General features: G+C 29.2%; 207 protein-coding genes, 1 other RNA gene, 1 pseudogene and 1 riboswitch (1 of these 210 only partly in view). Of the genes and pseudogenes, 111 read left to right on the top strand and 98 right to left on the bottom strand.

The genetic code is table 11. The annotated features are described in order from the left end of the window. Positions 1–6: 6 nt before the first annotated feature. Complete coding sequence (locus ACY2RX_RS03090; protein ID WP_490102487.1) at positions 7–2448, top strand: M1 family aminopeptidase; 2442 nt, start codon at positions 7–9, stop codon at positions 2446–2448. A gap of 275 nt (positions 2449–2723) precedes the next feature. Here the strand turns inward: ACY2RX_RS03090 and ACY2RX_RS03085 are convergent, their stop codons facing one another. Genes ACY2RX_RS03085 through ACY2RX_RS03070 form a run of 4 tightly spaced genes read right to left on the bottom strand, consistent with a single transcriptional unit; the run spans position 2724 to position 7611 of the window. Beyond that, complete coding sequence (locus ACY2RX_RS03085; RefSeq protein ID WP_490102486.1) at positions 2724–3653, bottom strand: peptidylprolyl isomerase; 930 nt, start codon at positions 3651–3653, stop codon at positions 2724–2726. A 57-nt stretch (positions 3654–3710) separates the two neighbouring features. After that, positions 3711–5279, bottom strand: coding sequence for a hypothetical protein (locus ACY2RX_RS03080; protein WP_490102485.1), 1569 nt, complete (start codon positions 5277–5279; stop codon positions 3711–3713). Between the two features lie 5 nt (positions 5280–5284). Further along, positions 5285–6877: a peptide chain release factor 3 gene (locus ACY2RX_RS03075; RefSeq protein WP_490102484.1), complete on the bottom strand. Its 1593-nt coding sequence runs from the start codon at positions 6875–6877 to the stop codon at positions 5285–5287. A gap of 44 nt (positions 6878–6921) precedes the next feature. Further along, entirely contained in the window at positions 6922–7611 is a 690-nt protein-coding gene (locus ACY2RX_RS03070; protein WP_490102483.1) for a peptidylprolyl isomerase, read from the bottom strand. Positions 7612–7727: 116 nt separating this feature from the next. On the opposite strand from ACY2RX_RS03070, the gene idi reads away from it, so the two are divergent. From idi to ACY2RX_RS03035, 7 genes are all read left to right on the top strand, one after another. Next, the gene (gene idi / locus ACY2RX_RS03065) at positions 7728–8246 is read left to right on the top strand and encodes an isopentenyl-diphosphate Delta-isomerase (protein WP_490102482.1); all 519 of its coding nucleotides are present in this window, start codon (positions 7728–7730) and stop codon (positions 8244–8246) included. Further along, positions 8239–8652, top strand: coding sequence for a 6-pyruvoyl trahydropterin synthase family protein (locus ACY2RX_RS03060; RefSeq protein WP_490102481.1), 414 nt, complete (start codon positions 8239–8241; stop codon positions 8650–8652). The genes idi and ACY2RX_RS03060 overlap by 8 nt, the downstream gene beginning before the upstream one ends. Before the next feature lie 8 nt (positions 8653–8660). Continuing rightward, positions 8661–9638 carry a type I phosphomannose isomerase catalytic subunit gene (locus ACY2RX_RS03055; RefSeq protein ID WP_490102480.1) on the top strand — a complete coding sequence of 326 codons (978 nt, stop codon included), beginning with the start codon at positions 8661–8663 and terminating at the stop codon, positions 9636–9638. A gap of 4 nt (positions 9639–9642) precedes the next feature. Then, complete coding sequence (gene kdsB, locus ACY2RX_RS03050) at positions 9643–10377, top strand: 3-deoxy-manno-octulosonate cytidylyltransferase (RefSeq protein ID WP_490102479.1); 735 nt, start codon at positions 9643–9645, stop codon at positions 10375–10377. Beyond that, positions 10370–11062 (top strand): HAD family hydrolase, encoded by a 693-nt coding sequence (locus tag ACY2RX_RS03045; protein ID WP_490102478.1) that lies wholly within the window; start codon positions 10370–10372, stop codon positions 11060–11062. The genes kdsB and ACY2RX_RS03045 overlap by 8 nt, the downstream gene beginning before the upstream one ends. A gap of 41 nt (positions 11063–11103) precedes the next feature. After that, positions 11104–11364 carry a hypothetical protein gene (locus ACY2RX_RS03040; RefSeq protein ID WP_490102477.1) on the top strand — a complete coding sequence of 87 codons (261 nt, stop codon included), beginning with the start codon at positions 11104–11106 and terminating at the stop codon, positions 11362–11364. 130 nt (positions 11365–11494) lie between these two features. After that, positions 11495–11695, top strand: coding sequence for a hypothetical protein (locus tag ACY2RX_RS03035; protein ID WP_490102476.1), 201 nt, complete (start codon positions 11495–11497; stop codon positions 11693–11695). 33 nt (positions 11696–11728) lie between these two features. On the opposite strand, the gene ACY2RX_RS03030 is transcribed toward ACY2RX_RS03035, so the two are convergent. From ACY2RX_RS03030 to ACY2RX_RS03015, 4 genes are read right to left on the bottom strand one after another with little or no spacing between them, the layout of a single operon-like run. Then, a complete protein-coding gene (locus ACY2RX_RS03030; RefSeq protein ID WP_490102475.1) occupies positions 11729–12190 on the bottom strand; it encodes a sensor of ECF-type sigma factor in 462 nt (153 codons plus the stop codon). A gap of 1 nt (position 12191) precedes the next feature. Then, positions 12192–12734 (bottom strand): hypothetical protein, encoded by a 543-nt coding sequence (locus ACY2RX_RS03025; RefSeq protein WP_490102474.1) that lies wholly within the window; start codon positions 12732–12734, stop codon positions 12192–12194. A 33-nt stretch (positions 12735–12767) separates the two neighbouring features. Beyond that, positions 12768–13316: an RNA polymerase sigma factor gene (locus ACY2RX_RS03020; RefSeq protein WP_490102473.1), complete on the bottom strand. Its 549-nt coding sequence runs from the start codon at positions 13314–13316 to the stop codon at positions 12768–12770. 50 nt (positions 13317–13366) lie between these two features. Further along, positions 13367–14815 carry a TonB-dependent receptor gene (locus tag ACY2RX_RS03015; RefSeq protein WP_490102472.1) on the bottom strand — a complete coding sequence of 483 codons (1449 nt, stop codon included), beginning with the start codon at positions 14813–14815 and terminating at the stop codon, positions 13367–13369. A gap of 77 nt (positions 14816–14892) precedes the next feature. Here ACY2RX_RS03015 and ACY2RX_RS03010 point away from each other — a divergent pair, with 77 nt between their 5' ends. The 5 genes from ACY2RX_RS03010 to ACY2RX_RS02990 all read left to right on the top strand — a co-directional run bounded on the left by ACY2RX_RS03010 (position 14893) and on the right by ACY2RX_RS02990 (position 18970). Continuing rightward, positions 14893–15675 carry an MBL fold metallo-hydrolase gene (locus ACY2RX_RS03010; RefSeq protein ID WP_490102471.1) on the top strand — a complete coding sequence of 261 codons (783 nt, stop codon included), beginning with the start codon at positions 14893–14895 and terminating at the stop codon, positions 15673–15675. A 99-nt stretch (positions 15676–15774) separates the two neighbouring features. Further along, positions 15775–16128: a hypothetical protein gene (locus tag ACY2RX_RS03005; protein WP_490102470.1), complete on the top strand. Its 354-nt coding sequence runs from the start codon at positions 15775–15777 to the stop codon at positions 16126–16128. Beyond that, positions 16129–16938, top strand: coding sequence for a cell envelope biogenesis protein OmpA (locus ACY2RX_RS03000; protein ID WP_490102469.1), 810 nt, complete (start codon positions 16129–16131; stop codon positions 16936–16938). It begins immediately after the preceding gene. Positions 16939–16954: 16 nt separating this feature from the next. Continuing rightward, a complete protein-coding gene (locus ACY2RX_RS02995; protein ID WP_490102468.1) occupies positions 16955–17440 on the top strand; it encodes a Rab family GTPase in 486 nt (161 codons plus the stop codon). Positions 17441–17446: 6 nt separating this feature from the next. After that, positions 17447–18970, top strand: coding sequence for an ATP-binding response regulator (locus tag ACY2RX_RS02990; protein WP_490102467.1), 1524 nt, complete (start codon positions 17447–17449; stop codon positions 18968–18970). Here the strand turns inward: ACY2RX_RS02990 and ACY2RX_RS02985 are convergent. After that, complete coding sequence (locus ACY2RX_RS02985) at positions 18965–19483, bottom strand: GNAT family N-acetyltransferase (protein ID WP_490102466.1); 519 nt, start codon at positions 19481–19483, stop codon at positions 18965–18967. The genes ACY2RX_RS02990 and ACY2RX_RS02985 overlap by 6 nt on opposite strands. A 93-nt stretch (positions 19484–19576) precedes the next feature. Next, positions 19577–20821, bottom strand: a complete 1245-nt coding sequence (lysA, locus tag ACY2RX_RS02980; protein WP_490102465.1) for a diaminopimelate decarboxylase — start codon at positions 20819–20821, stop codon at positions 19577–19579. Positions 20822–21090: 269 nt separating this feature from the next. Here lysA and ACY2RX_RS02975 point away from each other — a divergent pair, with 269 nt between their 5' ends. From ACY2RX_RS02975 to ACY2RX_RS02965, 3 genes are read left to right on the top strand one after another with little or no spacing between them, the layout of a single operon-like run. Then, positions 21091–22950, top strand: a complete 1860-nt coding sequence (locus tag ACY2RX_RS02975) for a DNA topoisomerase IV subunit B (RefSeq protein ID WP_490102464.1) — start codon at positions 21091–21093, stop codon at positions 22948–22950. Next, positions 22951–23682 carry a hypothetical protein gene (locus ACY2RX_RS02970; RefSeq protein WP_490102463.1) on the top strand — a complete coding sequence of 244 codons (732 nt, stop codon included), beginning with the start codon at positions 22951–22953 and terminating at the stop codon, positions 23680–23682. 44 nt (positions 23683–23726) lie between these two features. Further along, the gene (locus ACY2RX_RS02965; protein WP_490102462.1) at positions 23727–26441 is read left to right on the top strand and encodes a DNA gyrase/topoisomerase IV subunit A; all 2715 of its coding nucleotides are present in this window, start codon (positions 23727–23729) and stop codon (positions 26439–26441) included. A gap of 216 nt (positions 26442–26657) precedes the next feature. Here ACY2RX_RS02965 and ACY2RX_RS02960 read toward each other — a convergent pair whose 3' ends face one another. After that, positions 26658–27791: an ABC transporter substrate-binding protein gene (locus tag ACY2RX_RS02960; RefSeq protein WP_490102461.1), complete on the bottom strand. Its 1134-nt coding sequence runs from the start codon at positions 27789–27791 to the stop codon at positions 26658–26660. Further along, positions 27791–28828: a GMP reductase gene (guaC, locus tag ACY2RX_RS02955; RefSeq protein WP_490102460.1), complete on the bottom strand. Its 1038-nt coding sequence runs from the start codon at positions 28826–28828 to the stop codon at positions 27791–27793. The genes ACY2RX_RS02960 and guaC overlap by 1 nt, the downstream gene beginning before the upstream one ends. 91 nt (positions 28829–28919) lie before the next feature. Beyond that, a riboswitch (cobalamin riboswitch) is annotated at positions 28920–29117 on the top strand. 45 nt (positions 29118–29162) lie between these two features. Between guaC and ACY2RX_RS02950 the strand changes: the two genes are divergently transcribed. Together ACY2RX_RS02950 and ACY2RX_RS02945 are read left to right on the top strand one after the other, a co-directional pair. Continuing rightward, positions 29163–30998: a TonB-dependent receptor plug domain-containing protein gene (locus ACY2RX_RS02950; protein WP_490102459.1), complete on the top strand. Its 1836-nt coding sequence runs from the start codon at positions 29163–29165 to the stop codon at positions 30996–30998. 3 nt (positions 30999–31001) lie between these two features. Continuing rightward, the gene (locus ACY2RX_RS02945; RefSeq protein ID WP_490102458.1) at positions 31002–32054 is read left to right on the top strand and encodes a YncE family protein; all 1053 of its coding nucleotides are present in this window, start codon (positions 31002–31004) and stop codon (positions 32052–32054) included. Positions 32055–32133: 79 nt separating this feature from the next. Here the strand turns inward: ACY2RX_RS02945 and ACY2RX_RS02940 are convergent, their stop codons facing one another. Genes ACY2RX_RS02940 through ACY2RX_RS02930 form a run of 3 tightly spaced genes read right to left on the bottom strand, consistent with a single transcriptional unit; the run spans position 32134 to position 33986 of the window. Beyond that, positions 32134–32646, bottom strand: a complete 513-nt coding sequence (locus ACY2RX_RS02940; RefSeq protein ID WP_490102457.1) for a DUF7935 family protein — start codon at positions 32644–32646, stop codon at positions 32134–32136. A gap of 3 nt (positions 32647–32649) precedes the next feature. Next, complete coding sequence (locus ACY2RX_RS02935; protein ID WP_490102456.1) at positions 32650–33369, bottom strand: DUF3307 domain-containing protein; 720 nt, start codon at positions 33367–33369, stop codon at positions 32650–32652. Between the two features lie 2 nt (positions 33370–33371). Beyond that, positions 33372–33986, bottom strand: coding sequence for a sigma factor-like helix-turn-helix DNA-binding protein (locus ACY2RX_RS02930; RefSeq protein ID WP_490102455.1), 615 nt, complete (start codon positions 33984–33986; stop codon positions 33372–33374). 288 nt (positions 33987–34274) lie between these two features. Here ACY2RX_RS02930 and ACY2RX_RS02925 point away from each other — a divergent pair, with 288 nt between their 5' ends. The 10 genes from ACY2RX_RS02925 to ACY2RX_RS02880 all read left to right on the top strand — a co-directional run bounded on the left by ACY2RX_RS02925 (position 34275) and on the right by ACY2RX_RS02880 (position 46164). After that, a complete protein-coding gene (locus tag ACY2RX_RS02925) occupies positions 34275–36596 on the top strand; it encodes an ATP-dependent helicase (RefSeq protein WP_490102454.1) in 2322 nt (773 codons plus the stop codon). Positions 36597–36704: 108 nt separating this feature from the next. Beyond that, positions 36705–37361, top strand: a complete 657-nt coding sequence (locus tag ACY2RX_RS02920) for a DUF4290 domain-containing protein (protein WP_490102453.1) — start codon at positions 36705–36707, stop codon at positions 37359–37361. A gap of 3 nt (positions 37362–37364) precedes the next feature. Beyond that, on the top strand, positions 37365–38675 hold the full coding sequence (gene murA / locus ACY2RX_RS02915) for a UDP-N-acetylglucosamine 1-carboxyvinyltransferase (RefSeq protein ID WP_490102452.1): 1311 nt from the start codon (positions 37365–37367) through the stop codon (positions 38673–38675). 21 nt (positions 38676–38696) lie between these two features. Then, on the top strand, positions 38697–39596 hold the full coding sequence (locus tag ACY2RX_RS02910; protein WP_490102451.1) for an alkaline phosphatase family protein: 900 nt from the start codon (positions 38697–38699) through the stop codon (positions 39594–39596). Between the two features lie 86 nt (positions 39597–39682). Beyond that, complete coding sequence (locus ACY2RX_RS02905; RefSeq protein ID WP_490102450.1) at positions 39683–40231, top strand: nucleotide exchange factor GrpE; 549 nt, start codon at positions 39683–39685, stop codon at positions 40229–40231. A gap of 66 nt (positions 40232–40297) precedes the next feature. Further along, entirely contained in the window at positions 40298–41431 is a 1134-nt protein-coding gene (dnaJ, locus tag ACY2RX_RS02900) for a molecular chaperone DnaJ (protein ID WP_490102449.1), read from the top strand. A 189-nt stretch (positions 41432–41620) separates the two neighbouring features. After that, positions 41621–41927, top strand: an RNA gene (gene rnpB, locus ACY2RX_RS02895) — RNase P RNA component class A. 178 nt (positions 41928–42105) lie between these two features. Continuing rightward, positions 42106–44373 (top strand): aconitate hydratase, encoded by a 2268-nt coding sequence (locus ACY2RX_RS02890; RefSeq protein WP_490102448.1) that lies wholly within the window; start codon positions 42106–42108, stop codon positions 44371–44373. Between the two features lie 111 nt (positions 44374–44484). Further along, complete coding sequence (locus tag ACY2RX_RS02885; protein ID WP_490102447.1) at positions 44485–45156, top strand: Crp/Fnr family transcriptional regulator; 672 nt, start codon at positions 44485–44487, stop codon at positions 45154–45156. A 75-nt stretch (positions 45157–45231) separates the two neighbouring features. Continuing rightward, positions 45232–46164: an anti-sigma factor gene (locus ACY2RX_RS02880; RefSeq protein ID WP_490102446.1), complete on the top strand. Its 933-nt coding sequence runs from the start codon at positions 45232–45234 to the stop codon at positions 46162–46164. Between the two features lie 154 nt (positions 46165–46318). Here ACY2RX_RS02880 and ACY2RX_RS02875 read toward each other — a convergent pair whose 3' ends face one another. The 6 genes from ACY2RX_RS02875 to ACY2RX_RS02850 all read right to left on the bottom strand — a co-directional run bounded on the left by ACY2RX_RS02875 (position 46319) and on the right by ACY2RX_RS02850 (position 52352). Further along, the gene (locus tag ACY2RX_RS02875) at positions 46319–46666 is read right to left on the bottom strand and encodes a hypothetical protein (protein WP_490102445.1); all 348 of its coding nucleotides are present in this window, start codon (positions 46664–46666) and stop codon (positions 46319–46321) included. A 234-nt stretch (positions 46667–46900) separates the two neighbouring features. Next, positions 46901–48088 carry an aspartate aminotransferase family protein gene (locus ACY2RX_RS02870; RefSeq protein WP_490102444.1) on the bottom strand — a complete coding sequence of 396 codons (1188 nt, stop codon included), beginning with the start codon at positions 48086–48088 and terminating at the stop codon, positions 46901–46903. Positions 48089–48183: 95 nt separating this feature from the next. After that, positions 48184–49791 (bottom strand): OstA-like protein, encoded by a 1608-nt coding sequence (locus ACY2RX_RS02865; protein ID WP_490102443.1) that lies wholly within the window; start codon positions 49789–49791, stop codon positions 48184–48186. Positions 49792–49863: 72 nt separating this feature from the next. Continuing rightward, positions 49864–50598 (bottom strand): DUF542 domain-containing protein, encoded by a 735-nt coding sequence (locus ACY2RX_RS02860; protein ID WP_490102442.1) that lies wholly within the window; start codon positions 50596–50598, stop codon positions 49864–49866. A 101-nt stretch (positions 50599–50699) separates the two neighbouring features. Beyond that, positions 50700–51911 (bottom strand): hypothetical protein, encoded by a 1212-nt coding sequence (locus ACY2RX_RS02855; RefSeq protein WP_490102441.1) that lies wholly within the window; start codon positions 51909–51911, stop codon positions 50700–50702. Positions 51912–51914: 3 nt separating this feature from the next. Continuing rightward, positions 51915–52352, bottom strand: coding sequence for an RrF2 family transcriptional regulator (locus ACY2RX_RS02850; protein WP_490102440.1), 438 nt, complete (start codon positions 52350–52352; stop codon positions 51915–51917). A 113-nt stretch (positions 52353–52465) separates the two neighbouring features. Here ACY2RX_RS02850 and ACY2RX_RS02845 point away from each other — a divergent pair, with 113 nt between their 5' ends. The 16 genes from ACY2RX_RS02845 (at position 52466) to ACY2RX_RS02770 (ending at position 68060) form a co-directional block, all read left to right on the top strand. After that, a complete protein-coding gene (locus ACY2RX_RS02845; RefSeq protein WP_490102439.1) occupies positions 52466–53041 on the top strand; it encodes a fasciclin domain-containing protein in 576 nt (191 codons plus the stop codon). 21 nt (positions 53042–53062) lie between these two features. After that, positions 53063–53569, top strand: coding sequence for a c-type cytochrome (locus ACY2RX_RS02840; protein ID WP_490102438.1), 507 nt, complete (start codon positions 53063–53065; stop codon positions 53567–53569). A gap of 16 nt (positions 53570–53585) precedes the next feature. After that, positions 53586–55559, top strand: coding sequence for a Sec-dependent nitrous-oxide reductase (gene nosZ, locus ACY2RX_RS02835; RefSeq protein WP_490102437.1), 1974 nt, complete (start codon positions 53586–53588; stop codon positions 55557–55559). Positions 55560–55685: 126 nt separating this feature from the next. Continuing rightward, on the top strand, positions 55686–56273 hold the full coding sequence (locus tag ACY2RX_RS02830) for a hypothetical protein (RefSeq protein ID WP_490102436.1): 588 nt from the start codon (positions 55686–55688) through the stop codon (positions 56271–56273). Then, positions 56270–56698, top strand: coding sequence for a nitrous oxide reductase accessory protein NosL (locus tag ACY2RX_RS02825; RefSeq protein WP_490102435.1), 429 nt, complete (start codon positions 56270–56272; stop codon positions 56696–56698). Before ACY2RX_RS02830 ends, ACY2RX_RS02825 begins: the two co-directional genes overlap by 4 nt. A gap of 51 nt (positions 56699–56749) precedes the next feature. Continuing rightward, positions 56750–57184, top strand: coding sequence for a CopD family protein (locus ACY2RX_RS02820; RefSeq protein ID WP_490102434.1), 435 nt, complete (start codon positions 56750–56752; stop codon positions 57182–57184). Continuing rightward, on the top strand, positions 57185–58429 hold the full coding sequence (locus tag ACY2RX_RS02815; protein WP_490102433.1) for a nitrous oxide reductase family maturation protein NosD: 1245 nt from the start codon (positions 57185–57187) through the stop codon (positions 58427–58429). Then, complete coding sequence (locus ACY2RX_RS02810; RefSeq protein WP_490102432.1) at positions 58426–59133, top strand: ABC transporter ATP-binding protein; 708 nt, start codon at positions 58426–58428, stop codon at positions 59131–59133. Before ACY2RX_RS02815 ends, ACY2RX_RS02810 begins: the two co-directional genes overlap by 4 nt. Then, on the top strand, positions 59126–59908 hold the full coding sequence (locus ACY2RX_RS02805; RefSeq protein WP_490102431.1) for an ABC transporter permease: 783 nt from the start codon (positions 59126–59128) through the stop codon (positions 59906–59908). Before ACY2RX_RS02810 ends, ACY2RX_RS02805 begins: the two co-directional genes overlap by 8 nt. A 103-nt stretch (positions 59909–60011) precedes the next feature. After that, positions 60012–60488, top strand: a complete 477-nt coding sequence (locus ACY2RX_RS02800; RefSeq protein ID WP_490102430.1) for a c-type cytochrome — start codon at positions 60012–60014, stop codon at positions 60486–60488. Positions 60489–60499: 11 nt separating this feature from the next. Then, entirely contained in the window at positions 60500–61840 is a 1341-nt protein-coding gene (locus tag ACY2RX_RS02795; RefSeq protein WP_490102429.1) for a cbb3-type cytochrome c oxidase subunit I, read from the top strand. Positions 61841–61882: 42 nt separating this feature from the next. After that, on the top strand, positions 61883–62605 hold the full coding sequence (ric, locus tag ACY2RX_RS02790; RefSeq protein WP_490102428.1) for an iron-sulfur cluster repair di-iron protein: 723 nt from the start codon (positions 61883–61885) through the stop codon (positions 62603–62605). Positions 62606–62681: 76 nt separating this feature from the next. Next, positions 62682–63458 carry a CbbQ/NirQ/NorQ/GpvN family protein gene (locus tag ACY2RX_RS02785; protein WP_490102427.1) on the top strand — a complete coding sequence of 259 codons (777 nt, stop codon included), beginning with the start codon at positions 62682–62684 and terminating at the stop codon, positions 63456–63458. 74 nt (positions 63459–63532) lie between these two features. Continuing rightward, positions 63533–65302, top strand: a complete 1770-nt coding sequence (locus ACY2RX_RS02780; RefSeq protein ID WP_490102426.1) for a nitric oxide reductase activation protein NorD — start codon at positions 63533–63535, stop codon at positions 65300–65302. A gap of 74 nt (positions 65303–65376) precedes the next feature. Next, complete coding sequence (locus ACY2RX_RS02775; protein WP_490102425.1) at positions 65377–65958, top strand: cytochrome c oxidase subunit 3; 582 nt, start codon at positions 65377–65379, stop codon at positions 65956–65958. Between the two features lie 305 nt (positions 65959–66263). Beyond that, a complete protein-coding gene (locus ACY2RX_RS02770; protein WP_490102424.1) occupies positions 66264–68060 on the top strand; it encodes a hypothetical protein in 1797 nt (598 codons plus the stop codon). Between the two features lie 460 nt (positions 68061–68520). On the opposite strand, the gene ACY2RX_RS02765 is transcribed toward ACY2RX_RS02770, so the two are convergent. The 9 genes from ACY2RX_RS02765 to ACY2RX_RS02725 form a co-directional block, all read right to left on the bottom strand. Then, entirely contained in the window at positions 68521–69792 is a 1272-nt protein-coding gene (locus ACY2RX_RS02765) for an adenylosuccinate synthase (RefSeq protein ID WP_490102423.1), read from the bottom strand. Positions 69793–69832: 40 nt separating this feature from the next. Then, a complete protein-coding gene (locus tag ACY2RX_RS02760; RefSeq protein ID WP_490102422.1) occupies positions 69833–70282 on the bottom strand; it encodes a Fur family transcriptional regulator in 450 nt (149 codons plus the stop codon). 74 nt (positions 70283–70356) lie between these two features. Continuing rightward, positions 70357–72579: a RelA/SpoT family protein gene (locus ACY2RX_RS02755; RefSeq protein ID WP_490102421.1), complete on the bottom strand. Its 2223-nt coding sequence runs from the start codon at positions 72577–72579 to the stop codon at positions 70357–70359. A 56-nt stretch (positions 72580–72635) separates the two neighbouring features. Continuing rightward, positions 72636–73868, bottom strand: coding sequence for a M48 family metallopeptidase (locus ACY2RX_RS02750; RefSeq protein WP_490102420.1), 1233 nt, complete (start codon positions 73866–73868; stop codon positions 72636–72638). After that, positions 73869–74618, bottom strand: a complete 750-nt coding sequence (gene ppgK / locus ACY2RX_RS02745) for a polyphosphate--glucose phosphotransferase (protein ID WP_490102419.1) — start codon at positions 74616–74618, stop codon at positions 73869–73871. It lies immediately after the preceding gene. Continuing rightward, complete coding sequence (locus ACY2RX_RS02740) at positions 74615–75412, bottom strand: TrmH family RNA methyltransferase (protein WP_490102418.1); 798 nt, start codon at positions 75410–75412, stop codon at positions 74615–74617. The genes ppgK and ACY2RX_RS02740 overlap by 4 nt, the downstream gene beginning before the upstream one ends. 190 nt (positions 75413–75602) lie before the next feature. Continuing rightward, the gene (locus ACY2RX_RS02735) at positions 75603–76898 is read right to left on the bottom strand and encodes an amidohydrolase family protein (RefSeq protein ID WP_490102417.1); all 1296 of its coding nucleotides are present in this window, start codon (positions 76896–76898) and stop codon (positions 75603–75605) included. A 5-nt stretch (positions 76899–76903) separates the two neighbouring features. Further along, complete coding sequence (locus ACY2RX_RS02730; protein WP_490102416.1) at positions 76904–79867, bottom strand: amidohydrolase family protein; 2964 nt, start codon at positions 79865–79867, stop codon at positions 76904–76906. 92 nt (positions 79868–79959) lie between these two features. Continuing rightward, entirely contained in the window at positions 79960–80976 is a 1017-nt protein-coding gene (locus ACY2RX_RS02725; protein WP_490102415.1) for a DUF3810 domain-containing protein, read from the bottom strand. Positions 80977–81252: 276 nt separating this feature from the next. Here ACY2RX_RS02725 and dnaB point away from each other — a divergent pair, with 276 nt between their 5' ends. From dnaB to bshA, 4 genes are all read left to right on the top strand, one after another. Next, the gene (gene dnaB / locus ACY2RX_RS02720) at positions 81253–82770 is read left to right on the top strand and encodes a replicative DNA helicase (RefSeq protein WP_490102414.1); all 1518 of its coding nucleotides are present in this window, start codon (positions 81253–81255) and stop codon (positions 82768–82770) included. A gap of 230 nt (positions 82771–83000) precedes the next feature. After that, positions 83001–84185: an asparagine synthetase B gene (locus tag ACY2RX_RS02715; protein WP_490102525.1), complete on the top strand. Its 1185-nt coding sequence runs from the start codon at positions 83001–83003 to the stop codon at positions 84183–84185. 193 nt (positions 84186–84378) lie between these two features. Next, on the top strand, positions 84379–85224 hold the full coding sequence (locus ACY2RX_RS02710) for a transketolase (RefSeq protein WP_490102413.1): 846 nt from the start codon (positions 84379–84381) through the stop codon (positions 85222–85224). A 238-nt stretch (positions 85225–85462) separates the two neighbouring features. After that, entirely contained in the window at positions 85463–86599 is a 1137-nt protein-coding gene (gene bshA, locus ACY2RX_RS02705) for an N-acetyl-alpha-D-glucosaminyl L-malate synthase BshA (RefSeq protein ID WP_490102412.1), read from the top strand. Positions 86600–86763: 164 nt separating this feature from the next. Here the strand turns inward: bshA and ACY2RX_RS02700 are convergent, their stop codons facing one another. Both ACY2RX_RS02700 and pdxR read right to left on the bottom strand, forming a co-directional pair. Further along, positions 86764–87399, bottom strand: a complete 636-nt coding sequence (locus tag ACY2RX_RS02700) for a DUF937 domain-containing protein (protein ID WP_490102411.1) — start codon at positions 87397–87399, stop codon at positions 86764–86766. Between the two features lie 84 nt (positions 87400–87483). Beyond that, entirely contained in the window at positions 87484–88944 is a 1461-nt protein-coding gene (pdxR, locus tag ACY2RX_RS02695; protein WP_490102410.1) for a MocR-like pyridoxine biosynthesis transcription factor PdxR, read from the bottom strand. 414 nt (positions 88945–89358) lie between these two features. Here pdxR and ACY2RX_RS02690 point away from each other — a divergent pair, with 414 nt between their 5' ends. The 15 genes from ACY2RX_RS02690 (at position 89359) to ACY2RX_RS02620 (ending at position 108926) form a co-directional block, all read left to right on the top strand. Then, positions 89359–90597 (top strand): M14 family metallopeptidase, encoded by a 1239-nt coding sequence (locus tag ACY2RX_RS02690; RefSeq protein ID WP_490102409.1) that lies wholly within the window; start codon positions 89359–89361, stop codon positions 90595–90597. Positions 90598–90666: 69 nt separating this feature from the next. After that, positions 90667–93705 carry a SusC/RagA family TonB-linked outer membrane protein gene (locus ACY2RX_RS02685; protein WP_490102408.1) on the top strand — a complete coding sequence of 1013 codons (3039 nt, stop codon included), beginning with the start codon at positions 90667–90669 and terminating at the stop codon, positions 93703–93705. A gap of 11 nt (positions 93706–93716) precedes the next feature. Further along, complete coding sequence (locus tag ACY2RX_RS02680; RefSeq protein ID WP_490102407.1) at positions 93717–95345, top strand: SusD/RagB family nutrient-binding outer membrane lipoprotein; 1629 nt, start codon at positions 93717–93719, stop codon at positions 95343–95345. Between the two features lie 11 nt (positions 95346–95356). Beyond that, positions 95357–96526, top strand: coding sequence for a hypothetical protein (locus ACY2RX_RS02675; RefSeq protein WP_490102406.1), 1170 nt, complete (start codon positions 95357–95359; stop codon positions 96524–96526). Positions 96527–96597: 71 nt separating this feature from the next. Then, the gene (locus tag ACY2RX_RS02670; protein WP_490102405.1) at positions 96598–97593 is read left to right on the top strand and encodes an NAD(P)H-dependent amine dehydrogenase family protein; all 996 of its coding nucleotides are present in this window, start codon (positions 96598–96600) and stop codon (positions 97591–97593) included. Positions 97594–97630: 37 nt separating this feature from the next. Then, positions 97631–99181: an N-acyl-D-amino-acid deacylase family protein gene (locus ACY2RX_RS02665; protein ID WP_490102404.1), complete on the top strand. Its 1551-nt coding sequence runs from the start codon at positions 97631–97633 to the stop codon at positions 99179–99181. A 9-nt stretch (positions 99182–99190) separates the two neighbouring features. After that, positions 99191–100726 carry a glutamate racemase gene (locus ACY2RX_RS02660; protein WP_490102403.1) on the top strand — a complete coding sequence of 512 codons (1536 nt, stop codon included), beginning with the start codon at positions 99191–99193 and terminating at the stop codon, positions 100724–100726. Between the two features lie 4 nt (positions 100727–100730). Then, on the top strand, positions 100731–101981 hold the full coding sequence (locus ACY2RX_RS02655; protein ID WP_490102402.1) for a T9SS type A sorting domain-containing protein: 1251 nt from the start codon (positions 100731–100733) through the stop codon (positions 101979–101981). An 88-nt stretch (positions 101982–102069) separates the two neighbouring features. Beyond that, positions 102070–103398: a dicarboxylate/amino acid:cation symporter gene (locus ACY2RX_RS02650; protein ID WP_490102401.1), complete on the top strand. Its 1329-nt coding sequence runs from the start codon at positions 102070–102072 to the stop codon at positions 103396–103398. 106 nt (positions 103399–103504) lie between these two features. Further along, positions 103505–104539: a glutathione synthase gene (gene gshB / locus ACY2RX_RS02645; protein ID WP_490102400.1), complete on the top strand. Its 1035-nt coding sequence runs from the start codon at positions 103505–103507 to the stop codon at positions 104537–104539. A 22-nt stretch (positions 104540–104561) separates the two neighbouring features. After that, complete coding sequence (locus ACY2RX_RS02640; protein ID WP_490102399.1) at positions 104562–105410, top strand: sulfurtransferase; 849 nt, start codon at positions 104562–104564, stop codon at positions 105408–105410. A 1-nt stretch (position 105411) separates the two neighbouring features. After that, a complete protein-coding gene (locus tag ACY2RX_RS02635) occupies positions 105412–105735 on the top strand; it encodes a hypothetical protein (protein WP_490102398.1) in 324 nt (107 codons plus the stop codon). Positions 105736–105743: 8 nt separating this feature from the next. Further along, positions 105744–106901, top strand: a complete 1158-nt coding sequence (locus ACY2RX_RS02630) for a S41 family peptidase (protein WP_490102397.1) — start codon at positions 105744–105746, stop codon at positions 106899–106901. Position 106902: 1 nt separating this feature from the next. Continuing rightward, a complete protein-coding gene (locus ACY2RX_RS02625; protein WP_490102396.1) occupies positions 106903–107733 on the top strand; it encodes an N-formylglutamate amidohydrolase in 831 nt (276 codons plus the stop codon). A 32-nt stretch (positions 107734–107765) separates the two neighbouring features. Next, positions 107766–108926: a peptidase MATCAP family protein gene (locus ACY2RX_RS02620; protein ID WP_490102395.1), complete on the top strand. Its 1161-nt coding sequence runs from the start codon at positions 107766–107768 to the stop codon at positions 108924–108926. 42 nt (positions 108927–108968) lie between these two features. Here the strand turns inward: ACY2RX_RS02620 and ACY2RX_RS02615 are convergent, their stop codons facing one another. Both ACY2RX_RS02615 and ACY2RX_RS02610 read right to left on the bottom strand, forming a co-directional pair. Further along, a complete protein-coding gene (locus tag ACY2RX_RS02615) occupies positions 108969–109625 on the bottom strand; it encodes an HAD family hydrolase (protein ID WP_490102394.1) in 657 nt (218 codons plus the stop codon). Position 109626: 1 nt separating this feature from the next. Continuing rightward, positions 109627–110043, bottom strand: coding sequence for a thiol-disulfide oxidoreductase DCC family protein (locus ACY2RX_RS02610; protein ID WP_490102393.1), 417 nt, complete (start codon positions 110041–110043; stop codon positions 109627–109629). A 177-nt stretch (positions 110044–110220) separates the two neighbouring features. Here ACY2RX_RS02610 and ACY2RX_RS02605 point away from each other — a divergent pair, with 177 nt between their 5' ends. Genes ACY2RX_RS02605 through ACY2RX_RS02590 form a run of 4 tightly spaced genes read left to right on the top strand, consistent with a single transcriptional unit; the run spans position 110221 to position 114546 of the window. Beyond that, positions 110221–110913 carry an ABC transporter ATP-binding protein gene (locus tag ACY2RX_RS02605; RefSeq protein ID WP_490102392.1) on the top strand — a complete coding sequence of 231 codons (693 nt, stop codon included), beginning with the start codon at positions 110221–110223 and terminating at the stop codon, positions 110911–110913. A gap of 47 nt (positions 110914–110960) precedes the next feature. Next, on the top strand, positions 110961–112148 hold the full coding sequence (locus ACY2RX_RS02600; RefSeq protein WP_490102391.1) for an ABC transporter permease: 1188 nt from the start codon (positions 110961–110963) through the stop codon (positions 112146–112148). Between the two features lie 2 nt (positions 112149–112150). Further along, positions 112151–113407, top strand: a complete 1257-nt coding sequence (locus ACY2RX_RS02595) for an ABC transporter permease (RefSeq protein ID WP_490102390.1) — start codon at positions 112151–112153, stop codon at positions 113405–113407. 17 nt (positions 113408–113424) lie between these two features. Beyond that, entirely contained in the window at positions 113425–114546 is a 1122-nt protein-coding gene (locus ACY2RX_RS02590; protein WP_490102389.1) for an efflux RND transporter periplasmic adaptor subunit, read from the top strand. A gap of 34 nt (positions 114547–114580) precedes the next feature. Here ACY2RX_RS02590 and ACY2RX_RS02585 read toward each other — a convergent pair whose 3' ends face one another. Continuing rightward, positions 114581–115393, bottom strand: a complete 813-nt coding sequence (locus ACY2RX_RS02585; RefSeq protein WP_490102388.1) for a DUF1853 family protein — start codon at positions 115391–115393, stop codon at positions 114581–114583. Between the two features lie 112 nt (positions 115394–115505). On the opposite strand from ACY2RX_RS02585, the gene ACY2RX_RS02580 reads away from it, so the two are divergent. The 4 genes from ACY2RX_RS02580 to ACY2RX_RS02565 all read left to right on the top strand — a co-directional run bounded on the left by ACY2RX_RS02580 (position 115506) and on the right by ACY2RX_RS02565 (position 118665). Further along, positions 115506–116180, top strand: a complete 675-nt coding sequence (locus tag ACY2RX_RS02580; RefSeq protein ID WP_490102387.1) for a DUF2461 domain-containing protein — start codon at positions 115506–115508, stop codon at positions 116178–116180. Continuing rightward, the gene (locus tag ACY2RX_RS02575) at positions 116180–116581 is read left to right on the top strand and encodes an acyl-CoA thioesterase (RefSeq protein ID WP_490102386.1); all 402 of its coding nucleotides are present in this window, start codon (positions 116180–116182) and stop codon (positions 116579–116581) included. The genes ACY2RX_RS02580 and ACY2RX_RS02575 overlap by 1 nt, the downstream gene beginning before the upstream one ends. Positions 116582–116915: 334 nt before the next feature. Then, the gene (locus ACY2RX_RS02570) at positions 116916–118037 is read left to right on the top strand and encodes a DEAD/DEAH box helicase (RefSeq protein WP_490102385.1); all 1122 of its coding nucleotides are present in this window, start codon (positions 116916–116918) and stop codon (positions 118035–118037) included. Position 118038: 1 nt separating this feature from the next. Beyond that, the gene (locus ACY2RX_RS02565) at positions 118039–118665 is read left to right on the top strand and encodes a trimeric intracellular cation channel family protein (RefSeq protein WP_490102384.1); all 627 of its coding nucleotides are present in this window, start codon (positions 118039–118041) and stop codon (positions 118663–118665) included. A gap of 90 nt (positions 118666–118755) precedes the next feature. Here ACY2RX_RS02565 and ACY2RX_RS02560 read toward each other — a convergent pair whose 3' ends face one another. Then, entirely contained in the window at positions 118756–120963 is a 2208-nt protein-coding gene (locus tag ACY2RX_RS02560; RefSeq protein WP_490102383.1) for an endonuclease MutS2, read from the bottom strand. Between the two features lie 81 nt (positions 120964–121044). Here ACY2RX_RS02560 and ACY2RX_RS02555 point away from each other — a divergent pair, with 81 nt between their 5' ends. After that, complete coding sequence (locus ACY2RX_RS02555) at positions 121045–121710, top strand: uracil-DNA glycosylase (RefSeq protein ID WP_490102382.1); 666 nt, start codon at positions 121045–121047, stop codon at positions 121708–121710. A gap of 90 nt (positions 121711–121800) precedes the next feature. On the opposite strand, the gene ACY2RX_RS02550 is transcribed toward ACY2RX_RS02555, so the two are convergent. The 11 genes from ACY2RX_RS02550 to ACY2RX_RS02500 all read right to left on the bottom strand — a co-directional run bounded on the left by ACY2RX_RS02550 (position 121801) and on the right by ACY2RX_RS02500 (position 130154). Then, on the bottom strand, positions 121801–121941 hold the full coding sequence (locus ACY2RX_RS02550; protein ID WP_490102381.1) for a hypothetical protein: 141 nt from the start codon (positions 121939–121941) through the stop codon (positions 121801–121803). Positions 121942–121959: 18 nt separating this feature from the next. Further along, positions 121960–122820: a substrate-binding domain-containing protein gene (locus tag ACY2RX_RS02545; protein ID WP_490102380.1), complete on the bottom strand. Its 861-nt coding sequence runs from the start codon at positions 122818–122820 to the stop codon at positions 121960–121962. Further along, entirely contained in the window at positions 122821–123690 is an 870-nt protein-coding gene (locus ACY2RX_RS02540) for a nucleoside phosphorylase (protein WP_490102379.1), read from the bottom strand. A gap of 1 nt (position 123691) precedes the next feature. Continuing rightward, positions 123692–124636, bottom strand: coding sequence for a DUF1835 domain-containing protein (locus ACY2RX_RS02535; protein ID WP_490102378.1), 945 nt, complete (start codon positions 124634–124636; stop codon positions 123692–123694). A gap of 49 nt (positions 124637–124685) precedes the next feature. After that, positions 124686–125009 (bottom strand): translation initiation factor, encoded by a 324-nt coding sequence (locus tag ACY2RX_RS02530; protein WP_490102377.1) that lies wholly within the window; start codon positions 125007–125009, stop codon positions 124686–124688. Positions 125010–125084: 75 nt separating this feature from the next. Beyond that, the gene (locus ACY2RX_RS02525; RefSeq protein ID WP_490102376.1) at positions 125085–126032 is read right to left on the bottom strand and encodes an isopenicillin N synthase family dioxygenase; all 948 of its coding nucleotides are present in this window, start codon (positions 126030–126032) and stop codon (positions 125085–125087) included. A 58-nt stretch (positions 126033–126090) separates the two neighbouring features. Continuing rightward, the gene (locus ACY2RX_RS02520; protein WP_490102375.1) at positions 126091–126825 is read right to left on the bottom strand and encodes a DUF6048 family protein; all 735 of its coding nucleotides are present in this window, start codon (positions 126823–126825) and stop codon (positions 126091–126093) included. After that, positions 126797–127285, bottom strand: coding sequence for a DUF6452 family protein (locus tag ACY2RX_RS02515; protein ID WP_490102374.1), 489 nt, complete (start codon positions 127283–127285; stop codon positions 126797–126799). Before ACY2RX_RS02515 ends, ACY2RX_RS02520 begins: the two co-directional genes overlap by 29 nt. A 65-nt stretch (positions 127286–127350) precedes the next feature. After that, positions 127351–128802 (bottom strand): 23S rRNA (uracil(1939)-C(5))-methyltransferase RlmD, encoded by a 1452-nt coding sequence (gene rlmD / locus ACY2RX_RS02510; protein WP_490102373.1) that lies wholly within the window; start codon positions 128800–128802, stop codon positions 127351–127353. 162 nt (positions 128803–128964) lie between these two features. Next, a complete protein-coding gene (locus ACY2RX_RS02505) occupies positions 128965–129657 on the bottom strand; it encodes a YiaD family glycine zipper/OmpA-like lipoprotein (RefSeq protein ID WP_490102372.1) in 693 nt (230 codons plus the stop codon). A gap of 17 nt (positions 129658–129674) precedes the next feature. Continuing rightward, positions 129675–130154: a lipocalin family protein gene (locus ACY2RX_RS02500; protein ID WP_490102371.1), complete on the bottom strand. Its 480-nt coding sequence runs from the start codon at positions 130152–130154 to the stop codon at positions 129675–129677. A 278-nt stretch (positions 130155–130432) separates the two neighbouring features. Between ACY2RX_RS02500 and rocD the strand changes: the two genes are divergently transcribed. Beyond that, positions 130433–131677, top strand: coding sequence for an ornithine--oxo-acid transaminase (rocD, locus tag ACY2RX_RS02495; RefSeq protein WP_490102370.1), 1245 nt, complete (start codon positions 130433–130435; stop codon positions 131675–131677). A 107-nt stretch (positions 131678–131784) separates the two neighbouring features. Then, on the top strand, positions 131785–132225 hold the full coding sequence (locus ACY2RX_RS02490) for a DUF5362 family protein (RefSeq protein WP_490102369.1): 441 nt from the start codon (positions 131785–131787) through the stop codon (positions 132223–132225). Positions 132226–132232: 7 nt separating this feature from the next. Here the strand turns inward: ACY2RX_RS02490 and ACY2RX_RS02485 are convergent, their stop codons facing one another. After that, the gene (locus ACY2RX_RS02485) at positions 132233–134836 is read right to left on the bottom strand and encodes an AsmA family protein (RefSeq protein ID WP_490102368.1); all 2604 of its coding nucleotides are present in this window, start codon (positions 134834–134836) and stop codon (positions 132233–132235) included. 112 nt (positions 134837–134948) lie between these two features. After that, positions 134949–135272, bottom strand: a complete 324-nt coding sequence (locus tag ACY2RX_RS02480; protein ID WP_490102367.1) for a YbaB/EbfC family nucleoid-associated protein — start codon at positions 135270–135272, stop codon at positions 134949–134951. A 139-nt stretch (positions 135273–135411) separates the two neighbouring features. On the opposite strand from ACY2RX_RS02480, the gene ACY2RX_RS02475 reads away from it, so the two are divergent. From ACY2RX_RS02475 to ACY2RX_RS02460, 4 genes are all read left to right on the top strand, one after another. Further along, positions 135412–137511 carry a S9 family peptidase gene (locus ACY2RX_RS02475; protein ID WP_490102366.1) on the top strand — a complete coding sequence of 700 codons (2100 nt, stop codon included), beginning with the start codon at positions 135412–135414 and terminating at the stop codon, positions 137509–137511. A 108-nt stretch (positions 137512–137619) separates the two neighbouring features. Beyond that, positions 137620–138615, top strand: coding sequence for a cysteate synthase (gene capA / locus ACY2RX_RS02470; protein ID WP_490102365.1), 996 nt, complete (start codon positions 137620–137622; stop codon positions 138613–138615). Between the two features lie 83 nt (positions 138616–138698). Continuing rightward, positions 138699–139946, top strand: a complete 1248-nt coding sequence (gene capB / locus ACY2RX_RS02465) for a cysteate-C-fatty acyltransferase (protein ID WP_490102364.1) — start codon at positions 138699–138701, stop codon at positions 139944–139946. A 277-nt stretch (positions 139947–140223) separates the two neighbouring features. After that, on the top strand, positions 140224–140817 hold the full coding sequence (locus ACY2RX_RS02460; RefSeq protein ID WP_490102363.1) for a YdeI/OmpD-associated family protein: 594 nt from the start codon (positions 140224–140226) through the stop codon (positions 140815–140817). Between the two features lie 107 nt (positions 140818–140924). Here the strand turns inward: ACY2RX_RS02460 and ACY2RX_RS02455 are convergent, their stop codons facing one another. The 6 genes from ACY2RX_RS02455 to porX form a co-directional block, all read right to left on the bottom strand. Beyond that, on the bottom strand, positions 140925–141161 hold the full coding sequence (locus tag ACY2RX_RS02455; RefSeq protein WP_490102524.1) for a DUF4258 domain-containing protein: 237 nt from the start codon (positions 141159–141161) through the stop codon (positions 140925–140927). A 152-nt stretch (positions 141162–141313) separates the two neighbouring features. Further along, entirely contained in the window at positions 141314–141682 is a 369-nt protein-coding gene (locus tag ACY2RX_RS02450; RefSeq protein ID WP_490102362.1) for a DUF4258 domain-containing protein, read from the bottom strand. Positions 141683–141777: 95 nt separating this feature from the next. Next, positions 141778–142974 (bottom strand): alanine dehydrogenase, encoded by a 1197-nt coding sequence (locus tag ACY2RX_RS02445; RefSeq protein ID WP_490102361.1) that lies wholly within the window; start codon positions 142972–142974, stop codon positions 141778–141780. Between the two features lie 10 nt (positions 142975–142984). Further along, the gene (gene tsaE, locus ACY2RX_RS02440; protein ID WP_490102360.1) at positions 142985–143392 is read right to left on the bottom strand and encodes a tRNA (adenosine(37)-N6)-threonylcarbamoyltransferase complex ATPase subunit type 1 TsaE; all 408 of its coding nucleotides are present in this window, start codon (positions 143390–143392) and stop codon (positions 142985–142987) included. Between the two features lie 21 nt (positions 143393–143413). Then, a complete protein-coding gene (locus ACY2RX_RS02435; RefSeq protein WP_490102359.1) occupies positions 143414–144019 on the bottom strand; it encodes a DUF1287 domain-containing protein in 606 nt (201 codons plus the stop codon). A gap of 93 nt (positions 144020–144112) precedes the next feature. Then, positions 144113–145660, bottom strand: a complete 1548-nt coding sequence (porX, locus tag ACY2RX_RS02430; RefSeq protein WP_490102358.1) for a T9SS response regulator signal transducer PorX — start codon at positions 145658–145660, stop codon at positions 144113–144115. A 216-nt stretch (positions 145661–145876) separates the two neighbouring features. Between porX and ACY2RX_RS02425 the strand changes: the two genes are divergently transcribed. From ACY2RX_RS02425 to ACY2RX_RS02355, 15 genes are all read left to right on the top strand, one after another. After that, a complete protein-coding gene (locus ACY2RX_RS02425; RefSeq protein WP_490102357.1) occupies positions 145877–147100 on the top strand; it encodes an HD domain-containing protein in 1224 nt (407 codons plus the stop codon). A gap of 45 nt (positions 147101–147145) precedes the next feature. Continuing rightward, the gene (gene lpxD, locus ACY2RX_RS02420; protein ID WP_490102356.1) at positions 147146–148189 is read left to right on the top strand and encodes a UDP-3-O-(3-hydroxymyristoyl)glucosamine N-acyltransferase; all 1044 of its coding nucleotides are present in this window, start codon (positions 147146–147148) and stop codon (positions 148187–148189) included. Continuing rightward, entirely contained in the window at positions 148182–149573 is a 1392-nt protein-coding gene (locus tag ACY2RX_RS02415; RefSeq protein WP_490102355.1) for a bifunctional UDP-3-O-[3-hydroxymyristoyl] N-acetylglucosamine deacetylase/3-hydroxyacyl-ACP dehydratase, read from the top strand. Before lpxD ends, ACY2RX_RS02415 begins: the two co-directional genes overlap by 8 nt. A 2-nt stretch (positions 149574–149575) precedes the next feature. Next, positions 149576–150361 (top strand): acyl-ACP--UDP-N-acetylglucosamine O-acyltransferase, encoded by a 786-nt coding sequence (lpxA, locus tag ACY2RX_RS02410; protein ID WP_490102354.1) that lies wholly within the window; start codon positions 149576–149578, stop codon positions 150359–150361. A gap of 9 nt (positions 150362–150370) precedes the next feature. Further along, positions 150371–150937, top strand: a complete 567-nt coding sequence (gene efp / locus ACY2RX_RS02405; protein ID WP_490102353.1) for an elongation factor P — start codon at positions 150371–150373, stop codon at positions 150935–150937. 6 nt (positions 150938–150943) lie between these two features. Further along, complete coding sequence (locus tag ACY2RX_RS02400) at positions 150944–151711, top strand: class I SAM-dependent methyltransferase (protein WP_490102352.1); 768 nt, start codon at positions 150944–150946, stop codon at positions 151709–151711. Positions 151712–151715: 4 nt separating this feature from the next. Then, positions 151716–152642, top strand: a complete 927-nt coding sequence (locus tag ACY2RX_RS02395) for a UDP-3-O-(3-hydroxymyristoyl)glucosamine N-acyltransferase (RefSeq protein WP_490102351.1) — start codon at positions 151716–151718, stop codon at positions 152640–152642. Positions 152643–152703: 61 nt separating this feature from the next. Further along, positions 152704–153585 (top strand): succinate--CoA ligase subunit alpha, encoded by an 882-nt coding sequence (gene sucD / locus ACY2RX_RS02390; RefSeq protein WP_490102350.1) that lies wholly within the window; start codon positions 152704–152706, stop codon positions 153583–153585. 94 nt (positions 153586–153679) lie between these two features. Further along, positions 153680–156643, top strand: a complete 2964-nt coding sequence (locus ACY2RX_RS02385) for a M16 family metallopeptidase (protein ID WP_490102349.1) — start codon at positions 153680–153682, stop codon at positions 156641–156643. 121 nt (positions 156644–156764) lie between these two features. Beyond that, positions 156765–157511, top strand: a complete 747-nt coding sequence (gene fabG, locus ACY2RX_RS02380) for a 3-oxoacyl-[acyl-carrier-protein] reductase (RefSeq protein ID WP_490102348.1) — start codon at positions 156765–156767, stop codon at positions 157509–157511. A 139-nt stretch (positions 157512–157650) separates the two neighbouring features. Continuing rightward, entirely contained in the window at positions 157651–159678 is a 2028-nt protein-coding gene (locus ACY2RX_RS02375; protein ID WP_490102347.1) for a VWA domain-containing protein, read from the top strand. Between the two features lie 29 nt (positions 159679–159707). Beyond that, positions 159708–160046 (top strand): hypothetical protein, encoded by a 339-nt coding sequence (locus tag ACY2RX_RS02370; RefSeq protein WP_490102346.1) that lies wholly within the window; start codon positions 159708–159710, stop codon positions 160044–160046. Between the two features lie 77 nt (positions 160047–160123). Then, the gene (locus tag ACY2RX_RS02365; protein ID WP_490102345.1) at positions 160124–162280 is read left to right on the top strand and encodes a TonB-dependent receptor; all 2157 of its coding nucleotides are present in this window, start codon (positions 160124–160126) and stop codon (positions 162278–162280) included. Between the two features lie 58 nt (positions 162281–162338). After that, positions 162339–163226: a cation diffusion facilitator family transporter gene (locus ACY2RX_RS02360; protein ID WP_490102344.1), complete on the top strand. Its 888-nt coding sequence runs from the start codon at positions 162339–162341 to the stop codon at positions 163224–163226. A gap of 42 nt (positions 163227–163268) precedes the next feature. Further along, positions 163269–164099, top strand: coding sequence for a prohibitin family protein (locus ACY2RX_RS02355; RefSeq protein ID WP_490102343.1), 831 nt, complete (start codon positions 163269–163271; stop codon positions 164097–164099). A 75-nt stretch (positions 164100–164174) separates the two neighbouring features. On the opposite strand, the pseudogene ACY2RX_RS02350 reads toward ACY2RX_RS02355, so the two are convergent. Both ACY2RX_RS02350 and ACY2RX_RS02345 read right to left on the bottom strand, forming a co-directional pair. Next, positions 164175–164672 (bottom strand): annotated as a pseudogene (locus ACY2RX_RS02350) (IS256 family transposase); the annotation flags it as partial. Positions 164673–164965: 293 nt separating this feature from the next. Next, positions 164966–165826, bottom strand: coding sequence for a hypothetical protein (locus tag ACY2RX_RS02345; protein WP_490102342.1), 861 nt, complete (start codon positions 165824–165826; stop codon positions 164966–164968). A 246-nt stretch (positions 165827–166072) separates the two neighbouring features. On the opposite strand from ACY2RX_RS02345, the gene ACY2RX_RS02340 reads away from it, so the two are divergent. Further along, complete coding sequence (locus tag ACY2RX_RS02340) at positions 166073–166558, top strand: DinB family protein (protein ID WP_490102341.1); 486 nt, start codon at positions 166073–166075, stop codon at positions 166556–166558. Here the strand turns inward: ACY2RX_RS02340 and ACY2RX_RS02335 are convergent. The 15 genes from ACY2RX_RS02335 to ACY2RX_RS02265 all read right to left on the bottom strand — a co-directional run bounded on the left by ACY2RX_RS02335 (position 166542) and on the right by ACY2RX_RS02265 (position 182704). Beyond that, complete coding sequence (locus ACY2RX_RS02335; protein ID WP_490102340.1) at positions 166542–167543, bottom strand: DUF6695 family protein; 1002 nt, start codon at positions 167541–167543, stop codon at positions 166542–166544. The two genes, ACY2RX_RS02340 and ACY2RX_RS02335, sit on opposite strands and share 17 nt — an antisense overlap. A gap of 5 nt (positions 167544–167548) precedes the next feature. After that, entirely contained in the window at positions 167549–167791 is a 243-nt protein-coding gene (locus ACY2RX_RS02330) for a DUF6095 family protein (protein ID WP_490102339.1), read from the bottom strand. Then, positions 167788–168600: an N-acetylmuramic acid 6-phosphate etherase gene (gene murQ / locus ACY2RX_RS02325; RefSeq protein ID WP_490102338.1), complete on the bottom strand. Its 813-nt coding sequence runs from the start codon at positions 168598–168600 to the stop codon at positions 167788–167790. Before murQ ends, ACY2RX_RS02330 begins: the two co-directional genes overlap by 4 nt. Before the next feature lie 54 nt (positions 168601–168654). Beyond that, the gene (locus ACY2RX_RS02320; protein ID WP_490102337.1) at positions 168655–169485 is read right to left on the bottom strand and encodes a DUF4249 family protein; all 831 of its coding nucleotides are present in this window, start codon (positions 169483–169485) and stop codon (positions 168655–168657) included. Between the two features lie 4 nt (positions 169486–169489). Next, positions 169490–171871, bottom strand: coding sequence for a TonB-dependent receptor (locus ACY2RX_RS02315; RefSeq protein ID WP_490102336.1), 2382 nt, complete (start codon positions 171869–171871; stop codon positions 169490–169492). Positions 171872–171985: 114 nt separating this feature from the next. Further along, positions 171986–174205, bottom strand: a complete 2220-nt coding sequence (locus ACY2RX_RS02310; protein ID WP_490102335.1) for an NADP-dependent isocitrate dehydrogenase — start codon at positions 174203–174205, stop codon at positions 171986–171988. 849 nt (positions 174206–175054) lie between these two features. Further along, positions 175055–175405 (bottom strand): 50S ribosomal protein L19, encoded by a 351-nt coding sequence (gene rplS / locus ACY2RX_RS02305; RefSeq protein ID WP_490102334.1) that lies wholly within the window; start codon positions 175403–175405, stop codon positions 175055–175057. Positions 175406–175629: 224 nt separating this feature from the next. After that, complete coding sequence (gene trmD, locus ACY2RX_RS02300; RefSeq protein ID WP_490102333.1) at positions 175630–176304, bottom strand: tRNA (guanosine(37)-N1)-methyltransferase TrmD; 675 nt, start codon at positions 176302–176304, stop codon at positions 175630–175632. 41 nt (positions 176305–176345) lie between these two features. Next, complete coding sequence (locus ACY2RX_RS02295; protein ID WP_490102332.1) at positions 176346–177050, bottom strand: SIMPL domain-containing protein; 705 nt, start codon at positions 177048–177050, stop codon at positions 176346–176348. A gap of 75 nt (positions 177051–177125) precedes the next feature. After that, positions 177126–178682 (bottom strand): NAD(P)/FAD-dependent oxidoreductase, encoded by a 1557-nt coding sequence (locus ACY2RX_RS02290; RefSeq protein WP_490102331.1) that lies wholly within the window; start codon positions 178680–178682, stop codon positions 177126–177128. 137 nt (positions 178683–178819) lie between these two features. Next, positions 178820–179344 (bottom strand): nuclear transport factor 2 family protein, encoded by a 525-nt coding sequence (locus ACY2RX_RS02285; protein WP_490102330.1) that lies wholly within the window; start codon positions 179342–179344, stop codon positions 178820–178822. A gap of 81 nt (positions 179345–179425) precedes the next feature. Further along, positions 179426–180151 carry a head GIN domain-containing protein gene (locus ACY2RX_RS02280; protein ID WP_490102329.1) on the bottom strand — a complete coding sequence of 242 codons (726 nt, stop codon included), beginning with the start codon at positions 180149–180151 and terminating at the stop codon, positions 179426–179428. 95 nt (positions 180152–180246) lie between these two features. Next, positions 180247–181923 carry a PspC domain-containing protein gene (locus ACY2RX_RS02275; protein ID WP_490102328.1) on the bottom strand — a complete coding sequence of 559 codons (1677 nt, stop codon included), beginning with the start codon at positions 181921–181923 and terminating at the stop codon, positions 180247–180249. Continuing rightward, positions 181916–182260: a PadR family transcriptional regulator gene (locus ACY2RX_RS02270; protein WP_490102327.1), complete on the bottom strand. Its 345-nt coding sequence runs from the start codon at positions 182258–182260 to the stop codon at positions 181916–181918. Before ACY2RX_RS02270 ends, ACY2RX_RS02275 begins: the two co-directional genes overlap by 8 nt. 18 nt (positions 182261–182278) lie before the next feature. Beyond that, positions 182279–182704 (bottom strand): DUF4870 domain-containing protein, encoded by a 426-nt coding sequence (locus ACY2RX_RS02265; RefSeq protein WP_490102326.1) that lies wholly within the window; start codon positions 182702–182704, stop codon positions 182279–182281. Between the two features lie 154 nt (positions 182705–182858). Between ACY2RX_RS02265 and ACY2RX_RS02260 the strand changes: the two genes are divergently transcribed. The 3 genes from ACY2RX_RS02260 (at position 182859) to ACY2RX_RS02250 (ending at position 185092) form a co-directional block, all read left to right on the top strand. Further along, positions 182859–183314, top strand: a complete 456-nt coding sequence (locus ACY2RX_RS02260) for a DUF4442 domain-containing protein (RefSeq protein WP_490102325.1) — start codon at positions 182859–182861, stop codon at positions 183312–183314. Positions 183315–183423: 109 nt separating this feature from the next. After that, positions 183424–184224 carry a TIGR00266 family protein gene (locus ACY2RX_RS02255; RefSeq protein WP_490102523.1) on the top strand — a complete coding sequence of 267 codons (801 nt, stop codon included), beginning with the start codon at positions 183424–183426 and terminating at the stop codon, positions 184222–184224. Between the two features lie 163 nt (positions 184225–184387). Beyond that, positions 184388–185092, top strand: coding sequence for a hypothetical protein (locus ACY2RX_RS02250; RefSeq protein ID WP_490102324.1), 705 nt, complete (start codon positions 184388–184390; stop codon positions 185090–185092). On the opposite strand, the gene ACY2RX_RS02245 is transcribed toward ACY2RX_RS02250, so the two are convergent. From ACY2RX_RS02245 to ACY2RX_RS02225, 5 genes are all read right to left on the bottom strand, one after another. Beyond that, entirely contained in the window at positions 185069–185743 is a 675-nt protein-coding gene (locus ACY2RX_RS02245) for a hypothetical protein (RefSeq protein ID WP_490102323.1), read from the bottom strand. The genes ACY2RX_RS02250 and ACY2RX_RS02245 overlap by 24 nt on opposite strands. Beyond that, positions 185727–185954 carry a helix-turn-helix domain-containing protein gene (locus ACY2RX_RS02240; RefSeq protein WP_490102322.1) on the bottom strand — a complete coding sequence of 76 codons (228 nt, stop codon included), beginning with the start codon at positions 185952–185954 and terminating at the stop codon, positions 185727–185729. The genes ACY2RX_RS02245 and ACY2RX_RS02240 overlap by 17 nt, the downstream gene beginning before the upstream one ends. Positions 185955–186011: 57 nt before the next feature. Continuing rightward, positions 186012–186722 (bottom strand): DUF4369 domain-containing protein, encoded by a 711-nt coding sequence (locus tag ACY2RX_RS02235; protein WP_490102321.1) that lies wholly within the window; start codon positions 186720–186722, stop codon positions 186012–186014. A 68-nt stretch (positions 186723–186790) separates the two neighbouring features. After that, positions 186791–188188 carry a DUF819 family protein gene (locus ACY2RX_RS02230; RefSeq protein ID WP_490102320.1) on the bottom strand — a complete coding sequence of 466 codons (1398 nt, stop codon included), beginning with the start codon at positions 188186–188188 and terminating at the stop codon, positions 186791–186793. Between the two features lie 84 nt (positions 188189–188272). Further along, entirely contained in the window at positions 188273–191482 is a 3210-nt protein-coding gene (locus tag ACY2RX_RS02225; RefSeq protein WP_490102319.1) for a WD40/YVTN/BNR-like repeat-containing protein, read from the bottom strand. A 324-nt stretch (positions 191483–191806) separates the two neighbouring features. Here ACY2RX_RS02225 and ACY2RX_RS02220 point away from each other — a divergent pair, with 324 nt between their 5' ends. Beyond that, complete coding sequence (locus ACY2RX_RS02220; RefSeq protein ID WP_490102318.1) at positions 191807–193960, top strand: choice-of-anchor V domain-containing protein; 2154 nt, start codon at positions 191807–191809, stop codon at positions 193958–193960. An 11-nt stretch (positions 193961–193971) separates the two neighbouring features. Next, positions 193972–194127: a hypothetical protein gene (locus tag ACY2RX_RS02215; protein WP_490102317.1), complete on the top strand. Its 156-nt coding sequence runs from the start codon at positions 193972–193974 to the stop codon at positions 194125–194127. Between the two features lie 267 nt (positions 194128–194394). Here the strand turns inward: ACY2RX_RS02215 and ACY2RX_RS02210 are convergent, their stop codons facing one another. The 5 genes from ACY2RX_RS02210 to ACY2RX_RS02190 form a co-directional block, all read right to left on the bottom strand. Continuing rightward, positions 194395–194559: a type II toxin-antitoxin system antitoxin gene (locus ACY2RX_RS02210; RefSeq protein ID WP_490102316.1), complete on the bottom strand. Its 165-nt coding sequence runs from the start codon at positions 194557–194559 to the stop codon at positions 194395–194397. A gap of 1 nt (position 194560) precedes the next feature. Beyond that, positions 194561–195469, bottom strand: coding sequence for an alpha/beta hydrolase family protein (locus ACY2RX_RS02205; RefSeq protein WP_490102315.1), 909 nt, complete (start codon positions 195467–195469; stop codon positions 194561–194563). After that, a complete protein-coding gene (locus tag ACY2RX_RS02200; protein ID WP_490102314.1) occupies positions 195466–195972 on the bottom strand; it encodes a hypothetical protein in 507 nt (168 codons plus the stop codon). The genes ACY2RX_RS02205 and ACY2RX_RS02200 overlap by 4 nt, the downstream gene beginning before the upstream one ends. A 3-nt stretch (positions 195973–195975) precedes the next feature. Then, on the bottom strand, positions 195976–196134 hold the full coding sequence (locus tag ACY2RX_RS02195; RefSeq protein ID WP_490102313.1) for a DUF4177 domain-containing protein: 159 nt from the start codon (positions 196132–196134) through the stop codon (positions 195976–195978). A 91-nt stretch (positions 196135–196225) separates the two neighbouring features. Further along, positions 196226–197086, bottom strand: a complete 861-nt coding sequence (locus ACY2RX_RS02190; RefSeq protein WP_490102312.1) for an SPFH domain-containing protein — start codon at positions 197084–197086, stop codon at positions 196226–196228. A gap of 119 nt (positions 197087–197205) precedes the next feature. On the opposite strand from ACY2RX_RS02190, the gene ACY2RX_RS02185 reads away from it, so the two are divergent. The 3 genes from ACY2RX_RS02185 to ACY2RX_RS02175 all read left to right on the top strand — a co-directional run bounded on the left by ACY2RX_RS02185 (position 197206) and on the right by ACY2RX_RS02175 (position 199227). Next, positions 197206–197988, top strand: coding sequence for a S1/P1 nuclease (locus ACY2RX_RS02185; RefSeq protein WP_490102311.1), 783 nt, complete (start codon positions 197206–197208; stop codon positions 197986–197988). 113 nt (positions 197989–198101) lie between these two features. Continuing rightward, positions 198102–198614 carry a TlpA disulfide reductase family protein gene (locus ACY2RX_RS02180; RefSeq protein WP_490102310.1) on the top strand — a complete coding sequence of 171 codons (513 nt, stop codon included), beginning with the start codon at positions 198102–198104 and terminating at the stop codon, positions 198612–198614. Between the two features lie 4 nt (positions 198615–198618). Further along, positions 198619–199227: a thioredoxin family protein gene (locus ACY2RX_RS02175; protein ID WP_490102309.1), complete on the top strand. Its 609-nt coding sequence runs from the start codon at positions 198619–198621 to the stop codon at positions 199225–199227. A 113-nt stretch (positions 199228–199340) separates the two neighbouring features. On the opposite strand, the gene ACY2RX_RS02170 is transcribed toward ACY2RX_RS02175, so the two are convergent. The 5 genes from ACY2RX_RS02170 to argS form a co-directional block, all read right to left on the bottom strand. Next, positions 199341–200402: a hypothetical protein gene (locus ACY2RX_RS02170; protein WP_490102308.1), complete on the bottom strand. Its 1062-nt coding sequence runs from the start codon at positions 200400–200402 to the stop codon at positions 199341–199343. 334 nt (positions 200403–200736) lie between these two features. Then, complete coding sequence (locus ACY2RX_RS02165; protein WP_490102307.1) at positions 200737–204006, bottom strand: glycoside hydrolase family 2 TIM barrel-domain containing protein; 3270 nt, start codon at positions 204004–204006, stop codon at positions 200737–200739. Positions 204007–204102: 96 nt separating this feature from the next. Next, positions 204103–204756: a DUF998 domain-containing protein gene (locus ACY2RX_RS02160; protein WP_490102306.1), complete on the bottom strand. Its 654-nt coding sequence runs from the start codon at positions 204754–204756 to the stop codon at positions 204103–204105. Positions 204757–204909: 153 nt separating this feature from the next. Then, positions 204910–206298 (bottom strand): dihydrolipoyl dehydrogenase, encoded by a 1389-nt coding sequence (lpdA, locus tag ACY2RX_RS02155; RefSeq protein ID WP_490102305.1) that lies wholly within the window; start codon positions 206296–206298, stop codon positions 204910–204912. 280 nt (positions 206299–206578) lie between these two features. Then, entirely contained in the window at positions 206579–208363 is a 1785-nt protein-coding gene (gene argS / locus ACY2RX_RS02150) for an arginine--tRNA ligase (RefSeq protein WP_490102304.1), read from the bottom strand. A 76-nt stretch (positions 208364–208439) separates the two neighbouring features. On the opposite strand from argS, the gene ACY2RX_RS02145 reads away from it, so the two are divergent. From ACY2RX_RS02145 to ACY2RX_RS02130, 4 genes are all read left to right on the top strand, one after another. Next, the gene (locus ACY2RX_RS02145) at positions 208440–208964 is read left to right on the top strand and encodes a YkgJ family cysteine cluster protein (RefSeq protein ID WP_490102303.1); all 525 of its coding nucleotides are present in this window, start codon (positions 208440–208442) and stop codon (positions 208962–208964) included. Positions 208965–209171: 207 nt separating this feature from the next. Beyond that, a complete protein-coding gene (locus tag ACY2RX_RS02140) occupies positions 209172–209708 on the top strand; it encodes an RNA polymerase sigma factor (protein ID WP_490102302.1) in 537 nt (178 codons plus the stop codon). Further along, positions 209705–210316 carry a HEAT repeat domain-containing protein gene (locus tag ACY2RX_RS02135; protein ID WP_490102301.1) on the top strand — a complete coding sequence of 204 codons (612 nt, stop codon included), beginning with the start codon at positions 209705–209707 and terminating at the stop codon, positions 210314–210316. The genes ACY2RX_RS02140 and ACY2RX_RS02135 overlap by 4 nt, the downstream gene beginning before the upstream one ends. Before the next feature lie 5 nt (positions 210317–210321). After that, complete coding sequence (locus tag ACY2RX_RS02130) at positions 210322–211311, top strand: DUF4097 family beta strand repeat-containing protein (RefSeq protein WP_490102300.1); 990 nt, start codon at positions 210322–210324, stop codon at positions 211309–211311. A gap of 157 nt (positions 211312–211468) precedes the next feature. Here ACY2RX_RS02130 and secA read toward each other — a convergent pair whose 3' ends face one another. The 4 genes from secA to ACY2RX_RS02110 form a co-directional block, all read right to left on the bottom strand. Continuing rightward, the gene (gene secA / locus ACY2RX_RS02125; RefSeq protein WP_490102299.1) at positions 211469–214810 is read right to left on the bottom strand and encodes a preprotein translocase subunit SecA; all 3342 of its coding nucleotides are present in this window, start codon (positions 214808–214810) and stop codon (positions 211469–211471) included. Positions 214811–214954: 144 nt separating this feature from the next. After that, positions 214955–215176, bottom strand: coding sequence for a DUF2795 domain-containing protein (locus tag ACY2RX_RS02120; RefSeq protein WP_036785931.1), 222 nt, complete (start codon positions 215174–215176; stop codon positions 214955–214957). A 91-nt stretch (positions 215177–215267) separates the two neighbouring features. After that, entirely contained in the window at positions 215268–215840 is a 573-nt protein-coding gene (locus ACY2RX_RS02115) for a cob(I)yrinic acid a,c-diamide adenosyltransferase (protein ID WP_490102298.1), read from the bottom strand. Positions 215841–216010: 170 nt separating this feature from the next. Further along, the gene (locus ACY2RX_RS02110) at positions 216011–216787 is read right to left on the bottom strand and encodes an O-methyltransferase (protein WP_490102297.1); all 777 of its coding nucleotides are present in this window, start codon (positions 216785–216787) and stop codon (positions 216011–216013) included. Between the two features lie 85 nt (positions 216788–216872). Between ACY2RX_RS02110 and ACY2RX_RS02105 the strand changes: the two genes are divergently transcribed. Both ACY2RX_RS02105 and ACY2RX_RS02100 read left to right on the top strand, forming a co-directional pair. Beyond that, on the top strand, positions 216873–217667 hold the full coding sequence (locus ACY2RX_RS02105; protein WP_490102296.1) for a polysaccharide biosynthesis/export family protein: 795 nt from the start codon (positions 216873–216875) through the stop codon (positions 217665–217667). Positions 217668–217671: 4 nt separating this feature from the next. Then, positions 217672–220158 (top strand): polysaccharide biosynthesis tyrosine autokinase, encoded by a 2487-nt coding sequence (locus tag ACY2RX_RS02100; RefSeq protein WP_490102295.1) that lies wholly within the window; start codon positions 217672–217674, stop codon positions 220156–220158. Positions 220159–220171: 13 nt separating this feature from the next. On the opposite strand, the gene hutI is transcribed toward ACY2RX_RS02100, so the two are convergent. From hutI to fumC, 3 genes are all read right to left on the bottom strand, one after another. Continuing rightward, the gene (hutI, locus tag ACY2RX_RS02095) at positions 220172–221413 is read right to left on the bottom strand and encodes an imidazolonepropionase (RefSeq protein ID WP_490102294.1); all 1242 of its coding nucleotides are present in this window, start codon (positions 221411–221413) and stop codon (positions 220172–220174) included. Positions 221414–221615: 202 nt separating this feature from the next. After that, positions 221616–222089, bottom strand: a complete 474-nt coding sequence (locus ACY2RX_RS02090) for a nucleoside deaminase (RefSeq protein ID WP_490102293.1) — start codon at positions 222087–222089, stop codon at positions 221616–221618. A gap of 74 nt (positions 222090–222163) precedes the next feature. Further along, positions 222164–223564, bottom strand: coding sequence for a class II fumarate hydratase (gene fumC / locus ACY2RX_RS02085; RefSeq protein ID WP_490102292.1), 1401 nt, complete (start codon positions 223562–223564; stop codon positions 222164–222166). A gap of 151 nt (positions 223565–223715) precedes the next feature. On the opposite strand from fumC, the gene ACY2RX_RS02080 reads away from it, so the two are divergent. Then, complete coding sequence (locus ACY2RX_RS02080; RefSeq protein WP_490102291.1) at positions 223716–223889, top strand: hypothetical protein; 174 nt, start codon at positions 223716–223718, stop codon at positions 223887–223889. A 183-nt stretch (positions 223890–224072) separates the two neighbouring features. Here the strand turns inward: ACY2RX_RS02080 and ACY2RX_RS02075 are convergent, their stop codons facing one another. The 4 genes from ACY2RX_RS02075 to prfB all read right to left on the bottom strand — a co-directional run bounded on the left by ACY2RX_RS02075 (position 224073) and on the right by prfB (position 229729). Beyond that, positions 224073–226535, bottom strand: coding sequence for a TonB-dependent receptor (locus ACY2RX_RS02075; RefSeq protein WP_490102290.1), 2463 nt, complete (start codon positions 226533–226535; stop codon positions 224073–224075). Between the two features lie 91 nt (positions 226536–226626). Continuing rightward, a complete protein-coding gene (arsC, locus tag ACY2RX_RS02070) occupies positions 226627–226968 on the bottom strand; it encodes an arsenate reductase (glutaredoxin) (protein ID WP_490102289.1) in 342 nt (113 codons plus the stop codon). After that, the gene (locus tag ACY2RX_RS02065; protein WP_490102288.1) at positions 226969–228654 is read right to left on the bottom strand and encodes a phosphoethanolamine transferase; all 1686 of its coding nucleotides are present in this window, start codon (positions 228652–228654) and stop codon (positions 226969–226971) included. Next, positions 228641–229729, bottom strand: coding sequence for a peptide chain release factor 2 (gene prfB, locus ACY2RX_RS02060; protein WP_490102522.1), 1089 nt, complete (start codon positions 229727–229729; stop codon positions 228641–228643). Before prfB ends, ACY2RX_RS02065 begins: the two co-directional genes overlap by 14 nt. A 349-nt stretch (positions 229730–230078) precedes the next feature. Between prfB and ACY2RX_RS02055 the strand changes: the two genes are divergently transcribed. Continuing rightward, positions 230079–230276 carry a hypothetical protein gene (locus ACY2RX_RS02055; protein WP_490102287.1) on the top strand — a complete coding sequence of 66 codons (198 nt, stop codon included), beginning with the start codon at positions 230079–230081 and terminating at the stop codon, positions 230274–230276. A 1-nt stretch (position 230277) separates the two neighbouring features. Next, positions 230278–230686 carry the beginning of a threonine aldolase family protein gene (locus ACY2RX_RS02050; protein WP_490102286.1) on the top strand. 611 nt of this gene lie beyond the right edge of the window, so only the first 409 of its 1020 coding nucleotides appear in the window; the start codon lies at positions 230278–230280; the stop codon falls past the right edge of the window.

Below are 230686 nucleotides of genomic sequence, written 5' to 3'. Positions count from 1 at the left end.
CAATTTATGATGATTAAAAAAGTGACGTTTTTTCTTTTATTAATGATGAGTTTGGCTGGTTTTTCTCAAAACTCAAATACTTACAGACCAGAAAGAGATAAAATACACAATTTAGTACACACCAAGTTAAAAGTAGATTTTAATTTTACAGATAAAACAATGAATGGTGAAGCTTGGGTAACAGCAAAACCACATTTTTATGCATCCAATAAAATTACTTTAGATGCCAAAGCAATGCTTATTCATCAAGTTTCTTTAAACAATAAAAAACTAGATTATAATTATGATAAACTAAAATTAATTATTGATTTACCTAAAGAATATCAAAGAAACCAAGAGTTTACCATTTATATAAAATATACTGCTCAGCCAGAAAAAGTGTATCAAAAAGGAAGCGCAGCAATTACAGAAGCAAAAGGTTTGTACTTTATAAATGCAGATGGTTCTGATAAAAACAAACCCACTCAAATCTGGACTCAAGGAGAAACCGAAGCAAGCAGTTGTTGGTTTCCAACAATAGATAGTCCAAACCAAAAAACCACCCAAGAAATTTATATCACGGTTCCAGAAAAATTTGTAACACTTTCTAACGGAAAACTTATCAATCAAACAAAAAAAGGAAACTTCAGAACAGATTACTGGAAAATGGATAAAAAACACGCACCATATCTGTTTTTTATGGGAATTGGAGAATACGAAATTATCAAAGATTCCTACAAAAACATTCCTGTAAATTATTATGTAGAAAAACAATATGCACCTTATGCAAAAGATATTTTTGGTTTAACTCCAGAAATGATCGGGTTTTTCTCAAACATTTTAGGAGTAGAATATCCTTGGAACAAATACAGTCAAATTGTGGGTAGAGATTATGTTTCTGGTGCTATGGAAAACACAACAGCAGTAATTCACGGAGAAAAAGCTTATCAAATGCCAGGACAATTAATTGATGAAAACGTGCAAGAAAACACGATTGCGCATGAAGTATTTCATCATTGGTTTGGTAACCTAGTCACCACAGAAAGTTGGTCTAATTTAACTCTAAACGAATCTTTTGCAAATTATAGCGAATATTTATGGAGAGAGCATAAGTACGGAAAAATGAATGCAGATATGCATTTGTTTGAAGATGTTGAAGCGTATAAAAATGGTCAGAATTTCGACAAGCATTTGGTGCGTTTTAATTATGATGACAAAGAAGATATGTTCGATTTGGTTAGCTATAACAAAGGTGGAGCCATTTTACATATGTTGCGTAATTATTTAGGTGATAAAGCTTTTTTCGAAGGCTTAAAAACCTATTTAACCGAATATAAATACCAAGCTGCAGAAGTACATCAACTAAGATTAGTTTTTGAAAAAATAACAGGTAAAGACCTAAATTGGTTTTTTAATCAATGGTATTTTGGATCGGGTCATCCTAAAATTGATCTTTCTTACGATTATAATACCATTCAGAAAAAAGTAACCGTAAACATTTTGCAGATGCAAAGCAAGGCATTTAAATTTCCTTTTGCTATAGATATTTTTGAGAAAGGAAAAAGAACAAGACATCACGTATTTGTACAAGGTAGAGATGCTTCATTTACTTTTCCGTACACAAAACAGCCTACATTAATTCAAGTAAATGCAGATGGTGTTTTATTGTGCGAAATTACAGAAAACAAAGTTTTGAGCGATTATATTTTTCAGTTAAAAAATGCGGATAATTTTATGCATAGAAGAGAAGCTTTGTTAGAAGTTGCTAAAAAACAAGAAGAAAAAGAAGCTTTTAATGCCGTTGCAAATGCTATGGATGATGCTTCTTATAAAATTAAAATTTTAGCATTACAAAAGATTGATTTAATCAATAAATTTTCTAAAAAATCTACCATTCAAAAAATAATGCAGATTGCAAATAATGATAAAAAAACATTAGTACAAGCAGCAGCAATAGAAACTTTAGGTAAATTAACAGATCCTGAATTAACACCAATTTTTGCCAAAGCTTTAGATAGTAAATCTTATGCAGTTTTAGGTAAAGCCTTAGTCGCTATTTATTATGTAAACAAACAGTTGGCAATTAATAAATCTAAAACATTACCAGATGAAGTAAGAAAAATTTTAGCAACACCTTTAACTCGTATTTTTATTGAAGAAAAAGACGAAAAAGAGTTACCTTTTATTGCAAAAAGTGTTTTATCAGGAATGTTTTTAAATAATGATAATGCTACAAAAACCATTTACGAAAAAGCATTTGTACTCATTTCAGAGAGTAATAATTCTGAAGCAATACAAAACCTTGTTGATGATATGGTTGTAAAAGGAAACCAGTTTAAACAATTTAATTTTGATAAAGTTGTGATAAACTTAATGCGTAGAATGGTTCAAGATCAGAAAGCTAAAAATAAATCTAATAAAGTTAAGAATGTTGCCATTATAAAAGAAGCTATGGCTAAGTTGCTGTAAAGTGTCTAGTCCTTAAAATATAATTACAGGTTTAAATTGAATTTAGGCTGATAGTTTATTATTTGATAGTTGTTCTAATAAATAAGTTGCTAAAACAAGCTTTCCGATTGCAAAACCTGTGTATTTATATAGATTCAACTTTTATGTATTTTTTTAAAACTAAATAGAAGGCAGTTTGATAAAAAAAGTAGTATCCAAAATTTTCTATTTACACAGTATTTTGGATACTACTAAAACCATAATTAGTGAGGTTTCATTTTTTAAAGCATTCGTTTTTATTTAACATCCATTAATTCTACATCAAAAATTAGAGTTGCATTTGGCGGAATTACACCACCTGCACCTGCAGAACCATAGGCTAAATTAGAAGGAATTACAAAACGAGCTTTATCGCCCACTTTTAATAATTGTATTCCTTCATCCCAACCAGCAATTACTTGACCAACACCGACATTAAAATCAATTGGTTGTTTTATTTTGTAAGAAGAATCAAAAACAGTACCGTCTAATAATTGCCCTTTATAATGTACAGAAACTGCAGCTCCTTTTGTAGCTTGTTTTCCATCACCTTTTTGTAAAACTTTATAGCGTAAACCACTGTTGGTTTCATCATAACCAGCAGCAACTTTGTCTAACATTTCTTTTTGTTTAGCTTTTGCTTCTGCTTCACGTTTTTCTCTAGACCCTTCAAAAGTTCTAAAAGCTTCAACTGCGTTAAAGTTTTCTGCATCTGTACCAACTCTAATAATTTCTACTTTCATATCATCACCTTGTGCAACAGCATCTACAATATTTTGTCCTTCTATAACTGTACCAAAAACGGTGTGCTTACCATCTAACCAAGGAGTAGGAACGTGGGTAATGTAAAATTGACTTCCGTTTGTTGCAGGACCAGAATTAGCCATTGCTAATTTACCTGGAACATCGTGTTTTAAATCTGGATGAAATTCATCATCAAATTTATAACCAGGATTTCCTGTACCAGTTCCTTGCGGACAACCACCTTGAATCATAAATTCTGGAATTACTCTATGGAACTTTAATCCATCATAATAAGGAGTTCCTTGTTGTTTTGCTGAATTTTCTAAATTACCTTCTGCTAAAGCAACAAAATTACCCACAGTTCCTGGCGTTTTTTCGTGTTCTAATTGTACTAAAATGTCACCTTTTGGTGTGGTGAATTTTGCATATATTCCGTTATTCATAATATTTATTTTATCTGTTTTTATATTTATAAGTTTCTGAAACTAGTTCAGGATAATTTATTTTTTTGCGTTTAGTATGGATAAGCCATAGCTTAATCCGATGTTAAAGTTTGTTGAATTTACATTACCAAATGGAGACCACATTTGTCCGCCAGAAATATGGAAAGAAAAATCATTATTTATGTGATAATTGATACCTGCAGTTGGTCTTATTAAAATACCTTCTCCAGAATCTACTCTTCCTCCACCAGCAACACCAGCGGCAGCTTCAGCAAATAGAGAAAAATTATTGTTTAAAAATTTGTTAGACTTTATTCCAAGACCAAAAATTCCGTGTGCATAACCACCAGATTTCCCTTTATGCGCAAAAGAAGCTTCACCAGCAAAATAAAAACGATGATTAATATCGTAGTTAACTTTTAATGCAATTAACTGTAAATCACTTGCAGGAATCCCAAATTTTGCTACATCAAAATAATACTGATTTTGAGCACTAAGTTGAATGCCTTGCGTTTTAATTTTCGAAATTTTATCATCTGTAAAAGGGGATTTTATACCTCCGCTTAAACCATAATATTTTAAACTAAAGCCAGCAGTATAGGCTTCAAAACTGGCTACTCCTCCAAGAGCTTTATGATATCCAATATGGCCACTTAAACCAATTTTATCTGTAATTCTTAAATCTGCACCAACATTTGGATACATTGTTAAGCCTCCTTCAGGGTATATTCTACCACCTGCTGCACCAATCCCAAATTTTCCAAAAAGATTAATTCTATTTGTTAATTCTAAGTTTTTTCCTGCACCAAAAAATAGATCCATAAAACCTGCTGTTAAACCACCATACATTGCATCTACGTGTGCATAAATAAAAGTATTACTGTTTAAATAACGTTGATATTCAAACCCTAAAATTGATAATGTGTGATTTATAGGTATGTACTTTGGTTTTGTACTAGCATCAGTTCTTGAGTTTCCAAAAGGAAAAAAGTAATCGAAAGTGATTTGTTGTACACTTTTTACAGCTGGTTTTTTCCAAAAACTATCTTTAGATTTGTTATTAATAGCAAATGTTTTTTGAGCATCTGCATAAGAACTGGTTCTTAATAAACTTGGTATTTCTATAAAAAAGGACACATTATCATTTTTTTGAATCCCTGTAAAAAAGTTTACTTCTCCATATTGTAGACCAAAAGAATATCCTTTGCTTTTGTACTGTAGTCCTATATTTGGATATAAAATCCCTCCACCATTTACTAAAGAACGATATCCGCCACCACCACCAAAGTGAATATTAGCATCAAAATATAAATTTTTATAAATTTTTTTATTAATTCCTAAATTAACTCCTAAAGTAAACAAACCTCCTTGATCGCCTGTAATTGCTGTATGAAAACCTACACCAGTATAAATATATTTGTTTAAAGGAATGTTATAGTTTAAACCTATAAAACCCATTGTTGGATTTAAATTGTAGCTAACCAATTCATCTGGTTGATGAACCAAAATATAATTTAAACGAATAGAATTTTTAAGTTCTTTACCTTTAAGTTCTGATAAATTATAAGTTTGAGAAAAACCTTGTAAACTTAAAAAAACGAAGATTATTAAAATATTTTTTTTCATCATCATTAATTTTTAAACTCGCTTGTAAAATGCAATTTTACAGTTGGGTATTTACTTTGCGTCATTTGAATTGTAAATGCAGAATCTGCTAAAAACACTAATTGACCTTGTTTGTCTTTTGCTAAATAACGTTGTTTTACTCGTTTAAATTCTTTGAATTCTTCGTTTTTTGGGTCTTCTGGTGCTACCCAACAAGCTTTATGAACTTGTAGATTTTCGTAAGTACATTTTGCGCCATATTCGTGTTCTAATCTGTATTGAATTACTTCATATTGTAAAGCTCCTACTGTACCAATTACTCTTCGTCCGTTCATATCTAGAGTAAATAATTGAGCAACTCCTTCGTCCATTAATTGGTCTAAACCTTTATACAATTGTTTAGATTTCATTGGATCTGCGTTATTTACATATCTAAAATGTTCTGGAGAAAAACTGGGTATTCCTTTAAAATTTAATTGCTCACCTTCTGTTAAGGTATCTCCAATTTTAAAGTTCCCTGTATCGTGTAAGCCTACAATATCACCAGGAAAAGATTCATCTACAATTTCTTTCTTTTCAGCAAAAAATGCATTTGGACTCGAAAATTTTACTTTTTTGCCATTTCTGACGTGTAAGTAGGGTGAATTTCTTTTAAAAGTTCCTGATACAATTTTAACAAATGCCAACCTGTCTCTGTGTTTAGGATCCATATTTGCGTGAATCTTAAACACAAAACCTGTGAGTTTTTTTTCTTTAGAATCTACTAAACGTTCTTCTGCTTTTTTTGGCTGAGGAGAAGGTGCAATTTCTATAAATGCATCTAATAATTCTTTTACGCCAAAGTTGTTTAAAGCTGAACCAAAAAATACAGGTTGTAAGTTTCCTTCTAAATATTCTTGTTGATTAAAAGGTGGATACACTTCATCAATCAATTCTAATTCTTCGCGTAAAGTTTCTGCTGCAGTTTCTCCTACAACATTATCTAATTCTGGATTTGATAAATCATCAAATTCTATTCCTTCAGAAATGGTTTGTTTGTTATCACCAGAAAAAAGATTTAATTTCTTTTCCCAAATATTATAGATTCCTTTAAAATCATAACCCATTCCTATAGGGAAACTCATTGGCGTTACTCGTAAACCTAATTTTTGCTCTACTTCATCCAATAAATCGAAAGCATCTTTACCTTCTCTATCCAACTTGTTGATAAAAACCAACAGAGGTATGCTACGCATTCTACAAACTTCTACTAATTTTTCGGTTTGTGGCTCTACACCTTTTGCAACGTCAATAACAACAATTACACTATCTACCGCTGTTAAAGTTCTAAAAGTATCTTCGGCAAAATCTTTGTGACCAGGCGTATCTAAAATGTTTATTTTTTTATCTTGATAGATGAAAGCTAAAACAGAAGTTGCTACCGAAATTCCACGCTGACGTTCAATTTCCATAAAATCGGAAGTAGCTCCTTTTTTAATTTTGTTATTTTTTACAGCACCAGCTTCTTGTATTGCACCACCAAACAATAATAATTTTTCAGTTAATGTGGTTTTACCAGCATCTGGATGCGAAATGATACCAAATGTTCTTCTACGTGCTATTTCTTCTAAAAAACTCATCTACAAAATTTGAGGTGCAAATATACGTTTTAGAATGGCAACTATCAATCTAAAATTTCGATAGTCATTTTAATGTCATCAACAGGCCATTCATCTACACCAACTTTAACTTTAGATATTTTATCCATCGTTTTAAAACCAGAAATAACTTCGCCAAAAACAGTGTGTTCATTATCTAAATGATGTGCTCCATTTCTTTTATGTACAATATAAAACTCAAACGGACTTGATAATTTATCAGGATTAAAATCCCATTCTCTGGCTGCAGCTAATGCTCCGTATTTATGTTTTCTGTTTTTTCTAAATTCGGGTTTTAAAAGATAATTACCGTATTTTCTTCTTTCTTTTTGTGTGTACATTTCATCGGAATTACCACCTTGAATTACAAAGTTTTTTGCCACTCTATAAAAAACAGTTGTATTAAAATACTTAATCTTAGTCAAAAAAATAAAATTGGCTCTGTGGATAGGAACATCTCTATAAAGCCTTAATTTTATATTACCAAATTTAGTTTTTATAAGGATTTTAGTTTCTGGGTTTTGTTTGCCAAATTCAGTTAAAAAAACTTCAGTATTATGCCTAGTTAAACTATCCCAAGATTTTTTTACTTTGTTTTCTAGTTTCTTTTTTTTGCTTTTAGTTGTTGTTTTTACATCGATTTTTTTCTTTTCATTGTCACATTGATAAAAAAGAAGGACACTAACAAATAAAAAATAAAATGTATAAAACTTCATAAAAAACATTATTGAAAGCACAAATATAAATCACCATAATAAAAGAATAGAAAAGGCTTATAGGTTTTCTGTTTTTTTATGATTTTTTAGTTAATCATTTCACTATTTTTGTAAATATGGAAGAACAAGTAGTTTTAGTTGATGAAAAAGATAATGCTATTGGATTGATGCCCAAAATGGAAGCGCATGAAAAAGCAGTTTTACATAGAGCATTTTCAGTATTTATTTTTAATGATAAAAAAGAATTAATGTTACAGCAAAGAGCTGCAAGTAAATATCACTCACCATTATTATGGACCAATACTTGTTGTTCTCATCAAAGAGATGGAGAATCGAATTTAGAGGCTGGTAAAAGAAGATTGCAAGAAGAAATGGGTTTTGTAACCGATATTAAAGAAGTTTTTTCTTTTATTTATAAAGCACCTTTTGATAACGGTTTAACAGAGCATGAATTAGACCATGTAATGATTGGTTCTTACAATGAAGCTCCTATAATTAACAAAGAAGAAGTAGAAGCCTATAAGTGGATGACTTTAGTTGATGTAAAAACAGATATAGAGAACAATCCGCAAGAATACACAGAATGGTTTAAAATTATTTTTGATAAATCTTTTGATAAATTAAAGAATGCCTAAAGTTAAAGTTTATAGAAGAGCACATTTTAATGCTGCACACAGGTTGTATAATTCAGAATGGTCTGATAAAAAAAATGCTGAAGTTTTTGGTAAATGTAGCAATCCAAATTATCATGGTCATAATTATGAAATGATTGTTGCTTTGTTTGGAGAAGTAGATCCAATTACTGGTTTTGTTTACGATTTAAGTTTATTAAGAGAACTCATTAAACAAGAAGTAGAAGAACCTTTTGATCATAAAAATTTGAATGTAGAGGTAGATGAGTTTAAGGAATTAAACCCAACAGCAGAGAATATTTCTATTGTGGTTTATAATAAATTAAGACCACATATTCCAACGCATTTAGAAATAGAAGTTACTTTGTACGAAACTCGTAGAAATTTTGTGCGTTATTCTGGAGAATAAAATCAATTATGAAAATCAATCAATTTTTAAAATTTACGCCTATTTTAAAAGAAAAAATTTGGGGAGGAGAAAAGCTAACAACAATTTTAAACAAAAACTCTAACAAGAAAAATATAGGAGAAAGTTGGGAATTGTCTGATGTAGAGGGAGATGCCTCTGTGGTTTCTAACGGAAACCTAAAAGGGAAGAATTTAAAAGAGTTAATTTCTGAATATAAATCTGAATTAGTAGGAAATAAAATTTACAATCATTTTGGTCATAAATTTCCACTTTTAATAAAATTTATAGATGCAAAAAAAGCATTAAGTATTCAGTTGCATCCAGATAACGAACTGGCTAAAAAACGCCATAATTCTTTTGGCAAAACAGAAATGTGGTATGTTTTACAAGCTGATGAAAAAGCAAATTTAATTGTCGGTTTTCAAAAAGAAGTAACTCCAAAAGAATATATTCATCATTTAGAAAATAAAACATTAACAAATATTTTAAATATTGATGAAGTACAAAAAGGCGATGTTTATTTTATTCCCACTGGTAGAGTGCACGCAATAGGCGCAGGAGTTATGTTGGCAGAAATACAGCAAACCTCTGATATTACTTACAGAATTTACGATTGGGATAGACCAAATGCAGATGGAACTTTTAGAGATTTACATACCCAAGAAGCTTTAGACGCTATAGATTATTCGTCACATAAAACGTATAAAACGGAGTATTCTAAAGAGCAAAATACAGCATCAGAAATTGTTTCTTGTCAATATTTTACAACCAATTTGTTGCCAATTTATGGAGATTTAGAAATAAATCATCAAGAAAAAGATAGTTTTGTAATTTATATGTGTGTAGCTGGTAATGTTGAATTTCAATACAAAAATCAAAAAGAAAAACTTAAAATGGGAGAAACTATTTTGGTTCCTGCTTGTATAAAGAATATCAAAATTAATGCTGATGAAAAATCAGAATTATTAGAAGTCTATATAAAATAGAATTATGAAAATTATTGCAATGATTCCTGCACGTTATAGTGCGTCTCGTTTTCCTGGTAAATTAATGAAAGATTTAGGAGGAAAACCTGTAATTTTAAGAACTTATGAAGCCGCTGTAAATACCAATTTATTTGATGATGTTTTTATAGTTACAGATTCTGATGTTATTTTTAAAGACATAGAAAATGCTGGAGGAAAAGCAATTATGAGTAAAAAAGCACACGAATGTGGTTCTGATAGAATTGCTGAAGCAGTAGAAAACATAGAGGTTGATATTGTAATAAATGTGCAAGGTGATGAACCTTTTATAGATGCAATTTCTCTATCAAAATTAATAGAAGTTTTTAAAAATGATACTAAAAAAGAAATAGATTTAGCATCTCTAAAAGTGCAAATTACTAACCAAGAAGATATTGAAAATCCCAATAATGTTAAGGTAATTACAGATGTAAATAATCTTGCAATTTACTTTTCTAGAAGCGTAATTCCTTATCATAGAGATAAAAATATTGATGTAAAATATTACAAACATATTGGAGTGTATGCGTTTAGAAAACAAGCTTTAATTGATTTCTACAACACTCCAATGACTCCTTTAGAAGCTGCTGAAAAAATAGAAGCCATTCGTTATCAAGAAATTGGTAAAAAGATTAAAATGGTAGAAACTGATAGCATTCCTATTGGTATTGATACTCCAGAAGATTTAGAAAAAGCCAAACTTCGTTTAAAAAATGTATAAAAATATTAAAGTTATTGCTTTTGATGCTGATGATACATTGTGGGTTAATGAAACCTATTTTAGAGAAGCAGAACACAAGTTTGCAAAATTATTGGCTAAATATGAAACCGAAAATAAAATTGACCAAGAACTGTTTAAAAAGGAAATAGAAAATTTACAACTCTATGGCTATGGTGTAAAAGGTTTTGTGCTTTCTATGATAGAATGTGCATTAGAATTATCTAATTATCAAATCAACCAAAAAACAATAGAAGCTATTTTAAATATTGGTAAAGAAATGCTCGAAAAACCAATAGAATTATTAGATGGAATAGAAGATGTTCTAAAAAAACTTCAACAAAAATACAAGTTAATTGTTGCCACAAAAGGCGATTTATTAGACCAAGAAAGAAAGTTAGAAAAATCTGGATTGTTGCAATATTTTCATCATATAGAAGTAATGAGCGATAAAAAAGAGAAAGATTATCAGAAATTGATAAAGCATTTAGACATTAATTCATCAGAATTATTAATGATTGGTAATTCATTAAAATCAGATGTTTTACCATTGATAAAAATTGGAGCTTCTGCAATTCACGTTCCTTTTCATACAACTTGGGTGTATGAAGAGGTTTCTAAAGAAGATCAATCAAACGCTGAATATCAAACAGTAACAAATATAAAAGAAGTTTTATCGCTCTTTTAAATAAATAAACTAAATTTGCAGCATTAAATTTATAAGAAGTTATGGCAAGTATAAAAAACTTAAAAAAAGATATTAATTACGTTTTAGGAGATGTTATAGAATATGCATTAGATGTTTCTGCATTAAAAAATGAACCTAAAAAAGGAGATGCTATTATTGATGAAGCTATCGAAACTTTTGATGCTTTAATAGAAAAAGTAAACACAAACAAAGTAGAAAACAAGAAAGCACACTTTAAAGCAATTAATGAAGAACTAGAATCTAAAGCTAGAGGATTAGTAGAAAAGATTAATAGTTTATAAGCTTAACAAAATTTAAACAAAATTTTAAGACCATCATTTTTTAAATGATGGTTTTTTTATTAAATTTGGAATCAAATACTAAAATGTATTTGTAAACGTTCAATTATTAGTAATAAATTAATAAAAAAGAATGGCTAGAGCAATGTTTGAGTACACAAAGACTGTGTTAAAAAAAGTAAGTTTTAATTCAGATTTGTTTTATAAAGAATTAGAAAAAGCTTTAAATAGATTGTTGCCTTATGAGATTGATGAGTTAACAATTTGGCTTAGACAATTTACAGTAAACAAACCAGAATTATATGCTTGTTTACGATTAATACAAGCAGAATAAAAAAAGAGGAGCTTTAAAATTTGCTCCTCTTTTTTATTCTTTATTTTTTTTACGTTTATGACGGTATTTACGTATTAGTTTTCTTGTAAATTCTCTTTCAGATAAATGTAGTTTTAGAATTTTCTTGTAAGGTAAAATTTTAGATATATTTACTAAAAAACGTTCTTTTTCTGCTAATATTTTTTTGTCTAATGCTAGTTTAGAATTTACAAAAGATTTTGCTTCTTTTTCTGAAAGTGCATTAAAACCACCAACACTTTTCAATTTTTTTCTAACTTCTGTATGTCCAATTTTTCTTAAGTTGTATAAGTTTTCTTCGTGTTTATTATAAATTGGCCAAAATTTTTCGGCAACATCTGCAGATAAATCTAACTTTTCGGTTAAAAAAGAAATTTTATAGGCTTTAATTTTTTCTCTATTTTTTTTCTTCCCTTGCGCATTTGTAAGAGAAAAAGCAAAAAATAATAATATTGATGCAAGTAAGTATTTTTTCATTTTAATTGATTTCGTTTAAAATGTTAGTATTTTCATTATAAATAATATAATCTTCAATTTCTGTATCATTTAGATTACTAATTGTAAAATCTAGATTATTTAAAGTTTCATCAGCAAAAATAGTTGCAATCTCTTGTGATGTTATTTCTGGTGAGCTTTCTAAAACCCAATTTTCAATTTCACTTTGCTGTAAATTATCAAAATTAATATCAGAATCATTAAAACTAAAATAATTTAAACTGATAAAAAGCAATATAGATGCAGCAACACCAAAAGGAACTATCTTATATATTTTTTCTTTTAAAGAAATTACTTTTGTTGTTTTTTCTTTTGATGCAATATTTAAAATAATAGTGTCTTCTAAAGAATCAAAATAAGAATTTGGAGTAGAGAAGGAGTTTTGTTTTGGTAATTTATCTTCTATTAAAAAGCTTGAAAAACGTTCTTCTGCATCATCAAAATAATTTTTAGGAGTAGAAAAACCATTTTTTTTCTCTAAAATAGTGTCTAAATACATTTCGCTATTTTTTTCTTTATTTTCCATAATACTTTTTAGACCTATTTTTTTTTAAAAGGTTTAATCTATTTTGTTTTTTATATAGTTTTCAATTTTTTTAACTGCATGAAAATAAGAGGCTTTTAAGGCACCAACAGAGGTTTCTAAAATTTCTGACATTTCATCATATTTTAATTCATCAAAATATTTCATATTAAAAACGAGTTGTTGTTTTTGTGGCAATGTTGCTATTGCTTTTTGTAAAATAAGTTGAATTTCATTGCCCGTAAAAAAAGCATCACTTTTTAATGTTGATGCAATTTCCATCTGATAATCAGCAATATCTAAACTACGTTGTTTGGCTCTTTTATTTATAAAAGTAATAGATTCGTTTGTTGCAATTCTGTACATCCAAGAAAACAATTTACTTTTTTGATTGAATTTATCTATATTTTTAAAAATTTTGATAAAAGTATTCTGTAAAACATCGTCTGCATCATCATGAGAAATCACAATTTTACGAATATGCCAATACAAGCGTTCTTTATAGAGTTTTATAATTTCTCTAAACGCTTTTTCTTTGGTTTTAGCGTTTTTTAATTGTGCTATTAAAAGAGTTTCGTCTGTCAACTATATAGTTTATAGATTTAAGACTTTAAAAATACAAAAAGGTTTAATATTTATTTACGATATCTGGTTCTAGAATAACCAAAAAGTCTTTTTTGTTTAATAGTTTCAGCAATTCCTTCTGGTAGCATTTCTTCCCAACCATTATCTCCGTTCATAATCATTTTTAAAACAGTTCTAGAAAAGACATCTAAAATACCTTTATCGAAATTTTTAATATCAACTAATTTCCCATTGTGTTTAAAGAATTTATACAACTCTTTCATTCTAGGATGTACTCTTAGGTTTTCGCTATCTATATATTCTCCAGATTCTTGATCATGATAAGGATACATATATACTTTTAAGTCTTTGTAAAATAACTTACCAAAAGCTTCTAAAATTCCACCACTTAAATCTCTATAGTATTTTTCGTCAAAAATTTCTATTAAACTATGAACTCCCATAGCTAAAGCCATTCTTTCTTTGGTAAACTCACTAAAGTATTCTACTAATTTAAAGTATTGTTGAAAGTTTGTTATCATTACATTTTGTCCTAGAGAACAAAGTAATTCTGCTCTGTCTAAAAAGTCTCGTTCATTAATTTTTCCTTCAGCAGAAAGGTTACTCAATGTAATTTCGAAGATGATTTGTGTTTTATCTTCTTTAACTTTATTTTCTTCTAAAAAGAGCGTTTTAGCCTTTTCAAACATATCCATATTTACTTTGGTAACAGGTCTAAAGCTACCTCGTAAAGCTAAAATATTCTTTTTATAAAGTACTTGAGCAGGTAATAAATTATTTCCATCAGCACCAAACATAACTGCATTTGTCATATCATTTTTAAGAAGTTGTAAGCTCATAAGTCTGTTATCAACATACATAAAACGTGGGCCAGAGAAATTAATCATATCAATTTCTAATTGATGATTTCCTAAATTATGATAAAAAGATTTTACTAATTCTTTAGGATTATCGTTTAAATAAAAAGCACCATAAATTAAGTTTACTCCTAAAATACCTAAAGTTTCTTGTTGTAAACGCGCGTCTGTCTCTTTAAAACGTAAGTGTAAAATTATTTCGTTATAATCTTCTAAAGGATCTAACTGAAAACGAATACCAACCCAGCCATGGCCTTTAAATTTTCTAGCAAAATCTATCGTTGTAACTGTGTTTGCATAACTAAAAAATAATTTTTCTGGATGTTTAGCTCTGCTTAATCTATCTTCAATTAAATCAATTTCATGGCGCAACATTGTTTGTAAACGAGGTTGTGTTACATAACGTTTGTCTTCTTCCATACCGTAAATTGCATCAGAAAAATCTTTATCATAAGCACTCATAGCTTTTGCAATAGTACCAGAAGCAGCTCCAGATCTAAAAAAATTACGAGCTGTTTCTTGTCCTGCACCAATTTCGGCAAATGTTCCGTAAATATCTGAGTTTAAATTAATTCTTAATGCTTTACTTTTGGTAGTGGGTACACTACTAATTTTTTGATCTCCTTTTAAAGAAATTGCCATATACTATATATTTAACTTCGTAACAAATGTACTAAAATAGAAAGTTATCAGTCAATTTTTATACTATTTTTGTTTCGATGAATTTTACCAAAAAACGATTAAACATAACTTTTTTAGGAACAGGTACTTCTCAAGGCATTCCTATGATTGCAAGTAATGATCCTGTTTGCAAATCTAAAGACCCAAAAGATAAACGTTTGCGATCTTCAATTTTAATTTCTTGGGATAATGTTGCTTACACTGTAGATTGTGGTCCAGATTTTAGACAGCAAATGTTAAGAGAAAACATACAATCTTTAAATGGCGTATTTTTTACCCATGAGCATGCAGATCATATTGGTGGTTTAGATGATTTAAGACCATTTTGTTATCAAATAGGAGAGTTACCAATTTATTTGAATAAGAGAACTTTACAAAGCTTAGAAAAACGTTTCGAATATATTTTTAGTGATGAATTTCGTTATCCTGGAGCACCAAGTGTATTGCCAAATATAGTTTCTAAAACTAAATTTGATGTTGCAGGTTTAGAAGTAACTCCAATAGAAGTAATGCATGGTAATTTGCCAATAACAGCTTATCGTTTTCAAGATTTTGCTTATTTAACAGATGTAAAATATATTTCAGATTTAGAAAAAGAAAAATTAAAAAACTTAGAAGTTTTGGTGGTAGATGCTTTAAGAATTGATGAACATCCTACACATTTTAATTTACAAGAAGCATTAGATCTTGTTAAAGAAATAAAACCTAAAAAAGCTTACTTTACACATATAAGTCATAAATTAGGTTTTCATAAAGAAGTCTCTAAATTATTACCTAAAAATGTTTTTTTAGCTTTTGATGGTTTAAAAATAGCGCTTTAGATTTTTATAAACTGTTTTTTAATGTATATTTGTTAGAGGTGCTTACTTTAAAGGTTTTAAACTTTAGTAAAATCCTGTTTTAACAAACTAACGAGTATAATGGCAGAAAAAAAAGAAAACAACAAACAAGCAGCAAACAATCAAAATGAAATTGATAGAATTGCAGCCGTAAGAGAACTAATCTTTGGTGAGAATATGAAAGAATACAGCAGCGAATTTGCTGATGTATATGATAAAATTCAATCACTAAAAGAAGCTACCAATAGTAATTTAAAAGATGCAGTTACAAATCTTGAAAATAAACTATCTGATTTAGAAAGTTTAATGGATCATAAATTTCAAGATTTGAATGATGATTTAGATAAAAGACTTGCAGATTTAGATGATGAAAAAGCAGATAGAAGAAAACTAGGAAAAGCTTTAGAGAAAATTGCATTGATGTTGCAAGAATAGATGAAAAAATCGCCTGAAGATAACAAAAAAGACAATCGTTTTGAGTTGCTCAGAGAACTTTTATTAGCTGAAGATAGAGAAAAATTTGAATCTCTTAGTCAAGAAGTAATTCTTAGAGAAAAGCTAGCTAAGAATGTTTCTCCTCTTATGGATGAGAAAATCTTAGAACTTCGCGAAAAATTTCCAGAATATTTTGGAAACACTATCACAGAAACCATAAAAGTTCAAATTAGAGATTCGCAAGACGAAGTTGTAGAAGCCTTATACCCAATTATGGGTAAGTTGGTTAAAAAGGCTATTGTTAGTGAAATAACAAAGTTAACTGAGAGCGTAAATAAAACTGTAAAAGAAAAATTTTCTATTCAAGAAATTTTAAAACGATTTTTTAAAGGAAAAAAGAATGATGCAGATGTAGTTTTGCAAGAAGTTTTTGAACCCATTATAGAAGAAGTTTTTGTTATAGAAAAAGATTCAGGATTGCTTTCTGGTAGCTATTCTAGAGGTAATATTGCAGATAAAGATATGGTTTCTGGTATGTTAACAGCCATTAAATCTTTTGCAGAAGATGCCTTTTCTAGAGAAGGTCAAAACCTAGAAGATATTAAATTCGAAACTTTTCAGCTTTCTATAAATAACTTTAAAACTATCTATATTGCAATTGCTTGTTCTGGTGTTGTAAACACAACCTTTAAAGAAGATTTATCTGACAGAATTAATAATTTAGCAGAAATTATTTTAAGAGACCGTTCTTATTTATCTGATGAAGAACGTTTGAATACTCTTATTTTTCAACAATTAATAGAAAAATAAAAATCAATCTTAGTATATGATTGCAAAAAAAGTGCTACTTGTTGGTAACTTTGGTGTTGGTAAAACATCACTTATAAGAAGATTTGTATTAAATGAATTTTCTGAAGATTACATTAGTACAATTGGTGTTAGAGTCAGTAAAAAAATAGTTGAGTTTAACAACCAAACCATTAAATTAATGATTTGGGATGTTGCAGGTACAAGTGGCAATGAAAAAATACCCAAAGCCTATTTTTTAGGTGCACACGCAGCAATGTTTGTGTTTGATGTAAGCAGAAAAGAAACGTATGTAACTATTGATGAAAATTTAAAAATGGTTAAAGAATTGTCTGGTTTGCAGTATATTACAGTTGTTGGGAATAAAAAAGATTTACTTACCGAAGAAGAAATAAAAAATGTAATCGAACAAGTTTCTGTTCAAATAGATTTAATTACAAGTGCAAAAGAAAATGATTCTGTAGAAGACGCCTTTATGCAATTAACCGCACAAACTTTAAAATAATTTTTTTTGATACCTGCAAAAATAGAAGATGTTTTTATACAGATTACAACTGATTATTCAGGTGTTATTAAAAGTATTATTGCTGGTAAATTTGTAAAAAAAGAATTTGTTATCAATCAATCAGTTTATAATTCTTGTCCTTTTTTAGAAGGAACTTTAGAGGCGCTTACACTAAAAAAATCTTTCCTTTTAGAAGGTATGCTTATTGTTTCTGATGCATCTGAATTTAATGTTGATATAGAACTTTTTAAAGATGATAGTTTTATTGATATTTTAATTCATAATAGAACCAATGTTTACAAGTTTGTAGACCAACTCAATCAGAATAGAAACGATATTTTCTTTATAAAAAGAGAGCTTGCAGAAAAAAATAAAGAGTTGGCAAGGCTAAGAAAAGTGGCTGATAAAGCGAATGAAGAAAAATCACGTTTTTTAGCAATTATGAGTCACGAAATTAGAAATCCTTTAAATTCTATTTTAGGATATGCAGAAATAATTTCTGAAGAAAAACTGAATAAAAATGTTGCTAAATACATTAAAAATTTATTATCTGCAGGTAAAAATTTAAAAGTAATTGTTGATGATATTTTAGATTTATCGAGAATAGAAGCTGGTAAATTAGTTTTAGTTTCTGAGCAAATATCTATTAAAGAAATTATACAAAACTGTAAAAATGATTTTCAACATCAACAGCATAATAAAGATGTTAAATTGGTTTTTAAAGTATCAAAAAAAATCCCAGAATTTGTGTTGGGTGATAGCGTACGAATTCATCAAATTCTATCTAATTTAATTAGCAATGCTATTAAATTTACAGAAAAAGGAATTATTAAAACGGAAGTAAAAGTAGTTTTAGAAAATGAAAAAAATATAAATTTCCTTTTTAGTATTTCAGATTCAGGAAGAGGTATGTCTGAAGAACAGACTGTCAAAATTTTTGAGGAATATCAGCAAAATCAATTAAATGATCAAAGAATAAAAAGAGGTGCAGGTTTAGGATTATCTATTGTAAATAGACTTGTAAGAGCGATGAAAGGCACTATTTCTGTTGAAAGTAAATTAAATATAGGAAGCATTTTTTATGTAGAAATTCCGTTTCAAAAAGTTGAGGTTTCTAAAGAAAAATCAACAAAGAAAATTGCTGAAAATTTAAAGAATAATCTTTCTAATAAACAGATATTAGTGGCAGATGATGATGTATTAAATCAAACAATTGTTAAACATTTTTTGACTAAAGAAAATGCTAATGTAACCATTGTTAAAGATGGTTTAGAGGCTTTGTCTAAAATAGAATCTTCTACTTTTGATGTAATTTTATTGGATATAAATATGCCAAATATGACAGGTGAAGAATTAATACAAAATGTAAATTCTTTTCAAAAAAAGAATAAAAATACACCTGTGTTAGCATTAACAGCAAATACAACAAAACAAGATATAGAAAGATATATTCGTTTAGGTTTTTCGGGCGTTATTTCTAAGCCATTTACTTCAGAAGAATTTTTAAAAACGATTCATTCAGTTTTATAATTGGTCAATTACTTTTTCGAAAGCCAATCTTTTTGCGTTGTAATTGGTGTAAATAATTCCACAATATTGGTAACCTAATTTCTTAATAAGTGCTTGCATTCCAAGATTATCTTTATGGGTATCAATCTTTAAACTCTGTATGTTTTTTTCTTTTAATTGTTGATGAAATTCATTAAACATAAAAGTTGCCAAACCTAGTTTTCTATACTCTTTTTTAATTGCCATTCTGTGGATAACTCCGTATTTTTTAGCTTCGTCAATAATCCAATTTCCATCAATAATTTTATAGGTTGGTTCTGAGTTTGTGGTAAACATAGCAGTTGCTATCACTTGGTTTTTATCACTTAAAACCACATAACTTTCTTTGTTTTTTATATCGTTTTCAATTTGTGTTGCATTCGGATATCCGTTTTGCCATTGATCAATTTTTAAAGATGCAAGTAATTCTTTTGCATCCTCAATAATTTCCATTATTGATGAAATATCACTTAAAGTAGAAAGTCTAATTTTCATTTTTTTATAAAAAGTAAATGTAAAAAAAATACTCACTAAAATCTGATTTTTAAAATCATTTTCTAGTGAGTACACATTTAATAAACAAAGTTTTTATGCAGAAACTGTTTCTTTTTTAGCTTTTTTATTTGACTTAAAATCTACAATTTCTTGATTGTGTAAAATATCTTCTATAGTTTGTCTTTTTCTAATTAAGTAATCTTTACCTTGATGTAGCATTACTTCTGCAGGCAAATATCTCGAATTATAGTTGGATGCCATCGAGAAACAGTAAGCACCAGCATTGTGAAAACATAAAATATCTTCTTCAGAAATTTCTGAAATTCTTCTGTTAGAGCCAAACGTATCAGTTTCACAAATATAACCCACCACAGAGTAGTATCTGTCTCTTCCTTCCGGATTAGAAATATTTGTAATATGATGATAAGAATCATACATCATTGGTCTTACCAAATGATTAAATCCTGAATCTACGTGCGCAAATACAGTAGATGTTGTTTGTTTTACCACATTTACTTTTGCTAAAAATACACCAGCTTCAGAAACCAAGAATTTACCAGGTTCAAACATTAGGGTGATGTCTTTTCCGTACTCAACACAAAACTCATTGAATCTTTCAGATAATTGTAAACCTAATTGCTCGATATCTGTAGAAATATCTCCTTCTTTATAAGGTACTTTAAATCCGCTTCCAAAGTCGATAAAGTCTATATTATCAAATTGTTTAGCTACATCAAACAAAATTTCTGTGGCACGTAAAAAAGTATCAATATCTAAAATATCAGAACCTGTGTGCATATGAATTCCGTTAATATTCATACCTGTATTTTCTACAACTCTTTTAATGTGAGGTACTTGGTGTATTGATATTCCGAATTTAGAATCGATATGACCAACTGAGATTTTAGAATTTCCACCCGCCATAATATGCGGATTGATACGAACACAAACAGGAATTTCTGGATGCTTTTGTCCGAAAAGTTCTAAAATAGAAAGGTTATCAATATTTATTTGAACTCCTAATTTTGCCACTTCCTCAATCTCTTTTAAAGAAACTCCGTTAGGTGTATAAATTATTTTTTTAGGATTTATTCCTGTTGTTAAACATAATTGCACTTCTTGATAAGAAACCGTGTCTAAACCCGCACCTAAATTTTTAAAAAACTTTAAAATATTGATGTTAGATAGTGCTTTTACAGCGTAGTTTAACTTCAAATTTTTAACACTATTAAAAGCATTTGTTAATCTGTTGTATTGCGATTCTATTTTATCGGTATCATAAACATATAAAGGACTTCCGTATTGAGTTGCTAAGGCTATAAGTTGTGTTCTTTCCACTTTTTTTTAATTTATATCAGGTTTCAAAAGTAAGTAAATTGTTGAATATCTTATGATTTGTTTAAAAATATAACATATTGTTTTTTTTTGTAATTTTTTCTTTTTTTGTAATAGGTTTTGCGTTGCAAATTGAGAGTAAAATTCATAAAATAATAACTCGTTTAACCGTTGAAATCCTGTTGATAACTAATTTATAAAGGCATTTTATTTTACCTTGTTAAATCCTATTTTAGCAAGTGCTTCAAACCTAACCACAGTAAGGATTTTTTATGAGTAAAGAAACTAAATATACAGAAGATAATATTCGTTCATTAGACTGGAAAGAGCATATTAGAATGCGACCAGGAATGTACATTGGTAAGTTAGGCGATGGTTCTTCTGCAGATGACGGAATTTATATTTTAGTAAAAGAAGTTTTAGACAATTCTATTGATGAATATGTGATGGGAGCAGGAAAAACCATCGAAATTTCTATTCAAGGAAGTAAAGTTACAGTTAGAGATTATGGACGTGGAATTCCTTTAGGCAAAGTAGTTGACGTGGTTTCTAAGATGAATACTGGTGGAAAATACGACTCTAAAGCTTTTAAAAAATCGGTAGGTTTAAATGGAGTGGGTACAAAAGCGGTAAATGCACTTTCATCATTTTTTAGAGTAGAATCTTCTAGAGAAGGCAAGTCAGCATCCGCTGAATTCAGTCAAGGAAATTTAGAAAATCAAGAATTTTTAGAAGAAACATCTCGTAGAAAAGGAACCAAAGTATCCTTTATACCTGACGAAACTATTTTTAAAAAGTACAAATTCAGAAATGAATATGTAGCAAAAATGCTAAAAAATTATGTGTATTTAAATCCTGGATTAACCATCATTTTTAATGGCGAAAAATTCTTTTCAGAAAACGGATTGAAAGATTTATTGGAAGATAATAACAATCAAGATGATATGTTGTATCCAATAATTCACCTAAAAGGCGATGATATTGAGGTTGCAATTACGCATAGTAAAACACAATATTCAGAAGAATATCATTCGTTTGTAAACGGACAACATACCACACAAGGAGGAACACATCAATCTGCGTTTAGAGAAGCCATTGTTAAAACAATTAGAGATTTCTTTGGTAAGAATTTTGAAGCTTCAGATGTGCGTAAATCTATCATTTCTGCAATAGCAATTAAGGTGATGGAACCTGTTTTTGAAAGTCAGACAAAAACAAAATTGGGTTCTACAGAAATGGGAGGTGGTTTACCAACCGTAAGAACGTATATTAATGATTTTGTTAAAACTAAACTCGATAATTTTTTACACAGAAATGCTGATATTGCAGAGAAGCTTTTAAAGAAAATTGTACAAGCAGAAAAAGAACGAAAAGAACTTTCTGGAATTAGAAAATTAGCCAGAGATAGAGCTAAAAAAGCTAGTTTACATAACAAAAAATTACGTGATTGTAGAATTCATTTGGGTGATATTAAAAAAGAAAATTATCTTGAAACTACCTTGTTTATAACAGAGGGAGATTCTGCTTCTGGTTCTATCACAAAATCTAGAAATGTAAATACACAAGCAGTTTTTAGTTTAAAAGGAAAGCCACTAAATTCTTACGGATTAAGTAAGAAAATAGTCTATGAAAATGAAGAATTTAACCTATTACAAGCAGCTTTAAATATAGAAGATGGTCTAGAAGATTTACGTTATAATAACATTGTAATTGCAACTGATGCCGATGTTGATGGGATGCACATTAGACTATTATTAATTACATTCTTTTTGCAGTTTTTTCCAGAGTTGATTAAAGAAGGACATTTATATATTTTGGAAACTCCATTGTTTAGAGTTCGAAATAAAAAAGAAACTTTTTACTGTTATTCTGATGAAGAAAAACGTGAAGCCATAGAAAAATTAAGGGGAAAACCAGAAATAACACGTTTTAAAGGTTTGGGTGAAATATCTCCCAATGAGTTTGTACATTTTATAGGTGATGACATTCGTTTAGATCCTGTAATGTTAGACAAAGAAATGTCTATTGAGCAAATGTTGCAATTCTATATGGGAAAAAATACACCAGATAGACAGAAGTTTATCATAGAGAATTTAAAAGTTGAGTTAGATTATGTTGAGGAGGAAGTTTAGATGAGAAATTTAAATTTAGATGAAATATCAGAAAAAATTTCAGATTATTCTTCAGATATAAGATATTCTGACAGAAATCATTTGACAATAAAAATCACACAGTTTTTTAATTTTTTGAATGGACAACCTATTTCTAAAAGAGTTTTAGAAAGAATAACTGAAGATTTTATAGATTTAAAAACTAAAATTGGAGAGACCAAAAATAATATATCTTCAATTTCACAGAGAAAATTTTCAGAAAGTTTAAATACAAGAGAGTTACAAGGAGCTTTTTCTTTTTTTGAGTTAAATGAAAAATTTAGTATTGAACAAAAATATTCTAATCATTATATAGAGTTACCAAGAGATTGGTATAGAGTAGGAGGAGGTTTTGATAACTATCAAGAATATTTCTATACTTATTTTTTTGAACCTTTTATAGAATTAATTGAGTGGTATTTCAGTGAAGCTAAAGTGAAAAAAGAGTATGATTATTTTTCAAGAGAAGAAATAAGTAATTTTGATGAAAGTTATGAAAAGCTTCAACTTCAAATTCAAAGGTTAGAGTTTGGTCAAGACTTTATTTTTCAAGAAGCAGAGGAAATCAAAGAACTAATTAATGGATTAAATAAGAAAAATTGGATAGAATTAGTAAAAGGAAAATTTAATGATATGATTTTAGGTAAAATAATATCGATTGAAAATGCAAAACTTTTAATAAAAACTATTACTGGAGAAGAAATAGAATTATAAACAAACAAGCTAAATTTCCCTTTTGGGGAATTAAAAGGGGCTAAATGAGTGAAGAAATAAACGAAAACGAACACGAAGAAGAATTAGATAATCTTCAAGAAGAAAATACAGAAACCATAACCAAAGTTACAGGAATGTACAAAGAATGGTTTTTAGATTATGCTTCTTATGTAATTTTAGAAAGAGCAGTTCCGTCTTTAGAAGATGGCTTAAAACCTGTGCAGCGTAGAATTATGCATTCTATGAAAGACTTAGATGATGGTCGCTATAACAAAGTAGCAAATATTGTAGGTCATACTATGCAATATCATCCTCATGGAGATGCTTCTATTGCAGATGCAATGGTGCAAATTGGTCAGAAAGAATTACTGATTGATATGCAAGGAAACTGGGGAAATATTCTTACAGGTGACAGAGCTGCAGCTTCACGTTATATAGAAGCTAGATTATCGAAGTTCGCACTTGACGTTGTTTTTAATCCGAAAACTACAGAATGGAAACTTTCTTATGATGGACGTAGAAAAGAACCAATAGATTTACCCGTAAAATTTCCACTATTGTTAGCACAAGGAGCAGAAGGAATTGCAGTGGGTTTATCAACAAAAATATTACCCCACAATTTTAATGAATTGATTGATGCTTCTATTAAATATTTAAAAGGAAGAAGTTTTAAAATTGTACCAGATTTTTTAACAGGAGGAATCGCAGATTTTACCAATTATAATGATGGAAAACGTGGAGGAAAAGTACGTGTTCGTGCAAAAATTTCTCAGTTAGATAAAAAGACGTTAGTTATTAATGAAATTCCGTTTTCTACCACAACTTCTTCTTTAATAGATAGCATTCTAAAAGCAAATGATAAAGGAAAAATCAAAATAAAAAAGATTGAAGATAATACAGCTGCAAATGTAGAAATATTAGTGCATTTGCCACCCAATGTATCGCCAGATAAATCTATTGATGCTTTGTATGCATTTACCAATTGCGAAACTTCAATTTCGCCATTATGCTGTACAATTAAAGACAACAAACCTGTTTTTTTAGGAGTTTCTGAGTTGTTAAAACACTCTACAGATTTAACGGTTGAGTTGTTAAAAAGAGAGTTGGAAATTCAGTTAAATGAATTAGAAGAACAATGGCATTTTTCATCATTAGAACGCATTTTTATAGAGAATAGAATTTATAGAGATATTGAAGAAGAAGAAACTTGGGAAGGTGTAATAGAAGCAATTGATAAAGGTTTACAGCCTCATATTAAACATTTAAAAAGAGCAATTACAGAAGAAGATATTGTACGTTTAACGGAAATTCGTATCAAGAAAATATCAAAATTTGATATTGATAAAGCCAAACAATATATAGAAAGTTTAGAAGATAAAATTGCTGTAGTTAAAAATCATTTGGCAAATTTAATAGACTTTTCAATCGATTATTTTAAAAGCCTAAAAACAAAATACGGAAAAGGAAAAGAGCGTAAAACTGAAATCAGAATTTTTGATGATATTGTGGCATCAAAAGTAGCAATGAACAACGCAAAACTGTATGTAAATAGAGAAGAAGGTTTTATAGGAACTTCTTTGCGAAGAGACGAATTTGTTTGTGATTGCTCTGATATTGATGATATTATCGTCTTTAGAAAAGATGGTAAAATGATGGTGACTAAAATCGACTCTAAAACTTTTGTAGGTAAAGATATTATACACGTTGCAGTCTTTAAAAAGAAAGATAAAAGAACGGTTTATAACTTTATGTATAAAGATGGTGCAAGAGGTCCAAGTTATATGAAACGTTTTAATGTTACTTCTGTAACGCGCGATAAAGAATACGATTTAACAAACGGAAGCAAAGGTTCTAAAGTGTTGTATTTTACAGCAAACCCAAATGGAGAAGCAGAAGTTGTTACTATTAATTTAAGAGCAGTTGGTAGCATTAAAAAACTAAAATGGGATATCGATTTTGCAGATTTAGGTGTAAAAGGACGTGGAGTTCGCGGAAACACAATTACTAAATATGCTATAAAAAGTATCGATTTTAAAGCCGCAGGTGTATCAACTTTAAAACCGCGTAAAATTTGGTTTGATGATGCTGTACAACGTTTAAATGTAGATGAAAGAGGCGATTTGTTAGGCGAATTTAGAGCCGAAGATAAATTGTTGATTGTTACTCAAAAAGGAAAAGCGAAAGCTGTAAGTCCTGATTTGGCAATGCATTTTGATGACGATATGATTGTCTTAGAAAAATGGAAACCTAAGAAACCCATTTCTGCCATTTATTACGATGGCGAAAAAGAACGTTATTATATCAAACGTTTTTTAATTGAAACCGCAGACAAAGAAGAAACATTTATTTCTGAACACGCAAAATCTAAATTAGAAATTGTTGCTACAGATTACAGACCTGTAGCAGAAATTGTTTTTTCGAAACGAAGTATAGAAAATCAAGAGGTTAATTTAGAAGAATTTATTGCGGTAAAAGGGATTAAAGCACAAGGAAATCAGTTAACTACAGAGAAAATTCGTCAAGTAAATTTATTAGAACCTTTGCCTTTTGATGAGCCAGAAAAACCTGTTACTGAAGAGTTAGAAGTTATAGATGAAGAAATAATAGAAGAAACTTTACCAATTGATATGCCAACAATTAAAAATGTATCTGGGTTAGAAGTACCAAATAAAGAGGATAAAAAACAAGCACTTTTAAAGAAAGCTATCAAAAAGAAAAAAGAAAGCACAGATGATGATACGCAACAAAAGTTGTTTTAATAGGGGTTTTATTGATAATGAAAGTTAAAGTGATTTTTAATCCTAAAATTTAAGGAATAAAAATTTCTTTTTCTAAACTTGGAGATTCTTCAGTATTTTGTCTTTATTTAAAAGAAAATTACATTGAACTCACGTAAATAATATTCAATTTTTTTATGATTATTGTAAAATTTTAGGAGAGAAGTCAAGATGACTTCGATAAAAAATCAAATAAAATTATTGCATCTTTTCAAAAAATGTCATTTTATAATCTGTTAACAAATCAGGGTTTGTAATTTTAATCAAATCTTTTAAAACCAAATCGGGTCTTGTAGGTGCTAATTCGTAATAAATGACACCGCCAGTTTTTCCTTTTTTGGTTGATGGCGTGTAGATATTATCATCTTCAAAAGCCTTGAATTTTTTATATAATTGATTGCTTTTTAGTAATTGTTCTTTAGATGAAAAATAACCAGGAGCAATCCAAAAATCGGCATTTGCGCCTTTATCAAAAACACTTTCAAAACTTAAAGACAAACTTCCTTTTCCTTTAGAGTCTTTCCAAAGATAATTTAGATTTGCATCTTTTAAAAAAGTAGCCACAAAACTATCTCCTGCAGGTAAATTCCAAATATCTTTGCTCATAATTGCGCCCGATAAAATTGTGGGTTTTTTAGTTGATTTTAAAGCAATTTGTTTCGCTTTTAGATAATTGTTTTCTATCACTTTAAAAATACTATCTGCTTGTTTTTCTTTATCAAACAAAACTCCAAAAAATTTAATCCATTCTGCTCTTCCTAGTGGAGTTTCTTCTAGCCAATCTCCGTTATAAATTACATTGATCCCTGCTTTTTTTATGGTAGTTAAAGATTTATCTGCAGAAGAAACACTATAACCCACAACTAATTCTGGTTGCAAATCCAATAAAATTTCTGTGTTTAAAGAAGATTCTTTGCCAATCTCTTTAATTTTACCAGCATCAATTAACGCTCTTGTTTTTTCTGAGGATATATATTTTGCATAAGGAAAACCAACAATAGCAGTTTCTTTATTTAACAATTCTACCATTGGAATATGAGTTGTTGAGGTTACTACAATTTTTTGAATTGGAACTTGAATAGCTCCTTTTTTAACTGTTTTGCTATTTGCGTTTTTTTCATCAATAATATATTCAAAAACTTCTTTAGAATTTTTATAAGCAGATTTTATGATTAGTTTTTTTGTTCCATTATCATCAATAATATCAAAGCCTTTAGCGTATTTAATTGCAGTTGCTATTTTTATTTTTTTATCAATTTTAGGATTTTCTTTTTTACAAGAGAATGAAATTATAAAAAAGAGTAAGGCTGTAAATACGTGTAATTTTTTCATTAAGAATAAACTTGATTTTCTTGTTCTAAAACTCTGATAAAAGTAGTTCTTTTGGTTAAACTTTTTAATTTACTTGCGCCAACATAAGTGCAGGTAGATCTAATTCCGCCTAAAATATCTGTGAGCGTGTTTTCTACATTTCCTCTATAAGGAATCTCTACAGTTTTACCTTCTGATGCTCTATAATTTGCAACGCCGCCTACGTGTTTATTCATAGCTGTTTCAGAACTCATACCGTAAAATATTTTAAATTTCTCTCCGTTTTTATCAATCAAATCACCACCACTTTCATTGTGTCCTGCTAACATACCACCCAACATTACAAAATCTGCGCTGCCACCAAAAGCTTTGGCAATATCGCCAGGAGTTTTACAACCTCCATCAGAAATAATATGACCACCAATTCCGTGAGCAGCATCTGCACATTCTATAATTGCGGATAGCTGAGGATAGCCAACTCCTGTTTTAACTCTTGTGGTACAAACAGAACCAGGACCAATACCAACTTTTACAATATCTGCGCCAGCTAATAAAAGTTCTTCAACCATTTCTCCTGTAACAACATTGCCAGCAATAATTACTTTATTAGGATGATTTTTACGCATTTTCTTTACAAAATTTACAAAATGTTCTGAATATCCGTTTGCAACATCAATACAAATAAAATTGATTTGTGGAAATTCTGATAAAATTTGCTTTACTTTTTCAGAATCTTCTTTTCCTGTGCCTGTACTAACAGCAATATTTTGTAAAACTTTATCTGAAAAATTACTAGCAAATTCTTTCCAATCTTTAAGAGAATAATGCTTGTGTATTGCTGTAAATAAATTATGTTTGGCTAAGGTTTTTGCCATTTTAAAAGTACCAACTGTATCCATATTTGCTGCCATTATTGGTATCCCTTTCCAAGTAACATTGCTATGCAAAAAAGTAAACTCTCTTTCTAAGGTAACTTGCGAGCGTGATTTTAATGTAGAACGTTTTGGGCGAATCATTACATCTTTAAAACCTAATTTTAGTTCATTTTCAATTCTCATAAATGTTGATATAATTAAAGTTTAAAGATATTAAATTTGAACACGATTTTATTAGATTGTTAATAAGATTGCATATATATTTGCATAGATTTTGGTTTTGATGTAGAAATTTTTTTGCATCAAATTAAAAGGGAATCTAGTTAAAATCTAGAACTGTTCCCGCAACTGTAAGTTTATGCTGAATTTGTTTCAGTACCTTAATTTAAGGAAGTTATTTATTCTTATGCCACTGATAATATAGTTTATTGGGAAGGCGAATAACTTAAAAACAAGTCAGGAAACCTGCCAATTTTATAATGATTTAAAAACTTTCGGGATAAAGGTTTGTTATATTATGAAGAAAAAAACATTTCTTGCTTTTAGTTTTACAATTTGCATTTGCAATTTCTTATTTGCTCAGAAAGATACAACTGTAGTAAAGTTAAATGAAATAACCTTATCCATTTCTAAAGTAAAAGATTTTTCTAAAGGATATAGCACTAAGTTAATTTCCGATAGTTTACTGCAAAGAAATATTAAATCGTTAACAGAGGTTTTACGTTTTAATTCGTTTATTTATTTTAAAGAACAGGGGTTGGGTATGGTTTCTTCTCCTTCTTTTAGAGGAACTAGTGCTTCTCATACAGCAGTAATTTGGAATGGTATTAACATCAATTCTCAATTAAATGGTCAGACAGATTTTAATGCTTTGGCGGTAAATTCTTACAATAGTATTGTTGTAAGAAGTGGTGGAGGTAGCGTTTTATTTGGTAGTGGAGCAATTGGTGGTACTGTACATTTAAATAACACTATTCGTTTTATTGATGTTGTTAAGCACAAACTTTTATTAAAATATGGTATCTATAATACAAGACATTTTGGGTATAGTTTTAGCAAATCAGACAAAAAAAAATATTTAAAAATTGGCGTTGGTTTTAATGCTTCTGATAATGATTATAAGTATTTAAATACGAATCTTTTTAACGAAAACGGCGAGTTTAAAAACACTAATTACGATATTATTTTTGGATATAAATTAAATGCTAAAAATCAAATTAAATTATATTCTAATTCTTTTTATTCTGATAGAAATTTATCTAGAACCTTAAATGCTCCTTCTAATGATGCCTATAAAGATATAAGTTTAAAAAACGTATTAGAATGGAATCATTCTTTTTCATACAAAGAATCTATCACTACAAAAGTGGGTTTTTTATATGATCAATATAAATATTTTGATGATAATAAAAACAAAAAGATTTTTTCAAAAGGAGTTTCTAATAGAAAAATTTTAAAACTAGAGTATAATAATTTAGTCTCTAATTCTATACAAATTAATGGAGTTGTAGGCGCAGAAATAGTGAAAGCAAATGGTACTAGTTTTAATCATCATCAAAGAAATATATTAACATCTGCATTCTCTTTAAATCATAAATTAAATAAAAATTTAAGTTATGGTTTACAAGTAAGAAAAGATTTTTTAAATGATTTTAATTCTCCTTTTTTATACTCTTTTGCGTTAGAACAAAAGCTTTCTAAAAATTATATACTTTCTTTTAATACTTCTAAAAACTTTAGAATTCCAACTTTTAATGATTTGTATTGGCAGCCTGGAGGCAATAAAGATTTACAACCAGAAGAATCTTATCAATTAGAAATTGGAAACAAATTTAATGTAAAGAAAATAGCATTTCAAATAAACTTTTTTATCATCAAATCGAAAGATTTAATACAATGGAATCCTAATAGTTCTGGACTTTGGAGTCCTGAAAATATATCAAAAACAGAAAATAAAGGAATCGAATTTACTACAAAATATAGCTTTAATTATCTGAATCATTTTTTCGATTTCAATTTAAATTATTCATATACAAATGCTAAGGATTTAGAAAATAAGCAGCAATTATTTTATGTGCCAAAGCATAGAGCAAATTTTTTAATCAATTATAATTTTGGTAATATTTCTATGTATTATCAGCAATTATTTAATGATAAAGTACGTTTTTTAGTCGATACAATACCTAGTTATACTGTAGCAAATTGGGGTTTAAATTATCAGATTCCTAATCTAAAAATAAAAACAACTATTGGTTTTGCTATTGGTAATTTATTCAATTTTAACTATCAAAACACTTTGAGCAGACCTATGCCTGGAAGAAATAATCAATTAATATTAAACATAAATTTTTAAAAAATGAACATCAAAAAAACAATTTTTTTAGTAGCACTATCAGGAGTTTTATTTTCTTCTTGTAGTAAAGACGACCAATTGCCTAAAGGCGATTATGATAACGGAATTTTAGTATCTAATGAAGGTGCTTTTAGTGGAGGTACAGGAACCGTTAATTTTATTTCTGACAATTATGCTACAGAAGAGGCAAAAGTATATAATAAGGTGAACAAAGAAAATATAGGAACCATACTTCAATCTATTGGGTTTAATGGTGATGATGCCTATTTAATATCAAATGTTGGAAATAAAATTTCTATTGCAAATAGATATACAATGAAAAAAATTACTGAAATTTCATCAAAATTAAACAACCCTAGATATATGGCTTTTGCAAACGGAAAAGGTTTTGTAACTAACTGGGGTGCAGGAGGTAATAAAACGGATGATTTTATTGCGGTAATTGATTTAAAAACAAATACAGTTTCTTCTACAATTGCTGTTGCTGAAGGACCAGAACAGATTATTGCTAAAGGCAATTTTTTGTATGTTTCTCATAAAGGAGGTTGGGGTGCTGGTAATTCTATTACTGTAATTGATGCAACTAAAAAAACGATTGTAAAAACGATTAAGGTAGGAGATATACCTGATGAAATGGCTTTTGATACTAGTGGAAATTTATTAGTTTCTTGCGAAGGAAAGGCTGCATCAAAATGGAACCCAAATGAAGTTTTAGGAAGCTTAGTAAAAGTTAATACAATTTCGAATAAAGTTTCTTCTACTATTAATTTTGCTTCAGGTTTTCACCCAAATGTAATGACTGTTTATAACGGAGCAATTTATATTTCTACAGGTACAGGAGTTTACAAAATGTCTGAAAGTGCCAATACAGTTCCTGCATCTGCAATTATTACCACTCCTGTTGGAGGTATGTCTGTAAAAGGAAATAAAGTATATGTTACAGATGTTAAAAATTTTAAAACAAATGGAACTTTAAAGATTTTTGATGTTACTACAAAAAAAGAGTTAAAAGAATTTACTGTTGGTTTAATTCCAAGAAAAATATACTTTAATTAACAATTTTTATTTCCCCCGAAATTTATGAGTTTTTACTCATAATTAGAAAGCCTTCTTTTAATTAAGAAGGTTTTTTTATTTATAATAATTTTTTTACTTCATTTTTAATAAAGCTAGTTGCAGTTTCTGTGGGTGGTAATGTTTTAGCGTAGTCTATTAAAACATTTTCTCTTAAATCATTTGCAAATTTAGCGTTTTTGGCAACTTGTTTTAACTTCTTAATTATGGCACTTTTTGCGGCAACAATTGCCGTCCAAGAAGCATTAGAAATATAAATTTGTTGTACTAAATTATGCTCAAACTCTTGTTCTATATTGGCAATTAAGAGTTGTAAATAATCGTTAGTATTGTCAGAAATTGGTTTTATTCTCACCAACATTTTTATAGGATTTATACGCTCGCAAAACAATAACATTCGTTCATAAGCTTGTAATTTAATAGGCAAAGAATCTTTCTTTTTTGCGGCTAATAATTCTAATTTTTTTTCTGAGTTTTGTTGTTTTAAAAATCCATTAAACATAGAGTAGGCAACAAAACCTGTTACAACAGCAGGTAAAATATAGGCAATACTTTCTAAAATTTTATCTTCCATAAACTATAATAACTTTAAGAAATGCAAATATAAAACTCCCAATAATATGGCAAAGCCAAAACTTAATAAAGTACCAATTAAAATATATTCTGTAAGCTTTCTGTCTTTAGATGAAGTTAAATCGCCAAATCTAAAAACCGATTTTGCAGCCAATAAAAAACCGATAGCTTCCCAATGATTTGTAATGACAAAAGTAAACACAAACAAACGTTCTAAAATACCAATATAACGTCCTGCTTTTGCTAAAGAATCATCGTTTTCTTTCTTACTTTCAGGATTCCATTGTGTAATAATTATTTTAATTAAAATGGCTGATACAAATACTACTAATAGTAAAAATATTACTAAAAGTAAATTTTTATCTGTGATTATTTTTTCTGATAATAATGAAAAATCTTCATAAAACGAAGTTGCCAAGACCAACATTAAAATGTGTAAAATTTGATCTATAAAAAACCAAACTCTTTTTGTTTTTTTCTTTTGTAGGTAGAGTTTTAAAACATCAATTATATAATGCGAAGAAATAATCAACAAAAATGCGAACCCATATTCTTGTAAATTAAATTGAAAAATAATTAAAAATAACAGTGCGTGAATACCAATGTGCAAATATAATTTTACAGATTTTGCTTTCTTTTCTTCTTTGTTTTTCACCCATTTTTCTGGTTGAAAAACAAAATCTCCTAAAATATGAGCTAATAAAAATTTTAAGAATAATAACATATTTATAGCTGTGTTTTTTGTTCAATTAGTTTTCTAAAGCGTTTTTCTAACTTCATAATTTGTTCAAAACCAGCACGTTTTTGGCGTTCACTAACTCTACCTTGTGTAATACCTAAAATTTTTGCAATTTCTTTTTGTGTCGCATTTTTTTCTTCTAATGAAATTTTAAATACTTCTGCCGAGTTTTTTGTCCAAGAATCTATAGTTAACAAAGCTAAATCAAAGGCTATATTTAATTCATCATCAATTTCTTGCCAAGGTGTTTTTATAGCTAAAGTTTGCTTCTTTAAATAATTATCAAAAGCAAAACCAGAGTTTACAAAAGCCTCTCCATTAGATGCTGTAATTTCTAAAGCATTGTATTCTTTTTTGCCAATTCCAATTCCAATTCTAACATCAATACCTTCTATTCTTTTTAAATTAGATTTTAATTTTAAAGCTCCATAAAATGCTTCTTCAAAATTTTCTATTTCTAATTGAAAACTATCACCTCTATAAATTTGCCAAAATTTTGGAGATTCACCAAAAGTAATTAAGGTTTCTTTAAGTGCTTTTAGCCAAAAATTACCTTTATTTCTTCTCGAATCTATAATATCACCTGTTAAAATGCTTGTCATTCAATAATTATATTTATTTCAAAAGTATAATATATTCTTATAGAAAACAAATTTATCTGCTTATAAGCAGATATTTGTGTTTATCTGTCTATAAGCAGATATTTGTGTTTATCTGCCTTAAAGCAGATAAATATACTGTTTATACAAAGCTAGAATTAACCAAATTATTCGGGTTTTAAGACGAACATTTTTTAAGAATAACTTGTGAATAAAAACTAACAATCTTATTATAAAAAAACGAATAGTTTGGTTAATTTCACATTTTTAAATTCTTTCAAAAACATTCTATTGAACACCTATTTAAATTCTTTAAACGAAGCACAAAAACAAGCTGTAATTCAGAAAGATGGACCAATGATTATTATTGCGGGTGCAGGTTCTGGTAAAACCAGAGTATTAACCTATAGAATTGCACATTTAATGCAGCAAGGTGTAGATGCTTTTAATATTTTATCGCTCACATTTACCAACAAAGCTGCCAGAGAAATGAAAGAAAGAATTGCAGCAGTTGTAGGCGTTAGCGAAGCCAAGAATCTTTGGATGGGAACTTTCCATTCAGTTTTTGCAAGAATTTTACGTTCGGAAGCAGATAAGTTAGGTTTTCCATCAAATTTTACAATTTACGACACACAAGATTCAGTTCGTTTAATAACTACAATTATTAAAGAAATGAATTTGGATAAAGAGCGCTACAAACCAAAGCAAATTTTAGGGCGAATTTCATCATTCAAAAATAGTTTAATTACAGTAAGAGCCTATTTTAATAACTCTGATTTACAAGAAGCTGATTTGCACGCAAGCAGACCAAAAGTTGGTGATATTTACGCAGCATATGTTGATAGATGTTTTAAAGCTGGCGCAATGGATTTTGATGATTTATTACTGAGAACCAACGAGTTATTAGCGCGTTTTCCAGAGGTTTTGGCAAAATATCAAGATCGTTTTCGATATATTATGGTAGATGAGTATCAAGATACAAATCACTCGCAATATATCATTGTTAGAGCGTTGGCAGATCGTTTTCAGAATATTTGTGTGGTGGGTGATGATAGTCAAAGTATTTATAGTTTTAGAGGCGCAAATATTCAGAATATTTTAAGTTTTCAGAAAGATTATCCTGATGTAAAAACTTTTAAATTAGAACAAAATTATCGGTCAACAAAAAATATTGTAAATGCTGCAAACTCTGTCATAGCAAGAAATAAAACCAAATTAGATAAAGAAGTTTGGACGTCTAATGACGCAGGAGATTCCATTAATGTTATGCGTACCATTTCTGATGGTGAAGAAGGACGTTTTGTAGCACAATCTATTTGGGAAAATCAAATGAATCATCAATTAATTTCAGATGATTTCTGTGTTTTGTACAGAACCAATTCGCAATCGAGAGCCATTGAAGATGCATTAAGAAAGAAAAATATCGATTATAAAATTTATGGTGGAATTTCCTTTTATCAAAGAAAAGAAATCAAAGATATTTTGTCTTATTTGCGAATTCTTATCAACCCAAATGATGAAGAAGCTTTAAAAAGAATTATTAATTATCCTGCTCGCGGAATTGGCGCAACTACTATAGATAAGCTTACTATTGCTGCAAATCATTATAAAAAATCAATTTTCGAAATCATAAAATATATTGATAAAATTGACCTGAAAATAAATACTGGAACTAAAAATAAGTTACAGAATTTTATGAATATGATTTTACGTTTTCAGATAGAAAGTCAAACTAAAAATGCCTTTGAAATTGCAGAAATTGTGGTGAAGCAAACTCAAATCATTAAAGATTTAGAAAAAGACGGAACGCCAGAAGCAGTTAGTAAAGTAGAAAACGTACAAGAATTGTTAAACGGAATTAAAGATTTTATCACCGATAAAACTGAAGAAGGAGAAGATGCTTCCTTAACATCCTTTTTAGAAGATGTGGCTTTGGCTACTGACTTCGACTCTAAAAAAGATAATGACAAACCAAGTGTGTCTTTAATGACCATTCATCAATCTAAAGGATTGGAGTATTTATACGTTTATATTGTGGGTTTAGAAGAAAATTTATTCCCTTCTGCAATGAGTATGAATACAAGAAGCGAGTTAGAGGAGGAGCGTAGATTATTTTATGTGGCGTTAACAAGAGCAGAAAAAGTGGCGTATTTAAGTTATGCCCAAACACGTTATAGATGGGGTAAATTGGTTGATGCAGAACCTAGCCGATTTTTAGAAGAAATAGACGATCAGTTTTTACATTATTTAACTCCAAAAAATCCATCTCATTCTGTAAATAATTTTATAGACAAAAGTATTTTTGATGATGCACCAAAGAAAATTCGTTTTCAAAAACCAATTCAGCGTAAAAAAATAGAGCGCGATTTGGCAAAAAAGAAAGAAATTATTATTCCTAAAAATCTAAAAAAAGTATCAGAGGCAAAATCAAAAACCAATTTATTTGATAACAATATTGTAGTTGGTAGTATTATTGAGCATAATAGATTTGGTAAAGGAGAAGTGATTTCTATAGAAGGAAAAGGACCAGATAAAAAAGCAAATGTTAAATTTTTAAATGCTGGAACAAAGAAACTTATATTACGTTTTGTTAAATTAAAAGTGATTGGTTAAAAATCAGCTTGAAAACTAAAAATAAATCGTTATTTTGCAACGTTAAATAACTACAACAAAAAATAGTTAAATCTTGTGTTTTCAAGATACTTCACTAAAACATAATAAATGACTTTCGATTTAGAATACAATTCAGAAAGACCGTTAATGATTATACCAGAATACGGCAGACATATACAAAAATTAGTAGACCATTGTGTAGCTTTAGAAACTAAAGAAGAACGCGATAAAATGGCAAAAGCAATTATAGATGTAATGGGTAATTTGCAACCTCATTTACGTGATGTTCCTGATTTTAAACACAAATTATGGGATCAATTGTATATTATGTCAGATTTTAAATTAGACGCAAATTCGCCATATCCACAGCCTTCTAAAGAAGAATTGCAAGAAAAACCAGAAGCTTTAGCGTACCCAAAATCGGCATCAAGATACCGTTATTATGGTAACAACATTCAAACAATGATAGATGTAGCCTTAAGTTGGGAAGAAGGCGATAAAAAGGAAGCGTTGGTTTTTACCATTGCCAATCATATGAAAAAATGCTACTTAAATTGGAATAAAGATACTGTAGATGATGCAGTCATTTTTAATCATTTATACGATTTATCTGACGGAAAATTAGATTTGAGAAACTCTGAAGAAAAGCTTTCGGAAAGTAAAAACTTATTAAGAAAAAGAAATTCTCAAGGTCAGAATCACTCAAAAAGTAATCACAAAAAATCTCATCATAGTAATCAACATAAAAATAGAAAAAGATATTAATCTATGGCATCATTTAAAATTGAAGGAGGGCATAAATTAAGCGGAACCATTACTCCACAAGGAGCAAAAAATGAAGTTTTACAAATTCTTTGTGCGGTTTTACTAACTCCAGAAAAAGTAATTGTAAACAATGTTCCAGATATTATTGATGTAAATAAACTGATTTTTATTTTAGGAGAATTAGGTGTAAAAGTTCATAAATTAAGTAAAAATACTTACTCTTTTCAAGCGGATGAAATCAATTTAGGCTATTTAGAATCTGATGATTTTAAAAGAGATGGAAGTTCGTTAAGAGGTTCTATTATGATTGTTGGTCCATTATTAGCAAGATTTGGTAAAGGATATATTCCAAGGCCAGGAGGAGATAAAATTGGGCGTAGAAGATTAGATACACATTTTGAAGGTTTTATTAGACTTGGTGCAAAATTCCGTTATAACAAAGAGGAGCATTTTTACGGAGTAGAAGCAGAAGAATTACAAGGAACAGAAATGTTGTTAGATGAAGCTTCTGTAACAGGAACAGCCAATATTTTAATGGCATCAGTTTTAGCCAAAGGAACCACAAAAATTTACAATGCAGCTTGTGAACCTTACATCCAACAATTATGTAAAATGTTGAATGCAATGGGTGCAAAAATCTCTGGAGTTGGTTCTAACCTATTAATTATTGAAGGTGTAGATTCTCTTAGCGGTTGCGAACATACTGTGCTGCCAGATATGATAGAAATTGGTTCTTGGATTGGTGTTGCAGTAATGACAAAATCCGAATTAACTATTAAAAATGTTAGTTGGGAAAACCTAGGACAAATACCGAATGTATTTAGAAAATTAGGAATTACTTTAGAAAAGAAAGGTGATGATATTTACATACCAGAACAAGAATCATATGAAATTCAAAATTATATAGATGGCTCTGTTTTAACGGTTGCAGATGCGCCTTGGCCTGGTTTTACGCCAGATTTATTAAGTATTGTTTTGGTAATAGCAACACAAGCAAAAGGTACTGTTTTAATACATCAAAAAATGTTTGAAAGCCGTTTGTTTTTTGTTGATAAATTGATTGATATGGGCGCAAAAATTATTTTGTGTGATCCTCATAGAGCCACTGTAATTGGGCATAATTTTGAGTATCAATTAAAAGCTACAAAAATGACATCTCCAGATATTAGAGCAGGAATTTCATTATTAATAGCTGCCCTTTCTGCAAGCGGAACAAGTATTATTAACAATATAGAACAGATTGATAGAGGTTATGAAAATATTGAAGCCAGACTAAAATCGATAGGAGCTAAAATTGAAAGAATTAAAGATTAACTAGTATAAAATTATAATCAAATGAAAAATATTTTTTTTACTCTTTTACTTATATGTGGTATAAATACTTTTGGACAAAAGAAAAAAGTACTGTTAATAGGCATAGATGGTTTACAATTTGAGCAAATATCTAAAGTAGAAACTCCAAACTTTGATAAATTCACAATCAAAAAAGCATTTGCAGGTGGCGTTTTTGGTACAAAATCAGAACAAGTTACTTCTAGCGGACCAAGTTGGGTTACAATTTTAACAGGAGTTTGGACTGATAATCACAAAATAACAAGTAATTCTTCTAAACAAGTTTGTAATTTTCAAAGTGTTTTTAATCATATTAGAACAGAAAAAAAAGATAGTTATTTAGCAAGCATTTCTACATGGAAAAACATTAACTTGTTGTTATACAAAGACATATATAAAGTAAATTTTTCTACTCAAGGTGGTACAGATAACGAGTCTACTAATTTAGCATTATATCAAATTAAAGAGAAATCACCAGATTTTATTTTTGTTCATTTAGATGAAATTGATGGAACTGGTCATTCAAAAGGATTTGGAAAAGAATATCATACAGCAATTAAAAAAGCGGATAATAATATTGGCAAACTTGTAGAGGCTACAAAAATTAGAGAAAGTAAATATGATGAAGATTGGTTAATTATCTTGGTTACTGATCACGGTAGAGGAAAAGGAGGTTTTAGTCACGGTAAACAAACAATACAAGAAAAAACAATTTTTATTGGCTTAAACAAAAAAGGGAATTCTTATTTTAAAAACATACAGAATAATAAGGTAATAAACTCCATTCAAGATTTAGAAAAAACTGCAATTCCTCAAACAGCAGTAGTACCCACAATCTTAAAATATTTAGAAATACCAATAAAAGATGAATGGAAATTAGATTCCAAACCTTTAATAGATTAAAATTAAAATAGTGTCAGTTTGACACTATTTTTTTGTTGGCAACATTTTTGCCAATAAATTGTATACAATTTAACGATTTCAAAGAAATGGGTAAGAAAGAAAATATAAAAGAAGAAGACATAAAAAACGAACAAGATACTGTTCAGGTTGAAGAAAACCAAGAGGTTGCTGAAGAAATAAAAAAAGAGGAACCAACAGCAGAGGAGTTAATTAAAGCAGAAAAAGATAAATTTTTGCGTTTGTTTGCAGAGTTCGAAAACTATAAAAAAAGAACATCTAGAGAGCGAGTTGAGTTATTTAAAACAGCAGGGCAAGAATTAATGACATCTTTACTGCCAATTGTTGATGATTTTGAACGCGCTCTGACACACATAGAAGAAGACAAAGAGGCAGAAGAATTAAGAAAAGGAGTATTATTAATTTATAACAAGTTCTACAAAACTTTAGAGCAAAAAGGATTATCAAGAATAGAAACAAAAAAAGGCGATATTTTTGATGCTGAAATCCATGAAGCAATAACACAAATTCCTGCACCATCAAAAGACTTAAAAGGAAAAATTATTGATTGTGTAGAAAAAGGATATAAATTAGGAGATAGAATTATTCGTTATCCAAAAGTAGTTATCGGACAATAAAACAATTACGAATTATAAATTGCAAGTTTTTAATCTTTTAATTTTTAATTCTTCAATTGCAACAAAATGGCAAAACAAGATTTTTACGAAATATTAGGCGTTTCAAAATCTGCCTCACAAGCAGAAATAAAAAAGGCATATAGAAAAATGGCTATTAAATATCATCCAGATAAAAATCGTGGAGATAAAACTGCCGAAGAAAACTTTAAAAAAGCCGCAGAAGCTTACGAAGTTTTGAGTGATGAAAATAAAAAAGCACGTTATGATCAATATGGTCACGCTGCTTTTGAGGGCCCTCAAGGAGGTGGTGGCTTTGGCGGAGGCGGAATGAATATGGAAGATATATTCAGCCAATTTGGCGATATTTTTGGAGGTGGCTTTGGAGGCGGTTTCGGAGGTTTTGGCGGAGGTGGAGGCCAACGTCAAGCTAGAGTTAAAGGAAGCAATATGCGTATACGTGTAAAACTAACTTTAGAAGAAATTGCCAAAGGTGTAGAAAAGAAAGTAAAAGTTCGTAGAAAAGTACAAGCAGAGGGTGTAACCTATAAAACCTGTACAACTTGTAATGGTTCTGGTCAACAAATGCGAGTTACCAATACTATTTTAGGTAGAATGCAAACTGCAACAACTTGTAGTACTTGTTCAGGTGCTGGAGAAATTATGAACAGCAAACCAAATGGAGCAGACGCACAAGGTTTAATTACTAAAGAAGAAACCGTTTCTATTAGTATTCCTGCTGGTGTAACAGAAGGAGTTCAATTAAAAGTAGGAGGTAAAGGAAATGAAGCTCCTGGTAAAAATTCTGTTGCTGGAGATTTATTAGTATTGATTGAAGAAATTCCACATCAAGCTTTAAAAAGAGAAGGAACAAATATTCATTACGATTTATATATTAACTTTTCTGAAGCAGTTTTAGGAACAAGCAAAGAAATACAAACAGTAACAGGTAAAGTTAAAATTAAAGTTGATGCAGGTACGCAATCAGGAAAAATTTTAAGATTAAAAGGAAAAGGCTTACCAAGTATAGAACGCTATGGAACAGGCGATTTCTTGATTCATATTAATGTTTGGACTCCTCAAGAACTAAATAAAGAACAAAGACAATTCTTTGAGAAAATGTCTAGTGATGAAAATTTTGTACCGAGTCCAAATAAATCTGATAAATCATTTTTTGAGAAAGTAAAAGATATGTTTTCATAAACATATGTTAAGATATTTAAAAAAATACGTTTTTTTATAAAAAATATTTTTTTGTAACACTTTTTAATATATATTTGTAGTGTTGCTGAGAAATCAGTAACACTTTTTCTTTTTCATAGCAATTTTTCCCACTCAAATTTTGAGTGGGTTTTTTTATGAGTAAAGATTGTATTTTTACAAATTATAGAAATAGCAGACTTACCTTATCGACTTAAAAATATTTTTAAGTAGGAAAGTCCGGACACCAAAGAGTAATCATAGCGGATAACATCCGTCCAACGTAAGTTGAGGACAAGTGCAACAGAAAGCAAGTACAGTTAGGCTGTAGTGAAACCAGGTAAACTCTATGAGGTGCAATGCCATGTAAATTAGAGCTTGAGAGCTACTCGCTCGATTCTAAAGGGTAGGCAGATAGATTCTAAAAGTAATTTTAGAACTAGATAAATGATAAGAACCTTTTTAGGAACAGAATTCGGCTTATAAGTCTGCTTTTTCTATAAAATTACGAAATATTTATTTTTAATCATAGAATCACTCTTTTTGTTGATGTATATTCATTATTTTTTAAAATAACTTTTTTTTATTCATTAATTACAGCTATCTATTATTTATCTTTTAAAATTCAGTTAAAAAGTCTAAATTTGTTACCACAAAAATTATTAAAAAAACAGAATATGGCTTTTGATATTGAGATGATCAAAAAAGTGTACGCAAACGTTGTAGAACGTGTTGATGCTGCTCGTAAACTTACAGGTAAACCCTTAACCTTAGCAGAAAAAATATTGTATTCGCATTTATGGGATAGAACTGCAGATAAAGCTTTTGTTAGAGGTAAAGATTATGTAGATTTTGCACCAGACAGAATTGCTTGTCAAGATGCAACTGCGCAAATGGCTTTATTGCAGTTTATGCAAGCTGGTAAGAATAAAGTTGCAGTACCAACTACTGTTCACTGTGATCATTTAATACAAGCTAAAAACGGAGCAAGTACAGATTTGCAAAACGCCTTAAATACATCCAATGAAGTATTTAATTTTTTAGAATCCGTTTCTAATAAATATGGAATTGGTTTCTGGAAACCAGGAGCAGGAATTATACATCAAGTTGTATTAGAAAATTATGCTTTTCCTGGCGGAATGATGATTGGCACAGATTCTCATACCGTAAATGCTGGTGGTTTAGGTATGGTTGCCATTGGTGTTGGTGGTGCAGATGCTGTAGATGTGATGGCGGGTATGCCTTGGGAGCTTAAATTTCCCAAATTAATTGGAGTTAAGTTAACAGGAAAACTTTCTGGTTGGACAGCGCCCAAAGATGTGATTCTTAAAGTTGCTGGTATTGTTTCTGCAAAAGGAGGAACAGGAGCCATTGTAGAATATTTTGGAGAAGGAGCAACAGGAATGTCTTGTACCGGTAAAGGTACAATTTGTAATATGGGAGCAGAAATAGGAGCAACAACTTCTACTTTTGGTTACGATGAATCTATGGAACGTTATTTACGTGCTACTGATAGAGATGATGTTGCAGATGCTGCAAATAAAGTGAAAGATTATTTAACAGGTGATGCAGAAGTTTATGCAAACCCAGAGCAATATTTTGATCAAGTTATAGAAATTAATTTATCAGAATTAAGTCCTTTATTAAACGGACCTTTTACACCAGATTTATCTACAAAAGCAGGCTCAGATATGACAAAGGCTGCTAATAAAAATGATTGGCCATTAAAAGTGGAGTGGGGATTAATAGGTTCTTGTACAAATTCATCTTACGAAGATTTATCGAGAGCTTCATCAATAGCACAACAGGCAATAGATAAAGGTTTAAAAACCAAAGCAGAATTTGGTATTAATCCAGGTTCAGAAAAAGTACGTTATACTGCAGATAGAGATGGTATTTTAGGGATTTTTGAAAAACTAGATGCTAAGATATTTACAAATGCCTGTGGTCCTTGTATCGGACAATGGGCGCGTTATGAAGACCCAAAAAATGCACCTAAAAACTCAATAATTCATTCGTTTAATAGAAACTTTGCAAAGCGTGCAGATGGCAACCCAAATACACACGCATTTGTAGCATCACCAGAAATGGTAGCTGCAGTTGCCATAGCAGGACGTTTAGATTTTAATCCGATTACAGATAAGTTAATCAACAAAAATGGTGAAGAAGTAATGTTAGATGAACCAACAGGTTGGGAATTACCACCAAAAGGTTTTGAAGTAAAAGATGATGGGTATTTAGCACCAGAAAAAGATGGTAGTAGCGTAGAAATTAATGTGAATCCAGATTCTGAAAGATTAGAATTATTAACACCATTTACTCCTTTAGGAAATAATTTGACTGGAGTGAAATTATTGATAAAAGCGCACGGAAAATGTACAACTGATCATATTTCTATGGCGGGTCCTTGGTTGCGTTACAGAGGTCATTTAGACAATATTTCTAACAACTGTTTAATTGGTGCTGTAAATGCATACAATATGAAAACGAATTTTGTAAAAAGTCAGATTTCTGGAGAATATGATGCAGTGCCAAAAACACAAAGGGCTTATAAAGCTGCAGGAATTAAAACAATTGTTGTTGGTGACCATAATTATGGCGAAGGTTCTTCTAGAGAACATGCTGCAATGGAACCAAGACATTTGGGTGTTGCTGCTGTTTTAGTAAAATCTTTTGCAAGAATTCATGAAACAAATCTTAAAAAGCAAGGTATGTTAGGTTTAACTTTTGCGAATGAATCAGATTATGATTTAATTCAAGAAGATGATACTTTTAACTTTTTAGACTTAAATGAATTTGCACCTGGCAAACCTTTAACAATAGAAGCTGTTCACGCAGATGGTAGTAAAGATGTTATTTTAGCTAATCATACTTATAATCAAGGTCAAATTGATTGGTATAACGAAGGTTCTGCTTTAAATTTAATAAAAAAAGAAAACGCATAATAAAAGTATTATTAATTATATAATTTAAACTCCTAAAGAAATTTAGGAGTTTTTTTGTAAGAAAAAAGTTGTTTTAATGACCAAAAAAACATCTCCTAAAACACAATAAATATGAATAATTTTTGGTTTTTTGATAACGTAAATTTATTTAACCTCCTTTGTCCACATAAATTCAAAGAATATAAAAAGTGTCATAATTTTGATATTTATAAAAAGCAAGACTACATTTACTTTGCAGAAGATTCTGCAAGCAAAGTTTTTTTAATAGAAAAAGGCAAAGTTAAGATTGGTTATTATACAGAAGAAGGAGACGAAATTGTAAAAGCAATTTTAACAAAAGGAGAATTATTTGGCGAGAAAGCAATTTTGGGTGAAGATAAAAGAGAAGAATTTGCACAGTCATTAGATAATGTTACCTCCATTTGTCCAATAGGAGTAGAGACTATGCACGATTTAATGCGTGATAACAAAACGTTTAGTTTAAAAATTTATAAATTTTTAGGGCTACGTTTTAAAAAGTTAGAAAGAAGATTACAATTATTGTTGTTTAAAGATACTAAAACAAGATTGTTAGAATTTTTAGATGAATTGTGTAAAGAATATGGACACGATTGTAAAAAAACAGGAGATAAAGTAATAGAACATCCATATACACAAAAAGATATTGCATCACTAATTGGTACATCAAGACCAACTCTTAATTCTATTATGAATGAACTTAAAGTTGAAAAAATAATCGATTTTAACAGAAAAGAAATAAGAATTTTACAAAAAATTGCATAAGTGTAAGCTAGCTTACATTTTAAGAAAACTTCTCAGTTTACATTTGTCATAACATTAACATTAAATAATTTTATGATGAAAAAAATATCAACTCTAGCAATTATTGCTATCGCATTCATTTTTACTTCTTGCTCTAAAGATAAAACAGCAGAAGTAACAGTAAAAAAAATTACACAATCATTTCAGAACTTACCAGAATTGGGCGATAACTATGTTTATGAAGGCTGGTTAATTGTAAAAGATGAAAAAATTTCTACAGGAAGATTTTCTAGTACAGATGGAAAAAAATTTACAAGTGGTTCAATAGACGTAATCAAAGTTAATGCTGCTACTACTTATGTATTAACAATAGAACCTGCAACAGAAACAGGAGCAGACCTTTTAAAACCAAGTGGTTGGATTTTCTCAAAAGGAGCTTTTTCTAACAACAAAGCAACTCCATCAACTAAAGATGCTTTATTTTCTGGTAATGGTAATTTAGAAAAAGCAACAGGTAATTTCTTTTTAAAAGCTCCATCTGTAGGAACAACAGGTTCTGATGCAAACGGAATCTGGTTTATAGACGCTTTACCACCAACAAAAGGAGGCTTTACAAATTTACCAACCTTAGCAAAAGGATGGGTTTACGAAGGTTGGGTTGTTGTTCCTAACTCTAAAGGAAAACCAACTCCAGTTTCTACAGGAAGATTTAATGATGCAAATAAAGCCGATGAAAGTTTCTTTGGTGCAAAATATAACAATGAATTTAAAGGACCAAAAGGGGTTCCTCCTTTTCCTGGCGAAGATTTTATTAGTAATCCAAATAAAAGATATCCTGATGTAACTTTTCCTATTGATTTACAAAATGCGACAGTGGTAATTTCAATAGAACCAACTACAAATGATAAAGCATCACCTTTTGGATTAAAACCATTTGCAATTAAACTAAATAAACAAGCAGTTGCAAAAGCAGTAAGTATTACTAATAATTACGCAGGTAAAGCAATTACAGGTACAGTAACTAGATAAAAAATTAAAAGGTTTAATCAACTATTTTGTGTTAATGGTTTGATTTTATCTGAAGTGCAATCAAATAAATGATTGCACTTTTCTTTTGTACAAAAAAATGCCCAATTTAGTTTAAAACTAATATTGAGCACCAACTAACCAACCAGTTGTTTATTTAGATTGTCTTGTTTATTTTGATAGGAATTCTATAAATTTCTCCCTTTTTTACACCACTAACGTCTATTTTTTTATAGTTTAATTTGTTTTTCACATACGAATTAAAACCAGTTATTTTAGAATCTACAGAAACAATTACTAATTCATTTTTATTATTTACCATAAAAGAAACTTCTGCCTTACAGTTTTTATTTATTTCTAAAGGAATTTTATCTCCCAATATAGAAACGATTTTAGTTCTTAAATTTTTCTTTGTTTCTGATGGATTTTTCTCTGTTGCATTTATAGAAAATACAGTAGATAAACTAATTGCGATAACAGTAATAAATGTTTTTAAATTTTTCATGATATATGTGTTTTAGGTTGTTTTATATTTGAAAGACGACCAATTTTAAAAAAGGTTTCAGTAAAAAACAGTCTTTAACATAATCATAACATTGTTTAACTATAATTAGTAATTTAATAACAATGTGTTAAATTTTTATAAATACTTTTAAATATTAATGATTTTGAAATAAAAATAGAAGGTTGTTATATTTAAAATTTATGCTTGTAGTATAGAATTTACAATAAAATATTTTTAGTATGAACCAGTAACTTGGTCAATAGAATTTAAGATAATTTCAATTCCTTTTATAAGTTCTTCATCAGAAATTGTTAGAGGAGGAGTAATTCTCATAGCTTTATCTTCAAATAATAAAAAAAACAGGATTAAACCATTTTTTATACACTGATGAATAACTTTATTTGCTAATTCAGAAGTTTCTAAAATAGCAGCCAACATTAATCCTTTGCCTCTTATTTCTTTTATTTTAGGATGCTTTAAATATTTTCTAATAAGTTTTTCTTTTTGTAAACTTTTAGAAAGTAAGTTTTCAGAAATAATTTCTTTAACAGTGGCAACACCTGCAGCAGCAATAACAGGATGTCCTGCAAAAGTAGAAATATGCCCCAATTTAGGATTATCTTTTAATAAACTCATCATATTAAAATTAGCTATAAAAGCACCCATTGGCATTCCGCCACCCAAACCTTTACCTGTAATGATCATATCAGGAATTACATTATAATTTTCAAAGCCCCAAAAAGTACCAGTTCTACCAATTCCTGTTTGTATTTCATCTAAAATTAATAAAGCTCCCACTTTTAAACAACGTTGTTTTACTTTTGCTAAATAATCATTTTTTGGTGCTATAAAACCAGCACCACCTTGTATCGTTTCTAAAATAACGGCGGCAGTTTTTGATGTAATTCTGTTTAAATCTAACAGATTATTAAATTCAATAAACTTAGTTCCTGGTATTAAAGGTCTAAAAACTTGGTTTTGTTTTTCAACACCAGAAACACTCATAGCACCCATTGTATTTCCGTGGTAAGAATTTTTTGCAGCAATTATTTCTGCTCTATTTGTGGTTCTTTTTGCTAGTTTTAAAGCACCTTCTGTAGCTTCTGTACCAGAATTGGTTATATAAACTGAATTTAAGTTTTTTGGAGAATTTTCTGCCAATAATTTACAAAGTGCTACTTGTGGTTGTTGAATAAATTCGCCATAAACCATTACGTGCGTATATAAATCTAACTGTTTTTTTATGGCATTCGTAACTTTTGGATGATTGTGACCCAAACTATTTGCAGAAACACCCGCAACAAAATCTAAATATTCTTTACCAGAAGTATCGTAAATATAAGAGCCTTTTGCGTGCGAAATTTCTAAAGAAAGTGGGTGAGGAGAGGTTTGAGCTTGATATTTTAAAAAATCGAATTTCATTCAAAAAAATATTGACTAACTGTTGATATTTAATTATTTACTTTTATTGAGTTGATTGGCTTGTTTTGCAAAAGCCCTCTATGAGGGATTTATTTTTATTGATTTTTTAAAGGCAAACCTTCTTTCTTTTTTTCTAGAATTGCTGAAGGCTTTTTTATCAATTTCTTTTTTTGCTTCTTATTTTTATTTTTTCCATCCTTTAAAAAAATATCTTCTTTTGTTTTTGGCTGTTCATCTTCTCGCCAAATAAATCCTTTTAATTTTCTGTCTTCTAATGGAAACATTGAAGGTGGATGCGTTTTTCCGTCAGATTTTTTTAAATATTTAATGGTAACTATTTGTCCGTTTTCTAATGTAAAAATAATATTGCTCGAAATTTCTTTTGTAATGGTTTCTAATACCTGAGTTTCTTCATTTCTATTAAAATATACAGATTCTGCATTTCCTTTAACCAATAAGGTTCTAAGTTTGTTTTTTTGAAATTTACCAAACATATTTCTACCTTTAATTTGATTAAAATCTTTATTAGAAATAGAATCTTTAGAAACAATAAAAGCGTTGTTTAAAACTTTTAAAGAGTCTAATTTTTCGGTTTCTACATTTGATAAAAGATGAATTGTATCTCCCGTAATTTGATTTTTTTCTGACCATAAAACAGGGTTTTTAAACATTCTTGTTAAACCTGTTTCTTGGTTGGTATGAATAGAATCGCATTTGCCTTGTAAATCAGATTTAAAGATTTTTACATTATGATAGGTTCTTATAATTCGTTTTTCTGGTTTGCCAGTAACTAATAAAGTATCTCCATGAATAAACATAGAATCTTTGTCTATAATAGAAATCGCAACTGCTTTTTTAATGATAAAAAGCGAATCTTTTAATTCAAAAATTTCTGCATAATTACCTCTTGTTACAAAGTTCTGAACAGTATCTATTACTTCTATATTATTTGTTGCAGATGCAAAACCTCTTTTTTTATCATAATATAAACTATCACCTTCTACAGTTCTTTCTTTTAAAAAAAGCTTGGCATTTTTAACAAAATGAGAAATATCGGTTTTGGTATTGTAGAAACCTCTTTCGCAATAAATTTTGTTTTTATTCTGTGTATTTGTTATTGTTGAGGGACCATATAAATAAGTAAGTCCTGTATTTGTGTAATAATCTAAATGATTAGATTCTAAGTTGTGTTCTGGGTTAACAACAGTAACTCTTGTGGTGGCTGTAAATTTTTTGTTTTCTAAATAATAGTTTCCGTTTTTACTTTTTAATGTATTTGTGGGGTCTTTTATAGTTGCGTAACTTGTGTAATACAATTTCTGATTTAGTCTATCAAAATTAAGTGTATCAGTAGTTAAAGTCATTGTAGGGTCTTTTAAAACCACATTTCCCCAAGAAAGTGCTTGTTTAGAATTTGCATCATAATCTGCATAATCACTAGTTTGTGTAATGGTGTCTCCTTGTTTAATGAACACATTACCAATTGCTTTAAAAAAGTTTTTCTCTTTAAAGTAAAAGGCTTTTTTACAAGTCAGTTTTATACCATCATGACGTATTTGTACATTTCCTAATAAAACAGTTGCTCCAGGATATTCTTCTTCGTCAGCAAATTGAATTTCAGAATTTTCGATAATAATTTTTTTTGTTTGCGATAAAACAAAAGGAGTAATAAACAGAAAAAACAGCAAGAGTATTCTTTTCAAAATGATGATATATTTTTAGCAAAAATAATGAAAAGAATAGTGCTTTCTATTAAAGAAAAGTGAAATTATATTTTAAGATATTTCTTCTTGTATCCTTACTTTAAGTTCTAGTTTTTTAGCTTTAGGAAAAAGAATATTATTTTCTAAATGAATATGCTTTTGCAATTCTTCTTCAAATTGTTTTAATTTTAAATAAAACACTTGTATTGAATTACAGATGTAAGCTGGTTTTGTGTAATTGTTAGTTAGCTTGGCTATTTTTTTAAAGACAGAAGCTATTTTAAAATGTTCATCTTCAAAATCGTCTATTGGTTGATCTAAAGGTGAAACCAAAATTTTTTCGTGAAGATTGTTTTTTTCGAGTTTTATTAACTTTTTTATGTACGGAAAAACAATGTCTTCTTCATTTTTCATATGTTCTAGAATCTCATCTGCAACTTTTTGTAAAAGGATATTTATCTCTTTTAGTTCATGAAATTTATTGCCATATAATTTGGTTACTTTTTCGCTTTGATCTCTTAATAACAAAATATTTTCTTCATTGTTTTCGTGTTGAATTCCTACTAAAAAATCAATTAAAAAATCTAGTTTCCAAGCCTTATATTTCTTTAAATAATAAGTGTTTTGTTCTACTGATTTTAATTCTTTTACAACCTCTTTTAATTTTAAATTTTGTTTATTGCAAACATCTTTTAAAATTTTATTTCCACCAATACCAAAATCAATGCTGTATTTTTTTAAAATTGAAGCAGTATTAATATTATCAGTAACAATAGCAGCTATACTTTTATCTTTAATCTCTTTCATCAAAAAAGTATTTTTAATTGACTACAAAGTTGAAGTAGATTTTAAGAATAAAAAATGACTTTTATCAGTATTTTGAATAATTATTAGTAAAACAAGGAAAACTATGAGGTTTTCTTAAAGAGATGCTTTAAATTCTGAATAAAAATTATTGATATTCCAATAGGTATAAAGGCGCTAATAAAAGATAAAGTTTCATAATAATTATCAATTATTGTTAATTGCTGCCATATTGATATTCCTTTGTAAATAATTAATATTTCTGATAAAATAAACCCCAATAGGTAAATTAAAATTCCGGTTTTAGAGATTTTTAAAATTTTAAGATAGTTAAAAAAAGCAAAAATTGATAGACTTACAATTCCTAAAAAAGTTAGATGCAGATATGCAATTACAAAATCTACAAATTTGTAAAAAAGATTAGATAAAAAAGGAATAGAACTTAATAATTGCAATATAATTTTTAAACTAAAAAGGAAGAATGTTAATTTTAAAACTCTAAAAATTAAAACAGAAAATGTATTTTTTATTTGAAGTATAATAGGATTTATAATTTTGATAAAATAAAATAAAGATAAAACTTGTAAAGCAGCACCTAAAAAAGCCAAAATATAAATAACTGGCAATGGTTTTATCCATAAAAACGAAAGAAATAAGCTTAAAATACAACTAATTGTTATCGTTTTAAAAAAGAGATTGCTAGTTTTTGTGTTAAAATTGATGGATTTAGTTTCTAAAATTTTAAAAAATATTCCGAATAAACATAAAACAAACCAACCATTATACTGAAAATGCAAGTAGAAATATATAGCATTTTTATACCAATGAGAGGTGCTTCCTAAAGTATTCATTATATATCCAAGTGTCCACGGACCCAAACTAGACATAATCATAAAAACTAAAGAAGTATTAATAAATTTATAAGATAAACTCGTTTTTAAGCAGTTTGTGTTTTTTCTAAAAAAGTAGTAAAACCAATAAGAACAAAATAAAAATAGGGTAGAAAAGATTATAGAAACTAAAGCATAACCAGTTATAGGGAAACTAAAAAGCATTCCTAAAATAGTAATTTGCGTTACAAAAAATATTTTTGAATATTTTTTTTTAGCTTCATTTTTTATAAATTGATAAAAAATTAGTGTTGTTAAACCAATATAAACCCAACCAAGAAGTGCAATATGAGAATGAGTATGAACAATAAATTTGTAAGTTGCATTAAAATCTACAGTTGCAAATAAGCGAAGTATAATTCCTAGAAAAGCCGCTATTAAAAAATAACTTAAAGCGGTAATTGCATACTTTTTTACAAGCATCATTAACTACAAGTTAGTATATTTTGAGAGATCGCTTTTTGGGTTTTCATTAGCCATTTCTAAAATTGATTTTGTTTTAAGCGTACTTAAAAGTTTTTTCTTAAAAGGACCATATAAATGATGCACAGCACATGGTTTGGCATCATTACATTCTAATTGCCCTAAATAGCATTCTTCAAATTTATCGGTGTTATCCACACAATCTATAATATCAAACAGCGTTTTATTTTCATTAATTTCAGAAAGATAGAAACCTCCATTTGGACCTTTTACAGATGAAATGATATTTTTTTTTGTTAATTCTTGTAATGTTTTAGCTAAAAAAGGTGCTGGCATTTCTAATTCTTTGGCTACTATTTTTGAACCAATTTTCTTTTCAATCGAAGCATTTTTTGCTAAATAAAGAACCGCTCTTATAGCGTATTTACTAGACTTTGTAATCATATATGCAAATCTACACAAAATATAAAGACTAAAATGTCTTTTTATATGACTTATATCATATTTTTAAGATGATTCTAATTGTAACTTTGTGTTATACATCAAATTATAAACCAATGAAAAAAATAAGTTTAATTATGCTTATTGCTTCAATTTTTTTTATCTCATGTAAAGAGCAAACAAAAAAAGAAGTAAAAGCAGACGAAAAAGTAACTAAAAAAGAAGTTACTACAAAAGGACAATCTGCTGTTGTAGATAAAGTTTCAGATCCAAATGCACTACAAGTTGCAATGTCTTTAGATGATTTTAAAACACTTGTTGTAGCTGTTAAAGCTGCTGGTGTAGAAGATGCATTAGTTAATGCTGGGCCATTAACTGTTTTTGCTCCTGTAAATGGTGCTTTTGATAAATTACCTGAAGGAACTGTAGCGTCTTTATTAAAACCAGAAAATAAATCTAAACTCGCATTTATTTTAACAAACCATGTGGCTCCTGCAAATTATCCTGTAAAAACTTTAGAAAAAAATATCAGAAAAAATAGAAAATTATATATGGCTTCTGGTAAATATTTAGAAGTTACTAAAAAAGGAGATGATTTATATGTTGGAGGAACAAAAATTTTAAAATCGGTAAAAGTAAGTAATGGTTGGGTACATGTTATTGGAGATGTATTGGTGCCAAGTGATAAATAACAATTAGAAAACAATCAAAATATGAAATTACAAAGTTTATTTACAATAATGTTAATTACATTATTTATTAGCTGTGGAGGAAAGGAAAAAAAAGCCCCTTCTTACGATTCTTCAGTTAAAAAAAAGGCAGTTAAAAAAGTAGAAAAGAAAGTAGATAAAAAAGTAAAAGAGGCTTCTAGCGGAACAATCGATTTAAATAATAAAGGTATTGGTCCAATAAAATCTTTAAAATTAGCTGCTACTGTAGATAAAGCTATGGCAGATAAAGGAAAAATAGTTTTTAAAAATAAATGTTCTTCTTGTCATAGAACCAATAGAAAATTTATTGGCCCAAATCCTACAGGTATTTTAGAAAGACGTTCTCCAGAATGGATTATGAATATGATTCTAAATCCTGAAGAAATGGTAAAAAAAGATCCTATAGCTAAAGAATTATTAATGAAATTTAATGGTTCTCCAATGGCAAATCAAAATTTAACAGAAGAAGAATCTAGACAAGTTTTAGAATATTTTAGAACATTAAAATAACCAAAAACAAGAATATATGAAAACAACAATTAAAGTATTTCTAGCAGTATTTACTATATCGCTATTTATTGTAGGCTGTGGAAATAATACCAAAAAAAGCAACAATCAAGGTGCTTTATCTAGCAATGCAGCAGAAAAAGTATATGTTGCTCCAGGTGAACATGATGAGTTTTATGCTTTTGTTTCGGGTGGATTTAGCGGACAATTAGCCGTTTACGGATTACCATCAGGACGTTTGTTTAAAGTAATTCCTGTTTTTTCTGTTGATGCAGAAAAAGCTTGGGGTTTTAACGAAGAAACAAAACCAATGTTAAATACTTCTCATGGATTTATTCCTTGGGATGATTCTCACCATCCAGATATTTCTCAAACAAATGGTGTTTTAGATGGGCGTTATGTATTTATTAATGGTAATAATACACCACGTATTGCAAAAATAGATTTAACAACTTTCGAAACTACAGAAATTATTGAAGTACCTAATAGTGCTGGTAATCACAGTTCTTCTTTTGTAACAGAAAATACAGAATATGTAGTTGCAGGAACACGTTTTTCTGTACCTGTACCTCAGGTAGATATGCCAATTAATGAGTATAAAGGTAAATTTAAAGGAGCACTTTCTTTTATTAGTGTAGATCCTGAAGATGGAGGAATGGATTTAAAATTTCAGATTTTAATGCCAGGTTTTAATTATGATTTATCACATCCAGGTAGAGGAAAATCTCATGGATGGTTCTTCTTTACAACATATAATACAGAAGAATCTCATACATTAATGGAGGTAAATGCTTCGCAAAATGATAAAGATTTTATTGCAGCAATTAACTGGAAAAAAATTGAAGCGTATGTAAAAAATGGTGGTGGTAAAAAAATGCCAACAAACTATGCACATAATGTTTATGATGATCATACACATATGGCAACATCAACAATGAAAAAAGAAGTTATTGTAGTAAATCCTTCTGAAGTTCCAGGTGCAATTTATTTATTACCAACTCCTAAATCTCCTCACGGTTGTGATGTAAGTCCTGATGGAGAATACATTATTGGTTCTGGTAAATTAGCAGCAGAATTAACTGCACATTCATTTACTAAAATGAAAGAAGCAATAGATAGCAAAAACTTTGATGGAGATGCTTACGGAATTCCTATTTTAAAATACGATGCTGTAAATGCAGGTTCTGTAAAACAAGCAGGTTTAGGTCCATTACATACAGAGTTTGATGGTAAAGGAAATGCATATACAACTTTCTTCATTTCATCAGAAGTTGTAAAATGGAAACTAGGAACTTGGGAAGTTATAGATAGAAAACCAACCTATTATTCAGTTGGTCACTTAATGATTCCTGGAGGAAACTCTCGTAAACCATTTGGTAAGTATGTAATTGCAATGAATAAAATTACCAAAGACCGTTATTTACCAACAGGCCCAGAAGTAACACAATCTGCACAATTATATGATATTACAGGCGAAAAAATGGAATTGTTATTAGACTTCCCAACAGTAGGTGAACCTCATTATGCTGCTGGTATTCCTGCAGATTTAATTAAACCGCGTTCTAAAAAATTCTTCAAATTAGAAGATAATAAACACCCTTATGCTGTTAAAAGCGAATCTGAAACTAAAGTGGTTAGAAAAGGGAAAGACGTACACGTTTATATGACAATGATTCGTAGTCATTTTGCGCCAGATAATATTGAAGGTATAAAAGTTGGAGACAAAGTATATTTCCACGTAACAAATTTAGAGCAAGATTACGATGTTCCTCATGGAGTAAGTATGATTGGTGCTAATACTTCAGAATTATTAATTATGCCTGGACAGACAGAAACTTTTACTTGGGAACCAAAACAAGTAGGTGTTTGGCCATTCTATTGTACAGATTTCTGTTCTGCTTTACATCAAGAAATGCAAGGATATGTTAGAGTTTCCCCTAAAAATTCAAACATAAAATTATCTTGGACTTTAGATGATGAAAAACTAGAATAATAAATAATTTTTTGATTTTGGTTGATAGGCTGCTTGATATTTTTTGATTGATAATAATTAAGCAGCCTAAATCAAAATTTAGAAGCCATAACGCAAATTCATATATTTTAGATTAAAATTTTAGCAATGAAAAAATCGAAGATTACAATGATAGTTGGTTCCTTATTATTGTTAGGACTTTTTATATTTCCTTTATGGAATATTACTTTAGAAGCTCCTCAATATCCAACTCCATTAGGAATGGATATTCATATTAATAAATTTGAAGATACCAATGAGTTTGATATTAAAAATATCAACTTAATGAATCATTATGTGGGTATGCAATACATTCCTAAAACAATTCCTGAATTTAAAATATTTCCTATTGCAATTTTAGTTATGGTTTTTTTAGGAGTTTTAATTGGTTTTAAAGCCAACTATAAAATGTATTTAGGCTGGTTTGTTTTAATGACAATTTTAGGTATTGCTGGTATGTACGATTTTTATTTGTGGGAATATGATTATGGTCATAATTTAGACCCAAAAGCTATTATGAAATTTACAAATCCAGATGGATCTATTATGGGATTTCAGCCACCTTTATTCGGAACTAAAGATATTTTAAATTTCACAGCACATTCTTATCCTAGATTGGGTGCTTACTTTATGTTTGTAGGTATGTTGCTAACATTTATAGCTTTTTTTATAGGAAAAAAAGAAAGTGCAAAATGATAAAATTTAGATTTACTTTTTTCTCATTTCTAAGCTTATTTTTATTGATGAGTTGCTCAGTAGAGCCTCAAAAAATTGAGTACGGTAAAGACGCCTGTAGTTTTTGTAAAATGACAATTGTAGAAACAAAATTTGCAGCACAAATAGTAACAAAAAAAGGAAAAGCTTTTAAATATGATGCCGCAGAATGTTTGTTAAATGACATAAAAAACAAAAAAGAAAATTCGTTAGCATATATTTTAGTTACAGATTATAATCAACCAAAAAAATTGATAAACGCAACAGAGGCAACTTATTTAATTAGCAAAAAAATTAAAAGTCCAATGGGTGCATATTTATCATCTTATACAACTTATAAAGAGGCAAAACAAAATGGTACTCAATTATTTGATTGGGAATCATTAAAAACACACTTTTCAAAATAAATAATCTATCTTTCAGATTAATTAATCAGAACAAAACTATTCATATAAAAAATGTATCCAATACTAGTTTTTATACACATTATTGCTGCAACAATTTGGGTTGGTGGACATTTAATTTTAACCATTCGTTTTTTACCAAAAGCATTAAAAAAAAATAATTTTGCTATCATAGAAAATTTTGAAAAAGCGTATGAACCTGTTGGTCTTCCTGCATTACTAACCTTAGTAATTACAGGTTTTTGGTTGGCTTTTATAAGAATGCCTAATTTTGCTGACTGGTTTATTTTTCAAGAGCATTTTCCGAAACATATACTATTAAAATTGCTTTTATTAATAACAACTTTAGGGTTGGCAATACACGCGCGCTTTTTTTTAATTCCGAAAAAAAAAATAAAACCATTAGCAATTCATATTGTTTTGGTAACTTTAGTGGCTGTATTATTTGTACTAATAGGCGTAAGTTTAAGAACCAGTTTACTATTTTAAATGGCATTAAAAATTAGAATTTATTTACTAGTATCTATATTAATTCTTGTAAGCATTTCTTTACAAGCACAGCAATTAAAAGTATGCAAAAGTTGTACAATAAAAACGATTAAAGAAGCGGTAAATAAAAGCTCAAAACACGATACTATTTTTATTGATAAAGGCACCTACCAAGAGTTTGATATTTTAATAAAAAAACCTTTAACTATTATAGGAAACAGAGAAGCTATTATTGATGGAAACAAAAAAGGATATATTTTTAAAATAGTATCAGACAGCGTTACAATTAAAGGAATTACTTTAAAAAATGTAGGTAAAAGTTACACTAAAGATTTTGCCGCTATTTATATTTCTAGAAGTAAACATTTTAAGATTGAAGATGTTCGTTTTAAAGCTGTTTTCTTTGGTGTTTTAGTCGAAAAATCTCACTACGGAATCCTAAAAAACAATCATATTTCTAGTGAAGCTATTAACGAAGCTGGTTCTGGAAACGGAATACATATGTGGCACAGTTCTAATGTTCTTGTAGAGAAGAACGAAGTCCATAATTTAAGAGACGGTATTTACTTTGAGTTTGTTACAGATAGTAAAGTCATCAATAATTTAAGTTACAAAAATTTGCGTTATGGATTGCATTTTATGTTTTCTAATAATGATGAATATCACAATAACATCTTTAAAAACAATGGTTCTGGAGTGGCAGTTATGTTTTCAAAATTCATAAAAATGTCTAACAATAAGTTTGTTGAAAATTGGGGAATGGCTTCTTACGGATTATTATTAAAAGAAATTTACGATGCAGAAATTATCAATAATACATTTCAAGAAAATACTACAGCTATAAATATTGAAGGCTCTACAAGAATCAACTACAAAAAAAATAATTTTATAAGAAATGGTTGGGCATTAAAAATTGCAGGAGCTTGTTATGCAAACAAGTTTTCTAAGAATAATTTTTTGCATAATTCTTTTGATTTATCTTACAATAGTAAATTAAATGATAATAGTTTTAATAACAATTATTGGAGCGAATATACTGGCTATGATTTAGATAAAAATGGAGTAGGAGATGTACCTTACAGACCTGTAAAACTATTTTCTTATGTAGTAAATAAAACCCCAGAAACAATTGTATTATTGCGTAGTTTGTTTGTAGATATTATTAATTTTTCTGAAAAAGTATCACCAGCTTTTACGCCAGATAATTTGGCAGATACCAAACCTTTAATGCAAAAAGTAAAATGATAGAAATTAATAATTTACATAAAAAATTTGGAAAAGTTACTGTTCTAAAAGATTTGAATTTAGAAATAAAATCTGGTGGAATTTTTGCAGTTTTAGGACCAAATGGATCAGGAAAAACTACCTTAATAAAAAGCATTTTAGGAATGGTAATTCCAGAAAAAGGGAGTATAAAAATTGATGATACAGAAATATTAAGAAAACATCAATATCGTAACAATGTAAATTACTTACCACAAATTGCCAATTTTCCTGGAAACTTAACGGTTTCTGAATTAATTCAGATGATAAAAGATATTAGAACTAAAACCGCTAATGATAAAGAATTAATAGAAACTTTTGATTTACAACCGTTTTTAAAACAAAAATTAAATAATTTATCTGGCGGAACCAAACAAAAAGTGAACTTGGTTTTAACTTTTATGTTCGATAGCGAATTAATTATTTTAGATGAACCCACCACAGGTTTAGATCCTATTTCATTAATTCGATTAAAAAAAATCATTCAATCAGAAAAACAAAAAGGAAAAACAATTTTAATTACTTCTCATATTATGAGTTTTGTTGAAGAAATTGCTGATGAAATTGTATTTCTGTTAGATGGTAAAATACATTTTAAAGGAACTATTGATTCCTTAAAGAAACAAACAAATCAAACCGATTTAGAACACGCAATAGCCACTATTTTAACTACGAATTATGCTTAAAATATTAAAATATAGTTTTTTCGATTTATTAAGAAGTAGATGGAGTTATGTGTACTTTTTCTTTTATTTAATTATTGGTTTTGTATTGTTGTTTTTAAACAATGATACATCAAAAGCTGTGATTACTTTAATGAATATTATTGTGGTTTTAACACCTTTAATTGGTACTATTTTTGGAGTGATGTATTACTATAATTCGCGCGAATTCACTGAGCTTTTATTAGCACAACCCTTAAAAAGAAGTACAATATTTATGGGGCAATATATAGGAGTTTCTTTGTCGCTTTCTTTGAGTTTAGTTTTAGGCTTAGGAATTCCTTTTTTAGCTTATGGTATTACACAATCTACGGCAATTTTTAACTTTATTTCTTTGTTATTAGTGGGTGCTTTTTTAACCTTTATTTTTGTTGCGCTAGCATTCAATATTGCTTTATCTAATGAAAATAAAATAAAAGGTTTTGGTTACGCTATTTTAATGTGGTTATTTCTTGCAGTTATTTATGATGGTTTATTTTTAATCTCTTTGGTAATTTTTCAAGAATATCCATTAGATCAATTTTCTTTATTTGCTATCATTTTTAATCCTATAGATTTATCAAGAATTCTTATTTTATTAAAGCTAGATATCTCTGCGCTTTTAGGATATACAGGTGCTGTTTTCCAAAAGTTTTTTGGTACAAATTGGGGTATGTTTGTTTCTCTTTTTACCCTTTCTTTTTGGGTAATTTTACCTACAATTAGAATTATTTATAAATCTCGAAAAAAAGATTTCTAACTCCTTTTTTCTGACAATTATCATATTATAATTTTTTGATAAATGTTACCTTTGTTTTTAAATAAAAGATAAAAAGGTCTTTTTATAATCAAACTAATTAATTATGTTATCAAAAAAACAAGCTAAAACATTTTTCCTAGGAGGAACTTTAGTTACGTTTCTGATTTTCATTGGTTTAACGATTTATTCGTTTTCAGGAGAAAATGATCAAACAAACTATGGAGAATTATCAGAATCTGCAATTAGAGGAAAAAAAATATGGGAAACTAACAATTGTATGGGATGCCATACTATTTTAGGAGAAGGAGCTTACTATGCTCCAGAATTAACAAAAGTAGTAGATAGATTAAATGATAAATACAGTGGTGAAGGTGAAGAAGTGATAAAAAGTATTTTAATGTCTCCAGTACCATGGCAACCAAATGGAAGAAAAATGGTTGCGTATAAAATGACTGAGCAAGAAGCAGAAGATATGGTCGCTTTTTTTAAGTGGATTGGTAATATAGATTTAAACGGATTTGGTGAAGTAGTTGGAGTAGACAGAAAAATATCACCTCTTTCTAAAAAAAATAACAAATAAGAATATAAATTATGAAATATAAATCGCAAAAAGTAGCATATTGGTTTTTTGCATTATCAATGCTATTATTAGTTTTACAAATTACCTATGGTTTTATTATGGGTTTTGCACGTATAGGTTTAGACAATCTTCATGATTTTATTCCTTTTAATACAGCAAGAGCAGTACACACAAATTTATTAGTAGTTTGGCTGTTATCTGGTTTTATGGGAGCAGCTTATTATATTATTCCAGAAGAAGCCCAAAGAGAATTAGTAAGTGTAAAATTGGCTTATGTACAATTAATTTCACTTGCTGTTGTTGGTGTTGTAGCAATTGTTGGGTATCACTTTAATTATTGGGAAGGAAGAAAATTTTTAGAAATTCCTAGGCCTTTAGATTATTTAGTAGTTGTAAATGTGTTACTTTTTTTAGGTTTGATTTTAGCAACGCTCTTTAAAGGTAAACGCAGAACAACAACAGCATTAGTACTCTCTATGGGATTATTATTTGCAGCATTATTATATCTGCCAGGAATGTTACCTTTTGATAGTCAAGTAACAGATTCTTTCTTTAGATGGTGGGTTGTTCACCTTTGGGTAGAAGGAGTTTGGGAACTTATTATGGGAGGTATTCTTTCATTTTTATTGATAAAACTAACAGGTGTAGATAGAGAAGTTATAGAAAAATGGTTATATGTAATTGTTGGTTTAACATTCTTATCAGGAGTTTTAGGTACAGGACATCACTATTATTATATAGGTGTAAATAAAATTTGGTTAATTGTAGGTGGTATATTCTCTGCACTAGAACCTTTAGCATTTTTAGCAATGGCATTATTTGCCGTAAATATGTATAGAAAAGGAGAAAAGAAACATCCAAACAAATTAGCACTGTATTGGACTCTTGGTGCTGCAATTGTTTCTTTTGTAGGAGCAGGTTTATTAGGATTTGCACACACTTTACCACAAACAAATTTATATACACACGGAACTTTAGTAACAGCAATGCATGGACATTTAGCTTTCTGGGGCGCTTACGGAATGATAGTTTTTGCAATAATTAGCTATGCATTACCAAATTTAACAGGTAGAAAACTGTATGAAACTACTAGAGGTAGAATGGCTTTTTGGATGTCTAATATTGGTATGATTGGTATGACAGTAGCTTTTGGTGTTGCTGGTGTTGCGCAAGTATATCTAGAGCGTAAAATGAAGTTAGATTTTATGACTGTTCAAAATGAAATAAGCATTCATTTTATAGTATTAATGCTTTGTGCATTACTATTTACAGTTGGTGTTATTCTATACATAGTAGATTTTTACAAGCACGGTAAGCCGAATAATGAAGCTTTAGAAACTCAAAATTATTAAAAAAAGAATAAAATAATTTTTAGAACCAGTAAGATAAGAATAATGAATATTACAGAGAATAACACAGTAGCAGAAGTAGTTACAAACAATATAAAAACAGCAGATGTATTTAAAAAACACGGAATAGATTTTTGCTGTGGAGGAGGTATTTCAATAAAAAAAGCTTGCGAAAAAAATAATGTTTCTTATGCTGAATTAGAAAAAGAACTATCAAGCATTAATAATCCAATTTCAAATGCCTATAATTATGACAGCTGGAAACTAGATTTTTTAGTAGATCATATAGAGAACATTCATCATACTTATGTAGAAGAAAATACATCTTTGGTGTTACAATATGCAGCTAAAGTTGCAAAAGTTCACGGGCATCATTATACAGAAGTTGTAGAAGTTTATAGATTATTTAGCGAGGTTGCTCAAGAATTAGCAGCACATATGAAAAAAGAAGAGTTAATTTTATTTCCGTTTATAAAGCAATTAGTAAAAGCTGATAAAGAAGGTATAAAAGTAAATCAGCCTCATTTCGGAACTGTAAATAATCCTATTGCAATGATGGAAAATGAGCACGAAAATGCAGGTGATATTTTTAAAGAAATTAGTAAGCTTACTAATAATTATACGCCACCAGAAAGTGCTTGTAATACTTTTAGAGCCTTGTATGCAAAGCTAGAAGAGTTTGAACAAGATTTGCATCAGCATATACATTTAGAAAATAATATTTTATTTCCTAAAGCAATTCTTTTAGAAAAAAAGAACAAACAATAGTATTGTTAAATCTATAAATAATAAAATTGAGTGTAATTATTTTACACTCAATTTTATTAACTTTAAATATTAATAAATGAAGAATTCTCCATTTTATCAAGCTATAGGTAAAGAAGTAGATGTTTTTAATCATACATTTCAACAGAAATTACCTTTACTTTTAAAAGGCCCTACAGGAACAGGAAAATCTAGGTTTATAGAGTTTATGGCACATTCTTTAAACAAAGAATTAATTACTGTAAGTTGTAATGAAGAAACTTCTTCTACAGATTTAATAGGCAGGTATATTATAAAAGGAGCAGAAACTGTTTGGTTAGATGGGCCTTTAACAATGGCTGTAAAAAATGGAGCTATCTTATATTTAGACGAAATTGCAGAAGCAAGACCAGATATTTTGGTGGCAATCCATTCTTTAACAGATCATAGAAGAGAATTGTTTATAGATAAATTAGGAATAACAGTAAAAGCACATACAGATTTTATGTTGGTAGCCTCTTTTAATCCTGGTTATCAAAAAGGATTTAAAGAGTTAAAACCTTCTACAAGACAACGTTTTATTGCGATGTCTTTTGATTATGCTGATGAGAAAATAGAAAGATTAATCATCACAAAAGAAACAGAAATTTCTGATGCTGATGCAAAAAAATTAGTGCAAATAGCAATTAAAATTAGAAATCTTACAGAATTAGGTTTAACAGAAACAGTTTCTACACGATTATTGGTTGATGCAGGGAAATTAATAAAATCTGGTTTGCCAAAAAGACTCTCTGTACACGTTGCAATTGTAGAACCTTTAACAGACGATTTAGAAGTAATTGCAGCCTTAAAAGATTTGTGCGATTTAATGATATGATAAAATAGTAAGCAGTTTTCAGTAGCAGTGTTCAGTAGCTGCCAACTGATACTGCCAACTGTCAACTGAAAATTATGTTTGAATTTGAGCCTGATGAATTTATTTTTACAAAGTTTGCTAATTATTTTAAGCGAAGAAAAAAGGCGCAAGAAAAAGATCAAATTCATACAGCTTATTTATATGATTTATCTCCCAGATTAACCATTTTTGCTAGAGCAATAACAGGTAAATCAATTACAATTTACGAAGCAGAAAGAGAAGGAGGTTATAAAAATAACAACTTCTTTTTACCTAAAAAAATCTCTTTTTTTGAGAACTTAGAAGATAATGTTTCTTTCTATTTATTTAGAGTTTTATATGTTTCCATACAAAAAAACTTGCATCTAAATTGGACAGATACTTTAGAGCATACTTTAGCAGAATCTCAATTAAAAGCGTTAGAATCATCACCAGAAATTTTACAAATTTTATTCGATCAATTTCCGAATACAGATACTTTATACAAAAAATATATTTCTTTTTTTAAATCGTTAGCAACAAATAAAAAACCAGAAGATTTTTCTTTTATTTATGGCAAATGGATGCGCAGTAATTTAGAAAAAGATAAAGACGATTTAAACAATTTTACTGAAAAGGTAAAAACAGCAAGCGAAAAACCAAAAACGGTTTTAAAATCTACTGCTGTAGAAGAAATAATTTCTGTTCAGGTAGATATAAAACAACAAGAAGATGCAGTTTTGCAACATCAATTCGAAAAAGTAGAAACTGCAGAAGAATTTGGTGGTAATTTTAAAGATTTTGATGGCGATGATGATTTAGACGAGCATTCTAATGCATTAGAAGATTTAAATATGAAATATACAGTAAGAGTAGATGATACTGCTCATTCTGTATATCAGGCGGAATTTACAGAGAATACAACAATTTCTGAAAGTGCAGAAAAAAATACAAATGCCTATCATATAAAATATGATGAATGGGATTATACTAAGAAAAAATATAAAAGAGATTTTTGTAAAGTGTATCCAAAATCTATTTTAGAAAAAGACGTTGCATATTATAAAAAAACCATTGCAGACAATCAATCTACATTAATGAGTTTGCGTAAAATGTTAAGCACAGTTCATAATAAATACAAATTACAAAGAAGACAAACACAAGGTGATGAGTATGATTTAGATGCTTTAACTGATTTATTTGTAGATATAAAATCTAAAAGAACACCATCAGAAAATATTTATTTATCAAAGAAAAAAAAAGAGAAAGATATTTCAATTTTATTGTTGTTAGATATTAGTTTATCAACAGATGGTTATGCAGCAAATAACAGAGTAATTGATGTAGAAAAACAGGTTTCTATCCTTTTTGGCGAAATTTTAAATGAATATGATATCGATTTTTCTATAGATTGTTTTTACTCAAAAACCCGAAATCATTCTTCATACATTTCTATAAAAGGTTTTGATGAAAGTTGGCATGCAACTAAAGTTAGAGTAGGTGCCATAGAACCCAATGGGTACACAAGAATTGGTGCAGCTTTAAGACATTCTGGAGCTTTGTTAAAACAAAGAGAAACTAAAAATAAATGGGTTATTTTAATTTCTGATGGGAAACCAAACGATTATGATAAATATGAAGGTAGTTATGGTGTAAATGATATTAAGCAAGCTTTAAGAGAATTAAATGAACAAAACATTAATTCGTATGCGTTGGCTATAGAAGCGCAAGCAAAGTATTATTTACCGCAAATGTTTGGGCAAAATCACTATCAGATTTTAACATCGCCAGTAGAATTGCTAAAATCTTTGGTGCAGTTGTATGAAAAAATAAGACATCAATCATAAGAAAAATTGTAGAATTTTATTGCAGTACATAAATATTTATTAGTTAAAAAAACACCCGTAAAAATTAAAAAATTATGAATGATTCTGTAGTTAATCACAAAAACATATTTTATCCACCAGGTGGAATTCTAATGTGGATTATCATATTTTTAGAACTTTTTACTTTTGGAGTTGCATTAATTGCTATGGTTTATTATGGCAAAGAAGAACCTACCGTTTTTAATCAATCAAAACAGTTACTTAGCACAACTTATGGTACAATAAATACAATACTTTTAATTACTAGCGGATTTTTTATGGCATTATCTGTTGCTTATGTTAAGAATAAAAATATATCAAAATCATCTTTTTATTTATTATTAACAATTCTTGGAGGTTTCTTGTTTTTAGTGATAAAAAGCTTTGAATATTATAGTAAAATAGATGCAGGATTAACAATGAATTACAATACATTTTTTACTTTTTATTGGATGCTTACACTATTTCATGTAATTCACGTTATTGTTGGTTTGGTAATCTTAGTTTCTGTTTATTTTGGATTAAAAAAGAACAAACTCAAAACTAATATTGATGATTTTGAAGCTAGTGCTGCCTTTTGGCATATGTGCGATTTAATTTGGTTGTTATTATTTCCTGTAATCTATTTAATTTTTTAAGGATGAAAAAAGAAATAATTATTACTTGGTTGTTATTGTTATTATTAACAATTGCATCAGCATTCATTTCAAATAATTATAATGGACAATATTTAACTCAAGTTATAATGTTACTTGCTGTTCTAAAATTTATAGGAGTTGCTTTTATTTTTATAGAACTAAAAAAAGCACATTTTTTTTGGAAAATTTCAACAATAATATTCATTTTGTTATTTATCATATTTCTAATTTTTTAGTGACATTAGTCATATAATGCATTAGTTAATAAGAATATATTGCCAGCTTATTTATATTTAAACTAAAAAATGAAAAATGTACATTCATTCCATATTCCAGTTATGGGAATAGGATTCACAATAGACTCTCCTTTAAAAGTAGCTCAATTTGGCATAGACTCAGTTATTTCTTTGGTTGATGACATCTTAGTAGAAAAAATGAGAAAAGTTTATAGCGAAAAATTTGAAATTCCTTACAAAGAAATTTCAGATAAAGTAGAAGACTTTAGAGCTAAAAGAATTACTTCTTATTTAAACCTTTTGCATGAACAAACAGAAATTAAGTTTAATCAGCTTAAGAATATAACTTCAGAAAAAAGCAAAGTTTTAAAAGATTACATTCAGATGTTACCAGATTATTCTTCAATAAAAAAAGAATTTATCAAACTTACAGAAGAAGGCGTAGATTTTAAAAAGCTTAAAGATTGGGCAAATAAAAACCTTACAATGGGTAATATTGATGTAAATATTATGACCAAAGTTGATAAAGGAAACTACTTAAATAAAGAATTATTACCCATAGAATATAATGATGCACACGCTGCGTTAAGAGGTTTTTCTGAAAGTAAATTAGCATCTTCTTTAGTACTTTCTGCAGGTATGAACCCAAGATTATATGCATACATAAGTAATTTTGATGATTTTTTTCCTGATGAAAAAGGCAATATAAAAAAGAAAATTATTTTAAAAGTAAGTGATTATAGATCTGCTTTTATACAAGGTAAATTTTTAGCCAAAAAAGGTCTTTGGGTTTCAGAATACAGAATAGAATCAGGTTTAAATTGTGGTGGTCATGCTTTTGCAACAGATGGTTTTCTTTTAGGCCCCGTTTTAAAAGAATTTAAAGAAAATAAAGAAATTTTAAAATCTCAAACATTTTCTATGTTGATAGATGCGCTTAAAGAAGAAGATAAAGTTATTCCAGAAAATGAATTAGAATTAAAAATAACAACTCAAGGAGGTGTTGGTACAGACGAAGAACATTCCTTTTTAATAGAAGAATATGAATTAGATTCTGTAGGCTGGGGGAGCCCGTTTTTATTAGTTCCAGAAGCAACAAGTGTTGATGAAAAAACGATGAAAGAATTGGCAAAAGCTAAGGAAAAAGATTTGTATTTGAGTAACACATCACCATTAGGAGTTCCTTTTAATACGTTAAAAGGAAATACAAAAGATGTAGAAAAACAACGGTTTATAGATAAAAATAGACCAGGAAGTTCTTGCCCTAATAAATTTATTGCATTGAATACTGAATTTAAAGAAACAGGTTTATGTACAGCATCTAGAGAATATCAGTATCATAAATTAAAAGAATTAGATACTTTAGAATTATCAGCAGAAGAAAAACAACAAAGGTTTAATCAGATTACAGAAAAGTCTTGTATTTGTGTGGGTTTAAGTACTTCTACATTAATTTTAAATAAGATGAGTACCAAGAAAACGGGTGATGGAGTTTCTGTTTGTCCTGGACCAAATATGGCTTATTATGATAAAATTATGAGCTTACGTGGAATTACAGACCATATTTATGGTAGAAAAAATATGCTAACAAGAACAGATAGACCTAATATTTTTATCAAAGAATTATCACTTTATATTACACATTTGCAAGAAAAAGTAAATGAAGTAAAAATTACTATTGATAAAAAACAATTGAGATATTTAAAGAAATTTAAGAATAATTTAGAAAAAGGAATTCAATATTATAATGACTTATTTACAGAACAAAAACAGTTTTTTGCAGAACATAAAGACGCATTATTAAACGCTTTACATATTGAAAACAAAAAATTAATCTTAATAGGAGTAGAAATAGAAAAACTTTAATCGAAAAGAATTCCTCGAGGCTGAACCTCTGGGTTTCCGTTGAAATTGTCATTCCCGTGAAAACGGGAATCTAAATACAGAATTTTGGTTTTTGACCCTCAACTTGATTGAGAATGAAACCAGCAAAATATCTCTATGGCGCTGCCTCAAGGATAGTTGGTTTCAAAAAAATCTTTATTAATAAACGTGAGCTCGATATAACATAGAATTATATTGAGGTACTATATTTCTTATTATCAGTGTTTTGTCGTTTCGAAAGAACGAGGTACGAGTGATGAGAAATCTCAATCTTAATAAGATTCTTCCTCATTCTTCGTCTGAATGACATCTGCGCACCAAAAAACAAATAACTAATTGATTATCAATAAATAATATGTAGAACTCACGTTAATAAGGATAAAAAAAGCATCTTTCAAAACTTGAAAGATGCTTTTTTAAATATTCTTATTTGGATGGAAATTTATCTCATAATTGTTTGTTTTCTATCGGGTCCAACAGAAACAATTTTTACAGGTACACCCGTTTCTTTTTCAATAAAAGCAACATAGTCTAATAAATTTTGTGGCAATTGCGCTGCTGTTGTCATTTTAGTTAAGTCATCTTGCCAACCTTTAAATTCTGAATAGTTTACAGAAACATTTTCGGGTTCAATATTATATGGTAAATGACTAATTTCTTTACCTTTATAATTGTAAGAAGTACAAACTTTTAAAGTGTCAAAACCAGAAAGCACATCACCTTTCATCATCATTAATTGTGTAACTCCATTTACATCTACAGCATATTTTAAAGCTACTAAATCTAACCATCCACAACGTCTTGGTCTACCAGTAGTTGCGCCAAATTCGTGACCAACTTTAGCCATTTTTGCACCATCTTCGTCAAATAATTCAGTAGGAAAAGGACCAGATCCAACTCTGGTTGTATAGGCTTTAAAGATACCAAAAACTTCACCAATTCTGTTGGGTGCAACACCCAAACCCGTACAAGCACCAGCTGCAGTAGTGTTAGAAGATGTTACAAAAGGATAGGTGCCAAAATCGATATCTAATAGAGAACCTTGGGCACCTTCTGCTAAAATTGTTTTCTTTTCTTTGATGGCGTTGTTTAAAAACTCTTCACTATCAATAAAAGCTAAAGTTCTTAATTTATCAATTCCTTTGCAAAATTCTGCTTCTAACTCTTTTAAATCATATTCTATTTGAACATCAAAGAATTCTAACATTTTTATATGCTTTTCAGTTAAAGCATCATATTTTTCTTTCCAATTATCTAATTCTAAATCTCCAACACGCATTCCGTTTCTACCGGTCTTGTCCATATAAGTTGGACCAATTCCTTTTAATGTAGAACCAATTTTAGCTTTTCCTTTAGAGGTTTCTGAAGCTGCATCTAACAATCTATGTGTTGGTAAAATTAAATGTGCTTTTCTAGAAATTAATAATTTAGAAGTGTAATCTATTTTATGTTTATCAAGGTTTTCTAATTCTTTTTTAAAGATAACAGGATCAATAACAACGCCATTACCAACAACATTTAATGCTGTTTTATGAAATATTCCTGAAGGAATTGTATGTAAAACGTGTTTATGTCCATCAAAAATTAAAGTATGTCCTGCATTTGGACCACCTTGAAAACGTGCAATGATGTCGTAATTTTTTGTTAGTACGTCTACAATTTTTCCTTTTCCTTCATCTCCCCATTGCAATCCTAGTAATAAATCTACAGCCATTAGTTGTGTTAATTTGTTGTTTGTGTTGTTGTATTGTTAATTAAGATTTTTTCTTTTTTGTTCCGTAAAAATAAAGTGAGTGACTGTGAATGTCTATCTCAAAAATATCTTCTATAGTTTTTTTGATGATTTGAATACGTGGGTCACAGAATTCTTTTACATCACCAGTATCTGTATAAATTACGTGGTCGTGATTTTTATCGAAATAACTTTTTTCATAACGTGCCATAGATTGTCCATCAAATTGATGTTTTCTAACCAAACCACAATCTAAAAGTAAATCGATAGTATTATAGAGTGTTGCTCTACTAACTCTATAGTTTTTGTTTTTCATTTTAATATAGAGAGATTCTATGTCAAAATGTTCATCTGCAGCATAGATTTCTTGAAGTATAGCATAGCGTTCAGGAGTTTTTCTATGTTTATTTTCTTCTAAATATGTAGTAAAAACTTTTTTTACTACTTCCTGATTTTCAAGAGAATTACCCATTTATGAATGATTTTTTACAAAAAAACAAATTTACAGTTATTTTTAATAAAAGTGTACTTTTAATGAATTGTTATTTATAAAGTATTAACACGTTCTACTTTTTTCATCCCTTCAATTTTATGAAGATTTTTTATTAGTTTATCTAATTGAGAGCTGTTTTTTACAGTTATAGATACTTTTCCGTCAAATACACCTTCGTTTCCTTTTATGTTAATGCTGTTAATAAAAACGCCCATATTATTAGAAATAATACGTGTTACATCATTTGCCATTCCTTGATTATCTACACCTTCTAAATGCAAAATGGCTTTAAAATCTTGTTTGGTAGAATCAATCCATTTGGCCAACATAATTCTATAAGCGTAGTTAGATTGCAAAGAAATTGCATTGGGACAGTTTTTTTTATGAACCTTAATACCGTCATTTATTGTTAAAAATCCAAAAACTTTATCACCTGGAATTGGGTTGCAACATTTAGAAAGTTTATAGTTTAGTTTTTCTTCTTCTTTACCAAAAACTAAAGCATCAAATTTTTCTGAAATTTCTTCTGTTTCTTGATGCAATTCTTTATTAGAAGAAGATCTTCTGAGTTTTGTTTTAAAGAAATTTAAAATTTTACTATTTCTTTGAGCAACAAACGCTTTTAATTTTGTATTGTCTATGGCGCCATTTCCTATTCTGTAAAATAGATCGAAACTCGTTTTTAGTTTAAAATAATTGACTAATTCGTTGGTGCTTTTTTCATTAAAAGTAATTTTTAAATGGCGTAATTTACGCATTAAAATGGCTTTTCCTTCTTCTGCAATTAATTTTTCTTCTTCTTTTAAAGCTGCTCTAATTCTGGCTTTAGCTCTTGCTGTAATTACAAAATCTAGCCATCTAGCATTGGGTTTATTGTTGGCACTAGTAATAACTTCTATCTGATCTCCGCTTTTTAGTTTATGGCTTAAAGGCACTAATTTACCATTTACTTTTGCGCCTCTACATTTTAAGCCAACATCTGTATGAATTGAGAATGCAAAGTCCAATGCAGAAGCATCTTTTGGTAATGATTTTAAATCGCCCATAGGCGTAAAAACATAGATTTCTTTGGCGTATAAATTAAGTTTAAAGTTTTCTACAAAATCTACCGCATTTAAGTTTTGAGTTTCTAGAGTTTCTTTTAATTTATTTAACCAGCCTTCTAAACCTGAATCTGCTGTGTCTGCTTGTTTGTATTTAAAATGTGCTGCATATCCTTTTTCTGCAATTTCATTCATTCTATCAGAACGAATTTGCACTTCAACCCATTTTGCATCAGGACCAACCACAGTAATGTGTAAAGCTTCATAGCCAGTAGATTTTGGTTGCGAAATCCAATCTCTTAAACGAGATGGATTGGGTTTAAAGTAATCTGTAACGATGGTATATATTTTCCAAGCATCAAACTTATCATCATTAGAATTTGGTTTATAAATAATTCTGATGGCATATTTATCGTAAACTTCATCAAAAGTTACATTCTGATTTCTCATTTTCTTGCGAATCGAGTAAATCGACTTAAAACGTCCTTTTATTTCGTATTTAATGTTTTCTTTATCAAGTCCTTTTTTTAGCGTGTTTTCAAAACGTTTTAAATACTTTTTTTGCTCTTCTTTACTGTCTTTTATTTTACTTAGAATGCCGTTGTAAGCTTCTGGTTCTGTATATTTTAAACCTAAATCTTCTAATTCTGTTTTTATATTATACAAGCCTAATCTATGTGCCAAAGGCGCATAAATATAGAGCGTTTCTGATGCAATTTTTACCTGTTTATGAGGTGGCATTGCATCCATAGTTTGCATATTATGTAATCTGTCTGCAATTTTTATCAAAATAACTCTAACATCGTCATTTAATGTTAACAGCATTTTTCTAAAATTTTCTGCTTGTATAGAAACGTCTTGCTCTTTGTTTAAGCGCGATATTTTGGTCAATCCATTTACAATTTTAGCAATGGTTTTACCAAAAAGATGCTCCATATCTTCTATGGTATATTCTGTATCCTCAACAACATCATGTAGCAATGCAGAAGCAATAGAAATAGCATCTAAACCAATTTCGTAAGCCACAATTTTGGCAACTGCAATTGGGTGAAAAATGTAAGGCTCGCCCGTTTTTCTACGTTGTTTAGAATGCGCATCTACAGCAATATCAAAAGCTTTTCTTATTAAATCTTTGTCTTCTTTAGACAAGACTTCATAAGTACCTTTTAGTAAATCTTTGTAACGATTTGCTATTACTTTATTTTCTTCTTCTATGGTTGCTGTATATTCCAAAATTAAGACTTAAACTTTAAGTGAAAATAGCAATAAGAATTTTAACAGACAAGAAATTAAGATTCTAAATTTTTAATTCTTTCCAACAAAGTTGGATGTGAATAATGCATAAAAACATAAGCAGGATGTGGCGTTAAATTACTTAAACTATTCTTAGATAACTTTTTAAGTGAAGTAATTAAAGGTTTAGCAATATAAGTTTCTTTTGCATAATTATCTGCTTGGTATTCAAATTTTCTTGACATATAATTCATAAACAAACCTGTAACTTCAGATATTGGCGAATATAAAATTCCGAAGGCAATTAAACCGATATGAAAACTAGGAATAGAAACTCCTAAAGCTTCTGATAATAAAGGAGAGTTAATAAATAATGATAAAATATAAAGTGTGAATCCTGTTAATAATATAGATGAAATTAAATTAAAAATAATATGTTTTTTTTTGTAATGACCAACTTCATGTGCTAAAACGGCTACAATTTCATCGGTTTCTAAATCATTAATTAACGTATCGTAAAGCGTGATTCTTTTTTGAGAACCAAATCCTGAAAAATATGCATTCGCTTTTGTAGAACGTTTAGAGCCATCAATCACAAAAATATTATTGATGGTAAAACCAACTTTTTTTGCGTAGTTTTCTATAGATGATTTTAACTCACCATCTTCTAAAGGACTCTGTTTGTTAAATAATGGAACGATTAATTTTGCGTGAAACATATTAAAAAACAAAGAGAATGCAGCAACAAGAATCCAAGCATATACCCAAAAGTTTTTACCTGTTAATTGATAAAATAAGATGATGAGTGATAAAATTCCTCCACCTAATAAAGAGGTAATAAACAATCCTTTAATCTTGTCTAACCAAAAAGTTTTTAGGGTAGATTTATTAAAACCAAATTTTTCTTCAATTACAAAAGTACTGTAGTAGGAGAGAGGTGTAGAAATTATTTCTGATGCTAATATAATTACTCCAAAGAAAATTAGCGCTACTAAAATTGGATTATCTGTATAACTTCTTGCAAAATTATCTACATATTTAAAACCATCAACAAAAAAGAAAATTAAGGTTAAAATAGTTGTAAATAAAGAAGTTATATTAGAGAATCTTGCTCTCGTTTTTTTATAGGATTGCGATTTTTTATATTCCTTTTCATCATAAACATCTTTTAATTTATTTGGAATTTCATCATCAAAATGTTTTTCGTTTAAGGTGTCTAAAACTTTTTCAACAATAAAATTGATGATTAAAATTGCAATAATTAAATAGAATAAAGTAGCTGGTTGCATTTATTTTGTGTGTTGTTGTTTTGCGTATATTGCTGCACCAATAATACCTGCGTTATTTCTAAATTTTGCAACTTTAATAGGAACATCAACCGTAAAATGTTCTTTATATTTATTGAATTTTTTGCTAATTCCACCACCTAAAATGTATAATTCTGGCGAGTGTACTATTTTTACATAATTAAAGAAAAAATCTAACCTTTTTGCCCATTGTTTAAGCGTTAAATTTTCTTTCTTTCTAATTGAATCTGCAGCAAATTTTTCAATGATATTTCCATTAGGATGATAAATATGTCCTAATTCTACATTAGGTATTAACACACCATCATAAAAAAGACCAGAGCCAATTCCTGTGCCAACAGTTACCACTATTATTTTTCCTTTTTCATCTTTTCCTGCACCTAAACTTACTTCAGCAAAACCCGCTAAATCTGCATCATTACTTACATAAAAATTTAATTCTGAACATTCTTTTTTAAAGAGCTCATCAACTTTTACATTTAACCAACTTTTGTGCATATTACCAGTATGTTTGCACTGACCATTTACAATAATTGTAGGAAAACAACAACCCACAGGACCTTGCCAATTAAATTGATTTACTAATTCTTTTACAACTTTAGCAACTGCTTTTGGGTTTGCTGGTTTTGGAGTAGGAATTCTACGTCTTTCTGTTAAAAACTCACCAGAAATTGTATCTACAATTGCTGCTTTAATTCCTGTTCCTCCAATGTCAATTCCTAATACTTTCATTTTTTTAATTTTCGTTGTCTTTTAGCTTCAAACAAAATAATTGCTGCAGCAACAGAAACATTCATAGAATCTATTTTTCCTTGCATTGGTATGTTTATATTTTGAGTAGCAGCTTCTTTCCATAATTCTGTTAAACCAGTAGCTTCTGTACCTACCACTATTGCAGAGGGATTTTTATAATTTTCTTGATGATACTCGTTAGAATTTTGCAATGTTGCAGCAAAAATATTTACCTTTTTTTCTTTTAAAAAACCGATAATTTCTTCTGATGAATCTATAGCAATTTGATTTGTAAATATACACCCCACACTAGAACGAATTATATTTGAGTTATATATATCACTTTTTGGATTAGCAATAAAAAAGGCATCTATATTAGCAGCATCAGCAGTTCTTAGTAAAGCACCTATATTACCAGGTTTTTCAAGTCCTTCTGCAACTAATATTAAAGGATTCTCATTTTTAAATTTGATATTTTTTAGTGATAAATCTTTAGCTTTTGCTACAGCAATTATTCCTTCAGTAGAATTTCTATACGCTATTTTTTGGTATATTTCTTTAGAAATCGAAATTCTATTGATGTTTTTATTAAATAAATGAAGTACGTCATTTTCTGAAATTAAATCATCATAAAACAGTATTGTTTTAAATTCATAATTAGCTAATATTGCTAAAGAAATTTCACGTTTTCCTTCAATAAGAAACAAACCTTGTTTTTTTCGTTCGCGAGATTTCTCTTGTAATTTTAACAAGTTTTTAATAAATGGATTTTGAATACTGCTTATTTCTTTCATAAAAAGCAAATATACCTAATTGTAGGTATTGAAAAATGTTTAAATAAAAACAATATTTGTATGACAAACAATAAGACTTTTTTATTTGAATTTATAAAATGTTGAGAAAAAGAAAAAGAGAAAAGTAATATCTGTTTGTTTGTTAACTGTTTTTGATTAAAAAGGCTCGCAATTGCGAGCCTTTTTATAGTTATTTTGTTTTGTATTTGTTAGAATAGCGTTTCCAAAGTTTTGTTTGGTGGCTTTCTAGGCTTATATTTCGTCCTTGTATAAAAGCATCACTCAAAATATTTGTTCTCATATCTAGAGCATCGCCTTCTGATATAAATAAAGTAGCATCTTTACCAACTTCTAATGAGCCTGTAAAAGAGTCAATACCGAGAATTTTTGCTGTATTTAGGGTAATTAGCTGTAAAGCTACTTCTTTGTCAAGTCCGTGAGCAGCAAAAGTACCCGCATAAAAAGGTAAATTTCTAGTGTTCATTCTTTCCATTTGTCCTTCCATACCTAAACTAACTAAAATACCTTTATCGGTTAAGGTTTTTGCTATGGTATAAGTATAATCATAAGCTGTGTCTTCGCTGTCAGGATTTCTATGAGGTCTTTCTAAAATAACAGGAACATTATTTTTTACTAATAAATCTGCAATACTTTCGGCTTCGGCACCATGTACAATTACAAGATTATTAATTCCAAGATTTTTACAGATGGTAATTGCATCTGTAATTTCTCTTTGTCCATTTGCGTGTAAATATAGTTTCTGAGAGCCATTGAATAAACCTTTTAAAGCTTCAAAAGGTAAGTTTTTAATTGCTTTATTACTTGCTAAATAGTTTTTAGCTTCTTTAATGTAGTTTTTAATTTTCTCTACTTTGCTTGCGTATTTTTTGTCTGGTTTTAAAGCAGGATCTTCTCCTAACCACCATTTTCCTTTTGTAAAACTACTTGGCCAATTAACGTGAATAGCATCATCTACTTTTATAGCTGCATCTTCCCAATTCCAGGCATCTAATTGTACAACTGATGAAGTTCCTGAAAAAGTACCACCTCTTGGCGTAATTTGTGCCATTAAAACGCCATTAGGTCTCATAGATTCTACTACTTTACTTTCTGCATTGTATGCTATTAAACTTCTAATATGTGGATTATAAATGCCCACTTCTTGAAAATCTCTTGTGGCTTTTACAGCATCAATTTCTGCCAAACCCAAAGAAGCATTTGCCGCTATAAAACCTGGATAAACGTGTTTTCCTTTTGCGTTGATAATTGTTCCTTGCCTAGCAATTTTTGCCAAAGCAGAACCTACAAAAGTAATTTTTCCATCAGCAAATATGATTAAAGAATTCTCTATCACTTTTCCATTTCCTAAATGTGCTGTTGCACCTTCTATAGAAACTGCTAATGCTTGCTTGTTTGCTGGAGTTTGTTGTGCTACAATGTTTCCTGCCAAGAAGAAAAATAGCAAACTATATATTATTTTTTTCATCATTTTTAGTTTTTAAGTTCTTCTAAAGTATCACATTCAAAGTTTCTGTCTTTTCGCTTCATAGGTACTTGTGTTTTTCCTCCGCTCATTTTTTCTTTTAGCATCATATTAATTAACCTACTTTTTTCTTCTTTGATTGCCAATCGTTTTTTAGCATCTAAAGTTCTATCAAAATATACTTTACCTTCTATAATTGTTTTTTCTACTTTGGCATAAATAGACATAGGGTGATGGCTCCAAAGCACAACATCTGCGTCTTTACCAACTTTTATACTGCCAACTCTATCGTCTATATGCAATAATTTTGCAGGATTAATAGTGACCATTTTCCAAGCTTCTAATTCAGACATCCCTCCATATTTTACTGTTTTTGCAGCTTCTTGATTTAAACGTCTAGACATTTCTCTATCATCAGAATTTATTGCTACAAGAACTCCTGCATTATGCATAATAGCAGCATTAAAAGGAATGGCATCATTTACTTCATATTTGTAAGCCCACCAATCTGAAAAAGTGGATCCACCAACTCCGTGTTTTACCATTTTATCAGCAACTTTATATCCTTCTAAAATATGTGTAAAAGTGTTTATTCTAAAGTTAAATTTTTCTGCAACTTTCATTAACATATTAATTTCAGATTGTACATAAGAGTGACAAGAAATAAAACGTTCTCCGTTTAAAATTTCTACTAATGTCTCCATTTCTGCATCTTTCCTGTAAGGTTTACCGCTTTTCTTTTTAGCTTCGTATTCTTGTGCTCTAGTAAAATAATCTGTAAACATTTGTTCAACTCCCATTCTTGTTTGTGGAAAACGTGTTCCGTTTGGACTACGAGATTGTTTTACATTTTCGCCCAATGCAAACTTGATGAATTTAGGTGTATTATTGTAAATCATATTTTCTGCATTTTCTCCCCATTTAAGTTTAACAATTGCAGAACGACCTCCTATAGGATTTGCAGAACCGTGTAAAATTTGTGCAGAGGTTGTTCCTCCAGAAAGATTTCTGTATATGTTGATATCATTAGGATTTACAACATCTTCTATAGTTACTTCTGCAGATGAATTTTGCGCCCATTCATTAACGGCAGAAGCTGCAATATGTGTATGTTCATCTACAATACCTGCAGTTAAATGTTTGCCTGTTCCATCAATTTCTTTAGCACCTCTAGCTTTAAGGTTTTTGCCTATTTTAGAAATTTTTCCATTTTTTAAAAGTACATCTGTATTTTCTAAAATGCCAGCATCTTCGCTAGTCCAAACAGTTACATTCTTTATTAAAAGAGTTTCTGTTTTAGGTTGTGTATAATTACCAAAACCAATGTTTGGATAACTTACTGGTAGAAGAGTTACTGCTTTATCCTCTACTTTTTTCTTGTTTTTCTTTTTGGTTTTTTTTGCGGTTTGTTTAATGGCTGTAAAAGAAGATTCATTTCCTTGGCTATCAAAAGCTTGTCCGTTAATTGCATTTGAGTTAGCATCAACTTTACCTAAAATTCTTGTATAAGTTCCGTTATCATTTAGTGTAATTGAAACCCAATTGTTTTTAAAAGCAAATTTTGATTTTACTTTTTTATCACCCAACTTAATATTACCAGTCTGTTTAGCACCTTTGCCTTCAACTGTTAAAGTATAATTCTTATTGTTTACAGATAAGTTATAATTGCCAGTAATATCAGCAATATTCATATTATTTATAACATTTCTATTTCCTTGTACCCAATTTTCATAAATTGTTGTATTGGCATCAAAAACATCACCAGAAGTAATAATAAAGTTAGCATAGCTACCAACATTTAAATTACCAATGTTATTATTACCAAGTATATTAGCTGGCACTGTTGTTAAAGCTGCTAAAGCTTTCTGTTTATCAAAACCATATTTAATAGCTTTTTGTAAGTTTTTATGAAAAGAACTTATGGATTTTAATTTATACGTTGTTAAAGCAAAATTGACATCGTTTTTAGAAAGCACGCTTAAATTTGATGGATCTTGATTCCATTTACGCATATCTCTTAAAGAAATATGTTTTGTTAATAACGGATTAGAAACATCGTAAGCCATTTTAAAATTAATTGGAATAATGAAGTTTGCATTTGTAGACTTTATATCGTTAATTCTTTCATATTCTTCTCCAGAACCAACAATGGTGTATTGAATACCAAATTCATCGCCAACTTTATCAGCTCTTAAAGCGTCTAAATTATTGCTCGTTTCAAAGATTTGTACTAAGTTTTTATTTCTATTTAAAGCTTCTAAAGCTAAGTCTTTATTTTTTATTTTACCAGCTGCATACCAATCTGCGTCATTATATGTCTGACGAATTAAAGCCATAGCACCCATTCTAGATCCAGGATACAATTGCTTAGATTTATTGCTTTTGGTAAATGATAAATATTGTGCAGATTTATCATCAATAATTCTGTAAGAATTTGTAGAATTTGGGTTTAACGCAATTAATAAACCATTACCACGAATAATTCCATCGTGTAAATGTGTATTTACAACACCAAAACCCGCCTTTAAAAAGCCTTTGGCTTTGCCAGCATCAAATTTAAATTCGTTTGTAGGATTTGTTTCTGGTCTAATATGGTCGTTCCAATAATAACCTTGACGTTCTGTAGCATATTGAGTTCCTCCAAAACCACCACCGCTTTTTCTTTTAGGTTTTTTTATTCCAAAATCTGAATAAATATCAATAAAAGAAGGATAAATATTTTTCCCAGAAACATTCACAATTTTAGCTCCTTTAGGAATTTTTACAGATCTACCAACATTTATAACTTTTCCATCTTTAATAAGAAGTGTTCCTTTTTTAATCACCTTTTCAGGTGTTACATAGATAGTAGCATTTGTAAATGCAACTAGGGTGTTTTTTGTAATTTTAACCCCACTGTCTGTAGGGAAATACTCTTGAGCTTGTATTGTAGTAATTGACAAGAAAAAGAGTAATAGAAAAAGTTTTTTCATAAAGTTTGAATTATTTGAATTGACAATAAATTTATTGATACCATTTTTGGAAAATGTTAAAAATGAATCAATTTAACAAAATTTTAAGGAAACTAGAGGTTGGTAGAAGCTTCGAAATAAGAAATCAACAAATCAACAACGTAATTATAAGACTTTACGCCTTTATCTTGTTTATTGGCTTTTAAATAAGCATTATACCCTTTTTTTATAATTGGTTCAAAAGGATTTTTATAGGCTTGCCAAAATTGATAACTAGCATTAAAATCTTTAATGATTCCTTTGTTAACCGTTTTCCAAAGTTTTTTAGATAATTCTTTATCTCGTTTTCTAATTTCAGAAATACAATAACCAAAAGCCATTCTATAACTTGCATATTTAAAGTAAATATCTGTATGATAATTAGCCGCTAAAAATCCCACAAAATTGGCTTCATTTTCGGCAGCAAAACCAATTTGATGCGCCATTTCATGGCAAGTTGTAGTTGGGTAACTTGTTTTAGGAATTCTATCATTTACTTGAGCTTCACCTGTTAACGGATTTAAATATCCTGAGGTGCCATTGTAAGATTGCAGCAAACTCATTAAAGAACTTTTTACAGAAAAATGTTTGTATTTTAACTGTGGAAAATCTTTAGATAAATCATTGTATCCAGCAATTGCCATTTTGTACATTTCTTTTTCAGAGTAAGGATTTATGATTTTTATTGAATCGTTTTTGGTAATTTTAAGTTGATAAAAATTAAGCTGATAAATAATATGTTTTGTAACTTTAGTAAGCTGTTCTGTGGTATATTTTTTTTGTTGATAACCTAAATTTTTAGCCAAAGGTTCTCTGTAATAATTTAATCCCCAGAAAAGATAAAAACAAAAATAAACCACCGAAAAAACTGCCACTAAATGAATAATTTTTGGAATAAAATTTTTGAACCTCGTTTTTATCAATCTATATAAAAAACGAAGAAAAAAGAACAACCCAAAACCTAATAAAATATCGCCAATAGAAAAAGGAATCCAGCCAAAAAGAATTCTAAAAAAGGATGATATGTAAGGATAAACACCATTAGAATAATAGCTTTCTATAAATTTAGGATGCTTCTCTACCAATTTCATTATAAGCATCTGAACGGGTAGTAATAAAGCTAAAATTGTATGCTTTTTGTTAAATTTCAAGAAACTGAATTAATTTAAATTTTGTGATTATCTTTATTAAAAATTGATTAAATTACTTTTAGTAAAAAATCGAACTTTGTTCGTAAAAATAAGGAATCATTTTAAAAGTTGCTTGGTTATTAACAAGATAATAACAATTTAGTTTACAATAATTGTGTACAAATAAAAGTTAATTTTTAGAAAGCATTTTCAACCTAAAAAATTACATTTGTGACAATGGAAAAAACAAATACGATAGCAGGAAAAAAAGTTGATAAATCAAGAATTATTAGCCTCGAAAAAGGTAAAATTCCACCACAGGCAGTAGAATTAGAAGAAGCTGTTTTAGGTGCAATGATGATTGATAAAAAAGGAATTGACGATGTAATTGATATTTTACATTCAGAAGCTTTTTACGATGTAAAGCATCAAGAAATATATGCTGCTATCTATGAATTATTTCAAAATTCACAACCCATAGACATATTAACCGTTTCTAATTTGTTAAAAAAGAACGAAAAATTAGAAATGATTGGTGGCGATTTTTTTCTAATTCGTTTAACGCAAAAAGTGGCATCTTCTGCCCATATTGAGTTTCACGCAAGAATCATACTTCAAAAATACATTCAACGTAAATTAATTACAATTTCTAGTGAAATTATAGAAAGTTCTTACGATGAAACTACAGATGTTTTCGACTTGTTAGATGATGCAGAGGCAAAGTTGTTTGAAGTTACGCAAGGGAACTTAAAAAAGAGTTCAGAAGACGCCGGATCGCTTGTAAAACAAGCTTTAAAAAAGATTCAAGAAATTGGAAATCAAGAAGGTATGTCTGGTTTGGCAACAGGTTTTACTAAATTAGATGCACTTACATCTGGCTGGCAACCCTCAGATTTAATTATTATTGCAGCACGTCCTGGTATGGGAAAAACTGCCTTTGTAATTTCGATGGCAAAAAATATGGCTATCGATTTTAATCATGCAGTAGCTGTATTTTCTTTAGAGATGTCTTCAGTACAGTTAATTACACGTATGATTTCTTCGGAAACAGGATTGACATCAGAAAAACTAAGAAAAGGAAATTTAGAAGCACATGAATGGGAGCAATTAAATGTAAAAGTTAAAAAGCTGTCAGATGCGCCAATTTTTATTGATGACACACCCTCACTTTCAATTTTCGATTTACGTGCAAAAGCACGAAGATTGGTATCTCAACACAATGTAAGAATTATTATAATTGATTATTTACAGTTGATGACAGCAGGAGGAAATGGAAAAGGTGGTGGAAATCGTGAGCAAGAAATTTCTACCATTTCTAGAAACTTAAAAGCCTTAGCCAAAGAATTGTCTGTACCTGTAATTGCACTTTCTCAATTATCGCGTGCAGTAGAAACACGTGGAGGAAGCAAAAGACCATTATTATCTGATTTACGTGAATCTGGTGCCATTGAGCAAGATGCAGATATTGTAAGTTTTATTTTTAGACCAGAATATTATGGAATGACAGAATGGGATGATGACGAGCATACGCCTTGTGAAGGACAAGGAGAATTTATTGTGGCAAAACACAGAAATGGTGGATTGGACAATATTCGTTTAAAATTTACAGGTCATTTAGCAAAATTCTCAGATTTAGAAGAAGGTTTTAGCTCTGAATTCCAGTCTTCTATGAATGCTAATTTCCCAGATGATGTTTTTCCTGACCAAAGAATTGAACCTAAAGATGCTTTTGGTGATGATGATGTTCCATTTTAAAAACAATAGATTATGAAAGAAGAAATAAATATTTACAATATTGAAGTTGAATTTACAGAAATTACATTCAATTCCGAAGTTTAAATCTTAAACAAAAATTAAAATTTTTAAAATGCACAATTGCTTCAAAGTAATTGTGTATTTTTATTTCTAATATGAAAAAACTTCTTATAGTATTATCATTTCTATTCCTCTCAACATCAACTTGGGCATCATTTATTTATGTGCCTATGAGTCATAACAATCAGAAAAATCATTTAAAAGCTTACGGAATTGTCTATTTTTCTTTAGAAGCAGGTTTAAAATCAAAATGGTTGTTAAATTATGATGGAGGTGCATTTCTCATAGAAAACAACAAAATTGTAGAAAACGAATGTAAAATTAGAGGGGTATCATATCAAGTAATTTCTGATGCTAAATCTCAATTGATTTTACAAGAAATCTCATCACCATCATCAAATCAAGAAGCAGTAACTTTAGAGAAAGCACCAAAAATTGCAGTGTATTCACCTAAAGACAAAATGCCTTGGGATGATGCTGTAACAATGGTTTTAACGTATGCAGAAATTCCTTTTGATGTTATTTATGATAAAGAAGTTTTAGAAGACAAGTTGCTTTTGTATGAATGGTTGCATTTGCATCATGAAGATTTTACGGGTCAGTATGGTCGATTTTATGGCGCATTTAGAACGGCACCTTGGTATATTAAAGGAAAAAAAAATGCAGAAAAACAAGCCAAAGAATTGGGTTTTACAAAAGTTTCTGAAGAAAAATTAGCTGTTGCCAAAAAAATTAGAGATTATGTAATTGGTGGCGGATTTATGTTTGCCATGTGTTCTGCCACAGATAGTTTTGATATTGCGCTTTCTGCAGAAGGAGTAGATATTGTAGAGGCAATGTTTGACGGAGATGCATCAGAATCTAATTATCAATCTAAAATAAATTATCATAAAACCTTTGCGTTTAAAGATTTTCAGTTAATTCGGAATCCAACAACATACGAGTTTTCTTCTATTGATATGACCAGTAAACGTAGAATACCAAAAACATCCGATTATTTTTCTTTGGTAGAATTTTCTGCAAAATGGGATCCTGTGCCAACAATGTTAACACAAAATCACACCATTTTAGTAAAAGGTTTTATGGGACAAACTACTTCTTTCGATAGAAATACCGTAAAAAGTAATGTGTTGGTTTTAGGAGAAAATAAAACCAATAGAGAAGCAAGATACATTCACGGCACCAAAGGCAAAGGAATGTTTACTTTTTATGGAGGTCATGATCCTGAAGATTATTCGCATAGAGTAGGAGATCCTAAAACGGAGCTAGATTTGCACCCAACATCACCAGGTTATCGTTTAATTTTAAACAATGTATTGTTTCCTGCAGCAAAGAAAAAGAAACAAAAAACGTGATTTAAATTTTGTCATTTCAAACGAAGATAAACGAAGTTGAGAAATCATTCTCTCCAATTTAGATTTCTCCACAAGGTCGAAATGACATTTAAGCTTAAATAAAGTGTTAATAATTATAAAATAAATAATTAATAATCATCAATCAAATTCAATCTCTTTTGTATTTTTGCCAACATTAAAACAAAATTATAAAATGCCAACAACACAACAATTACAAGATTTTACGCAACAAGTTCGTAGAGATATTTTACGAATGGTTCATAAAGTTAATTCGGGTCACCCAGGAGGTTCCTTGGGGTGTGCAGAGTTTTTTACTTGCTTGTATCAAAAAGTAATGGACTATGCTACAGATTTTACGATGGATGGTAAAAATGAAGATTTATTCTTTCTTTCTAACGGACATATTTCTCCTGTTTATTATAGTGTTTTGGCACATAGCGGATTTTTTCCTGTAGAAGAATTAGCAACTTTTAGATTGTTAGATACACGTTTGCAAGGACATCCAACCACCCATGAAGGTTTGCCAGGTGTTAGAATTGCTTCTGGTTCTTTAGGGCAAGGAATGTCTGTGGCTTTAGGTGCTGCACAAGCAAAAAAGTTAAATGGCGATGATAAATTAGTATATTCTTTACATGGTGATGGTGAATTGCAAGAGGGTCAGAACTGGGAAGCAATTATGTATGCATCAGCAAAAAAAGTTGATAATTTAATTGCAACTGTAGATTTAAATGGTAAACAAATTGATGGAGCTACAGATGATGTTTTATCAATGGGAAATATTAAAGAAAAATTTGAAGCTTTTGGTTGGGCGGTTTTAGAAGTAAAAAAAGGAAATGATATAGAAGCAATTTTAGCAGGTTTAGCCAAAGCAAAATCATTAACAGGTAAAGGAAAACCAGTTTGTATTTTATTATATACAGAAATGGGAAATGGAGTAGATTTTATGATGCACACACATGCTTGGCATGGAAAAGCACCTAATGACGAACAATTAGAAAATGCGCTAGCTCAAAACCCAGAAACTTTAGGAGATTATTAGTGTTGTTATTTAAAGATTAAAGGATTAAAAAATTTAAGAATAAAATGATTCTAATTCTTAAATTTTTTAATTTTTCAATAGAAAGAGTTTTTCAATTTAAATTGAAAAACTCTTTTTTTATGCTTTTATTTAGAATTAAAATGTAAGAATACTTTTATCTTTACAACTAATAAATTATTATCAAAGATTCAGTTTTTAATATTGAGTTTTTGATTTTTTCAATCTTTCAATATTAAATATGAGAATAGGAATTGTTTGTTATCCAACATTTGGAGGAAGTGGAGTAGTAGCTACAGAATTGGGTATGGCATTGGCAGATAAAGGGCATGAAGTACATTTTATCACTTACAATCAACCAGTTCGTTTAGATTTTATTTCGCATCATTTACATTTTCATCAAGTACTTTTAGAAGAATATCCGTTATTTCAGTATCAACCTTATGAGTTAGCGTTGTCTAGTAAAATGGTTGAAATAATTGAAAAACATAAACTAGAAGTTTTACATGTTCATTACGCAATTCCACACGCTTATGCTGCATTTATGGCTAAACAAATGCTAAAAGAAAAAGGGATTTCTGTAAAAGTTGTAACTACATTACATGGAACAGATATTACTTTGGTTGGTAGTCATCCAACATACAAAACAGCAGTAGAATTTAGCATTAATAATTCTGATGTGGTAACAGCTGTTTCTAACGATTTAAAAGAAACCACTAATAGACTTTTTAATATTAAAAAAGATATTCAGGTAATTTATAATTTTATTGATACAGAAAAGTATGATAAAGTTCATCAACAAAAATGTAATAGAATTGCAATAGCAAAGCCTTATGAACGTATTTTAACACATATTAGTAATTTTAGGCCCGTTAAAAGAGTTGAAGATGTAGTTAAAGTTTTTTATGAAGTACAAAAGGAAATTCCTTCAAAATTATTATTAATAGGCGAAGGACCAGAAAGAGTAAAAGTTGAAAATCTAGTAAATAAATTAAAAATTTCTGACGAGGTTCTTTTTTTAGGAAACAGTTCTGAAGTTTCTAAGATATTATGTTATTCTGATGTATTTTTATTACCATCGCAAACAGAAAGTTTTGGACTTGCAGCTTTAGAAGCTATGGCTGCTAAAACTGCTGTAATATCTACAAATACAGGTGGATTGCCAGAAGTAAATATTCATGGAGTTACTGGTTATTTAAGTGATTTAGGTGATGTTGATGATATGGCAAAAAATGCAATTTCTATTTTAAAAGATGATAAAATATTAGAAACTTTTAAGCAAAATGCAAGAGAGCATACTAAAAAGTTTTCGCTAGAAAATATTTTACCTGTATATGAAGATATCTATAAATCTTGTTATAAAAGTAAAATTCTTTAAACAAAAAGAGGCTGTCTGAAAAGTAAATTTCGCTGTCATTTCGACTGTAATGTAGAAATCTAATTAATTGATTATCAATAATAAAGATTCTTTGACAAACTCAGAATGATATAAATTTCAACTTTTCAGACAGCCTCTTTTTATTATTTAAACTACAAGAGTTTTTATTTTCCAAAAAGACCACCTAGCAAACCACCAAGTCCGCCAGATTTTTTATTACCGCCTAAAACCATACCAGCTACATCATCAATAACGCTTCCATCACCATCAGCATCTAATATTTTTTCTAAAAAACTTTGTTCGTTTTTAGTTTCATTACCACCCAATAAACCACCTAATAAACCAGATAAATCTCCTGAGTTACTAACGTTTTGTTGTTGTTTTTGTTTTCCTAAAATTCCCATTAAAATAGGTGCTGCTACTTTTAAAATATTGGCAACAGAGCCAGCATCTAAACCAGATTTTTGACCAATAACTTGCTCAACTCCTTGTTGTTTATTTCCTAAAATATGACCCAAAATTCCAGCTCCATCTTGTTTTACACTTTCATCAACTCCTCCACCAAATAAATCACCTAGGTTATCTAAAATACTTCCATCGTGTTTTTTTTCTAAAGCTCCCATTAATCCTTGTGCACCTTGTGGTGTAGAAGCATTACGTTCCATCGCTTTCATTAAAACGGGTAAAGCCATAGATAAAACACTGCTAGTTTTATTTGAGTCATTACCTGTTGAACCAGCAACACCAGATATTATTTGTTTACCTAAATCACTGTTTAATAAATCTAAAATTCCTGCCATTTTTATTTTTTAATAATTAATATATGTTTTCTAAAATTTATGACACAATATACAAATAAAGTCACATATAATATTTTTTCTTACTTAAATTGAAAGTAATGAGTTTATTACCTCTGTTTTTTCTTTCATCACTTTGTTATTTACAGAAGAATATCCCATAACTAAACCTTTTTCATTTACCTTATTAATATAATAATTGCTTAAAGGATAGGTAATAACATTATTTTTTAAAAGTTTTTTAGCTATGGATTTATCATCAATATTATTGTTTAATTTGCCAATAATATGAAGCCCAGTATTGTGTTTAGAAAAAGAAAACACCTCTTTGGTTTGATGTGTAAAAAGTTTTTTTCGTTCTTTAGATGTTTCTATTACATTTCTAATATGCTTATTTAATTGCCCACTTGTAATAAAATTGTTAAGTATATATTGGGTAGATACAGGTACAAATCTACTAGATTGTTCGTAAATCGATTTTATGGGTTTTATAAGATATTTTGGAACAATCATATAGCCAATTCTTAAAGATGGATATAATAGTTTATTAAAAGTTCCTTGATAAATTACTCTTTCTTCTTTATCTAAACTGTAAATTGATGGGGTAGGATTTTCCCAATTGCTAAACTCATAATCATAATCATCTTCTATAATTAAAGCGTTGTTTTTTGAAGCCCATTCTAATAATTCTAACCTTCTACTTTTACTCATTTTAATACCTAAAGGATATTGATTTGATGGCGTTGTGTAAATAAGTTTTGTTTTAGAACCTTCTTTTATGGAGTTAATTTTTATTCCATTATTATCTACATTACAAGGAATTACATTGGCTGAAAGACTTTTAAAAAGGTTATATGCTCTAGGAAAAGTAGGGTTTTCCATAATAACTTTATCATTTTTATTAATTAAAGAATTACCTATTAAATACAATGCGTGTAAAGAACCCGAAGCAATAATTATTTGAGAATAATCGCAATCTATATTTCTATATATTTTTAAATAATTTGAAATATTTATTCTTAAACTTTCTAAACCTTCAGAAGGTGCGTAAGATAAATTTGTTGGTGTAGCTTCTTTCCAGTATTTATTAGATAAATTTTTCCAAATTTTAATAGGAAAAATATCTAAAGGAGGTAAACCTGGTCTAAAAGCAACATTATTTTTTGTAAAATTATCTGTAGTTAAATAACGATATTTTTGAAATAGTTTTGCTTTTTTAGAGATTTTAGGGTATTTTTTAAGTGTAAGTTTTTTTTCCTTTTTTTCTGTTGCTTTTTGTTTATAAGAAACTAAATATCCTGATCCTTTTTTGGAAACTATAAACCTTTCAAAGGTTAATAAATCATATACTTTTATTATGGTGCTTCTAGAAACATTTAAATCTTTTGCTAATTTCCTAGTCGATGGTAATTTTGTGCTATAAGGTATTAAACCATTAATTATAGCGTTTTTAATTTTGTCAAAAATATTTTTATAAATAATATTTGTAGATGCGTTATTTTCATAATTATTTTTTTTTAAAAGATGAGATATAATGTTGTAAGTCAAAATTGGTTGGGTTATTTTTTTAAAATTGGTATACTAAGATAGTATTTTTTAGATTTAGTATATCATAATTTATTATAAAAAATGTTAATAAAGCTTTTTATCAGATAAAATACTCTGAGAAGAAACTGTAATACAACAAACCATAGTATTGCTTACATTTGGCAAAGCCACAAGAAGATTAAAAACAAAAAGTAGAAAGAAAATTGATAGGAATACTTACTGTTTTTAGTTGATTAAACTCCATGCTTTAGACGAATTACCAATAAAAAAAAGAAACTAAAACTATCTATTAAATGAACGATGTAGTTTTAAATTTTACAAATTGGTTTGTTTTAAATTACTTAATTGGTATGCTTTTTATAAAAGTATCTTTCATAGTTTTATTAAAATTTTAACAATACCACATACAATTTGATGAAAAAATTAACCTTTTTATTCATAATCCTGCTAAGTTTTGGTTGCTCTTCATTAAAAGAAGTAGATTTTAAAACTCCTATTGATACTACAAATAAAATTGTTCAAGTTCAAAAAAAAGTCATCTTTTCAATAAAAAAAATGGGTGTTTTTGCATCAAACAAATTTGATGGTGCAAGGTTAAATAATTTTGAAAAAGTAAATGATAGCACAGTAAAAGCATATATAAGACCAGAAAACACACCAATTAATAATAGTGCCTATTATTCATTTAAAATATGGTCTAGAGAATCAAAATCAATTTATATTCAATTTGAGTATCCAGAAGGTTTTAAACATAGGTATATACCAAAAATAAAACATTTTAATACAAGTTGGTTTCCATTAGATTCTAATAATATTTATAAAAATAATAAAAATGTTTCCATTAAATTAAATATTTCAAAAGACACAACTTGGGTTTCCGCACAAGAAATTGTAACCTCAAAAGATACAGAAAAATGGTACAAAAAAATTATTAAAAATAAACCTTTTATCCACTTAAAAAGTGTTGGTAAATCTAAATTAGGTAGAAATTTACCAGTTTTAGATATTTATAAAGGAGATAAGAATCAGAAACCTATAGTTGTGTTATTAACTAGACAACACCCACCTGAAGTTACTGGTTTTTTTGCTTTTCAAGAGTTTTTAAAAACTATTTTAGACGAAAATGATTTAACTACTAATTTCTTAAACAAATATAGAATTTTAGCATTTCCTATTGTAAATCCAGATGGGGTAGATTTAGGGCATTGGAGGCACAATGCAAATGGGGTAGATACCAATAGAGATTGGTCTAAATACCATCAACCAGAAATTAGGCAAATAGTAAAATTTATTACAAAAACTAGTAAAAAAGATAAAGGAAAAATAGTTTTAGGGCTTGATTTTCATTCCACCTATAAAGATGTTTTTTACACAAATAAAATTAGAAAAAGTACAACACTACCTAATTTTATAGACGATTGGTTTACAGCTATAGAAGCAAATATTCCTAAATATAAAGTAAATGAAGCAGTTGGTAACAGTACAAAACCTGTGTCAAAAGGTTGGTTTTTGTATGGTCAAAATGCAGTAGGTATTACTTACGAGATAGGAGATGCCACATCAAGAGATAAAATTAAATTGGTAGGAAAAGTTACTGCTGAAGAAATGATGAAAATATTAATAAGTACAAATTTAAATTCAATCAAATATTAACTAAAACAAACAAATATGATTAGAAAGCTATTTTTATGTGTTTGCGTTTTACTATTTTCAAGTAGTATAATGGCACAAAAAACAGTAACTGGTATTGTTAGTGATGCTACTGGCCCTTTGCCAAGTGTTTCTGTTCAAGAAAAAGGTACAAAAAACGGAGTAGAGACAGATTTTGATGGTAACTTTCGTATAAAAGTTAGCAGTAATCAAGCTGTTTTGGTATTTAGATATTTAGGATATAAACTAAAGGAAGTTTCAACATCTGGTTTAACAAAAATGAATGTTGTCCTAGAAGAAGATTCTGAGAGTTTAGAAGAAGTTGTTGTAACTGCGCAAGGTATTAAAAAGTCTAAAAAAGCGTTAGGGTATGCCATTACAAAATTAGATTCTAAAGAAATTGGCAAAAGACCAGAAGCAGATGTTGCCAGAGCTTTACAAGGTAAAATAGCTGGAGTTACTATTGGTGCAGCAAATGGGCAAACAGGTTCTTCATCACCAATAAGAATTAGAGGTAGTATTTCGCTTACAGGTTCTAACAGCCCGTTAATAGTGGTTAACAATGTGCCATTTAATGGTTTATTAAGAGACATCGATTCTAATGATATTGCATCTATGAGTGTACTTAAAGGTTTTAATGCCGCAGTTTTATACGGATCTGAAGGAAGAAATGGGGTAATTTTAATACAAACCAAAAGTGGAAATGCTGCATTAGGAAAAGCAAAAACAACGGCCACGTTTTCTACAACATCGTATGTAAATTCTGTTTCTCAATTGCCTGAGTTTCAAAATACATATGGGCAAGGTCAAGAAGGTAGTTATATACCTAACTTTTTATCGGTTTGGGGACCTTCATTCAGCAGTATAAATGAAGTAGCACATCCTTACGCAGGTTTATCAAATATTTTTCCAGAATATGCAGGAGAAATGGTGCCTTATGAAGCAAAACCTAATAATGTAAGAAATATTTTTAGAACAGGTATTGGTACTATACATTCGCTTTCTATCTCTACATCAAAAGAAAAAGTAGCATTTAATTTGTCTGCAGGTTATACAAGAGAAACAGGAATTATTGCCAATAACGATTTAAAGCGTTTTAATATTGGTATTGGCGGTAATGCGCAAATTACAGATAAATTTAATTTAGCAGCTACCCTTAATTTTTCGACAAGAAAAACTAACCGTATTCAATCTCAAGAGGTATTTAGACGTACCTTTTATTTACCAAGAAATATAGATTTAACAGAGTTACCATATCAAAATCCGTTAACAGGAGCATCTGTATATTATAGAAATGACACCAATCCTTTATGGGTGCTTAACAATTCTGGTGTAAGAGATGATGTTGCTCGTGTTTTTGGAACTGTAAATGCCAACTATCAATTTAATAATAATTTTGGTGTAAGTTATAGAGTGGGTTATGATAATGAGCAAAGAGACAATTTCGATTTCTCTAATAAAGGAGGATTTGGTGGTAGTAGAAGTATAGATAGAGCATTTCAAGACGGATATTTAAACTTAGATTACATTAAAGAAACAATTGTAGACCAAACAGTAATGTTTAATTACAATAAGAATTTAACAAAAGATATAACCCTTGAGGCTCAATTGGGTGCCAATTCAAAAATTACTAAAGGAAGACGTATTTCTTCTGATTCTCAAGGGCAATTTGATTATGGTTTTTTAAGACCAGATAATTTTAGTACCTCAGAATCTGATTATAGATCTTCTGATGAAAATATAGCGGGAGTTTTTGGGCAATTTCAATTTGCTTACAAAAACTATTTATATGCAACACTTTCTGGAAGAAATGATTGGAGTAGCACTGTAGAAAGAGATAATATTTCTTTATTTTATCCTGGAGCAGCTATTTCATTTATACCCACTTCAGCATTTGATTTTGGTAGCGATAGTTTTGTTAGATATTTAAAACTAAGAGGTGCTTATGCTACATCTTCAGGTTTTCCAGAGGCTTACAGAACAAGAGATGTGTTAATTATAGATGCAAATAGATTTGCTACTAGAGAAGGAGTTTTACCAGTAACCAACAGGTTTGGAACACGATTAGGAAATCCTGATTTAAAACCAGAATTACATAAAGAAATAGAGTTTGGTATCGAATCAAAACTATTTAAAAATAGAGTTACACTAGAAACTTCTGTTTATAGAAGAATTTCTGAGAATCAAATCGTAGAAGCGCCATTAGCTTTAGAGACTGGCTATAACATTCAAGTAATTAACTTAGGTAGAATAGATAATGAAGGTATAGAAATTGATTTAGGAATAGATGTTGTTAAAAACGATGATTTTAAATGGAATTTTAGAAATATTTTTACCGCAGATGAATCTTTAGTCGTAAAAACAACTCCAATTGGTTCGCCTATTAATTTAATTTCTGATAGATGGGCAGTAGAAGGACAGCCATTAAATGCTATTGTAGGAGATTATGCTTTAAGAGATGCTAATGGCAATTTATTAATTAGTGGTAATGGTTCTAGCTCAAAAGTAGGAGAAGTAATTACAAGTTCAGACATTGGTTTAGTGAATAAAGTAATTGGAGATCCAAATCCAGATTGGAGGTTAACCAATATCAATACTATAAGTTACAAAGGTTTTACCTTGTCTGCTCAATTAGAATATAGACACGGAGGCGATATATCTTCTCGCTCTGTAGAAGATATGTTAGAAAGAGGTGTAACTAGAGATACAGAAAATAGAGAAGGCTCTTTTGTGATTCCAGGTTTTTTAGCTGATGATGAGACTGGTAAACCCTTATTAGATGCCAGTGGAAACCAAATACCAAACACGATTCAATTAAACGGTTTAAGAACAGTATTTTCTAATTACTACAATGCCAATGATTTAAGTATGTGGGATGCATCCGTTTTTCGTGTAAGAGAAGTTTCTTTAAATTACTCTATCAAGAAAAAAGCAGGTCAAAAATTACCATTTAATACGCTAGATTTTACAATTAGTGGCAGAAACCTGTGGTACAAAGCCCCAAATTTTCCAGAATATATTAATTATGATCCCGAAAATGATAATGGTTTAGGTAGAAATACAGTACCATCTACCAAGAGAATTTCAATAGGTATTTCAGCAACATTTTAAAATTAAAGGAAATGAAAAAAATAATAAAATATATAAGTTTGATAATGTTTTTAATAACATTGTCAACGTGTGATACAACAGAGTTTGATTTCCAAAAAAATCCGAATTTTCTGATACCCAAAGATGCAAACCCAGAATCTTTGTTAAACGAAATGCAATATTTGTTTCAAGATTTTATGAGCGATATGATGATTAACACAGATGATATTATGCGTTATGAAACAATGACAGGTAGCTACGCAGATGTGGCAGATGTAAATGCTTTAAATACGGAATGGGAACGTTTTTATGAAGCATTAAATATTTCTAAAACAATTAGTAAGCTAGCCAAAGACAATGATAGATTAAAATATCATAATGCTATTAATAAACTATTAATGGGCTATTTAACAATTACATTGGTAGATTATGTTGGAGATATACCTTACGAACAGGCAGGGAATCCATTAGAATATTCAGATCCAAAGCCAGATTCTGCTGCAGAATTGTACAAAATGGTATTAGAAGATATTAATCAAGCAATTATAGATATAGATGCATCTACCATTGCTGTGGGATCTGACTTCTTTTACGGATCTGATAAAACAAAATGGAAAACTTTTGCCAACTCGTTTAAATTTAGAATATTAATGCAAGCTAGATTAGCAGCATCAGATATCGGAAAAACCAATATAAAAACAGAAATCAATAATTTATTAACTAAAGATTTAATAGACAACGCATCAGAAGATTTTGAATGGAAATATTCAGCAGTAAAAGATCCTGATAGCAGACATCCCTATTTTCGAAGAGGTTATATCAGTAGTTTTTCGCAATATATTGGTAACCAATTTATGTGGATGCTTAAAGATTCTAAATCTATGAGAGATCCAAGAATAAGATATTATTTGTATAGACAATCTAATATAGATCCTTTTTCTGGACCTCCATATTTAGCTTGTAAAGGCGATGCTGCTGTTGATTACTGTTATGTTGGAGACCAATACTGGGGCTTAGATCATGGAGAATCTAGAACAGGTAGAGGAGACAACTTATTTAGAACCGTTTATGGTTTATATCCTGCTGGAGGTACTTTTGACGAAAACCAATTTGTTGAAGCGCCAAGTACAAGTGCGCCAAATCAACCTTCAGGCACAAGCCCTAACATTGGTGGTGCAGGTATTTTACCTGTATTAACATCTTTTCATATTAAGTTTTTAAAAGCTGAAGCGGCATTAGAGCTTGGTACAAACGGAACACCTTTAACATTATTAGAAGAAGCCATAAGAGACTCAATGACAAAAGTTTTAGGTTTTTCTAATGTTACCTCTAGTTTAACAGCAAAAGATATAGATGTAGATAACTATATTACTATTGTTAAGAATAAATACAATGCTGCTGCAAGTAATAAAGAAAAACTAAATGTTATCTTAACAGAAGCTTACCTTGCCACTTTTGGTAACTCAATAGAGGCATATAATGCATACAGAAGAACAGGTTTACCATCAAACTTACAAATTACTATAGACAATGATAACCCAACATTTCCTAGAACATTTTTGTATTCAAGAATAGCAGTAGAAAGAAATTCTTCATTAAATCAGAAATCAATAAAAGACAAAGTTTTTTGGGATAAAAACCCAGATGGCTTTATCAAATAAAATATTAAAATATGAAAAATACAATAAAGATAATTGCTTGTTTGTTAATCCTTTTTGGATGTTCCAATGATAATAATTTATTGGAAGACATTGCTGTTAGAGGAGGTTTTATACAATTTGAAAAAAAACCTAATTTAACTTTAAACATTATAAAATTAGATACAGATAAAGTATCTGAAAAAATTATTGACCCAAACAATAACGCCATTAGTTATTCATTAGATGTTTATCATAATGGTAAAGTTGCTAAGAATTTTAAAACAATAAACTCTTTTCCTGCAGACTTAGAAATAACAATGGAAGAAGTAACTAAAGCTTTAGGAATTCCATTATCAGATATTATATTAAGTACAAAGTTTACATTTGTAGCAACCATAGCTACACCAACAGGAACCTATTCAGGACTGTCACCAAAATATGATAGTAATAATATAAATCAAGGAGGAGACTCTACTGTACGTTTAAAAGCTGCAGGTTTAAGAGATGCCATTGAATTTGACATAGAATTTTTCTTGCCACCAGCAAAAAAAGTAAGAGGAACCTCTTTTGAAGAAGTAACAATTGGAGCTAATAATGTAGGTTTTAGACGTACAGGAGGTCTCAATGAAACAGCAGATTTAATAAACGGTGTAAATCCACCTTATGTAGATTATACAGCAACAGGTTCATCTGCTAATGATGAAATAGGTTTTAATACAGCGTTTTTTGCTGTTCCAAATATAAGTAGTAGTGGTCTTGGATTTAGAACAGAAAGAATAGGCGTATATAGCTTATTTGAAGATTATGCAGCATATCCAGATGGAGTAAAAGGCTTTCATATTGAAGACCCTGATGGAGGTATAAGAATAACATTTGATACAGTCGAAATTCCTTCAGACCAAGATCAATCAGGGGCTTCTTTTCAAGTTTATTTAGGAGATACAAGTTGGGAATCTAAAGATGGTATATATGCTTATGTAAATATTGTAAAAAAATCTGGAGCTACAGAAAAAATTGATATGGTAAATATTCGTGATAATGATGTAGAAGCGGTTGCTGGCAAATGGTTGACATACAATATTGGAGGTACTGGTTTTATTAAAGATGTAAAATCGTATCAATTGGTTATTGAAGCGCAAAGTGGTGCCACACCAGAATCTTTTGATATTGATAATATTTTAGTTTACGTTCCAGAAGACTAAACTTTGTTTTGTATTTTAAGAGGTTGTTTCATTATTTCATAAAACAACCTCTTCTTTTTAAAATTATTAAAATGATATCCATCTTACAAATAGGCTTTGGTCCTTTAGGGATTCAAATAGGGAAATATATTGCTCAAAAATCAACGGTTAAAACAGTAGTTGGTGTAGATATTAATCCGTCTTTAAAAGGAAAAAAAACGGCAGACTTAGATAAAGATTTATCTGATAAAGTTGTTATTCATACATCAGTAAAAGAAGCCATTAAAAGTTTAGAGGTTAAACCAGATGTAGCAATTATAACAACGGTTTCTAGTTTAGAAAAACTAATTCCACAAGTAGAAGAAGTAGCAAAGTTTGGTATTCCAGTAATATCTACTTGCGAAGAATTATCATATCCTTGGAAATTACAACCAAAATTAAGCAAACAACTTGATAAAATTTGTAAAAAAAATAATATTGTTTGTTTAGGCACAGGTGTAAATCCAGGTTTTTTAATGGATTATTTGCCATCGGTTTTTACCTCTATATCTAAAGAAATAGATACTATTTTTGTTGAAAGAATTCAAGACGCAACACCAAGACGTATTCCTTTTCAGCAAAAAATAGGAGCAGGTTTATCTTTAGAAGAATTTAAAAAGAAAGAAGCAACAGGCACTTTACGTCATGTTGGCTTACAAGAATCAGTTTATTTGTTAGCAAATTCTATAGGATTAGCATTAGATAAAGTAACAGAAAGTTTAGACCCTGTAATTGCAGAAGACAATGTGTCATCTGCAGCAATTCAAGTAAAAAAAGGGGATGCCAGAGGTGTAGAACAAATTGCACGTGGTTATAAAAATGGAGAATGCAAAATAGAAATGCATTTTAAAGCAGCCATTGGCGAGCCAAAATCGTATGATAAAGTGACCATAAAAGGTGTACCAAATTTCACATCAGAAATTGAAGGAGGAATTAACGGAGATATTGCTACTTGTGCCATTACAATTAATTGTATTAATAGTATTTTAAAAGCACCTGTAGGATTGCAAACAATGGCAACCATTGCTGTTCCTGGATTTATCAACTAAAAAAAACACCATTAACATAGTAAAGAATCTTTATAAAATGAAACCATTAAATTCGATATTCTTAATTATAATGATGGCACTTTTTTCTTGTTCAAAAGAAAAAATTGACGCAGATATTTTAATACAAAAGGGAACGGTTTATAACGGTGTAAACAAAACATCCACAAACAATTCTATAGCAATAAAAGGCGATAAAATTGTTTTTATAGGCGATGAAAATTCAGTATCAATCAATGCTAAAAAAACGATTGATGCAAAAGGATTCATTGTCTCTCCAGGTTTTATAGATCCACATACACACGCAGACAGAGATTTAAAAGACCCGAAAAATTCACATAATAAACCTTTTTTGTTTCAAGGAATTACAACGGTTGTAACAGGAAATGACGGCGATAGTTTTTATCCGACTTCAAAGTATATCGATTTGTATAATGAACACGGAATAGGAACAAATGTAGTACCTTTAGTTGGTCACGGAACCATTAGAGAGCAAGTAATGGGAAAAAGTGATAGAAAAGCAACTGTTGAGGAAATTACTAAAATGCAAAACCTAATTCAACAAGAAATGGATGCTGGTGCTTTTGGTATTTCTACTGGATTATTCTATTCTCCAGGAAGCTATTCTAATACTGAAGAAGTAATTGCTTTAGCAAAAACTGTTTCGAAAAATAATGGTATTTATGACACTCATTTACGTGACGAAAGCTCATATACTGTTGGTTTAATTCCTGCAATTGAAGAAGCCATAGAAATAGGAAGGCAAGCAAAATTACCAATTCATATTTCGCATATCAAATGTCTTGGAGTAGATGTTTGGCATCAAAGTAAAGACATTGTAAAAGCTATTGAAAAAGCACAAAAAGAAGGTGTGGATGTTACTGCAAATCAATATCCTTATGATGCTTCTGCTACAGGATTAAAATCTGCTGTTGCGCCACGTTGGGCAGAAAGCGGTGGAAAAGATTCCCTTTTTATACGTTATAACAACCCGAAACTTACTCAAAAAATTTTAGCAGACACAAAAAAGAATATTACACGTCGTGGCGGGTCAGATAAACTATTAATTGTAAAATCTGAAGAACCAAAGTTTGTGGGTAAAAACTTATTAGAAATTTCAGAAATGCTAGATGTTTCTCCAGAAGTTGCTGTTTATAAAGTTTTAAAAACGGGTTATGTTAGAGTGGCTTCATTTAATATGAATCCAAAAGATATTCATACATTTATTAAACAAGACTGGGTAGTTACAGGTTCTGACGGAAACACAGGTCATCCAAGAAAATACGGTTCTTTTCCAAGGAAATACAACAAATATGTGCAGCAAGAAAAAGTAATAGATATTGCTTCATTCATAAACGGAAGTACATCAAAAACTGCAGAAATTCTCAAAATTAAAAATAGAGGAAAATTGCAAGAAGGTTATTATGCAGACATTATTATTTTCAATCCAGATACATTTAAAGATGTGGCAGATTATTCTGATGCTTTTCAGTTATCTGAAGGATTAGAATACAGTATTATCAACGGTAAAATTTCTGTTGAAAAAGGAGAGTTTACTGAACAATTAAACGGAAAAGTTTTAAAAAAATAAACCATCATTATGAAAAAAATCAGTCTATACATTTTAGTATTTACGCTACTTTTTTTAGTGAGCTGTAAAGAAAATCAGAAGAAAAAAGAAGTTGTAGCGAATAATACAGCAGACATTGTTTCTACCATAATTAACGATTCTGATAGCTTTTATCATATAAATATGGCTAATTATCCTAATGCAGATAAAACGTTACCAATTGGTGTTTTCGATTCTGGTACAGGTGGATTAACCGTTTTAAAAGCAATTGTAAATTACGATCAAAACACTAACGCTTCGCACAAAAAAGGAAGCGATGGACAACTTGATTTTGACAAAGAATCTTTTATTTATTTAGGCGATCAAGCCAATATGCCGTATGGGAATTATTCCAAAGAAAACAAAGTAGATTTACTAAAAGAACACATCATTAAAGATGCGCAGTTTTTAATGAGTAATCAATATTATTCAGATGGAAATGATACATCAGTAAATACTGATAAAAAACCTGTAAAAGCCTTGGTAATAGCTTGTAACACAGCAACTGCGTATGGAAAAGAATATATTGAAGAGTTTCTAAAAAAAGCAAATTCTAACTTAAAAGTAATTGGTGTTATAGATGCTGGTGTTCGCGGTATTTTGGCTAGTTTAGATAAAGATGAAGACGCTATAATTGGCGTATTAGCAACTGCTGGAACGGTAGCTTCAAAAGGTTATCATAATACCATTTTAAAAATGAAAAAAGAAAATGGTTTTACTGGGAATATTGAAGTGTTTTCTCAAGGTGGAATTGGTATTGCTGAAGCGGTAGATGAAGACCCAAACTACTTCAATAAAAACTTAAAAAAACCTCGTAAAGATTATAAAGGACCAAGTTTAACGGGTGATGTAAAAATAGATAAAACCTTATTTGATGTCTATAATTTTGATTTTGAAAACAGTAAAATGTTATGTGATACCGAAAAATCGGACGATTGTTCTATCCTACAAATTAACGATGCCGAAAATTATGTGCGTTATCATTTAGTAACGTTGATGGAGCAAATTCGCTTGTCACAAACAACAAATAAATTAAAATCTATTATTTTAGGTTGTACACATTATCCGTATATGACTGATGAAATAGGTTTAATTTTAAAGGAATTATACAATTATAAAGCAAAAAACGGCAAGTATTTATATCGCAATTTTATGGTTGAAAACGTACAATTAATTGATCCTGCAGTAGATACTGCCAAAGAATTACACCAATATTTAAAAGCTGAAAATTTATTCAACCCAAACGGAAATATAAAAGATAGCGAATTTTACATCAGCGTTGCCAACAAAGAAAACAAAAACAATAAAATTGATACAGACGGTCGTTTTCCGTATGATTATAAATACGGTAGAAATGCGAATGAAATTCAAGAATATGTAAAAGTGGTGCCTTTTAGTCGCAAAAATATTTCGTATGATATCTTAACACGTTTTCAAAAGCAAATTCCGTATGTATATCAACTAATGCAAACGTTTAATAATAGAAATGAAAAAACAAAAACACTTTCCGAAGAAAATAAAATTTAAGATGATGAAAAAAAATAAAATAAATTTAGTGTTGATTTTTGTTCTATTTTTTTCAATAACACTTGTTTCTCAAACGGCAACAGGTAATATTGAAACTTATATTGATACTATTATTGATAATGTTCCTAGCAGTTCTGGAAATGATTATTCTGCGCCAAATGCTACTCAATTAAATACTTGGAATACCATTATTAATTTTTTATTAGCAGATGATTTAGCAAATGCAAGATCAAACGCAAATGGTCTTGGTTATCAAGTAACAGAATTTACAGATACCTCAATATCACCTAGTAAAATTTTTTATGTGTTAGAAAAGCAAAGTGCGTCTTCTAATTATTGGGGTACTTATGTTTTTAGTAAAACGCCCACTAGAAATAATTTAATTATTCAAGCTCCACATATAAGAAATGATACAAATACGGGTCAACAAGCAGTTTACTGTTTTAAAAACACGTTAGCAAAAGCCGTATTTATTAGTGGTACACATCGTTGTAATAGTTCTAATTATTCTTCTTGTTCTGGCACTACAAGTACTTGTAATGCAGGATCAGAATCTTATAGAATTTCTGATTTGGCGCATAATGTTACTACAATGTTTCAAAAAACTACAGAGAATCTATTAGCAAATATCTCTAACTCTGTTTTTATTCAACTGCACGGTTTTGGTAAAAAATCTACAGATCCTTATGTAATACTAAGTAATGGAACTCGTAAAACCCCAATAATAGATTATGCAACATTACTAAAAGATGCTCTTTTTAATGAAGATAGTTCATTAACTTTTCAATTAGCACATATTAACAAAAGTTGGTCGCGTCTTATTGGTTTTACAAATACTCAAGGAAGATTAATTAACAATTCTACTAATCATTGTAGCACTTCTGCAACATCAACAACAGGAAGATTTATACATGTAGAACAAGAAAGAACTAGGTTAAGAAGTAACGCTACAGGATGGGCAAAAATGAGTAATGCTTTAAAAAACGTTTTTCCAAGTACTTTAGATGTAGAAGATTTTAATTTAAATAATAAAATATTTGTTTCACCAAACCCAACATCAAAAAAGGTATTTATAACATCAAAAGAGATTAGAGAAGTAGAAGTTTTTAATTTATTCGGACAAAGAGTTTTAATCAAAAAGTTTAATAAAATTGATAATCCAAGTATAAATCTAATCAATCAGTCAAAAGGTGTCTATCTTTTTAAAATTAAAACAAGTAATGGTTTCGCTTTAAAAAAAGTGATTCGTTTATAATTTTTTTCAAATATATTTTAAAGCATAGATAAAAGTACTTTACTTTTTTTATCTTACCCCAAAATATTAATTAGCTTATTTAGACAATATGAAAAAACTAGCATTACATTGGAAAATTTTAATAGGAATGATTGTAGGAATTCTCTTCGGAATAGGGATGACTGCAGTTGATGGTGGAGCAGGTTTTGTTAGTAATTGGATTAATCCTTTTGGAAACATTTTTGTTAAACTTTTAAAATTAATTGCTGTACCATTAATTATTGCGTCTTTAATTAAAGGGATTTCTGATTTAAAAGATATTTCTAAATTCAAAAATATTGGAATAAGAACCATAAGCATCTATATTGGCACAACAGTAATTGCCATAACCATAGGTTTGTTGTTAGTTAATGTTGTGCAGCCAGGAGATGGAATATCAGAAGAAACCATAACAAAACTTACAGAAACTTATGCTAATAGTTCTGTTGTGCAATCTAAAATACAAGAAGCATCTAACCAAAAAAATAGTGGACCTTTACAGTTTTTAGTAGATATGGTTCCAGATAATGCTATGAAAGCTATGAGTAACAACAAAGCCATGCTGCAAGTAATTTTCTTTACTATTTTTTTAGGAATTGCTATGTTGTTAATTGGTGAAAAATCAGCAAAACCATTAAAAAACTTTTTCGATTCTTTAAATGAAGTTGTATTAAAAATGGTAGATTTAATTATGCTTTTTGCACCTTATGCCGTTTTTGCATTATTAGCTAATGTGGTGGTTTCCTCAAATGATCCAGACTTATTATTAGCACTTTTAAAATACGCATTTACAGTTGTAGGCGGGCTTTTGTTAATGGTTGTTTTCTATATGGTTTTGGTCAAGATGTTTACAAAAAAGAACCCATTATGGTTTTTAAAGCAATTAAGTCCAGCACAATTATTAGCTTTTTCTACGAGCTCAAGTGCTGCAACTTTACCCGTAACTATGGAAAGAGTAGAAGAACATATAGGTGTAGACAAAGAAGTATCTAGTTTTGTGTTACCAGTTGGAGCAACCATAAATATGGACGGAACCTCTCTTTACCAAGCAGTTGCTGCTGTTTTTATAGCACAAGCATTAGGTTTCGATTTAACTTTTGCAGATCAATTAACAATTATTTTAACAGCATTATTAGCTTCTATTGGTTCTGCTGCAGTTCCTGGTGCAGGTATGGTTATGTTGGTAATTGTGTTAGAGTCAGTAGGATTTCCTGCTGATAAATTAGCCATTGGTTTGGCATTAATTTTTGCGGTTGATAGACCTTTAGATATGTGTAGAACTGTAATTAATGTTACTGGTGATGCTACAGTTGCATCGCTTGTGGCTAAATCTGTTGGTAAATTACATGACAATCCTCAGCCAAAAGAATGGGATGATCATTATAATGAAGTAAAATAATATTCATTTTAAAAACATTAAAAAAAAGAGTACATTTATAAGCATCAATAGTTAACTAACTGTTGATGCTTTTTTATTGAATAAGTACTAACATAACTATAAAACTATGAATGTTTGTTTTTTAATGTATCCTTGGGAAAGTATAAAATCTCCAGAAAATGACACCTCTTTAGCATTAATACATGAATGTGCAAAACGTGGTCATGGAGTTGCTATTTGCACACCTTCTAATTTAACCATTAGAAATAGTGTAACCAATGCATTTTGTACCATTTTAAACAGATTAGATAAAATACCAAGTAATATTAAAACCTATTACAATAAAACTACCACAAGAGAAGAAATGCTTCCTTTGGCTGGTTTCGATGTTATTTTTATGCGTGCAGAACCACCTTTAGATCCATTAATGTTAAACTTTTTAGACTCTGTTAAAGATGATGTTTTTATCATTAATTCTGTTCAAGGAATGCGTGAAGCAAACAACAAATTATATACCGCAGTTTTTGAAGATCCTAACAATGAGATCATTCCGGTTACACACGTATCAAAAAATAAAGATTATTTAGTAAAAATGATTGAAGAATCTCCATCCGATAAAATGATTTTAAAGCCTTTAAATGGTTTTGGTGGTTCTGGCGTTATTTTGATAGAAAAATCGGCAATGGGTAATATCAATTCATTGTTAGATTTTTATATTTCTAAAAGTGATGGAGGCTCAGATTATGTAATTCTACAAGAATATATAGAAGGTGCAGATAAAGGTGATGTTAGGATTTTAATTTTAAACGGAATTCCTATTGGCGCAATGCGTAGAATTCCTGGAGATAAAGATCATCGTTCTAATGTTTCAGCAGGAGGTACAATAGCAAAACATAAACTAACTGCAGAAGAAAAAATACTTTGCAAAAGAATAGGACCTAAATTGGTAAAAGATGGTTTGTATTTTGTTGGAATTGATGTGATTGGCGGTAAATTAGTAGAAGTAAATGTAATGAGTCCTGGTGGCATTACTTATATGAATAAAGTGTATAAAACTAGAATTCAAGAAAAAGTAGTTAACTTTATGGAAAGTAAAGTGTTAGAAAAAGAAGCTGCTTTTAGAAGAAAATCTACTTTTAAAAAATTAGTAGATGAAGCTTAATTGAGAAACCTAAAATTTTAAAATGCCTTTAGAAATACTCTCGCCTTTAATTTCAGCAGATTGGTTGCACAATAATTTAGATGCTAAAAATCTAATTATTTTAGATTGTACAATTCCTAAAGTAACTACAAGGTGTTGCACATCAGAATCTGAGGAAAAAAAACAAATAAAAGAGGCTATTTTTTTTGATATAAAAAACCATTTTTCAGATGTAACAAAACCATTTCCGAATACAGTATTATCACCCAAAGAATTTGAGAAAAAAGCACAAGATTTAGGCATAAATAAAGATAGTATAATTGTTTGTTATGATGATTTAGGTGTCTATTCATCACCAAGAGTTTGGTGGAATTTTAAACTAATGGGTTTTAATAGTATTGCCGTTTTAGATGGTGGATTGCCAAATTGGAAAGCAAAAAAATATCCAACAGAAAAACCTCAGAATCATCAACGTAAAAAAGGAAATTTTAAGGTAGATTATCAACCTCAAAAAATAAAATTTACTAATCATGTGCTTGCTGCAATAAATAACAACAATATTTTAATTGTTGATGCACGATCTAAAGAAAGGTTTTATGGTAAAGCTCCTGAACCGAGAAAAGGAGTAAAAAGCGGTCATATTCCTAATGCTGTTAACCTACCTTTTGGTTCTGTTTTAAATAAAAACAAGTTTAAATCAGAAGAAGAATTAGTATCTATATTTAATAAAATAAATGCAAATAATAAGACGTTAATTTTTTCTTGCGGAACAGGAATTACTGCATCAGTATTAGCTTTAGCAGCAGAAATTGCTAAAGTAAAAAACTATGCAGTTTATGATGGTTCTTGGACAGAGTGGGGGTTAACAAATAATTTGCCAATAGAAAACTAGTATGAATAATTGGACTAAAAAAGAGTTTTTAGCATACATACTTTTGTATGCTGCGCATTGTAATTTTCTCGAAACCAAAGAAGAAGAAAATTATATTTTATCTAAAGTTGATAAAAATACATTTCATAAAATTCATACAGAAGTTGTGGTAGATTCTGATGAAGATAGCTTGAATAAAATTCAACAATATTTATCTGAAAATAAAATCAATCAACAAGAAAAAGAAGCTCTTTTAAGGGAAATTAAAAATGTTTTTTTTGCAGATGGATCTGTAGATGTTTTAGAAAAGAACGTATTTTTACTATTAAAAAAAATTATAAGTTAGTTAAAAAAATGATTAAAAAAAGCATATTAATTTTAGCAATCCTACTATTTACCTTTGCTTTTAAAAAGAGTAATGTATTAAAAAAAGAAGTTCATCCTCCAAAAACAGAACAGCAAAAAGTGTTTCAAGAATTTTGGGATATTTGTGATAAATACTATCCTTTAATGTATCGAAAAAAAATAAACTGGCAAGAAGTTTATGATATATACAGTATAAAAATCACCAAAAGCACCAATGATGAAGAACTTTTTGAGATTTTAGGAGAAATTATGAAAAAAGTTTTAAAAGATGGGCATTCATATATTGAGTTTGAAGATGATGATAGATTATATGAAGTGAATATGAATCCTCTCATAGAGGAAATGATAAAAAAGAATACAGCTTCCTATATCAATTTAATAGAAAAAGGGAATAAGTATTTAGATTATGGAACTATTAAAAATAATGATGCCATTGGTTATATAAATTCTAAAACTTTTGAGCCTAAAGACGATACTGAAAAAGAGTTTGAAAAATTTGAAAGTAGCGTTGATGAAGCTTTAGAAAACTTAAAAGATAAAAAAGCAATAATTATTGATGTAAGAAAAAATCTTGGAGGACAAGGATATTATGCCTATTATTTGGCTGGTAGATTTTTTAAAACGGAATCTTCAAAATTATTAAGAAGAAGATATAAAGTAAAAAAAGGAAGTAAAGAATCTTCTTTAAGTGCCTTTATAGATAATGAAGAAGAATATTTTGAAGGATACCCAGATAATAGAGCAGAAGAAGGCAATGTTGTAGAAGTTTTGGGTGAAGGATCTTTGATTCAAAAATCTGGAGATTTTCAATTTAATAGAAAAGTAGTTGTTCTTACCTCTAAATCTACCGCCAGTTCTGGAGAATTATTTACAGCTGCAATGAAAACTCAAAATCATATAAAAACAATAGGAAATAATACTTTTGGAATTTTTTCTGGAAGTGATGTTTTTACCCTAAAAAATGGAAATGGAAGATGGAAATTAAAAATTTCTATTGATGATGTAGAAGTTTTTTACAAAGGAAAATACCAATCTTTTGAAGGAGTAGGAATTTTACCTGATCAAAAATTAATTCCAACTAAAAAAGAGATTAATGCTAAGAAAGATATACATATAGAAGCAGCAATCAATTATTTTAATCTTTAAAATGCTAAAATTATCCATAGAAAAAATTATCGAAAAGATAAAAAACGAAGAAATTTTTGAAGCGGTAGCAAAAGATTATTCATTTACAATTAAAATTGATGCATATGTACATTACGTTTGCGGGGCTGTACATAATGGGCATCAATTTAGAAAAGAATTGTGGGCAGAATGTTTACACACAGAATATGAGCGCTGGTACGAGGAAGACCCAGAAACCAAAGAAATGGTTAAAAGTCATCCTATTGTAATTGCTGGTTGCGATTCTCGTTTCGAATACGATTTAAATAGACCTCCAAAAACTGCAATTTATGATGATGCTTGGGGTAAAAAACTTTGGAAAAATCCATTATCTAAAGAAATGCACGCAAAAAGCTTGCAAAAGCATACGAATTTTTACAAAGTTGTACACACATTAATTTCTAAACTAGAAGAAAAATTTGGGGTTTGTATTGTATATGATATGCATTCTTATAATTGGAAACGTTGGACAAGAGCAGTACCAACTTGGAACTTAGGAACTTCTAATATAGACTACAATCGTTTTATAAACGAAATAGAATCTTGGAGAACAATGTTGTCTAAAACGCCTTTTCCTAATGGTATAAAACCTACTTCAGAAATAAATAATACTTTTCAAGGAAATGGTTATTTCTTAAAATTTATTACTAAAAACTTTAACAATACGTTAGTTTTGGCAACAGAAATAGCAAAAGTGTATTGTAATGAATTGGCTCAGCTAATCTATCCTGAAGTTGTTTTTGCAGTAGAAAAACATTTAAAATCAGCAATAAAAAAACACGCAGAAGCTTTTTATACAAGTCATAAATTGTAAATTTGCAATTCTTTTTTTTAGATTATTGAATTATGAAGGATGCTGTTTCTGTAAAAAATAAAAAATTATTTGAGATTGATCATAAAATTGATGTTTTAGTCAAAAAGATTGAAATGCTCAACTATGTTAATCCTAATAATATAGAATCTGAAAAAGGAAAATTCTTTAATTCTAAATATTTAACAGACCCTAAATTTACTTATCCAAAAAGAGATTTTGATAAATTTTCTTTACACAAAGAATTTTTTGCTTTAAAAATTGATGAAATAGAAGATGAACGTTTGCGAGATTTTTATGAAGATATTATTTATTTTTATTCAGGATTAATTCAATGTATAGAAACAATAGGTAAGGGTAAACGTTTTTATTACAACAGCTTACGATCTTTTGGTACACCTACAGAACAAGATGTAGAAAATGCAAAATTTATTTTACATTTTGAGAGCGAAGATACAAATTCAGAAATTTTTAAGCCTAAGTATTCTGCCTCAGAATCGCATCATTTTTTTAGAGAATATTCAAAAAATTACAATTTTACATATACCATAAAAAACGCATCTGTAATGGGTGCCATTGCAATGGTTTCTAATAGTATTCAGGCGTTGGTTTTAAATGAAAATCATATATTTTCTGACAATGAAATTAATGTACTAACCAATCATGAAATTGGTGTGCATATGGTAACAACTATGAACGGAATGTTGCATCCTTTAAAAATTTTTTCGCACGGATTCCCTAATAATGAAGAAACCCAAGAAGGTTTAGCGGTTTTTAGTGAGTATATGTCCGGTAATTTAACTGTAAAACGCTTAAAAGAGTTAGCTTACAGGGTGTTAGCTGTAGATAGTTTAGCTAAAGGATATTCGTTTTCTAGAACTTTTAGAATGTTACATAATAGTTATGACTTAAATAAAGAAGATGCTTTTTATATTGCAGTTCGCGCACATAGAGGAGGAGGTTTTACCAAAGATTATTTGTATTTAACGGGCTTAAAAAAGATTTACGATTATCACCAAGAAAAAAAAGATTTAAGCTTATTGCTTACAGGTAAAGTTTCTTTAGAGTTTGTAGATCATATTCAATATATGATTCATCATAAATATGCCATAAATTCAAAACATATAACAGATTCTTACTCAGAAAATAAGAACACTAATAAAACTATCGATTTTATTTTAAGCAACTTAAAGTAGCATTTATTGTTAAATTAAGATGATTTATGATTGAGATTGGTACTAGAAAAAATTCTTTATTTCACTAAAATCATTAATAACAACATCAGCGTTTTCTAAAGTTTGGTCATCTGCCATAGGATTTCTGTAACCTACAACAAAAATATTTGCTGTATTAGCCGCTTTAACACCATTGTCTGAATCTTCTATTATGATACAATTTTCTTTAGGTGTATTTCCTAAAATAGCTGCTTTTTCAAATATTTCTGGATTTGGTTTAGACGCTATTAAATCTGCGCCACTAATTTTAGCTGTAAAATATTGATTTAAATTAAACCGATTAAAAACTCTATCAATATTTACCATTGCAGAAGAAGAAGCTAAAACTAAAGTTAATCCTTTATTATAACAGTGTTTTATTAAACTTTCTATGCCTTTTACTAAGTGTAAAGTTGGGTCGTTTTCAAAGAAATTTACATACCGTTTTCTTTTATTAATGACCAAATCTTCAGGAGCTATATCTAATTTAAAATGATTAACTAATTTTTGAAAAGCATTAATGGTAGAAGAACCTGTAAGGGTTTTGTATAAATCGTCAGAAACATCAACATTAATAGATTTAAAGGTTTCGTAATATGCTTTTTTATGAATTTCTTCAGAATCAATAATTACGCCATCCATATCAAAAATGACACATTTTATATTTTTGGGTAAGTTCATTTTACGCTAAAAATTTTGCTTTTAAATTTGGGGTTGGTATCATACAATTTTGTTTTTTGCCAAACCATTTGTAACGATTTTTTGCAATATAATCATAGAAATAGTTCCTAAGATTTTCAGGGAAAATAAAAAAGATTTGAGTAAAATGCCAAAGTCCACCAAATTGTTTCATTATTTTTAGTGCAGCAGTAGATTTTATATCATAAGAAATGTTTGGTTCAAATAATATTATTGAATCTACTTTAGAAACATCAATTTTTAAATGATTAATAATTTTTTGCCCAGTTTTAGATTGCAAAGCAGTAAATAAAAAGACGTTTTTTGTATCATATTTAATCACTTTTAGAACAGAATCATTACATAAATTACAAACCCCATCAAATAAAATAATTTTTTTGTTTTTTGGAAATTTACTCATTCTCATTGCTACAATTAACGCAAATACAAAGATACTTTAACTTTTTTTAAAAAATAGTGTAACATTATTTTATATTAAACGTCTTATGGTTGTATTTAAAGTTAAGCTTGCTTTTAACAAAAAATTAATAAGAGCAACCAAACGCTTTAGGTATTTTCGTTTAAAATTAACCAACTAATGATTAAAATAGAAAAACTACACAAGTCTTATCCTATTGGTAAAGACTCGCTTCACGTTTTAAAAGGAATAGACTTACATATTAAAGAAGGAGAATTTGTTTCTATTATGGGGTCTTCTGGTTCTGGTAAATCTACATTGTTAAATATAGTTGGTTTGTTAGATGTACATGATGAAGGTGATTATTATTTAAACGGAAAACTCATAAAAGATTTAAATGAGAAAAAAGCGGCAATTCTAAGAAATAAATTTTTAGGATTTGTTTTTCAGTCATTTAATTTAATCTCTTATAAAACAGCGCTAGAAAATGTTGCTTTACCTTTGTATTATAAAGGAGTGGCTAGAAAAGAGCGATTAAGAATAGCGCTAGATTACTTAGATAAAGTTGGTTTAAAAGATTGGGCAAGTCATTTACCAAACGAACTTTCTGGAGGACAAAAACAACGTGTTGCCATTGCAAGAGCTTTAGTTACAAAACCAAAAGTTGTTTTAGCAGACGAGCCAACAGGTGCTTTAGATTCTACAACCACAGATTCTGTGATGGATTTGTTAAAAGATATTAATGATGAAGGAATGACTGTTTTTGTAATTACCCATGAAGAAGAAGTAGCAGAACAAACAAAAAGAATTGTACGTCTTAAAGATGGTGTAATTATTAGTGATGAATTAACAAAAGCAGCAAAAGCAGTTTAATTATGTTTGATAGAGATCTTTGGTCAGAAATATTTCATAGCATAAAAATGAATAAGTTAAGAACTTTCTTAACTGGTTTTTCTGTGGCTTGGGGTATTTTTATTTTGGTATTATTATTAGCTTCTGTTAACGGAATGAAAAACGGATTTACGTCTCAATTTAATGATGATGCTACCAATTCTATTTTTATTTCTCCAGCAGTAACAACAAAACCTTATGCAGGTTTTGAAGCTGGTAGAAGAATAAAATTTACCAATAAAGATTTAAAATACATTCAAGGAAACTTTGCTGAAGAAGTAGAATATATTACACCACGTTTTAGAAAAGGTGTTACAGCCAAATATAAAAAAGAAACAGGAAGTTATTCTGTACGAGCTGTTTCTCCAGATCATCAATATATAGAAAAAACAATTATTAATGAGGGTAGATATATTAATGCCAACGATGTAGAAAAAAAATTAAAAGTTGCTGTAATTGGTAAAATGATTAAAGCAGATTTGTTTCCAAATGAAAATCCTGTTGGAAAAACTTTTATTATGAATAATTCTACCTATAAAATTATAGGTGTTTTTTCTGATAATGGCAATGAACGCGAAGAGCGTATTATTTATGTGCCTGTTACTACCTTACAACGTTTGTATAAAAATACAGATGAAATTAATCAAATTGTATTAACCTACAATCCAAAATTTTCTTACGCAGAAGCAATTAATTTTGGAAATGTTTTAGAAGTTGTTTTAAAAAGAAAACACAAAGTATCTCCAGACGATCAAGGAGCCATTTATGTAAATAATAATGCCGAAGGTTTTTCTGATGTTTCTAATTTTACTAAAATGCTTACTTTTATTAGTATTGGTGTAGGATTACTTATTCTATTAGCAGGCATTGTAGGTATTGGAAACATCTTGGTATTTATTATAAAAGAACGTACTAAAGAAATTGGTATTAGAAAAGCTTTAGGAGCAAAACCATCGCAAATTATTAATTTAGTTTTACTAGAAAGTATTTTTATTACGGCACTTTCTGGGGCTGTTGGAATGTTATTTGCAATGGGCTTAGTTAGTTTGGTAGCTAAAGTTTTACCAAAATCACCCGCATTTGCAGATCCTTCTGTAAACGTAACTACTGTAATTATAACAGGAGTAATTTTAGTTGTTGCAGGAGTTTTTGCAGGTTTAGTGCCAGCAATTAGAGCAGCAAATGTAAAACCTATTGTAGCCTTAAGAGCAGATTAATTATGAAAAGATTTTTTGATAGAGACTTATGGGCAGAAGTATATAGTACTTTAACTAAAAATATGTTACGCACAGCATTAACAACATTAGGGGTGTTGTTTGCAATGGTAATATTAATACTATTGTTAGGAGCTACTACTGGAATGAAAAATGGCTTTGATAAACTATTTACAGGAACAGCAACAAATAGTATGTTTGTTTGGGGACAAAGAACAGGAAAACCTTATAAAGGATTTGAACGTGGTAGAAGAATTCAATATACTTTTGATGATATAGAACTCATAGAAAGTCAAATTAAAGAAATAGATGTTCTTTCTCCTAGAATTCAATTAGGTAATTTTAGAGGGGTTTCTACCGTAACAAGAAATGGTCTTACAAGTGGTTCAACTGTTTTTGGTGATTTTCCATCTATAGACAAAATATCAAAAAAGAATTTAGAAGAAGGACGTTTTTTAAATCAAGATGATATAAATAATAGAAGAAAAGTTTGTGTGATTGGCGATGAAACCTATAAACTATTATTTAAAAAAGAAGAAAATCCAATAGGAGAATATATTAGAATTAATAGTATTTATTTTCAAGTAGTGGGTGTTTATAAAAAAACGAAAGGAGTTAATTTTGATGGTCAAAACTCGGTATTTATTCCGTTTACAACTTTTCAAAAAGCTTTTAATAGCGGCAATAAAGTGGGGTGGATGGCAATTAATATAAAACCTGAGTATGCTGTGGCTCCTGTATTAAATAAAATAAAAAAACTATTAAAAGAAAAGCACAATATACATCCAAAAGACACAAGAGCAATTGGCTCTTTTAATTTATCGGATGTTTTTAAAGGTATATCTGCATTTACAACTGTTTTACAAAGTTTTTCTTTTTTTATAGGAATCTTTACTTTGCTAGCGGGCGTAATTGCTATTAGTAATATTTTATTAATTACCGTAAAAGAACGTACTAAAGAAATCGGAATTAGACGTGCTTTAGGCGCAACACCAAAAATTATAAAAACTCAAATAATATTTGAAGCCATAGCATTAACAGTTTTTTCTGGGCTATTAGGTTTTGTTATATCAATAGGTATTTTACATATTTTAGATGTAAAGTTTAGTGGTTCAGATTTCCCTTTTGTAAACCCAACAGTTAGTTTTACACAATTAATAGGGTCTTTTATATTAATGCTAGCATTAAGTTTGTTAGTAGGATTAATCCCAGCAAAAAGAGCCACAAAAATAAAACCTATAGAAGCTTTAAGAGAAGAATAAATTAATCAAACATAAAAATGAAAAAAAATTTAATTTACATAGGATTAGCAATATTAGCAATTGCAGTTGTAATAGCTGTTATAAAAGTTAATAAATCAAATAGCAAGCCCGCTAAAAAATACAAAACTGAGCAGCTAAAAAAGATGAATATTGTTAATAAAGTAGTGGCAACAGGAAAAGTGATTCCGTTAGAAGAAGTAGAAATTAAGCCACAAATATCGGGTATTATAGATAAAGTGTATTTAGAAGAAGGAGCCATTGTAAAGACAGGAGATTTAATTGCTACTGTTAAAGTAGTACCTAATGAGCAATCTTTGCAAAGTGCAAAAGGTAGAATTAACTCTGTAAAAATTAGATTAAACAATACTAAAAATCAATATCTTAGAAATAAAACCTTGTTTGAAAAAGGTGTAATTGCTAGATCTGCTTATGAAGCTATAGAGTTATCTTACAATCAAGCTAAAAACGATTTACAAAATGCGCAAAACGATTATCAAATCATAAAAAAAGGTTCTTCTGGTTCTGGTGGTGCCAATACAAATATTAGAGCCACAGCTTCTGGTATGGTTGTAGAAATTCCTGTAAAAAAAGGATATCAAGTAATACAGGCAAACAACTTTAATGCGGGTACTACTATTGCAACAATTGCAGATATGAAAAAAATGATTTTCGAAGGAAAAGTTGATGAAGCTGAAGTAGGTAAACTTAAGTTGGGTATGAATTTAGATATTACTGTGGGCGCTATTGAAGATGAAAAATTTCCGGCAAAATTAAATTTTATTGCACCAAAAGGAGTAGAAGAAAGCGGCGCTATTCAATTTAAAGTAAAAGGAGATATAAAAATTGATAGCGTTAAGCAAATGGTACGTGCAGGTTATAGCGCAAATGCATCAATTATTATAGAAAAGAAAGATAGTATTTTTGCCATAAGAGAAGCTTTGTTACAATTTGATAAAGAAACAAAAAAACCTTATGTAGAAGTTTTAACCAACAAAGAAGAAGGCACTTACGAAAAGAAAGATGTTAAACTAGGTGTTTCTGATGGAATAAATGTTGAAATAGTTTCTGGAGTTGGTAAAGATGATAAAATTAAAGTCTGGAATAAAGAGAATAAAAAAGCATCTAAAGATGATGAGTAAAAAAAAAAGGAACTCAAATTTGAGTTCCTTTTTTTTACCACCAAACCAAAAATATTTTTTGAATCTCTCCATTTGGTTTTTTTAACCAACAAAGTGGAGCAAACTTTCTTTCTAAAAACGCATTTGATAATTCTTTAAATTCATCAAAATTTAACCAGTTTACATTTTTATGCGGAATAACAATCCAGTCTTTTTTATTGGGGATATAAAATTTAGCATTTTTAAACAGATGTAACTCTTTTATGTTGATGTAAAACCCAACAATACAATCAGAATTTAATTGTTTAAAGCTGATATTTTTTTCTGAAAACGGAACAAATAATAGCGCTTTAAAGTAAACTTGTTGTTCGATTTCTTCTGATGTTAAGTAGATGGTTTTTAAATATTCAGAACATTCATTAGCGTAGAGAAGTGGCAGTTGTTTTTCTTTGAGTTTGGTTAATTTTTCTAGTAAAGAATCTTTTCTGTTGGGGCCAATAAAATGTTCAATTTCAGTTTTTCCAAAAGATGAATCATACAAGTAAAACTTATAAATAATTTCTAAATGAATCATTTTATTGTCTTTTTTAATGATACAATCTAGTTCACCTAAAGTTCTTTTATCTTGCTGAATTTGAACATTTTCGCATAAAATTTTAATCTTGCTATGTTGCTCTAATTGAAAAAAAACCAAACGCTCAATATATTTTCCCAAACGCAATTTATCATCAATTTCAATATCAATTTTTGATGAAATAATTTCAATTTTAAATTGATTTAAGTCAAAAACAGCATTATCTTTCCACAAACAATTTGTCTGTAAAAAGCCTTCATATCTTTTTTGCGTATTTTTTATTTTTTGATGCATTTCAGTTTTTCAAATTTAAAGAATTATCATTCAGCTTGTTAGAATAATAACTAAATTCGTGTCAAAATATTTAGCAATTATTTTGTAAATTGAAATTTTAAAACTCATCAAAATGCAATTCGAAAAAAGTAGTTTTCAGTTCTTAAAAGACTTACAAAAAAATAATAATAGAGATTGGTTTGCAGACAACAAACCCACTTATACAAAAGCGCAACAGAATGCCAAAGCCGTTTTTGCCGCAATTAACAATAAATTACAAGCACATGATGAAATAGAAAAATCTAAAATGATGCGAATTTATAGAGATGTGCGTTTTTCTAAAGACAAAACTCCTTATAAAGCTCATTTTGCAAATTCTTTTTCTAGATTAGGCAAGGAATTAAGAGGCGGTTATTTTTTAAGAATTAGACCAGGAGAATCCTTTTTAGCGGGTGGTTTTTGGGAACCTAACAAAGAAGATTTATTTAGAATTAGAAAAGAAATAGAACAAGATGCTTCTGAAATTTATGAAATTTTAGAAGAAAAAAACTACAAAAAACATTTTGGAGGCAAGTTTGAAAGTTTTGGAGAACTAAAAACGGCACCAAGAGGTTTTGATAAAGAACATCCAGCTATAGATTTATTGCGTAAAAAAGGATTTATTGCCGTTAAAAACTTTACAGATAAAGAGGTTTTAGCTGATGATTTTATTGATAAAGTTGATGAATCTTACAAAGCTTTACGTCCGTTTTTTAATTTATTTAGCAATATTTTAACCACTAATTTAAATGGAGAATCTTTAATTTAATGACCTCAATTTTTGAATTAAAAATAAAAGTTTCATCCGAAGATATAGACAGTTTACAACACATCAATAACTTAGTTTATATTAAATGGATGGATAAAATTGCAACCATACATTGGAATCATTTAACTAAAGATAACCCTTTGCCACAATATATTTGGGTAGTAATTAGGCACGAAATTGATTATTTAAAACAGGCAGGTTTAGAAGATGAAATAACCGTAAAAACTTGGGTAGGAGAAACCAAAGGAATAACTTCTGTTCGTTTTATGGAGTTCTTTAAAAATGATGTTTTGTTAGTGAAAGCAAAAACAACTTGGGTTATGTTAGATGCAAAAACATTGAAACCAACTAGAATTAGAGAAAATGTTTTAAAAGTATTGTTACCACAAAATCACAATTAGTTTTACTTAGTATTCATTTTTCATTCAAACAATTAACGTCAACTTTAACTTGTTTCTAGTTCTCATAAAAATAAATTTAAGAATAAATTAAAAAACCTTTTAAACACTTAGCGTTAATAATATTTTATTGAAAATCAAATTAGCAGGGCAGAATCATACTTTTATAATTAGCAAAATTATTATTGAATAGTCATCTATAAATTCGTGAATTCGTGGCTAAAGTTTGTATTATATTTCTTTTTTAAAAAAGTGTGATTTTGCCCTAATCAAATTCGTATAAATCTGTGCAATTCGTGTCATTATAAACTATCTTTGCAAAAAATTAAGATACAAAATGTCAACATTTTCATCCTTAGGAATACGCAAAGATTATATAAAATCTATCAAAGAACTGGGTATTTCTATACCTACAGAAATTCAAGAAAAAACGATTCCTGTTTTATTAAATGCTAAAACCGATTTTATTGGTTTGGCGCAAACAGGTACTGGTAAAACAGCGGCTTTTGGTTTGCCTGTTTTACATCAAATTGATGCAAAATCAGACAATATTCAAGCGTTAATTTTATCACCAACAAGAGAATTAGTACAGCAAATTAAAAAACAATTATTCAAGTTTACAAAATATGTAGATGAAAGAATTTTTGTGGAAGTTGTTTTTGGAGGCGAAAAAATTGATAGACAAATTAATAATTTAAAAAGAACCACACATATTGTGGTTGCAACTCCAGGTAGATTAATCGATTTAATTGAAAGAGGTTCTGTAGATATCAGTCACGTAAAAACGGTAGTTTTAGACGAAGCTGATGAAATGTTGAGTATGGGTTTTAAACAAGATTTGAATAGAATCTTAAAGTTTACCACAAAATCTGATAGAAAAACGTGGTTATTTTCGGCAACAATGCCAGATGAAATTAAGCGTATTGTAAAAACTTATATGGATGCTAATGCGCCAAGAATTGAAATCAACAGAAATTCTTTGGTAAATGCAAATATCAGACATCAATTTGCAAGAACAACTCTAAAAGAAAAAACGAATGATATTGTTACTTTTTTAGAAAAAAGACAAGCGCATAGAGGTATTATATTTTGTAGAACTAAAGCAGGAGCCCAAAATTTAGCAAAACAATTAATTGAAGAAGGGTTTTCTACGGCAGCTTTAGAAGGAGATATGCAACAAAAAGAACGCGATAAAGTAATGCGTGCTTTTAAAAATGAATCTTTGCAATATTTAATTTCTACAGATGTTTCTGCTCGCGGAATAGATGTTAGTGGTTTAGAATTTGTAGTTCATCATCAACTCCCAGAAAAATTAGAATACTATACTCATAGAAGTGGTAGAACTGCAAGAGCAGGAAAAACAGGAACTTCAATTGCATTTATTTTGCCATCAGAAATTGAGAAAGTGCATCAAATTCAAAAAGAATTAAATATAAAATTTACAGAAGTTACTGTGTAAAATGGAACTGATTTATGTTTTAGATATTTTAGGAACTTTTGCTTTTGCTATTAGTGGTGCTTTAGTTGCTTCGGATAAAAAGTTCGATTTATTTGGTGTCATAATTATTGCATTTGTAACTGCTGTTGGTGGCGGAATGTTGCGCGATGTTTTAATTGATGCACATCCCATAAATTGGATTGGAGATTTAAATTATTTATATACAATTCTCATAGCAGTAGTACTTACTTTTTTATTTAAAAGTAAAATTTTACCATTAAGTAAAACTATGTTTTTGTTTGATACTGTTGGCCTAGGTGTTTTTACTTTGTTAGGTTTACAAAAAGGACTTACTTTTAATTTGCATCCAATAATGGCCTTAATTATGGGCGTTATTTCTGCAGTTTTTGGTGGCGTTTTACGTGATGTTTTAACCAATAAAGTTCCATTAATTTTTGAAAAAGAGATATACGCTTCTGCTTGTTTAGCAGGTGGAATTACTTATTTACTTTTAAATCATTTTAACTTATTAGAAAATATCGTTTTTGTAATTTCTGCTACTGTAATTGTTGTTATTAGAGTAATTGCTGTAAAGTTTCACTTACAATTACCCAAAATAAAAGATGATGTTTTTGGAAAATCATCATAAAAAATTACACTGTCCAAAACTTTGTATAAATATCATTTCTGAAGATTTACCTTTTTTAAAACTTTAAACTGTGTAAATAGAAAATCAGCATTAATTTTTAGCTTTTTCAACCAATTCTAGTTTCTCTACAGAAGTTTTTGTAGTGAAGATTCCGTAGTTAATTGTGACACTTTTTTTATCAATTTTATCAATTGTACCCACAGAATTAGAGTCTATAATTCTAACTCTGTCATTAATTTTATAAACATAATTTGCTTTGGCTTTTGCCATTTTTGCCGCTTCTATTTTCTTTTCTTTACGAACTTCTACAACTTTTTTTAAAACTTCTTTTTCTACTTTTTTAATAACTTCTTGTTGTTGTTTTACGGCAACTTTTGCTTTTTGTTTTTGAGCTTTTGTTTTAGGTTTTACAGGGTTTTTCTTAATGTGTTTTACTTTTTCATCTGCAACCCATTTATTAAAATTAATGTTCAGTTCCTTTTTATTATTCGTTTGAAAGTATTTGTTTAAAAGTTCATTGGTTTTTCTACCCAAAGAAAGCATCTTCTGATTTTGGTCATACAATTCTTGAAAACCTGCTAATTTTGCTTGAATTTTACTTTCTTTTTCTTGTAAACTTTCTAAATGTTCTTGCCCTTTTGATTTTTGCTTTTCTAAATTATCTGAGTTTTTTTGCAATCTATTTCGCTCTTTTTGCAATTTAGAAATTGTTTTATCTAAACGCACTTTTTCGGTTTCAACACGTTTTTTTGCCTTGTTAATTAAGCTAAATGGAATTCCGTTTTTTTGCGCAACTTCAAAAGTAAAAGAACTACCTGCTTGCCCAATGAACAATCTATACAAAGGTTCTAAAGAACGCTCATCAAATTGCATATTGGCATTGGTAACATTCTCTAATTCGTTGGCTAAAACTTTAAGGTTAGAGTAGTGGGTGGTAATAATTCCGAATGCTTTTTTGTTGTAAAATTCTTCTAAAAATATTTCTGCTAAAGCACCTCCTAATTCAGGGTCAGAACCCGTGCCAAATTCATCAATTAAAAACAACGTATTTTTATTACATTTTCGTAAAAAATAACGCATATTTTTTAAACGATAACTATATGTACTTAACTGATTTTCAATAGATTGGTTGTCTCCAATATCAGTTAATACCCTATCAAATATATATGTTTGACTGCGTTCATCAACAGGAATTAAAATACCACTTTGTAGCATAATTTGCAATAAACCAATGGTTTTTAAGGTAATACTTTTTCCACCTGCATTGGGTCCAGAAATAACAATAATTTGCTGTTTATGGTTTAATTCTAAAGTTTGAGAAACCGTTTTTAATTTTTGCTGTTTATTTTTTTTCCATAAAATGGGATGGTATGCGTTTTTAAAAAAAATCTTTTTTTCTTTGGTTATTTTAGGTAAAATAGCATTCATTTCTTGAGCATATTTTGCTTTTGCACCAATAGCATCTAGATGAATTAAAAAAGCTAAATAGGCTTCTAAAAGATAAACTGATGGACGAATTGTTGCAGATAAATCGCGCAAAATTTTTACGATTTCTTGCTTTTCATCATAAATTAAGTTCTGATATTCTCTTGCATAAGAAAGTGTTGCTTGCGGAGCTATATAAACAATATTACCAGATTTTGATGCGCCTAATAAACTACCTGAAACTTTTTTTCTATGCATAGCAGAAACCGCCAAAACTCGCTGATTATCTATAACTGTTTCTTTAATGTCATCTAAATAACCTGCAGCAATTGCTTTAGATAATGCAGATGAAAAACTTGCACCTATTTTACCACGAACGTGGTTGATATCTTTTCTAATTTGTTTTAAAACGGGTGAAGCATTGTTTTTTACTTCGCCAGAAATATCAATAATTTTCTTTATTTCATCATTAATATAAGTTGTGAATTCTATTTGTTGAGAAAGCTCAAAAAAAGTTGTAAATTGAATCTTAAATTTTTTAAAAAACTTAATCAATTCATTTACAGTGAGTGAAGTTGTAGCAATCTTTAAAAAAGCGTCTGTTTCTATAAAACTGTTTTCTATTGCCAAACGCTTTATACTTTCTGATATATTATCAAACCCGTGATTTGGTATTCTATTTTCGCTTTCAAAAGACGAAACATATTCGTTTACTAAGTATAACTCTTTAAAAAGTGTTTTTTTGTTTATAATTGGCTGAATTTCTAAAACACTTTGTTTGCCCAAATCAGAAATACAATATTCTGCAACTTGTTGTAAAACAGTTGTAAATTCTAAATCTTGTAATGTTTTATCGGAAATATTAGTATTCAAAGTTGTAATTTTGTTTTTGTATAGATTTCTGAGTTTTTTAAAACCTCTAAGGTCTAAAATCATCAACAAAAATAAGAAACAATGCAAGTAAAAATAGCTGATAGTTGGAAAATTATTTTACAACAAGAGTTTGAAAAAGAATATTTTAAAAGCTTAGCTGAATTTGTAAGAAACGAATATCAGACAAACATTTGTTATCCAAAAGGAAAAGATATTTTTGCAGCATTTGATTTTTGCTCTTTTAACGATTTAAAAGTGGTTATTATTGGGCAAGATCCTTATCACGGACCAAATCAAGCAAATGGTTTGTGTTTTTCGGTAAAAGATAACATTGCACATCCGCCTTCATTAATGAATATTTTTAAAGAAATTTCTACAGATTTAAATAAAAAATATCCACAAAGTGGAAATTTAGAAAGATGGGCAAAACAAGGTGTTTTGTTATTAAATGCAACTTTAACAGTAAGAGCTCACCAAGCTGGAAGCCATCAAAAAAAAGGATGGGAAATTTTTACTGATGAAGTGATTCAACAAATTTCTAGCCAAAAAGAGCATATAGTTTTTTTACTTTGGGGAGGCTTTGCAAAAAAGAAATCTAAATTAATTGATAAAAAAAAGCATTATATTTTAGAATCAGGACATCCATCTCCTTTGAGTGCAAATAGGGGCTATTGGTTTGGTAATCAGCATTTTTCTAAAACAAATAGTTTTTTAAAATCGATACATAAAAAAGAAATTAACTGGTAGTTTTTAAAACGTACTGAAATAAATTCAGTACAAGAAAAAATCCGATAAAAGCGGATTCATTGAATTTAAAATTAAGAAACAAACTGATTTTTAAGTTAAATCTGCTTGTTGTATTGTTGTTTGAATAGTTGTTGAATTATTCGCTAAACCACAAGATTTAGACGTACTTCTACAAGAAGATAAACAAAGAATTCCTAAAACACAAATTGCAATAAATACTACTTTTTTCATTTTAAAGGGTTTTATGCGTTAAATGTACATATTTTTTATAAACATTCCCGAACTTTTCTTCCTTTGAATAACGTTAAAGTTGAGCATTTTATTTTGTATGCGGGTAATTAAATTTTTTGTGATGGGTTTGCCAGCATTCCATTCTGTAATTTTTAACCATTTCTGAATGTCTTCTAGTTGCTGCTCATATCTTTTAGCTAAAATTTTATCAATATTATCAATCTTTTTAAAGTCTTTTGTTTCAGCATTTATAATGTCTAAAACTTTTTTTACTTCTTCAAAATTATCTTCTAAAACTTCATTTCTAACAGCTACAACAAAACAAGGCCAAGGAGTAGGGCAGTTGTCAATTCTTCTAAAAGTACCATTATCTACCAACGGTTTTGTTGTAAAATGTTCCCACATAAAATAATCTGCAGCACCGTTTGTAAGTGCATCAATTCCGCCTTGTAAATTACCAACCACTTTAAATTTTTGCTTAGAAATATCCCAACCTTGGTTATATGCGTTTACAATTGCCATTAAATGAGAACCAGAACCAAATCTGCTAATTGCAATTGTGGCGTGTTCTAAATCTTTACTATTTTTAAATTTTGATTTTGCACCCACGTGAATTCCCCAAATAAGTGGACTTTTAACAAAAGTTTGCACAATTTTAGAGGGATTGCCAGCTGCAATATCTTTAATAATTCCTTCAGTTAACACAATAGCAATATCAACAGCACCTTCTCTTAAAGCTTTGCACATTTGTCCTGTTCCGCCAGGATAATCTGTCCAACGTAAATTAATACCTTTTTTAGTGTATTCTTTGTTCTTTAAGGTGATGTACCAAGGGTAATTAAAATGCTCAGGAACGCCACCAACTTTTAAGTTGGTCATTTAGGCTACTAATTTATTTAAAGCATAAATAATTAAATTTGCCACGGCTTTACCAGGGTTTTCACTAAAAGTTCCATTAGCTCTATTGGCAATAATTGCATTTATAGAACAGGTTTTGTGTCCTAATAATTTTGATAATCCGTAAATAGCAGAAGTTTCCATTTCTAAATTGGTTATTCTGTATCCATTAAAATTAAAACTATCAATTTTATGATTTAAATTATGGTCTTGCAATGCTAAACGTAAAATTCTTCCTTGCGGACCATAAAAACCGCCAGCTGTTGCTGTAATTCCAGTAAAAGTTTTATCTGAAGAAAGTTTGTTTTCTAATTCTTTATTGTTAGAAATAATGATAGGATATGCTTTTTTTGAACTCCAATGGGTGTGTTTTACAAAAGCATTTTCAATATCAACATTTGTAATTCCGTCAATTTGATAGGAGTGAAGCAATCCATTTAAATCTAATCCGTGCGAACTTACCACAAAAGAATCTACAGGAATATCTGCTTGTAAAGAACCAGACGTACCAATTCTTACAATATTTAAAGAGGTTAAGTTCTCTTTGGGTTGCCTTGTTTCTAAATCGATATTAACAAGTGCGTCTAATTCGTTTAAAACAATGTCAATATTATCGGGTCCAATACCTGTAGACATTACAGAAAAACGTTTGTTTTTATAAGTACCTGTTGTGGTTTTAAATTCTCTTTTTTGAGTTGTAAACTCAATAGTATCAAAGTGTTTAGAGATTTTATCAACTCTATCTTGATCGCCAACAAAAATTATATCATTGGCAATATGTTCTGGTCTTAAATTTAAATGGTATACACTTCCATCAGGATTTAAGATGAGTTCAGATTGTTTTATAGACATTTTAAGATGTAATTTTTAATAGTTTTTCTGATTGATTATTAAATAAAAAACTATATTTTTTTGCTCCACCAAGATACGAATTTTCATTGCGAAGTTCACGATAAAAATTCATTTGATTTTCTAAAACTTTTTTACCTTTTCTAGATAGTTTTACAGGGTTAAAGGAAGTAAATAACTTTTGAAGTTGCTCTATTTTATGTTCATACTGTAAATCTCCAAAACCATAATTTTCTTGGTCTTTTAATAATTTTACAATTAGTTGATTTTTAGAAGTTAAAGTATAATTATTTGCCGTTTTTAAAATAGTATTTTCAATTTTATTTAAACCATTACTTATAGAAGGGAATCTTACTAAATGGGCTTCTATTGCAGAAACTAAATACTGAAAAGGAGACTTTGAGTTGTATTTGTATACAGTTTCTAAACGTAATGGACTCTCAGAACAGTACAATTGCCAAATATAATCTGCATATTCTATATCATCTACACTTAAATCTATTCTGTTTTTATAATGTTGATGAATTTGACTTTCTGTTAATTCTGATAAACTTTTTAACTTTTCAGAACCTTTTATTTTACCACTACAAACCAAAGAAATATGATATCCTTTTCTGTAAGTTTTTAGCCAACTGAGAACTGCTAACATATTAATTTGACAAAATAAATCGTATTCAAACCACAATACAATTTCTTTACTTTCTTTTTTATTACAAAGATTTCTGTATTCTTTTAGAGTAAAATCAATAAACTTTTTCTTGCTAATTTTATAGGATGATTTAAAAAACTGAAATCTATTTTTCCAAAACGTTTCGCTACCAACATCAGTAGTAGTTTTACCTTCACACAACATCTCTCTCCAAGTTATAAAATCTCCAGAAAAATGAAGTTTTTTTAGATAATTTGTAGTACTATCTCCATTTGTAATATGCAATATTGAAGAACTCATAATTTTAAACAACGTTTTTTGTTATTATTTATTGTGCGATTGTTAATAACTAACCTCCAACACGTTTTACTTTAAACCCTTTTTCTTTTAACATTGTCATTATTTTATCTCTATAATCACCTTGAATAATTATTTTATCATCTTTAAAACTACCTCCAACAGACAATTTCTTTTTTATTTCTTTTGCTAATATTTTAAAGTCTGATGTTGCTCCTGTATAACCTTCTAAAATAGTAATAGGTTTTCCTTTTCGCTTTTCATATTTGCAAATAATTGGTTCCTCTTGTAGCCAAATATTCGATTTTTCTACAATTGGTTCTGTAGTTTCTTTATGATTAGGAAATAAATTTTTTAATTGGTCTTTAAAATCCATTTTGTTTAGTTTGCTGTATTCAGTGGCAGTATTCAGTCAGTTTGCTACAGTAAACTGAAGACTGCAAACTGTCTACTATTTTTTTAAACCTAATTCTTTTAAACGTTCCTCTAAAAATTCTCCTGCTGTAATATCATCAAATTGTTTTGGGTTATTTTCATCAATACAATTTTCTAAAACATCTAATTTCATATCAGAAACAGGATGCATAAAAAATGGTATTGAATAACGCGATGTTCCCCATAATTCTTTTGGTGGGTTCACAACTCTATGGATGGTAGATTTAAGCTTGTTATTACTGTGACGTGACAACATATCTCCCACATTAATCATTAATTCATCGGGTGCTGCCATAGCATCAATCCAATCTCCATTATGATTTTGAACTTGCAATCCTTTTCCTTGAGCGCCCATTAAGAGTGTAATTAAATTAATGTCTCCATGAGCTGCAGCTCTTTCTGCTCCTTTGGGTTCTTCTTTTATTGGTGGATAATGAATTGGGCGCAAAATGCTATTTCCATTTTTAATGTAATTATCAAAATAAGTTTCTTCTAAACCTAAATGTAGAGCTAAAGAACGCAAAACATATTTCGCTGTTTTTTCTAACATTTTATAGGTTTGTTTGCCAACTTCATTAAATTTTGGCAATTCTTTTACAGTTACATTTTCTGGATACTCATCAGCATATTTAGAGTCTTTATCTACATATTGACCAAAATGCCAAAACTCTTTTAAATCGCCTTCTTTTTTTCCTTTGGCAGATTCTTTTCCAAAAGAGACATAGCCTCTTTGACCACCAATTCCTGGTATTTCGTATTTTTCTTTGGTTGATGTGGGTAAATCAAAAAAGTTTTTGATTTCTGCATATAAATTATCTACTAATGTATTGTCTAAAAAATGACCTTTTAGAGCTACAAAACCAATGTTTTCGTACGCGTGACCAATTTCATCGATAAATTTTTGTTTACGAGTTTTATCATCAGATAAAAAATCTGCTAAATTTACACTTGGTATTTTATTCATAGTTTGGTGATTTTAAAAAAATGGATGCTAAAGTTAGTAAAAAATCAACAAACCAAATTTATTTTTTTTGAAACGGAATTAAATAGGTAAGTGTGTAATTAAATCCAAAGCCAGTTCCGCTACTAAAAATCCTATTAAACCCAGGAGCATATAAGGATTTAAAATTTTTTGGGTCTTTAACACTCATCAAAATTTTGTAAGAACCACTAAAAGTGATAAAGAAATTTTTAAAAGCTTCTGCTCTAAAACCAATAACAATTTCTGACCAATGTGCGTTTAAACCAGTTGCTGTAACTGGAGTTGTGATTGGTTTTGTGGGGAAATAGGGTGGAGTATTGGTTTCTGCTGTAACTACATTTGGTGTGTAGCTGTTAAGTGTTTGTTCAAAAATGCTAAATCCATAACGATATCCTATAAAGATTTCGTTGTTCATATCTAACCAATTTTTGTATGCATTATAGTTAAATCCTATTCTAATATAGCTTCCTTTTGCAGTAGAATTTGTGTAATCTTCTTGTGTAGTTTCTTTTTCGAAACCAAGTTCTGCAGCAGCATAAAAACGTTTTGAGAGTCTATAATCTCCTACAATTTCATAACCATAATAATCACCGTCAAATTGTGCCAATATTGGTTTGCTAATATCTATTCCTAAGCGAAATCCGTAAGCAGATTTATAGCTGATAGTATCTTTTTTTGCATCAATTAAAGTATCCTTTTTTTGTTCTTGCGAAAATCCATCAACAAAAACAAATAAGAAACAAATGCTAATGATAAATTTTAACGTGTGCTGCATTTTGATTGTTTATGGTTGTTAATGTTTGGGGCGTAAAACCTTTAATCCAAGAATTATTTGCTGAAAAACTGACATCATTAAAGATGATTCTAAATCCACAAGAGCGTGATACATATTCTTCTTTTGGGGTGTATTCTATGGTAAAAGTTGCAAATTTATTGTTTGCTTTGTTTCCATCTACATCATTCATTTTTAAATGATAAATAGTTTTGTTTTTTAAAGCGTCTAAAGGAATTGCAACACTGTCTTTATTTACACTTTTATAAGCCAAAATAGTGTCTTTATTTTCTGCCCAAATAGATAACTTTTTTGCTCTTTTTGTAATTTGTTTGTTTGTATTATCGTAAAAACGCAATACCAATTTGGGAGTAACTGGGTTTTGCAAACAGAAATCATCTTTTTCGCAGGAAAAATTTATAATAATTGCTAACAATAAAAAAATGTAAGTATATCTTTTCATTCTAATTTAATTCAATACCAAAAGTACGTTTTTTCTTTTTTGTAGAAAACGTTAAAAAAGAAGTTTTATTTCTCAAACAAAACCACTGTTTCAATATGAGATGTATGCGGAAATTGATCTACCAAACTCATTTTTTTAATAAGGTAACCAGCTTCTTTTAACAGTGCTGTATCTCTAGCTTGTGTTGAAGGATTACAAGAAACATACACCATTCTGTCTGCATTTAAATGGATGATTTTCTGTAATGTTTTTGGGGAAATTCCTGCTCTTGCAGGATCTAAAATAATAGTCTTTATTTTGTTTTTATACTCAGGATGTTGGTATAAAAACTTACCCACATCAGCTGCATAAAACTCCAAACCTTCAATATTGTTTCTTTTGGTATTTTTTTGAGCATCTTTAATTGCCGAAGCAACAATATCTACGCCCACAATTTTTGTATTTTTACTTCTAGAAGCAACAATTTGTCCAATAGTTCCTGTTCCGCAAAACAAATCCATAACAACAGTGTTATCTACTTTTGTTTTGTCTTCCAAAACATATTCAACAACTTTAGCATAGAGTTTTTCTGCGGATTTTGGGTTGGTTTGAAAAAAGCTTTTCATACTGATTTCAAAATTTAAACCTAACAATTCTTCAACAATTTTATCTTTTCCATACACTAAATCAATGCTTCCAGAAGTAGCAATGGTTCTATCGCCAGTTTCATCATTTATAGTGTGCAGCAAACCTGCAACTCTATTACCAAATAATTCTACTAAAAAGTTTGCGAATTTGTTTACATCGAACTTTGGCAAATCATAAGAAGTCGTTACTAAATTGAATAATAACTCGTCAGTTTTAAACGATTTTCTGACAACAAAATACCTGAAAAAACCTTTTCTTTTGGGTCCGTGCCAAGGCTGTAAACCCGTTTCTAAACAATATTTTCTGATGTTTTTTAGATTGTCTTCTAATTCTTTATCAAACAAACCAGAATCTTTTTCTAGATTGTCTCCCATCCACCAAACACCACGTCTTTTAAAACCTAGCGTAAATTCGTCTTTGTCTCTTTTTGTAATTCTATCGTAACCAATGGCAGAAAAACCATATTCCATTTTGTTTCTATAGTGAAATACTTTTGGTGAAGTGATAAATTCATCATATAAAGCTTCAATATTTTCTACTTTCCCTATTCTTTTAAAAAGTGATAACGTACTTTCTTTTTTATATTGATGTTGTAATTTGATAGGTAATTGAATGTAAGGTGCACCCGGAATATCTTGAAACGGAACTTCAACTTCATCATCAGAAGGTTGTAAAACATCAATTAATTTTGCTTCTGCGTATTTTTTACTCGATTTTTTAATCTGAACTTTAACCAATTGACCAGGCAAAGTATTAGGTACAAATACTACAAAACTACCTTGGTCAGAATGAATTCTAGCAATTCCTTTTCCGCCAAAGGCGTAATCTTCTATTTTTAATTCTAAAATTTGATTTCTTTTTACAAATTTATTGCGTTCTCTACGTGGCATATTTACTTTTCTATATCTAATGCAAAATTAGGAAAACTTATGGTTTTATAACTTTTTAAAAAGAATACTTATGCATCTTTTAAACGATGAAAAAATAATAAACAAAAAAATCTCATTTTTTTAAAAATGAGATTTTTATAATAAAATTAAACAAAAGTATTATTAATTACCAGATTCTTTTTTAGCTTCATTAACCATTTTTTCATTAGCAACAATGGCAAATTCAACTCGTCTGTTTTTACTTCTTCCATCAGCAGTATCATTAGAAGCAATAGGGTTTTCTACACCCAAACCTTTAGTTTTAAATCTCTTACTATCAATTCCTTTTTTGCTTAAATAGTTTTTAACAGCATTGGCTCTTTTTTCAGAAAGCGATAAATTATAATCAGCATTACCTGTACTATCTGTAAAACCAAAAATTACAATATTTGTGTTTTCATAACTTTTAAATACCGGAATTAATTTGTCTAAATTTTCTTTTGCTAGAGTAGTTAAACTAGATTTATTTGTGTTAAATCTAACAGCATTCTCTCCTAAAGAAAGTCTAATTCCTTCCCCAATTCTTTCTACTTCTGCACCAGGTAAAGCAGCTTTAATTTCTCTAGCTTGTTTGTCCATCTTTTTACCTATTACACCCCCTGCAACACCACCAATTACACCACCAATAACCGCACCTAATTCTGAATTATTTTTGTTACCAACATTGTTACCAATAATTGCACCCAAAAGAGCTCCTGCTGTTGTACCAATAACAGCTCCTTTTTGAGTGTTATTTGCATTTTTAGTAGCTTCGCAAGAAGTTAAACTGCTTGAAATTAGCAAAATAGAAAGACTGTAAAATATTATTTTTCTCATAATTGATTCCTTTTTTTTTATTGTTTTTTAAATGTGTATGTAATATTCTTTTTTTGCCCAGCTACGTTAATTTTATCTACCAATTCAAAGCTAGATGTTGTAACATTATTTATTTTTAAAATATAACCTTGACTAACATTTTTAGCTTTATAATCATTAATAAATTTTAATATAAATTCGTTGTCTTTATTAATATACCAAGTTATTGGAGAGCTAAAATCTTTGCAATCAGAGTTTGTATTATTCAAACTCATTTTTCCTTTGTTATTATTAGAAACAAGTGTCCATTTACTTCCAACAAAACACTTAGAATCTTCAATATTAAAAGATTTTACTTTTAAATAATCTTTACCCACATAATTAATAGAAGAAATATACCATTCTCCTTTAATTGTTCTTTCCGTTTTGTTGTTAAGCTTTGTGTTAGTTACTGGTGCAGAAGATTTGCATCCTACCAAAGCAACTAAAAATAGTAGTAATAGTATTGTTTTTTTCATAAATTTTGATTGATTAAATTATAGATTATTTATATAAACATTTATTGTGACACTTAAAAATGTTACAAGTCACTTTATTTTTGTTATTTTTGCACAACTTCAGGGATGATTTCTTTCCCACGCTGAATTTTTAGTATTAACTGAAAGGACAAAGGTAGAAAAGGAATGGTTATTTTACTCGTTTTACGAGTTTAATTTTTATTAATCTTTTGAAAACATTTTTATGTTTTCAATGTTGTTTTTGGAAACTGCAAAAACATTAAACTTTTAAATTTAAAATGGCTGTTTTAGACCACATTTCATCGCAAGAAGCGATGGCATTAGAAAACAAGTATGGAGCGCAAAATTATCATCCACTTCCTGTTGTATTAAGCAAAGGAGAAGGAGTGTATGTTTGGGATGTAGAAGGTAAAAAATATTACGATTTTTTATCAGCTTATTCATCTGTAAACCAAGGACATTGTCATCCGAAAATAGTGGAAGCAATGAACAATCAAGCGCAAACGCTTACATTAACTTCGAGAGCATTTTATAACAATATGCTTGGTAAATATGAAGAATTTATTACCAATTACTTTGGTTTTGATAAAGTATTACCCATAAATACAGGTGCAGAAGCTGTAGAAACCGCTTTAAAAGTTTGTAGAAAATGGGCGTATGAAGTAAAGGGAATTGATACAAACAAAGCTAAAATTATAGTTTGTAAAAACAATTTTCACGGACGTACAACTACTATTGTTTCGTTTTCTAACGACCCAGTTGCGCGTAAAAATTTTGGTCCTTTTACAGACGGATTTATCAAAATTGAATATGATAATTTAAAAGCTTTAGAAGAAACTTTAGAAAGCACTTCAAATATTGCTGGTTTTTTAGTGGAACCTATTCAAGGTGAAGCAGGAGTTTATGTTCCTTCAGAAGGATATTTAGCAGCTGCAAAAGCGTTGTGTAAAAAGTATAATGTATTGTTTATTGCTGATGAAGTTCAGACGGGTATTGCAAGAACTGGTAGAATGTTGGCAGTAGATCATGAAGATGTAAAACCAGATATTTTAATTCTTGGAAAAGCTTTAAGTGGAGGGGTTTATCCTGTTTCTGCAGTCTTAGCTGATAACGAAATTATGAACGTTATAAGACCAGGAAACCATGGCAGTACATTTGGTGGTAATCCTGTTGCGGCTGCTGTTGCAATGGCAGCTTTAACTGTTGTAAAAGATGAAGAATTGACTGAAAATGCAGAACGCTTAGGAGCTATTTTTAGAGAAGAATTATCTAAATTTATTAAAACTTCTAATTTGGTAAGTATTGTAAGAGGTAAAGGCTTATTAAATGCCATTGTTATTAATGATGATGAAGATAGTGATACTGCTTGGAACATCTGTTTACAATTAAGAGACAATGGTTTATTAGCAAAACCAACTCACGGAAATATTATTCGTTTTGCACCGCCTTTGGTAATGAATGAAGAACAATTAAGAGACTGTATTTCTATAATTATTAAAACAATTTCTGAATACAAGAAATAGAGTTAAAAAAATATTTTAAAGCCATAGAATCACTTATTTAAAATAGTGATTTTGTGGCTTCTTTTTTTTGCTTATTTTTGATAAAATAAAAAACAAGAAGAAATATTATGAACAATCCAATTACTCAATTAGAACAATTAACGCTAACAAGTGCTTCTAAAAACTTTTTGAGAGAAACTGCAAAATGGGCTTTTTTTCTTTCTATTTTAGGGTTTTTAATGTTAGGTTTAATGGTAATTTTGGCAATTTTTTCTAATGTTATTTTTGGTATGGCTCAGCAAATACAGCCAGGTATGCCTGCTAACATAGGGCTAATTATGACCATTACCTATTTAGTTTTAGCTATAATCTATTTTTTTCCTGTGTATTATTTATTGCAGTTTTCTAACAAAATGAAAAAAGCCTTAGCAACAAAAGACGATGAAGTCTTAGCAAAATCTTTTCAAATGTTAAAGTCGCATTACAAGTTTATTGGTGTGTTTGCAATTATAACAATATCTTTATATATACTGCTTATTATTGTAATGTCTATGGGAGTTTTAGCTTAGAGTTATTTTAATTCTTCTTTTTAGTTGTGTCTTTTTTCTTTTTACCAAAAAGACCTCCTAAAACTCCTTTTATTATTTTGTTATTTGAATCTTTTTTTTGGGTTGAGTCTTTCTTTTTAATCCCTAGTAAATCTTTTAACTTGTTTTTCCCTTGATTTAATAAAGAGTTTTTTTGTTGCTCTATTAAATTTTTGACTAAAGTAGATGTAGCTTCTTTTATATCTGAAGTAAATTTAGGATTTAAAAAACTACCTGTTAATGTTCCTTTTACAGGAATATTTTTAATATTAGCAACATCTTTTGGCGTTAATTTAGAAATAATATTGGTTACTTCTGAGCCTAAATATTTTACAGGAACATCAAAAATAATATCATATTTCATTGTTTGGTCAAAACTATGATTACCAGAAATTTCTATACCAACGTCTTTATATTTTAGCGGAATTGGTTTTACATTTACTTGTCCGTTTTCAAACGAAAATAAACCAGTGGCTTCGTTTAAATTTAATTTATTAATGTCTAAAAAACTCACTTTTTCTCCTAAGGTGGTAAGTATTTTAGAGTTGCTTGCTTTTAATTTTGTGTTTAATAATTGCCCCAATAAGTTACCTGAAATGGTTTTTAAATTTGGGGTCATATCATCATTTAAATCTCCAGCAACTTTTATGGTAGAATTTATTTTCCCTTCTATAGTTTTTGCAATAGGAGCAATGGCTTTTAGCATTTCTAGATTACCAAAAGAATCTGCAATATTTAGTTCTTTTAGGTCTAAATCCATATTAAATTTTGATGTAGTTCCTTTTGTAGAAACGTTGCCACTAAAAGCAATTTTACCGCCAAAAACATCCGTTTTTAAGTTTTTTAAAGCTACTGTTTCATTTTTAATAAAAAGATCTCCTGTAACATTGGTTAAGTTGATGTTATCATAAACTACTTTTTTTGCATTTGCTGAAAACTTGCAATCTAAAAAAGCGGGTATTTTTAATTTTGCAGCTGAATTTTCTTTATCAGAATTTTTTGTTTCTGTTAAAAAATCGGCAACTATAAAATTGTTAGAATTTAAAATAAAATTACCTTTTAAAACTTCATTCTTAAAAATAAATCCATAGAAATTATTTAAATTTCCTTGTACAGAAAGATCTGATGTGCCAGTTTTGGCATCAAATTTATTTAGTTTTATAGCATTCGGATTAAACGTAATTGCAGTTTGATTGATATAAAATGGTTTTGCAACATCTTTTCCTGCATATTTAAAATTGCGAATGGTAATTTTTCCAGCATTTTTTATGTTCTCATATTTGCCTTTATCAACAGCATTCATATCAAAATTTGTAGCAATATCTGCTTTTAAAACGCCTGCCAATTCTTGCTCTAAACTTACAGGATACACTTTGCCAATATTGGCTAAATTGATGATTCCTTTTGCTTTTAAATTTATGCTTGGGTTTGTAGTTATGTTTTTAATGTTTCCGTTGGCAGTAAAAATATCTTCATCAATTTTAAAATTTAAGGCATTTACAGATAGGTAAGTGTCTTTTGTAAAACCTGTTTTGTTAATGATTTTAGAATCTATATTGATTTTTTCTACAGCTTTGGGTAAATCTGCATATTTAAACATCGCATTTTTTGATGCCACTTGAATATTAAAAGTAGGAATTTTAGTTGCTGTTAAAGTTCCTTTTACGAGTCCATTTACTTCAAAATTTCCATCCGTTTTAATGGTTTTTAAATTGCCTGAATATTGTTTTGGTAATAAGGCTAACGCGTTTTTAAAGGATGAAGTTGGAGTTTTGAATTTAATGTCATAAAACTGATTATCAGTGTTTAACTGTATAAAACCATCAAACTCTAAAGGTAACTGATTTATATAACCTGTGTTTTCTTTAAAAGTATATTTAGCTTTTTTTAAATCAATTTCTAAAACAGCATCTAAAGCAATTTTTACATTATTTATATAGTTGGTTTTATCAAGATTAAAAGATAAAAAACCTGTAGATTTTGTATCGAGATTAAAGATGTCTTTTTCAAAATTTCCTTTTCCTGAATGATTGATTTTTTTAAGACTCATTTTTGTTTTAGAAGCGACATCAACATAATTAAAATCAATATTTTCTAAACTGTATTCTCTAATATTAAAAGAAAAAGAACTGTTTTTGTTTGTATTTGTTGGTGTTTCTTCTTTTAAGGCAATATCAAAATTAGCTTCCTCTTTTTCATTAAAAAGGATGTTAATAGTTCCGTTTTTAGAAGAAATACTTTTAATTTCGATACTTTCATCTGGCTTTTTAAAAAGCTCGGTAATTTTCATATCCAAACTTAATTTTTCTGAACTAAATAAAGTATCGCCAACAAAAGGGGCTTTGTTTGCAACAGAAACATTGCTAACGGTTAAACTTGCTAACGGAAAACTTTTTAAAAGACTTAAATCACTTTCTTTAAAACTTACAGTGGCATTTATATTATTGTTAATGGTTTTGGTTACCATTTCTACAATTTTATCTTTAAAAAAATAAGGTATTAACACTAAGGTAATTAAAATAACTAGAAAAGAAATTGAAAACCATTTTAAGATTTTTTTTCCAATAGATTTCTTTTGTTTTTTCTTATTCATTTTCTTGTTTTTTGCTTTCATTAAAAAAACAAAGAAACTTTAAAAACTTAAAGCATCTTTGTTTAAAGTAACTCTAAATCGTTACAAATTATTATACTATTTATCTTAAAATTTATTTAAACATATCCATTCCTGGTATGTTTGGTATTCCGCTTTTAGCGGCTGCAGCCATTTCAGTTTCATTAATTTTAGAAGCTTTTTCTATCGCTTTATTTAAACCAAGAATTAGGTAATCTTCTAATTCTTCTGCATTATTAAGTAAAGCATCATCAATAGAAATCGATTTTATTTCTCTGTTTGCTGTTACTGTAATTTTTAGTTTTCCATCTGCAGTAGTTTCATCAATTAAAACCGAATTAAGTCTAGTTTTTGTTTCTTCAACTTTTTGTTGCGCTTCTTTTAGCTTGCTCATCATTCCGCCTAAATCTCCAAACATATTTATTAATTTTTTAAATTATTTGTTCTGCAAAATTACTATTTTCAATAAAAATTTGAGTAACATTTATTGAAGAAAAAAAATCTTTTATCAACCATTTTAAATCTTACATTTGCATTCGCTCATTTAAAGCTAAATAATGAAACTTACTGATGCCAAAGCTCCTGTTGCAGCTAAAAAACCTTTAGAATTAAAAAAACACGGTGATGTTAGAATTGATAACTATTTTTGGATGCGTTTGTCTGATGAACAAAAACTTGCTGAAAAAAAAGACGACCAAACAAAAGAGGTAATTTGTTATTTAGAAGAAGAAAATACTTATTATGATGCGCTAACAAAGCATACTAAAAAATTTCAGGAAGATTTATTCCATGAAATGAAAGGTAGAATAAAAGAAGATGATTCTTCTGTGCCTTATAAAAATAATGGATACTATTATATAACTCGCTATGAATTGGGGAAACAATATCCTATTTATAGTAGAAAAAAAGAAACTTTAGATGCCGCTGAAAAAGTATTGTTTGATGTTAACAAAATGGCTAAAGGTTTTGATTATTATCAATTGGGTGGTTTAAATGTTTCTCCTAACAATAAATTGGCTGTTTTTGCGACAGATACTGTAAGCAGAAGGCAATATGTTTTAAGAATAAAAAACTTAGAAACCAATGAAATTTATAGTGATATTATAGAGAACACTACTGGCGGTTCTGTTTGGGCAAATGATAATAAAACTATTTTTTACACCAAAAAAGACCCCGTAACTTTACGAAGCGTAAAAATATGTAGACACGTTTTGGGTACTCCAACTTCTGAAGATGTAGAAATTTATCACGAAAATGATGAAACTTTTGGAACCTATGTAACCAAAACCAAATCTAAAAAATACATTATAATTGGTTCTTATAATACAGTTTCTACAGAATCAAGGTTTTTAGAGGCAGATCATCCAACAGGAGAATTTACTGTAATTCAGCCAAGAGAAAGAAATCTAGAATATACAATTTCGCATTTTGGAGATTATTTTTATTTACTCACAAATAAAGATAAAGCAACTAATTTTAAGTTGATGAAAACCCCAATCAATAAAACAATTAAAGAAAATTGGGTAGATGTAATTCCACACAGAAAAGATACTTTATTAGAAGATTTTTCGATTTTTAAAGAATATTTGGTATTAGAAGAACGGACTAATGGTTTGAGTAAAATTCGAATAAAACGTTGGAATAATACAGAAGATTATTATTTACCTTTTGATGAAGAAACCTATTCTGCTAACGTGTACGCAAACCCAGAATTTGACACCAATATTATTCGTTATTCATATAATTCTTTTACAACTCCAGCCTCTGTAATAGATTTTAATATGGATGATAAATCCAAAGAAGTTAAAAAAGAACAAGAGGTTTTAGGTGGTAAATTTCACAAAGCAAATTACAAAAGCAAGCGAGTTTGGGCACCAACTAAAGACGGAAAAAAAGTGGCTATTTCTTTGGTATATCATAAAGATACCGTTTTAAATAAAAATACGCCTTTGTTGCAATATGCTTATGGTTCTTACGGCTATACAGTTCCAGATACTTTTTCTACAACACGTTTAAGTTTGTTAGATAGAGGTTTTGTTTTTGCTTTGGCTCACATCCGCGGAAGCGAATATTTAGGGCGAGATTGGTATGAAGATGGTAAAATGCTCAACAAAAAAAATACATTTACAGATTTTATAGATTGTTCAAAATTTTTAATTGATAATCATTTTACTTCAGCCAAACATTTATATGCAATGGGTGGTTCTGCTGGTGGTTTGTTAATGGGAGTAATTGTAAATATGAATCCAGAATTGTACAATGGTATTATAGCTGCTGTACCTTTTGTAGATGTTGTTTCTACAATGTTAGATGATAGCATTCCGCTTACAACTGGCGAATATGATGAATGGGGAAATCCGAATAATAAAAAATATTATGATTATATAAAATCCTATTCTCCTTACGATCAAGTAAGTGCAAAAGATTATCCTAATATGTTAGTTACAACTGGGTTTCACGATTCTCAAGTACAATATTGGGAACCCGCAAAATGGGTTGCAAAACTAAGAGAATTAAAAACAGACAATAATATTTTATTGCTACACACAAATATGGAAACTGGTCATGGAGGCGCTTCAGGACGTTTTGATGCACTAAAAGAAACCGCTAAAGATTATACTTTTTTGTTGGCTTTAGAAAATAAGTTAACCTTTTAAAATTAGTACTTAAAACAGTTTTAATATTTAAGTATTACATGTATTTTTGCGCTTGAAATCAAATAAAACATATTCCTTTGTTTTTTTTGATAACCAAGATAGAATGGAATGACGAGAAATCTAGGAATTACAAATTCAATTATAGATTTAGTAGGAGAAACACCACTAATTAAACTGCACAAGATTACTAAAAATCTACCCGGAAATTATTACGCAAAATTCGAAGCTTTTAATCCAGGGCATTCTGCAAAAGACAGAATAGCCTTGCATATTGTAGAAGATGCAGAAAAAAAAGGTATCTTAAAAAAAGGAGCTACTATCGTAGAAACTACATCAGGAAATACTGGTTTTAGTTTGGCAATGATAAGTATTGTAAAAGGCTATAAATGTATTTTAGCTGTAAGCGATAAATCTTCTAAAGACAAAATAGATTTATTAAAATCTATGGGTGCAGAAGTTCACGTTTGTCCTGCAAATGTTCCGCCAGAAGACCCAAGATCTTATTATGAAGTAGCAAAAACAATTCATAAAAAAACCAAGAACTCTGTTTACATCAACCAATATTTTAACGAACTTAATATAGAAGCTCATTACAGAACTACAGGTCCAGAAATCTGGGAACAAACAGACGGAAAACTCACACACTTAGTGGTGGCTAGCGGAACAGGAGGTACAATTTCTGGTACAGGCAAATATTTAAAAGAGCAAAACCCAAATATTAAAATTCTTGGGGTAGATGCAATAGGTTCAGTATTAAAAAAATATCACGAAACAAGAGAATTAGATTTAAATGAAGTTTCTCCTTATAAAATAGAAGGATTAGGTAAAAATTTAATTCCTACTGCAACCGATTTTGATATTATAGATGTTTTTGAAAAAGTATCTGATAAAGATGCTGCATTAGAAGCAAGAAAAATTGTTAGAAAAGAAGGAATGTTTCCTGGTTACACAAGTGGCGCAGTAATGCAAGCAACAAAGCAATATGCAGAAAAAGGATTGTTTTCTGAAAATAGTTTTGTAGTCTTAATATTTCCAGATCATGGATCACGTTATATGAATAAAATTTATAGCGACGATTGGATGAAACAAAACAATTTTATATAAGTACAATTGTACAATTAACAATTTGATAAACTGTAAAAAAAGCGGTTACTTTGCAGTTCGCAAAAAAATCAAAAACAAAGAATATGACGAAAGATTTATTTGAAAGAATAAAAGCTGATAAAGGACCTTTAGGCAACTGGGCAGAAAAAGCAGAAGGCTACTATGTATTTCCTAAATTAGAAGGACCAATTTCTAACAGAATGTCTTTTAACGGTAAAAAAGTAGTCACTTGGAGTATTAATGATTATTTAGGATTGGCAAATCATCCTGAAGTTTTAAAAGTTGATGGAGCAGCAGCACAAGAGTACGGAATGGCTTATCCAATGGGAGCTAGAATGATGTCTGGGCACACTTCTTATCATGAACAATTAGAAAGAGAATGTGCAGAATTTGTAGATAAAGAAGCTGCATATTTAGTTAATTTTGGTTATCAAGGTATGGTTTCAGCCATAGATGCTTTGGTGTCTAAAGACGATATTATTGTGTACGATGTAGATACACATGCTTGTATTATAGACGGAGTTCGTTTGCATCCAGGTAAACGTTTTGTTTATAAACACAATGATATCGAAAGTTTCGAAAAAAATATGAAACGTGCTGTTAAGTTAGCCAAAAAAACAGGTGGCGGAATTCTTGCTATCTCTGAAGGTGTTTTTGGAATGCGTGGAGAACAAGGGCGTTTAAAAGAAATTTGTGATTTAAAAGAAAAATACAATTTCCGTTTGCTAGTAGATGATGCTCACGGATTTGGAACTCTAGGAGAAGGAGGAAGAGGAACAGGTTTTGAACAAGGAGTACAAGATAAAATAGATGTTTATTTTGCAACCTTTGCAAAATCTATGGCTGGTATTGGAGCTTTCTTTGCTGGCGATAAAGATATTGTACAGTTTTTACAATACAATATGCGTTCTCAAATGTTTGCAAAATCTTTACCAATGGCAATGGTAAAAGGAGCTCTAAAGCGTTTAGATATGATTAGAACAATGCCAGAATTAAAAGATAAATTATGGCAAAACACCAATGCTTTACAATCTGGTTTGCGTAATGCTGGTTTCGATTTGGGCACAACACAAACCTGTATAACTCCTGTTTACCTTAAAGGCGATATACCAGAAGCTATGGCAATGGTAAATGATTTACGTGAAAACCACGGAATCTTCTGTTCTATTGTAGTGTATCCTGTAATACCTAAAGGATTAATTATTTTAAGATTAATACCTACAGCTACACATACACAAGAAGATATAGACGAAACTATTACAGCATTTTCTGCAATCAGAGAAAACCTAGAAAATGGCACCTATAAAAAAATTGCTGCTGCAATGATATAGTTTGGTTTTTTAAATACTTTTTTTAGTAGAAAACAACAATCCAAAAAATAATAACTTACAACTGTTATTTATGTTGTCTTCTTAAATACTGAAAAAAAATTAGTAAAAGTGAATTATACTAAATAACGTGAATAATGCATAATAAAAACACTTATAATACTTAGAAATGAAGTTACTGAATTTTATGTAATTTTTTGGATGATTTTTACATAGAATTTGTTTCTCAACTAAAAAGCCATCCAAAAATAGAAGAACATTATTATAAAAATATAAAATAATGAATCCAAAAGTTACCAATTATATTGCTTCTCAAAATAAATGGCAAAAAGAACTTGAAAAAATTCGTTCAGTTTTGTTAGCACTTTCTTTAGAAGAAGATATTAAATGGGGAATTCCTGCCTATATCTACAAAAAGAAAAACATTTTAGGTTTGTCAGCATTTAAAAATTATTGTGGAATTTGGTTTCATCACGGATGTTTTTTAAAGGATGAAGCCAATATTTTAACTAACGCACAAAAAGACAAAACCAAAGGAATGCGCCAAATGAGATTTCTTTCTATCGAAGAAATTGATGTTAATTTGTTAAAACAATACGTTTTAGAAGCAATGGCAAATTCTGAAGCGGGTTTAGAAATAAAACCTCAAAGAAACACAAAACCTGTTGCAATTCCTGAGGAATTAAAAGTTGCTTTTTCTAAAAACGAAAAGTTAAAATTAAAGTTTAATGAGTTCACTTTATCCAAACAAAGAGAATTTTGTGAGTATATTTCATCAGCAAAAAGAGAAGTTACCAAACAAACAAGATTAGAAAAAATTATTCCTATGATTTTAAATAAAATAGGTTTACTAGATAAATATCGAAATTGTTAATTTCTTTGTCATTCCCGTGAAAACGGGAATCTACAAATACTTTTAAAATATTAATTTACCAATTATGGATTCCCGTTTTCACGGGAATGACAAGTAGATTTAAATAATTACTCAACAATAACTTTCTCAATAGTAGCAGTAGAATCGCAACGTTTTACCAATAAACTTACCTTTTCTAATTCTTTTTTTCCTATGATGTAATATTCTGCGCAAGGTTTTTGTCTTGGTTTTCCTTTGCCAAAATCAACATCGCCATTGTATAAAATTGTAGAAATTTTAAGTGTATCTATGTTGTATTTTTTCATAGCATACTTAGCTTCATCAGAAAAAAGTCTTTTTCTAATTCTGATGGTTTTTAGCGTTCTAGCTTCAGGACCATAATCAAATTCAGAATTATTTTTTGTTTACAACCTGTAATTAAAAAACTTAAAACGATTATCTCAATAAATATCTTTTTTTTCATCGTTTTATAAACTTTTTAATATTAATTACTCTTTTATTCAACAATAACTTTCTCAATAGTAGCAGTAGAATCACAACGTTTTACATACAAACTTACGTTTTCTAATTCTTTTTTTCCTGTGATGTAATATTCTGCGCAAGGTTTTTGTCTTGGTTTTCCTTTGCCAAAATCAACATCGCCATTGTATAAAATTGTAGAAATTTTAAGTGTATCTATGTTGTATTTTTTCATAGCATACTTAGCTTCATCAGAAAAAAGTCTTTTTCTAATTCTGATGGTTTTTAGCGTTCTAGCATCCATTCCATAATCAAAAGTTGCTTCTTTTTTTTGCCAAAAGAAATATACAGCAACAGAACCTATTGATAAACCTACTAAATAATAGCCAATTCGTTTTAGTAACATTGTTGAATTTTGAAGTGCAAATTTAAGATTTTAAAAGTAAGTTTTTAGAGATTATTTGATAAATAGTTCTCGACTGCGCTCGAACTGACAGTACATTATAATATCAACAAATTAATATCTCTAAAAGGCAAATCAAACCAATTAGCAACGGTTTTGTTGGTAAGAATTCCGTGGTAAAAATACATACCGTTTCTAAGGCTTTTATCAAAACGCGCAGCATTTTCAAATCCGCCTTCATCAGCAATATTTAATAAATAAGGTGTAAAAATATTACTGATAGACAAAGAAGCAGTTCTAGCATAGCGTGCAGGAATGTTAGGTACACAATAATGTACAACACCGTGTTTTACAAAAGTTGGTGTTTTATGAGTGGTAACATTCGAAGTTTCGAAACAACCCCCTCTATCTATACTAACATCAATAATAACAGCTCCTTCTTTCATTGTCTCAATCATACTTTCTGTTGCCACAATAGGAGATCTATTTTTACCTCTTAAAGCCCCAATTGCAACATCACTACGCATTAAAGCTTTTGCTACGGATTTTGGTTGTAAAGTAGAAGTATAAATTGGCGCGTTTAAAGAATGCTGTAGTTTTCTTAATTTACTAATAGAATTATCGAAAACTTTAACTCTTGCGCCTAAGCCTAAAGCAGTTCTTGCGGCATATTCGCCCACAGTTCCTGCGCCAAAAATAACAACACTACTTGGTGGAACTCCGCCAATATTTCCTAACAATAAACCATTTCCTTTATTAATTCCGCTCATTAATTCTGCGGCTATTAATACAGAGGCAGTTCCTGCAATTTCACTTAACGATTTTACAATAGGATACGTGTTGTGATCGTCTTTTATATAATCGAAAGCAACAGCAGTAATTCGTTTTTTTGCCAAACTTTCAAAGTATTTTTTATTTTGAGTTTTTAACTGTAAAGAAGAAATTAAAACCGTTTGTGGATTCATATATTCAATTTCTTTTTCGGTAGGAGGTGCCACTTTTAAAACAATATTACATTTAAAAGCTTCTTTTACATCGTAAGAAATTTTTGCTCCTGCTTCAGAATATTCTTTATCAGAATAATTGGCATTTTCTCCTGCGCCAGTTTCTAAAACGATTCTGTGTCCGTGCGTACACAAAGCTGAAACTGCATCTGGTGTTAAACAAACACGTTTTTCGCCTAAATAGGTTTCTTTGGGTAAGCCAATAAATAGTTCTCCTTTTTGTTTTTTAATTTCTAGCATTTCTTCTTGCGGAAGTAATTCTTCTTTACTGAAGGGAGAAAATGAACTCATAAAAATCTAATTATTTTAGTTGAATACTGCGTTGTCCGTCATCTAAAATAGTTAAATGAATTTGAACAGCATCTAAAGGTAGTAAATTTTCTATGTTTTCTGGCCATTCTATTAAACACCAATTGTTATTGTAAAAATATTCTTCAATTCCCATATCTAAAGCTTCTTCTTCGTTTTCAATTCTATAAAAATCGAAATGAAAAACTTTTTCTTTTGATGCAGTTTGATATTCATTTACCAACGAAAAAGTAGGAGAGGAGATGTTATCTAAAACGCCTAATTCTTTGCAAATCTCTTTTATCAAAGTTGTTTTTCCAACTCCCATTTGTCCGTAAAACAATAAAGTTTTGTTTTCTACGGATGAAATAATTGCATTAGCTACTTTAGCTAAATCTTTTAGAGAATAGTTTTTATTCATATTACAAAAATAGATAAGAATTTAATTTCTATATCGATAATGCCCAATAATTTTAAACGAAAACAAGCAATCTTCTAATACTTGACCCGCACCAATATTATGAACGATTAGAAATCGTTTTTTATCACTAGATTTTTTGTTAACAACTATACCTATATGAGTTGTTGCTCCACCTAGATTCCAACAAACAATATCGCCAGGAATATAATCTTTTGGGTTTTTAGTAATGGGTTTAACAGTTCCTTTTCTGCTGAAAAAAGTCATTAAATTAGGAACTCTTCTGTGGTCTATATTTTTATCAGTAGAGTTTAATCCCCAGATTTTAGGATAAATCTTAAAATTAGATTTCATATCCAAATGAACATCTTTTTGTAAATCAATTCCTAATTTTCTGTACGCTCTAATAACAACATCTGTACAAACACCTTTGTCTTTTGGAACATCTCCATTTGGATAACCAATAGAAAAATAACTTGGGTCGTAAACAACTTTATCTTTGGTTAACTCTAAAGCAGCGTTTGATAATTTATCTTCAATCTGTATTTGTTGTACTTCTTTTACTTCTTGTTTTGTTTGAGAACAAGCTAAATTTAGAAAAAGAAAAAAAGGTAGCAATAAAACTTTCATATATTGATTTTAAAAAATTGACCACATAGTTACAAAGAAAATAGCGTTTTTTTGAGTATGTGTTCCTTCCCTTTGGGAAGGATAGGATGGGCTTTACTTCGGGCTATAAACCGCACAAGGAATAATTATTTCTTCTAAAGAAATACCTCCATGTTGATAGGTGTTTTTATAGTAATTTACAAAGTGATTAAAATTGTTAGGATAAGCAAAAAACAAATCTTCTTTTGCAAAAATAAATGGACTATTCATAGCTATTGTAGGCAAAAATATGTCTTTCGGATTACGAACTGCATAGACATCTTTTTCTTGATAAGACAAACTTCTACCTGTTTTATAACGCAAGTTAGAGCTGATGTTTTTATCGCCAATAACCTTTGTAGGATGCTTACAATTAATCGTTCCATGATCGGTTGTAATAATTAATTTCTGACCTAATTGCTGTGCTTTTTGTATAATTTCAAATAATGGTGAATTCTTAAACCAACTCAACGTTAAACTTCTGTAAGCTTTATCATCTCCAGCCAATTCTTTAATTACTTCCATTTCTGTTTTAGAATGCGAAAGAATATCAACAAAATTATAAACAACTGCAGTTAAATCGTTCTGTTTTGTTCCGTTGTAATTATCTGCTAATTCTTTACCATTTTTTAAAGATGATATTTTATAATATTCGTGTTTAATATCTAATCCTAAACGTTTTATTTGTGCAGATAAAAATTCGTTTTCGAACAAATTCATTCCGCCTTCATCAGTATCATTTTTCCAAAAATTGGGATGACGTTTTTCCATTTCAGAAGGCATTAATCCAGAAAAAATTGCATTTCTTGCATATTGAGTAGCTGTTGGTAGAATAGAAAAGTAGGTGTATTCTTCTTCTTTTTTATAATGATTATTAATAAATGGTTCTAAAATTCTGTACTGATCATAACGTAAATTATCAATCACAATCCATAAAACACCTTGGTCTTTACTCAGTTCAGGAACCACATAATCTTTAAATAATGTATGAGAAAAAGTAGGTTTGTTATTAGAAGTTAAAAAATCTTCGTAATTCTTTTTTATGAACTTAAAAAACTGACTATTGGCTTCTTGTTTCTGACTTTCTAAAATGCCTAGCATTCCAGAATCGCTAATGTTTTCTAGTTGTAATTCCCAGTGAATGAGTTTTTTATAGAGTTCAATCCAATCTTGGTAAGAATTTACCATTGCTAAATCCATCGCTATTTTTCTAAATTCTTGTTGATAACTAGAAGTTGTTTTTTCAGAAACTAAACGCGATTTATCTAAGTTCTTTTTTAAGCTCAATAATATCTGACTCGGGTTTACAGGTTTTATTAAATAATCTGCAATTTTAGCGCCAATAGCTTCTTCCATAATATATTCTTCTTCACTTTTTGTAATCATTACCACAGGTAAGTTTGCCTTTTTTTGTTTTATTTCAGAAAGCGTTTCTAAACCTGTTAAACCGGGCATATTTTCATCTAAAAAAACAATATCAAAATTTTCATTTTCAACTAAGTCAATAGCATCCGCTCCATTTGTACAAGTAGTTACTTTGTAATTTTTGCGTTCAAGAAAAAGAATGTGAGGTTTTAATAATTCTATTTCATCATCAACCCATAAAATTTGTATATTGTTCATCTGTTTTTAATTTTTACTTTTAACGTTAAAAGTAACCAAATGTTATGCCTTTTTGCTTTTAAAAATGATAAAATATTGCCAAAATCTATTTGGTATTTATTATAAAGAACTTGGCTTTTTTACTGATTGTTTTAATAGGCTAATTCTCTGAACTAAAAATTTGCGAAATCATATCATTAAGTCGTATTTTGCAATAGATTGATAAAATGTACTCTTTTGAAGAACAAGCAAGCCAATAAACTTAAAATTTTAAACGATCCAATTTACGGATTTATACAAATTCCTAATTCTTTAATTTTTGATATTATAGAACATCCTTATTTTCAGCGATTAAGAAGAATTACACAAATGGGTTTTTCTAATTTGGTGTATCCTGGGGCAAATCACACGCGTTTTCATCACGCAATTGGTTGTATTCATTTAATGCAAAAAGCTGTAAGAGTGCTACGTTTTAAACAAGTTGATATTTCTGATGATGAAGAAAACGCACTTTATTTGGCAATTTTATTGCATGATATTGGTCATGGTGCTTTTTCGCACGCATTAGAACATAGTATTGTAAACGGAATTTCGCATGAAGAAATCTCTTTAAAGTTTATGAAAAAGCTAAACACAGAGTTTAGTGGTAAATTAGACTTAGCAATACAAGTCTTTGAAGGAAAATATCATCGTAAATTTTTATGTCAACTCATTTCTAGTCAGTTAGATATAGATAGATTAGATTATTTAAGAAGAGATAGTTTTTATACAGGAGTTACAGAAGGCAATATTTCATCAGACAGATTAATTGCAATGATGAATGTTAAAAATGATGAATTGGTTATTGAACAAAAAGGAATTTATTCAGTAGAAAAATTCTTAATTGCTAGAAGATTAATGTATTGGCAAGTGTATTTGCATAAAACGGGTTTGGTTGCAGAAAATATGTTGGTTCATGTTTTAAAAAGAGCTAAAGAATTAGCAGAAAAAGGAGTAGAACTATTTGCAAGTACAGCATTAAAATACTTTTTGTACAATCAAATTAACGAAACTAATTTTAGTAATAAAACTTTAGAAATGTTCTCTAAGTTAGATGATTATGATGTTTTGCAATCTATAAAAGAATGGGCAAATCATTCAGATAAAGTATTATCTAAGTTGTCTAAAATGATTGTAAATAGAGAATTGTTTAGAATAGAAATTCAACAAAATAAGATTGTAGATAATTATTATAAGAATAAATTACAAGAAGTTTCTAAAAACTTAGGATTAGATAATAATGAAAGTAGATATTTTGTTTTTAAAGATAGTATAAAAAATCAGGCTTATAATTCAGATAAACCCATTTTTATTTTAAATAAATTAGGTACTATAGAAGATATTGCAAAAGCTTCAGATCAATTAAATTTACAGGCACTTACAAATCCTGTTGTAAAACACTTTATTTGTTATCCAAAGTAAAATGAGATTAGCCAAATCATTATAAATTTTATATTTTTGCAATTAATGAAATTTACAGCACAACAAATAGCAGACATTTTAGAAGGTGAAGTAGTAGGTAATCCAGAAGAAAAAGTGTCTAAACTATCAAAAATTGAAGAAGGAGAAGAAGGATCTTTAACCTTTTTATCAAACCCTAAATATAATCCTTATATATACAATACAAACGCATCTATAGCTATTGTAAATAAAACTTTTGAGCCAGAAAAAGAGATTTCTACAACACTCATAAAAGTAGAAAATGCCTATAAATCTTTTTCAAAATTATTAGAGTTTTATAACCAAGTAAAGAATAATAAAACAGGTATAGAACACCCCAGTTTTATTGCTGAATCTGCCAAAATTGGTCATAATATTTACCTAGGATCATTTTCTTATATAGGTGAAAATGTAATTATTGGAGAAAATGTAAAAATTTATCCTAATTCTTACATAGGTGATAATACTGTTATCGGTAATAATTGTATCATTTTTTCTGGAGTAAAAATTTATTCGGAATCACAAATAGGTAACAACTGTAAAATTCATTCGGGTGCTATTATTGGTTCTGATGGTTTTGGGTTTGCACCTGATGAAAAAGGAGAGTACAAAGCAATTCCTCAAATTGGGAATGTAATTATAGAAGATAATGTAGACATCGGTTCAGCATCAACAATAGATAGAGCAACTTTAGGAGCAACCATTATAAGAAAAGGAGTAAAACTAGACAATCAAATTCAGATTGCACACAATGTAGAAATAGGTAAAAATACTGTTATTGCAGCCCAAACAGGTATTGCAGGTTCTACTAAAATAGGAGAAAATTGTATGATTGGTGGGCAAGTTGGTATTGCTGGGCATTTAAAAATAGGCAATAATGTAAAAATTTTAGCACAAGCTGGTATCTCCAAAAATTTAAAAAATGATGAAATTGTAAACGGAACTCCTGCATTTAAAGCACAAGATTTTAATAAAAGTTATGTTTATTTTAAAAACCTACCTAAAATAGCATCCAAATTAAATAATTTAGAAAAAGAGTTGAAGACTCAAAAATCAACAATAAATGAGTAAGAAACAAAAAACAATACAAAAAGAAGTAAGTTTATCTGGTGTTGGAATACATACAGGTAATACTGTAAATATGACATTAAAACCTGCTCCAGTAAATCATGGTTATGCATTTAGTAGAGTAGATTTAGAAGGGCATCCTACTATAGAAGCCAAAGCAGAGTTTGTTGTTAATACCCAAAGAGGTACAAATTTAGAAAAAAATGGCGTTCAAATTCAAACTTCTGAGCACGTTTTAGCAGCGGCAGTTGGTTTAGATATAGATAATTTATTAATAGAAATTGATGCTTCTGAACCTCCAATTATGGATGGATCTTCAAAATATTTTGTTGATGCTTTAGAAAAAGCAGGAATCAAAGAACAAGATGCAGATATTGAGGAATATGTTGTAAAAGAAATTATTTCTTATAAAGATGAAATTACAGGGAGCGAAATTATTTTAATGCCTTCAGATGAATACCAAGTAACAGCAATGGTAGATTTTGGTACAAAGATTTTAGGTACACAAAATGCAAACCTAGAAAAGATTTCAGACTTTAAAGAAGAAATTGCAGCAGCCAGAACTTTTAGTTTTTTACACGAAATAGAAATGTTGTTAGAAAACGACTTAATTAAAGGCGGGGATTTAAACAACGCTATTGTTTATGTAGACAAAGAACTTTCTGAAAGCACTATGGAAAAGCTTAAAAAAGCTTTTAACAAAGATAATATTTCTATAAAACCAAACGGAATTTTAGATAATCTAAATTTACATTGGGCTAATGAAGCTGCAAGACATAAATTGTTAGATGTAATTGGCGATTTAGCTTTAGTTGGTACTAGAATTAAAGGAAAAGTTATTGCCAATAAACCCGGACATTTAGTGAACACAGTTTTTGCAAAAAAGCTCGCTAAAATTATTAAACAAGAAAAAAGAAACAACGTACCACAATATAATTTAAATGAAACACCTTTAATGGATATTCATCAAATTATGGACATTTTACCACACAGACCTCCTTTTTTATTAATTGATAGAATTTTAGAACTTTCTGATAAACATGTTGTTGGAATGAAAAATGTTACAATGAATGAAAATTTCTTTGTAGGGCATTTTCCAGGAGCACCAGTTATGCCAGGAGTTCTTCAAATCGAAGCAATGGCACAATGTGGAGGTGTTTTGGTTTTAAGTACTGTATCAGATCCAGAAAATTATCTGACTTATTTTATGAAGATGGATAAAGTAAAATTCAAGCAAAAAGTGCTTCCTGGCGATACAGTAACTTTTAAATGTGAATTAATAACACCAATTAGAAGAGGTATTTGTCATATGCAAGCTTATGCCTATGCAAATGGTAAATTAGTTGCAGAAGCAGAGTTAATGGCGCAAATTTCTAAAATTAAATAGTTATGAATCAACCATTAGCTTATGTACATCCTCAAGCAAAAATTGCTAGAAATGTAGTAATTGAGCCTTTTACAACTATTCATAATAATGTTACAATCGGTTCTGGAACATGGATTGGTTCTAATGTAACAATAATGGAAGGTGCTATAATAGGTAAAAATTGTAGAATTTTTCCTGGCTCAGTTATTTCTGCCATTCCGCAAGATTTAAAGTTTGATGACGAAGAAACTACTGTAGAAATTGGCGATAATGTAACCATAAGAGAATGTGTTACAATCAATAGAGGTACAACAGATAGAATGAAAACTAAAATTGGAAATAATTGTTTAATTATGGCATATTGCCATATTGCACATGACTCTTTTGTAGGTAATAATTGTATATTTTCTAATAATTCTACATTAGCTGGTCATGTTACAATTGGAGATAATGTTGTTTTGGCAGGTATGGTTGCTGTGCATCAATTTGCATCTGTAGGTAAACATGCTTTTGTAACAGGAGGATCTTTGGTAAGAAAAGATGTTCCTCCTTATGTTAAAGCAGCAAGAGAACCACTTTCTTATGTAGGAATTAATTCAGTTGGTTTAAGAAGACGTGGTTTTAGTACCGATAAAATTAGAGAGATTCAAAATATATATAGAATATTATTTCAAAAAAATTATAATAACTCTCAAGCAATAGAAATTATAGAAGCAGAAATGGAAGCAACTCCAGAGCGCGATGAAATAGTTCAATTTATAAAAGATTCTCATAGAGGAATAATGAAAGGATATTATAAAACAAACTAAAAAATTAAAATGGCAACAACATCAGATATTAGAAACGGATTGTGTATTAAATACAATAACGATATTTACAAAGTAGTAGAATTTTTGCATGTAAAACCAGGTAAAGGTCCTGCTTTTGTTAGAACAAAATTAAAAAGTGTTACCAATGGCAAAGTAGTAGATAACACTTTTCCTGCGGGTAGAAAAATAGATGATGTTAGAGTAGAAACTCATAAATTTCAGTATTTATATAATGATGGAGACACATATCATTTTATGAATGAACAAGACTATTCTCAAATACAATTACAAAAAAGAGCTTTAGATGTACCAGAGTTAATGAAAGAAGGAGAAATCGTAACAATAATTATTAATTCTGAAGATGATATGCCACTTTCAGTTGATATGCCTGCAAGTGTTATTTTAGAGGTAACTCATACAGAGCCAGGTGTTAAAGGTAATACAGCAACAAATGCAACAAAACCTGCAACCGTAGAAACAGGAGCAAGAATTAACGTTCCTCTTTTTATAAATGAAGGCGATAAAATTAAGGTAGAAACTACAAAAGGTACTTACCAAGAACGTATTAAAGAATAATTTCTGATGTCTACAAGAACAAGAGAAGAAATTAATCAAACAGAAAAAGATTACTGGAATGAAGGTAAATTAGACAGAACAAAGATTAAAAAGCTAAGAAGACATGCATTCTTTTATTCTTACAAAAGAGAGAAGAAAATTTTAAACAAACTGCTACAAGATTTTAATGGGCAAGACGTATTAGAAATTGGTTCTTATACGTGGGCAGCTTGGTTTAATAAAGACACAAAACCTAAAAATTTAACTTGTATTAATATTTCTGAAGTAGAATTAGAAAATGGTAAAAAACACGCTTCTGAACAGAGTTTTCCTGTAAACCATTATTTAATGGATGCAAACGCTTTAACTTTTGATGATGCTTCTTTTGATATTGTTTTTGGTGGTGCAATTTTACATCATTTAGATATAGAAAAATCAATAGGTCATATACACAGAGTTTTAAAGCCAGGAGGCAAAGTTGTTTTTCTAGAACCATTAAATATGAATCCATTATATAAGATTTATAGAAAAATGAATCCACAAGAAAGAACGCCAGATGAACACGCTTTAGTAGGTAAAGATTTTAAACTGATAAAAGAAAAATTTACGTTCGATCATTATTTTTTCGATTTTTTTAGTGTTGCTTTTGGATTTATATCTCTTAAAATTTTTGGTGATAAAAACTATGATAATTGGATTAATAAATTAGGATATAACTTAGATGTTTTCTTTTCTAAAATTCCATTCTTACACGTTTTATTTGCTAGAGTAATTATTTACGGAAGTAAAAAATAAATTGATGAAATTTAAAATTCCACAGACGCTTAAAAAAATTTCATCAATCATTAATACAACTTTTGTAGGAGATGAAAATTTTGAAATTTTAGGAATCAATGAAATTCACGTTGTAGAAAAAGGAGATATTGTTTTTGTAGATCATCCAAAATATTATGACAAAGCTTTAAATTCTGCTGCAACAACTATCTTAATTAACAAAAAAGTAGATTGCCCTAAAGGTAAATCTTTATTAATTTCTGATGATCCTTTTCGTGATTTTAACAAATTAACTACATATTTTAATCCTTTTATATCATCAAAAGTAAGTATTTCTGATACCGCAATTATTGGAGAAAACACTATAATTCAGCCCAATGTTTTTATTGGTAACAATGTAAAAATTGGATTAAATTGTGTAATTCATCCAAACGTAACAGTTTACGATAATACTATAATTGGAGACAATGTTACAATTCACGCAAATACAGTTTTAGGAGCAGACGCATTTTACTACAAAAACAGACCAGAAGGTTTTGATAAACTAATTTCTGGCGGAAGAGTTGTTTTAGAAGACAATGTAGATTTAGGAGCATCTTGTACGATTGATAAAGGTGTTACAGGTGATACTACAATTGGAGCAGGAACAAAAATTGACAATCAAGTGCATATTGGGCATGATACAGTAATTGGTAAAAAATGTTTAATTGCATCGCAAACAGGAATTGCAGGTTGTGTTGTTATAGAAGATGAAGTAACAATTTGGGGACAAGTTGGTACAAACAGCGGAATTACAATAGGAAAAGGCGCAGTAATTTTAGGACAAACTGGTGTTACAAAATCTGTTGCCGGAGGAAAGTCATATTTTGGAACTCCTATTTCAGAATCTAGAGAAAAATTAAAAGAACTCGCAGAAATAAAACGTTTTTTAAAAGACAGAAAGAATTCTTAAAATACTTTTTTAGAAACAATCAATAAACTATTTTTGCATAACAATATTTAAAATTAAACCAATGAGTGTTTTAGTAAATAAAAATTCAAATATAATTGTTCAAGGTTTTACAGGTAGTGAAGGTACTTTTCACGCAAGTCAAATGATTGATTACGGAACTAATGTTGTAGGCGGTGTTACTCCAGGAAAAGGAGGTCAAGAACACTTAGGTAAACCAGTTTTTAATACCGTTAAAGAATCTGTAGATAAAGTTGGAGCAGACACTTCTATTATTTTTGTGCCACCAGCTTTTGCTGCGGATGCCATTATGGAATCTGCAGATGCAGGAATTAAAGTAATTATTTGTATTACAGAAGGAATTCCTACTGCAGATATGGTAAAAGTAAAAGCTTATATAGATGATAAAGATTGTACGCTTGTTGGTCCTAACTGCCCAGGAGTAATTACTCCAGAGGAAGCTAAAGTAGGTATTATGCCAGGTTTTATTTTTAAAAAAGGTAGAGTAGGTATTGTTTCTAAGTCTGGTACTTTAACTTACGAAGCTGCAGATCAAGTAGTAAAACAAGGTTATGGAATTACAACAGCCATTGGTATTGGGGGAGATCCAATTATTGGAACCACAACCAAAGAAGCTGTAGAATTATTAATGAATGATGATGAAACAGAAGCAATTGTAATGATTGGTGAAATAGGTGGGAATCTTGAAGCAGAAGCTGCTCAATGGATTAAAGCCGATGGAAATAGAAAACCTGTTGTTGGTTTTATTGCAGGACAAACTGCACCAGCAGGAAGAACAATGGGTCATGCAGGAGCAATTGTTGGTGGCGCAGATGATACTGCACAAGCAAAAATGAAAATATTAGCAGAAAATGGAGTTCACGTTGTAAGCTCTCCTGCTAAAATTGGAGAAATGATAGCAAATGTTTTAAATTTAACACAATAATATAAAATAAAGTTAAATTTTAATAATTTATTCTTTTAAAATCCGTTGAATTTGTAAATTCAACGGATTTTTTATTCAACCCAAATTAAATATTATGAAACAAATTAAACTACTATTTATTAGTTTCTTATTAGTTACAGCTGTTAGCTGTAAAACTAATAAAGAAAAAAGTTATAAAGTTAGTTCTCAAAAAGATACTAACGGATTAACTTACGAAACTGTAGAAAATGACCCTACAGGTTTGCGATTATATACTTTAGATAACGGACTAAAAGTATATCTAAGTCAAAATGCTGACGAACCTAAAATACAAACATATATTGCTGTTAGAGCGGGTTCTAATTACGACCCAAAAGAATCTACAGGTTTAGCGCACTATTTAGAACATATGGTTTTTAAAGGAACGCATAAAATTGGTACTTTAGATTGGGAAAAAGAAAAAACATATTTAGATAAAATTTCATCACTTTATGAAAAACATAGAGCTGAAAAAGATCCAAAAAAAAAGAAAGCATTGTATAAAGAAATTGACAAAGTTTCTTTAGAAGCTTCTAATTATTCTATTGCTAATGAGTATGACAAAATGACAGCATCATTAGGTGCCACAGGTACAAATGCCTACACTTGGTTCGAGCAAACGGTGTATACAAATAAAATACCTGCAAACGAATTTAATAAGTGGATTACATTAGAATCAGAACGTTTTAGTACGCTAGTTTTACGTTTATTTCATACAGAATTAGAAGCTGTTTTCGAAGAATTTAATCGTGGTCAAGATAACGATTTTAGAAAACGTTATGCTGCAATGTTAGATGGTTTATTCCCTAATCATCCTTACGGACAACAAACAACTATTGGTACAGCAGAACATTTAAAAAATCCATCAATGGTAGATATTCATAATTATTTCGATAAATATTATGTGCCAAATAATATGGCAATTGTTATGGTGGGGGATTTAGAGTTTGAGTCAACTATCAAAAAAATTAATGAAACTTTCGGAAAATTCAAAAGAAAAGAATTAACACATCCAACTTTATCAAAAGAAAAAATAATTACTGAACCCGTTGTAAATGAGGTTTTTGGACCCACTTCAGAATCTATTTCTATTGCTTATAGATTTAATGGAGTAAATACAGAAGATGAAAAATTCGTTACTTTGGCAGATATGATTATGGCTAATGGTAATGCTGGTATTATCGATTTAAACTTAAATCAAAAGCAATTGGTGCAAAGAGCTAGTTGTTCTCCAACTTTTTTAAACGATTATGGGTATCACTCTTTCACAGGTTCGCCAAAATCAGGACAAACACTAGATGAGGTTAAAGATTTATTATTAGCTCAAATAGAAAAATTAAAAAAAGGAGAGTTTGATGAATGGATGATAGAAGCGGTTGTAAATGATTTAAAGTTGAGTGAAACGCGTCAGTATGAAAACAATTCGGATTTGGCAAATAAATATGTAGATGCTTTTATATACAGACAAAATTGGGCAAATAGAATTCAATTTTTAGATGATTTAAAGAAAATTAAAAAACAAGAATTGGTAGATTTTGCAAACAAACTTTATCAAAATAACTATGTAATTACCTACAAAAGAAAAGGAGAAGATAAAAATATTGTAAAAGTAGAAAACCCAGGAATTACACCTGTAAATCTTAATAGAGGCAAAAGTTCTGAATATATGAAAGCCTTTAATAAAATTGAGTCAGCTTCTTTACAACCAAAATTTGTCGATTATAAAACGGCAATTAAAGAAACTAAAACAGAAAACGGAATAAAAGTTTCTTATGTTTTAAACGAAAAAAATGATTTGTTTGATATGAACATCATTTTTGATATGGGTAGTGATACAGACAAAAAATTAACTTTGGCTGCTGGTTATTTAGAATATATTGGTACAGATAAATACACTGCAGAAGAACTGAAAAAGGAATTTTACAAATTAGGAATTTCATATTATGTAAGTACAGATAAAGATAAAACTTATGTAGGTTTAAACGGTTTAAAAGAAAATTTACCAAAAGGCTTAGAATTGTTAGAACACCTTTGGGACAATGCTAAAGCTGATAAAGATGCGTATGATAAATATGTAGAAAAAATTTATAAAGGGCGTCAAGATGGTAAACTTCAAAAAGGAAATATTCTTTGGAGCGGTTTAATGAACTATGGAAAATATGGAGAAAATTCACCTTTAAGAGATATTCTACAAATAGATGAATTAAAAGCTATTAACCCAGAAGAATTAGTTGCTTTGGTAAAAGATATGAAAAACTATAAGCAAAGAGTTTTCTATTATGGTAAAGATGTAAATGCTGCTGTAGCTGCTTTAAACAAGCATCATACTATTTATGGCGATTTAAAAGAATACCCAAAAGCTAAAGAATATAAAGAGACAGAAACTGGCGGTAATGTATTCTTTACAAATTATGATATGGTGCAAACAGAAATGTTGTTCTTGGCAAAAGGAGAACCTTTTAAAGCAGAAAATATGGCTGCTTCATCATTATTCAACACCTATTTTGGTAGCGGTTTATCATCAATAGTATTTCAAGAAATTAGAGAATCTAAATCGTTAGCATATTCCGCATTTGCATCTTATAGTAATGCTTCTAAAAAAGATGCTCCTAATTATGTTATGGCGTATGTGGGTACACAAGCTAATAAATTAGAGCAAGCTGTAGATGCTATGATGAATTTAATGAACAATATGCCAGAAGCAGAAAAGCAATTTAATGCAGCAAAAGAAGCCACTTTAAAAAAGTTAGCTGCTCAAAGAATTACAAAATCTAATATTTTTTGGTCTTATGAAAGCTTAAAAAAATTAGGGATTGATAATGATCATAGAGAACAGATGTACAATACCATTAAAAATATGACAATGAAAGATTTAAAAGATTTCTTTAATAAAAATATTAAAGGAGAATCTTATAATGTAATGGTGATTGGTAATAAGAAGGATTTAAAAGTAGAATCTTTAAAGAAACTTGGCAAAATAAAAGAATTAGAAGTAGATTATTTATTCAATTATATTAATAAAAAGGAAGTAAAACAATAATTTTGTTATTCCTATAAAAATAGGAGTCTAATCCTTTTATAAACTAAAACTCGTAAAGTATTTTTGTTTTACGAGTTTTTTATTTTAGTATCTTTGATGCTTTAAAAACAACTAAAACAATATGAAATTACTAGAAAACAAATCTGCAATTATTACAGGTGCTACAAGAGGTATAGGACGTGGAATTGCTATTGAATTCGCCAAACAAGGAGCAAACGTAGCTTTTACTTACAGTGCTTCTGTAGCTGCTGCAAATGCTTTAGAAGAAGAATTAAAAACTTTTGGAGTTTCTGCTAAAGGATATCAATCTAACGCAGCAGATTTTAATGCTGCACAAGAGTTAGCCAAAGATGTTTTAAAAGAATTTGGGTCTATAGATATTTTAGTAAACAACGCTGGTATTACAAAAGACAATTTGTTAATGCGTATTACTGAAGAAGATTTTGATAAAGTAATAGAAGTAAACCTAAAATCGGTTTTTAACTTAACAAAAGCGGTTATTCGCCCAATGATGAAACAAAGAGCAGGTTCTATTATTAATATGAGTTCTGTGGTGGGTTTAAAAGGCAATGCAGGTCAAACCAATTATGCAGCATCTAAAGCCGGTATTGTAGGTTTTTCTAAATCTGTAGCTTTAGAATTAGGCTCTAGAAATATTAGAAGTAATGTTGTAGCGCCTGGTTTTATAGAAACTGAAATGACAGCAAAATTAGACGAAGCTACAGTACAAGGTTGGAGAGATGGAATCCCTTTAAAAAGAGGAGGTCAGCCTATAGATATTGCCAATGCTTGTGTGTTTTTAGCCTCAGATATGAGTGCTTATATTACAGGACAAACAATATCTGTAGATGGTGGAATGTTAACATAATCTTTTAATTTATAACATTCTGAACTTGTTTTAGAATCTTATTAAAAGAATAAAATATAAAAAAACCTGTAACAATTTAACGTTGCAGGTTTTTCTTTTTTAGATAGTTCTTTATATCTTCACAATAAATAAAAATCAGTTGCAGACAACTACTATTTTATATCTAATTATTGCACTATTACTGAGTATTTTAGTAGCGTATTTTCAGTATTATTACAAAGTAAAAAGTACACCCAAAATTCATATTTTATTATTTATACTTAAAACGTTGGCGTTATTTTTATTGATTTTACTATGGATAAACCCAACCATTAAAAATACTGAATTAGAAAATACAAAACCTGTTTTGGCTGTTTTGGTTGATAATTCTAAATCTATTTCTTTTTTTAAAGAGCAAAATACAGTAAAAGAGTTTTTAACTTTTTTAAAGAGCGATAAAGACTTAAATGATAAATTCGATGTTCAAGAATTTACTTTTGGCAAAGAAATAAACATAAAAGATAGCTTAACTTTTAATGGTATTTATACAAACATTTCTGAAGCTGTACATCAAACAAACCAATTGTTTAAAGACAAAATAGCACCCATTGTATTGTTAACAGATGGTAATCAAACTATTGGAAATAATTATGAATTTATCAATTCTAAACAAAAAATATATCCTGTAGTTTTTGGCGATACAATTGTATATAAAGATTTAAAAATTACTCAGTTAAATGTAAATAAGTACAGTTATATTAAAAATAAATTTCCGGTAGAAGTTTTACTAAATTATAATGGTAAAGAAGCAGTAACTACTCAGTTTAGAATTACTAAAAAAGGAAAAACTATTTTTTCTAAAAGAGTTCGTTTTACAGCAAAAGAAAATTCAAAAACCATTATTACAAACCTAACTTCTAGCAAAGAAGGATTGCAATATTATAACGCAACCATTCAGAAAATTATTGGTGAAAAAAACACAAAAAATAATACAAAAAACTTTTCTGTAGAAGTTATTGATGAGCAAACAAAAGTATTGATTTTAACTGCTATTTTGCATCCAGATTTAGGTGCCATAAAAAAAGCGATAGAAAGTAACAAACAACGTTCTGTAGATATTTTAAAAATAGACGAATTTAAAGATCAAGTCTCTGATTATCAGTTAGTAATTCTGTATCAGCCTGATGTGCGTTTTAATAAAGTTCTAAATAAAATCAAACAAAATAATAGTAATTATTTTCTAATTTCTGGGGCGAATACAGATTGGAATTTTATCAATAGAAAACAGTTAGGTTTTACTAAAAAAGCCATCAATAAAACAGAAAATTATAATGCCGTTTTTAATGATGGTTTTCTAACTTTTTTACAAAAAGATATTGCCTTTCATCAATTTCCGCCTTTAAAAGACAAATTTGGAGAAGTTTTGATAACCAAAGAATATCAAAATTTATTGTCTCAAAATATAAACGGACTCACCACAGAACAGCCTTTATTAACTACTTTTGAGCAGAACAACCAAAAAGCAGCAATTTTACTAGGAGAAGGTATTTGGAAATGGAGAGCTGCCAGTTTTTTAAACAGCAATTCTTTTAAAGAATTTGATGAGTTTTTAGGGAATTTGGTACAATATTTAGCATCAAATAAAAAAAGAAGTCGTTTAGAAGTGAATGCAGAAAGTTTATATTCTGCCAATTCAACTATAAATATATCAGCATTTTACACCGATAAAAATTATAAATTCGATGCAAGAGCATCATTAGAAATTACCATTACAAATACAGCTACAAAGAAAGTAACTAAATTGCCTTTATCTTTAATTAATAACTCTTTTCAGGTAGAAATAGAAAATCTTTCTTCAGGAAATTATACTTACAAAGTTTCCGTTTTTAATCAAAACGTACATAAATACGGACAATTTAAAATTACTGATTATCAAATAGAAGAACAATTTACCAATGCCAATAAAGAGAAACTTCAAAAATTAGCCAATAAAGCAGGAGGGAAGCTGTTTTATAAAAATCAACAAAAAGATTTAATAAAAGAGTTGTTAGAAAATAAAAGTTATTACACAACACAAAAATCAATACAAACAGCACAAAATTTAATTGATTTTAAATCGATTTTATTTCTCATAATCTCCTTATTTACAGTAGAGTGGTTTGTTAGAAAATATTATGGAAAAATTTAAATTTTCCTTATTTTTGTAATTATAAATTTATGAAAAATATTGTTGTTATAGTATGCTGTTTTTTGTTGCTTACACCACCAATGCAAGCGCATACAGATATTGTTGTTTATAATGACACACTTGAAAACCATATTGAGGTTGATCATCATCATCAAATAGAACACCATAAGAATGATTCTGACGATGAAAAAAACACAGAACATCATCATCATTGTAGTTCTATAAGTCTTATTAATGTTTTTATTCCAACAGAAAATCAGATAAAAATAACTGATTATCTACAAATAAAAGAAGTAATTCTTTATAATAATACTTCAAATCATTCTTCTTATTTAGGTCGTATTTTTCAACCTCCAAAGAGTTTTTAAATTATAATTAAATGCATCTTTTTACGCTTAAAGATGTCTATTCTTTACAATTTTATAATTTAAAAAGTGAATTAAAAATGATTAAAAATATATTAATAATCCTTTTTATAGGATTTTTTGCCAATACAACATTGGCGCAAAACAAAGTGCAAGTAAAAGTAATTGCAGAAGAAACAAAAGAAGTTATTTTTGGAGCAAATATTCTGATAAAGAATACTAATATTGGAAATACAACCGATTTTGATGGTTTTGCTACCATAAAAAATATTCCTAACGGAAATCAGACATTATTAATCTCTTATATTGGGTTTAAAACGGTTGAAATAAAACTTGTTTTTCCAAGAAAAAATACAGTGGTTAATGTTGAGTTGCATCAAAATGAAGAAGCTTTAGAAACTATTGTAATACAATCTACCAGAAGTAAAAGAACTATTGCAAAAATACCCACCAGAATAGAAATAGTTGGGTTAGAAGAATTAGGTGAAAAAGCTATTATGAATTCTACCAATATTGCTATGCTTTTAAGAGAAAGTACAGGAATTCAAATGCAGCAAACATCTGCCAATTCTGCAAATCAGAGTATAAGAATACAAGGTTTAGATGGTAGATTTACACAACTTTTAAAAGATGGTTTTCCTTTATTTGGTGGTTTTTCTAGCGGATTAAGCATTATGCAAATTCCGCCTTTAGATTTACAGCAAGTAGAAATTATTAAAGGGAGTTCCTCTACTTTATATGGTGGTGGCGCCATTGCTGGTTTGGTAAATTTGGTTTCTAAAACACCTAAAGATGAAGCTGAATTAAATGTAATGTTAGATGTTACTTCTAGAAACGGAAAAACTTTAAACGCTTTTTATAGCAAGAGAAATAATAATTTTGGAATGTCATTTTATGCTTCAGGAAATCTACAAAAAGCCGTAGATGTAAATGCAGATCACTTTTCTGATATTCCTAAAGTAAAAAGTTTTAGTGTAAATCCTTCATTTTTTTATTACCCAAATGAAAATGAAACTTGGAGGTTGAGTTTAAATGCTAACATAGAAAATAGAATTGGTGGAGATGTTGCTGTAATCCGTAAAAATTCTAGTGCAAATCACTCTTTTTTTGAAGAGAACAAATCGCAAAGATTTGGAACTCAATTAACTTACAAAAATAGTATTTCAGAAAATAAAAGTTTTAATTTTAAAAATAGTTTGAGTTTTTTTAATAGAAATTTAATGCTGCCCAATTATCAATTTAAAGGAAAACAATTTGCAACCTATACAGAAGCTGCTTATAACCTTTTTTCAGCAAAATCTGAATGGGTTTTTGGAGCAAATATTATTACTGAAAACTTTACAGAAAATCCAACAACAGCTATAAATAGAAGTTACAATCAAAATACTTTTGGTGGTTTTACGCAAAATAGTTGGCAATTAAGAGAAAATATGACTTTAGAAAGTGGTTTAAGAACAGACTATAACAATAATTATGGAGTTTTTATTTTGCCAAGAGTTTCGCTTTTTATAGAGTATAATAATAAATTTTCCTCTAGAATTGGCGGAGGATTAGGATATAAAATTCCAAGTATATTTACTGAAGACTCAGAATTACGTTCTTATAAAAACGTATTGCCTCTTAATACTTCTAATTTTAAAGCAGAAACTTCTATTGGTTTTAATGCGGATGCTAATTATAAAACAAAAATTTTTAATGATAATGTTTCGCTTTCATTCAATCAATTATTTTTCTATACACAATTAAAAAATTCATTAATTTTAGAACAAAAAGGAACAGATTATCAATTTATAAATGCAAGTAAACCTTTAAATAGTATAGGTTTTGAAACAAATTTAAAGTTAAAATATAAACACTTTACGTTGTTTACAAATTATGCTTTTAATGATGTTAAAATGAATAATAAACAAAAAACATTAACACCAAAGCATAGTTTTGGAGGCGTTTTAATGTACGAAGTTCACGATAATTGGAGAGTTGGTTATGAGGCTTATTACAAAAGTTCTCAGTTAAGAAGTAATTTTACAGAAACGCCTAATTTTTGGACAATGGGTTTTATGGTAATGAAAACATTTAACAAGTTAAGCGTTTATGTAAACTTCGAAAATTTTACAGATACCAAACAACAAAATTATCAGTCTATGATTATAGCACCCCATAATAATCCTACATTTACAGATATTTGGGCACCAACAGATGGGTTTATTTTTAATACAGGAATTCTGTTAAAATTATAGTCACAAATCAATCAATAGTTGCATCCTTTTAAAATTTTAAAGTCTATTCATAAAAAATATGGGGCATAATCATCAACATAATTCATCAACAGAAAATATAAGTACTGCTTTTTTTCTGAATTTATTCTTTACTATCGTAGAGTTTTTTGGCGGAATTTATACCAACAGTTTAGCAATTACTTCAGATGCTATTCATGATTTAGGCGATAGTTTAAGTCTTGGAATGGCTTGGTATTTACAAAAACAATCTAACAAAAAAGCTACAAAAACATATTCTTACGGCTTTAAAAGGTTGTCTCTTTTAGGTGCAATTATTAATTCAATAGTTTTATTAGTTGGTTCAATTTTTATCATTTTAGAAGCAATTCCTAGAATTATAACACCAGAAGAATCTGATGCAAAAGGTATGATGTGGTTTGCAATTTTAGGAATTATTGTAAACGGAGCAGCAGTTTTAAAACTAAGAAAAGGAACATCAATAAACGAAAGAGTGGTTTCTTTACACATGTTAGAAGATGTTTTAGGATGGGTGGCAGTTTTAATAGCAAGTACTATTATGCAATTTTGGGACGTACCCGTTTTAGATCCAATTTTATCACTTTTAATTGCCTCATTTATTTTATTTAACGTGTTTAGAAACGGCAAAGAAAGTATCAGAATTATTTTACAAGGAACCCCAATAAAAATTTCTTCGGATGAAATTAAAACTCAAGTTTTAAAATTTGATGAAGTAAACAGCATTCACGATTGCCATTTATGGACTATGGATGGAGAATATAATATTTTAACAATGCATTTAATTGTTGATGAATCTCTTAATTGGGAAAAAGGGAAAAACCTTAAAAATAAGATTAGAAAGCTTTTACACGATGATTTTAGTTTAGAACACGTTACTTTAGAGTTAGAAATAATAAATGAAGATTGTGAGTACATCAATTGTGTGTGATAAACTTATATTGTAAATTTGAAAAAATTAAAAACAAACAAAATGGCAAATAATCAAGTAGATATTAAGTTTCCAAAAGGAGGCGTATTTTTTATCATATTAGCAGTATTAGCAATAATTTTATTCTCAAAATCTACCACAACTATAGGACCAGGTGAAGGTGGTGTTATTTTTGAAACTTTAGGTGATGGTATCAATACAGACAAAACGTATGGAGAAGGATTTCATATTGTTTTACCTTGGAACAAGATGATTATCAGGAAAGTACGTCAGCAATCTATTTCTGATGAAATGAATGTACTTTCTGTAAACGGATTAGAGGTAAAAGTAAATGGTACAGTTTGGTACGAACCAGAATTTAATAATTTAGGTTTATTAATTAAAACTAAAGGAGAAGATTATGAACGTGAATTATTAGATCCTGCAATTAATGCAGCTGCAAGAAGCGTTGTTGGGCGTTACACACCAGAACAACTGTATTCTAGTAAAAGAGATGTAATTGAACAGGAAATTTTAGAAGAAGTAAAAAAATTGTTAAAAGATCAATACTTACTTGTAAAAAGAGTTTTGGTAGAAGATGTTAAATTACCACCAACAATTAGAACAGCCATTGAAACAAAGTTAAAGCAAGAGCAAGAATCTTTAGAGTATGAATTTAGAATTGCAAAAGCACAAAAAGAAGCAGAAAGACAAAAAATTGATGCAGAAGGTAAAGCAACTGCAAACAAAATTTTAAGTGCTTCTTTAACCGATAAAATTCTGCAAGAAAAAGGTATTGAAGCTACTTTAAAATTATCAGAATCTCCTAACAGTAAGGTAATTGTAATTGGTTCTGGTAAATCTGGAATGCCAATTATTTTAGGAAATCAGTAATTTAGAATCTAATTAATTTTAGAAAGACACTGTCCAGAATTTTGTGTAAATAGAATTTCAGAGGGTTTAACTAATTTAGAGTTGAACCCTTTTTTCAAATATAGTTAAAAATTGATTTAATGTTAGTCCCCAATTATGAATGGGTTGCGTCCATTTCTTCGTGACTTGCATAAGTGCTAAATAAACCGATTTTTTAAGCGCATCATCCGTAGGTAGTGTTATTTTGTTTTTAGTGTATTTTCTAATTTTCCGTTTAAGTTTTCTATTAAATTAGTGGTATAAATTATCTTTCTAATTTCTAACGGGAAGTCAAAAAAGACAGTGAGTTCTTCCCTGTTTTGTTTCCAAGAACGCACAGCATATGGATATTTATGGTTCCATTTTTCTGCAAATCGTTCTAGTTCTGCTGCTGCCATTTCTTTATTAGGTGTATTATAAATATGTTTTATATCAGCTGTAAAAGCTTTTTTATCTTTCCAAACCACATAACGAGAAGAGTTTCGTATTTGGTGCACTACACAGATTTGAGTATCTTGCTGTTGGGAAGATATTTTTGATAGATTGGGTAAATCCATAAATTTCTTGAAATTCATCTTCAATATCAGAAACACTCTTTAGCATATAAAGAAATTACAATATTTTCTACAGATAATGAATTGCTCTTGTGTTTAAGGGACTACAATGGGTTCAAAACTACCTTCTCGATCTCTTGGAACTTCTTATTTGACTCTTCCTAAATTCAGTCTTAATATGCTTTAATGTACTTCCATTACGGCTGTTAGTATGTACTGGTTTTGTTTTTTGGATGCTGCCATATTTGAAAGCAGGATTAAATTATGAAAAATCTAATCCTGTAATTTTAAACACTAAAGCGTTCTCCTTTTTCTTTCATTATTTGTTGATCTTTCTACTTTACGTTTTGTAGCTTTTCTAATGTTTCTATTTGTTGTATTCGGTTTTCTATAAGAAGTATTAGTACTATTTCTTCTATTGAGTGTAGTTCTTCTTTTAGAATCTATTGTTCTCGATTTTCTGTAAGAATTATTTTTATCTCTATTATTTCTTATGATACTTTTTCTTTTAGTAGAAACAGCTTTTCTTCTTCTAAGAATTTTACTTCTTTTACCAGTTCTAGCATTTGGTTTTGCTCTGTAATAATAGTAGTTATTATCTTCTCTAATTTTTGAGTAGTTTCTCCTAAAATCATTTCTATAGAAATAAGAGTCATTATAATCACAAATATCTCCAAAGTTTAAATTAATTCTAACACCATTATAATGATAGAAATTATCTTTTACATTTCCGTAAAATACAGGATATCCCCATCTGTCATAACGTACTTGTAAATTTCCAACATTGGTTAATCTTCCTCTGTAATATTTTATAAAAACATTTCCAATTCTTGTTACATTTCCATAGAAATCATAGTTAATAAAAGTGTTTCCTATTCTTCTAATTCTACCTCTGTAATCTCTATCAATTCTTACACCAATGTTTCTTCTAGTGCGTCTGCCATTATAATCGTAATAAGTGCTGTTGTAGGTAGTGTCAAAATCAAATTCACCATTTGTAAAAACAAAAAATTCTACACCACGTTCTACAAAGTTTACTGAGTTTTCATATGTGTAATCAAACCCAAATCTATCTAAAAAGTTGTTGCCATTTTTGGCTTCAACAGTAGAAACCATTACAAATAATCCTAATAATAAAAGTATTCTTTTTTTCATAATATATGGTTTTAAGGGTTTTGCCTACTCTAAAAACTTTTCGGCTTCCGTATTTGCTAATCATATTTTCAAAGAGTATGCCAAAAAAATAGTATTATTATTAAACTACTTTTTTTGATGTAAAATAAATACTTAAAATGCTTGTTTTTAGATGTTTATTTAATCTTGAAAATAGAATAGAAAAAAGAGAAAGAATTTGTAAATTTAGCAACGATAATTCGACAATAGAACTGAATAACTTATTTTATGATTAAAGCAATAGAGAAAAATTTAGAGAGAGGAATAAAATTATTAAATTCTATTACTGATGATCAGTATTCAGATACATCAATAGCACCCTATTTTTCGAGTATTGGAGGTCATATTCGCCATATTTTAGATGTGTATTCTTGTGTTTTTGAGGCTTTATCAAATAATAGCGCTGTTTATTTAAACAAAAGAAACAGAAATGAGTTGATTGAACAGCGTGCAAATCTAGGAGTTGAATATTTTGAGTCTATTATTAATCAACTTAAAACTATACAAAATTTAGAACAACAAGTAGAAGTAATAGATGATTTAGGTTTAGGTATAGAATCTGCAAAGTATTCTTTAGGAGCAATTTTAATGCAGGCTCACAGCCATACAATTCATCATTTTGCAAGTATTGGATATGTAATTTATCAATTAGGAATTGAATTACCAGATGCAGATTTTGGTTATAACCCTACAACTCCTAAGTTAAAAATTTAGATTTTAAACAAAACATTTTTCCATTTTGCTCTATGTAAACCTCTTTACAGTTTGTAGCGTGTAAAAACGTATGAGGCTCTCTATGGTTAAAAGCACTTTTCTTTAAATTAAAAAAACCTTCAAAATCTTTGAGCCCTTCAGATGTATGTCTTGATATTTTATAAGTTTTAGCATCAATTTTTTCTTCAATTTTAAACCAAGCTCCACTTCCAATTCCTCCTAGCCAAGTTGCATTTTCTAATTCAAAAACTTTTTTATTGGGTAATTCTGTTCCAATTAAATTTGGCTGAACATTAAATTTCTTAAAAAAAGAAGTTCTGTATTCTTTAATTATAGATCTATTTTTGTACGTTTTAAATTGTTGATTTTTTATTTCGAAAATGATATTTGTTGATGTGCCTTTTATAACATTGCCAATAGGACTTGGAGTAAAAAGATTAGAGGTTTTAAGCTGAGATTTTATTTTTTTGTTTAAAGTTGATGCAATAATTGTGTCTGTTACAAACCTTGCACAATTAGTTCCTTTTTTTATAAAAGCGCCATAAGGAATTTCTTTTCTATTGATAAGTGAATCAATAAAAATTTTAGCTTTTTGGTAATGAATTTCTGTATTTATAGTGGCAACCAATCTACCTTTTCCATGTGTTTTTTCTGGATGCTTTTCTAGCCAAAGTAAAATTTCTTCAAGGTTGATTAATTCATTATTTTTAAACTTTGCATTTATTGGGATGCTCAATTCAGGATCTGTTTCTTTAGAGCGAACACGTCCATTTCCATAACTCGTTATATACCTACCAAAATCAAAATAATTAATTTCAGCGTTTCCTTTTTTAATCAACAATAAAGCAGCGTGCCCAGCTTGTACAGCGTGTTTGCCTCCAATACCAATTAATGGCCAAATTTTACTGGAAAATTCCCAGTAAGCAGGTCTTACTACAGTATCAGGATAAGATAAAATTACTATAATTCCGTCAGAATTTTGCATTCTATTTAATTATTAAATAAAGCTTTTAATAAAATTTTAAAAGTTTTAAAAGCAAAAAATACTGTAAAAATAATTAAAATTATTGCTGCAAATAATAGAATATAGGATATGAATTCTTTAGGTGTATTTTCAAACTTTTTTAAAGCCTTAAAACTTATTGTAAGTAATATTGGCGAAGCAATAAAAAGAAAAATTAAAATACCTAAAAACTTTAAACCTTTTCCTAATAAGTTTACGTTAGTGCTCATTTTTTATAATTTTTAATTGCATTTCTTACATTGCCATATTTTTCTAATAAATCACTTGCTTTTTCTTGGTCGATATTTAGTTCTTTTGCTAACATTTTTTGACCTCTTTCTACCAGTTTATTATTAGAAAGTTGCATATCTACCATTTTGTTTCCTTTTACTTTTCCTAATTGAATCATTGTAGCAGTAGACAACATATTTAAAACCAATTTTTGCGCAGTTCCTGCTTTCATTCTAGAGCTTCCTGTTACAAATTCGGGGCCTACAATTACTTCTACTGGATGTTGTACTGTTTTTGATAATGGACTATTTTTATTGCAAGTTATACAGCCTGTAATAATATCATTTTTATTACATTTTTCTAAAGCAGCAATTACATAAGGTGTTGTGCCAGAGGCAGCAATACCAATTACAATATCTTTGTTAGAAATTTGATGTTTTTGTAAATCTATCCAACCTTGGGTTGTAGAATCTTCTGCAAATTCAACAGCTTTTCTAATGGCAGAATCTCCACCAGCAATTAAGCCCACAACTAACTCGTGTGGAACACCAAATGTTGGCGGACACTCAGAGGCATCAACAATGCCTAAACGTCCAGAAGTGCCTGCGCCAATATAAAAAAGTCTTCCACCAATCTGTAATTTATTTACAATTTGAGATGTTAAAATTTCAATTTGAGGTAAAGCTTTTTCTACAGCCAAAGCAACTGTTTTATCTTCCTTATTAATGTTAGTTAATAAATCTGTAACAGACATCTTTTCTAGATGATTGTAGTTAGATTCTTGCTCTGTGGTTTTTATAAAATTCATTAATCAAAAATACATTTTTTATATTCTGAATAATGATTTATGGCTAAGTTATTGTTACTTTTTTATTATATTTATACTAAAAGTATCGGTTTCCGAAATATGAAAATAGCCTAAAGGAAAATTTTTAGAGTTGGTTGTATTAATCATATTTCCTAAAAGTGATGAAGGTACAGATTGAAATGGTCCACCAGCATTTTGTCCACTTTGGTCTATTAAAATTCTATAATAGGTGTAATATTCTTTAGTTACACCAGAAAGTTTTACAACTAAAGTTGATGGTATTTTTATTTTAGCCATATCTATGTAATATGAAAAATTATATTCAGAACCATTTAAAAATTTATCTTCAATTGTTACAAAATTATTGTAGCCAAAATGAAATAAATAATAGTTTTCTTTTGTGCCATCATCTGTAAATGCTGCTTTTATTTCTATCTCATCACCAGAAAAAAGAGTGTTATCTCCTTGTTGAATATTATTTATAATTGCAGATTTAATTTTTGTAGCTTTTCCTTTATAAATTTCATTATTATAAATAACTGTTAACTCATATTCTGTATCATCTTTTGGAATAAATGAAGTTATTGGAGTGTAGTTTCCAACAGCTTTTTTATCAAAAAAATTAATTACAGTATTGTTTGATAAGTTTGTTAGAAAAACTTTTGCGTTGGTTACTGTAGGAATTTTATCATCAAAATAATCTGCTGATAATCTTAGTTTTACAACAGTATTTGCAGTTACAGGGCTTTGATTAAATAGAACTTCAAAAGAAGCATCAATAATTAATTTTGGTGCAATTGATGGAACATCTACTTCTACTACTTTCTCGCAACTTGCAAAAAAGAAGAACATTAGAATTGGAAGTATAAGTATCTTTTTTATCATCATTCTAAAATTTAAAGTTATAGGTTACAGAAGGAACTAAACCAAAAATGGATGTTTGTAAAGCCTCATTTCTCATAGTTTTATCATTCTGTTTAAAATTTATAGCAGCTGCATTTTGGCGTCCATACAAATTATAAATACCAAAAACCCATTCTGCTTGCCATTTTCTGTTTTTGTTTTTTTTGGGTGTTAATGTTGCAGAAATATCTAATCTGTGATATGTTGGCAATCTGTCTGCATTTCTTCTGTTATCATCATAAATAGGTACGTTTAAACCTTGTATTTGATATTGACCTACAGGATAGTTTGTAGGTTGCCCAGTTTGAAAAATAAAATTGGAGTTAAATTTCCATTTTTTATTCAATTCATAACTTGCATTTATAGAAATATCGTGGGTTTTGTCATAAGGAGTATTGTACCATTCACCTCTATTAATTCCAGGTTCATTTGCATTTCTTCCGGGTGTTTTTTGTTCAGATTTAGAAAGTGTATATGAAAACCAACCTTTTAGTTTTCCTTCATTTTTTTTGAATAATATTTCTAAACCATAAGCCCTTGATATACCGTTTAAAATAACCGTTTCTATTTCGTTGTTTGCAACTAAGTTTGCACCATTTATATAATCGATTCTGTTTTTAATATCTTTATAAAAAGCTTCAGTTTGTATAGAATAATCTCCATTTTTTATGGTTTTAAAATAGCCTATTGCATATTGGTCTAGCAATTGTGGTTTTATATATTTTCCACTTGGTGTCCAAACATCTAGTGGAGTAGGAGATGAGGTGTTAGATAATAAGTGTAAATACTGTGCCATTCTATTGTAACTAGTTTTTAGAGAAGTATTATCATCTAAAATATAAGACATAGAAATTCGGGGTTCAAAATTGTTAAAACTGCTAATAATGTTACTTCTGTTAAAAGTTTCTGTTCCTATTGCAACAGCAGATTCATATACTTTAAATTGATTATTATAAACTACAGGTTCATTGTTTTTGTAGATATTCAGTTCAGTTTGACCTAGCCTTGTAAAGTTGCTAAAACGAACACCATATTGTAATCTAAGTTTGTTGTTAATTTTATGCTCTGCATCTATATAAGCAGAAAATTCGTTAGCATATTTATCAATTAGTTTTTCTTCATTGATACCAGAATCTGGTCTATTTGGTATAATTTTACCTGGATTAAATTTTGTGTAAATATTATTGATGCCGTAACTTAATTTTAAGTTATTATTTAAAAAGTGATTAAAATCATATTTAAGGTTGTAATTTGTAATACCAGAATCCCACTCAAAGCCAATAAAATCTAGTGTTAATCCGTAGAAATAATCAGAATAAATTAATGACAAATTAGAAAATAGTTTATCAGAAAAAAGATGATTCCAACGTAAATTAGCAACTTGATTTCCATATGTATTTACAAAATTATCATTAATACCAAAAACATCTTTTCCAAAATATCCAGAGAAGAAAATATTATTTCTATCATTTAAACGGAAATTAATTTTAGTATTTAAATCGTAAAAATAGGCTTTGTTGTTATTATCAAACAGCGGTAAAAATAGATGTGCGTATGAAGATCTACCTCCAATAAGAAAAGAACTTTTTTCTTTTTTAATTGGGCCTTCTACTAATAATCTAGAAGAAACCAAACCAATACCACCAGTAATATTAAAGCTTTTACTGTTTCCTTCTTTTTGATAAATATCTAAAACTGAAGATAATCTTCCTCCGTATTTTGCAGGAATTCCGCCTTTATACAATTTAACGTCTTTAATAACATCTGGATTAAAAACCGAGAAAAAGCCAAATAAATGCGATGAATTAAAAACGGTTGCTTCATCTAATAAAATTAAATTTTGGTCTGCTGCTCCACCACGCACATTAAAACCAGAAGCTCCTTCGCCTGCGCTAGTTACACCAGGTAAAAGAATTAAAGATTTTATAATATCTGCTTCACCTAAAACCACAGGAATTTGCTTTATTGAAGCTGATGTTAGTTTGTTAACACTCATTTGTGGTGTTCTAACATTTAGGTTTTCAATATTGGTTTCTATAACAATTTCATCTAAACTTTGTGCTTCTTCTTTTAGTTTAAAGTTTTTAGTTAGTTTTTCTTTTAGGTTGATGTTTTCTATAATTGTGGAAAAACCTAAATAACTTACTTGAACTTTATAAATTCCTTTGGGTAAGGTAATTGAATAAAAACCATATTCGTTTGTGGTTGTTCCTGAGTTTAATTCTGGAAAATAAATTGAAACTCCTATTAAAGTTTCGTTATTATTTATATCGTAAGCTGTTCCGCTAATTGTAAATTTTTCTTGACTAATTAAAGATAGTGATGAAACTAGAAAAATTATAAATAAAGACTTCTTGGTGTTCAACATTTTTTGTTTAATGTTTTTTACATAATGATAAACAAAAGTAAGAATTTTAATGGTAATAAAAACAAAAGTCGATGTAAAACATCGACTTTTTAAAAATAATTTAACTTTTATAAGTTAGCTTAAAATAGCATTTAATGTGCTATTTGGTCTCATAGCATTTATTGCTAACGCTTCATTTGGTTTATAATAACCTTTAATATCTACTTTATTTCCTTGAATTTCATTTAATTCAGAAATAATTTTAGTTTCGTTAGCTTTTAAGTCAGCTGCAATTTTACTGAACTGCTCTTTTAATTCGCTGTCTGTATTTTGATTTGCTAAACCTTCTGCCCAATACATTGCCAAATAAAAATGAGAACCTCTGTTATCTAACTCTCCAACTTTTCTTGATGGAGATTTTTTATTATCTAAAAACGTATCAGTAGCATCGTCTAAAGTTTCGGCTAAAATTAAAGCTTTAGAATTGTTATTAGAGTTGCCTAAATGTTCTAAAGAAACTGCTAAGGCTAAAAATTCACCTAAAGAATCCCAGCGTAAATGATTTTCTTTTAAAAATTGTTGAACATGTTTTGGAGCAGAACCGCCAGCACCAGTTTCAAACAAGCCTCCACCATTCATTAATGGTACAATTGATAACATTTTTGCCGATGTACCCACCTCTAAAATTGGAAATAAATCTGTTAAATAATCACGTAAAACATTACCAGAAACAGAAATAGTATCTTCTCCTTTTACGATTCTTTTTAATGTAAATTCTGTAGCTTTTATTGGTGATAAAATTCTGATGTCTAAATCAGAAGTATCATAATTAGGCAAATATGTGTTTACTTTTTTTATAATTTCTGCATCATGAGCTCTATTTTCATCTAACCAAAAAACAGCAGGAGTTTTAGAAGCTCTTGCTCTTGTAACAGCTAGTTTTACCCAATCTTGAATTGGTAAATCTTTAGTTTGGCACATTCTCCAAATATCTCCTTTTTCAACAGAATGTTCTAAAAGTGTCTTTCCAGAAGCGTCCAAAACAACTACTTTACCATCAGCCGTTATTTGAAAAGTTTTATCATGAGAACCATATTCTTCTGCTTTTTGCGCCATTAAACCAACATTAGGAACTGTACCCATAGTTGTAGGGTTAAAAGCACCATTCTTTTTGCAGAAATCGATAGTTGCAGCATATATTCCTGCGTAAGAGCTATCAGGAATAATTGCTTTGGTATCTTGTAATTCACCATTTTTATTCCACATTTTACCAGAAGTTCTAATCATTGCTGGCATAGAAGCATCAATAATTACATCAGAAGGAACGTGTAAATTTGTAATTCCTTTATCAGAATTTACCATTGCAACGTCAGCATTTTTGGCAAAAATGGCATTAATGTCATTTAATATCTCTTCTTTCTTTTCTGATGAAACTTCATTTAGATTGCTTAATAAATTTCCAAAACCATTATTAACATCAACTCCAATTTCATCAAAAATTGTTGTGTGTTTTTCAAATAATTCTTTAAAATAAGTTCTTACAACATGTCCAAAAATAATTGGGTCAGAAACTTTCATCATAGTTGCTTTCATATGTAAAGAAAGCAATACTCCTTGTTTTGTTGCATCAGCAATTTGCTCATCTAAAAAAGCAATTAATGCTTTTTTACTCATTACTGTTGCATCAATAATTTCTCCATCAATTAAAGCTAAATTATCTTTTAGAATCGTTTTAGAACCTTTATTGTCAATATGTTGAATGCTAATATTTGTGGCTTTTTCTACAGTTACAGATTTTTCATTATGCGCAAAATCTCCACTTGTCATTGTTGCAACATGCGTTTTAGAGTCAGAAGCCCAAGCACCCATAGAATGTGGATTTTTGCGAGCGTAATTTTTTATTGCTTTGGGTGCTCTTCTGTCAGAATTTCCTTCTCTTAAAACAGGATTTACAGCAGAACCTTTTACTTTATTGTAGAGAGATAAAACTTTTTTGTCTTCATCAGATTCTATTTCTTCTGGATAATCTGGCAATTCATATCCTAAATCTTGTAATTCAGAAATAGCAGCTTTTAGCTGAGGTACTGAGGCACTAATGTTTGGTAACTTAATAATGTTTGCTTCTGGTTTTTTAGCCAAATCGCCTAAAAAAGCTAAAGCGTCTTCCACTTTTTGATTCTCTTTTAAATAATCAGAAAAATTAGCAAGAATTCTAGCTGCTAAAGAAATGTCTTTTACTTCTATTTCTATGTTAGATGATTTTGTAAAAGCTTTTACAATAGGTAAGAAAGAACGTGTTGCTAAAGCTGGTGCTTCATCTGTTTTTGTGTATACAATTTTAGCTATTTTGCTCATTTAGGTTGTCTTTTTTAAGTTTAAAAAAATATTTTACGAAATGGTTTTCGTAAAAAAAAGCGGAGCAAATTTATGAATTAAAGATGAGATTTTTACTGCTAATTTATTATTAATTAAAGGTTTTTTTGAGTTTTTAGCAATATTTCTTACAAAAAAATATATTACTAAAAATAAAAGCCATATCGTACAATTTCTTGTAATGATATGGCTTCTTTGAAATAGTTCTTGTACTGTTGTGTATTACTACAAAATCAAATAAAAGTTGCCTTTTATATTTCTTTTTTAACAAAGAAATTACATTCTGCTATTTCAGTTTTCGAAACATCCTTAATTCTAAACAAGCATTCTACTTTTTTAAAATTTTTATTAATGTTTCTGATTGTTTTCTCTTTTAAACTATGGTTAACTTATTTACTATAAACTACTTTAAGTCAATTTTTTTAGAGGTTTTATTTTATGATAGTTCCCCTTTAAATTTCCAATAGTTCTCATAAATTTTCATTTATGTTCCCTGCTTGTCCCCCTAAAGTTTCCCTTTCTAAATAAAGTTTCTACTTTAATTTGTCAATTTCGATTTATATTATAAACTAATGCTTAGTTTACAGATAAAACAATATATAAAGAACGTTACTTTATGTATTTATTCTTAATTTTTTTATCAATTTTTGAAGACTGATAATAGAATTAATTCATAAATTCTGATGTAAATATATACTAGATTTTTAATTATACAAATTTTTTAACTAATTATAAATCAACAGAGTATTAACTAAGGTTATTAACATTTGTTAATTAAAAAAGCGTTGTGAATTTTCACAACGCTTTTTTAATGCTTTTATGTAAAAGAAATTATCTTCTTCTTTCAGTAATTCTAGCTTTTTTACCAGTAAGACCTCTAAAGTAGAAAATACGAGCTCTACGAACTCTACCTCTTTTATTAACTTCAATTTTTTGAATAGAAGGTAAGTTTACTGGAAAAATTCTTTCTACACCTACAGTACCAGACATTTTTCTGATTGTAAACGTTTCTGAAAGACCCGTTCCTCTTCTTTGTAAAACAACCCCTCTAAAAAACTGAGTTCTTACTTTTTCTCCTTCTTTAATTTCGTAGTATACAGTAATTGTATCTCCTGCAGCAAATTCTGCAAATTCTTTTTTTGTTACAAATTCGTCTTGAACAAATTTTATTAAAGATTCCATATCTTTTATTTTTATTGATTTTGTAAAGCAACATTCACGATTTCTTCGTCAGAGGTTAATTTAGCGGTTGCAAAAGTAATCATTATTTTTTGTTGATAAAACTAAAATTAATTATTTTTTAGCTTGATAATTAGTAGAATAAAAACCCCAAAATTTATAGTTAAAATCTAATTCTATTACAACTCTAACAGGGAAATAGAAAACTTTTTATCCTAAAAGAATTGCTATTCTAAAAGATCAGGTCTTATTTCTTCTGTTCTTTTATAAGCTTGTTCAGACCTCCAATCATCAATTTTTGGAAAATTACCAGACAACAAAATATCAGGAACTTTCATTCCTTCAAAATCAGCGGGTCTTGTATATACTGGAGGTGATAATAAATTGTCTTGAAAAGAATCTGTTAAAGCAGATTGCTCATCACCAATAACCCCAGGAATTAAACGTACAACAGCATCTACTAAAACGGCAGCAGCTAACTCACCACCTGTTAAAACATAATCTCCAATAGAGATTTCTTTGGTAATGTATTTATCGCGAATGCGTTGATCTACACCTTTATAGTGACCTGTAAGAATTAATATGTTTTCTTTTAATGAAAGTGAATTTGCGGTAGATTGATTTAATGTTTTTGCATCTGGAGTCATATAAATGATTTCATCATAAGTACGCTCAGATTTTAGTTTATCTATGCATTTAGAAATTGGTTCAATCATTAAAACCATACCTGCACCACCACCAAATTGTGTGTCATCAATCTGTTTGTAATTTCCTAAACCGTATTCGCGTAAATCGTGAATTACAATTTCTGCCAAACCTTTGTCTTGAGCACGTTTAATAATAGAATGATTAAACGGACTTTCTAATAAATTTGGTGCAACTGAAATAATATCTATTCGCATTTTGCAAATGTAAGATTTTTACAGAAGTTTTTAGTTACGATTTAATCTTCTAAAAAATAAATTACGGTGGTAACTACACGCACTTTTTTTATATCAGGTGTGTTAGAATCTCTATTGCTAATACTAAACAAACCTTGAGTAGCTGATTGTATTTTGCCCACTTTAGAGTTGGAATCTTGTGCAAATTTTTCTGCTACTTCTTTGGCTTTTTTAGTAGCTTCTTCAATCATTTCTGGTTTAATAGAGTTTAAATCTGTAAATAAATATTCTACTGGTCTCCAAGTATTTTTAGAATTGATTAAAATTCCTTGTGAAGCTAAATTGATAGATTCTTTTTGAGCAGATTTAATTTTAGCAATATCATTTGTTCTTAACGTAATTTCTGTTCTAGATAAGTATCTAAAATTTTGTTTATTATTTCCGTATAAATTAGCTTTTGCATCAGTAATATTAGAAACACCAGCATTAATTTCGGCATCAGAAAATCCTTTTTGTTTAAAGAAGTTTAAAACAATTTTTTTCTGACGTTCAATTTCTTTGTTTAAAGAAGCCAAATTATTGTTGGTAATGGTAATTTCCATTGGCCAAACAGCCAAATTGGCTTTTACTTCTCTTTCAGATAATCCTTTTACATTAACTTTTCTGTTGTTTTTGGTTGATTTCCAAAGTGTTTCGCTTACAAAAAAACCAGCAATAATTATTGCAGCACTTAGTATTCCTATTTTTAACCAGCTTATATTTTTCATTGTTTTTATTTTTAAATTTTTTAAGATGATTTTACAATGACAATAACCATTCCAAAAACTGCAATTAAAACGAATTTATAACAATTCTATTGCAGCTTCAGCACATCTTTCTCCATCCATAGCCGCAGAAATAATTCCGCCTGCATAACCACCACCTTCTCCACAAGGAAATAAACCTATAATTTCTGGGTGTTCTAAAGTTTCTTTTCTTGGTATATTTACAGGTGATGAAGTTCTAGATTCTACCCCAATAATATTAGCTTCATTAGTATGATAACCGTGCATTTTTTGTCCAAATGCAGCAAAACCTTTTCGCAATCTACTTCCAATAATTTTTGGTAATAAAGAATGCAGTGGTGCCGATTTTATTCCTGGTTGATAAGAACAATCGTTTAAATTTGGAGACAGTTTTCCATCAACAAAATCTACCAATCTTTGTGCAGGTGCAGTTTGCGTTCTTCCACCAGCGTAAAAAGCAATTTTTTCTAAATCTTTTTGAAATTGCAATCCTTTTAAAGCGCCTAAATGTTGGTACTTTTTAAAATCTTTATCAATATCTAATTCTACTACAATTCCTGAGTTGGCAAACTTATTATTTCTACGAGATGGCGACATTCCGTTTACAACAACTTCTCCGTTTGCGGTTGCAGCCGGAACAATAAATCCGCCAGGACACATACAAAAAGAATACACACCTCTGTTGTTAACTTGCTGTACCAAACTGTAAGCTGCAGCTGGTAATAATTCGTCTCTTTTGCCCGAACAATGATATTGAATTTGATCAATAATTTCTTGTGGATGTTCTACACGAACACCCATTGCAAAGGATTTTGCTTTTAACGCAATTTCTTTTTTATGTAACAATTCGTAAATATCTCTGGCAGAATGTCCTGTTGCTAAAATTACAGCATTTACAGACATTTCGTTACCATTTAAAAGTTGGATAGCTTTTAGTTTATTACTTTTAATGATAAAGTCTGTAACTCGTGTTTCAAAATGAACTTCGCCGCCAAATTCAATAATGGTTTCGCGAATATTTTTGATGATTTTTGGCAATTTATTGGTGCCTATATGAGGATGCGCATCTACTAAAATTTGCTCTGTTGCTCCATGAAAAACTAAGTTTTCGAAAATGCGTCTTACATCACCACGTTTTAAACTTCTTGTATAGAGTTTTCCATCAGAATAAGTACCAGCGCCACCTTCGCCAAAACAATAATTAGAATCTTCGTTTACAAAATGCTCTTGATTTATAGCTCGTAAATCTCTACGTCTGTTTTGTACGTTTTTACCACGTTCTAAAACAATAGGTTTGTAGCCTAATTCTATACAACGCAAAGCTGCATACATCCCTGCAGGACCAAACCCTACAATATGAATTTCTTTGGCATTAGAAACATCTTTGTAATCAAAAATATAATCAGATTTTTCTGGAATTTTTTCATAAATATAAACTGCAACTTTATAATTAAAGATGATGTCTTTTTTACGGGCATCAATAGATTTTCTTAAAACTTTTACAGCAGTAATTTCTTTTTTATCAATATTTAATTGCCTAGAAGCTTTAAAAAGTAATATGTTTTCTTTGCGTTCTTCTACTAAATTTACGCGTAACTGAATCTCTTTAACCATACTACAAAAGTATGCAATTGTAAATAGAATTCTATATAAAAAGTAAGCGCCGTTTTTTGCAAAACGACGACTTACAAAGTAAACTAATAAAACCAAGTATTAGTACTAATATTAGAAGTTAGCTTTCTAATAAATTTTTATTCTGAGTAGGGTAGGTGATTGTAACTTAATACCCTTTTTAATTTCCATATGTTATTTTTTAGAATCCAAAGATGTATAAAATCTGCAATTCCAACGGTTTTAAATTGTTCTTTTATTTTTTGTTGAAAAGTGTGTTTTCCTTTTTGTATAGCTCCATATAAAACGCCGTTATTTTTTAGTTGATGTACTTCTAAAGAGTTTTTAACTAAGCTTCTTTTATTATTTCCAGGTTTAGAACAAACGTTATTTTTTATAGCCTTTATAAACTCTTTTCTATTTTGAATACCTGCAACATCATAATAAAACTCAAAGTTTTTTGCAATAATTGGTTCAAGTTTTTCAATTTCACATTTATTAAAAGTTCTTTGAAAAATGATGCTGTCTTTAGATTTTAGTGTTTTATACAAATCTGACTTTTTATCAACTTGTGCATTTAAAACAAAGGAATAAAACAGCATTGTTAAAAACAAGATTACTTTAAAAATAAAGGACTGTTTAAAAGGCTCTAAAAACGAATTCATTACTAGTTAATTTTTAAAAATCTTGAGGCTGGTTGAAACCTCAAGATTTCATAGTTTTGGTTGATTGATAATTTTGTAAATCTATTTTCTAGAAACGTCTCCGCCAGAAGAAGATTTTTTATTCACTTTTTTAGGGTTTCCTTTAAAATCGATATCACCACCACTAGAAGCTTTTGCGTCTAATTTTTCTGAAGCATAAATATTGATATCTGCTCCACTTGTTGCTTTTGCAATTACAATTTTACTATGTAAATTGTATGCATCTATAGAAGCTCCACTTGTTGCGCTAGATGCGTGATTGGTAGCTGTTCCAGAAATTTTTATATCAGATCCGCTTGTAGAACTAGTTTCTACACTTACAGCATCTACAGAAATTCTGATGTCTGCACCACTTGTTGCGGCAATAGAAATTTCATCTGCTTTTATGGTATCTTCAGTATACACATCACTACCACTTGTAGCTTTTAAAGCATTTAATTCTTTTACGGTTACATATACTTTTCTAGCTTTTGCTCTCCAAATATTTTTTTCTGAATACACTTTTAAGACACCATCTACTACTTCTGTAATAATAATATCGTGCAAATTTTCATCAGCTTCTACTGTAATTTTATTGCTGTTTCCTTGGCTGATGTATAAATCTATTCCTGTGCTTACTTTAATTCCGTTAAAATTATCAGAAGCTTTTCTTTGTGTTGTTACAACATTTCTGTTACCGTTAATTCTGTTAAACATATCTACTCCGCAAGAAGTAAAAATGATTGCTAAAAATAAAATAGCGATGGTTTTTGTAATTGATTTTTTCATAAGTTATGGTTTTATTTAGATTGTAAATGTCTTTTAATAGACGTTTAAAATCAATCTTAGGTTACTCAATTGTTGATTTTTTTAACTGAATTGTACTAAATACTTTCTTCATCTATAATTTCATCCTCTTTTTTATCTTCACAATCCGAACATTTTAAAACATCATCTGTCATCATAAAATGATGATTTGCCATATCTTTATCGTAAATGTCTCCCTTATTATCTACGTGATATAAAAAATTCTTTATTGAATTATCAAAATAAACATAAGTATTTTTAGGGATGAAAAAAGTGATGTGTACTTCTTCGTCTTTCCAAATATTTTTAAATTCTGATAAAAAGAATGCGTCTAAAACAATTGTATTGTTTTCTATGCGAATATTATGTTGAATTTTTTCAGCATTCTTTTTTGCTTTGTGTCTGTTTTTTCCACGAGATTCTTTTTGCACAACCATATAAGCTTCATCAGAATTACTTTTTTTAACATCAACTTTTATGTTGTTGGTGTATACCATTTTGGTGTTGTTAATTTCTACTTCGCGTTTACGAGTTGTTCTTCTTAAATTATGTTGATAATAAATGTCATCATCATTTTTCATTTTTAAAACGAGTGTGTCATTCGCAACAATATTTAGTGTCTTTTTTTCTACATTTTCTCCATAATTTGTATGCGATGTACCAAAATCTAAACCTGTAAAAATTAAGACGAGTAAAGAAACAATCCAAATGCCCAATAATGTAAGTGATGTTGGTTTGCTTATTTGTTTTACGCTGCTAGATAATATTCTTAAACCTAATACAAATAGTACTAAAAACGGGATTCCTACTAATAAAAACACTGCTAAAGTTAACAACCATTTTGGCAATATTGCATCATAGAAAAATGGTGGATATTGTAACATTTCTCCATCAAAATCTAGGAATTCTAAACTTCCTACAGAAAACCCTCCAATTATTAGAGATAAAATAACAGCGGCAGCAACAAATACTAAAATTGCTCCAATAAATTTACCAATCACTTTAAAGAATACTAAAATAATCTTGCCTAAAGTGTTAAAAAAGTCTTGTAAACCGTTATTTTTTTTTGCCTTTCCCGAAAAAGTTTCACTCATTTTTTCAGAGATTTCGTTGGCACCATCTTTTATTTTTTCTGATGCTTGATTGGCTAAATCTTTTACATTTTCTGAAACACTGGTAAACTCTTTTCTAATTTTTTTTTCAATATTGTCTATGTTTACAGGCTCACCTTCCATCTGTAATTTTTCTGCAGTAGTTTTAGCTTCTGGCAATAAAATCCAAAGGATAATGTATAAAAGTATACCAAAACCAGCTCCAAAAAATAAGGCTAACATTCCTAAACGAATCCAAATGGTATCAACATTAAAATAATGTGCAATACCAGAGGCAACGCCTCCTAAAAACTTATCATCTGGATCTCTAAATAATTTTTTTCCTGATGCACTGTTTCTTTGATAAGAATAGCTAGAATCGTTGTAAGATTCTTCTGCTTCTGCATAATCTTCTGGTTGTCCCATAATTTTAATGATATCATCTATATCATTTTCATTTACAACTTGTCTTGCATCTGTAATTTTTTCAGATAAAAGTTCGCTAATACGCGCTTCTATATCTGCAATAATTTCATTTTTTCCTTGAGGATCATCACTTAACGATTTAGAAATAGCTTCTAAATATCGTTTTAATTTCTGATAGGCAACTTCATCTATGTGGAAGAAAAATCCGCCTAAATTTATGTTGATAGTCTTATTCATTTGTAGTCGAGTTTTTGCTAATTACTTGGTTTACTGCGTTTACTAAATTACTCCATGTTTTGTCTAGTTCTTTTAAAAACATACCGCCGTTTTCTGTTAAAACGTAATATTTTCTTGGTGGTCCAGAGGTTGATTCTTCCCATCTGTAGGTTAATAAACCTGCATTTTTTAAGCGGGTTAATAACGGATATATGGTTCCTTCAACCACAATCATTTCTGCACTTTTTAGCGTTGAAAGGATTTCAGAAGTATATGCATCACCATTTTTTAAGATGGATAAAATGCAATATTCTAAAACACCTTTTCGCATTTGTGCTTTTGTATTTTCTATCTTCATTTATTGTGGTTTAAATTATTATTTAACAAATTTTATGGTAAAAGGATATTTGTAATTTTCTCCTTCTCTTGCTTTTAAAGAAGCAATGATTACCAAAGCTATTGCTATTAAATATAGAATACCTGTTATAGACCCAAACCCTATAAAACCAAAAATGTTACTCATATCAAAATCTATATTGATGTGATTAAAATTATCCCAGTTTCTAAAAAAAGAACCGAAAGCAAAAGGTATAAATGTTATTGTTAAAAGAAATACATATAGTGTATAGCTTAGATTAAAATTTACAGCTTCTTTGCCTTGTTCGTCTAAAAATGCACTTCTATCTTTTAAAGTTTGCCACGCTATAAGTGGAGCTACTATATGCCCAAAAGGAAATACAAAGCCTGCAAAAGCAGAAATGTGTATTAAAAAAGCATTGGTGTTATCGTTATTTTTTTTCATAATTATTAATAGTGTATAATACTTGCTTATGCAAATATATATCTTTAAAAAGGTATTATGCAATACATAGTACTGTAATTAACATTTTTTTAACAATTTAATTTTCGGTAGATATTCCGTAAAAAGTGGTAAATTGTCAGCAAATACAAGCTTTATGAAGATTACACCAGCCAAAATTAATTCCTTTATGTTTTTTAAATTACCTTTAGGATGGTTGTCGGGTTTGAGAGTAAAATCATTATCAGATAACAATTCAACAGTTACTATTAGGCATAAATGGATGAATCAAAATCCGTTTAAAAGTATGTTTTGGGCTGCTCAAGGTATGGCTGCAGAAATGAGTACTGGCGTTTTGGTAATGAAAGCAATACAAGAATCTAATAGAAAAGTTTCTATGTTGGTTACGCATCAAGAAAGTGATTTTTTTAAAAAAGCAACTGGCAGAATTGTGTTTACTTGTAATGAGGGAAATTTGATTAAAAAAGCCATAGAAAAATCAATAAAAACAAAAGACGGACAAGTTATTGTATTAACATCAGAAGGAAAAAATGAAGATGGAGTAGTGGTTTCTAAATTTAAATTTGAATGGAGTTTGAAAGTTAAAGGATAATTTTTGTAATATTTTTATGAATTTTTATTCTAATTAAAGAAGAATCAATAAAACAAACAGTATGTATCAAGATAGATTACCAAAAAATACATCTAGTAATAGAAACGGAATAAACGCACACGAAATTGATTACCGAATTTTTGGAGAAGAAATGCAATTTGTAGAAATTGAATTAGATCCAGAAGAAGGTGTTGTTGCAGAAGCTGGTACTTTTATGATGATGGATGACCAAATTAAAATGAATACTATTTTTGGTGATGGTTCTAATCAAGAAAAAGGAATTCTAGGAAAAATATTTTCTGCAGGAAAACGCATTTTAACAGGAGAAAGTTTGTTCATGACCGTTTTTACAAATGTTGGTATTGGTAAAAAACAAATATCATTTGCATCTCCTTATCCAGGAAAAATTATTCCTATTGATTTAACAGAATTTGGTGGTAAATTTATCTGTCAGAAAGATGCTTTTTTATGTGCTGCAAAAGGAGTTTCTATTGGTATAGAGTTTTCTAAAAAATTAGGTAGAGGCTTATTTGGTGGCGAAGGTTTTATTATGCAAAAAATGGAAGGTGATGGTTTAGGATTTATTCACGCTGGTGGAACAATGGCAAAAAAAGTACTAAAATCTGGAGAGGTTTTAAAAGTGGATACTGGCTGTATTGTTGGTTTTACGCAAGATGTAGATTATGATATTGAATTTGTTGGTGGCATAAAGAATACTGTTTTTGGTGGCGAAGGTTTGTTTTTTGCAACCCTAAAAGGACCAGGAACAGTTTATGTACAATCTTTACCATTTAGTAGATTAGCAGGTAGAGTGCTTTCTATGGCGCCAAGAACAGGAAAAGGAAATAGAGGAGAAGGAAGTATTTTAGGTGGAATAGGAGATATTCTTGATGGTGATAATCGTTTTTAATTAAATTCTCTAACTTTTTTTTGATAAAATATTGCAGGTTTATGTACATTTTTTTAGTTTTAAAAGATCTTATATTTATGAAACTCAATTTAGTTTAGAATTTTTTTAATATTTGTTAAATTCAATTTTTAACATTAGATTTGAATACTATAATTAGCGAAATATGTTTTATTTTTACGGAAGAAAAAAGCAAATTGCAAAGTATTATCCTAGCCCTAATTGCGACACAATAATAGAGCCTTTTGCTGGTGCAGCTGCATATTCTGCTTATAAAGATAATTGGAAAAAAAATATAATTTTAGTAGAGAAAGATGAAAAAGTTTTCAAAATTTGGGATTGGCTAATTAATGAAGCAACCGAAAAGGAAATAACAAATTTGCCTGATTTAAAAATTGGTGAAAAAAGCTCAGAATTTCTTCATATAATTCATGCAGCAACTAAAATGGCTTTTCACTTTAAAACAATAAAAGTTACAGCAGTTCTTGAAAGAAATTGGGAAATAAGTAAAAGAATAATGTCTCAAAATTTGCATAAAGTTAAACATTGGCAAATTATAAATGATGATTATTCAAAAGCTCCTAATATTGAGGCTACTTGGTTTATAGATCCACCATATAAAGGAGAAGCTGGCTTAGGTTATAAGCATAGCAGTAAGTTTTTAGACTATTCTAAATTAGCAGATTGGACATTAAAAAGAAAAGGAGAAGTTATTTTTTGCGAAGGTAAAGAAGGAGACTATTTGCCTTTTAAACCCTTAATAGATTTAAAAGGTGTTGCAGGTAAAGTAAATAAAGAATTAATTTATTATAGAAAGGATATTAAAGTACAAAAAAAGCAAGCTGTTTTATTCGAGAATATTGATGTTTAATAATGATGAATATCTATTAATATGAGTTTCGTTATTATAGAGTAGAATCCATCCTTCTCCCATTTTGTTTTTTCCGCTTTTTTTCATTCCAGTAACTTTTGTATTTCTTCCAGTAGTGCCAGAGATTTTTCCCCAATCATCAGGATTTAAATTATCTGAAAAAAACACGCCAGTTATTGCAGGGAAATTAAAATCATTTTTATGGTTTACAAAATCCCAAACTATACCAAGTAAATAATTAACTTCACGATGATGTGCTTGCCAAGTAATACCACTTAGTTTTGAAATTCTAATTTCTCCTGCCCTTAAATTTGAGCCAGTTTTTAGGTTTCCAATTGTACCTTTTATTTCTAATCCTTTAGGATAGTTTCTTAACACTTCTTCAGAAGAATTTAAACCAGTAGTAGGTATAATATCTGGATGACCTTTTTCTATAGGATTAACAACAGAACCTTTAATAGATTTTACAATTTTTGTACAAAATACTGCTCCAATTAAAGCTCCTGTGGTTTTAAAATCTATACTCTTGTATAAATTTGGCGGTAATGTTTCTAAAAATGAGTTTAAATTATTAACCGCCTCTAGAATTTCATTATATGAAACTTGAAAGCCTAGGTTTTTATTAAAGCTTGTGTTAATTTTGTAATTCATCGAATAAATTATTAATACTTATTTCTAAAGCACTAGCAATTTTTTCAATATTAATGAGCGTGATGTTTTTTTCTGCCCTTTCAATCATACCAATATAAGTTCTATGTAAATCAGCTTTATGAGCTAATTCCTCTTGAGAAAACCCTTTTTTCTTTCGGTTTTCACGAACTTTATTTCCAAAATTTATGAGTATGGTTTGTTTTATTTTCATTGCTAACTAAAGTATGTAAAGCTAATTTTAGTATTCAATTTAATCAACAGACTATTGTTAGCGTTTTTCTTCTTTTTTAGCTTTTATATTGCTTATATAATCTTGAAAGCGTTTACCATAATCAGATTTTTTAACTTTATCGGATAAAGAATTATTAACAGTATCTAGCATTTTTAAACTAGCATCATACATTTCTGTTAAACCAATATAAGGAGCAACTTCGCTATCAGCATTATTCAAAGCAAAATTGGTAGTAAATAAAACTCTTTTTTTAGTTAATTTCTGATATTCTTTTTCTAATTGTTTTATTAGAGCTTTGTCATTAGCTTTTTTAGCTTCAAAATCTTTTTTGATAAACGCTAAGCGTTCATTTTGAAATCTTCTTTTAATGGAGTTGAAGTTGTCTAAAAGTTCTTGGTTTTTAGAGCCAGAAATTTGCGGAGAAAGTCCAAATTGTTCTACATTATCGTTAATTGTTATTGTTCCTTTTTCACCAAAAAACAAAATTCTTTTATCGGTTGTATTTCCATCAAAAGTTAAATAATATAAAATGGGTGATTCTATATTGTCTGTTAGTGTAAATGTATCATTGCCTAATAAAGCAACAGAATCTACAGAAATTAAAAGAGTATCTTTCATTTTTTGCAGGTATAAAGTTCCTTTTTTAAGACCTTTAATTTGTCCTTTAACAAGCATATTTTCTTCTTTTTTAGAAGAACAAGCTGCTATTAAAATTGATACTACTAAGAGTGAGATAATTTTTTTCATATAGCTAAAAATTCTGTCTGCAAATATGCGTTTTTAAAAAGATATTGACTACTAAATTGTATAAAAAATTAGCTTGCCCATTTCATCATTAAAGCACAAAAGAAAGCACCATAAGTTCCTAAAGCGTAACCTAAAACTGCTAACAAAACACCTACAGGTGCTAAAGATGGATGAAATGCACCAGCAACAACAGGAGCAGATGCTGCGCCACCAATATTTGCTTTAGAGCCAACTGCTAAGAAGAAATATGGAGCTTTAATAATTTTTGCCACTAAGAATAATAATCCTACATGAATAATCATCCAAACAAAACCAATGGCAAATAAACTAATGTTTTCTACAATGGCATTTAAGTTCATTTTCATACCAATAGAAGCAACTAAAATGTAAATAAAAACAGTTCCTATTTTACTAGCACCTGCACCTTCGTAACTTTTTGCTTTGCTAAATGATAAGAAAATACCAATTGTAGTTGCCGTAATTATTAACCAAAAGAAAGAACTACCCAAGCCAAAATCAACCAAAAAAGGAACATTTTCTTTAATGTATCCTCCAAGGTTATCTCCAATAATATGCCCGATTGAAGTTACTCCAAAAGCAATTCCTAAAAGAATCATAAAGTCGTTAAAAGAAGGCACTCTAGCGGTTTCTAAAGTAAACTTTTCCATTTTGTTTTTTAGTTCAGTAATTGAAGAATTATCAGCTTTAAACCATTTTTTGTCTATAATGTCAGATTTTGCAACTCCTAGTAATAAAAATGCCATCCAAACTTCAGCTACTAAAACATCAACCACAGCCATAATACTAAAGAGGCTATCGCCAACTTCCCACTGTTCTTTCATTGCTAGTTGATTTGCGCCACCGCCAATCCAGCTTCCTGCAACTGTAGATAAACCTTTCCAAAGTTCTGTTCCTTCTACTTGTGTTAAAATATCAGGAGATACATATTTAAAGAAAATGATGGCTAAAGGACCACCAATCATTACACCAATTGTTGCCGTTAAAAACATAATTAATGCTTTTGGACCTAGTTTAAAAACGCCTTTTAAATCGATACTTAAGGTTAATAAAACCAAAGATGCAGGCAATAAAAAACGAGAGGAAACATAATACAATTTGCTTCCGCCAGTAAATTTTGAATATACAGAAGCATCAATACTATTTGTACTTATATAAGCTTTTAAAGATGATAAATCTGTGACGTTTTCTAAGTTTCCGTAAAGAGAACTTAAATGATTTATGGTTGCCTGAACATCAATCCATTTATCAGCAATAATACCTAAAGAACTAAATACTGATGGAATAAAATAACACAGCAAAAGTGCGGGTATTATTTTATAAAATTTGCTAAATGATTTTAGTGTGGATGTGTAAAAGATTCCTGCAAGAATAACACACAATACTCCAAAAATAATTGTGTCGTTTGCAAATAAAGGAATATCATTGTTAATTTCTGATATGCTCATTCAGTTAAATTTAAATTGTTTTTTTATCTCTCTGCTTTGTTCTCTATTTCTTTTCACAAAGAATTTCAAATATAAAGGTTTATATTAATTAACTGAATAAATTTTTGTTTCTTTAAAAGGAGAGATTTTAATGTTTTCTATAATCGATTTATATTTTATCCAATCATTATTAAAGAAAGCATTTGTTTCTGAAACTGCTTTTTTAAATGCTTCTATAAATTGATTCATTAGTTGTGTTTCTGTTTCAGTTTGCTCGCCAAATCTACTTGCTATATATCTGTAAGCACTAAATAAACGTTGATTTACAGTAACTTCAGGATTTCTAGTAATTCCTTGTCTTTTATCAATTTTACCTAGAAATATTGCTAGTAAACCATCAATTTTTTTACTAATTTTTGATGATGATTTAATCTGTTTTTTGTATTTCTTTTTGTTTTCTTTTGCTAAATTCTTTTTTATTGTTGCAACAGCATTTTTGCTTTCTACCAATTGTTTTACAACGTTTGCCATTTTTTCTTGATACTTTTCTAGTTCTTTACTAGCCTTGTATTTTTGATTGATAGCAGCATCAGAAATTTGTAATCTTGGATCGAATTCAACTTTAATATTTTGTTCAGAAACAGCATCACCAAAAGTCATTTTTAATTTGTAAGTTCCTGGTTTTACAAGAACTCCACTTGGTTCTCTTTTAGATTTTCTAATTCTTCTAGAAGCTCTTGCAACTCCTTTTTCACTTAAATACCAAGTTGTTTTATGAATTCCGTTCTTTTTAGGAGCTTTAAATTTAAGTGTTCTAATTTTTCGAACTCCGTCAAAAATTTCTAATTTAATAGAATCGTGTTTTATTTTTTTAGATTTCTCGACTTCGTTCGAAATGACATCATTTTTATCTTTTTTCTTTCCTTTCTTTTCTATTTTCTTTTTAAGAGGTTTATTTATGTAATAAGAAATAATTGCGCCTCGTTTTCTGTTTTCTCCTTGATACATTGCATCTGCTCCAAATCTACTTCCTGTAGGTTGTTGAAATGCAGATTGATACGCAGTTGGAGGCGTAAATAATTTTAATTTGTTGTTTAAAACATTTCCGTTTGCAATAGCTCTTAAAGGTCTAATATCGTCTAAAACCCAAGCTGCTCTACCAAAAGTTCCAATAATTAAATCGTTTTCTCTTTCTTGAATTACCAAGTCTTTTACAGGAACAGTTGGGAAACCTTCAGTCCATTTTGTCCATTTTTTACCTGCATTAATAGAAATATACAAACCATCATCTGTACCTAGAAACAATAAGTTTTTATTTTCTGGATCTTCAACAATACATAAAGTGTAGCTTTTTACATCATTTTTATCAACAATTCGTTCCCAAGATTTACCGTAGTTTTTTGTTCTATAAGCGTAAGGAGTGTAATTAAAACGTCTGTAATCGTTAGCAACTAATAAGGCTTCACCTTTATTTTTATTGGATGCTTTTATTTGTGTAATCCAACTATTTACAGGTAATCCTTTAATGTTTTTTGCAACGTTAGTCCAATTTTTTCCTCCATTTTTTGTGATGTGAACTTGCCCATCATCAGTGGCAGCCCACAAAACATCTTTTTCTAAAACAGTTGGCTCTATCACCAGAATTGTACAATGGTTTTCTGCACCAGTTGCATCTATAGTTAGACCACCACTTTCTGCTTGTTTTAGTTTTTCTGGATTATTGGTTGATAAATCTGGAGAAATTACAGACCAAGTTAAACCTTTATCAGTTGATTTATGCACAAATTGACTTCCAAAATATAGTGTAGAATTATCAAAAGGATCAATATTTATGGCTGAATTCCAGTTAAAACGCAATTTAACATTGGCATCTTTATGTGTGGGTTTAACTCCATAGTTATTCCCAGTTATCCAATCGTATCTAGAAACAAATCCTTGTTGACTCATTGTCCATCCATAACGCGAATCGTCTTTATCTGGTACAACATCAAAACCATCTCCAAAACTAATTTCTTGCCAATAAGAATTTCTAATTCCTTGTGCTTTCCAAACATAAGCTGGTCCACGCCAAGAACCATTGTCTTGCATACCACCATATACATTATATGGGAATTCATTATCCACATTAATGTGATAAAATTGGGCTACAGGAATATTGCCAATAAATCGCCAAGATTTTCCACCATCTTTGGTAATGTTTAGTCCTCCATCATTTCCATCAATCATAAATTTTCCGTTCTTTGGATGAATCCACCAAGCGTGATGATCTGGATGAATTCCGTTGTTAACACCATAAGCTGGCATTAATTGTTTAAACGATTTTCCGCCATCTTGTGAAACATTCACATAAGTAAAAACCGTGTACAATCTGTTTTCATTCTGCGGGTCGACATAGATCTCTGAATAGTAAAAAGGACGATTTCCAATTCCTTTTTTATTGTTAATCATTTTCCATTTAAAACCACCATCTTCACTTTTATATAGTGCATTTTTTTTAGCTTCTACCAAAGCATAAATTACATCAGGGTTACTTGGAGCAATGGCAACTCCAATTCTTCCTAAATCACCTTTAGGAAAACCTTTTTTTTCGGTGATTTGTTTCCAGTTTTCTCCACCATCGTGAGTGATGTATAAACCACTTCCTTTTCCGCCTGATTTAAAAAACCAAGGATCACGTTTGTGTTCCCACATTGTAGCTATTAATTTATTAGGATTTGTTGGATCCATAATTAAATCTGCAGTACCTGTTTTTGTATTGTTATATAGAATTTGTTTCCACGTTTTACCTCCATCTGTAGTTTTATAAACTCCACGTTCTTTATGTTCTCCCCAAGGAGAGCCAATTGCGCCAACGTATACAATATCTGGATTTGTAGGATGAATAATTACACGATGAATATGACGTGTTTTTTCTAAACCCATTGCTTTCCAGGTTTTACCAGCATCTAAAGATTTGTAAATACCAAAACCACCATTTAAACTATTTCTTGGATTTCCTTCTCCTGTTCCTGCCCAAATTACACTTGGGTTTGATTGCTGAATAGCAATTGCACCAATTGAAGCTGTCAATTCTTTTTCGAAAATTGGTTGCCATTTTATACCACCAGAAGTAGATTTCCAAATTCCTCCAGAAGCTGTACCTACATAGATAATTTCTGGGTTGGTTTCTACGGCATCAATCGCTGTAACACGTCCGCTCATTCCTCCAGGACCAATATTTCTTGGTTTCATATTTTTTAATATATCCATAGAAAATTCTTGCGAAAAGAGTAGTGAAGTAGCAAGTAAAAACAGTAATGTAAATAGTTTTTTCATTGTGATTAGTTTGATTAAGTAGACAAGTTACAAAATAGAAAAACACTCATTTTTTATTGAGTGCTTTTTAACATTTTATTAAGAAAAGCTATAAGATTTAATCGAGAAGAATTCCTCGAGACTCTGCCTCGAGGATAGTTGGTTTCAAAAAAATCTTTATTAAAACCACAAGCACTATTAAAATTAGTAGCATTAAAAACAAAAAATAATTAGGGTAAATATCTATTAAGTTGTTTTATCTATTAAACAGGTATTATTCTGTAAAAATGAAGAAAAATAGTTAAACAACAAACAACTATAATTTAAACTCAAATATTTTATAACATGAAAAAAAGTAACATTTTTAAAACAATTTTATTATTAATACCAATTTCTGCTTTTACATTTTTGTCATATACAAGTGGTAGTGGTATTGGAAACAAAACAGGTTCGCCTTTAGATGTTAGTACTTGTACACAATGTCATAGTGTTGGTGCAAGTTTTGGTGCATCAGTTAATATTACAACTAATATTCCTTCAAGTGGTTATGAACTAAACACAGATTATACTATAACAGTAACAGGAACTTCTACTTCTTCTAAACATGGTTTTCAACTTACAGCAGAAAATGCTTCTGCAAAAGTAGGTACTTTTAGTGGAGGTGCAGATGTTAATGTTTTAAACAGTGGTAAATCTATTGGACATAATGCTTCCTCAACCAATAAAAAAACGTGGAATGTTACCTGGAGATCACCATCAACAGCTCAAGGAAATGTTAAATTTTATAGTGTATTAAATGCTACAGATGGTAAATTTAATACAACAGGTGATCAAGTAGTAACTGCTTCTTCTTCTTCAATAAAAGTAGCCGACGACTATAACACATATATTGGGGCTAATAATGGTGCTTGGGAAACCTTATCTAATTGGAGTAAACGTGAAGATCCAGAAAGGTCATTAAAAGTAAAAATACCGGCAGACAAAACTGTAGTGATTAATTCTGATGTCTATCTTGGAAGATTGCTGTCGTTTTCATTAGATGGTACAATAGTTGTAAATCCTGGTAAAGATCTTATCATAAGAGAAAATAAGAACTCTAAAGGTACTATTTATTTAAAAAGTAATAATACTGAACAAGCTACTTTTCGAGCTCAAGGTTTTGGAAATACAGAGACGGGTAAAAGCAGAACAGGTTTTATAAAAATAAAGAAAGATTTTACATTAAGTAATAAATGGTATTTAATAGGTGTGCCTGTAAATGCACCTATTACCAATATGATACCTAGTTTGGCAACTGGTACAGGAAGTAATGTTGGGTTGGCAACGTATAATAATAATGCAAAAGGTAAAACAGGCTGGCAGTATTTTACTAATAAAAATACAGGTAATTTTACATTAAACGATTATAGAGGTTATGCTATTAAAAAAGCAACAGCAGGTACCCTAACTACAGAAGGGCAGTATTTAAAAGATTATTCTATATCTTTTGACGATTATTTAATGCATCCAATATCTGTGGGTACTCGTAATAACTTAAACTTAATTGGTAACCCAACATATACTTTTCTTGCTATAACTGACAAAACCAATCATGTAAATAATTTATTGTATAAAAATAAAGACGTTTTAGATCCAGCTGCTGTGGCTATTTATATTTGGGATTCTAAAAAAAGTGTTTATAAGGTAATAAACCAGTCTACACTGGGTAAACAATATGTAGCGCCTGGGCAAGCCTTTTTTGTACAAGCTAAAGCTGGTGGAGGTAACTTTAGATTTAAATCCAGTATGCAACATAGTACCAGAGATGTTCTTCGTAAAACAGAAAGCAAGAAACAAGCTTCAATAATTGTAAAAGCTACAGTAGGAAAAGCTTCTAAAAGTTTTACAGTAAAGTATTTAAAAAATGCTACTAAAGGATTAGATGTAGGATATGATGCAAGTGCAATAAATGTTGAAAAGATTTCTGATTTTAATTTTTCTAGCCGTTTGGTAGAAGATTATAAATCTAAAGATTTTATGTTGCAATGTTTGCCAAAGAGTAATTTAGAAAAGATGGCAATACCTATAAATTTAAAGCTTAAAAAAGGTAAAAAGCTAGTTATTACTGCAACTACTGCTAACTTACCAGTAAATGCAAAAGTATTTATAGAAGATAGAGTTTTAGGTACTATAAAAGAATTTAATACAGATTATGTGTTTACAGCTGATAAAGATTATAATGGAGTTGGCAGGTTTTATTTGCGTACAGGAAAAAGAAGTGTTCTTTCTATAAACAATACTGAGCTACAAAATGTTGGTTTATTTGTTGATAATGCTAAAAATTTACATATAAGTGGTACAAAAGAAACCGGAAGTGTTTTTGTGTACAGTATTAATGGAAAGCTAGTAAGTAAAAATAAATTACAAAGTATTATACCTTTATCTAAATTATCTTCGGGTATATATATTGTAAAGGTGCAAACAGCAAAAGGATTTACAAGTAAAAAAATAGTTTTATAAAATAAGAATTTATGGATAATAAAGAAAACATATCTCGTAAAGAGGCGCTAAAAAAAATAGGAAAGTATGGTAAGTACAGTGCTTTAACAGCATTAGGAACTTATATGATTTTAAACCCTTTAAAAGCACAAGCTGCAAGCCCAGAAGACCCAGGTGTAGGATTTTAATTAAGTTTTAATATTTTAAAAAACCCTCATAAAAAGAGATTATTTACTTTTTATGGGGGTATTTTTTGGTTGAAAAATTATTTATCTTTATCAAGATTTACATTGAACTTATTTCAAGAAGAATGATGAAGTAATCTATTTATAATTAAGAGGTTACTTCGTGAATTAGAAATGATGTTATTTTTCAAAAATTTACACGAACTAATAAACTCTGCTGTAATTTTTAGTGATTTTTTACTCTTGTAAAAAATAATATCTAGAAGCTTTTTACCCTTCCTTCTTTTTTGGTTCTCTTTTAGCTTCTTTAAGTTTTTGCATCAGCATCCATTCAATTTGTCCGTTTGTAGAACGAAATTCGTCTGAAGCCCATTTTTCAATAGCCTTAATCATATCTTCATTTATGCGTAGTGCAAAAGCTTTTTTCTTTGCCATTTTATTTTCTTACAAATTCTACTATGGTTTGGATGAGCTGTTTTGAGATTGGAAAATCTGGATTGGAATAAGACTTTAAATTGTCTTCCTCTTTTTGAATATCTTTTAAAAGATGATTCATATTTTTTATGATTGATAATTTTGCATCTGGCTTTGCTTTTTTCAAATTTTCTGCATCAGAAATAAGTACTTGTAAATCTTTATTGCCATTAAGAATTAAAGTAGGTATTTTAACTTTTTTAATTTCTTCTGTTGGATCTATTTTTATCCAAGATAACCAAAAAGGTTGATTCGGTTTTGCAAAAAGCATTATTAAATTTGGGTTCACTTCTTTAATTTCTCCTGTTTCTTTTAGTTCTTTAAAATGATTTTCAGCAACTTTACCAAATACAGGATTTTGCTTTGTTAATTGTCTTATCAAAGTTTTATCTATAGTTTCTCCTGCACCAGCAATAGAAATATATTTATCAACATTTTTTAAAGCCATCATTGCAACTAACGAGCCTTGGCTATGACCTGCTAAAATAATTTTAGTAAAACGTTTGTCTTTTTTAAAGTGATTTACAACTTCTTCTACATCAAAAATAAAATCTGAAAAATAGATACCATCTTTTAAAAAAGCTGTGTTTTTTGGATTTACAATTCGTTTATCATAACTAAAAAAAGCAATATTTTCTTTGTTAATAGCTTCTCTAAATTGTTTAATATATTGTGGCTGATTTCCATCTCTATTTACAGATCCAGAACCGTGAACCCAAATAATTAAAGGTGATTTTTCTGATGTATAGGTAAGCGTTCCTGGTAATTGAATTGCCTGATTATTTACAAGTATTTCTTCTGTTTTAACTTGAGAAAGAGTATATGAAATACTAAAAATATAGATTATTAAATAGGTTAACAGTCGTGTCATTTTTGCTTAATTTTATAAGTATAAGTTTCTAAAACTTTTTTAGCTTCATTTTCTTTTTGGGTGCCTATTAATAGTTTTTTACCATTTTTGAACATTAATTGGAAACCAATATCACCAGAAATGTTAATGGCTTTCCCTTTAGATTTATTCCAAAGAATACCGCCTTTAAAACCCCAACCGCCGTATTCTGAAATAGGATTATACGTTCTTACATAGGCTTTTTCAATCTCAGTCCAATCAATTTTTTTCATAGAAAGATGAATTGGAAAAAACTGATAATAGATTCCTGTTTCATCTATTCTGGTATTTAGTTTAAAAATGAAAACTAAACCCACAGAAATTAGAATTCCTAATAATGTAAAAATAAATTCATTGATTGACATCTTAGAGTTTTCTTGATAAAATTCTTTTACAATTAATATTACAGGTATAAGAATACTAAAACCTAAAAGAACCAGTAGCCAAGTTTGTGTAAAACGTTGTTCTTCTTTAAAAACTTTCACTTTTTATCTATTTTTATCTCTTTCAAAAACTATTCTTGCAGAATTTTCTGCTAAATGTATAACTCTCCAGCCATTTCTTGCATAGTCATTTAAACAATCTTCTAATTTTTGATTGTTACGAGTAAGTCCCATTTTCCAATTAATAACTTTATATTCTTTCATTTTTTTTACTTTAATTTAATAATTTCAAAGTTGAGATTTCTCCTAACGTCGAAATGACACTTGAATTTTTTTTGCTAACTGCTAACTGAAATTAATGACTCAAAGTACCTGTATTTACAACAGGAGCTGCTTCTTTATCGCCACATAAAATAACTAATAAATTACTAACCATAGCAGCTTTACGTTCTTCATCTAACGCTACAATTTCTTTTTTATTTAATGCTTCTAAAGCCATTTCTACCATATCTACAGCACCTTGTACAATTTTATGACGCGCCGCTACAATTGCTGTTGCTTGCTGGCGTTTTAGCATTGCACTTGCTATTTCTTGGGCGTAAGCTAAATAACCAATTCTTGCTTCTAAAACTTCTATACCTGCAATTGCTAAACGTTCTTCTAACTCTTTTTCTAAAGCTTCAGAAACTTCGTTTACGCTAGAACGTAGTGTAATATCTTCTTCATGACCTTCGTCTGCAAAATTATCGTAAGGATACATACTTGCTAATTTACGAACAGCTGCATCAGTTTGAACACGTACAAAATTTTCGTAATTATCAACATCAAAAGCAGCTTTATAGGTGTTGGTTACTCTCCAAACTAAAATGGTAGAAATCATAACAGGATTTCCTAATTTGTCATTTACTTTTAAACGTTCGCTGTCAAAGTTACTTGCTCTTAAAGAAATTGCTTTTTTTCTGTACAAAGGGTTTGCCCAGTATAAGCCGTTTTCTTTAATGGTTCCTACATATTTACCAAAAAGCAAAACAACTTTAGAAGTGTTTGGATTTACCAAAATAAAACCAAAGAAACCAATAAAACCGATTGCACTTGCAATTATGTAAGCTGGGTTTTCATTACTGATAGCCATTACTATGCCTCCAAAAAATAATACTAATACGATTAATAACATTAAATAGCCATTGGCTGGTTTTATAATTTTTTCTACTTTCATTATGATTAAGTTTAAAGTGATATTAAAGTGATATCACAAAGATATAATGTTTTTTTTGATATTTCCAAATTTTTAAGGAAATATTTTATACATTCGCTAAGAATTAATTATTATTACTGATGAAAATTAAAATATTATTTTTAATGTCATTGCTCTTTTTTTCGAATACATCTGAAGAAAAAACAGTAGATTGGGGAAAAAACGGACATAGAGTTACTGGTAAAATTGCAGAAAAATATTTAACTAGAAAAGCAAAAAAATGTATCAATAAAATCCTTAAAGGTCAAAGTTTAGCATTTGTATCAACTTTTGCAGATGAAATAAAATCAGACAGAAAATACAATCAGTTTTATGCTTGGCATTATGTTAATATGAATTTTGAGGATACCTATGCAACTGCAAAAAAAAATCCTAAAGGAGATTTAGTTACAGGAATTAAAAAGTGTAAAACCGTTTTAAAAGATAAAAATAGTTCTGAGCAAGACAAAGAATTTTATTTAAAAATGTTAATTCATTTAATTGGAGATTTACACCAACCAATGCATATTGGTAGAAGAGAAGATAAAGGAGGAAATACCATACAAGTTCAATGGTTTGGTAGAGGTACAAATCTGCACAGGGTTTGGGATGAAAATATGATTGATGAATGGGATATGAGTTATTTAGAATTGGCAAATAATGCTAAAAATTTATCTAAAAATCAGGTAAAAGCAATACAAAAAGGTACAGTTACAGAATGGGTAGATGAAGTTCATAAACTGACGAAAGAAGTATACAAATCTGTAAAAGTAGGTGAGAATTTACGATATAGGTATTCTTATAAACATTTTGAAACCGTAAGAACTCAATTACAAAAAGGCGGAATCCGTTTGGCAAAAGTTTTAAATGATGTTTTTGATTAGTATTAAATACCAGTAAAATATATCTAAACCTCATAACTTTCTTGTTATGAGGTTTTTTGTTAAGGATTCGTTAATTGTTTTAGAATGCTATAACTTCTTTGTAAATTTAAAAAATGATTAAAAAAATAGTAGGTTCCTTGTTCGTTTTATTAATTTTTTATTCTTGTAAAAAGAATAATTCTGAAACCGAAACCAAGAAGGTAACTTCTGTAAAGTCTTTTAATTACAAAGAGTTAAAGCCCTTGTTAGAGAAAACGGATAACAAAACTTATGTAATTAATTTTTGGGCAACTTGGTGTTTACCTTGCATAAAAGAATTGCCTGCTTTCGAAAGAATAAATAAAGAATATACTCATAAAAATGTAGAGGTTTTATTAGTAAGTTTAGACTTTCCGAAACAAGTAGAAAAAAGGTTAATTCCTTTTATTAATAAGAAAAAAATACAATCTAAAGTTGTTTTGTTAGATGATGCTAACGAAGACTTTTGGATTAAAGATATAGACAAAAAATGGTCTGGTGCTTTGCCAGCAACAATCATTTATAATAAAAATAAGAAAAAGTTTTACGAGCAATCTTTTAGTTATAAAACTTTAGTAAATGAATTAGAAACTTTTTTAAATCCATAAAAATATGAATGCATTAAAATCAATTTTGTTAGTTTTAGTTGTTGTCGTTTCAGCATCATTCTCTGTTAAACCCGATAAAGGCTATAAAGTAGGAGATATTATAGAAGATTTTAAATTAATAAATGTCGATGATACAATGGTTTCTTTATCAGATTATAGTGATGCAAAAGGATATATCATTATTTTTACCTGTAATATGTGTCCTTTTTCAGTTGCCAATGAAGATAGAATTATTGCTTTAGATAAAAAATATAAAGCATTAGGATTTCCGGTAATTGCCATCAATCCTAATGATCCTAAAGTTTCTAGAGGCGATAGTTTTGCAGCTATGAAAATAAGAGCCAAAGAAAAAGGATTTACTTTTCCGTATTTATTTGACGATGGGCAAAAAGTGTACCCAAAATTTGGAGCATCAAAAACACCACACGTTTATATTGTAACCAAAAAAGAGATGAAAGTGCAATATATTGGTGGTATTGACAATAGTTCTAGAAACCCAGATGCAGTAACTGAAAAATATGTAGAAAATGCTGTAGATGCATTATTAGCTGGTAATAAAATTGAGAAAACAGAAACTAGAGCAATTGGTTGTTCTATAAAAGTTCAGAAATAATATAATTTTTTAATGTATAATAGATAAATTTTTTTGTTATCTGAAAGATTAGATTCGCTAACGTTTTTGTATAACCGCCAGTTACGGGTTTAAATGTGATGTTATTTTACCTTCTAATTAATTTTAAAAATATAACCAATTCCAAAGACAATTGGATGTGAATATCCTTCGTTTCTATATTCACTTTTTAGGTAGATACCTTTAAAAATATCTATTTCGATTCCAGCTCCATAAAGTAAATTAATTCCATATGTTTTTTGTAATCCATCACTTAAAATGGAATTATTATTTTCATCCTTAATTTGTAAATAATTAAGAGAAAACCCTACAAAAAAGTAAGGTCTTATATTTTTATTAAAGACATTTTGTTGGATTAGTAAAGGTATAGATAGCAATGATTGTGTAAAATCTTTACGTTGTCTTGTATACTGATAATTTAAATAACTTATACCTATATTCAAGGAAGTACTTCTACTTATTTTTGGCAGATATTTTCTATACATTACCTGTCCGTAATATTCAGAATCATTATTCTCAAACCCTAAACCAACATTAGCGATAACATAATTTGTAGATTTTTGTTTAACTCTTAAGTCTTTACTTTTAATTCCTTTTGAATTGTGATATTTAGTAATAATGTCAACAAAATTATCCTCATCAAATTCAATTTTTAAATTATTTTTAAAAGCGAAGCCTTCAGTCGTAAAATTCAGTATTCCTCTATAATTATATTTCTTAATTTCAATTTCTCCTGAATTTAATTTGTCATTTTGTAAAACATAATTTTTACCATTCTTAGATATTATATAAAATATTTCTGAATTATAAACACTTTTGTATAAGGATAATTTTTCTCCTTTAAGGATTAATTCCGCAAATATGTTAATCTCATTTTGATTGTTATTCATTTTTAAGTTTAATAAATCAAAAGTACTTTCATTACTGGTTTGAAAAGATTTTAGTTGAGTAGTATTATATGTTTGGCATTTTTTTTCTTCTAAATTTCTTTTGAAACAAATACTAGATGATAATTTTGATAAATCATTTGCTTTAATGTATCCTTCTATTTTAACATTGTTATTCTTTATAACCCACCCTTTTTTAAATTTTTCTTTAAGTTGAGCATTAGAAATTAATGCTGATAAAAAAAAGAAGACGAAAAGTGTTTGTTTCATAGTTTTTTGGTATTTAATTTTTGCCAACGTTTAAACTGATATGACGTCCGTTTTAATGACTAAAATCAGAAGTTAGCAAAGTTAAACTTTTTTAGTTAGAATATTAACAGGAAAACACTTGTATTTATGGCAAACTCATACTTTTATTTTTAGCCAAGAATTCACAAATTTTTTACTTTAATTATTAATTTCAATTATAAAAACCTTTGGTTTTTATAATTAGCAAAATTATTTTTGAATAGTCTTCTATAAATTCGTGAATTCGTGGCTAAAGTTTTTATTATATTTCTTTTTTAACAAAGTGTGAGTTTGCCCTACACTTGCATTGCTAAAATTAATAGCTATTATTTAATTTAATAAACTTTTCTGTTGTTCCTGTAAACGGTATTAAATAGAAAGTGTAGCTATGTTTTTTATTCCCTTTTATCTGGTATTTTTCTTGAGGTTTGGCCCACCAACTATCATCACCAGCTAAACCACGTTGCTCAAAATCTATATTTAATTGAATTAAATCTTGCTCTTTAATATCAATAGTATGTTTGCTAAAATTGGCTTTTTTATTCTTTTTAGAATATTCTAAACCGTTTGTAATATCAAAATCTTCATTTGGCATATGTAATGCAGAAATACTCAATCCTTTTTGTGTTTCTGAAGTAATTAGTAAACCGTTATTTTTAATATTTGATAATGCAAACCAACGTACATCTGTTCTATTTCCATTTTCTTGCGGACGGATATAAGGCACATAAAAATCGGCTACTTTGCTGTTAAAAACATCAATAAAAGTAGAGGTTTTACGATCTTGATAATTTTCCCAAGGTCCACGTCCGTAATATGTTACATTGTTAAATTCTTTGGCAATTTGCATTCGCATTCCAATTCTTGGAATGTCTGCTTTATAATTGGTTTTGTTTAAGGTGTTTGTAATTTTTACAACTCCATTTCCGGAAATTGTATAAACTGTTTTATGTGTGGTGTTTACACCTGGTAAATTATAATTTACAGCAATTTCAGTCTGATAGTTATCAATCTTCCTATAATTGAATTGGGTTACTGAATTGTTTAAACTTGCATTTTTCCATTCAATGTTTTTGGTTTCCATATGATTTCCTAAATCATTGTCTGTGGGGGGTCTCCAAAAATTAATTTTTGGTCCTTTTTTGGCTTTTAAAATTTCTTTGCCTTTGTATGAATACGAAACTATTTGTCCTTTTTGTTTATCAAAAGTTATATTGAAATCAACATTATAAATAGTTAAGTTTTTAGTATCATTTTTAACATTTATAGCAGCGGTTTTTTCTGTAATAATTTCTTTCTTCTTAAATTTTTCAGTAAGATAAATTTGCTCTTTGGCAACTTCAAAACCTTTTGGTAATAGGTTCCATTGTTTTTTTGTAGTTGCAGAAAATTCTAAAAAGTATTCTGTGTTAGGTTTAAAATCAATTCCGTTTAAAGGAATTCTTACCAATTTACTTGTATGTGTTTTTACATCAATAGTTTCTAGTTTTATGGTTTTTAAAACAGTTCCGTTTGCTTTAACCTTCGCTGTAAAATCAAATTGATTTAGGTTGGTAAAATCATATAAATTTTCAATCAATACGCGTTGTTCGTTAAATTTATTTAATCCCATATTTTTAAAATTGATAAACTCGTGCGCTTTTTTTACTTCGTATAAAGCGGGTTGTGGAGTTCTATCAGGAAACACAATTCCGTTATTTAAAAACGAATTATCTGTTGGCATATTTTTACCAAAGTCACCACCATACGCATAGAATTTCTGACCTTTTTTATTGGTTTTATAAATAGATTGATCTACCCAATCCCAAATAAATCCACCTTGAAGATTATCGTACTTTTCAATGATTTCCCAATAATCCGCAAAATTCCCTGTGCTGTTTCCCATTGCATGTGCATATTCACTAGGAATAAAAGGTCTATCAGTTTTGTTTTTTCCTATGTGTTCAAAAGTTGCTAGAGATGGATATTGTGGAACAATAATATCTGTATTCCAATCCATATCAAATAAATTTCCGTCTCTATTTTTATAAGTACGCTCATATTGTACAGGTCTTTTGGTTTTGTCGTTTGCTTTTATGGCTTTGTAACCAGCGTAAAAATTCACGCCGTTTCCAGCTTCATTTCCCATAGACCAAATAATTACTGACGGATGATTTTTATCGCGTTTTACCATTCTTGTCATTCTATCTAAATGCGCTTTTTTCCAACTTGTTTTTTTAGCCAAAGAGTGTTTGCCATAATACATTCCGTGAGATTCTATATTGGCTTCATCAACCACATAAATTCCATATAAATCGCACAATTCATAAAAACGTTTTCCACGAGGATAATGACTTAAACGAACTGCATTTATGTTGTTTTTTTTCCAAAGTTTAATGTCTTTTAGAATAAGTTCTTCACTCATTATATGACCAGTTTCTGGGTCAGTTTCTTGCGTGTTTACACCTTTTAAAGTGATTCTTTGTCCGTTAATTAAAAGTAATCCGTTTTTAATTTCGACACTTCTAAAACCAATTTTTCTTGAAGTAACTTCAATCGTTTTTCCTTTTTTATTTTTTGTGATAATTCTTAACGTATATAAATTTGGATGTTCTGCACTCCAAGGATTTACATTTTTAATTTGATTTTTAAATGAAACTGAATTAGTGGTGTTTTTTTTTGATAAAAATAATTTTTGGTCGTCAATTAAAAGTTTTTCACCATTTAAAAGTTGATAAGAAACAGCTATTTCTTTGTTGTTGTTTTGATGATTTTTGATATCAATAGTTAATTCTAAAATCCCATTTTTATAGGTTTTATCTAAAATGGATAAAACTTCAAAATCTTTAATTCTGGTTTTAGGTTGTGCGTAAATATAAACATCACGTTCAATTCCGCTAATTCTCCAAAAATCTTGACATTCTAAATAACTTCCATCAGTCCATCTAAAAATCTGAATTGCAATGGTATTTTTTCCTTTTTTTGCAGCTTTGGTAATATTGAATTCTGCGGGTAATTTACTTCCTTGAGAATAGCCAATATATTTGCCATTCAACCAAACAAATCCACCAGATTTCATTGCGCCAATGTGTAAGAATATTTCTTTGTCTTTCCAGTTTTTATCAATGGTAAAATCTTTTCTATAAGAGCCAACAGGATTGTATGTATGCGGAACTTTCCCTGGGTTTTTAGGGTAAACTCTATCAATAAATTCCATATCATCTGCAATCATTGCTTTATAATCTGCAAATTCATATTGATGATTCACATAGATAGGAATTCCAAACCCTTCTATTTCCCAATTTGACGGAACTTTTATATCCTCCCAATTAGAAATGTTTTTTTTAGGATTTATAAATTTTGTTGGTCTATTTGCAGGATTTTTAACCCATTTGAATTTCCAAATTCCGTTTAATGATTTTTTAAAGGATTTGTTTTTTTCTAAATTATTTAAAGAAGAAAAAGAAGTAAAACTTGTGTGTGCATCTTCTTTGTTTTCAGAAATGATTTTTTCGTTTTCTATATAATTCCAAACATTTTTTTGCTGAGAAAATATTGAGAAAAATGATATTAAAAATAATATTGAAAATAGTTGTAAAGATTTCATATGCTGATTTGCAGTTAAATATCAACTATAAAAATACAGCTTATATTTAATCTAAAGAAATCAATAAAATATAGTTTTGCTTTTCAGTTAATTTTTCTATTTATCAGAAAAAGCAGCTTCTCCTTTTATTAACCAAGAAAAGCCAAAAACCCATAATGCAAAAGTTTCGCAATAGAAAATAATGTCTGTTGTTTTTCTAGTTTCTTCATCTAAAAAAACAAAGCTTAAACCAGCAGCTAATACAAATACTGTAATAAAGATTCCGCACCAAAAGTAAAATTTGTTTCTAAATTTTTTCATTTTTGTTTGTACAGAAAAAGGAACTCCTCTTCTAAAAATTACTAAACAAAAAATAGTAAATACTGTAAAAAGTAGCGCTGCTGATGTTAGGTGGATGCCTCTTATTATACCAGATTCACTAGTTGTTGGAAATAAAGCAACTCCCAAAGCAAAAATACCTCCTGCAATAGCATAGGTTTGATCATTGTAAAAAAAGCCTTTTTCTTTATTTTTATAACCTTTATAAGTAAATAAGAAAAAACCTAAAGCAAATAAAAAACCAACAAAAACATCTCTCATTGGAGTTCCATAATAATCGCTTATAGAATCTTGTATAAAGTTTTCTTTATCAAAATAGAACATTCCTGCCGCTAAAATTATTGGTAGAAATACACCTATTGTACCAATTAGTTTTCGTAATAATTTGTAAGAAATTATTAAATCGTTTTCAGTTTGATGTTTCGTTTTCATCAGTTTATTTTTTTATAGTTGGTTGATTACCAAATATAAAAAGAATAAAATCAGTACAAATACCTATTGTTAAGGAATAAAAAAACCTTACCAAAATTGGTAAGGTCTTAATATATTTTAATTCTTATATCTAAAAATCTAAGAATCTAATTTTTACAAATGAATCACCTCATCATAAGCATCAGCAACAGCTTCCATAACAGCTTCGCTCATTGTTGGATGTGGATGAATTGCTTTTAAAACTTCATGACCTGTAGTTTCTAATTTTCTTCCAAGAACAGCCTCAGCAATCATATCTGTAACGCCAGCGCCAATCATATGGCAACCTAACCATTCTCCGTATTTTGCATCAAAAATTACTTTTACAAATCCATCAGGAGTTCCAGCTGCTTTTGCTTTTCCAGAAGCAGAAAACGGGAACTTACCCACTTTTAATTCGTAACCAGCTTCTTTAGCTTTAGCTTCTGTTAAACCCACAGAGGCAATTTCTGGAGTTGCATAAGTACAACCAGGAATATTTCCATAATCGATTGCTTCAGTATGTAAACCAGCTAATTTTTCTACACAAGTAATTCCTTCTGCCGAAGCAACGTGCGCTAAAGCTTGTCCAGGAACTACATCGCCAATGGCATAATAACCAGGAATGTTGGTTTGGTAAAAATCGTTTACTAAAATTTTATCTCTGTCAACAATAATTCCAACATCTTCTAAACCAATATTTTCAATGTTAGATTTAATTCCAACTGCCGATAATAAAATATCTGCTTCTAAAGTTTCTTCTCCTTTTTTTGTTTTTACAGTGGCTACAACACCATCACCAGAAGTATCTACAGATTCAACAGAAGAATTAGTCATCACTTTTATACCAGCTTTTTTAATAGAGCGCTCAAATTGTTTAGAAACATCAATATCTTCTACAGGAACCACATTTGGCATATATTCTACAATAGTAACTTCTGTTCCCATAGAATTATAGAAATGCGCAAATTCAACACCAATTGCACCAGAACCTACAACAATCATAGATTTAGGTTGGCTTGGTAAGCTCATTGCTTGTCTGTAGCCAATTACTTTTTTACCATCTTGCGGTAAGTTTGGTAATTCTCTAGAACGTGCACCTGTAGCAATAATAATATTGTCTGCGCTATATTCTATTACAGTTCCATCAGCAGCAGTTACATCTACTTTTTTACCTGTTTTTATTTTTCCAAAACCATCAATAATATCAATTTTGTTTTTCTTCATTAAAAAAGCAACACCTTTGCTCATTCCTTCTGCAACACCACGACTTCTTTTAATTACAGCATCAAAATCTTTATCAATTGCTTCTGCTTTTAAACCATATTCATCTACGTGTTTTAAATAATCGTACACTTGAGCAGATTTTAATAAGGCTTTTGTAGGAATACATCCCCAGTTTAAGCAGATTCCACCAAGGTTTTCCTTTTCTACAATGGCAACTTTAAAGCCTAATTGACTTGCTCTAATTCCTGTTACATAACCTCCAGGTCCACTACCAATAATTATAATATCGTATTTCATATTTATTTAAAGATTTGTCATTAAAAGATTAAAGAAATCATTTAATATTTAGTTGTTTTATTTTACTTCGATTGAATTTTTGAATATTCAATCATTTAATTTTCAATTTTTTATGGGCGTTTTAACGGGCTTTACATTATATCTTTTTTTCTTTCATCAAAAAAGGATGCCATTTCAATCCCTAACGCAAGCAAATTTACTAACTTTTATTATTTATTTTAACTTTATTTATTTTTTATCGACAACAGTTTCTTCCTTTTGCGAAGATTAAGTTGGACTTTTACATTCTTTCTGGAACCTGAATTCCTAACAAAGAAAAAGCAGATTTTATGGTGTCTGCCACTTTTTTTGCCAACCGAACTCTAAATATTTTTTTATCTTGATTTTCTTCACCTAAAATAGATACATTTTGATAAAAAGAATTGAATTCTTTTACCAAATCATAGGTGTAATTTGCAATAATTGCTGGCGAATAATTTGCAGCTGCTTGTTGTACGGTTTCAGGAAATAACTCTAATTGTTTTAATAATTCTTTCTCTTTTTTGTGTAAAGATATCTCGACTTCGCTCGATATGACATTGTAATCAAAATCTGCTTTTCTAATAATAGATTGAATTCTGGCATAAGTGTATTGTATAAAAGGACCTGTGTTTCCTTGAAAATCTACAGAGCTTTTTGGGTCGAACAAAATTCTTTTTTTAGGGTCTACTTTTAAAATAAAATATTTTAAAGCACCTAAACCAATCGTTTTGTACAATTCGTTTTTTTCATCATCAGAATAACCATCTAATTTGCCTAATGCTGATGAAATTGCTTTGGCAGTATCAGACATTTCAACCATTAAATCATCTGCATCAACAACAGTTCCTTCTCTCGATTTCATTTTACCAGAAGGTAAATCTACCATTCCGTAACTTAAATGATACAAGTTTTTTGCCCAATCAAAACCTAATTTTTTTAAGATTAAAAACAAAACTTGAAAGTGGTAATCTTGCTCATTACCCACCGTATAAACCATTCCGCCAACATCTGTGTAATCTTTAACACGTTGAATGGCAGTACCAATATCTTGGGTCATATAGACTGCTGTTCCGTCTGAACGTAATACGATTTTTTCATCTAAACCTTCATCCGTTAAATCGCACCAAACAGAACCATCTTCTTTTTTATAAAAAACGCCTTTTTCTAAACCTTGCGCAACCACATCTTTACCTAATAAATAAGTGTCACTTTCAAAATATAAAGTGTCAAAATTAACGCCCATATTTTTATAGGTGATGTCAAATCCATCATAAACCCAAGCATTCATTTTTTTCCAAAGCGCAACCACTTTTTCATCACCTGCTTCCCAATCTCTTAACATTTGTTGTGCTTGTACAAATAGAGGCGCTTCTTTTTTTGCTTGTTCTTCCGAAACGCCAGAGGCAACTAACTCACTAATTTGTTTTTTATATTCTTGGTCGAATTTTACATAATAGTTACCCACCAGTTTATCGCCTTTTAAACCTGTAGATTCTGGAGTTTCTCCGTTTCCGAATTTTTTCCAAGCCAACATCGATTTACAAATATGAATTCCTCTATCGTTAATAATTTGCGTTTTGTACACTTTTTTACCAGCAGCTTTTATAATTTCTGCTACAGAATATCCTAATAAATTATTGCGAACGTGCCCTAAATGTAATGGTTTGTTGGTGTTTGGTGATGAATATTCTACCATTATAGCTTTGTCATCCGCCTTTGGCGAAACAAAACCAAAATTAGAATTTGTATAGATTTTGTTGAAGAAATTCGTGTAAAAAACATCGTCAATTACTAAATTTAAAAAGCCTTTTACAACATTAAAATTCTTGATTTCGGTAACATTTTCTACAACATATTTTCCTAATTCTTCGCCAATTTGAGCAGGATTTCCTTTTTTATAACGCAACATTGGGAAAACTACAACTGTAATATCTCCTTCAAATTCTTTTCTAGTTGCTTGGAATTCTACTGAAGGAATTTCAGTGTTAAACAACGCTAAAAATCCTTCTTTTATACTAGTTTCTATACTATTTTGAATATTCATTTAGTCTCGAAAATTGAAATGCAAAATTACATATTTTTAGTCTAAAATTTAGTAGAAATAGTTGTATTTTTCGAATATGGAAAAACGCTTAGAACAACTCCCTAAATTAGCTGAAGATGCAAAAAAAGAAAACAAAAAATATTTTGCAAATTTAAAGAGAAGAACTCCTAAGAATTTAGATGTTGTTATGCAAGATTTGCATATGAAAGAATTTAATAAAACAGATTGTTTAGATTGTGGAAATTGTTGTAAAACTACCAGCCCTATTTTTATTGATAAAGATATTGAGCGAATTTCTAAACATTTAAAAATGAAAGTTGCCGATTTTATAAACACTTATTTAGAAAGAGATTCAGACGATTTTATGGTGTTAAAAACAGCTCCTTGTTCTTTTTTAGATGAGTCTGATAATTCTTGTTTTATTTATAATGTTCGTCCAAAAGCTTGTGCAGAATATCCACATACCAATAGAAGAAAATTTATTCAGCTTACAGATTTAACCATTGCAAATACCTTTGTTTGCCCTGCAGCATATAATATAGTGGAAGCTTTAAAAAAACGTTTGCCTTTAGAATCTAAAAAGAAAATTAGAAGAAAATAATTCTTTTAAAAAATTTAAACAGAATTTTATTTTATCAATTAGCACTTTTTTACTTCTTATTATTTTGAGTTTTAAGAAATTGTATAAAGTTTTGAATTTAATTCAGCATTATAATCAACTTAAAATCCTCTTTTTTTATTATTTTTTGAGACACATTTAAAACAAATCCGTTTTATAAGTGTAAAAAGAAACTAACCCAGCTTTTTTTTGAATACAAAAAACATCATACAAAAATGTAAAAAAAACGATTACTCAGCTCAATTAGAGATGTATCATTCGTATAAGAATATGATGTTTGGGAGTGCCATAAGAATTCTAAAAAATAGAGAAACAGCAGAAGATGTTGTGCAAGATTCTTTTATAAAAGCGTTTGAAAAAATTCATCAATTGCAAGAGGAAGCAAATTTAGGAGGATGGTTAAAAAGAATTGTGGTTAACAAATCTTTAGACGTTGTAAGAAATAGAAATAAGACTGTTTTTACTGATGATGTTTTGATTTTAGAAAATGAACCTGAGGAAATAGAAGATGATATTGAGTCTAATATTTCTGTTGATTTTGTAAAAGAATGTATTAATAAACTAAAAGAAAAATACAGCATTATTTTGGTTTTATATCTCATTGAAGATTACAATCATAGAGAAATAGGAGCGTTGTTAAATATTAATGAAAGCACTGTAAGAAATCAATATAAAAGAGGAAAAGATAAATTATTGCAAATGCTAAAAGCAAAAAATACAAGATGAAATTAAAGAAATACATACAAGAAAATAGTGAAGCTTTCGATTCTGAAAAGATGTCAGAAAAATCTGATTTAGTTTTTAATAAATTATTGAAAGAGAAGTTACATAAACCTAAAAAACAGAAAGAGGTGTATTTAAAATATTTATCTGTTGCTGCAAGTATAGCTTTGATTATTGTTGCTTTTTTATGGTTGAATCATCAAGAAGAATTTAATGAAGAAAAACAAAATTTGTTAGTAAATTTAGGAGCAGAATCTGCAGGAAAACGTTTGGAAGGAGTCTATGCTTTTAATGATGAATACGCAAAAGAAGACAAAAAAATAATCTCAACTTTAATAAAAATTTTGCATAAAGATGAAAATACAAATGTAAAAATAGCCATTATAGATGCGTTACTAAAATTCCCAAAAAACGAAAAAATTAGAACCAATTTAATTACGGCTTTGCAAAATGAAAAAGCGCCTTTAGTACAAATAAAACTAATAAAAGCATTAAGTTTTTTAAGAGAAAATCGTGCACAAAAACCTCTTGAAGAAATAATAAATAACGAAGAAACCTACCCAATTGTAAAGAACAATGCAACTTTAGCAATGGTAGAAATTAAACAATAAACACCATGAAAAATTTAAAAATAGTATTTGTTTTAGCACTTTCAATCTCTTTTTTAACCATAAGTGCGCAAGAAAAAAAGATAAAATTTAGCAAAGGAACTTTAAAAATATGTTCTTCTAAAAACTTTACCATAGAAGGTTATGATGGTAAACAAGTAATCATTAAAAGTTTACACGAAAATAGAGATTCTAATTTTAGTTATGTTGTAAATGGTAAATCTGTTAGAGGTTTTGCAATAAGCAATTCTAGAAATGGAAGAAAAATCAATAGAAATAATAAAACCTTTGTTAACAGAAGTAGAAGCAATAGTTTTCCTTTAATAAAAAATGATAGTTTAAAGAAAAGTTATGTTAGGTTTTTTAATACTGATGGAAACAGAAAAGAAGGGCTTAAAAGATTGGGCAAAAAAAATGAAAATTCTGATTTGGGAATCTATTTTACTATTGAAGAAAAAAATGGAGAACTCTTTTTTAAAGATCAAACTGATGGGCAATTAGTGATGTTAAGTAATGAACGTTATGAAATTAAAATACCAAATTCCATAAAACTGAAATGGAAAACAAGTGCTTGTAATAAAGACACAAAGAAGAAAAATAAATACTTGTTTTTTAATTCGAAAGCCTCTAGTTTATCTAATTTTAAAGGAGAAGTTGAGATTTCTACATCATTAAATAATATGAAATTAAAAGATGTTACAGGCCCCGTTTCTATAAATTCTATTGGCGGAAATGTTACCATAGAATTTGATAAAACTACGCCTAAAAAACTATACTCCATCTACTCAAATAATGGTTTTATTGATGTTACTTTGCCAAACAATTCTGATGTAATTGTAGATGCAAATTCGTCTTCTATCTTTTCTGATATCGATTTTAATGTTTTAGAAGATAAAGAAGAACAAGGTTTGCAAAAGATGAAATTAAAATTAAAAAGAGGAAATGTAAAAATGAAATTAAATGCAGGTTTAGGTAATATTTATCTTCGAAAAAAATAGAATCATTAATCAACGAACCCAAATTAAAAAATCCGTTTAGAAATTTTCTAAACGGATTTTACTTTTGTCATTTAGAACGAAGAATGAGAATAAATCTCAACTTAGAAAGAGATTCCTCAATCGCTTAAAAAAGCTCATTTCGGAATGACAACAATCATTATTTATTCACCAAAACCCATTCTCCTTTATCTATTAAAGGAATGGCTTGTTTATATTTTACCACTTTCTCTTCGCCACTCATTACATTTTTAATGGTAACTCTTTCGTTTCTACCAATTTTTGGTTGCTCTCTAACAATAGTTTCTACAGGTTCTGCAGATTGTTGACGAGAATTCTGAATGGCTTGTTCTGTAGAATTTTGTACATCCGCTTTACTAGTATTTAATTTTTGACGTTTTTGTTGACGAGCTTCAGAAATTTGATTCGGATCTTGTGTTGGCAATTCTCCTTTAAATAAGAATGATAAAACTTCTTTATTTATCTGATCTACAGTTTGTTTAAATAATTCAAAAGCCTCAAACTTATAAATTAGTAAAGGGTCTTTTTGCTCATAAGATGCATTTTGTACAGACTGTTTTAAATCATCCATTTTACGCAAATGATCTTTCCAGTTTTCATCAATAATGGCTAAAGTAATGTTTTTTTCAAAATCGGTTATTAAACTTTTTCCTTCAGACTCGTAGGCGTCTTTTAAATTGGTAACTACTTGTAAAGATTTAATTCCATCAGTAAAAGGAACTACAATTCGCTCATATCTATCACCTTCATTTTCAAATACATCTTTAATTACTGGATACGCTAAAACTGCATTTCTTTCTATTTTGTTTTTGTAGTGTTCTGTTACAAAATCATATAATTTATCTGTGATTTCTTTTTCTGATAATTTTTCAAAATCCTCTTCAGACAAAGGAGAAGTCATTGATGAAAAACGAATCAATTCAAACTCAAAATTTTGGAAATCTTTTGTTGCTTTATTAGCATTTACAATAGATTCGCAAGTATCATAAATCATATTGGCGATATCTACTTGCAAACGTTTACCATCTAAAGCATGGCGTCTTCTTTTATAAACAAACTCACGTTGCGCGTTCATAATATCATCATATTCTAACAAACGTTTTCTGATACCAAAGTTGTTTTCTTCTACTTTCTTTTGCGCTCTTTCAATAGATTTGGTAATCATAGAATGTTGGATAACTTCACCTTCTTTTAAGCCCATTCTATCCATCATTTTGGCAATTCTATCAGAACCAAAAAGACGCATTAAATTATCGTCTAAAGCTACATAAAACTGCGACGAACCCACATCTCCTTGTCTTCCTGCACGTCCTCTTAACTGTCTATCTACACGTCTAGAATCATGGCGTTCTGTACCAATAATTGCTAAACCACCTGCAGTTTTTACTTCATCAGATAATTTAATATCTGTTCCACGACCAGCCATATTTGTTGCGATTGTAACAACACCAGGTTTACCAGCTTCTGCAACAACATCAGCTTCACGTTTGTGCAATTTTGCGTTTAGAATATTATGAGGAATTTTACGCATTTGCAACATTCTACCTAATAATTCTGATATTTCTACAGATGTTGTACCTACTAAAACAGGTCTTTTTTCTTCAACTAATTTTACAATATCCTCTATAACTGCATTGTATTTTTCGCGGGCAGTTTTATACACTAAATCTTGTTTGTCATCTCTGGCAATGGGTCTATTGGTTGGTATTTCTACAACATCTAATTTGTAGATTTCCCATAACTCACCAGCTTCTGTAATCGCAGTTCCTGTCATACCAGAAAGTTTACGATACATTCTAAAGTAATTTTGTAAAGTTATAGTTGCAAAAGTTTGAGTGGCATCTTCAATTTTTACATTTTCTTTAGCTTCTATGGCTTGATGTAATCCGTCTGAATAACGACGACCGTCCATAATACGCCCAGTTTGTTCATCAACAATCATTACTTTGTTGTCCATAACAACATACTCAACATCTTTTTCGAAAACAGTATATGCTTTTAAAAGTTGATTCATTGTGTGAATACGTTCGCTTTTGATGCTAAAATCTTTGTATAGTTCTTCTTTTTGTGTTGCTTTTTCTTCTGAAGAACTTTTTGAAGCATCAATTTCTCCAATTTTTACACCAATATCTGGTAAAACAAAGAAAGTATCGTTATTTGTTTTTTCTGATAAATGTGCAATTCCTTTATCAGTTAAATCTATTTGATTATTTTTTTCTTCAACAACAAACAATAAATCTTCATCTACTTCTGGCATCAACTTATTGTTGTCTTGCATATAGTAGTTTTCAGTTTTCTGCAAGATTTGTTTTACACCTTCTTGTGATAAAAATTTGATTAAGGCTTTATTTTTTGGTAAACCTCGGTAAACTCTTAACAATAAAAACCCACCATCTTTATCATTACCTTCTTTTATTAATTTTTTTGCTTCTGCTAAGACCCCAACTAAATGTTGTTTTTGTAAGGTAACTAAATCTGATACTAATGGTTTTAGTTCGTTAAATTCGTGTCTATCTCCTTGTGGCACAGGACCAGAAATAATTAATGGAGTTCTTGCGTCATCAATTAAAACAGAATCTACTTCGTCAATAATAGCATAATTGGGTGCTCTTTGTACTAAATCGTCTTTAGAACTTGCCATATTATCACGTAAATAATCGAAACCAAATTCGTTATTTGTTCCGTAAGTAATGTCTGCATTGTATGCTTTTCTACGTGCGTCAGAATTTGGTTGATGATAATCTATACAATCTGTAGAAAGTCCGTGAAACTCAAAAATTGGTCCCATCCACGCTTTATCACGTTTTGCTAAATAATCGTTTACGGTAACAAGATGAACTCCATTACCAGTTAATGCATTTAAATAAACAGGTAACGTAGAAACGAGTGTTTTACCTTCACCTGTCATCATTTCTGCAACTTTACCTTGATGTAAAACAGAACCACCAATTAACTGCACATCGTAATGAACCATATCCCAAGTAACAGGTTTTCCTGCTGCATCCCAAGAATTTGCCCAAAAAGCTTTGTCGTCTTCTAAAGTAACATTCTCTCTTTCTGCAGATAATTCTCTGTCAAAGGGAGTTGCAGTTACTTCTATTTCTTCATTTTCTACAAAGCGTTTTGCGGTTTCTTTTACTACAGCAAAAGCTTCTGGCATAATCTCAATTAAAGTATCTTCAGAAACTTTATAAGCCTCGTCTTTTAAAGTATCGATTTCTGTATAAATATCTTCTTGACGGTCTATATCTGCGGTTTTTGCTTCTTCTTCTAAAGCTTTTATTTTATCGTCAAATTCTTTTGTTGCTGCTTTTATTTTATTTTTAAACGCTTGTGTTTTTGCACGCAATTCATCGTGAGAAAGTTTAGAAAAGGCTTCTTCAAATTTTTTGGTGTTATCGACAATTGGTTGTAATCCTTTTAAATCTTTTTGTTGTTTATCGCCCACAAAAAGTTTAATTACTGAATCTAAAATACTCATTATATGTTTGTTTTTCAGTTACTTAAAGCAACTGTTTTTGTTTAATTTAAATTGAAATTTAATCAACTTTAAAAGTAGTGTTTTCTCGATTAAAAGAAAACAAAAAAAAAGCCTCATTAGAGACTTTTTATATTTTTTATTGAGTTAGTATTCATCTTCGTTCCAAAGATAATCATCTTCGGTTGGATAATCTGGCCAGATTTCAATAATAGAGTCATAAGAATCACCTTCGTCTTCTATGTCTTGTAGGTTTTCTACTACTTCTAAAGGAGCTCCTGTTCTAATAGCGTAATCTATTAACTCGTCTTTGGTTGCTGGCCAAGGTGCATCTGCTAAATAAGATGCTAATTCTAATGTCCAATACATTTCTTAATATTTAATTTTGTGCAAAAATAATTTTTTTGCTGAATTATGCAAGTCTTTTTTAAGAAATATAAATCAATAAAAAAAGAACGTACTATTTTTTTTCGGGAATCCACTTAATTTCCTCTACTAACAAGTCTTTAGACAACTTCCGTGCCAACGTAAAAAGATAGTCAGAAAGTCGGTTTAAATATTTTATAATGTCATTGTTAATTGTTTCTTGGTCATTTAACGTTACAGAAAGGCGTTCTGCACGTCTGCAAACGCATCTTGCTATGTGACAGAATGACACTGCTTGATGACCTCCAGGTAAAATAAAGTGCGTCATTTGTGGAAGTTCAGCATCTATTTTGTCGATTTCATTTTCTAAAAAAAGAATTGAATTTTTATCAATTTTAGGAATGTTTAATCGTTCTTTTCCAGATTTTAAAGTTTCTTTTTCTGGCGGAGTTGCCAACATTGCACCTAAAGTAAAAAGCTCATTTTGAATTTTTAACAACGATTTTTTTATAGAATTACTGATTTTTTGATCTTTTAATAAACCAATATATGCGTTGAGCTCATCTACAGTTCCGTAACTTTCTATGCGCAAATTGTATTTTTTTACTCTTGTTCCGCCAAAAAGAGCAGTGGTTCCTTTATCGCCTGTTTTTGTATATATTTTCATTTTTAAAAGAGTTGTAAAGTTTAATAGTTGTAAAGTTACAAAGTTACAAAGTAGCTGGGTTTATCATTTAAACGATTTAACATTTAAAGATTTAAAGATTGAAGAATTAAGAATTAAAAGATTGAAAAATTAAACGATTACACAATAAAAACAAGACAATTACACATCTATTAGACTCTAATTTTAAAATGTTCTTTTGCTTGTTCTTTTCTAAAGAAAACAATTCCCCAATAAAAAACATCAACAGTAACTTTTACTTTTGGATGATTTTTAATTTCTAACCAAGCTTCTTGCATTTCTTTGCTCCAATAAATATCATCAAAAACCCAAACAGAATTATTATTTATGGTTGATAAACAGGTTGTAAAATATGCTAAAGTTGCTTTTTTAGTATGGTTTCCATCAAAATAAATAAAATCGAATTGATTATTTTCTGTTTCTTTAGAAAGTGTTTTGTTAAAATTTCCTATGACAATATTTATATCTTGAAAGTTGTTTTTTTGAAACAAAGTTTGTGCAATTTTACCTGTTTCTGGGCAACCTTCTAGTGTTGTAATTTTTGAATTTTTATTTCCAATTTTTATTGCTGATGTTCCTAAGCCAATAGAAGTTCCAATTTCTAAAATGGTATTGGGTTGAAAATAACTTGTTAATCGGATTAATAATTTTGCTTTTTTATTTGATGTCGCTGCAATTTTTGTGATTTTAGAAATTGAACGTTCATCACTTTTAAAAATTTTAGAACCCGCACCAAAATCTGTGACTTTTATAGAGTTTTTGTTGTCTAACAATTGTTGTTTGATGCTTAAAAATTCATTCCATTTATTACTAGCTGTTTTCTTATAAAAACATTTGGTTACTAAATTGTATACAAAAGGCGAATGAACTCCGTGTTGATTTGTAGACTTTAAAAGAAATTTTAAATATTTTATGGTTGAATGAATCATTTTTTAATAAAAAACGAAAATAAAATAAAATTATAGCAAACCACTTTTAAAAAGTATATTTGTGCTTATTGAAGTTGAAATTAAAATGAAAAAACACCTTTTATTACTCTTAATTATTCCTTTCTTTTTTTCTTGTGTTCCTAGTAAAGATTTAATTTACTTGAGAGGAGAACCAGTTTCTTTTAAAGAAATTCAAAGAATTAATAATGTTCCTTATAAATTACAGGTTGATGATATTTTGTATATAGATATAAAATCTACTAATAAAGAGTTAGTTACTGTATTTAAAAAACAAGAGTCAAGTGGTGCAAATATTACACAAAATTCTTCAACAAATAGTTCTGGATACTTTACAGATTATAGTGTTGATTCTTATGGTAATATTAGAATACCAACCTTAGGAAATATTAATGTTTTAGGATACACTACTTTAGAAGTTAGAAAAAAAATAGAATCGGAATTATTAAAAAGATTTATTAAAAAAGAAGAAAACTTATTTGTAACCGTTAAACTTTCTGGGATAAAATTTACAGTAATTGGAGAAGTTTCTAATCCAGGAACAAGAGTTATTTTTCAAAATAGAGTTTCGGTTATAGAAGCCATAGCTAATTCTGGAGATATTACAAATGTAGGAAATAGAAAAGCTGTCGAAATTATTAGAATCACAGATTATGGAACAAAAAAGTTTATTATTGATTTAACAAAAATAGAAGCACTTAATTCTGAAGTTTTTTATATAAAACCTAATGATTATATCAATGTTTTGCCTTTAAAACAAAAAGCTTGGGGAACAGGAACCACTGGTTTACAAACGCTTTCTACTTTTGTTTCAATTTTTACTTTAATTACTTCCACAATTATTTTAGCAAAAAATTTATAGTTTTATGGATAACAAAACTAAATTTACACCTAATACAATAGCAAATCCTGTACCTAATAATATAGATATTAAAGGGTATTTTTTTAAGATTCTAGCTTATTGGAAACTCTTTTTAGTGACCATAACCATTGCACTAATAATTGCAAAGTTTATGAATGGTTATAAACAAAGAGTTTATAGTCTAGATACAGTTATATCTGTAAAAGAACAAAATAATCCTTTATTTTCTACAGGTACAAATATTGCTTTTAATTGGGGTGGAGCAAGTGATGAAGTAGAAACTGTTAGAGTTATACTTATTTCTAGGTCTCATAATGAAAAAGTAGTTGAGAAACTAAAGTTTTACATTCAATACCTAAAAGAAGGTAAATATAGAATGGAAGATGTGTATGGTTATACACCTTTTAAAGTAAAATTAAATACTAATAAACCACAGTTATATAATAAATTAATAGAAGTTTTAATTACAGGCGAAAATAGATTTAAATTATCTTTAGATTTTAATGAATCTAATGTGAATACTCTTATTAATTATGACACAAATTCAACGAGTTCTTTTCATTCGTCACAAACAACCTTTTCAAAAGAATTCAATGTTAATGAATTAATTAAAACTCCTTTTTTAAATTTTTCACTACAAAAGGTAAATCGTTTTAATGTTGGCGATAAATTTTTTATAAAGTTTGCAAGTTTTGATGGTACAGTTGGTAGCAATAAAGGTATAAGTGTTAGTACAATTACCAATGCTGCCTCTATGCTTAGGCTTCAAAAAAATGGTACAAATAAAAAAAGAATAGAAGATTATTTAAATGCAACAGTTTTTGTTTTAGATTCATTAAAGCGAAAAGACAAAATAGCGTACGCTGTAAAAACTAAAGAATATATAGACACACTCTTTGTAGAAGAATCTGAAAGACTTAAGAATATTGAAAAAGATTTAGGCAATTTTAGAGAGAATAATAATATTTTTGATTTATCGACAGAAGGAGCTAATATATATGATGAAACAATTGGTTTAGAGAAAGAAAAAAGACAATTATTAGAGTATAATGATTACCTCTCTAATTTAAAAAGATATATTCTTACACATAATAAATACGATAGACCACCTGTGCCAGCAATGGTTATTGTACAAGATCCAAAGATTTCTGAAGGTGTAGGTGTTTTAATAACGAAATCTAGTTTTAGAGAAAAATTAAGAAAATCTGTAACTGATAATCATCCAGATGTAATAAAGGTAAATAATGAAGTAAAAATTGCAAAAAGTAATTTAATAGAAAATATTACATCTTTAATTAGTCTTAACTCAAGCAAGGTTAATAAGCTCTCAATTAATTTATCATCCTATAAATCTAAACTTAGAAAATTACCTAAAAGAGAACAAAGTTTAATTAATTTTCAGAGAGATTATGAAGTTTCTGAAGCAAATTATAATTACTTAAAACAAAAAAAATACGAAGCAGGTACAGCTATTGCAGCTAATGTTTCTGATGTTAAAGTAATTGATAGCGCAAAAGATTTAGGACAAGGCTCTATATATCCCAACACAAATTTTAACTATATTCTTGGTTTATTATTTGGTACAATAATCCCACTATTTTTTATTATTATTAGAGAATTTTTAGATAATAAAATTCATACAGCAGAAGAAATTCAAAACAATTATGCAATTCCTGTTTTAGGTGTAATTGGTAGAAATCAAGGAAAAAATAATTTAGCAGTTTTTGAAAGACCAAAATCTTCTGTAGCAGAATCTTTTAGAGCAATAAGGTCTAACATACAGTTTTTATTTAAAAATGCTCAAGAAGATTCATGCAAAACTTTAATACTAACTTCTTCTGTTAGTGGCGAAGGTAAAACAATGATTTCTATTAATATGGCTACTGTTTTTGCTTTAAGTGGTAAAAAAACAGTCTTAGTTGGTTTAGATTTAAGAAAACCTAAAATTTATGATGATTTTGATTTGCCAAATGATGTAGGTGTTGTAAATCATTTAATTAATCAAAAAACTTTAGATGAAATTATTACACAAACAAAAGTACCAAATTTAGATATTATTTTATCGGGTCCAATTCCGCCAAACCCATCTGAGTTATTGCTTAATAAAACCGCAGATAGTATGATTAAAAGTCTTAAAGAAAGATATGATTATGTTATTATTGATACACCTCCAGTAGGTTTAGTTTCAGATGCATTAGAGTTGTTTAAGTATTCAGATGCCATTGTTTATGTAATTCGTCAAGAATATTCTGAAAGAGGAATGATGAAAATGATTGATGATAAATATAAAAATAGAGAAGTAACTAATATTAGTTATGTTTTAAATGATTTCTCTATAAAAAGTAAATACGGCTATGGTTACGGATATGGTTATGGTTACGGCTATGGCTATGGTTACGGTTATGGCAAATACGGCTATGGATATCATGAAAATGAAGAGGAAACTAGTTTTTTATCAAAAATAATTAACTTTATAAAACCAAAGAAATAAAAAAAAAGCATCGTTAAAACGATGCTTTTTTTCCATTTATAAAAACAGTTTCTATTTGATTATTTGCAAAGTTGTACGGAATTGCTCCATAACTCAAAATCTCTTTTGTAATAATAAAGTTGGCTAATTTTCCTTTGGTAATACTGCCAACTTTATGAGATAAATTCATAGCATAGGCACCATTAATAGTTGCTGCATTTATAGCTTCTTCAGGTGTCATTTTCATTTTAATACAAGCAGTTGCAACCACAAAATTCATATTTCCTGATGGAGTAGAGCCAGGGTTAAAATCGGTTGCTAAAGCAATTGGCAAACCAGCAGCAATAATTTCTCTTGCAGGTGTGTACGGAATACTTAAAAAATAAGAACAGGAGGGAAGTGCAACAGGCATTGTTTCCGTTCCTTTTAAAGCTTCAATATCATCAGTATTTAATATTTCTAAATGATCTACAGAAAGAGCTTTGTGTTTTACACTTACTTGCACGCCGCCAATAGTAGTAAACTGATTTACGTGTACTTTAGGTATTAATCCGTATTTTTTTCCTGCGGATAAAATTCGGTCTGTATCTTTAACCGAAAAATAACCAGTTTCGCAAAAAACATCGATGAATTCTGCTAAGTTTTCTTCTGCAATTTTAGGCAACATTTTATCAATAATTAAATTAATGTAACCTTCTTTATTGTTTTTATATTCCGTTGGAAACGCATGTGCACCTAAAAAAGTAGCTTTTATAGGAATGTTATAATTCTCTTTTAAACGTTTTATAACACGTAACATTTTTAATTCCGCATCAACAGTTAAACCGTAACCCGATTTAATTTCTACTGCGCCAGTACCTAAATGCATTACTTCTTCTAAACGAGTTTTAGATTGATTGTATAAATCTTCTTCAGAAGTTTGCTGAAGTTTTTTTGCAGAATTTACAATTCCGCCACCATTATTGGCAATTTCTTCATAGGTTAAACCGTTAATTCTATCAACAAATTCTTGTTCTCTGTTGCCAGCATAAACAATATGTGTATGAGGATCGCACCAAGTTGGTAGAATCATTTTACCAGTACAATCAATTTTTTTATCAAAAGAGCATTCTAACAAATCTGTCATTTTTCCATAATCAAAAATTGTATCATTTTTAACTATTAAAAAAGCATTTTTAATTGTAGGTAAAAGACTCATTTCTTTACCAGAAACTTTTTTTACTGATGTTTCTCTAACCTGAATAAGTTCTTTTATGTTGATAAAAAGTGTTGTCATAAATAGCAGATAAGTTTGTTAAAACAAATCTACGTTAAAAACGATAATCATAATTAATTTTTAAATTAAAAATCTCCGTAAATCTTTTTAGCAACATACCTCCTTAAATTTTATGTCTCAGTAAAGGTAACAACTCAAGTATGATATAGGCCCATAAATTAAACATCTTTAGTAAGAAAAGTCCTACTTTTTTAATTAAGTTTTAATATTCAATTTTATCTTGTTTTTCAGCCCATTTATTAAAAGGCTCTAGAGCAATTTTTCGTCCAATTTGTTCAAAAGGAATGCTTCTTTTTTCATATGGTAAAGGAATTTCTTTATAAATAAATTCATCATCAAAACCAATATTAGCGGCATCTGCTTGGTTGCTTCCGTAAAAAACTTTATCTGGTCTTGCCCAGTAAATTGCTCCTAAACACATTGGGCAAGGCTCGCAAGAAGTATACACAATACATCCATCTAACTGAAAAGAGTTTAAGTTTTTACAAGCGTCTCTAATTGCGGTAACTTCAGCATGTGCAGTAGGGTCGTTTGTAGAGGTAACTTTATTATTTCCTCTTCCAACTATTTTTCCGTCTTTAACAACAATACAACCAAAAGGACCACCTTCGTTATTATTCATTCCTTTTAAAGCTGCGTTTACAGCTTCACTCATAAATTCTTTATGTTTATTCATTTTCTTATTGTTCTATTAGCTAAAAAAAGCTGCAATAACTTGCAGCTTTTATGATGTTTATAAAAGTAATATTTTTATTTTAAACTTCCTGTCATTTCTTCTGGTTTTACCCATTCGTCATATTGTTCTGGAGTAACATACCCCAAACGTACAGCTTCTTCTTTTAAAGTGGTTCCGTTTGTATGTGCAGTATTTGCAATTTCTGCGGCTTTGTAATATCCAATTTTTGTATTTAATGCAGTTACTAACATTAAAGAGTTGTTTACTAATTCTGTAATTCTTGAATGATTAGGTTCTATACCAACAGCGCAATTTTCATCAAAAGATTTACAAGCGTCTCCAATTAGTTGAGCAGATTGTAAAACGTTTGCAGCCATTACAGGTTTAAAAACGTTTAATTCGTAATGACCTTGTGTGCCACCAACAGTTACTGCTACATCATTACCCATAACTTGCGCACAAACCATAGTCATAGCTTCACATTGAGTAGGGTTTACCTTTCCTGGCATTATTGAAGAACCTGGTTCGTTGGCAGGTATAATGATTTCTCCAATTCCAGAGCGTGGTCCAGAAGCCATTAAACGAATATCGTTGGCAATTTTATTTAAAGAAACTGCTAATTGTTTTAAGGCTCCATGCGTTTCTACTAATGCATCATGTGCAGCTAAAGCTTCAAACTTATTTTCAGCAGTTACAAATGGTAAACCTGTAAATTCTGCAATATATTTTGCTACTAAAATATCGTAACCAGCAGGTGTGTTTAATCCTGTACCAACAGCTGTTCCGCCTAAAGCTAATTGAGATAAATGTTTTAAAGTATTATTTAAAGCCTTTAAACCGAAGTTTAATTGTGCTACATAACCAGAAAATTCTTGACCCAATGTAAGAGGTGTTGCATCCATTAAATGTGTTCTACCAATTTTTACAACATCTTTAAATGCTTCTGATTTTGCTTGTAAAGTATCTCTTAATTGTGTAATTCCTGGAATTGTTGTTTCTACAATTTTCTTGTAAGCTGCAATATGCATTCCTGTAGGGAAAGTATCATTTGATGATTGCGATTTGTTTACATCATCATTGGGTTGAATGGTTTTGTCTCCTTCACCAATTACTTTTCCTGCAATTTCGTGTGCTCGGTTGGCAATTACTTCGTTCACATTCATATTAGATTGTGTGCCAGAACCTGTTTGCCAAATTACAAGTGGAAATTGATTATCGTGTTTGCTTGCTAAAATTTCATCACAAACTTGTGCTATTAAATCTCTTTTTTCTGATGCTAAAACTCCTAATTCACAGTTTGCAAATGCTGCAGATTTTTTTAAGTAAGCAAATCCGTAAACTATTTCTAATGGCATAGAAGCAGCAGGTCCTATTTTAAAGTTGTTGCGAGAACGTTCTGTTTGCGCGCCCCAATATTTATCTGCAGGTACTTCTACCTTACCCATAGTGTCTTTTTCAATTCTGAATTTAGTCATTTTAGTTGTAAATTTTAGATTGAACAAAATTACAAAAAAGTATTTGCACATAAAGTTGATAAATATCATTTATTGATGAAAAAATATTTTTTTGAAGCTTAATTTTTGAAAATAAATATTATTTTTGCAATATAATTTTCAAAACAGACAAATGTTAGATTTTTCAGAATTTTCAGGATTGGTTTTATTTATGTTTATTTTTACAACTGGTTTTTGGTTGTTGATTTTCTTGTTAACATTTGTAGTTCCTTACTGGATTGGCGGTACTATTTGGGAAAATATGAAACTTAAAAAGGAAGCTAGAAAAGCTGCTGAAAAAGAGTAGTTTTTATAAATTTAAGATTACAAATTTTAATATATAATTTAAAAAACTCGATAACATTTTTTGTTATCGAGTTTTTTTATGGGTTTGAGTGCGTGCGTTAGGGATTGAAATGACATCCTTTTTTAAATTTTTTTAAAAAAGATATAATGGAAAGCCCGTTAAAACGCCCAAATATTAAGGATTTTAAAATTCGCCTTCTCCGCCAGAATCTTCTCTAGGATCAGAGTTTTTTCTACGTTGATTTTTCTTTTGATTAAAACGATATGTAAAGTTTAATGATATTTGACGAACACCCCTTCTAAAGGTTTGATCTGTAATGTTTGTAGGGTTTTCTCTACTTGGGGCGTAACTTATACCTGAATATTTTCTGGTGTTAAAAAGGTCGCTAATATTAAAAACCACTGTTGCTTTATCTTTTAAAATATCTTTGCTAAAAGCTAAGTTTACAGATAAAATACCATTTACATCACTTTGCGCATTATTTCTTGGACCTCTATAAAATAATCTTGTTTGAGATTGAATGTTATAAGGAAGTGTTACTTTAGCATCAAAACGTGTAAACCAAGAATTGTTTTTTGTGTAAAAATTTTGAGTTATTGGTGTAATTGCATTGGTAATAGGATCTGTTCTATTGTAGGTGTATTTTCCATTTGTTTTAAATTGATAAAAGTTAAAACTTCCTGAAAAACGTAATTTTCTACTTGCGCTATAATTTGCTGTAAACTCAAAACCAGATCTATCTTCTGAGGCTAAATTAATGGGCTGTCTAATTAAAACATTGGTTTGTTTTCCGTTAATTAATCTTACTTCTTGTCTGTTAACTCTTGTAAAATTGTTTATAGAGTGTTGGTAGTAGATAGATGAATTTAAAGTTAATTTATCCCATTTATTAAGGTAACCTAAATCAAATGAGTTTGTATAGGTTGGGTCTAAATCTACATTGCCTTTAAAAATAACAGTTTCACTAGCTCTGTTTTCAAAAGGATTTAAAAAGTAAGATCTTGGTCTTCTTAATCTTTTGCTGTATCCTAAAGTAAAGCTTTGATTTTCTGTTAATTGGTATCCGAAATTTACAGTTGGAAATAAATCTGTAAAGTTTTTATCAAAAGTTTTACTTGTGTTAATTAATTTAATATCGATGTTAGTAATTTCTGCACGCAAGCCTAACAGGTAAGAAAATTTTTTTATTTTACTGCCAAATTGTGTGTAAAAAGCATTTACATTTTGTGCGAATTCTAGGTTGTTAGACGGATTATATCGATCATCTAAACCAGGAGCAATTACTAAATAATCTGAAGTTAAGTCTTGAAAGTTTCCGCGGTAACCAGCTTCAAATTGTGAGTTTTTACCAATAGGTAACACGTAATCTACTTGAAATAAATTTCTTATAGAAAGTTCATTTGTAGCATTTGTTTCTGGTCTAGTATCTATAATATTCGCATTTTCGTTTTCTTTATTTGCACTGTGTTGAAAATCTAAAGTTAGTTTATGTCCGTTTTTATTAATGTTATTTGTATAATTCAGAGAAAATTGTAGTGTTTTGTCTATCTCACCTTCATCTTGAATACGAGTAGAGTTATATAGATTATTATTTGAAGTATCAAAAGAACTTATATTATTTGTAGAAATATTTTTACCATCAGAATCTCTTAAAAATATTGTACCTGTAATAGAGCTTTTTTTGTTTAAAAAATATTCAAGTCCTATATTTCCATTAAATCCTTTTCTTATTCTTTTATTGTCTCTATTTTCTACTCTAATACTATCAATATTTCCATTAGATAAATATGTGATATCAGAATTGTAAACTCCAGGTCTTAGCCTGTCATTATAACCAAAATTAGAAAAAAGATTAATTTTTTTTGAGCGTAAATTTAAATTTACAGAGGTTCTATAATTTTGTGGATTTCCAACAGTTACATTTACAGAACCATTAAAGCCAGAAGCCTTGCCTTTTCTTAAAATGATGTTTAAAATACCAGCAGTTCCTTCAGAATCATATCTAGCTGAAGGAGAAGTAATAACTTCAACTCTTTCAATTGCATCAGCAGGTAATTGTCTTAAAGCATCTGTGCCACTTAAACCAACTAAAGCAGAAGGTTTTCCGTTAATTAAAATACGAACATTTTCGTTTCCACGCAAGCTTACAGTTCCTTCTGCGTCTACGTCTACAGAGGGTACATTATCTAAAACATCAGAAGCTGTACCCCCTTTTACAGTCATATCTTTGCCAACGTTGTAGATTTTTTTATCTAAACGAATATCTACCGTAGATTTTTCTGCAATTACAACTACTTCATCTAAACTACTTGCATCTTCTTCTAGTTTTATAACTCCAAAATTTTTATTTTTTGATAAAAATTGAGTTGGGATTTTTTTTGTTTTAAATGAAATAAATTCGAAACTAATTTCATAATTTCCTTTAGGAGTTTTTATACTAAACTTACCCTTAGCATCAGTAATTCCACCAGTAATTTTCTGAGTTTTGGTGTTTTTTAAAACGATGGTTGCATATTCTAATGGTTGATTAGTGTTTGAATCTACAACTTTACCTGAAAAAATAACGCCCTTTTTATTTCTTGATTTTTGAGCTAATAAAAAAGTTGATGTTAATAAACAAACAAGTAGTAATGTAATTTTTTTCATTTGGGTCTTTGAATAGTTATTCAATTAAGACTGTAAATTTCTTGTTAAGTTTAAGAAGGATTAGTTAAATAAAAGTTAAAGAAAATTAGCGTTAAATGATAGTCAAAATATTTTCTGGAGGTCTGCCAATTACTGCTTTATTGCCATTTATTACAATTGGACGCTCAATTAATTTCGGATTTTCTAACATAGCTTTTATAATTTCTGAATCTGTTAATTCTTTTCCTTTGTAGTTTTCTTTCCAAATTTTTTCGTTTTTTCGAACTAATTGAATCGCAGAGATATTTAATCGTTTAATAATTTCTGTCAATTCTTTTTCTGAAGGAACATTCTCTAAATATTTTACGATTTCGAATTCTTTACCAGAATTTTCTAAAATTTCTAATCCGCAGCGCGATTTGCTGCATCTATTGTTGTGGTATATTTTTATCATTTAGTCGATTTTTATTACAGATTTATTAACAGTATAAAAAGAATATTCTTGTAAAGAATCAAACTTCTTATTTGCAAAGCTTTTATTTTTTTCAAAATATGGATAGGTAATATTGCTCATATCTAAAAGCGTGTAAAAAGTATTAGTTGCAGCTAATTTTTTGTTTATATTTTTATTTAATGTTTCAATTTTTTTTAGATTGTTTTTGTTGTATTCATCTGATGCCCAGATAAATAATGGTATTTCTATTTCAAATTTTGTAGGAGTTTCAAAACCATGTAATAATTTTTTCTTATTCGTATCAAATAAATTTTCTCCATGATCAGATATATAATACATAAAAGAATTAGTATTTTTTGTTTGTAATTTTTGGATGATTTCATTTAAAATAAAATCTGTATAAATTATAGAATTATCGTAACTATTAACAATCTCTTTTTTATTTTCATAATTAGTGGTATTTTCTATAGATAGTCCTCTTTCTAGCGTGGGTAAAAAATATTTAAAACGCTTTGGATATCTATAATTATATCTAAAATGACTTCCAATAGTATGAACTATGATAAACTTTTTTTCACTGGGTTCTTCTAAAACATCCTCTAAAACGGGTAAGATATTTTCATCATAACCAGCAGCATCTAAAGATTTAGATACATTTATATAAGTATCTGCAGATTCTGCATACAATCTAAAAATACTTCCTGTTGCTATTTGTTGATTGCTAATCCAAAATGTTTTAAAACCAACCTCTTTAAAAGCATCAATAATTGTTGATTCGTTAAATTTTATTTCTGGTTTTTTAGGTGTTGCCCTAGTTAGAATAAAAGGAATACTTAAAGAAGTAAGATTGGCATTAGTTCTTACGTTTTTAAATGCTATTAAATTTTTAATAGAATCTATATTAGGACTTGTATTTCTAGGATACCCATAAATGTGAAAGTTATGTTTTCTTGCGGTTTCTCCTATAACCAATAAGTAAATCTCTTTTTTATTTGTAGTATCTTTTTTTATCGCATTAAAACGAAAATCTTTAATATTTGATAAATATTCATTCTTTTTTTTAATACCACTAAACACTTGAAAGGTTTTAAGAATAAAACCAGAAGGAGAATTCTTTCTCAATTGCACACTAAAAGAGTATTTAATAGACCCAACAATCTCTGAATTTTTCTTATTACTATCATAGGCTAACCTGATATTTCTAATTCCTAAAGAGATAAAAATGAAACAGAAAAAAAACAATATTATTTTTCTTTTTTTTCTGGAGATTGCAAATGATTTGTTAATCTTCTTAGAAGCCCAAATTAAAAGAATAAAAGTACATATAACTACAATCAAAAAAATGAAATTAGATTGTAAAATTTCTTTTGATTCACTATAATTTGTTAAAAAAACAGACGCAATAATTTCTTCTGATATTGGGGTTTTAAAATGAATGATATGATATATTTCAAAAACAGTGAAAGGAAAAAATAAAATAACTAAATAACTATAATATTTAGGTTTTAAAATTATTAACGGAAGTGTTACTATTGCCAAAGAAATAAGAAAAAACACACCTTTTTTTAATAAACTACCCACAGCAGAATCTTCTCCTATACAAATAAGTAGTAGATTTGGTAGTATTAAAAAAAAGATAAATAAAACACTGTAAAAATACTGTTGTTTTAGATTATTTCTGTCCATTTAGCATTAAATAGGCTTTTAAAAAAGGTTGAATATTTCCGTCCATAACAGCATCTACATTACCAGTTTCGTGAACAGTTCTTACATCTTTAACCAATTTATAAGGATGCATTACATAATTTCTAATCTGACTTCCCCACTCGTTTTTTAGTTTATTGGCTTCAATATCGTTTCTTGCAGCTTGCTGTTTTTGTAATTCAATTTCATACAATTGCGACTTTAACATTTGCAAAGCTGTAGCTCTATTATCGTGCTGAGAGCGTGAGTTAGAACACTGAATTTGAATTCCTGTTGGTTTATGTGTTAGTTGAACTTTCGTTTCAACTTTGTTTACATTTTGTCCTCCAGCACCACTAGAACGTGCAGTTGTAATTTCTATATCAGCAGGGTTTATATCAATTTCTATAGAATCATCTGCAACAGGATATACATATACAGAAGCAAAAGAAGTATGACGTTTTGCATTCGAATCGAAAGGCGAAATACGCACTAATCTATGAACGCCATTTTCACCTTTTAACCAACCAAAAGCGTAATCTCCATCAACTTCAAAAGTTACAGTTTTTATTCCTGCAGTATCTCCTGCTTGATAGTTGAGTGTTTTTAACTTAAAACCTTGTTTTTCTGCCCACATTGTGTACATTCTAAAGAGCATTTCTGCCCAATCACAACTTTCTGTTCCGCCAGCTCCTGAAGTGATTTGAATGGTTGCTGATAAAGAATCTCCTTCTTCAGACAACATATTTTTAAACTCAATATCTTCTAAAAAAGTGCTAACTTTTTCAAACTGTTCTGTAATTTCTTTTTCATCAATTTCACCTTCTTTGTAGAATTCATACAAGACATTAACATCTTCATTTAAAACGATGGCTTTTTTATAATCTTCTACCCATTTTTTTTTGAAACGCAATTCTTTTATCACAACTTCTGCAGCTTTTGGATCGTTCCAAAAATCAGGATTTGCAGTTTTTTCTTCTTCATTAGCAATTTCAATGAGTTTTTTATCAATCTCTAAATAAGATTTTAACTTCTCAATTCTTGTTGAAATATCTTTAAGTTGGTCTTGTGTAATCATATATTTAAAAGCCATAAATTCACAAATTTTATGCGTGAAAATTATTTTTAATTTGTGAATTCGTGGCAATTTTTGTTTTAGAATTTCATTCTCCTACAAAAATAAATGAAATTTTAAAATATCTTGTTCTAAAAGTTAAGAGATATTTTATAGATTTATAGAAATATTTTTTAAAATGAAAAAACGAACTACTCTTTTCTTTTTTTTATTGATTTCTTTAAGTTCATTTTCGCAATTTTTAAAGGTAAAAAAGAGGTTGTAATATTCAATGGGTATTTTAAGTTTTATTATGATAATTTTTCTGATAAAATCTTTCTTCAAATAGATCAATTAAATACTGATTTTCTTTATGTATGCTCACTTTCAGAAAGGAATAGGATTTAATGATATTGGTTTAGATAGAGAACAATTAGAAAGTGGAGTAGTAGTCCATTTTAAAAAAGCGGGGAATAAAATTGTAAAGAATTTAACAGCATTTAAGAAAAAAATGCATCAAAAATACCTGATGGTTTTCTTGTTAGAAGCAATTATAAATATCAAAATATAAAATGATAATAGACTTAATATCAGATACAGTAGCCAGACCCACAAAAGAAATGTTGTCTGCAATGCTAAATGCAAAAGTGGGAGATGATGTTTTTAAAAGCGATCCAACAGTAAACGCATTGCAAGAAAAAGCAGCAAAACTTTTTGGAATGGAAGATGCGTTATTTTTTCCTTCAGGAACAATGGCAAATCAAACAGCAATAAATTTACATACACAACCAGGAGATAAATTATTTTGCGATAAATACGCTCACGTGTATAATTATGAAGGTGGAGGAGCTGCATTTAATTCTGGAGTAACATGTAAATTAATTGACGGAAATAGAGGAATGTTTACAGCAAAACAATTGCAAGAAGCTGTTGCTGGGCGTTCAGATATTCACGTTCCATTTTCGAGTTTGGTTTGTATAG

The organism is Polaribacter sp. 2405UD43-2 (genome assembly GCF_058147125.1).
The sequence above is the reverse complement of the archived record's forward strand: the minus strand, read 5'-3'. Positions and strand labels throughout refer to the sequence as shown.

Bases quoted from the DNA above. Each gene is read 5' to 3' on its own strand.
- ACY2RX_RS03090 (WP_490102487.1), top strand. From the start codon at position 7: ATGATGATTAAAAAAGTGACGTTTTTTCTTTTATTAATGATGAGTTTG.
- ACY2RX_RS03085 (WP_490102486.1), bottom strand. From the start codon at position 3,653: ATGAATAACGGAATATATGCAAAATTCACCACACCAAAAGGTGACATT.
- ACY2RX_RS03080 (WP_490102485.1), bottom strand. From the start codon at position 5,279: ATGAAAAAAAATATTTTAATAATCTTCGTTTTTTTAAGTTTACAAGGT.
- ACY2RX_RS03075 (WP_490102484.1), bottom strand. From the start codon at position 6,877: ATGAGTTTTTTAGAAGAAATAGCACGTAGAAGAACATTTGGTATCATT.
- ACY2RX_RS03070 (WP_490102483.1), bottom strand. From the start codon at position 7,611: ATGAAGTTTTATACATTTTATTTTTTATTTGTTAGTGTCCTTCTTTTT.
- idi (WP_490102482.1), top strand. From the start codon at position 7,728: ATGGAAGAACAAGTAGTTTTAGTTGATGAAAAAGATAATGCTATTGGA.
- ACY2RX_RS03060 (WP_490102481.1), top strand. From the start codon at position 8,239: ATGCCTAAAGTTAAAGTTTATAGAAGAGCACATTTTAATGCTGCACAC.
- ACY2RX_RS03055 (WP_490102480.1), top strand. From the start codon at position 8,661: ATGAAAATCAATCAATTTTTAAAATTTACGCCTATTTTAAAAGAAAAA.
- kdsB (WP_490102479.1), top strand. From the start codon at position 9,643: ATGAAAATTATTGCAATGATTCCTGCACGTTATAGTGCGTCTCGTTTT.
- ACY2RX_RS03045 (WP_490102478.1), top strand. From the start codon at position 10,370: ATGTATAAAAATATTAAAGTTATTGCTTTTGATGCTGATGATACATTG.
- ACY2RX_RS03040 (WP_490102477.1), top strand. From the start codon at position 11,104: ATGGCAAGTATAAAAAACTTAAAAAAAGATATTAATTACGTTTTAGGA.
- ACY2RX_RS03035 (WP_490102476.1), top strand. From the start codon at position 11,495: ATGGCTAGAGCAATGTTTGAGTACACAAAGACTGTGTTAAAAAAAGTA.
- ACY2RX_RS03030 (WP_490102475.1), bottom strand. From the start codon at position 12,190: ATGAAAAAATACTTACTTGCATCAATATTATTATTTTTTGCTTTTTCT.
- ACY2RX_RS03025 (WP_490102474.1), bottom strand. From the start codon at position 12,734: ATGGAAAATAAAGAAAAAAATAGCGAAATGTATTTAGACACTATTTTA.
- ACY2RX_RS03015 (WP_490102472.1), bottom strand. From the start codon at position 14,815: ATGGCAATTTCTTTAAAAGGAGATCAAAAAATTAGTAGTGTACCCACT.
- ACY2RX_RS03010 (WP_490102471.1), top strand. From the start codon at position 14,893: ATGAATTTTACCAAAAAACGATTAAACATAACTTTTTTAGGAACAGGT.
- ACY2RX_RS03005 (WP_490102470.1), top strand. From the start codon at position 15,775: ATGGCAGAAAAAAAAGAAAACAACAAACAAGCAGCAAACAATCAAAAT.
- ACY2RX_RS03000 (WP_490102469.1), top strand. From the start codon at position 16,129: ATGAAAAAATCGCCTGAAGATAACAAAAAAGACAATCGTTTTGAGTTG.
- ACY2RX_RS02995 (WP_490102468.1), top strand. From the start codon at position 16,955: ATGATTGCAAAAAAAGTGCTACTTGTTGGTAACTTTGGTGTTGGTAAA.
- ACY2RX_RS02985 (WP_490102466.1), bottom strand. From the start codon at position 19,483: ATGAAAATTAGACTTTCTACTTTAAGTGATATTTCATCAATAATGGAA.
- ACY2RX_RS02975 (WP_490102464.1), top strand. From the start codon at position 21,091: ATGAGTAAAGAAACTAAATATACAGAAGATAATATTCGTTCATTAGAC.
- ACY2RX_RS02970 (WP_490102463.1), top strand. From the start codon at position 22,951: ATGAGAAATTTAAATTTAGATGAAATATCAGAAAAAATTTCAGATTAT.
- ACY2RX_RS02965 (WP_490102462.1), top strand. From the start codon at position 23,727: ATGAGTGAAGAAATAAACGAAAACGAACACGAAGAAGAATTAGATAAT.
- ACY2RX_RS02960 (WP_490102461.1), bottom strand. From the start codon at position 27,791: ATGAAAAAATTACACGTATTTACAGCCTTACTCTTTTTTATAATTTCA.
- guaC (WP_490102460.1), bottom strand. From the start codon at position 28,828: ATGAGAATTGAAAATGAACTAAAATTAGGTTTTAAAGATGTAATGATT.
- ACY2RX_RS02950 (WP_490102459.1), top strand. From the start codon at position 29,163: ATGAAGAAAAAAACATTTCTTGCTTTTAGTTTTACAATTTGCATTTGC.
- ACY2RX_RS02945 (WP_490102458.1), top strand. From the start codon at position 31,002: ATGAACATCAAAAAAACAATTTTTTTAGTAGCACTATCAGGAGTTTTA.
- ACY2RX_RS02940 (WP_490102457.1), bottom strand. From the start codon at position 32,646: ATGGAAGATAAAATTTTAGAAAGTATTGCCTATATTTTACCTGCTGTT.
- ACY2RX_RS02935 (WP_490102456.1), bottom strand. From the start codon at position 33,369: ATGTTATTATTCTTAAAATTTTTATTAGCTCATATTTTAGGAGATTTT.
- ACY2RX_RS02930 (WP_490102455.1), bottom strand. From the start codon at position 33,986: ATGACAAGCATTTTAACAGGTGATATTATAGATTCGAGAAGAAATAAA.
- ACY2RX_RS02920 (WP_490102453.1), top strand. From the start codon at position 36,705: ATGACTTTCGATTTAGAATACAATTCAGAAAGACCGTTAATGATTATA.
- murA (WP_490102452.1), top strand. From the start codon at position 37,365: ATGGCATCATTTAAAATTGAAGGAGGGCATAAATTAAGCGGAACCATT.
- ACY2RX_RS02910 (WP_490102451.1), top strand. From the start codon at position 38,697: ATGAAAAATATTTTTTTTACTCTTTTACTTATATGTGGTATAAATACT.
- ACY2RX_RS02905 (WP_490102450.1), top strand. From the start codon at position 39,683: ATGGGTAAGAAAGAAAATATAAAAGAAGAAGACATAAAAAACGAACAA.
- dnaJ (WP_490102449.1), top strand. From the start codon at position 40,298: ATGGCAAAACAAGATTTTTACGAAATATTAGGCGTTTCAAAATCTGCC.
- ACY2RX_RS02890 (WP_490102448.1), top strand. From the start codon at position 42,106: ATGGCTTTTGATATTGAGATGATCAAAAAAGTGTACGCAAACGTTGTA.
- ACY2RX_RS02885 (WP_490102447.1), top strand. From the start codon at position 44,485: ATGAATAATTTTTGGTTTTTTGATAACGTAAATTTATTTAACCTCCTT.
- ACY2RX_RS02880 (WP_490102446.1), top strand. From the start codon at position 45,232: ATGAAAAAAATATCAACTCTAGCAATTATTGCTATCGCATTCATTTTT.
- ACY2RX_RS02875 (WP_490102445.1), bottom strand. From the start codon at position 46,666: ATGAAAAATTTAAAAACATTTATTACTGTTATCGCAATTAGTTTATCT.
- ACY2RX_RS02870 (WP_490102444.1), bottom strand. From the start codon at position 48,088: ATGAAATTCGATTTTTTAAAATATCAAGCTCAAACCTCTCCTCACCCA.
- ACY2RX_RS02860 (WP_490102442.1), bottom strand. From the start codon at position 50,598: ATGAAAGAGATTAAAGATAAAAGTATAGCTGCTATTGTTACTGATAAT.
- ACY2RX_RS02855 (WP_490102441.1), bottom strand. From the start codon at position 51,911: ATGATGCTTGTAAAAAAGTATGCAATTACCGCTTTAAGTTATTTTTTA.
- ACY2RX_RS02850 (WP_490102440.1), bottom strand. From the start codon at position 52,352: ATGATTACAAAGTCTAGTAAATACGCTATAAGAGCGGTTCTTTATTTA.
- ACY2RX_RS02845 (WP_490102439.1), top strand. From the start codon at position 52,466: ATGAAAAAAATAAGTTTAATTATGCTTATTGCTTCAATTTTTTTTATC.
- ACY2RX_RS02840 (WP_490102438.1), top strand. From the start codon at position 53,063: ATGAAATTACAAAGTTTATTTACAATAATGTTAATTACATTATTTATT.
- nosZ (WP_490102437.1), top strand. From the start codon at position 53,586: ATGAAAACAACAATTAAAGTATTTCTAGCAGTATTTACTATATCGCTA.
- ACY2RX_RS02830 (WP_490102436.1), top strand. From the start codon at position 55,686: ATGAAAAAATCGAAGATTACAATGATAGTTGGTTCCTTATTATTGTTA.
- ACY2RX_RS02825 (WP_490102435.1), top strand. From the start codon at position 56,270: ATGATAAAATTTAGATTTACTTTTTTCTCATTTCTAAGCTTATTTTTA.
- ACY2RX_RS02820 (WP_490102434.1), top strand. From the start codon at position 56,750: ATGTATCCAATACTAGTTTTTATACACATTATTGCTGCAACAATTTGG.
- ACY2RX_RS02815 (WP_490102433.1), top strand. From the start codon at position 57,185: ATGGCATTAAAAATTAGAATTTATTTACTAGTATCTATATTAATTCTT.
- ACY2RX_RS02810 (WP_490102432.1), top strand. From the start codon at position 58,426: ATGATAGAAATTAATAATTTACATAAAAAATTTGGAAAAGTTACTGTT.
- ACY2RX_RS02805 (WP_490102431.1), top strand. From the start codon at position 59,126: ATGCTTAAAATATTAAAATATAGTTTTTTCGATTTATTAAGAAGTAGA.
- ACY2RX_RS02800 (WP_490102430.1), top strand. From the start codon at position 60,012: ATGTTATCAAAAAAACAAGCTAAAACATTTTTCCTAGGAGGAACTTTA.
- ACY2RX_RS02795 (WP_490102429.1), top strand. From the start codon at position 60,500: ATGAAATATAAATCGCAAAAAGTAGCATATTGGTTTTTTGCATTATCA.
- ric (WP_490102428.1), top strand. From the start codon at position 61,883: ATGAATATTACAGAGAATAACACAGTAGCAGAAGTAGTTACAAACAAT.
- ACY2RX_RS02785 (WP_490102427.1), top strand. From the start codon at position 62,682: ATGAAGAATTCTCCATTTTATCAAGCTATAGGTAAAGAAGTAGATGTT.
- ACY2RX_RS02780 (WP_490102426.1), top strand. From the start codon at position 63,533: ATGTTTGAATTTGAGCCTGATGAATTTATTTTTACAAAGTTTGCTAAT.
- ACY2RX_RS02775 (WP_490102425.1), top strand. From the start codon at position 65,377: ATGAATGATTCTGTAGTTAATCACAAAAACATATTTTATCCACCAGGT.
- ACY2RX_RS02770 (WP_490102424.1), top strand. From the start codon at position 66,264: ATGAAAAATGTACATTCATTCCATATTCCAGTTATGGGAATAGGATTC.
- ACY2RX_RS02765 (WP_490102423.1), bottom strand. From the start codon at position 69,792: ATGGCTGTAGATTTATTACTAGGATTGCAATGGGGAGATGAAGGAAAA.
- ACY2RX_RS02760 (WP_490102422.1), bottom strand. From the start codon at position 70,282: ATGGGTAATTCTCTTGAAAATCAGGAAGTAGTAAAAAAAGTTTTTACT.
- ACY2RX_RS02750 (WP_490102420.1), bottom strand. From the start codon at position 73,868: ATGCAACCAGCTACTTTATTCTATTTAATTATTGCAATTTTAATCATC.
- ppgK (WP_490102419.1), bottom strand. From the start codon at position 74,618: ATGAAAGTATTAGGAATTGACATTGGAGGAACAGGAATTAAAGCAGCA.
- ACY2RX_RS02740 (WP_490102418.1), bottom strand. From the start codon at position 75,412: ATGAAAGAAATAAGCAGTATTCAAAATCCATTTATTAAAAACTTGTTA.
- ACY2RX_RS02735 (WP_490102417.1), bottom strand. From the start codon at position 76,898: ATGAAAAAAATAATATATAGTTTGCTATTTTTCTTCTTGGCAGGAAAC.
- ACY2RX_RS02730 (WP_490102416.1), bottom strand. From the start codon at position 79,867: ATGAAAAAACTTTTTCTATTACTCTTTTTCTTGTCAATTACTACAATA.
- ACY2RX_RS02725 (WP_490102415.1), bottom strand. From the start codon at position 80,976: ATGAAATTGGTAGAGAAGCATCCTAAATTTATAGAAAGCTATTATTCT.
- dnaB (WP_490102414.1), top strand. From the start codon at position 81,253: ATGGAAAAAACAAATACGATAGCAGGAAAAAAAGTTGATAAATCAAGA.
- ACY2RX_RS02715 (WP_490102525.1), top strand. From the start codon at position 83,001: ATGAGTCATAACAATCAGAAAAATCATTTAAAAGCTTACGGAATTGTC.
- ACY2RX_RS02710 (WP_490102413.1), top strand. From the start codon at position 84,379: ATGCCAACAACACAACAATTACAAGATTTTACGCAACAAGTTCGTAGA.
- bshA (WP_490102412.1), top strand. From the start codon at position 85,463: ATGAGAATAGGAATTGTTTGTTATCCAACATTTGGAGGAAGTGGAGTA.
- ACY2RX_RS02700 (WP_490102411.1), bottom strand. From the start codon at position 87,399: ATGGCAGGAATTTTAGATTTATTAAACAGTGATTTAGGTAAACAAATA.
- ACY2RX_RS02690 (WP_490102409.1), top strand. From the start codon at position 89,359: ATGAAAAAATTAACCTTTTTATTCATAATCCTGCTAAGTTTTGGTTGC.
- ACY2RX_RS02685 (WP_490102408.1), top strand. From the start codon at position 90,667: ATGGCACAAAAAACAGTAACTGGTATTGTTAGTGATGCTACTGGCCCT.
- ACY2RX_RS02680 (WP_490102407.1), top strand. From the start codon at position 93,717: ATGAAAAAAATAATAAAATATATAAGTTTGATAATGTTTTTAATAACA.
- ACY2RX_RS02675 (WP_490102406.1), top strand. From the start codon at position 95,357: ATGAAAAATACAATAAAGATAATTGCTTGTTTGTTAATCCTTTTTGGA.
- ACY2RX_RS02670 (WP_490102405.1), top strand. From the start codon at position 96,598: ATGATATCCATCTTACAAATAGGCTTTGGTCCTTTAGGGATTCAAATA.
- ACY2RX_RS02665 (WP_490102404.1), top strand. From the start codon at position 97,631: ATGAAACCATTAAATTCGATATTCTTAATTATAATGATGGCACTTTTT.
- ACY2RX_RS02660 (WP_490102403.1), top strand. From the start codon at position 99,191: ATGAAAAAAATCAGTCTATACATTTTAGTATTTACGCTACTTTTTTTA.
- ACY2RX_RS02655 (WP_490102402.1), top strand. From the start codon at position 100,731: ATGAAAAAAAATAAAATAAATTTAGTGTTGATTTTTGTTCTATTTTTT.
- ACY2RX_RS02650 (WP_490102401.1), top strand. From the start codon at position 102,070: ATGAAAAAACTAGCATTACATTGGAAAATTTTAATAGGAATGATTGTA.
- gshB (WP_490102400.1), top strand. From the start codon at position 103,505: ATGAATGTTTGTTTTTTAATGTATCCTTGGGAAAGTATAAAATCTCCA.
- ACY2RX_RS02640 (WP_490102399.1), top strand. From the start codon at position 104,562: ATGCCTTTAGAAATACTCTCGCCTTTAATTTCAGCAGATTGGTTGCAC.
- ACY2RX_RS02635 (WP_490102398.1), top strand. From the start codon at position 105,412: ATGAATAATTGGACTAAAAAAGAGTTTTTAGCATACATACTTTTGTAT.
- ACY2RX_RS02630 (WP_490102397.1), top strand. From the start codon at position 105,744: ATGATTAAAAAAAGCATATTAATTTTAGCAATCCTACTATTTACCTTT.
- ACY2RX_RS02625 (WP_490102396.1), top strand. From the start codon at position 106,903: ATGCTAAAATTATCCATAGAAAAAATTATCGAAAAGATAAAAAACGAA.
- ACY2RX_RS02620 (WP_490102395.1), top strand. From the start codon at position 107,766: ATGAAGGATGCTGTTTCTGTAAAAAATAAAAAATTATTTGAGATTGAT.
- ACY2RX_RS02615 (WP_490102394.1), bottom strand. From the start codon at position 109,625: ATGAACTTACCCAAAAATATAAAATGTGTCATTTTTGATATGGATGGC.
- ACY2RX_RS02610 (WP_490102393.1), bottom strand. From the start codon at position 110,043: ATGAGTAAATTTCCAAAAAACAAAAAAATTATTTTATTTGATGGGGTT.
- ACY2RX_RS02605 (WP_490102392.1), top strand. From the start codon at position 110,221: ATGATTAAAATAGAAAAACTACACAAGTCTTATCCTATTGGTAAAGAC.
- ACY2RX_RS02600 (WP_490102391.1), top strand. From the start codon at position 110,961: ATGAATAAGTTAAGAACTTTCTTAACTGGTTTTTCTGTGGCTTGGGGT.
- ACY2RX_RS02595 (WP_490102390.1), top strand. From the start codon at position 112,151: ATGAAAAGATTTTTTGATAGAGACTTATGGGCAGAAGTATATAGTACT.
- ACY2RX_RS02590 (WP_490102389.1), top strand. From the start codon at position 113,425: ATGAAAAAAAATTTAATTTACATAGGATTAGCAATATTAGCAATTGCA.
- ACY2RX_RS02585 (WP_490102388.1), bottom strand. From the start codon at position 115,393: ATGCATCAAAAAATAAAAAATACGCAAAAAAGATATGAAGGCTTTTTA.
- ACY2RX_RS02580 (WP_490102387.1), top strand. From the start codon at position 115,506: ATGCAATTCGAAAAAAGTAGTTTTCAGTTCTTAAAAGACTTACAAAAA.
- ACY2RX_RS02575 (WP_490102386.1), top strand. From the start codon at position 116,180: ATGACCTCAATTTTTGAATTAAAAATAAAAGTTTCATCCGAAGATATA.
- ACY2RX_RS02570 (WP_490102385.1), top strand. From the start codon at position 116,916: ATGTCAACATTTTCATCCTTAGGAATACGCAAAGATTATATAAAATCT.
- ACY2RX_RS02565 (WP_490102384.1), top strand. From the start codon at position 118,039: ATGGAACTGATTTATGTTTTAGATATTTTAGGAACTTTTGCTTTTGCT.
- ACY2RX_RS02555 (WP_490102382.1), top strand. From the start codon at position 121,045: ATGCAAGTAAAAATAGCTGATAGTTGGAAAATTATTTTACAACAAGAG.
- ACY2RX_RS02550 (WP_490102381.1), bottom strand. From the start codon at position 121,941: ATGAAAAAAGTAGTATTTATTGCAATTTGTGTTTTAGGAATTCTTTGT.
- ACY2RX_RS02545 (WP_490102380.1), bottom strand. From the start codon at position 122,820: ATGACCAACTTAAAAGTTGGTGGCGTTCCTGAGCATTTTAATTACCCT.
- ACY2RX_RS02540 (WP_490102379.1), bottom strand. From the start codon at position 123,690: ATGTCTATAAAACAATCTGAACTCATCTTAAATCCTGATGGAAGTGTA.
- ACY2RX_RS02535 (WP_490102378.1), bottom strand. From the start codon at position 124,636: ATGAGTTCTTCAATATTGCATATTACAAATGGAGATAGTACTACAAAT.
- ACY2RX_RS02530 (WP_490102377.1), bottom strand. From the start codon at position 125,009: ATGGATTTTAAAGACCAATTAAAAAATTTATTTCCTAATCATAAAGAA.
- ACY2RX_RS02525 (WP_490102376.1), bottom strand. From the start codon at position 126,032: ATGAATAAAATACCAAGTGTAAATTTAGCAGATTTTTTATCTGATGAT.
- ACY2RX_RS02520 (WP_490102375.1), bottom strand. From the start codon at position 126,825: ATGCAGCACACGTTAAAATTTATCATTAGCATTTGTTTCTTATTTGTT.
- ACY2RX_RS02515 (WP_490102374.1), bottom strand. From the start codon at position 127,285: ATGAAAAGATATACTTACATTTTTTTATTGTTAGCAATTATTATAAAT.
- rlmD (WP_490102373.1), bottom strand. From the start codon at position 128,802: ATGCCACGTAGAGAACGCAATAAATTTGTAAAAAGAAATCAAATTTTA.
- ACY2RX_RS02505 (WP_490102372.1), bottom strand. From the start codon at position 129,657: ATGAGAAAAATAATATTTTACAGTCTTTCTATTTTGCTAATTTCAAGC.
- ACY2RX_RS02500 (WP_490102371.1), bottom strand. From the start codon at position 130,154: ATGAAAAAAACAATACTATTACTACTATTTTTAGTTGCTTTGGTAGGA.
- rocD (WP_490102370.1), top strand. From the start codon at position 130,433: ATGGCTGTTTTAGACCACATTTCATCGCAAGAAGCGATGGCATTAGAA.
- ACY2RX_RS02490 (WP_490102369.1), top strand. From the start codon at position 131,785: ATGAACAATCCAATTACTCAATTAGAACAATTAACGCTAACAAGTGCT.
- ACY2RX_RS02485 (WP_490102368.1), bottom strand. From the start codon at position 134,836: ATGAATAAGAAAAAACAAAAGAAATCTATTGGAAAAAAAATCTTAAAA.
- ACY2RX_RS02480 (WP_490102367.1), bottom strand. From the start codon at position 135,272: ATGTTTGGAGATTTAGGCGGAATGATGAGCAAGCTAAAAGAAGCGCAA.
- ACY2RX_RS02475 (WP_490102366.1), top strand. From the start codon at position 135,412: ATGAAACTTACTGATGCCAAAGCTCCTGTTGCAGCTAAAAAACCTTTA.
- capA (WP_490102365.1), top strand. From the start codon at position 137,620: ATGACGAGAAATCTAGGAATTACAAATTCAATTATAGATTTAGTAGGA.
- capB (WP_490102364.1), top strand. From the start codon at position 138,699: ATGACGAAAGATTTATTTGAAAGAATAAAAGCTGATAAAGGACCTTTA.
- ACY2RX_RS02460 (WP_490102363.1), top strand. From the start codon at position 140,224: ATGAATCCAAAAGTTACCAATTATATTGCTTCTCAAAATAAATGGCAA.
- ACY2RX_RS02450 (WP_490102362.1), bottom strand. From the start codon at position 141,682: ATGTTACTAAAACGAATTGGCTATTATTTAGTAGGTTTATCAATAGGT.
- ACY2RX_RS02445 (WP_490102361.1), bottom strand. From the start codon at position 142,974: ATGAGTTCATTTTCTCCCTTCAGTAAAGAAGAATTACTTCCGCAAGAA.
- tsaE (WP_490102360.1), bottom strand. From the start codon at position 143,392: ATGAATAAAAACTATTCTCTAAAAGATTTAGCTAAAGTAGCTAATGCA.
- ACY2RX_RS02435 (WP_490102359.1), bottom strand. From the start codon at position 144,019: ATGAAAGTTTTATTGCTACCTTTTTTTCTTTTTCTAAATTTAGCTTGT.
- porX (WP_490102358.1), bottom strand. From the start codon at position 145,660: ATGAACAATATACAAATTTTATGGGTTGATGATGAAATAGAATTATTA.
- lpxD (WP_490102356.1), top strand. From the start codon at position 147,146: ATGAAATTTACAGCACAACAAATAGCAGACATTTTAGAAGGTGAAGTA.
- ACY2RX_RS02415 (WP_490102355.1), top strand. From the start codon at position 148,182: ATGAGTAAGAAACAAAAAACAATACAAAAAGAAGTAAGTTTATCTGGT.
- lpxA (WP_490102354.1), top strand. From the start codon at position 149,576: ATGAATCAACCATTAGCTTATGTACATCCTCAAGCAAAAATTGCTAGA.
- efp (WP_490102353.1), top strand. From the start codon at position 150,371: ATGGCAACAACATCAGATATTAGAAACGGATTGTGTATTAAATACAAT.
- ACY2RX_RS02400 (WP_490102352.1), top strand. From the start codon at position 150,944: ATGTCTACAAGAACAAGAGAAGAAATTAATCAAACAGAAAAAGATTAC.
- ACY2RX_RS02395 (WP_490102351.1), top strand. From the start codon at position 151,716: ATGAAATTTAAAATTCCACAGACGCTTAAAAAAATTTCATCAATCATT.
- sucD (WP_490102350.1), top strand. From the start codon at position 152,704: ATGAGTGTTTTAGTAAATAAAAATTCAAATATAATTGTTCAAGGTTTT.
- ACY2RX_RS02385 (WP_490102349.1), top strand. From the start codon at position 153,680: ATGAAACAAATTAAACTACTATTTATTAGTTTCTTATTAGTTACAGCT.
- fabG (WP_490102348.1), top strand. From the start codon at position 156,765: ATGAAATTACTAGAAAACAAATCTGCAATTATTACAGGTGCTACAAGA.
- ACY2RX_RS02370 (WP_490102346.1), top strand. From the start codon at position 159,708: ATGAAAAATATTGTTGTTATAGTATGCTGTTTTTTGTTGCTTACACCA.
- ACY2RX_RS02365 (WP_490102345.1), top strand. From the start codon at position 160,124: ATGATTAAAAATATATTAATAATCCTTTTTATAGGATTTTTTGCCAAT.
- ACY2RX_RS02360 (WP_490102344.1), top strand. From the start codon at position 162,339: ATGGGGCATAATCATCAACATAATTCATCAACAGAAAATATAAGTACT.
- ACY2RX_RS02355 (WP_490102343.1), top strand. From the start codon at position 163,269: ATGGCAAATAATCAAGTAGATATTAAGTTTCCAAAAGGAGGCGTATTT.
- ACY2RX_RS02345 (WP_490102342.1), bottom strand. From the start codon at position 165,826: ATGAAAAAAAGAATACTTTTATTATTAGGATTATTTGTAATGGTTTCT.
- ACY2RX_RS02340 (WP_490102341.1), top strand. From the start codon at position 166,073: ATGATTAAAGCAATAGAGAAAAATTTAGAGAGAGGAATAAAATTATTA.
- ACY2RX_RS02335 (WP_490102340.1), bottom strand. From the start codon at position 167,543: ATGCAAAATTCTGACGGAATTATAGTAATTTTATCTTATCCTGATACT.
- ACY2RX_RS02330 (WP_490102339.1), bottom strand. From the start codon at position 167,791: ATGAGCACTAACGTAAACTTATTAGGAAAAGGTTTAAAGTTTTTAGGT.
- murQ (WP_490102338.1), bottom strand. From the start codon at position 168,600: ATGAATTTTATAAAAACCACAGAGCAAGAATCTAACTACAATCATCTA.
- ACY2RX_RS02320 (WP_490102337.1), bottom strand. From the start codon at position 169,485: ATGATAAAAAAGATACTTATACTTCCAATTCTAATGTTCTTCTTTTTT.
- ACY2RX_RS02315 (WP_490102336.1), bottom strand. From the start codon at position 171,871: ATGTTGAACACCAAGAAGTCTTTATTTATAATTTTTCTAGTTTCATCA.
- ACY2RX_RS02310 (WP_490102335.1), bottom strand. From the start codon at position 174,205: ATGAGCAAAATAGCTAAAATTGTATACACAAAAACAGATGAAGCACCA.
- rplS (WP_490102334.1), bottom strand. From the start codon at position 175,405: ATGGAATCTTTAATAAAATTTGTTCAAGACGAATTTGTAACAAAAAAA.
- trmD (WP_490102333.1), bottom strand. From the start codon at position 176,304: ATGCGAATAGATATTATTTCAGTTGCACCAAATTTATTAGAAAGTCCG.
- ACY2RX_RS02295 (WP_490102332.1), bottom strand. From the start codon at position 177,050: ATGAAAAATATAAGCTGGTTAAAAATAGGAATACTAAGTGCTGCAATA.
- ACY2RX_RS02290 (WP_490102331.1), bottom strand. From the start codon at position 178,682: ATGGTTAAAGAGATTCAGTTACGCGTAAATTTAGTAGAAGAACGCAAA.
- ACY2RX_RS02285 (WP_490102330.1), bottom strand. From the start codon at position 179,344: ATGAATTCGTTTTTAGAGCCTTTTAAACAGTCCTTTATTTTTAAAGTA.
- ACY2RX_RS02280 (WP_490102329.1), bottom strand. From the start codon at position 180,151: ATGAAAAAATCAATTACAAAAACCATCGCTATTTTATTTTTAGCAATC.
- ACY2RX_RS02275 (WP_490102328.1), bottom strand. From the start codon at position 181,923: ATGAATAAGACTATCAACATAAATTTAGGCGGATTTTTCTTCCACATA.
- ACY2RX_RS02270 (WP_490102327.1), bottom strand. From the start codon at position 182,260: ATGAAGATAGAAAATACAAAAGCACAAATGCGAAAAGGTGTTTTAGAA.
- ACY2RX_RS02265 (WP_490102326.1), bottom strand. From the start codon at position 182,704: ATGAAAAAAAATAACGATAACACCAATGCTTTTTTAATACACATTTCT.
- ACY2RX_RS02260 (WP_490102325.1), top strand. From the start codon at position 182,859: ATGAAGATTACACCAGCCAAAATTAATTCCTTTATGTTTTTTAAATTA.
- ACY2RX_RS02250 (WP_490102324.1), top strand. From the start codon at position 184,388: ATGTTTTATTTTTACGGAAGAAAAAAGCAAATTGCAAAGTATTATCCT.
- ACY2RX_RS02245 (WP_490102323.1), bottom strand. From the start codon at position 185,743: ATGAATTACAAAATTAACACAAGCTTTAATAAAAACCTAGGCTTTCAA.
- ACY2RX_RS02240 (WP_490102322.1), bottom strand. From the start codon at position 185,954: ATGAAAATAAAACAAACCATACTCATAAATTTTGGAAATAAAGTTCGT.
- ACY2RX_RS02235 (WP_490102321.1), bottom strand. From the start codon at position 186,722: ATGAAAAAAATTATCTCACTCTTAGTAGTATCAATTTTAATAGCAGCT.
- ACY2RX_RS02230 (WP_490102320.1), bottom strand. From the start codon at position 188,188: ATGAGCATATCAGAAATTAACAATGATATTCCTTTATTTGCAAACGAC.
- ACY2RX_RS02225 (WP_490102319.1), bottom strand. From the start codon at position 191,482: ATGAAAAAACTATTTACATTACTGTTTTTACTTGCTACTTCACTACTC.
- ACY2RX_RS02220 (WP_490102318.1), top strand. From the start codon at position 191,807: ATGAAAAAAAGTAACATTTTTAAAACAATTTTATTATTAATACCAATT.
- ACY2RX_RS02215 (WP_490102317.1), top strand. From the start codon at position 193,972: ATGGATAATAAAGAAAACATATCTCGTAAAGAGGCGCTAAAAAAAATA.
- ACY2RX_RS02210 (WP_490102316.1), bottom strand. From the start codon at position 194,559: ATGGCAAAGAAAAAAGCTTTTGCACTACGCATAAATGAAGATATGATT.
- ACY2RX_RS02205 (WP_490102315.1), bottom strand. From the start codon at position 195,469: ATGACACGACTGTTAACCTATTTAATAATCTATATTTTTAGTATTTCA.
- ACY2RX_RS02195 (WP_490102313.1), bottom strand. From the start codon at position 196,134: ATGAAAGAATATAAAGTTATTAATTGGAAAATGGGACTTACTCGTAAC.
- ACY2RX_RS02190 (WP_490102312.1), bottom strand. From the start codon at position 197,086: ATGAAAGTAGAAAAAATTATAAAACCAGCCAATGGCTATTTAATGTTA.
- ACY2RX_RS02185 (WP_490102311.1), top strand. From the start codon at position 197,206: ATGAAAATTAAAATATTATTTTTAATGTCATTGCTCTTTTTTTCGAAT.
- ACY2RX_RS02180 (WP_490102310.1), top strand. From the start codon at position 198,102: ATGATTAAAAAAATAGTAGGTTCCTTGTTCGTTTTATTAATTTTTTAT.
- ACY2RX_RS02175 (WP_490102309.1), top strand. From the start codon at position 198,619: ATGAATGCATTAAAATCAATTTTGTTAGTTTTAGTTGTTGTCGTTTCA.
- ACY2RX_RS02170 (WP_490102308.1), bottom strand. From the start codon at position 200,402: ATGAAACAAACACTTTTCGTCTTCTTTTTTTTATCAGCATTAATTTCT.
- ACY2RX_RS02165 (WP_490102307.1), bottom strand. From the start codon at position 204,006: ATGAAATCTTTACAACTATTTTCAATATTATTTTTAATATCATTTTTC.
- ACY2RX_RS02160 (WP_490102306.1), bottom strand. From the start codon at position 204,756: ATGAAAACGAAACATCAAACTGAAAACGATTTAATAATTTCTTACAAA.
- lpdA (WP_490102305.1), bottom strand. From the start codon at position 206,298: ATGAAATACGATATTATAATTATTGGTAGTGGACCTGGAGGTTATGTA.
- argS (WP_490102304.1), bottom strand. From the start codon at position 208,363: ATGAATATTCAAAATAGTATAGAAACTAGTATAAAAGAAGGATTTTTA.
- ACY2RX_RS02145 (WP_490102303.1), top strand. From the start codon at position 208,440: ATGGAAAAACGCTTAGAACAACTCCCTAAATTAGCTGAAGATGCAAAA.
- ACY2RX_RS02135 (WP_490102301.1), top strand. From the start codon at position 209,705: ATGAAATTAAAGAAATACATACAAGAAAATAGTGAAGCTTTCGATTCT.
- ACY2RX_RS02130 (WP_490102300.1), top strand. From the start codon at position 210,322: ATGAAAAATTTAAAAATAGTATTTGTTTTAGCACTTTCAATCTCTTTT.
- secA (WP_490102299.1), bottom strand. From the start codon at position 214,810: ATGAGTATTTTAGATTCAGTAATTAAACTTTTTGTGGGCGATAAACAA.
- ACY2RX_RS02120 (WP_036785931.1), bottom strand. From the start codon at position 215,176: ATGTATTGGACATTAGAATTAGCATCTTATTTAGCAGATGCACCTTGG.
- ACY2RX_RS02115 (WP_490102298.1), bottom strand. From the start codon at position 215,840: ATGAAAATATATACAAAAACAGGCGATAAAGGAACCACTGCTCTTTTT.
- ACY2RX_RS02110 (WP_490102297.1), bottom strand. From the start codon at position 216,787: ATGATTCATTCAACCATAAAATATTTAAAATTTCTTTTAAAGTCTACA.
- ACY2RX_RS02105 (WP_490102296.1), top strand. From the start codon at position 216,873: ATGAAAAAACACCTTTTATTACTCTTAATTATTCCTTTCTTTTTTTCT.
- ACY2RX_RS02100 (WP_490102295.1), top strand. From the start codon at position 217,672: ATGGATAACAAAACTAAATTTACACCTAATACAATAGCAAATCCTGTA.
- hutI (WP_490102294.1), bottom strand. From the start codon at position 221,413: ATGACAACACTTTTTATCAACATAAAAGAACTTATTCAGGTTAGAGAA.
- ACY2RX_RS02090 (WP_490102293.1), bottom strand. From the start codon at position 222,089: ATGAATAAACATAAAGAATTTATGAGTGAAGCTGTAAACGCAGCTTTA.
- fumC (WP_490102292.1), bottom strand. From the start codon at position 223,564: ATGACTAAATTCAGAATTGAAAAAGACACTATGGGTAAGGTAGAAGTA.
- ACY2RX_RS02080 (WP_490102291.1), top strand. From the start codon at position 223,716: ATGTTAGATTTTTCAGAATTTTCAGGATTGGTTTTATTTATGTTTATT.
- ACY2RX_RS02075 (WP_490102290.1), bottom strand. From the start codon at position 226,535: ATGAAAAAAATTACATTACTACTTGTTTGTTTATTAACATCAACTTTT.
- arsC (WP_490102289.1), bottom strand. From the start codon at position 226,968: ATGATAAAAATATACCACAACAATAGATGCAGCAAATCGCGCTGCGGA.
- ACY2RX_RS02065 (WP_490102288.1), bottom strand. From the start codon at position 228,654: ATGGACAGAAATAATCTAAAACAACAGTATTTTTACAGTGTTTTATTT.
- prfB (WP_490102522.1), bottom strand. From the start codon at position 229,729: ATGATTACACAAGACCAACTTAAAGATATTTCAACAAGAATTGAGAAG.
- ACY2RX_RS02055 (WP_490102287.1), top strand. From the start codon at position 230,079: ATGTATGCTCACTTTCAGAAAGGAATAGGATTTAATGATATTGGTTTA.